This window comes from Brachybacterium sp. GPGPB12, from assembly GCF_038396325.1.
Taxonomy (GTDB): domain Bacteria; phylum Actinomycetota; class Actinomycetes; order Actinomycetales; family Dermabacteraceae; genus Brachybacterium; species Brachybacterium conglomeratum.
On sequence record NZ_CP149573.1, the window covers coordinates 2526509 to 2750885 of the forward strand.

The window sequence follows — 224377 nt, forward strand, 5'->3', positions numbered from 1 at the left end:
GCGCTGACCTTCCGCTTGTCGACGCCGTCGAGGACCTTGAGATCCTCTTCATCGAGCTCGCCGTTGTCGGCGAGGATCCGGAGGTCGAGCATGTAGTCGTCGCCGGCCATCAGCGCTCGGATGTTGACGATCTCGGCGTCATCCGGGAGGGCGACGCCGAGCGTGCTCGCCGACCAGTTCTTCGACTTGAGCGGGGCTCGGCGCGACGCCTGCACGGTCACGCCGGGTGCGTACTCATGGTCGCTCTTCGAGGAGCCGGAGACGAGCACGAGGTTCCACTCAGCGTCGCCGCCGTGGCGCCCGAGCCAGCTCGCCATGCCCTCGGGCCGCAGCCAGCGATCGGTCGGAGACACCCAGTACTGCTCGAGGAAGGCGAGCAGGTCGGCGTTCGTGAGGCCCTGGTACATGAGGGTGGAGGTGCGGCGGGAGGAGTGGGCGCCGCGTGCGAGGACGGGTCGACCGATCTCGATCGCGCGGCGGACGAGCCCCGACGAGGCCTCGAGCGCGCGCTCCCGTCCCGCGACGGACTTGTCGAGATAGATGGTCTGACGCCTCGTCCCTCCGAGCCCGGCGCGGGCGAGCCTCGCCGCCTCCATCTTCCCCTTGCTGGTGATCTCGAGGCGCCCGGGATGGCTCTTGACCTTGATCGCGAACTCCCGGGGGTGCGCCCCTCCTTCTCCATCTCGGCGACCTCGTCGCGGAGCCGCTTCTCGACCGTCGCGAGGTGCGCGTACTCGTCGAGCGACCCGGGCCCCATCCAGACCCGGACTAGGTCGGCATAGCCGGGGCGGAAGCCGAACCAGCGGCCCATCTGCAGCAGCGTGTCGTAGGTGTTGCTCGATCGCAGGAAGTACGAGACGACGAGCCCCTCGAGCGTCAGGCCGCGGGAGAGGGTGCCGCCGCCGACGGCGATCACCGTCTGCGTGGAGTCCGGGTCGTAGACGAGGCGATCGTCGGACGCCCCGTTGTCGATCTTGACGACGACACCTTCGAGGACCTTCTTCGCGGCGGGCCACAGAGCCGCCCACCCGGGCATCTCCTCGGAGCCGCGCAGCGACACCGCACGGTCCTTCTCCGCCTCGTAGACCGAGCGGAACTCCGCCTCCTGGTCGTCGATGTCCAGGGCGACGTCGGAGATGAATCCGGAGATGACCTCCTTGGTCTGCTGGTGGACTCGGACGAGCTGGGAGGTGTGGACCAGCATCGAGGAGTCCCGGGACTTCGAGGTGCGGAGCTCCCGGATCGCGGTGGCGAGGATGAACCAGCGGATCGCGGCGGCGAGCGTCGGCGTCATCTCGGGGGAGAACTCGTCGATCTTCTTCGGCCGTGGTGTGAAGATCTGGGCTTCGTGCTCCGGCACCTCGTGGGCGAGCTGATGGATCACCTCGTCCTCTCCGCTGTCGACGGTCTGATCGACGTCGAAGAAGAGCTCGGAGCCCATGTAGCTGTCGGGCTTCGGCAAAGACGGAGACGAAGTCCTCCGGATAGAGGTCGCCGGCATCAGAGGGGTCGATGAAGACGTTCGCGAAGGGGGTCGCCGTGTACGCGACATAGGTGCCGGTGGGGACTGCGGCCCAGAGCGCTCGGATCCGCTTGTTGATGGTGGAGACGAGATCTTTCGCGCCCAGCGTGTTCGGAGTCGCCTGGTCGGACTCGTCGTCGATGATCATGACGGGGCGGCGGTTCAGGGTCGCTTCCGGGATCGACTCGAGGAACTTGGTGACGTTCGCGAGCCTCATCTCGTGCTTCTTGACGACCATGAGGGCGACGTTGCTCGTCGAGGAGAGAACCCCGGGGCCGCTGTCCTTGCCCATGTCTGCGTTCCGGCTGGTGAAGCGCCGCCAGGCGAGCCCCGAGCGCTCCTCGACGATGTCGATCCCCAGGTCCTTCTGGAGCCGGAGCTGGGTCTGGACGCGGAGGTTCGTGTACATGCCGGCGAGGACGATGATGATCCGATAGCCCTCGTCCACAGCCTTGGCGATGAGACCGGTGAAGTTCGCGGTCTTGCCCGACTGGACGTAGCCGATGACAAGACCCTTGCGGCGGTCGCCGACTGCCCTGGGGTTGGCGCACTGGCGGAGGATGCGGTCGGTGGAGCGGTGGATCGACTCCACAGCGTCGGCGGGCAGACCGCCCTGTTCGAGGCGTCGACGGTATGCGGGCCATTCACCGATCCGCGTCTTCGCCCCGCTGTACCACTCCGGCCGGCCTCCGTCCTTCCGGATCATGTCACCGTCTTTGATGCGCTTGACGGTGTTCTCCTGCGCGTCGACGTATGCCTCAAGCGCCGCTCTGAAGCCGGGGAAGATGCCTTCGACGATCGCTACGACCTCGCGGTGAGCCGCGCCCTGATCCGTCTGTCCGTCGCGCCCTGCGAGGATACCCTCGTACGCGCCGAGCGCGTCCCGGAATCGGTCATCGTCCAGCAGGTTCTCCGCCATTCCGTTCTCCCCCTGATCTCGTCCGTGGTGTCGGGAACAGGCTATCTGCGGTGGCTGACATCCGGCGGAAGAATCCGATTCCGTGGACGCACTGCGTCGATGATCCGTGCCGCGACGTCGTCGGGATCTTCGTGCTCCCAGAAGCGGAGCACCCGCCATCCTGCATCGCTCAGCCGTGCGGTTGAGGTTCGATCGCGCTCCATGTTCCGCGCGATCTTCGGCCCCCAGTAGTCGGCATTGCTCTTCGGAGGGATGAAGTGCTCGGGACAACCGTGCCAGAAGCGACCGTCGATGAATACGGTCACCTTCACGCGCGTGAAGACGATGTCAGCCCGTCGCCGTCGATCCGTGGCGTCGGCGGGGAAGTCCACCCGGTAGCGCGGCCCCGCCGCATGGAGCCGACGGCGCACTGCGAGCTCCGGAGTCGTGTCCTTCCGCCGGTTCGCCTGCATCGTCAGACGAGCATTCTCGTTGCTCGGCTGAGGAGCAGGAACCTCCATCGTCCGCTCCTCCCTCAGCGATCGACCGGTGAGCGGTCAGCTGGAGGCTCGGCGTGCCTCCACGGCCTCGACGACGCCCAGCTCTGGATCTTCGGGCTCGCGACCGCCGGGCGCGACGGAGAGATGCGGATGGTTGAGGACGCGGAGTTCGTCATCCTGCTCCTGGTCCGAGAACGCGTTCTCGAGGTGCATCTGCGCCGCCTCCCCGTGCTCGGCGAGCTCGTAGGCGCGGATCAGTTCATCGGCGTCGATGCTGGGACGGCCGACGCTCGCGTAAGACGTCCCGTCCAAGGTCTTCAGCATCGCTTCGAGGACGACCTGCGCACCTTCCGGGGGCACGGCCATTCCGACCTGGCGACGGACGCTCGGAGTCCCCCCGAAGAACTGGAACCAGTCGGGGAACGTCTGCAGGCGTGCTCGCTCTCGATTGGTGAGAGCCCGCGGCTCTTCCCAGTGGTACATGTGCGTACCGCCGCCGCCGGAGCCGGTCACCGTGTAGGAGGGCTCGTCGCGAGCGAGCCGTCGATAGATGTTGCTCAGCGTGACGCCCTTGACGTTGAGGCGCAGTGACTCGTCCTTGAACTGCGTGTTGAAGGCGTTCTTGCCGGCAGGAATGGCCTCGAGGCGGTCCACCACCGACTGGCGGTGCTTGATCCGGGTGTTGTTGTAGGCCTCGGGATGGATCGGGTCCTTCTCGATGGCCTCCCACGCCGTCTTCTGCTGAGTCCTTTGAGGCGTCGTCGGCTTCGGGACCTGGAATCCGTGTCCCAGCTTCTCGTAGATGTCGCGTCGGATCCCGGTGATGATGAAGCGGTGCCGCGCCGCCGCGGGAGCCCGTACTCCTCGAACTTGTAGAGGTGGGCGACGAGCTCGTACTCGAGATCCTGGTTCACCGCTTCCGCCTCAGCGCCGTAGAACTCGGTGAAGTGCGAGTCCGTGAGGGCGGCCGCGCCGGGGCGCCGGAGCGCCGAGAGGATCTTCCCGAACGCCATGCCGCCGTTGGCCTTCGACAGCCCGGAGACGTTCTCCGCGATGAACCAGTCCGGCTCGTGGAGAGCCAGGGCGTGCACCCCGAACGTATAGAGGGCGCCGTAGTCGCCGTCCAGCCCCTTGTGCTCGCCGACGGTGCTGAAGTCGTTGCACGGGAAGCCGAACGCGAACGCGTTGAACTTCGGGACCTTTCTCAGGTCGAAGGCTCTGACGTCAGCGGTGAAGACGGTGTCCTCGCCGGCGCCCTCGATGTTCTCGCGATAGGTGCGGGCAGTGTCGGGGTGGTACTCCACGGCCCAGCCGTGGCGGATCGAAGAGCCTCCGTCGCCGGAGATCCTTCTACTCGCGTCCTCAGCGCCGAGTGCGATCCCGCCTGGGCCGCTGAACATCTCGCCCAGCACGTAGTCCGGCACGAAGCCACCTCCGAAGTTCTTCTCTCGTATTGAGCGCCTTATACCCGAATAAGCCCCTGGCCAGGGAGCTCGTCAGGCATGTGGGAAGCGGCTCGCCAGCAGGCTGATCCTCCACGAGGGCACCGACACTCCTGCGTAGTGCTCGCCTGGACGATGCTGTCGCCTACCCCCATGGTCTGCCACCGTAGCTGGCCGACCGGAACTGAGCCGTCGCGGCGCGGGCAGGCGGTGGCATCGGTTGGACGACTCCACTCGATGAGGGCAGTGCCCAGCAATTCCGTCCGCCCGCCCAACGGGCAGGAAAGAGCGGAGCCAAGGAATTTGCGTCATCAAGTAGGATTGCTCGAATGCGAGTTCGTGCGTCCGGGGTGCTCGCATCGTTATCGACCTAACCTCATTCGGGCCCCACGGCAGGTGTGCGCCAGTGAAGGAACTGGCGTTAGCTGTACTAAGCGTGTCAACACATTCGGTAGTCGCTAAAAATTCACCTGACCATCTGGCATGAAGTGCACGCACGCGTGCCTTTGCGCGAGCGGGTGCGAATAGTTCTAAAATGGCGGTAGCGCGCGAATTAGATCGGACGTCTCGTTCAGAATTTCCTTCCGTTGCGATTGCGTCAGCTTTGAATTGTCCTCAACCTCGGCCAGTAGTGAGTGGATTGAATCGATCTGCTCCACGTATGGCGAGCCGGCATTCGTGTGGTCGGCGAAATTGCGAGATAAGTCTGATCCGAGGTATTTGTCTATCATTTCTTGGATCTTTGTGTAGTATATCTCGGTGAGGTCGGCTGGCTTGGCACTCCCTGGATGCAAAGCCTCGCCGGCGTTCCGAGACTTAATGTAATTTGCTCGCACTGATGGCCTGATGGCGCCCGAGGGCGACGATTTCTGTTCAGGTCGGAGCGGGGGAGCCTCAGTGTCGGGGACGTACTTGAAGTCCTGAATGTCTTTGGCGATCAGTTCGATGCGATCCAGGATGGCTTGCTGCGGGTCGCTAGCGTTTTCGCGAGCCTGCGGCTGTCGGAATATGGTCCTGACCGGATGCATGGTTCGTTGCAGGTGCTCGTCGCCATCTTCGTGATGGGCGTTCCGAAGGTATTCTGCCAATTGTCGCTTAGCGCTATTAGCTCGATCTGCCCGAGTGGAGTACTGAATAACTCTCTCGTCGGTGAAGTCGAATGGCGGCCCGCCGCTCTCCTGTTGAAGGAGTATTACCGGCTTGTCGGCGCGTGAGCTATGGCGACTTCGTACATAACGTTCGGGTTCCGCCCCGTGAGGTCTGCAATGCAGACGTCGGCGGCGACTATATCGCTAACTACTTTCGAGGTGATGGAGCCGGGAGCTCGAACGTCGTCTGCGCGGACGGGCGTACCAAATCCGGGAACTTCTGCTACCGCAGGCTTTACGATCTCTTCGAGGAATAATTTTGTGAAATCGAATCCATCGTCGTCCACTTTTGCGATGGGGGAGATGACGAACACGCTTTTCAGTGACTTTTCGTCTGGGGCATCCTTGGCCATTTTCTACCTCATCTTGGGCAACGGGAAGCGTGGTTGTTGACGTGTCGACTAGGGTTGGGTTACAGGCGTGAAGCTCGGTGGTACATAGAAGTATAGGGTTGGCGTGTCGAAGGGTGGTCCAGAGTGGGTGGGTTGAGGTCGTCTCACCCGTCGGCTCCTTCTGCCGTGGTCACGGCATGAACCAGGCAGACTTGCTCGAGCTATCCGACCACAAGATCGAGTCACGGGCCACCATGGCCGTGATCGCCTTCAAATGCGTTGCCGGCCGCGAGGCCACAGACACGTGCGGCGCACGCGACGCCCTGGTTGACTTCGAGTCCGTCGACGACGCCACTGGCGAGAAGCGCCTGATCGGGATCATGGCCTTCGGCGGTGTCGGCCGCGGTAATTCCTAGTGGCTCGAGCCCGACCAGATCAAGGCCTTCGAGACGGGCCCCGTCGCGCACCTCAACCTCGTCACGAACGTGCGCTCGGCGGATCTGTCGCGGATCCTCGATCTCACGGGGAGCAGGTGCGTGAGAGGATCGAGAAGACGCGCGAGGAGCGCTACTTGGAGGTGCCGATGCCAGTTGTTTTTTGCGGCAACCTCGTCGCGAGCGTCTCAGCGTGGCCCGCGTTACCACCGATGGAGTCGGCCGGTGACGATCGAAGGCGCCGGGTTCACCAGCACGAGCTGTACGAGCGCCATCGCGCCGCGGGCACTCTCCCGCTCACCGATGACGAGGGCGGCGCCTGGGGCTGAGCCCGCAGACGCCGCCCGTCGGCCGGACGCGACGCCCTCACCGCCGCCCGGCCCGCACCCCCAGCACCCACGCCCCTACCAGCGCCACCACGATCCCGTTCAGTGGCGCGATCCCGATGGCGTACTCGTTCGACACCCACGCCACCACGCACCCGGCCACGTACGGCACGAGCGCCTGCCAGCGCACCTTCTCGGTGAGCGTGGACAGCGCCGGTCGCCCGCCGCGCCAGCGGGCGATCCAATCACCGATGAGCACCCCGCCGACCGGCGGGATGAGGATGCCGATGAGGCTGAGGTAACCCACGATGTGCCCCTCGACGCCGAGCGGCGCGAGCACGGTGCCGATGGCGACGCCACCGATGATGAAGGGCCCCTTGCGCCTCGCGTTCGCGAGCTCGGCCCCGGCGACGCCGAAGGCGTAGGCGGCGTCGGCGTTGGACTTCCACAGGTTCCCGAACAGGAAGAACAGTCCCCAGCCGATCATGCCCATGCTCAGCAGCAGCGTGGTGAAGTCGCCTTCCCCGAAGGCCAGTGCGGAGACGGCGCCGAAGAACACCATCAGCCCGTTGCCGATCACGAAGCCGAGCCCGCAGGCGATCACGGCGTCGCGGCCGCGCCTGGCGAACCGGGTCCAGTTCGCGGCCTGCGTGCCGGCGGAGGCGAAGGTGCCCACCACGGTCGTCACGGCCGCGGCCCAGGTCATGGAGGTGGTGGGGGCGATGTCGAACAGTCCCCGCCAGCCGCCCACCTCTCCGAGCGCGAGCGCGGTGATCCAGAAGGCGAGCACCAGGATCAGCGGCGTGGAGATCAGCGAGACCCAGTACATGCCCTCGTAGCCGTACAGCGCGGTCAGCATCATCAGGGCGGAGACGCCGATCATCACCAGCGCCGGAGCCCAGGCGCTCTCCCAGCCGAAGGCGAGCGCGGTCATCTGCCCGATCGAGCCGACCGCCACCCCGTACCAGCCGATCTGCGTGCCGCCCAGCGACGACGGAGACGAGCTTCGACCCGGCGGTGCCGAAGGTGTACCTCGACATCACCACAGTGGTCAGGCCGGTGCGGGCACCGAGGAAGCCGATCGCGGCGACGTACGCGCCGAGCACCACCGAGCCCACCAGCAAGACGACCAGGAACTCGCTGAAGCGGAAGGCCGCGCCGATCGAGGCGCCGGCCATGAGCGTCGGCGCGAAGACGGTGAAGCCGATCAGCACCACCGAGATCGAGACGACGCCGCGCCGCGCCGAGGCGGGGACGGGGGTGACCGGGTAGTCGGGGTCGACGGGCTCCGTGCCCGCCGCCTCCTCGCGCGCTCGGCCGCGGTCACCGGCCCGCGCCGTCGACGTCGGAGCCCTCGGCGCCCGCGCCCGAAGCGCCCGCGGCCTGCGCGCCCTCGCCGGCGGAGCCGGCCCCGTCGGTCGACGCGCCGAGCTCGCCCGTCTCCACGCCGATGTCCTCGCTCCAGATCTCGGGACGCTCGGCGATCATCCGCTCCATCAGCGCCACGCACTCGGGATCATCGAGCACGTCCACGGTGACGCCCCGCTCGCGCAGCAGCCGCCTCGGCCATCTCGAAGGTGCGGTTCTCGCCCACCACGATCCGCGGGATCTCGTACAGCGCGCGGTGCCGGAGCACATGATGCACGGCGACAGGGTCGTGTACAGCACCGACTCCCGGTACACGCTCGCGCGCAGACGCCCGGCCTTCTCGATCGTGTCGGTCTCGCCGTGCAGGATCGCGGAGTCCTTCTGCACGCGCTGGTTATGACCGGCGGCGAGCACCTGCCCGTCGTGGACCAGCACCGCGCCGATCGGCACCCCGCCCTCGTCCCAGCTCTTCTGCGCCTGCTCGATCGCGAGGGAGAGGAAGCGGCGGTCGTCCTCGGCGGTGGGGGTCCAGGTCATGGCGGAGTGCTCCTGCGGGGTGGGGGAGGGGTCGCAGGTGATCGTAGAGCCGATACGCCCGACGCCGCGTGCCCCGCGCCGGCGGCGAGACCCGGTGCGGTCCGCGTCACCGCGGCACGTCGGCCCGTTTCGGCCAGAACTCGTCCGAATCGTCCCTTGAAACCTGTGCGGCCGCTCTGCTTGGGTCAGAACATGACCCACCTCACACGACGACGTGTCATCGGTGCCATGACGGCGCTCCCCCTCCTCACCCTCCCCGCCGCGGCCCACGCCGTCGGCAAGGGCCCCGAATGGGGCGGCAACGGAAACATCACCACCGCCCACCTCTCCACCTACGACGATGTCGCGGCGTTCCTGCACAAGCAGGCCGACAAGCGACCGGCGATGCGGCTGGACGTCATCGGGCAGTCGGTAAGGGCCGCGACCTCTACCTCGCCTCGTGGATCGGCGACCCCGCGAACCCCACGATCCTCTTCCTCACCCAGCAAGCACGGCAACGAGCGGCTCACCACCGAGGGAGCGCTCGAGTTCATCAAGCACCTCGGCACCGGCCGCAACCGCGATGTGCTCGACGGCGTCAACGTGCTCGTCGTCCCGATGCTCAACCCCGACGGCGCGATGGGCGACGTCGACTTCTCCCTCGACGGCTACATCGCCCACGGCGACCGGCACCTCACCCGCTACAACGCCCGCGAAGTCGATCTCAACCGCGACCACGTCGACCGGCTCCAGCCCGAGACCCAGGCGCCGCACGAGAACGTGCTGGGCGCCTACGACATCGACTACATGATCGACCTCCACCACCAGGGCGCCTACAGCGCGATCGGCGAGGACTGGGTCTCCGGCTCGATCCTGTACCCCACCACCCCGAACGCCTCCGCCGAGCTCGTCGAGCGCTCGAAGCGACTCGGCGCCGTCGTGTACGACGCGGTCGACTCGACCGGCTGGGGGCTGATCGGCAAGTACAACGGCGGCTCCGCCGAGACCATCAGTCGCAACGGCCTCGCCGTCGAGTACGACATCGCCACGCTCCTGTTCGAGATGCGCGGCATGGCCGACCACTCCGGTGAGAGCTACGTGCTCGGTGCCCGCAGCGGCGGCTACCTCATCCGGCAGACGGTCATCACCCTCGAGGAGACGACCCGCGCGATCGCAGACGGCTCCATCCAGGCCGCCGACACCTCCTTCTGGGACACCCTCCCCACCCAGGGGCGGTACGACCCCGACGAGTGAGGGCGGCGGCGCGGGCCGCGGCCGAGGGGGACCCTCACCGCATGTACGCCTCCGCCAGCGGCTCCGCGGACCGCGGCCAGCTGCTCCACCCGCGGGCCCTGGTGGGCGATGATCAGCTCGTCGGCGCCGGTGGCATCGGCGAACTCGGCGACCTGGTCCCGGACCACGTCCGGCGTGCCGACGGCGCTGTAGGTCGCCATCTGGTGCAGGTGCTGGGCCTGGGGCGCGGCGAGCAACTCGTCGGCCTGCTCGTCGGTGTACTTGGTGCCCGGGCGCGAGCAGCAGCGCCACCCGGTCGCGCATCATCTCGTGCCGCTGGCGCTCGGCGTCGGCCCGATCGTCGGCGGCGATCACGTTGAAGCCTGCGATGACGTGGGGCTTCTCGAGCCGCTCGGAGGGCTGGAACTCGCGGCGATAGAGCGCGATCGCCTCGTGGAGAGCGCCGGGGGAGAAGTGCGAGGCGAAGGCATAGGGCGGCCCGAGCGCGGCGGCGAGGCCCGCGCCGAACAGCGAGGAGCCGAGGATGAACAGCGGGACGTCGGTGCCCTTGCCCGGGTAGGCGTCCACGCCCGGGATCCGGGACCGGCCCTGCAGGTAGCCCTGCGGCTCCATGACGTCTTCGGGGAAGGAGTCGGCGGAGGCGGCGGCGCGGCGCGCCGCGCGCATCGTGTTCTGGTCGGTGCCCGGCGCACGGCCGAGGCCCAGGTCGATCCGGCCCGGGTGGAGCGTCTCGAGGGTGCCGTACTGCTCGGCGATCACGAGCGGGGAGTGGTTGGGAAGCATGACGCCGCCCGCGCCGAGCCGGATCGTGCTGGTGTGCGCGGCGACGTGGGCGATCAGCACCGAGGTCGCGGAGGACGCGATCGACGCCATGTTGTGGTGCTCGGCGTACCAGACCCGCCTGTACCCGGCCTCCTCCGCCTTTCGGGCCAGGGCGACCGTGCCCTCGAGCGCGTCCGCCGGGGTCTGGTCGCGCGCGGCGGTCGCGAGGTCGAGGATCGAGAGCGGGACGGGCATGGGGGACCTTTCGTCGAGTGACGGTGCCGGCCGGCTCGCCCGGCACCCACGGGGTCAACGCCTCACGTGCCGTTCCTCTTCCCGGGCTCCCGGGAGCAGCGGGGGCTCCCGCCGCGGACCTCCCCTGAGACCCCATGTCACGAGAAGGTCACGGGCCCCTTCTGGTCTTCGCCCCCGGGCCCGGGAGCCACAGGATGGCCGCATCCCGCGCAGGCGCACGGGACATGACCACTCTCCCCGAGCCCCAGGAGCCGCCATGTCCTACGTCCAGCCCGCCGACCTGGTGGACCGGCTCACCGCCGCCGGCGCCGCGAAGACCTCCTACTCCACCGGCGCCACGATCCTCCGGGCGATCATGGGCGGCGCGATCCTGGCGCTGGCCGCCGCGTTCGCCGTCACCGTCTCCACTCAGACCGGCCAGCCGGCGCTCGGCGCGGCGCTCTTCCCCGTCGGCTTCATCCTGCTGTACCTGATGGGCTTCGACCTGCTCACCGGGGTGTTCACCCTGGTGCCCCTCGCTTGGCTCGCCCGCCGAGACGGCGTCACCCTCCCCGCGATCTTTGCGCAACTGGGGCCTGGTGTTCCTGGGCAACCTGATCGGCGCCGTCGCCGTCGCGGTGCTCATGGCCATCTACTTCACCTACGGCTTCGCCACCGAGCCCAGCGCCGTGGGCGAGGCGATCTCCGAGATCGGCCACGGCCGCACCGTCGGCTACGCCGAGTACGGCGCCGCCGGCATGCTCATCCTGTTCGTGCGCGGCGTGCTGTGCAACTGGATGGTCTCCACCGGCGTGGTCGGCGCGTTCATGTCCGACAGCATGCTCGGGAAGATCGCCTGCATGTGGATGCCCGTGATGCTCTTCTTCTACATGGGCTTCGAGCACTCCATCGTGAACATGTTCCTGTTCCCCTCCGGCCTCTTTGCTCGGCGCGGACTTCACCCTGTTGGACTACCTGATCTGGAACGAGATCCCCACCGTGATCGGCAACCTCGTGGGCGGGCTGGCCTTCGTCGCCCTTCCGCTCTTCCTCGCCCACCGCCGCCACGCCGCCGCTCCGGCCGACGTGCCTGCGGACACGGAGCCCGCCGCCACCTCCGCCGCGCCCGGCGCGACCGTGACCTCCGACGCGACCTCGGGTGCGTCCGCAGACCAGACCGAGCTCCGGGCGTCGTCGCCCGCCGCACCGGCCGCCGGCTCCACCGCCGACCCGTCGGCCGACGGACCCACCGAGACCGCCGACCTGGTGGGGGCGACCCGATGAGCGCCCGCATCGTCGTGATCGGCGCCGGCATGGCGGCGCACCGCCTGGTCGACTCCCTGGTGACCCGCGCGGAGGACCGTCTGGAGATCACCGTCCTCGGCGACGAGGCCCGCCGCCCCTACGACCGGGTGGGCCTGACCCGCTTCTTCGACGGCGAGACCGCCGAGGATCTCACCCTCCCCGCCACGATCTTCGCCGACCCCCGCGTCACCCTCCACGAGGACGACCCGGCCACCGCGATCGACACCGGCGCCCGCACCGTCACCACCGCCTCCGGCACCGTCCACGCCTACGACCACCTGGTCCTCGCGACCGGCTCGGTCGCCGCCCGGCCCCCCGTCGAGGGCGCGGAGGCGCCCGGCGGCTTCGTCTACCGCACCCTGGCGGACGTCGAGGACCTGCGCCGCCACGTCCAGGAGCGGGCCGCGGCCCTGGACCGCCCCGTGCGCGGAGTCGTCGTCGGCGGTGGACTGCTCGGCCTCGAGGCCGCCGGCGCCCTGCAGGGCATGGACGCCGAGGCGACCGTGCTCCAGTCCAGCGACCGGCTCATGTCCGCACAGCTGGACCTGCCCGCCGGGACCGTGCCGCGCCGCCTCATCGAGGCCCGCGGCATCGCCGTGCGCACCGACGCCCGCACCACCGCGCTTCGCCCCGGGCCCGACGGGGCCGTCGAGGCCGTCGCCCTCCGGGACGGCACCGAGTCGCCCGCCGACCTCGTCGTCCTCACCGTCGGCGTGCGCCCCCGCGACCAGCTCGCCCGCGCGGCAGGCCTGGACTGCGCCGAGCGCGGCGGCGTGCGGATCGACGCGGCCTGCACCACCTCCGACCCCCGCATCCACGCGATCGGCGAGGTCGCCGCCTTCGACGGGCAGTGCGTGGGCCTGGTCGCCCCCGGATACGCCATGGCCGAGGTGGTCTGCGACCGGATCCTCGGCGGCGACGCGACCTTCGACGGCTACGACCTCTCCACCAAGCTCAAGCTCTCCGGCGTCGACGTCGCCAGCTTCGGTGACGCCTTCGCCACCACCCCAGGTGCCCTCGACGTCGTCTACACCGACCCCGTCAGCGGCGTCCACAAGAAGCTCGTCCTCTCCGACGACGCGAAGACCCTGCTCGGCGGGATGCTGGTGGGCGACGCCTCCGCCTACGGCTCCCTGCGCCCCCTCGTGGGCGGAGCGCTCGGCGCCGACCCGGCCGTGCACCTCCTGCCCGCCGGCGCCGGCTCCGCCCCCACCCCCGAGTCGCCGGATGAGGCGATCGTCTGCTCCTGCTCCTCCGTGAGCGCCGGGACGATCCGCCACGCCGTGCGCGAGCAGGGCCGCACCGATGCCGCCGAGGTCACCGCCTGCACCAAGGCCGGCGCCACCTGCGGCTCCTGCACCGTCATGGTGAAATCCCTGGTCACAGGCGAGCTCGCGAAGCTCGGCAAGGCCGTCTCCACGGGACTGTGCGAGCACTTCGACCTCTCTCGACGCCAGCTCTTCGACGCCGTGCACGTCTCGGGCCTCGACACCTTCAGCGCCGTCATCGAGCGGTTCGGCCGCGGCCGCGGCCGCGACGTGTGCAAGCCCGTCCTCGCCAGCATCCTCGCCGTCCTCGTCCCCGAGGGCCACGTGCTCGAGGGCGAGAACGCGACGCCGCAGGACACCAACGACCACGTCATGGCGAACCTGCAGAAGGACGGCACCTACTCCGTCGTCCCCCGCATGCCCGGCGGGGAGGTCACCCCCGAGGGCCTGATCACGGTGGGGGAGGTGGCCCGCGACTTCGGGCTGTACACCAAGATCACCGGCGGGCGGCGCGTGGACATGTTCGGCGCCCGCCTCGAGCAGCTCGCCCCTGATCTGGCGGCGCCTGGTCGACGCAGGCTTCGAGTCCGGCCACGCCTACGGCAAGTCGTTGCGCACCGTGAAGTCCTGCGTCGGCTCCGCCTGGTGCCGCTACGGCGTGATGGACTCCACCGGCATGGCCGTCACCCTCGAGCGCGCTACCGCGGACTGCGTGCCCCGCACAAGTTCAAGCTCGGCGTCTCCGGGCGCGCCCGCGAGTGCGCCGAGGCGCGCGGGAAGGACGCGGGCATCATCGCCACCGCCCAGGGCTGGAACCTGTACGTCGGCGGGAACGGCGGTGCGACCCCGCGCCACGCCGAGCCGCTCGCCGAGGGCCTGGACGACGCCACCCTGATCCGCACGCTGGACCGGTACTTCATGTACTACCTCCGCACCGCGGACAAGCTCCAGCGCACCGCGCCCTGGGTCGAGTCCCTCGACGGCGGGATCGACTCCCTGCGCGCGGTGATCATGGAGGACTCCCTGGGGCTGGCCGCGGACCTCGACGCCGCCATGGCCCGCCACGTCTCGGCCTACCGCGACGAATGGGCCGAGACCCTCGCCGATCCCGCGAAGCTCGCCCGCTTCCGCTCCTTCGTCAACGCCCCCACCACCCCCGACCCTGGCCTCGCCCATGTCCCCGAGCGCGGCCAGCTCCGCCCCGCCCGGCCCGAGGAGCGCGGCGACGCCCGCGTCCTGATCGCCGGCACGACCCTGGAGGTACGACGATGAGCACCGCCCTCACCACCCCCGCCCTCGCCCCGCGGCTCGCCGCGAACTGGGAGCGGCTGTGCCCGCTGACCGACCTCGAGGTGGAGCGCGGCCGCGCCGCCCTCCTCGGCGAGGAGCAGGTCGCCCTGTTCCTGCCGCCCGGCGGGGACGTGCGCGCGGTCGACAACCACGACCCCTACTCGGGCGCGAACGTCATCTCCCGCGGCATCGTCGGCTCCCGCGCGGGACGGCCCACCGTCGCCTCCCCGATGTACAAGCAGGTCTTCGACCTGCGCTCCGGCACCTGCGTCGACACCCGCGGGAAGGCCGTGGAGCGGCCGCGCGTCTGGCCCGTGCGCACCCTCGACGGGGACCTGTACGTCGCGCGCGGGGGTGCGCGATGAGCGGCGCCGTCCCCGGCCGCGTCGCCCTCGTCGGCGGCGGGCCCGGTCCGCTGGATCTGCTCACCGTGCGCGCCCTGCGCCCGCGCGCGCGGCCGACGTGGTGATCGCCGACCGGCTGGGCCCCGCCGCCGAGATCCGAGCGGAGCCGCGTCCCGACGCGCCGCTGGTCGACGTGGGCAAGCGCCCCGGCCACCACCCCGTCCCGCAGGAGCGGATCAGCGTGCTCCTGGTCGAGCACGCCCTCGCCGGACGCACGGTCGTGCGGCTCAAGGGCGGCGACCCCTTCGTGCTCGGCCGCGGCGGGGAGGAGGTGCTCGCCTGCCGGGCGGCGGGGATCGAGGTCGAGGTGGTCCCCGGGATCTCCAGTTCCCTCGCCGTGCCCCAGGCCGCCGGGATCCCCGTCACCCACCGTGGCACCTCGGCAGGCGTGCACGTGGTCAGCGGTCACGACGCCGCCGGGCCGCACGGCCCGTCCCCGGCGACCCTCGCCGCGCTCGCCGACGACAGCATCACCACCGTGGTGCTGATGGGGGTGCGGACCCTGCCCGCCCTCGTCGCCGCCGCCCGCGCCCACGGCGTGCCGGGGGAGAGGCCCGTCGCGATCATCGAGAACGGGCACACCCCGCGCCAGCGCACCACCCGCACCACCCTCGAGCGCGCCGTGCGCGCGGCAGAGGAGGCGCAGGTGCGCGACCCGGCTGTGATCGTGATCGGCGAGGTCGCCCGGCCCGGGTCGCTCGGCGAGGAGCCGCCGGCGCTCGACGCGCGCGTCCTCACGGTCGCTCCGTCCGTCTCCTCTCCCGCGCCCCTCGCCGCGCCGATGGAGTCCGCCGGCTCCGCGGCACCGACCGCACGGTCGCCCGTCGCGGGACCCGGGGCGTGAGCGCCCCCGCGAGCCTCTCGTCCGCGCTCGAGGGGCGTCGCCTCGTCCTGGCCCTGGACCGACGGGCCGACGAGCTCGCCGCCGCGCTCCGGCGACACGGCGCCGCGATCCAGCACGCCCCCGCCATGAGCATGATCCCGCACGTGGACGACCCGCTGCTGCTGGAGCGCACCGCCGAGCTCGTCGCCCGGCCGCCGCGGCTCCTGATCGCGACCACCGGGGTGGGGATGCGCGGCTGGTTCGAGGCGGCCGAGGCCGCCGGCATCGCCCCCGCCCTGCGCGCCGCGCTCGCCGGCACCCGCGTCCTCGCCCGCGGTCCGAAGGCCCGCGGCGCCGCCCAGAAGGTCGGCCTCACCGTCGACTGGGTCGCGGCCGACGGCACCTCCGCCGAGATCATCGAGCACCTCGCGGGCCGTGACCTGCACGGGATCCGCGCCGCGGTCCAGCACCACGGCTCCGGCGCCGACGGCCTCGACGAGGCGCTCGAACAGGCCGGCGCCCAGGTCACGGCCCTGACCGTCTACCGCTGGGGACCGCCCCGAGACCCCGCGGCCGTGCACCGCTCCGCGCTCGCCGCCGCCGTCGGCGAGGTCGATGCGGTGCTGTTCACCGCCGCACCCGGCACCGAGAACTGGCTCGCCGCGGCCGAACGGGCCGGTGCCCTGCCCGGCATCGCCGCGCACGCCCGCGCCGGGCGCCTGCTGATGGCGGCCGTCGGCCCCCTCACCGCCGGGCCTCTCGAGGCGCGCGGCATCCCCGCGCCGCTGCCCGCCCGCGGCCGGATGGGCGCGCTCGTGCGCACCGTCGTCCAGCACTTCGATCCCGCCGACGCCGGCCGTCGCCTCCAGGAGGACGCCTCATGACCACCCTCGTCGCCTGCTCGCACGGAACCCGCTCCCCGGCCGGCCGCGCCGCCGTCGCCCGGATCCGTGCCGCCCTCGCCGACGCGATCCCCGGGACCGAGGTGCGGGAGGCCTACGTCGACGTCGAGTCGCCCGAGGTCGCCGGCGTCGTCGCGGAGGCCGCCGCGCACGGGCCCGTCGTGGTGCCGCCGCCGCTGCTCTCGACCGGATTCCACACCTCCGTGGACATTGCCGCCGCCGTCGCCCCGCACCCCGGCGCCGCGGCCGCCGAGCCGCTGGGCCCGCACGAGCCGCTGGTGCGGTCCCTGCGCGACCGTCTGGCCGCGGTCAGCGGGGGCGACGCCGGCCACCGCCCGGGCGATCACGTGGTGCTCGCCGCGGCCGGCTCCTCAGACTCCGCCGCCGCCTGTGCCGTGGAGCGGATGCGGGACCTCCTCGCCGCGCGCCTGCCCGCCCCGGTCACCGTCGGCTACGGGGCCGGTCGCGCCCCCACGATCCCGGAGGCGGTGGCCAGGGCCCGCGCCGCGGGGGCGCGCCGCGTCATCGCCGCGAGCTACGTGCTCGCCCCGGGGCACTTCGCGGACCTCGTGGAGCGGGCCGGGGCGGATCTCGTCTCCGCCCCTCTCGGCGACCACCCGGCGGTGATCGCCGTGGCCGCGGCTCGGTTCCGGCAGGCGCGTCCCGCGCTCGAGGCCGCCGCCGTCCGCTGACACCGACGCCCGGACGGCGTCGCCTGCGAGACTGCGCAGCGAGGGCATGGAGTCCCGGCGACCCGAGCCGGCCCGTCGCCGATCCGCCGGAGATGACCGACGCGGCAGGCGATCCCGCCTACGCGCAGGCGCTCGCCGAGATGCAGGAGCTGACCGCGCGGATGCAGGCCGAGGTCGGGGACGCGCCCTACGCGGGCCCGGACACCCCGCGCCTGGAGTGGCCGACGGCGCGGTGACCTGCGGCGGCCCTCAGGCCTTCGCGTCGGCCGTGTCGTCGGCGGTCACGTCGTGCTCGGCATCGCGAAGCAGGTGCTCGCCGCCGACGGGGCTGGAGATCCAGTCCTCCACGCGCCAGCCCGCGGCGGGATCGCCGACGAGGGTGACGAGCCCGGTGTTGTACAGCGGCCGCTCGGACAGCGAGGCGGCGCCGAGCCCGCCGGCGACCGAGGCGAAGACGCGGATCGCGGCGCCGTGGCTGACCACGACGACGGTCGCGTCCTCGGCGTGCTGATCCGCGATGTGCCGCGGCGCCCGGGTCCAGCGGTCCCAGAACTCCCTCCCGGTCTCGCCGCCGGGCGCCCCGCCCTCGAGCTCGCCCGCGCTCCAGCGCTGGTGGTTGTCCTGATAGGCGTCGACGGCCTCCGCGTCCTGCCGGCCCTGGTGGATCCCGGCGCGGATCTCCTCGATCCCCTCGGCCAGGCGCGGGCTGAGCCCGCGCGAGGCGGCGAGCGGGGCCGCGGTCTCGTGGGTGCGCAGCAGGCGGGAGACGTGGATGGCGGCGATGTCCTCGTGCGCGAGCGCGGCGGGGACCGCACGAGCCTGGGCGTGACCGAGCGTGGTCAGCCCCGGCCCGGGATAGGCGGCGTCGAGGATCCCCTCGACGTTGGAGGGCGTCTGGCCGTGGCGGAGAAGGAGGAGGCGCATGCTCAGCACCGTACGAGATCCGTCGTGAGCGTGCACGGGGGCGGTCTCGGCGGCGGTCTGCATCACAGCGCCCCCGGCCCCGGCGGCGGTCTGCATCACAGCGCCTTCGACCTCGGCCGCTTCCCGGGGCGGCGCCTCCAGCGTCTCGCCGCCGCGCTCGCCGGCCGCCGGGAACCGGGCCCCGGCGCTGGTCAGGACCGACGTGACCGACACTCCGCGGCCCTCTTCGGTCCGTTCCCTCGCCGACGCCCCCGGGGACCGCGTCGCCCACGACTCCCAGCGAGCTCCCGGGCACCCTCCCGGCAGATCACGGATAGCTGACAGCGGCTCTACAGCCTGCGCTTCTAGCTTTCCGGCTCCACCGCAGGAGACCGAGAGGACCCGTCATGGACACCACCGACCCCCGCCGCGTCGGCCGCCCCTATCCCGAGGCGCGCGAGCACACCGCCGCACAGAACTCCGCCGCAGCGGTCCCTGGCGACGCCGCACCGCGCAACAGCTTCGAGGGCCGGCCCCTCCACCACCCGGACGAGGATGTCGAGGACCAGGGCCTCGCCTTCGACGTCGGCACTCTGGTCTCCCGCCGCGGCGCGCTCGGCGTGCTCGGCGCGGGCGCGTCGCCGCCGTCCTCGCCGCCTGCTCGAGCGGCTCCGCGACCAGCACCGGCGCCGCGAGCGACGGGGGAGGGGCGAGCGACGCCGGCGGCTCCAGCGCCTCCAGCGAGCTCACCGAGATGCCGGGCGAGACCGCCGGCCCCTACCCGGGCGACGGCTCCAACGGTGCCGACGTGCTCGAGACCAGCGGTGTGGAGCGCTCCGACATCCGCTCCTCGATCGATTCGGACACCACGGCCGAGGGCGTCCCCCTCGACATCACCATGACCATCATCGACATGGCCGGCGGCGACGTGCCGATGGAGGGCGCGGCCGTGTACCTGTGGCAGTGCGACGCCGCCGGGCAGTACTCGATGTACTCCGAGGGCGTGGAGGAGGAGACCTACCTGCGCGGCGTGCAGATCGCCGACGCGCAGGGCAAGGTCACCTTCACCTCCATCTTCCCCGGTCGCTACACCGGCCGCTGGCCCCACCTCCACTTCGAGGTGTTCTCCGATGCGGAGTCGATCGTCGACGCGACCAATGCGATCCTCACCTCGCAGATCGCGCCGCCCCAGACGGAGGCGGACGGCGTCTACGAGCTCACCGAGTACGCGGGCAGCGCCGAGAACCTCTCCCAGCTCACCCTCGAGACCGACAACGTCTTCTCCGACGGCTACGAGCAGCAGCTCGCGACCCTCTCCGGCGACCTCGAGACCGGCTACTCCCTCGCCATCGACGTTCCGATCGACACCACCACGGAGCCCGAGGCCGGCGGGATGGGTGGCGGCGAGGGCGGTGCGGGCGGCCAGCCGCCGGCCGATGGAGAGGGCGGTCCCGGCGGTGAGGGCGGCACCCCGCCCGAGGGTGCGCCGGGCGAGGGCGGCGAACCCCCGGCGGATGCGCCGTCCGACGGCGGCGGAGACACGCAGAGCTGATCCGGCGACCTGCACGGCCCGGCGATCGCGCGGCCCGGCGCAGAGCTGACGCGGCATCGGCAGAGCTGATGCGTGCGGACGGATACGGCGCCGGGAGGGGGCTCAGCAGAAAAGGGACTCCTGCGGCACACGGCGGAGCTCAGCGCCGTGCCGTGCCGCGGGAGTCCCCTTTCTGCAGGTGCCGCACCAGCCGGCACCGCCTCAGAAGAAGGGGAGCTGGCCGAGGATCATCCAGCCGCCGTTCACGATGATCCCGATGACGGCCAGGAACACCAGGGCGAAGCCGATCCGCATCACCGGGCCCCTTGCGGAGATGCCGCGCCCGTTCTGCGGGGCGATGAAGCGCTCGGGCCGGTCGCGGTCGTGGAGCACGGTCACGCTCATCCCGCTGCGGTCCACGGTCCCGATGTCGCTGACCACCGGGTTCGCGCGGACCGTCTGCCCGCGGTCGGTCGTGAACTCGATCGTCTCGACGACGCGGCTGGAGCGGTCCTCCCGGGTGCCGCTGTAGTGCACGTGCGAGGAGATCACCCGCCCCTCGGCCCGCATCCCGCTCGAGGCCAGACGCCGCGCCCGCAGCGAGGTCCCGCACGGCTGAGATCACGATCCACAGCCCCGCCAGGACCAGCAGCAGTGCGACCAGTGCGAACATCGCGCCGAATGCGCCGAAGCCCATGCGCACCCCGTCCATGGTTCCCCCTTGCTCTCACCCGTCGGCCCCCGCCGACGTGTCACTCCGACCGAGCGTACCGGGCACGGTGCGGCGCGGGACGGCGAGGGCTAGAGTCGGGACGGAGCATCCGCCCGCGGGAAGGACCCTCATGCGACGCAAAGCATCGTCAACGACCCCGACCAGCTCGTCCCCGAGGCGCTGGAGGGCTTCGTCCTCAGCCATCCGGGACGCCTCGCCCTCGACGCCGAGCACCGCTTCGTCCGACGCGCCGAGCCCGCCACTGGCAAGGTCGGCCTCGTCTCCGGCGGCGGCTCCGGCCACGAACCGGCGCACGCCGGCTTCGTCGGGGAGGGCATGCTCGACGTGGCGGTCGCCGGCGCCGTCTTCGCGAGCCCGACCGCGCCGCAGGTCCTGGAGGCGACCAAGGCCGCGGACTCGGGCCGCGGCGTCGTCCAGATCGTCAAGAACTACACCGGCGACGTGCTGAACTTCCGCATCGCCGGGGAGATCAGCGGCGACGACCAGGTCGAGACCGAGATCGTGCTGGTGGACGACGACCTCGCCACCGACACGGCAGACGGGGAGGCCCGGGCCGCCGCGGCACCGCCGCCACCGTGATCGTCGAGAAGGTGTGCGGCGCCGCCGCCGAGGAGGGCCAGGACCTCGCCGCGGTCGCCGAGGTGGGCCGACGCGTCGCCGCCTCCGCCCGCACCATGAGCCTCGCGCTGACCGCCGGTACCCACCCCGGCGACGAGGAGCCCCAGTTCACGCTCGGCGACGACGAGGTCGAGCTCGGCGTCGGCATCCACGGCGAGCGCGCCGCCCAGCGCGTCCCCTTCACCAACGCCGACGGACTCACCGACCTGCTCCTGGACCCGCTGCTCGAGGAGCTCTCGCTCGAGCGGGGCACCGAGGTGATCGCGATCGTCAACGGCCTCGGCGGCACCTACCCGCTCGAGCTGAACCTCGTCGCCCGCCGCCTCCACCATCGGCTCGACGACGCGGGCATCGCCGTCGGCCGCGACCTCGTCGGCTCCTACGTGACCAGCCTCGACATGCACGGCGTCTCGCTGACGCTGATGCCGCTGGACGAGGAGTCGCGCCGTCTCTGGGACGCGCCCGTCCAGACCCCTGCCCTGACCTGGTAAGGAGCACCGCGATGACCGACCACGCCCTGCCCGACGACTTCGGCCGTCTCGTCGTCACGACCCTTCGCGAGACCCTCGAGGGCGCCGCGCCCGCGCTCGGCGACCTCGACCGCCGCGCCGGCGACGGCGACTTCGGCGACAACGTCCGCACCGCCATGAAGAACCTCGGCCGCGAGCTCGAGGGCGGCGAGCCCGCCGACTACCGCGGCTGGGTCACCGCCATGTCCCGTGCCTGGCTCGGCGTGGGCGGCACCTCCGGGCCCCTGTTCGGCATGTTCTACCGCGACCTCGCCAAGGCCGCCGGCGACGGCGAGGTCCCGGACCTCGCCGCGCTCGCCGAGGCGCTCGCCGCCGGCCAGGTCGTGATCCAGAAGTACGGCGAGGCCGAGGTGGGGGACCGCACCATGGTCGACGCCCTCGCCCCCGCCGTCGCCGCGGCGCGCGAGGCCGCCGGCTCCGGGGCCGACGCCGCGCACGCGCTCGGCGCCGCCGAGAAGGCCGCGATCGACGCCGCGAAGGGCACCGCCGAGCTCACCGCCCGCCGCGGCCGCGCCAGCTACGTCGGCGACAGCGCCAAGGGCGTCATGGACCCCGGCGCCTGCGCGATGGCGCTGGTCGTCGGCGCGCCGCGCGCCGCGGTCGGGGCCGACGGGGGAGAGGTCCGCGCCGACTGGATCGGGTGAGCCTTCGGAGTCTTCGTGGGCGTCCGAGCTCAGCGGTTCGACCGGGAGCGGGGCGTCGAGGGAACGCGGCCCACGGCAGATCGATTCAGCGTCGTGCTCGTCGCCGAGTCCCCCGGGGGTTCTCGGCGAGGATCCTGCGTGCCTTCATCGCGAACTCGTCGGCGAGCTCCAGGAACTCCGCGTCCAGACGGTCCTCGACGACGAAGCGCTCGTTGTCGCGGGACTTCATCTGCACCGTGTAGGGCCGGGCATCGTCCTCGGGCCGGGGGCGGAAGCTGAGCGTCATCGCGATCTCCTCACGCTGTTCCGGGGCACGAGTCTACCGAGGACGCCTGCGCGGCGGGAAGCGTGACTCCGCGGAGCCGTCGCGCGTCGTGACCGCTCGAGGATCTCCTGGACCAGGATCTCGTTCACCTCGTCCAGCATCGTCACGTCGGTGGGATCCCAGCGCCTGTCGTCGAGCAGATGGACCAGGAGCCGCATCCCGGTGTTCCGTCCGACCTTGTCATCCTCCCGAGTGAGGTCCAACGCGTACTCGACCCGCCGCCACCATTCCGCGCGGCTGTCTGCCCTGCGTCGGTGGCTCAGGGTGAACAGGGCGATGGCCGCCGCGATCGCGCCGACTGTCGCGGTTGAGAAGGGGGCCAGCGCGACGAGGACGTCCAGGAGAGCGGCTGTACCTCCGTGCTCGACCGGCATCAGTCCCTCGCCTCGTTCCATGTCGTGCGCCCACCGCAGTCTCAGCGCACCTGATGAGCCCTCGGCGCCGTGCTCCCTTCCAGTATGGAAAGGGGACCGTGTGCCCGCACCCCCTGCCGTGGGAATGTGGACGACGGGCCCCGGACACCCCGCGCACTGCGGACCTGCCCGCTGATAGGTTCGCTGATCGTGTCCGACCTCGCCGCCCTGCTCCCCGATCTGAGCACCAGCTCCTGGTCGCTGGTGGTGCTCGGCGCGCTCATCGTCGGCTTCTCCAAGACCGCGCCGCCCGGTGCAGGCACCCTCGCCGCGGGCGCGTTCGCGCTGGCCATGCCCGCGAAGGAGTCGACCGCCGCGCTCCTGCTGCTGCTGATCCTCGGCGACATGACGGCGCTGTGGGTGTACCGGCGGGAGCCGGACTGGCGCACCCTCGTGCGCCTCCTCCCCAGCGCCATGGTCGGCGTGATCATCGGGGTGTTCTTCTTCGCCGCGGTCGACGACACCGCTGTGCGCGTCACCATCGGCGTGATCCTGCTGGCGCTGGTCACCCTCACCCTCGTCCGCCGCGCCCAGGCCGCGCGCCGCCCCGCGGCGGAGTCGGAGGCGTCGGACCACTCTTCGGCCCCCGGGCCCGCGACCGGCGCCGAGTCCGAGGGCGGCGACCGCAAGGGTGCCGCCGCGACCGCGCAGGGCATCGGCTACGGCCTGCTCGGCGGCTTCACCACCATGGTCGCCAACGCCGCCGGGCCCGTCATGTCGCTGTACCTGCTGATGATGCGGATGCCGGTGCTGACCTTCCTGGGCACCTCGGCGTGGTTCTTCGCCGTGATCAACCTGTTCAAGCCGCCCTTCTCCGCGGGGCTGGGCCTGTTCACCGCCGAGACCCTCGCGATGGACGCGTCGCTCGTGCCGGTCGTCTCGCTGGCCGCCTTCGTGGGCGCGAAGGTCGCCCGCCGCATCTCCCAGTCGGTCTTCGACAAGCTCGTGCTGGGCCTGACGGTGCTCGCCGCGATCGGCCTGCTCATCCCCTGACCAGGGTCCGGTTGCTCGCGGAGGCCCCGGCCCTCACGGGATCTCGTCGGCCGTCAGGCCGGCGGTGAATCCCCAGTCCCGCAGGTCCTCGTCGCTCGCCGCGTAGAGCACCTCTCGCACCTCGACCCGCCGAGGCTCCCCGCCGTGCTCCTCGAGCTCCGCCGTCCACACCGGTTCTTCCCGGTTGAAGTAGAGCGTCGCGGTGGTCTGGTCCAGCAGCAGCGCCGAGTCCGCCCCGCAGTGGAGCCAGGACTGCCGGCCCGCGCGGTGCTCGAGGTCGTCGCGCGGCACGGCTCCGCACTGCGTCCCGTCGGCCAGCACCACGACCAGCGGGTTCGGCATCTCCGAGGCGTGGGAGGTGAAGCCGACGAGCATCGAGGAGCGGATCCGGGCCGCGGAGCGGGTGAGCGGATCGCGCACGCACAGCGCCTCCCCGGCCTGCCCTCCCTCGACGGAGCGGCAGACCAGCAGTCGCTTGTCCGCGCCGCCGCAGCGGAAGAAGTCCTCGCCGATGGCCCAGTCGGTCGCCTCCGGCAGGGTGCCCGCGCAGGCGTTCCCGGGCAAGTCGACGATCTCCCAGTCCTCGTCAGGCCAGATCCCGGCCACCCGAGTGCGGGTCAGCGGCGGGACCTCTGCAGTGGGCCTCAGGCTCGCAGCGGGCTCCTCATGTCGCCCGGCCGACGGGGTCGTCGGGGACGGGTCGGGCGCGAGCGGCACCGGCTGGGGCGCGTCCTGGCGGACGGCGATCGTCGCCGGGGCGGACGTGGACTCGGTCGCCTCCGGGGCCGCAGGCCCCGCGAGGCACCCTGCGAGCACGGCCCCCAGCAGCGGCGCACCGCTCAGCGCGAGGGCGCGCCGGGCGGCGGCAGGGTGCGTGGGGGTCTCGGGGCGCCGGGGCGCGGCCGGGCGTCGGGACGCGGCGGGGGACGGCGAGGAGCGGCGCGGGGTCATGGCGCATCGAGTCCGTTCGGAGGGTCCGCTCCCTCGGGGAGGGGCGATCCGCCGCCCGCCCCCGGGGATCACGGCCAGGATAGAGCGCGCACACCGCGGGACACAGGGGTCCTACCGTTCGGATCCCGGCCCGGTCGCCCCGGGCCCGGTCCCCGTCGGCCCGGACCCTGTCGGCCCGGTCGATCCGGGCCCGGCCGACGCCGCCCAGCGGCCGATCCGCCGGATCTCCTCCAGCGACTCGGGCGGGTCGATGACCTCGACCGGCGCGCCGATCCGGGCCAGGTGCAGTGCCACCCAGGTCAGGTCGTCGGCGCCGGCGCGGAGCACGCAGGATCCCTCCCCGTCGGCCTCGAGCGTGCCGGAGCGTGCCGGGATGTGGGGTGCGATCTCGTCGTACGGGGCCAGGATCCGCACGGTGCAGGCGGTGGGATAGGCGCTGAGGGTGATCGACTCCCGCACCGCGGCCTTGTGGCGCTCGCCGCGCTCGGTCGCGTGATCGTCGGCGCGGCTGCTGTGGGCCTGGCACCTGGCGGATCGCTCGCGGCGGCAGGGCCCCGCCGCATGAGCCGACAGGCCGACGGGCGTGCTCGTCGCCGCGCGGGGATCGACCCCGCTCCGTCCCCGGGCTACGGTGGTGCCGCCACCGCGCCGGCCCGGCCGCGACCGACCTCGGGAGAGCACATGAGCATCACCGGACGACTCGACGGCGGCGACCTCGTGCGCGCGCCGCACCGTCCCCGCCTCACGGACGCGGATCTGGCAAAGATCTCACCGACCCGGACCACCTCGCCACCTGGTACGGGACCTACTCCGGCGATCCCGCGAGCGGCGTCGTCGAGGTGACCATGACCGCTGAGCCCGGCGAGCCCTCCACCTCCCCGTGGAGCATCCACGCCTGCGAGCGCGAGCGCCTGCTCACCGTCAGCTCCGCACTCGGGGACCAGGTCTGGAAGCTCTCGCTCGAGCTCGAGGGCGGCTCCGACGGTGCCGGCGGCGCCGCGGGTGACCTCACCCATCTCGCGTCGCGCCACCACGACGTGCCCGCCGACATGGTCGAGCACATCGGGCCCGGCTGGGAGTGGTACCTCGACCGGCTCGTCGGCGCCGTCACCGGCTCCCGGATCCCAGGTATGGACGTGTGGGACGCGGAGTACATGAGCCGAGCGCCCGAGTACGCCGCGCTCGCCGGCTGAGGCGCGCCCCGCTCGCAGGAGCCGGAGGAGGCTCCGGTCGAGCGCGATCAGCGCCCCGGCCGCGAGCGCGGTCACCACGATCGCTGGGCGTCGGCGCCCGCGATCGTCGGTACGTCGATCAGAAGAAGCGCCCCAGGGCGTCACGGAGGTCCGCGGCGGTCTGCTGGAGGAATCTGGTCACGACCTCGCGCTCGTCGGCGGTCAGGCTCGCCGCCGCGTGGAATCTTTGCGCCTGAGCCCTGCCCATCGACGCCATGGCCGCGGCCTTCGTCTGCTCGGAGAGTCGAATGGTGCGAGACCTGCGGTCGGTCGGGTGCGCCAGACGTTCGATGTGGCCACCGCGCTCGAGACGGTCGAGCGCCTTCGTCACCGAGGCGTTCGATATCCCCAGGTGCGCGGAGAGGGTGCTCGCCGTGGGCGCCTCGCCCTTGTTCGCGGAGACGATCAGGAACTGGATCGCCTTCATGTCGGTCGTCCCGAGCCGCATGTACTCGCGGCCGGCGAGGGCCAGTGCCTCCTCGGCCCGTCGCAGATCCGCCATCGCGCTCATCAGGTGACCGATCTGGACGATCTCCTCACGACTCACGTGGTCGCGGGAGACGAGCTCGGACAGCGGATCGGTCGCGTCGACGTCGTACAGCCAGCGATGCGACCCGTCGTGCTCGGCGCCGCCGCTCGCCCCCTCGCCGTCCTCCCGATCGTCCATCCGTAAACCGTACACCAGGGACTATGTATGCTGAGCGTATTACTTCCTCGGCTAACTAGTTTCAGGAGACCCCTGTGCCACGCTCTCTCGCCCGCTGGTCGCGGGTTCTCGTACCGGCCGCGCTGATCGTCGCCTGGCTTGCCGCGGCCGCGGTGGGCGGGCCCTACTTCGGCCGGGTCGAGGAGGTCTCCTCGAACGATCAGACGACCTTCCTGCCGGAATCGGCCGATGCCACGGTCGTCCAGAGCCGGCTCGATGAGTTCCAGGACAGCGACTCCCTGCCCGCGATCCTCGTCTTCACCTCAGACGAGAAGCTGTCGAAGAGCGCGCTCGGCGAGCCGCAGGAGAGCCTCGACCGGGCCGCCGGCGTCGACGGGGTGCTGGAGGGCGGCTCACCGGCCATACCCTCCGAGGACGGGCTCGCCGTCCAGGCGATCCTGCCGCTGGACCCGGATGCCGAGACCGGCGAGGTGCTCGCGGAGGTCGAGGACGCGGCCACGGAGGGCATGCCGGAGAGGGGTTCGCCTCCACATCACCGGCCCTGCCGGATTCTCCGCCGAGCTGAGCGAGGCGTTCGCCGGGATCGACGGCGTCGCTGCTGGTCGCACTCGCGGCGGTGCTGGTCATCCTGGTGCTCGTCTACCGCTCGGTGATCCTCCCCATCGCGGTCCTGCTGACCAGCGTCCTCGCGCTCTCCGCCGCGCCGCTCGCCATCTGGTGGCTCGCCAAGGCCGGAGTCCTCCTCCTCAGCGGACAGACGCAGGGGATCCTGTTCATCCTCGTCATCGGCGCGGCGAACGACTACTCCCTTCTCTACGTCGCGCGATATCGCGAGGCTCTGCGGGAGAACCGGAGCAAGCGCATCGCCACCGGTGTCGCGCTCCGCGGCACCATCGAGCCGGTGCTGGCGTCCGGCGGCACCGTGATCGCCGGCCTGCTGTGCCCTGCTGCTGAGCGACCTGCGGTCGAACAGCACCCTCGGGCCGGTCGCGGCGATCGGCATCGCGTTCGCGATGCTGGTCGCTCTGACGTTCCTCCCGGCGGTCCTCTACGCGCTGGGGCGGGTCGCGTTCTGGCCGCGGCGTCCGCACTACGATCCCGAGCTGTCCGCCTCCGGCACCCAGGCCACCGCACGAGGGGTGTGGGCCGCCGTGGCACGCTTCGTGCGCCGCCACCCCCGACCGATCTGGATCATCACGACCCTGCTCGCTGGTCGTCGGTGCATCCGGTCTGACGCAGCCTGCGCGCCGACGGCGTCCCGCAGTCGGACCTGGTCCTCGGCGAGTCCCAGGCGCGAGAGGGTCAGGTCGCGCTCGGCGAGCACTTCCCCGGAGGATCCGGCTCGCCGGTGTACGTCCTCACGCCCGAAGAGGACATGGAGGAGGTGGCGGGGGTGCTCGCCGGGAGCGAGGCGATCGATGGAGTGTCGATCACGGTCGACGGCTCCTCGTCCACCACCGCGACCCTGAGCGCTGACGGCGGCATCGAGTCGCTCGTCCCCGGCGAATCCCCGGAGGCGAGGGTCTCCCAGGGTGACGTGCTGATCCAGGCCACCCTGGTGGAAGCGGCGGACTCCGAGCAGGCCGCGGAGGATGTGCGCGCGCTCCGCGGGCCGCCGCACGAGATCTCCGAGCAGGTGTACGTGGGAGGGGTCACGGCCACCGCGGTCGACACGAACGACGCGGCCGTCCACGACCGCGATCTCATCATCCCCCTGGTTCTCGGAGTGATCTTCGTGATCCTCGTGCTCCTGCTTGCGCTCCCTGCTCGCTCCGTTCCTCCTGATCCTCACGACCGTGCTCTCCTTCGGGACGGCGCTGGGCGTCTCGGCGATCGTCTTCAATCAGATCCTCGACTTCCCGGGCGCGGACGCGGCCGTGCCGCTGTACGGCTTCGTCTTCCTGGTGGCGCTGGGCATCGACTACAACATCTTCCTGATGACACGGGTCAGGGAGGAGGCCAAGGCGCACGGCACACGGGACGGGATCACGCGAGGTCTCGCCATCACGGGCGGCGTGATCACGTCGGCCGGGGTCGTGCTGGCCGCGACGTTCTCAGCGCTCGCCGTCATCCCGATCCTGTTCCTCGTGCGGCTCGCCTTCATCGTCGCGTTCGGAGGCCGCTCGACACCTTCGTCGTGCGCTCTCTCCTGGTCCCGGCGCTGGCCGACGACATCGGCAGGAGGATCTGGTGGCCGTCTCGCCTCGCGCGTGCGGACGCATAGGCGCATCGCACACCGCGCTCGAGGGGGAGCGGGGCCGGCCCTCGGCCACCTCGGACACAATGGCTCCGTGACCTCCACCGCCGCTCTCGACACCGTCCTCGACCTCCTGCGCACCGATCCGCAGAGCGAGGCCGAGCTCGAGCACCTCGCCCGCGAGGCGCGGCTCCTGCCCACCGGCGAGCTCGTCTACCTCGTCGGCGCCCGCCCCGCGACCGAGGCCGCCCTGCTCTTCCGCGTGCTGGACAAGGCGCGCGCTCTCGCCGTCTTCGAGGGCCTCAGCTCCGACCACCAGGCCGAGCTGATCTCCGCCCTGCGCACCCCGCAGGTCGCCGAGATCATCGGCGACCTCGACCCCGACGACCGCGCCTCGCTGTTCGACGAGTCGCCCGCCTCCGTCGCCGAGCGCCTCATGCACGGCCTGGACGCCGACGAGCGGGCGATGACCACCGCGGTGCTCGGCTACCCGCGCCACGCCATCGGGCGCTACATGTCCCCGGAGGTGCTCGCGCCGCGCCCCGACCAGACCGTCGCCGAGGCGCTCGCCGAGGTGCGCGAGCGTGGTGAGGACGCGGAGACCGTGTACCTCCTGCCCGTCGTGGACTCCTCCCGCGTCGTCGCTGGGGGTGGTGGGCCTGCGCCGTCTGTCGCTGACCGATCCGGAGGAGCGCGTGGGCGACCTCGCCCACGAAGCAGTGCGCGCCCGGGCGACCGACGACCGGGAGGAGGCCGCCCGGCGGTTCTTCGCCGCGAAGCCGCTGGCCATGCCGATCGTCGACGCGGAGGAGCGGCTCGTCGGCGTGCTCACCGTCGATGACGCGGTGGAGATCATCGAGCGGGAGAACGCCGAGGACTCCGCCCGCACCAGCGGCTCCGAGCCGCTGACCCGCTCCTATCTCGCCACCCCGATCCTGCGCGTGGTCCGCTCCCGCATCGTGTGGTCGCTGGTGCTGGCGATCTCGGCGATCCTCACCGTGCAGGTGCTGGAGATCTTCGAGGACCGGCTCGATCAGGTGGTCGTGCTCGCCCTGTTCATCCCGCTGCTGACGGGCACAGGAGGCAACACTGGCAACCAGGCCGCGACGACCGTCACGCGCGCGCTCGCCGTGGGGGAGGTGCGCGTGCGGGACCTGCCGCGGGTGGTGTGGAAGGAGCGCGCGTCGGTGCCGTGCTGGGCGCGGTGCTCGGATCCCTCGGCTTCGTGGTCTCCGGGCTCGTCTACGGCCTGTCGATCGGGATCGTGATGGGGCTGACGCCGCTGTCCATCTGCATCATGGCCGCGATCGTCGGCGGGCTGATGCCGCCGCTCGCCAAGCGGATCGGCGCGGACCCGGCCGTGTTCTCCAACCCGTTCATCTCGACCTTCTGCGACGCGACGGGGCTGATCATCTACTTCACGATCGCGACGGTGGTGCTGGGGCTGTGAGACGCGGGTTCAGCCGAGCGCCGCGACGCTGAACCCCGTCGGCGCGAGCGCCGCCAGCCGCTCCCGCAGCAGAGCTCCGACCTCCTCGCGCCGCGCCGCGTCCATCCGCTCGATCGGTCCGGTGACGCTCACCGCGAGCGAGCGCCCGCCGGGGCGCACAAGTGCCACGCCGACGCAGGCGATCCCCGCCTCGTTCTCCTCGATCTCGGAGGCCCAGCCGCGCCGCTGCGCCTCGGCGATGACCTCCGCGAGATGGGCCGAGGTCACCGCGCGGCCGTTGTCGTCCCGTTCGGTGGCTCGGGCGTAGGCCTCCAGGCCCGCGCCGCGGACGCCGTCGGCTGTGAGGATCGCCCGGCCCATCGCGGTGCGGGCCGCGGGGGCCCGGCCGCCCACCCGTGACCACACCCGCAGGGCTCGCTCGGGCTCGACCTTGTCGAGGTAGAGCACGTGCGGACCGTCCAGCCGGCCCAGGTGCACCAGCTCCTGGACCTCCTGCGAGATCGCGGCCAGAGCCGGCGCCATCAGGACGGGGAGGTTCTCCTCCCGCTCGAAGCCGCTCGCGAGCAGCCGGGAGCGCGGCACCCAGGCGGTAGGTCTGGCCCGTGACGGCCTGCTCGGCGAAGCCCCGATGCATCAGCGCGCGCAGCGACCGGTGCGCCGACGCCTTGTTCAGGCCGCTCTCGGCGGAGATGTCGCGCAGGGTCATCCCCTCCGGCCCCGCCTCGGCGAGGACCTCGAGCAGGGACAGCGCCTTGTCGACAGCCGCCGACGGGGGAGGGGCCGGGGGAGGGCGTCGTCGTCATGGGGTCCATTCTCTCCGGGGTCGCCCCCGGCGCCTCGACGTCGAGAGCTGGATCCTCGAGAGTCGTTGCCGACGGGGTCCCGCGCTGTCCATGCGTGTCACGCATGATGAAGCTAGCGTTTCGAAGAGTGGAACGCAAAGCAGTGGAGCCACGCTGACAACTGCGTCGGGCCGGTGCGAAGCCGTTGCATCCCCAATGACCGCATCAACTAGCTGTCGGTTCCGGACGTCGTCTACTGATCGAGGACGCATTTCCTCCACGGACACGAACATCGCGATGCTGCGACTCATGGGCGGTTCGGGCGCGCCGATGCGACAGGGCGAGGTCTGCACGGCGATCCAGTCCGGGATCCTCGAGGGCGGCGAGAACAACGAGTCCATCTACGCGAACCTCTCGCACGACGAGGTCGCGCCGTACTACTCGTGCACACCGCACCTGATGTTCCTTGACTACCTCATCTCCAGCCCGGGAACGCTCGACCGGAGGAGTCGCAGTGCCGCGACTTCCTCGAGCAGGATATCCTCCCCACCACCGAGGAGGAGGGCGAGCTCTGGCGGGGCGGCGGCCGAAGCGCGCTTCTCCGTCTTCTCCGCGCCCGCCCATGCCTCGTCGTACCGAGTGCTACTTCTACTCTGACCTCCCCCAGGAGCCGCCGCCGGCGACGCACCCCAACGCCGCGCTCGACAACGTCGTGCTCACGCCCCATGCCGCCTGGTACACGGAGCAGTCCTATGCCGAGCTCAAGCGACGCACCCTGGAGGGCGTCGCCGACGTGCTCGCCGGACGGAGGCCCAGGAACCTCGTGAACCCCAAGGTCCTCGAGCATCCGCGATTCGCGCGGGTCGACGCGCAGGGCTGATCTCGCCGTGTAGGCGACGGTGCAGAGAGAGGCGCCTCCGCAGATTCCGCGGCGGCGCCTCTTCCTGTGCGCAGCAGGTCAGACGAGGGAGACGATCCCGTAGATGACCAGGACCAGCACGAACCCGGTGAGGGACTCGATGGTCTGCTGCACGGTCCAGGTGCGGAGGGTCGTCTTCACGTCCATCCGAAGGAGCCTGGAGACCAGCCAGAACCCTGAATCGTTGACGTGTCCCGCCAGCACGGAGCCGGCGGCCAGGGCGAGCACGATGCACGCCACCTGCGGCTGACTCAGATCGCTCGCGAGCACTCCGGGCGCGACCAGCGCTGCAGCTGTGGTCAGGGCGACCGTGGCCGATCCCTGGGCGACGCGGATCGCCGCGGCGATGATGTAGGCCGCGAGGATCAGCGGAATGCCGAGCGCCGAGAGCGAGTCGGCGATCGCGTCACCGATCCCGGTGGCTCGCAGCACGCCGCCGAACATGCCTCCCGCGCCGGTGATGAGGATGACCGAGCAGACCGGGCCGAGCGCGTTGTCCAGCGTCCGCTCGATCGCCGTGCCGCTCTTTCCGCGGCGGAAGCCGAGCAGGGCCGTCGTGGCGATGACCGCGATCAGCAGGGCCACCGGGGTCTGGCCGAGCATGCGCAGAGCCTCGACCCAGCCGGCCTCGGCATCCACCACGCCGGCGGTGCCCAGGGCGTCCAGGCCGGTGTTGAGGAGGATCAGGAAGAGCGGGAGCAAAGCAGGAGGAACACCACGGTCCCCGGTCCCGGGGGATTCTCGATCTCCTCCTCCTCGCCGGTCAGCTCGCCGAACACTGCATCCGGGACGTCCACGAAGAAGCGCCTGGCGGCGACCTTGCCCCAGAGATGGCCGGAGACCCACCAGATCGGGAACACGACCAGGAGGCCGAGCAGCAAGCACGTACCCGAGGTTCGCCTCGACGAACTCCGTCGCGGCGACAGGGCCCGGGTGCGGCGGCAGGAACACGTGCATGGTGGACAGCGCGCGCCGCGACCGGAAGTCCGACGGCGATCAGGTTCATCCCGAGCCGCCGCGCGACGGCGTAGACGATCGGGATCATCAGCACGAAACCGGCATCCATGAAGATGGGGAAGCCGATGAACAGCGAGGCGACACCGAGGGCGAAGGGAGCGCGGTGCTCGCCGAAGACGTCGATCATCTTCTCGGCGAGGGCCCGTGCTCCCCCTGAGGTCTCCACGAGCGCACCGAGCATCGCTCCGATCGCCACGAGGAGCGCGACGTTCCCGAGTGTGCTCCCGAAGCCGGAGACGAGCGTGTCCACGACGTTGCCGACGGGTATGCCGGTCGCGAGCGCGGTCAGGAGGCTGACGATGATGAGCGCCAGGAAGGCATGCACCTTGAAGCGCATCACCATCAGCAGAAGCAGGAGGACGGCGACGACTGCGACGCCGATGAGGCCGCCGGTGCCGAGCCAGCTCTCCCAGCCGGTCTCTTCTATCCACTCCATCGTGGTTCCTTTCTGTCGGGCAGGACAGAAGCGCCTGCCCAGGTGGGATGGGGAGGTCGGTCAGGCGATGTGGGAGCCGCCGTTGACGTCGTAGGTCACGCCGGTGAGATAGCCGCCCTCGCGACCGAGGAGGAAGTTGATGACGCCGGCGACGTCGTCGACGGTGCCGACTCGTCCCACAGGGAGCTCCTTCAGGAGGAACTCCTTGCGCTCGTCGGTCAGTCGGCCGCCCATGATGTCGGTGTCGATCGAGCCGGGGGAGACGGTGTTGGCCGTGATCCCGTAGGGGCCGAGCTCCCGCGCGAGGGTCTTGGCGATCCCCATGAGTGCCGCCTTGGACCCGGAGTACGCCGCACGGCCGTACACCCCGCCGCCTCGCTGCGCAGAGGCGCTCGCGATGTTCACGATACGACCGAGGGAATGCTCCACCATGATCGGAGCGACGGCGCGGGTCACGTAGAAGGTGCCGTTGACGTTGATGTCGATGACCCGCTTCCACTCCTCCGAGGTGACCTCGAGGAACGGGACGGGCGAGGAGACTCCCGCGTTGTTCACGAGGCCGACGATCTGCGGGAGCTCGGCCTCGATGCGGGAGACGGCCTCGCCCACCGCCTTCTCGTCGCTGATGTCGACCCCGAGGCCGAGGGTGGGAACGCCGTCTTTGCTCGGCGACCTCCGCCGCGACGCCCTCGCTGGCCGCCTGGTCGAGATCGATCACCGCGACGGCCCAGCCGTCCTTTGCGAGTCGATGTGCGGTCGCGCGGCCGATGCCGCGCGGGGACGCGGCCCCGGTGACGATCGCCGTGGGGGTGGTGGGGAAATCAGATGCCGGGTAGGGCGTCAGCGCCATCGGGTCGCCTCCTTGCAGTGGGACGTCTAGCCGGTCCCGATAGTACACAATATATAATTGGTACGGGAGTGGCCCGCATCGATCGATGAAGAGGTGTGAATGTCATGGACGGCACGACAGCGGTCCTCGGGCTCGGTCCGATGGGCGCACCGATCGCTCGGAACCTGCTGCGCGCAGGGATCCCGCTCCAGGTGTGGAACAGGACTCGCGAGATCGCTCTGCCGTTCGCGGACGAGGGCGCCGAGGTCCGCGACCAACTGGCCGGGATCGACGCGGCCGTGATCCTGTCGGTCCTCCCCGATGTGCCCCATCTGCGCGGGAACCTCACCGAGGAGGTCCTGGAGGCATGGAGTCGAGTCCGCCCGCTCCTGGTGGTCATGTCGACGACGTCGCCTGCGCAGGTGGAGGAGCTCGCCTTCGACCTCGCGCCGTGGGGCATCCGCGTGGCCGACGCACCGATGTCCGGTGGGGATCGCGGGGCGCGGGAGGCGAACCTCAGCCTCATGGTCGGTGCCGAGGAGCGGGACTTCGTCGAGCTCGAACCCGTTCTGCGAGCGCTCGGCCGCACGGTCGTCCGCTTCGGGGGTCCGGGCACCGGGTCGCTGGTGAAGCTCGCGAACCAGGTCGTCGTGGCCGGAACGCTCAGCGCGATCGGCGAGGCCATCGCCCTGGCGGAGCGGGCAGAGGTGGACCCGAGGTCGCTCGTGGAGGTGTTCGAGGGAGGACTCGCCTCCAGCGCAGTGCTCTCCCTGAAGAAGGAGAAGGCGCTCAACGGCGACTACAGCCTGGGCGGGAGCGCCGCCAATCAGCTCAAGGATCTCGTCTACGCCTCCGATGCCGCTGAGCGGCTCGAGGCACACGCTCCGCTGACGCGCATGTCGCAGGGAGTCTTCGACGAGATCGTGCAGTCCGGAGAAGGGGAGCAGGACCACAGCGTCGTGCTCGAGCATTTTCGCCGAGGCGCAGGCCGGCGCAGCAGAGCATCAGCTGTCGCCGAAGACGAGGAGAATCATGGTGGATGAGACAGTCGCGCGAGTCCCGCTGACCGACGCCGTCCACGATCGACTCCTGGAGATGATCATGGACGGGTCCCTCGCCCCCGGGGCGCCGCTTCGCGTCCAGGCCCTGGCGGCACGCCTCGGCGTGAGCCAGACCCCGATCAGGGAATCCCTCGGTCGACTGGCCGGATCTCAGCTGGTGGTCCGGGCGCCGATGCGCGGCTACGCGGTCGCGCCCCTCCTCTCCGACAAGGAGGTCGTCGAGCTCATGCATGCGCGGTCGCTCCTCGAATCGGAGATCGCCGCCCAGGCCGCAGGCGCAGAGGGGCTCGACGACGCCCTTCGGGAGAACCTGGAGCGCTCGCGCCGAGTGGAGGTCGGGCCGGCCTACGAGCACTATCGCGAGTACCTGGAGCTGAGCGCCGAGTTCCACACCCTCATCGGGCAGGCGTGCGAGAACAGGTTCCTCCGCTCCGCGCTGGATTCGCTGCCCGTCCACGTGCGGCGCTTCCGTCTCTTCGGCCCCGAGGGTGTCGATGACGTCCAGGTGTCCCTCGCCGAACACGACGCGGTGCGGCGCGCGCTCGCCACCGGCGACCCGGAGAGCGCCCGGCGCGCTGTGGAGGAGCACATCCGAGGAGTCGAGGCGAGGTCGAGACACTCCCTCGAGCGCTGACCGGCGCACAGGATCCGGCGTGGAGTCCTCGCGCCGCCCCGCTCACCGCGAGACCGGATCCGCCTCCCCGCCGTGCAGGAACGCCTCCAGCGCCGCGCCGTCGGGCGCGCCTTCCCAGTCCCCGGGAGCGGTGCAGGCCAGCGCCCCGCAGGCGTTCGCGCGCTCGAGCCGGGCCGCCACGTCCCGCCCGTCCAGCCGCGCGCTGAGATAGCCGGCGACGAAGGCGTCCCCGGCCCCGACCGTGTCGACCACGTCCACGCGATGCCCGGCCGCCTCGTGCAGCTGAGCGTCCACGAGCGCGGCCGCGCCGTCGGGGCCGAGCTTCGCGACCACCTCGCGGCCGGGCCGGGCGAGCGCGGTCAGGAGCGCGCGGGCATCGTTGCCGTCGATCTGCGGGGCCAGCGGCGCGAGCTCCTCGGTGCCGCCGAAGAGGACGTCCACGTGCTCGAGCACGTCCTCGAGAAGCTCGGCGAGATGCTCGGCGGAGCCCAGGCGGGAGCGGTGGTTCACGTCGAGGCTCACCGTGGTGCCCGCCGCGACCGCGCGCTCCACGGCGACGCGCACGGCCTCCCGTGCGGAGGGGGACAGCAGCGGGGTGATGCCGCTGACGTGCAGGATCTCCGCCTCCTCGATCAGCCCGTCGGGAAGATCCGCGGGGGAGAGGGCGGAGGCCGCGGAGCCGGCGCGGTAGTAGTCCACGCGCGTGGTCGTGCCCGTCGGGCGGGACTTCAGCATCAGCCCCGTCGGCCGCTCGGGATCCACGGCGCGGCCGCACCTCGACGCCCTCGCCCCGGATCTCCCGCACCACCCGCGTGCCCAGCGGATCGGCGCCGACCCGGCTGATCCAGGCGGCCTGCACCCCCAGTCGCTGCAGTCCGATGGCGAGGTTCGACTCGGCGCCGCCCAGGGAGATGTCGACCGACGGGAGGTGCGCGAGCGAGCCGATCATGCCGCTGCGCAGCGGCGCCATGGTCTCGCCGACGGTCACCACACGGGCGCGTGCGCTCATGCCCCGGCCTCTCGCGTGGTCACGGCGACGAACTGCGCCGCCCGCTCCGCGAGCGCCTCGAGGCTCCCGCCGGAGAGCGCATCGCCCAGCAGCGGTCCGCCGACGGAGACCGCGTCGGCCCCGGCGCGCGACCAGGCCTGCGCGGCCTCGAGGTCCACGCCGCCCGAGGGCACCACGCGGATCCCCGGAAAGGGGCCGCGCAGGTCCTTCACGTAGCCGGGCCCCACGACCGAGGCGGGGAACACCTTCACCGCCGCCGCCCCCGCGGCCCAGCCCGCGTGCGGCTCGGACGGGGTCAGCCCGCCGGGCACGATCGCGATGCCGGCCTCGGCGGCCGCCTCGAGCAGGTCCGCACGGGTGATCGGGGTGACGATGTAGTGCGCGCCCTGCCGCACGGCCGTGGCCAGGTCCGACGGGTCCGTGACGGTGCCGATCCCGATGTCCATCCGGTCCCCGAAGCGCTCGAGCGGCTCCGGCGGCGCCTCGAGCGTGCCGGGCGTGGACAGCGTCAGCTCGACGGAGCGGATGCCGGCGCCTGCGAGGGTCTCGAGCACAGGGGCGTACTGGTCCGCCTCACGTCCCCGGATCACGACGATCAGACGGGCGGCGGCGGTGCGCTCGGGGAGCGGGGGACGGGCGGTGTCGGTCATGCGGGTCTCCTGGGAGGTCGGGCGGGCGGCGGACGGGCTCAAAGGGCCAGCAAGCACCTTGGCGGAGCGGGAGGCGTCCCGCGCGGTGGCGAACGCCTCCTCCGCCTTCTCGAGCGGGACCGTCTGGGAGACCACGGCGTCGAAGCGCGCATCGCCCGCGAGCGGCTCGATCGCCTCGTCGATCTCGACGTCGAAGCGCTGGGTGCCGCGCGGCTGGACCTCCTTGGACACGAGCGCGGCGAGGTTCACCGGGATGTCCTTGTCGGGAAGGATCGCGACCTGCACGATGATCCCCGCGGGCCGCACGGCCTGGACCGCGGAGGACAGCGAGACCGGCGCGGCCGAGCACTCGAGGACCACGTCGTAGGAGTTCGCCTCGGGCGTCTCCTCGGTGACCAGGATCGTGCGCTCCGCTCCGAGGGCGGCGGCGCGCTCGAGCGGCTCCGGGCGCACGTCGGTGACGTGCACAGAGGCGGCGCCGCGGTGCAGCAGCGAGGCGACGGCGAGAAGGCCGATCGGCCCCGCGCCCAGCACGAGGCAGTCCTTGCCCGCCACGTCGCCGGCGATCGTGACCGCGTGCAGGGAGACGGCCAGCGGCTCGGCCAGCGCACCCCGCTCCAGCGGCGCGACTCCGGCGAAGACGCGCAGGTTCGCGCGGTCGATCACGAGGTATTCGGCGGCGGCGCCCTGGCGGTGCGGGCTCACCGAGGCGCCGCCCAGGTAGTCGCCGCCCGGCCACAGGTGGGGGCGGTCCTCGATGCCGGGGGCGCTGGTGCCGTAGCGGGCGGGGTGCACGGTGACGGGGGTGCCCGGGGCGAGCTCGCCGCTGGGGTCCAGGTCCACCACGGCCGAGAGCTCGTGGCCCGGGATCAGCGGCTCCGTGATGACAAAGGCGCCGTTCGCGCCGTTGTAGTAGTAGTGCAGGTCGGAGCCGCAGATGCCGACGTAGGCGACCTTCAGCCGCACCTGCCCCTCCTCGGGCTCGACGGTCGGGACGTCCTCGAGGCGGGCGTCCTCGGCGGCATGGATGAACAGGGCCTTCATCAGCGGTTCTCCTTCAGGGATGCGTCCAGGGCCTCGGCGGCCGCGGCGCGCGGACCCGAGGTGACGAGGGTGGTCAGCGCGCACCGACCAGGTCGGCGAACTCCTCGCGGGCAGCGAGCTCCTCGGTGAGGCGACCGCTCTCGAGCAGGATCCTCGCATGCTCCGACGGGGAGGTCGCCCGGGCGGCGACCTCCTGCAGACGGGCCTGCGCGGGGTCGGTCATCGCGCGCGCCTGCTCGCCCGGGTCGAACCCGCGCGGCGGGACGACGCAGGCGAACCAGGCGGCGACAGTGAGGGCGAGCGGCGCGGGCGTGCGGCCGGCCTCGAGATGGTGCAGGGCCGGGACGGGGATCCGCCGCGGCGACCGCATCGACCCGTCGGAGCCGACCTGGCGGGTGCGGTGGCCGAGGTCGTGGTTGTGCCAGCGGTGCGCGAGGTCCTCGAGATAGGCGTCGGGGTCGAAGCCCGCGGGCAGGTCGATCGTGGGCGGCATCTCCTCGCGGATCAGGCGCATCGTCGCCTCCGCGATCCAGTCCTGGTCGAAGGCCTCGGGGATGATGACCCGGCCGTCGAGCGCCCCGAGATACGCGATCAGGGAGTGGGGGCCGTTGAGCAGGCGGAGCTTCACCTGCTCGTAGCGCTCGACCTCGGAGGCGTCGGGCGTGAGGATCGCGCCGCCGCGCTCCCAGGCGGGGCGTCCCGCGGCGAAGTCGTCCTCGACCACCCACATCGAGAACCGCTCGGCGCGCACCGGGGCCTCGTCCCGCACGCCCAGCGCGCGGTGACCTCGTCGCTCGTCGCCGCGGTGGTGGCCGGGACGATCCGGTCCACCATCGCGTCGGGGAAGGAGACCTGCTCCCGCACGAAGCGCAAGACGTCCTCGGGGGCGCTCGAGAGCTCGAGGAACTCCTCCACCATCCGCCGCGCGGTGCGACCGGCGGCGGAGACGTTGTCGCAGGGCGCACGGTGAACGGCTCCCCGCCCTCTGCGCGGGCGGCGAGGCCCCGGGCGAGCAGGCCGATCACGGTGCGCGGCGTGCCGGCGCCCTCGAGGTCGGCGCGCAGGGCAGGGTCGTCCGCGTCCAGCCGGCCGGTGCGCGGGGAGACGTAGTAGCCGCCCTCGGAGACGGTGAGGGTCAGCAGGCGGCGCCGCGGGTCCGCGATCTCGCGCACCACCCGGTCCGGCTCCTCGGTCATCACGCCGAACCCGCGGTGCACGTCCACCAGGTCCGCGCGGGTGCCCGCGTCGGACATCTCGAGGACGGAGTAGATCCCGTCCTGCCTGGCCATCGGCTCGATCACCGAGCGCGAGCGGTTCGCGAAGCCGATGATGCCCCAGTCGCCCTCCTCCGCGGCGAGGGCGCGGGCGGTGTGCACGGCGGCGTGCGCGCGATGGAAGGCGCCGAGGCCCAGATGGATGATGCCGGCACGCGCCGGGTCCAGCGGGGCGGAGGCCCCGAGTCGCGGCAGGCCGCCGAGGCGGGAGCGGTCGAGCCGGGGTGCGGGGGCGACGTCGGACACGGGACCTCCTGGTCGATGCGAGATCGCGGGGACGCCGCGATGCGATGTCCCGAGGGCGGCGCGGGTCGCTGCTCGAGCATCGCACCCCGTCGTGCGTTTTGCATAGCAGAACGCATGTTTCGGAACACGCAACAGCTTAGCAAGGCGGGCGTCCGACGGGAATCTCCGCGGCCGACGGCCCGACGAGCGGGCCCCGGGACGTCTCCTCGCATCCCGGGGCCCCGACCGTCGGCCGACCCGCTCGCCGGCCGGGCCGCCGGCTGTCAGACCTCGTCGCCGGCGGTGATCGCCTCGGCCTCCTCGGCGGCGCTCAGATGGTGCTCCTGGCCGACCGCGGCGAGGTGCCGTCGGCCGATCGTCAGCATGGCCATGCTGAGCGCGAGGGCGAGCGCCGCGAGCAGGTAGGGGGCGCCGGCGGTGGTCGCCGCCGCGAGAGGGGCCCGCCACGGCCGGCGCGATCGCGCCGCCCAGGAAGCGCACGCCCGAGTACGCCGAGCTCGCCACGCCGCGCGGCAGGTCGGTGGCCTCCATGACCGTCTCGGTCAGCGCCGTGTTCATGATGCCCAGCAGCGACCCGCCGATCACGATCAGCACGATCATCGCGGCCATCGAGGTGTGCACCAGGGCGAGCACCGCCATCAGCACGGTGAGCAGGCCGAGCGTGGTCAGCGGCGTCGGGATCAGGCCCAGGCGGCGCGTCAGCACGGGCGCGGCGAACACCGAGGTGATCGCGAGCGCGAGGCCCCAGCCGAAGAACACCCCGCCGATGCCCATCGCGCCGAACTCCATGCCGTGCGCGGCCGCGGCGGCCTCGAGCGGGAAGGGGGAGTAGGCCAGCAGTGTGAAGAAGCCGAAGTTGTAGAAGATCGCGGTCAGCGCCAGGGTGCGCGGCGCCGGGTTCCCCAGTGCCCGCAGGGCCGCGAGCGGCGAGACGTGCGCGGGCTTCGCCTCGCGCCGCAGCGCACCGCGATCGCAAGCGCGCCGATGCCCATCAGCACCGCGGTGCCGGCGAAGGGGGCGCGCCAGGAGACGGAGCCGAGCAGGCCGCCGAGGAGCGGCCCGAGCGCCATGCCGATCCCGAGCGCGGTCTCGTAGAGGATGATCGCGCCGCCGCTCGGGCCCGCGGTCGCGCCGACGATCGCGGCGAGCGCGGTCGAGATGAACAGGGCGTTGCCGAGGCCCCAGCCCGCCCGCAGGCCGATGATCTCGTTGACGGACCCGGCGCCGGAGGCGAGCGCAGCGAAGAGCACCACGAGCACGAGGCCGATCATCAGCGTGCGCTTCACACCGACGGCGGAAGCGAACCAGCTGGTGAAGAACATCGCGATCGCGGTGATGAAGAGATAGCTGGTGAACAGCAAGCATCGCCTGCGAGGGGGAGGCGTCCAGCCGCTCGCTGATCGCGGGGAGGATCGGGTCCACCAGGCCGATGCCCATGAAGGACACGGTCGCGGCGAAGGCGATCGCCCACACCGCGCGCGGCTGGTGGAAGGCGTCGCGCAGGGTGGGCGCGGAGGAGCTTGCGCCCGTGGAGGGGGATGTCGAGGGATCAGTGTCCGTCGAGGTCATGCGGTGCTTCTTCCGGGGGAGAGGAGGGATGGTCGGTGACGCGGCCGGTCCGCCCGAGGGGCGTCGCCGACGGGTCAGCGGTCGTGGGACTCGAGGAGGTCCGCGAGGATCTCGGAGGCGCGGGCGAGGGTCGCGAGATCCTCGGTCGCCAGGGGCTCGAGGAGGGAGCCGACGCCGGTGGCGAGTCGCCCGCGCCAGGCGGCCAGGCGCGCGGAGCCGGCCTCGGTGGTGCTGACCAGCGAGGAGCGGGAGTCGGTCGGGTCCGCCTCGCGGCGCACCAGCCCCTCCTCCTCGAGCCGCTTGATCACAGTGGTGGCCGTCGGGCGGGAGACCCGCTCGCGCTCGGCGATCTCGCTCAGGCGCGGCGGCCCGAGACGCTCGATCGTCGCCACCACCCGCCAGGACACCGTGCCGACGCCGACGTCCGAGCGCCGCGCGGCGAGCCGGGCGAACTGGGCGCACACGAGCGCGAGGTGCCGCGGGAGCTCCTCGAGCGCGGGGTCGGCGGCCGACGGGTCCTGGTGGGGCGGCGGTGTTCTGGTCACGGCGACCGATAGTAGTTCGCATTGCTAACTATTGCAAGGGGTGCGAGTGCGTCGCCCGCCGCCGCCTCGGGATCCCGCGTCGTCTCACCTGCCGGTGCGACCGTTCCTCCACAACGGTCATCGATCCACTTCTGCGCAGGTGACGGTGCAATCCGGGTCCGCGTCGACTGGACTGGGGAGCCGCACTCCTGTCACTCGGTCGGAGGACGTCATGACGCTCATCGCCCCACCACCCGCACCCGGCCCCGAGCCCGACCCGTCGGCGTCCGGCCCTGACGCCGACCTGCCCACACACGGGCTCGACGCCGCCCCGCCCGCACTCGGCTCTCGCCGCCCCGCCGGCGCGGCTCGACCGTGAGGACGCCGAGCGGCTCGGCCTGCGAATCCAGCACCAGGCCGCGGTGATCGCCCAGGCCACGTGTGAGTTCCTGTTGATGCTCGCGGAGTTCGACGCCCGCGAGGGGGTGCGGTTCTACGAGGGCCTGAAATCGACCGCGCACTGGCTCGGCTGGGCCTGCTCGATGGCCGCAGGCACTGCGAGGGAGCACCTCCGCGTCGCCCGCGCCCTGCCGGAGCCGCCGCTCACCGTCGCCGAGTTCGGTGCCGGCCGGCTCTCCTATTCCAAGGTCCGCGAGATCACCCGCGTCGTGGGCCGCGTCGAGGAGGAGGTCCTGGTCGAGATGGCCCGCGCGATGACCGCCGCCCAGCTCTCCCGCACCATCTCCTCCTTCCGGGCGGTCGACGGTTCCCGGCTCGACCAGGAGTCGCGTCGTGAGGCGCGCTGGCACGTGCGGGAGGACGGCATGGTCGAGATCCGCGCAGTGTCGCCCGCGGAGACCGGTGCCGAGCCGCTCACTGCCCTGGATCTCGCGCTGGGCCGCGACGGCACGAGTCCGCCCACGAGCACGGCTCTGCCCTCGAGCACAGAACCGGTCGCGATTACCGAGCGCTGCGCCGAGATCACCGCCGAGGCGACTCTCGAACAGCGTCGGGCCGACGCCCTCCACGACATCGCCCGCACCTACCTCGCCGCCGAGCCCGACGACCGCTCCGGCGAGGACCGCCACCTCGTGGTCGTGCAGGTCAGCGCCGAGTCGCTCGTCGAGGACGTTCCCGCGGGAACGCTTCCGCGTCGCGGCGTCGTCGGCGGCGGGCCCCTCGAGCACCGCACCGCCGAGCGACTCGCCTGCACCGGGAAGGTCTCGCTCGCCATCTCCGACGTCCACGGGGAGATCCTCCACCTCGGACGCGCCCGGCGCCTCGCCTCCCGGGCCCAGCGTCGCGCCCTGCGGCTCCGCGACGGGACCTGCGTGTTCCCCGGAGCGCCACCAGAGCAAGCACCTGGACGCCCACCACCTCACGCCCTGGTCAGAAGGGGGACCGACGGATCTTGACGAGCTCGCGCTGCTGTGTCGGCGCCACCACGTGATGGTCCACGAGGGCGGGTCGCGGCTGGTCCATAGCCGGTCCGCGTCCTCGGGCAGCAGGGCTCAGCCGGCGGCGTCCCGGGAGCTCGCTCCGTCAGCAGTCTCATCGGCGGCCGCGTCGACGGGCGCAACGGCGGCCCCGTCGGCCTGGACGCCGCGCTTCCAGGTGCTCGACGAGGCCGGCCGCCCGGTCCAGGCACGATGGCCCGCGATGCTCGAGCGGCTGATCCTCCGCCCGGATGTGCCGACGGACGACACGGCACCCTGCACCGAGGGAGGAGCCGGAGCGGCGGCGGCTGACGAGGCCGAGGGTGACGGTCCGGTCGGCGAGGATCACTCCACGACGGCTGGCAGAGCTCCCGGCACGCCAGACGGCCAAGACCCCGAACGGATCGCCGCCACCACGGGCGGGGAGGGCTTCCGCCTCGCCGACTGCGTGCAGGCGCTGTGCGAGAGCGTGCTGGTCAGGGCGGCGTGAGCACCCCGAGCATGACGGAGGGGCCTGACGCGCGTGTGCGCATCAGGCCCCTCGTGTCGGACTCGACGAGACGTCGGGCTCAACGGCCCGTGAGCTCCTTCGCCGCCTCCTGGGCCTTGAGCGCCAGCTCGACGGCCTTGAAGGCGTGCTCCTGGGTCATCGCGTTCTCGGTGCGGTGACGACGTCGAGCACCAGCTCGCCGAAGAAGGGGTAGCCGACGTTCCCGTCGGCCTCGAGGCGGTGCTCGCCCTCGGAGTCCACCAGGATGACCTGGTTGGGGCCGTTGTCGGTGGTGACGTCGACGTACTTGCGCGACTCGAGGTAGCCCTCGGTGCCGACCACGAAGGTGCGCCCGTCGCCCCAGGTGCGCAGGCCCGACGGGGTGAACCAGTCCACGCGGACGAAGCCCGTCGCCCCGGAGGAGAGCGCGACGTGCGCGTCGCCGAAGTCGTCGAGCTCGGGATGCTCGGGGTGGCCGAAGTTGCCGATCGAGGAGGAGAGGATCTCCGCGTCCTCGGAGCCGGTGAAGGTGAGCATCTGCTCGAAGTTGTGCGAGCCGATGTCGGTGAGGATGCCGCCGTAGCGGGCCCGCTCGAAGAACCAGTCGGGACGGGTCGAGGGATCGCCCAAGCGGTGCGGGCCCATGCCGGTGACCTGCAGGACCTTGCCGATCGCACCCTTCTGGATGAGCTGGGTGGCGAGCACCGCGGCCTCCACGTGGATGCGCTCGGAGTAGTAGACCATGTACTTCTTCCCGGTCCGCGCGACGGCCGCCTTCGCCTCGGCGAGTCGCTCGAGGGAGATCAGCGGGGTCTTGTCCGTGAAGTAGTCCTTGCCGGCCTCCATCACGCGGATGCCGAGCGGGGCCCGGTCCACGGGGACGGCCGCCGCGGCGACCAGATGCACCTCCGGATCGGCGAGCACCTCCTCCTCGCTCGAGGCGATGGTGACCTCGGGGAACTGCTCCTTGAACGCGGCGGCACGCTCGGGCCGCGGATCGAACACCCACTTCAGCGTGCCGCCCGCGCCGAGCAGGCCCTGGGTCATGCCGCCGATGTGGCCGTGGTCGAGATGCATCGCGGCGAACACGAACTCGCCGGGCTCGACCACCGGCTTCGGCATCGCGGCGGGGGCGTAGTTCGCGCCTTCGGAGACGGCCATCGACAGTCCTTTCGGTCGAGAGTGCGGGCTGGGCCCCGGTCGTGGTCGCCATCAGTGTCGTGCATCACGAGGTGCGATGGCGCGGAGTGCCGGGGGTTGCCAGGCGCGCGAGGCGACGCCGCCCCGCGGGCCGCGACCTCCGTCGGCCCTCCTTCCGGCGTGACCTCGGACAACCCCGGCTCGTCCGTCACGGCCGACGGGCCTATCGTGGACCTGAACCCACACTGCGGTGCCCGTGCACGAGCGCGCCCGTCCCGCTCGAGGGCGGGCCCGGGAAGGACCCCCGTGATCGACGCCCTCGCGAACAGCCCCCTGCTCACGCTGTTCCTGGTCGTCGCGACCGGTGCCGTGCTCGGCGCGATCCCGTTCGGCCGGATGCGCTTCGGCGCCGCGGGCGCCCTGTTCACGGGCCTGGCACTGTCCGCGCTCGCCCCGCGGCTCGGCGACGGCATGCAGATCGTGCAGACCCTCGGGCTCGCGCTGTTCGTCTACACCGTCGGCATCTCCGCCGGCGCCACCTTCTTCGCCACCCTGAACAAGCAGCCGCCGGCTGCTCGGGGCCGCGACCGTCGCCACCGTCGTCGCCGCGATCGCGACGATCCTGCTCGGCGGCGTGCTCGGGATCGAGAAGGACCTGGGGCTGGGCCTGTTCACCGGCGCGCTCACCGCCGCGCCCGCGCTCGACGCCGCCTCGCGCCTGACCGGCACGACGGGCCCGTCCGTCGGCTACTCCTTCGGCTACCCGATCGGCGTGATCGTCGGGATCGCGATGGTCTCCGTGGTCGTGGGCCGCGCCTGGCCGGGTAGGCGCGACACCCCCGCGCTCGCCGGGACCAGCCTCACCTCCACCACCGTGCGCGTCCACCGCGACGTGAACCTGCGCGACGTGCCGCAGTGGTACGAGCAGCGGGTCCGCTTCTCCTACCTGCGCCGCGACGGGAAGGTGCGCGTGATCGTGCCCGGCGAGGACCTGCTGGCCGGGGACGAGGTGGTCGCCGTCGGGATGCCCGAGGTGGTCGAGGAGGTCGTCGCCGAGCTCGGCGAGCGCTCGGACCGGCACATCGCCCACGACCGCTCCCTGGTCGAGTTCACGCGCATGACCGTCTCGAACCCGGACCTCGCCTCCCGCTCCATCGCCGAGCTGAACCTGCCCGTCCGCTTCGGCGCCGTGGTCACCCGGGTGCGGCGCGGCGACCTCGAGCCGCTCGCTCGCGACGACCTGATCCTCGAGCCGGGGGACCGCATCGCCGTGGTCGTGGACCGCGGCGAGCTCGACGCCGTGCACCGCTTCCTCGGCGACTCGGACCGCAAGGCCAGCGAGCTCGACGTGCTCTCCCTCGGCCTCGGGCTCATGCTCGGCGTCGCGCTCGGCATGATCACCGTGCCGCTCCCCGGCGGGGGCGCCTTCGCCCTCGGCCCGGCGGCCGGCCCGCTGATCGTCGGCATGGCGCTCGGCGCGGCGCGCCGCACCGGCCCGATCGTCTGGTCCCTGCCCGCCGGCGCGAACACGACCGTGCGCCAGCTCGGGTCGCTGCTGTTCCTCGCCGCGCTCGGCCTCACCGCCGGGCCCGAGGTCGCCTCCGTCCTCGCCTCCCCGACGGCCTGGCGCGCCGCGGCGCTCTCCGTGGTCGTCGCGGGCGTCAGCGCGTGGTGCCGCTGCTGGCCGCCCGCTGGGTGCTGGACCTCTCCGCCGCCCGCGCCGCCGGCGCGGTGGCCGGCTTCCTCGGACAGCCCGCGGTGCTGGACGCCGCGAACTCCCGGAAGGCCGACGAACGGATCGAGACCGCCTACGCCACCCTCTTCGCCTTCTCGATGGTGGTGAAGATCCTGCTGGTCCCGGTGATCTGGAACGTGTGACATAGCGTTCGCCCATGGAGCTGTTCACCACGACCTGGTCCGCGCGCGCGTCGCGCGGTCGGCGACCTGCCGGCGGGCGCCTTCGATCTTCCCTCGGGATGCCGTGGCTGGCTGGTGCGCGACCTCGCCTCTCATCTCGTGATCGACGCGCAGGACGTGCTGATCACGCTGGCGACCCCCGCCGAGGACGCCCCGACGGCGGACGCGCTGAGCTACTGGACCCCGACTCCCACCCCGCCCGACCGCACCGACCCGCACGACGCCCTCACCGTGCGCCTCGCCGCCGCGTACGAGGACCCGGACCTGCTGAAGGGCCACCTCGAGGACCTCGGCGGCGCCGCCGAGCGCGCCGCGCCGCTCGCCGAGCCGGACCTGCCCGTCGCCATCCAGGGCATGAGCCTGACCGTGCGGGACTTTCTGCACGCCTACGTGCTCGAGTGGACGTCGCATCATCTCGACCTCGTCGCCCACCTCGACCCCGAGGACGCCCCCGCCCCTCCGCCCGTCGAGGGCCTAGCTGAGGCCCGCGACATGGTCGAGCGCCGACTGCGGGCGCGCCTGCCTGCGGGATGGGCCGACGCCGACGCGCGCGCCTGGCGACTGGGCGCGAGACGCTCACCGATGCGCGGCGGGCCGAGCTCTGCGAGCTCGGCCCGCGCGGGGAGATCGCCGCTGTCCTTCGGGTGAGCGGCCCCGTCGTCAGCCGGCGACCACCGCGCCGTCGGCCGCGGTCAGCGGCACCGCCGCCGGACGCTCGACGGTGCTCGCGATCTCTACGCGCGCCCCGCCGTGAGCGGCCTCGAGCACCCCGTTCATCACCTCGAGCACGTGCTGGCCGAGCTCGCCGGAGGCCCGCAGGTCCGCGCCGCGCACGGCCATGTCCTGCGACCCGATCCCGCGACCGGCCTGCTCGAACCCGCCGGTCACGGGCAGGGTCTCCCAGCCCTCGCCGCCGAGCGGGTGCAGGCGCACGTCCCCGTCGAAGCGGTTCGGATCCGGGACGGCGAGGGACCCGGCCGTGCCGTGGATCTCGATCGGGTGGGCGGCGGTCGCCACCGCGTCGAAACTCATCACGAGCGTGGACAGCACCCCCGACTCGTGCACCAGCACCCCGGTGACATGCGTGTCCGTGGTGACGGGGATGGTCTCGCCCTCGCGGGGCCCGGAGCCGATCGTGCGCTCGGTGCGCGACCGGCTCGCCGCACCGATCACGGCCTCGACCGGGCCCAGCAGCGTGACCAGGGCGTGGATGTAGTACGGGCCCATGTCCAGCGGCGGGCCGCCGCCGGGGACGTAGTAGAAGTCCGGTCGCGGATGCCAGCGCTCATGGCCCGGCGTGACCATCGTGGCGGTCGCCGCGATCGGCGTGCCGATCACGCCGTCGTCGATCACCGCGCGGGCGGTCTGCGTGCCGGTGCCGAGCACGGTGTCCGGGGCGGAGCCGGTGAGCACACCCGCCGCAGCGGCCGCGGCGAGCACGCGGGCGCCCTCCTCGGTGGTGACCGCGAAGGGCTTCTCCGAGTAGACGTTCTTGCCCGCGGCGATCGCGCGCAGGTCCACCTCGGCGTGCGCGGCGGGGATGGTGAGGTTCAGGACGGTGTCCACCTCGGCGTCGGCGATCAGCTCGTCGACGGTGAGCACCCGCACCCCCTCGCGCCCCTCGGCCGCGGCCTCCGCGCGGGAGCGGTCGAGGTCCGCGACGGCGACGAGCCGCACGTCGGGCAGGCGGTCGAAGCTCTCCAGGTACTGGCGCGAGATGACCCCGCGACCGATCATGCCGACCTTCATCGGGTCGCCTCCTTCGCTCGGGTCCTGCCGTGGTCGCCGTAGGGCATGTCGCGCCGCGCGCGGCCCAGAGCAGGCCCCGCTCGACGAGCGTGCGGACGTTCGGGTCCTCGAGCACTTCGACGCGGTGCCCGGGCGTGGTCACGAAGATCCGCCCCTTGCCCCACAGTCGCGTCCACAGCGCCGGGGAGGTGATCTCCCGGTGCCACGGGTCCCAGTCGCGCACCTTCTGGGTGGTGGTGGCGAGGACGTCGCAGTAGTCGTCGGCCAGCACCCAGTACTGCTCGGTGACCAGGTCGAAGTCGCTGATCCCGGCGGTGATCGGGTGGTCCGCCGCCTCCGGGAGCAGGTTCACGGTGTAGGGGACGTAGTTGTCGGCCTGCTCGCCTGTGCGCTCGTCGGGGTGCTTGCCGGGATGGCGACCGAACTGGCCGCCGATGAGGGTGAGGTAGTCGGACTCGCTGCGGTAGCTGTCGGCGATCCCGCCGTGCCAGCCGGCCATGCCGGTGCCGGCCTCGATCGCCGCGCGCGGCCCTCGAACTGGGGCCGCTCGATGGTGCTCATGGTGTTGCACTGGACGATCAGGTCGACCGTGGCCATGTACTCGGCATCGGCGTAGATCGCCGGCGACTCCTCGATGCGGACGCTGAACCCGTTCTCCTCGAGGAAGGGGATGAACAGGTCGGTGGCCTCGACGGGCTGGTGGCCGTCCCAGCCGCCGCGGACGACGAGGGCGACTCGGGTGGGGGCGGTGCTCATGCGGTGGTCTCCTCGGTGGTGGGGTGCTGGGGGCCGACGGCGGTCCAGCGCGAGCCGTCGGCGTCGCTCGCCTCGACGGCGGCGAGGACGCGCTGGACGTGCGCGCCTCGGCGAAGGAGGGCGAGGGGTCGGTGCCCTCGCCGATCGCGCGGACCAGGTCGGCGATCTCGTGGGTGAAGGTGTGCTCGTAGCCGAGGCCGTGGCCGGTGGGCCACCAGGCCGCGGCGTAGGGGTGCTCCGGCTCGGTGGTGAGCACGCGGGTGAAGCCCTGGCGGCCCGCCGGGGCGGTGGCGTCGTAGATCTCCAGCTCGTTCATCCGCTCGAAGTCGAAGGCGACCGAGCCGTTCGCGCCGTTGATCTCCACGCGCATCGCGTTCTTGCGGCCCTGCGCCATGCGGGTCGCCTCGAAGGTGCCGAGCACGCCGCCGGCGAAGCGGGCGGAGAACAGGGCGACGTCGTCGACCGTGACCTGGCCGCGCTCGCCGGAGGCATCGCCCTTCCCGCCGAGGCCCTGCGCGGTTCCGGCCGCGGGACGGGTGGGGACGACGGTGGCGAGGGTGCCGGAGACCTGCTCGATCTGGGTGCCGGTGATCCACTGGGTCAGGTCGATGACGTGCGCGCCGATGTCCCCGAGCGCCCCGGAGCCGGCCTTGTCCTTGTCGAGCCGCCAGGTCATCGGGGCGTCGGCGTCCGAGAGCCAGTCCTGCAGATACTGGGCGCGCACCTGCCGGATCTCGCCGACGAACCCATCGGCCACCAGCTGGCGCGCGTAGGCGAGCGCCGGGGTGCGGCGGTAGGAGAAGCCGCAGATCGAGCGGATCCCTCGGGCCGCGGCGTCGGCCGCCGCGACCGCCATCTCCTCGGACTCCGCGACCGAGTTCGCCAGCGGCTTCTCGCACAGCACGTGCTTGCCCGCCGCGAGCGCCGCGAGCGCGATCTCGTGGTGCGTGTCGCCCGGGGTGCAGATGTCGATGACATGGATCTCGGGGTCCTCGATCAGGTCCTGCCAGCGCGTGGTGTGCCGGGCGAAGCCGTACTGCTCGGCGGCATCGGCGACCGCGGAGGCGGTGCGGCCCGCGATGGTGTGCGCGACCGGGGTGGCCGGCAGGTCGAAGAAGCGGTGCGCGGTGCGCCAGGCGTGGGAGTGGGCGGCGCCCATGAAGCCGTAGCCGATCAGGCCGACGTTCAGGGGGGTCGAGCGGGCAGGCGTCGAGGTCACGAGGGGACGTCTCCTTGCAGTTCGCGAGCGGGGTCGGGGGTCACTTCCCGGAGCCGGCGGTCATGCCGCTGACCAGGTAGCGGCGGCCGAAGGCGTACAGGATCACGATCGGGATCGAGGACAGCACCACGGCGGCCATCACGACCGGGACGTTGGTGGCGTACTCGCCCTGGAAGCTCCACAGTGCCAGCGGCAGGGTGCGCTTGTCCGGGCTCTGAGTGAGGATCAGCGGGAACAGGAAGCCGTTCCAGGACATCAGCGCCTGGTACACCGCGACCGTCACGAGCGCCGGGCGCACGATCGGGAAGGCGAGGCGCCACATCTTCTGCCACTCGGTGGAGCCGTCGACGTCCATCGCCTCGAAGAGCTCCTTGGGCACATCCCGCAGGGAGTTCGAGATGATCAGGATGCTCAGCGGCAGGCCGAAGGCGATCGCCGGGATCATCAGCGCGGCCAGGGAGTCGTACATCCGCATCGAGATGATCATCAGGTAGATCGGCACGATGGTGGCCTGCACGGGGATCGCCAGTCCCAGCAGGAACAGACTCCGCATCGGGCTGAACACCCGGCGGGTCCCGCGCACGAGGGAGTAGCTGGCCATGAAGGCCATCAGGACCAGGGGGATCACGGTGCCCACGGCGACCAGCACGCTGTTGAGCAGGTACTGGGTGAAGTCTGCCTCGAGGACCGCGGTGACGTTCTCGAACGCCAGCGGCAGCGAGGGCGAGCACCGGGTTGGAGCCGAAGTAGGTCGAGATCGACTTGAGGCTGGTGATCAGCACGAAGTAGATCGGGAGCAAGACGAAGGCGAGCCACAGCCAGCCGAAGGCCCCACCTATCCAGTTGCGCTTCATGTCAGGCTCCTTCCATCTGGCTGGCGGCGGAGTCCTTGCCGCCGAGACGCCGCACGCCGAGGGCGAGACCCAGCCCGAGCACCACGAGCATCACGGCGAGAGCGCTCGCGACGCCCATCTCGTTGCCGCGGAAGCCGGTGAGGTACATGTCCAGCGGGAGGATCCGGGTGGCGGCGCCCGGGCCGCCCTGGGTGAGCACGAAGATGATGTCGAAGTAGGTCAGGGCACCCACCACCATCAGGGTCGAGGAGGTGATGAGGGTGTACTTCAGCTGGGGCAGGGTGATCGAGAAGAACTGTCGCACGCGGCCCGCCCCGTCGATCTCCGCCGCCTCGTACATCGAGCGGGGGATCTGCCGCACCGCGCCCTGGTAGATGAGGGTGTGGAAGGGGATGAACTGCCACGCGATGATGAACAGCGGCACCACCCAGACCAGCACGGAGTCGCCCAGCCAGTTCTGCTTGAGCAGCGGCATGTCCAGGCCGTTGGCGAGGCCGAAGTTGGGGTCCAGCAGCGACTTGAAGGTGATCGCGATCGCCGCGGAGGAGAGCAGCAGCGGCAGGAAGTACAGGATCGCGAGCACGTTGCGGTACCGCTGCGGGCCCGCCAGGAAGGCTCCGAGCAGGATGCTCATCGGGGTCTGCAGCGACCAGGTCGCGACGATCATGAGCAGGACCAGCCCGAGGCCGTTCCAGGTGCTGGACCTCCCGAGCGCTTCGATCCAGCTGGTCAGTCCGGTGAACTCGATGGCGCCGATCCCGTTCCAGGTGGTGAAGGAGAGCGCCACGACCCCCACCAGCGGGCGCAGCGCGAACACCGCGAAGAACAGCAGTGCCGGCAGGACGAAGAGGAGGTGGGAGATCTTCACCCGGTCCTCGCGAGGACGACGGACCGACGGGGTCGAGCGCGCCGACTCCGCGCGCTGGACCCCCGCCCCGGTGGCGGGGAGGGCGGACTCCCTGGACAGGGCCGTCATGCTCAGGCCCCCTTGCCGGTGCTCATGTTCTCGGCGAACTGCTCGGCGGTGATCGCGCCGAGGAAGAGCCGCTCGGTGTTCACCAGCAGAGTCTCGGCGTCAGTGGGCTGAAGGGCCTGGTCCCAGGACTGCGTGAAGGCGGGGGCCTCCTGGATCGAGGAGTAGACCCACTGGAGGTACTCGGCGTCCTCGCTCGCGGCGAGGGCCTCGTCCTGGCCGACGATCACGGGGACCGAGCCGGAGGCGATGAGGTCGGTGGCGACCTGGTCGGACATCGCCCCGTCCTTGAGGAACGCCTTGGCCACCTCGACGGACGTGTCGTCCGCCGCCGAGGAGAGCGAGAGGTAGTTGCAGGGGTTGCCGACCAGGTTCTTCAGCTCGCCGGCACCGCCCTCGATCGTGGGGAACGGGCCGAAGCCCAGATTGCCGCTCGGTACGAACTCCCCGCCGCTGGCCTTCATGTCGCCGAAGGTCCAGCCGCCGTGGAGCATGAGGGCGGCCTGGTCGGTCCAGAGCAGGGCCTGGTCCGTGTTGGAGTCGGCGGCCATGGACTCGAAGCCGTCGGCGAAGGCCTTGATCTCGAGCGACTCGTGGACCTTCTCGCCCATCGCGAGGACGGCGTCGTCGAGCCACGCCTCCTTGTCGCCGGCGGCGATCTTCGCGAAGACCTCGGGGCCGCCGACGCGGTCCAGGAGGTACTCGAGCCACATCATCGAGGTCCACCTCGACTGCCCGGCGAGCGAGATCGGCGCGATGCCGGCGGACTTCGCCTTCTCGACCACGCCCAGGAGGTCCTCCCAGGTCTCCGGCGCCTCGGCGCCGATGTCGCCGAGCACCTTCTTGTTGTGGAACAGGATGATGGGCTGAGTGGCGCCCTGGGGGAGGGCGTAGATCTTGTCGTCCACCGTCGCGGCGTCCCAGACGGACTCGACGAATCGGTTCTTGTAGTCCGCCTCCTCGTCCAGCCAGGCGGTGACGTCCAGGACCTGCGACTCCTCGGCGTACGTGCGCAGACCGCCGCCGCCCCAGCCGTAGATGATCGTCGGCGCCTCACCCGCGCCGATCGCGGTGCGGATCTTCTGCTTGTAGGCATCGTTCTGGAAGAACGTGACCTCGACCTGACCTGCATCACTCTCGTTGAAGGCGTCCACGGCGTCGCCGTAGATCGTCTCGTTGGGCTCGCCGGACAGGGCCCAGTAGGAGGCGCTGTCGCCGCCTCCGCCTCCGCCGGTGCCGCCGGGTCCGGAGGTGCCGCAGGCGCCGAGGGTGAGGACGGAGAGCCCGGCGGTGGCGCCGAGCATGCCCCGACGGGTGAGTGAAATGTTTCGCATGACCTGCTCCTGGTGTCGACGTTGACGGGGTCGTGCTCGGCGGGGGCCATGGGGGCGCCGCCGGTAAGTAAGCGCAATTTACCAATCGGGATGGTGTGGGTCAACAGGGTGGCCGGATCGAGACCTGGGTCGGCAGAGATGCTTTGCGACCTGGTGGTATACGGATGTCCGCGGAGATCTGCGGGCGACGGGGTGTGCCATGGCGCGTCGCCCTGACCGCTTGGGGCGGTGATGGTCGTCGGCCGCCGGGGTCGACGGGCGGGCGTGGCGTCGGCGGCAGAAAGTTTCGTTCGCGGGGGGTAGCATGCGCGCCATGGAGAGCACACGGAGGTCGCGCGGGCAGGTCACGCTCGCGCAGGTTGCAGAGGCGGCCGGGGTGTCCCTCGCGACGGCGTCCAAGGCGATGAACGGCCGCGGCACGGTCAGCGCCTCCACCGCCGAACGGGTGGCCGAGGCCGCGCAATCCCTCGGCTATGCGGCCGCGCCTGCGCCGTGCGCGGGGCCGACGTCGGATCGCCCTCCATCTCGAGGTCGCCGACAGTCCCTACGTGATGGGGATTCTGGCCGGGGCGGAGTCCGCGGCGCGAGGTGCCGGCGCGGACCTGCTCGTGATCAGCTCCGAGAAGCAGGGGATCTCCCGGGCCTGGATGGCGCAGGTCGCCGGCGACGGGGTCGAGGGCGTCGTCGCCCTCACCGCCCCGATCGACTCCCGCCACGTGCGCTGGAGCCGGAGCCTGAATCTGCCGCTGATCGTGATCGACCCGATCCTGCGCGAGGCCGAGGTCGACGGGCTTCTCGCCGTCTCCGCCACGAACTGGGAGGGCGGCCGCGGCGCCGTCCAGCACCTGCTCGACCTCGGGCATCGACGGATCGGACTGCTCAACGGCCCCGCCGGCTCCGTCCCGGGGCGCCAGCGCGCCGAGGGCTACCGCAGCGCGATCGCCGCGGCGGGCATCGAGGTCGACGTGCGGCTGATCCACGGCGGCGATTTCAGCGCGGAGCTCGGCGAGGAGGGCGCGGCGCGGATGCTCGCCCTGCCCGACCCGCCGACGGCGCTCTTCGCGGCCTCCGACAACCTCGCCCACGGCGCGATGCGCGCCGCCCGCGCCCGCGGCCTCCAGATCCCCGCGCGGCTCAGCGTCATCGGCTTCGACGACACGATGATCACGCGCTGGACCCAGCCTCAGCTCACCGCCGTCAGCCAGCCGCTGTTCGAGATGGGGCAGGTCGCGGTCGAACGGTCGCTCGCGCCGCTGGACGACCCGCGGCGCTTCGCCCACCCCTTCGAGCCGCGGACGCGTCTGGTGGTGCGGGGGACGACGGCGGGGCCGCCGGATCCCGGCCGGGCCGAGCAGGGCTGAGGCGCGGGCTCAGCGCTCCTTCTCGATCCAGCTCCCCGGCGCATCGAACACCGGCGCGCAGCGCCGCGCGCGCCGCACCGTGCGGCGCGGGGTCGGCGAGGGCGTCGGCCCGCTCGATCGCGACCGGCCCGGCCTCGGCGGCCAGGGCGTGACGGTCCACGGTCTCCTGCACCACCGGGGTGATCTCCTCCGCGATCGGTGCGAGATAGCCGGAGAGCACCACGGTCGACAGGTCCAGCACGTTCAGGGCGTTGGCGATCGCGAGGCCGAGCGAGCGGCCGATCACCCCGATCACCTCGGCGCGGCTCGAGCCGCGGGCGAGCCGCTCGACGAGGTCCTCGATCCGCACCTCGTCGGAGAGGCCGGCCTGGCGCACCAGCGAGAGGTAGGAGATGTAGGCCTCGAGGCGCCCGCGCCGCCCGCGCGGCACTGCCGCCCGTCGGGCGCGACGACCGTATGCCCGAACTCGCCGGCCCAGCCGTGCGCGCCCTCGAGGATCGCGCCGTCCAGCACCACCGCGCCGCCGACGCCGGTCGAGCCGCGCAGGTAGAGGAACGACTCGCCGGGGCGGCGGTCGATCTCGGTGAGCACCGAGAGGCGGTTGTCGTTCTGGGCGCCGACGGGCCAGGTCGCAGGCGCCAGCGGCTCCTGCAGTCGGGAGATCACGGGGACGTCCGCCCAGTCCAGGCCCGGGGCGGAGAGGATCCGGCCGTCCTCGGGGAGAGGCGTCCCGGGATCGCGGCGGTCACGCCGACCACCGGCGACCCCGGCGCCTCCTCCCGCACCTCGTGGACGAGCGCGCCGCGAGCGCGAGGGCGTCCTCGGCCGTGCCCTCGGCGACCCGGTGGTAGGTGGTGCGGCGCGCGAGCTCGGCGCCGGTGAGGTCGATGCCGAGGCAGGAGATGTGGTCCGCGGCGATCTCGAGCCCGATCGCGAGCAGGGTGCCGGAGGCGGTGCGCGGCGGCACCATCGGCCGTCCGGCGCCCGCGGCGATCGGCTCGCCCTCGGTCACGAGGCCCGCGCCGATCAGCTCTTCGACGAGCTTGGAGACGGTGGGCTTGGTGAGCCGCGTGAGCGTCGCGAGGCCCGCGCGGGAGGTGGGGGAGGGGGCGGTCTGCAGGGGCGCGCAAGCACGGCGGAGAGGTTGTGCTCGCGCAGGTGGGTGGACTGCATCGGGTCCGTCCTCTCGTGCTCGTCCGTGCTCGTCGCCGTCGTCGGCGTTCGGGGTTCGTCGGATCCCCGGGTTGTGCGGGACAGCCTCCCATGCGTAGATTAGTAACGGAAAATTACTAAGGGAAGGGGTGCGCCCCCGCCATGGCGGACCGCCGCCGTGCGCGCAAGCACCCCGACGACGCCGTCGACCACCACCGAGGAGCACCCCATGACCGCACCCACCCCCACCCGTGACGACAAGTTCTCCTTCGGCCTGTGGACCACGGGCTGGCAGGCGCAGGACCAGTTCGGCTCCGCCACCCGTCCGCCGCTCGAGCTGACCGCCCACGTGCGCCGCCTCGCCGAGCTCGGCGCCTGGGGCTTCACCTTCCACGACAACGACGTGATCCCCTTCGACGCCACCACCGGGGAGCGCTCGCGGATCATCGACCAGCTGAAGCAGGTCACCGAGGAGACCGGCCTGGTGATCGAGATGGTCACCACCGACACCTTCGCCCACCCCGTCTTCAAGGACGGCGCCTTCACCTCCAACGACCGCTCCGTGCGCCGCTTCGGCCTGCGCAAGGTGCTCGCCAACGTGGACCTCGCCGCCGAGCTCGGCGCGAGCACCTTCGTGATGTGGGGCGGGCGCGAGGGCTCCGAGTACGACGGCTCCAAGGACCTCCACGCCGCCCTCGAGCGCTACCGCGAGGGCCTCGACACCGTGGCCGGCTACATCAAGGACAAGGGCTACGAACTGCGCATCGGCCTCGAGCCCAAGCCCAACGAGCCCCGCGGCAACATCTTCCTGCCCACCGTCGGCCACGCGCTCGCCTTCATCGAGCGGCTCGAGCACGGCGACATCGTGGGCATCAACCCTGAGACCGGCCACGAGCAGATGGCGACCCTGAACTACACCCACGGCCTCGCCCAGGCGCTGTGGAGCGACAAGCTCTTCCACATCGACCTCAACGGCCAGCACGGGCCGATGTACGACCAGGACCTCGTGTTCGGCCACGGGGACCTGATCAGCGCCTTCTTCACCGTGGACCTGCTCGAGAACGGCTTCCCCTCGAAGCCCGGCGCTTACGAGGGTGCCCGCCACTTCGACTTCAAGCCCTCCCGCACCGAGCACGAGCAGGGTCAGTACGACTCCGCGGCCGCGAACATGGAGATGTACCTGATGCTCAAGGAGCGCGCGATCGCGTTCCGCCAGGACTCCGAGGTGCAGGAAGCCATGGCCTACTCCGGCATCGAGGAGCTCTCCCAGCCCACCCTCGGCGAGGGCGAGACCCTCAAGGACCTGCTCGCGGACCGCTCCACCTTCGAGGACTTCGACGCCGATGCGGCAGGGGAGCGGAACTACGGCTTCGTGCGCCTGCAGCAGCTGGCCATGCGGCACCTCCTCGGCTTCCGCGCCTGAGGATCCCGGCCCGGGTCCCGGGGCTGGACGGCGGAGGCCTTGCGGCGGGTCCGTGTCTTCCACTGGCGCTCAGCCTGCGGCCATCGGCCAATGGCCGGGTAGTTGCGGGCTGAGCGCCACCGGATGCAAGTGCCGGGCCCGCGCACTCGCCGGCACCGCCCCGGCCCGAGGCCGACTTCCGGGGGCGGCCGGTCGCTCCTCGCCCGTACCCTGGCCTCGTGCGCGGTGCGCGTCCGAGCCCGCAGGCCGCCCGACAGACCGCGCCCCACCTGCCCTTCCGTCCCGATCCGCTCGCAAAGGACCCCTCATGGCCCCGCTCGTCCTCGGCATCGACTCCTCCACCCAGTCCACGAAGGCGCCGCTCGTCGACGCCGAGACCGGGCAGGTGCTCGAGGAGCGCCGCGCCTCCCATCCCGACGGCACGGAGGTCGACCCCCGCGCTTGGCTCGACGCCGTCGACGAGGCCGCCGGCCCCCTGCTCGAGCGGGCCGACGCCCTCGCCGTCGGCGGCCAGCGGACGGCATGGTGTCGCTCGACGAGAAGGGCGAGGTGGTGCGTGATGCGCCGCTGTGGAACGACACCCGCTCCGCCGACGCCGCGACCACGCTGATCGAGGAGATGGGCGGGGCGCAGGCGAGCGTCGAGGAGATCGGCGACCTCATGGTCGCCTCCTTCACCGCGTCCAAGCCGCGCTGGGTGCGCGACGAGGAGCCCGAGAACGCGCAGCGTCTTTGCGCAGGTCTTCGCTCCCGCACGACTTTGTCTCCCTCCACCTCGCCGCGTCCGGCACCGCGCCGTTCACCGATCGCGGCGACGCCTCCGGCACCGGCTACTACTCCACCCGCGAGGAGGCGTGGAAGCCCGAGCTCGTCGAGGCCGCGCTCGGGAAGGGCCTCGAGCTCCCGCGCCTGCCCGAGGCCCCGAACGAGGTGATGGCCCGCACCGCCTCTGGGGTCGCTATCGCGGCCGGCACCGGCGACAACATGGGCGCCGCGCTCGGCCTGTCGCTGGGCCCCGGCGACGTCTCCGTCTCGATCGGCACCTCCGGCGTGTGCGCGATGGTCAGCGATACCAGGCCCGGCGACGCCTCCGGGACCGTCACGGGCTTCGCCGACGCGACCGGCCGGTTCCTGCCCATGACCACCACCATCAACGGCTCCCGCATCCTCGAGGCCGGCCGCGCCCTGCTCGGCGTCAGCCACGAGGAGATGGCCGAGCTGGCGCTCGCCTCCGAACCCGGCGCGCACGGCGCGACGCGCTGCCCTACTTCGACGGGGAGCGCACCCCGAACCGTCCCCACGCCCGTGCGACTCTGACCGGCATGAGCGGCTCCACCACCCGCGAGGACGTGGCCCGCGCCTACGTCGAAGGGTCGCTGTGCTCGCTGGCCGATGGCATCACCTCCCTCGAGGAGCGCACCGGCACGGCCGCCCGCCGCATCACGCTGATCGGCGGCGGCGCCCGCTCCCGCGCCGTCCAGCGGCTCGCTCCCGCGATCTTCGGCCGCGAGGTCACGATCGCGCCCGACGGGGAGTACGTCGCACTCGGCGCCGCCCGTCAGGCCGCCTGGGCGCTCGCCGGCACCGAGGAGCCGCCCGCCTGGGAGATCAGCGGCTCGCGGATCGTCACGGCCGACGCGACGCCGCAGGTGCTCGAGGCATACCGGGAGCTGAAGGAGCGCACCGCAGACTGGAGCTGAGGGCGCGGAGGCGTTCCCGCGGGAACGTCCCCGAGGCGACGTGGCAGGGTGTCAGGCGGCCTCGACGGTGACGAGCCCCTGCACCTGGAAGCTACGTCCGGACGGTCGCGGACGGAAGAGAGCTGGGCCCCCGATCGGGCGGGGGAGTCCGAGTGCCGCGTCTGGACCGTCACCCGTCTGCCGAGGCGGTCCAGATGCAGACTCGGTGCGCAGGAGCGGACGAGGGGCGGCCGCGGGGCGGAGGAGGGCGGCCGCGGCGGGCCCGGCGCTCCGCGGCGCGGCGAGACCGGACCGCGCGGCGGCACGGCCATGGCTACACTCGGTGCTCGACACGGGGTGCCCCATCAGGGGCTGAGAGCACACCCGGAGAACCTGATCGAGTTCATGCTCGCGGAGGGATGTCGTCGATGAGCTGTGCGCTGTCGCGCGCCGGGCCGCCTGCCACCAGGCCGCAGTCCGCCACGCTGTCGTCCCCACCAGGGCCCCCGTGTCGCCTCCCGCGCGCCGCCGCGCCCCGATGCGGCCCTGCTCCGACCGCGACGCGCCCCCACCCACTGTGCGGCGGGCGTGCTCGCATGCCCTGAAAGGACCGCACGACCATGACACCTTCCACCCCCATCACCCCCGCCTCCCGGCCCGCTCCCGCGCTCTCCGAGCAGGTCGTCCTCGTCACCGGGGGCGCCCGAGGTCTCGGCCGGGCCCTCACCGAGGCGTTCCTCCGCGAGGGAGCCAGGGTCGTCATCGACCACCTCACCAGCGAGGCCGCCGCCCGGGAGATCGCCGACGCACACCCCGGCCGGGCGATCGCCGTGCGCGCCGACGTGCGCGAGCGCGACCAGGTCGAGGAGCTGTTCGCGCACGCCGAGGCCGAGTTCGGCGACCCCGTCGACACCGTCGTGAACAACGCCTTGGCCGGCTTCTCCTTCGACGGGGACGCCCGCGCTAAGGCGCACGAGATCGGCTACGAGGCCTTCGCGGGACAGTTCTCCGGCGCTGTGCAGGGCGCGCCGCACACGATCCAGTCCGCCCTGCCCGGCTTCGACCGCGCCGGCTCGGGACGCGTCGTCAACATCGGCACCAACCTCCTCCAGCACCCCGTCGTGCCCTACCACGACTACACCGCGGCGAAGGCGGCGCGGCGCTGGCCCTGACCCGCACCTTCGCCGCCGACCTCGGCCCCCGCGGCATCACCGTGAACATGGTCAGCGGCGGCCTGCTGCGCACCACCGACGCGAGCTCCGCGACCCCGGAGGCGGTGTTCGACGCGATCGCCGCGAGCACCCCGCGCGCTCTGTGACCACGCCCGCCGAGCTCGCCGACGCCGTGCTCCTCCTCGCCTCGCCCTGGGCACGGGCGATCACCGGGCAGAACCTCGTCGTCGACGGCGGGCTGGTGATGGACTGATGGCCGCCCACGCCCATGCCTCCGTGACCGGCGCTGTCCGCCGCCCGGTGCGGCTGAACCTCTTCGCCCACGCCTGCGGCCACCACTCCGCGGCCTGGCGCGCGCCCGGCTCCTCGGTGGCGCGCCTCGCGGACATCACGTACTGGGAGGAGCTCGCCCTGATCGCGGAGCGGGGCCGGCTGGATGCGGTCTTCCTCGCCGACGGCCAGTCGATCGGCACGGCCGGCGTCGAGCGCGGCCCCGCCTGGATGCTCGAGCCGCTCACCGTGCTCACCGCGATGGCCCGTGCCACGGAGCGGATCGGGCTGGTCACGACGGTCTCCAGCACCTTCTGGGATCCGTTCCACGCCGCCCGGTCGCTGGCGAGCCTCGACCACATCTCCCGCGGCCGGGCCGGGGTCAACGTCGTCACCTCGATGACCGACGAGGAGGCCCGCAACCACTCCATGACCGCCCTGCCGGACCACACCCACCGCTACGCCACCGCCGCGGAGTTCATCGAGGTGCTCCAGGGGCTGTGGGCGTCCTGGCCGACGGGCGAGATCCTCGCCGAACCGGACGGCGCCTACGTCGACCCCGCTCTCCTGCGTCCCCCGCACCATCGCGGTGAGAAGTTCGCGGTCGACGGCCCCCTCAACGTGCCGACCCCGCCGCAGGGCCGACCGGTCCTCTTCCAGGCCGGTGCCTCGGAGGCCGGGCGCGCGCTCGCCGCCCGACACGCCGAGGGGATCTACGCCGTGGCCTGGGACCTCGCCTCCGCCCGCACCTATCGCAGCGACATCCGCTCCCGCGCCGCGGCGCTCGGACGCGACCCCGACGCCCTCGCCGTCATGCCGGGGCTGGTCCCCTACGTCGCCTCGACCGAGCAGGAGGCACGACGCCGCAAGGCCGAGCTCGACGCCCTGCTGCCCGTGCAGGACTCGCTGCGCCAGCTCTCCTTCTTCGTCGGCCAGGACACGTCGGACTGGGAGCTCGACGCCCCGGTCCCGCCGCCGCCGCCACTGGAGGAGTTCACCGGGCCGAAGGGCCGCTACGCCACCGTGCTTCGCATCGTCGAGACCGCCCGCCCGACCGTCCGCGAGCTGCTGGGGCTCCTCGCCGCAGGTGGCGGCCACGCGACCGTGATCGGCACTCCGGAGCAGGTGGCCGACGAGATCGAGCGCTGGGTCGATGGGGGAGCGGCCGACGGCTTCAACCTCATGCCTCCCACCCTGCCGGGCGGCATCGAGGAGTTCGTGGGCCAGGTGGTGCCGGTGCTCCAGCGGCGTGGGCGGTTCCGCCGCGAGTACGAGGGGACGACTCTGCGCGACCATCTCGGCCTGCCGCGGCCGCGGCAGGGGATGCCGGCGCCGGCGGGGAGCTGACCGATCCGGGCGGGCGTCCGGCGGAACGGGACCGCTGAGGGAGGGGGTCTGTTCGCGGCGCCTGCCCCTCGCGCGGGAGGGGCGTCCCTGTGAGCGCTCAGAGGGAGCGCTCGGGCTCCCTGGCTCGGACCCGCCCCAGGATCGCGTCGACGAAGAGCTCCGTCACCTCGGGAGCGAGGTGCAGGTTGTAGGTCGGCTCGAACAGCTCCGCCTCGATCAGCACCCGCCCGTGCTCGGCGGAGTCGACCAGGTCGATCCGTCCGTACAGCGGCGTGCCGAGCCCGGTCACGTCGGCGACCGCCGCGAGCACCCGCTCGGCGAAGGCCTGCTCGTCGGCCGAGGCGTCGACGAGCTGGGGGTTCTCCTGGTACTGGCCGCCGCGCAGGCCGCCGCCGCGGGCGAGCGGCGCACCCTTCGCGACCGCATGGGTGAAGCGGCCGTCAAGGGTGTAGACCGCCTTCTCCAGCCCGTCGGAGAGCTCGGGCACCTCGGGCTGGACCATCGCGGTCCCGCCCGCGTCGAGGATCTGCCGAGCGAGGGCGAGCGCGGCGGGATCCTCGCGCGCGAACAGGCCCGTGCGCTGCGATCCCGCGCCGACGGCGGGCTTCACGACCACGTGAGCGGGGCGCGTCGGCGACGCGAGCGCGTCGCGGACCGAGTCGAGCGTGCGGTGGTAGCTCGTCGGGATCACGGGGATCCCCACGGCCTCGAGCTCGAGGAGGTAGTGCTTGTCCATGTTCCAGCGGACCAGCTCCGGCTCGTTGAGCACGTGGGTCTGCGTCCCCGCATGCGCGAGCCACGCCGCGAACTCGGCGGGGTGCTGGGCGTAATCCCAGGGGCCGCGGAGCACGGCGAGGTCCCAGGAGGCCCAGTCGACCGACGCGTCATGCCAGTCCAGCGAGGCCGCCTCGACGCCGCGGTCGCGGAGTGCGGCGACCAGCGGGGCGCAGTCGCGGTCGGGATCGGCGGAGGTGAAAGCGCCGGGGGAGGTGGTCACGATGCCGATGCGCGTCATGGTATCGAGGGTAGGGCGCACGGTCGGCGGCCCGACGCCGCGTCCGCCGGCGGGGACGACTCATCTGCATCTGTATGCGACGCATGTAGCCCTGGTGTCCCGATCGCTCCGCTTTGAATGTCCGACAATCGGCAATCGCGCGTGACCTGCAAAAGTTACTCGTCCGTTATCGACTGCCTGGCAATCCCCTGAGGGTTGTGCGAGTATCTATGCGACTCCACGCGTGATCGAGGGCGGGGAGCGGCCCGGGAGGGCCCACCCGTCCCCGCCGTCAGGGCGCGCCCCATGCGGCGCTGAGGCGAGGCCTCGCCCGGGCGAGATTCGACGCGATCCGCGACGGGGTCGATCGCCGGTCGGCCCCGCGAGGGGCCCCGTCTGGCCCGACGCGCCCTGCGGCGCGGGGGACCGGCCGCACGTGACCGGTCCACCGCGACGAGAGGAAGTCCATGCCGCCCGCTCCCTCAGGCGAGATCATCCAGCTCGGGATCATCGGGATCGCCCTGCTCCTGCTCCTGTTCTACGGGGGCACGATGTGGATGTCCGTGGCGATCTCCCGCAAGCAGGAGAACGCCGACGACTACATGACCGCCGGCAACCGCATCGGCTTCGGCGTCTCCGCCGCCTCCATGACGGCCACCTGGATCTGGGCGTCCTCGATGTACGCCTCGGTGACCGCCGGGTACACCTACGGCGTCTCCGGCCCCATCCACTACGGGCTCTGGGGCGCGCTGATGATCCTGTTCATCTACCCCTTCGGCAAGCGGATCCGGAAGGTCGCCCCGCGAGCCCACACCCTCGCCGAGGTGATGTACGCCCGCCACGGCCGCTCCTCGCAGCTGATGCTCGCCGGCTCCAACGTGCTCGGCTCCGTCATCTCGCTGACCTCGAACTTCATCGCCGGCGGCGCGATCATCTCGATGCTCTCCCCGCTCAGCTTCGGCGCGGGCATCCTGATCATCGCCGGCGGCGTGTCGCTGTACACGCTGTGGTCCGGCTTCCGCGCCTCCGTCCTGACCGACTTCACGCAGGTCATGGCGATGCTCGGCGCGGCCGTCGTGATCATCCCGGCGGTGTTCTTCCTCGCCGGCGGGCCCTCGATGTTCGCCGAGGGGGTCGCGGCCGGGAACGTCACCCCGCAAAGCAGGAGAGCTTCTTCTCCTCCGACGCCTTCATGAACCAGGGCGCCCCCTACATCGCCGCGGTGCTCGCCTACGCGATCGGCAACCAGACCATCGCCCAGCGCCTCTTCGCCGTGCGCGAGGACCTGATCAAGCCCACCTTCGTCACCGCGACCATCGGCTACGGCGCGACCGTGATCGGCGTGGGCATGCTCGGCGTGATGGCGCTGTACCTGGGCGTGGAGCCCATGGGCGGCGACGTGAACAACCTGATGCCGCAGATGGTGGGCACCTACCTGCCCGTCGCCCTGGTCGCACTGGCCTTCGTGATGATCATCGGCTCGCTGTCCTCCACCGCAGACTCCGACCTCGCCGCGCTCAGCTCGATCGTGATGACCGACGTCTACGGCCAGTCCGTCGGCCGGAAGAACGTCGACCCGAAGCTCATCTTCGCTCATCGGTCGGATCACGATGATCGTCGCGACGGGCCTCGCGCTCTACTTCGCCACCGCTCGCTTCAACATCCTGGACCTGCTGGTGTTCGTCGGCGCCCTGTGGGGTCGCCTCGTGTTCCCGGTGATCGCCTCCTTCTACTGGAAGAAGGTCACCAACAAGGCCTTCACCCTCTCCGTGATCGCCGCGCTCGTGGTGTTCCTGCCGGTGCGCTTCGAGCTCCTCCCGCTCGAGGGCGCCTGGGCGCTGGTGGTCGAGCCGCTGGCGATCGTCGGCGTGGGCGTGGTGCTGGGGATCATGGCGTTCGGCTTCTTCGGCGCGCGCCGCGATCGTGATCGGCGCGACGGCGACCATCGCGATCTTCGCCCTTCGGGTTCGGATACCTGCGTGACTACGAGACCCTCTCGGGATCGCTCGTCGCCTACGCCGTCTCGTTCCTGGTGTGCTGGGCGCTCAGCGTCCGCTCCTCGCAGGACTTCGACTTCGCGGTGATCCGCAGGGTCACCGGCGACTTCGACGAGGAGACGCCCGCCTCCGACCTCGAGGACCTCGCCGACGACGATCGCGTCGCGGGCCGCGGCCCCGCCCGCTGACCCGTCGGCCGCTCTGACCCGTTTGCTGCACTGCCCGCCGGACGTGTCGGTCCTGCCGGCCCCGGTGCCGCGGGCGGCCCCGCCTCGACGGGGCCGCCCCGCCCCTCGTCCCTGCCGGCCGTGCGCCGGCCCCGCTCCCCGAAGGAGAGAACCATGACCGCTCTGCTGACCGCCTACGTGCTCATGTGGCCCGTGCTCGTGCTCGGGATCCTCGTCACGATCACCCGCGGCTTCGCCAAGGACATGCGCGAGGCCCGCAAGGAGGGCCGCCCGATCATCTGAGGCCCGACGGCCGATCGACGGGCACCTGCAGAAGGGGGCGTCCAGCGGCACGGCGCGGCGACCAGCGCCGCGGCGTGCCGCTGGACGCCCCTTCGTGCGGACGGGTCAGCGGCTGACGGCTCAGTTTCCGACGCCGGAGTTGCGGTAGGCGGCCTTGAGGATCCGCAGTGAGTCCATCGCCTCGGCGGGTCCGATCCAGAACGGCCCCTCGGAGTCCAGTCCCGCGTAGAAGTCGCGGATCAGCTCCTCGTGGGAGACGCCCCAGTAGGAGCGGCCTCCCGCGGTCGCGACCCGGTCGGAGAAGCTGTCCACCCGGCCGTCCTTCCAGCGCACGGTGAGCCCGCCGACGGCGCCGGAGCGAACCTCGAGGTAGGCGTTGTCGGTCTCGACCTCGATCTCGACCGGCCGCGCGACCGGCGCGGTGAGCGTCGCGTAGAAGGTGGTGGTGATGCCGGAGGCGTGATGGAGCACGAGGTCGGCGGTGTCCTCGGTCTCGACGACGCCCGAGAACTTCTTCTGCGAGACCAGGCCCTCGCTCCGCTCGACCGGGCCCAGCGACCACTGCACGAGGTCGAGGGTGTGGATCGCCTGGTTGATCAGCGACCCGCCGCCCGCGGTCTCCCAGCGGCCGCGCCACGGCTTGGCCGCGTAGTACTCCGCCGTGCGCGACCAGACCACCGACGCATAGGCGCCGCGGACCGCGCCGAGGTCCCCGCTCGCCAGCGGCCGGTGCGGCTCCTGGTCGCCGCGGTTGTAGCGGTTCTGGAAGCAGATCGCGACCTTCGGCGCGCCCGCGCCGCCGTCGGCCCGCGGGGCGGAGACTGCGGCCAGCGCCTCGACCAGTCGCTCGCCCTCGGCGAGCGTGTGCGCGAGCGGCTTCTCCTGGAGCACGTGCACCCCTCGCTCGAGCGCGGCGAGGGAGGGGCCGACGTGCTGGTCGTGCGGCGTGGTGACGTGCACGGCGTCGGGGCCGAGGGCGTCGATCAGCTCCTCGGCGCTCGCGAAGGTCGGCAGTCCGGTGTCCGCGGCGGCGCGCTCCCGCGCGGCGGGGTCGACGTCCGCGATGCCGACGAGCTCGAGCCCTTCGATCGCCTCGATCGCCCCGATGTGGACGACGGAGACGTCCCCGTAGCCGATCAGACCGATGCGACGGCGCGCCATGAGCGGTGCCTCCTCGCCGCTCCGCTGCGGCACCTGGGTGGATAGAGAGAATCCCGGCCATTCTCCCCGGTGGGGTGACGGAGCGGTATCCGTTGCCATGCGATGCCCGTCCTCGCCTGCCCGTGCCCGGGGACTTCTCCCCCTCGACGGCGGCGCGGGGAGCCGCCGCGGGCTCGGCTCAGGGCACGATCCACCCGGCCGCGCGGAACAGCTCGTACCACTCGGCGCGGGTCAGCGGCACCTCGGAGCCGGCGGCGGAGTCCGCGACGCGCCGCGGGGTGGTGGTGCCGAGCACGACCTGCATCTGCGCGGGGTGGCGGGTGATCCATGCGGTGGCGATGCCCTCGGGGGCCACGTCGTACTTCGCGGCCAGGCGGTCGATGACGGCATTGAGCTCGGCATGCTCCGGATGGCCGAGGAAGACCCCGTCGAAGAAGCCCGCCTGGAACGGGGACCAGGCCTGGATCGTGATGTCGTGCAGGCGGCAGAAGTCGAGGATCCCGCCGCCGTCGCGCACCAGCGCCTGGTCGGTGCCCTGCATGTTCGAGGCCACCCCCTGCGCGACGATCGTCGAGTGCGTGATCGACAGCTGCAGCTGGTTCGCGACGATCGGCTGGTCCAGGTGCTTCTGCAGCGGCTCGATCTGGCGCGGGGTGTGGTTGGAGACGCCGAAGTGGCGGACCTTGCCGCTCGCGTGCGGCTCGTCGAAGGCCCGCGCCACCTCCTCCGGCTCGACCAGGGCGTCGGGGCGGTGCGAAGAGCAGGATGTCGATGCGGTCCGTGCGCGGCGCCTTCAGCGACCCCTCGACCGACTCGACCAGGTGCTCGTAGCTGTAGTCGAAGTACGGGCCGTCGGTGACGATCCCGGCCTTGGTCTGGATGGTGACCTGGTCGCGTTCCGACGGGGTCAGCGCGAGAGCCTCTGCGAAGCGCTCCTCGCAGCGGTGCTTCTGCCCGCCGTAGATGTCGGCGTGGTCGAGGAAGTCGATGCCGGCGTCGCGTGCGGTGCGGACCAGGGTGCGGATCTCCTCGTCGGACTTCTCGGCGATCCGCATCAGGCCGAGCACGACGTTCGGGGCGGTGATGTCGGTGTGGGGGAGGGTGAACTGCTTCATGGCATGACCTCGTCGGCATTCTGGGCGGGGCGCCGGCTCCCGGCGCAGGACGCCCGTGCGGCGCCGCCGCACCGAAGCCTAGTCCTCGAGGAGCGTCACGCGGCCGTGGGGACGGGTCCGGGAGCCCGCGGGGCCGAGGCGAGGATCGATCTTTCGGTGGATACGCCGGGCCCGGCCCTTTCCTAGGCTCGAGAGCATGAACCGCCTGATGAACACCGCTTTCGCCTACATGATCCTCGGCCTCGTCTCGGGGCTGTTCTACCGCGATTACACCAAGGCAACCGACACCCTCGGCATGGACACCCAGCTCGCCACCCTCCACACGCACTTCCTCGCGCTGGGGATGATCGTCTTCCTCGCGGTCCTCGCCCTCGACGCGCTCTTCGGTCTCAGCGGCCGACGCTCCTTCTCCGTCTTCTACTGGACCTACAACATCGGCCTGGTGATGACGGTGGTGATGCAGGCCGTGCGCGGCATCCTGACCCTCGACGGGCAGGACCCCGCGACCACCACGGCCGCGATCCCGGGCATCGCCGGGCTCGGCCACATCGTCCTGACCGTCGGCCTGGTCGCACTCTTCGTCGCCCTGCGCGCCGGGATCAAGGACCGGACCGCCCGCGAGGACCGCACTCGCGTCGCGGCCTGACCCGGCCCGGCCCCAGTCGGACACCAGCCACCCAGGCCTTCCCCGTCGGCCGCCAGCAGGCCCGCCCCGTCGGCCGCCCCCGCATAATTCTGCGCTCTCTGCGTGACCTCAGCTGTTCTAGGGACTTGAGGTCGCGAAGAGAGCGCATTTGTGTGCGGCTGGATCCGCACACGGGCCGGGGCCGAGCCGGTGCTGACGGAGCCGCGCGGCAGAGTCGCGGCAGGGCGATGGGGCCGAAGGGTCTGCGGCAGGCCCGGTGCGGCCGCGGGGAGGCGACGGGTCAGTGCGCGGCGGGTGGAGAGATCCCGACACAGGAACAGCACCGCCGCGCCGAGCGCGCCGACGCCGATGCTCACCGCCGAGCCACCCCGCCGTGGAGGCAGGCCGCCGCGGGCGCGGGAGGGTTTCCCGGGCGAAGCGACCCGCCCGGCGGCGCCGGTCGGCTACAGTCGGAGACGCACGTCAGGCACCGATCGGCCTGTCGCTCCGGCAGGTCAGGACGCCCGGCGCACGACTGCGACGACCCGCACTCGACGACGAGGGAGACCCCCATGACCCCGCCCGCCGCCACGCCACCCTCCGCGACCTCCACCGCCCCCGACCGCAACCTCGCCCTCGAGCTCGTGCGCGTCACCGAGGCCGCCGCCATCGCCGGCGGCCGCTGGGTGGGCGCGGGCGACAAGAACCGGGCCGACGGCGCCGCGGTCGACGCCATGCGCTCCTTCATGGACACCGTCCGGATGAACGGCACGGTCGTGATCGGCGAGGGCGAGAAGGACGAGGCCCCGATGCTGTTCAACGGGGAGCAGGTCGGCGACGGCACCGGCCCGGACGTCGACGTCGCGGTCGACCCGATCGACGGCACCCGCCTCACCGCGCTCGGCTACGACAACGCCCTCGCCGTCTTCGCGGTCGCCGAGAAGGGCGCATGTACGACCCCTCGGCCGTGTTCTACATGGAGAAGATGGTGGTGGGGCCCGAGGCGGCGGAGTACGTGGACCTCCGCCTGCCGATCGAGCAGAACATCAAGCTCGTCGCCAAGGCGCTGGACAAGCCCGTCAACCAGGTCACCGTGTGCGTGCTCGAGCGGCCGCGCCACGAGGCGCTGGTCAGCGAGATCCGCGCCGCCGGGGCGCGCGTCAAGTTCATCATGGACGGCGACGTGGCCGGCGCGATCGCCGCCGCCCGCGGTGCCGGGGTGGACATCTCGCTGGGCACCGGCGGCACCCCCGAGGGCATCATCGCCGCCTGCGCGGTGAAGGCCACCGGCGGCATGATCCAGGGCCGCCTCGCCCCGACCGACGACGCGGAGCGGCAGAGGGCGATCGACGCCGGCCACGACCTGGACCGCGTGCTGACCACGGACGACCTGGTCACCTCCGACAACTGCTACTTCGCGGCGACCGGCATCACCGACGGCGACCTGCTGCGCGGCGTGCGCTACCGCCACGACCGGATCGTCACCGAGTCGATCGTCATGCGCTCCACCTCCGGGACGGTCCGCCTGGTCGAGGCCGAGCACCGCGCCCACAAGTGGGACCGCTGGCTTTCCGAGTGAGCCGGCCGGGCCGACGGGCGACGCGCCGGGGCGCGCTTCCCGTCGGCCACTGTTCGTGCAGTTCATGCGCCTGCGCGGAGTACACCTGCAAGTCGCTCGGCCAACTGGTGTCACTGTGACCAGAACCCCGCCTATCGTGGACGCATGTCCTCCTCGCCCCAGAGCAAGCGCCCCCGCGATCCACGTCGCGGTCGATCTGATCGTCCTGACGCTCCGTGACGGCGCGCTGAGCGTCTCGCTGATCCAGCGCCACGACGAGCCGCACAAGGGGGCGTGGGCGCTCCCGGGCGGCTTCATCGAGTACGGCGAGGACCTGGACGGCGCCGCCTACCGGGTGCTCTCCGACGAGGCGTCGCTGGGCGAGCGGCGCCGTGCACCTCGAGCAGGTGCGCACGTTCGGCACCCCGGGCCGTGATCCGCGCGGGCACGTCGTCTCCGTCGCGTTCATGGCCCTCGGCGCGGACCTGCCCGACCCCCGCCGCGGCGAGGACGTGGCCGACGCGCGCTGGTGGTCGATCGCCGACCTCGACGGCATCTCCCTCGCCTTCGACCACGCCACCGTGCTCGAGGCCTCGATCGAGCGGGCGCGCAGCAAGCTCGAGTACACGACCCTGGCGGTGACCTTCCTGCCCGAGGAGTTCACGATCTCGCAGCTGCGCGGGGTGTACGAGAGCGTCTGGGGCCGTTCGCTGGACGCCGGGAACTTCCACCGCAAGGCCACCCGCTCCGAAGGCTTCCTGATGGAGCTGGACCGCCACGCGGCGCCGACGGGCGGACGCCCGGCCCGGCTGTACCGGGCGGGCTCCGGCACCTCGCTCGTCCCGCCGCTGCTGCGCGCCGGGGACTGACCCGGACCGGCGCGGCGACCGGCGACCTCCCGTGGCCTCGACGGGCCGAAGGTGGTGCGAGCAGGCCATGTATGCACCTCGCCCCATCATCGGCCCGTGGGCGACACCGACGGCAGGGCGGCGTCCGGCCGACGGGACCTGAGTCCCCCGGGAGGGGACCTCGAGGAGCCTACTGTCTATTCATCGCCTCCCCTCGGCAACGGGGGTCGAGGCGGAAGGACCCCGGGTCGGCAGGGGAGAGCGGACTCGGCACGAGGGCGGTGGGCAGTGCTCACCGCCCTCGGTCCTGCCCGGGGACACCCAGCACCTGCCCGTCGGCCCGCCGCCTCATGGGCCCGCGCGCTCCGTGGGCCCGCAGCTATGGTGTGGAGCACGCACAAACAGTTAAGGCTTGAAGTTTATATCGAGCCGGCGCATGCTGGTACCAACGCCCGCCGCACGAAAGGCGACATCTTGACCGCCTCATCCCTGACCTCCACCTCCGCCTCCGCCCGGACCGTCGGCGAGCAAGCACCTCTCCGCCGACCTCGCCATGGACGCCGTCACCCTGCGCGTCGGCGACCTCGAGCTGATGAGCTCCTACTACGAGAACGCCCTCGCGCTGCGCCGATCGAGGAGCGCACCCGCGTGGGCGGCGAGGTCCACCGCGTGCTCGGCCGCGGTGACGTCCCCTTCTTCCGCCTCGTCGCGACCCCGGGGTCGCCCGGCGTGGACCCGAGCCAGGCCGGCCTGTTCCACACCGCGATCCTGTTCGAGGACCAGGCGTCCCTCGCCGGAACCGTGCTCCGCGCCGCGCAGGACCCCCGCTCCCGCTTCGCCGGCACGGGCGACCACCTCGTCTCCGAGGCCTTCTACTTCACCGACCCCGAGGGCAACGGCATCGAGCTGTACTGGGATCGCCCCCGCGACCAGTGGCAGTGGACGAACGGCCAGGTCGCGATGGACACCCTGTTCATCGACCCGAACAAGTACCTCGCCGAGCACCTGACCGACGAGGCCAGCGCCACCCCGGGCATGCGCCCCGGCATCGTCGGCCACGTCCACCTGCAGGTCGGCGACGTGGACACCGCCCGCCGCTTCTACGTCGACACCCTCGGCTTCGAGACCACCGTCGGCTCCCACCCGGGCGCGCTGTTCGCTGCGGCCAGCGGCTACCACCACCACGTCGCGATGAACAGCTGGAACAGCCGCGGCGCCGGCCCCCGCGCGACCTCCCTGGGCCTCGCCGACGTGGCGATCACCCTCCCCGGCCGCGAGGACCTCGACGCGCTGACCGCCCGCCTCAGCCGCGCAGGCCTCTCCTTCGCCGACACCGGCCGCTCCGTCCGGGTCGAGGACCCGTGGGGCACCCCCGTCACCCTGAGCCTGCCTGGCACCGGCACCGAGGAGCTGCTCGCCCGCTGACCACCCGCGGGCGCGGAGCCGCCGCACACAGAACGGGACCGACCTCTCCGGAGGTCGGTCCCGTTCTGTCTGGAGGTTGTTCGGGGCGCGTCAGTCGCAGTCGCCGTCGGCGTCGCAGGCCTGTCCGCCCGCGAAGGATCCGCCCAGCAGCGAGGAGAGGGAGGTCAGCGGGCGCGGCGCGGCCTCGACCGGCTCGGTCCCCTCGGATCGGACGGTGCCGGCCTGTGCGGCGTCGGGCTGTGCGGGGTGGGCGCGCTCGCGGGGCGGCGGGTCGCCTCGGCGGCGTCGTCGTCGTGCGTGCGGTCGGTGGCGCTCATGCCTGCTCCGCCTCGCCGCGCTCGACCCGCGCTTCCTCGGCGATCTGCCGCGCGCCTGGCGGAAGGCGTCCGTCGGCGCGCTCCGGGCGCCGTGTACTTGTCGTTGAACAGGAAGAACGGCACGCCGCGCGCGCCCATCGAGGCCGCCTCGCGCACCTCCGCCTCGACCGCCTCGTCGTGCGCACCGCCCTCGAGCGCCTCGCGCGCGACCTGCTCCTCGAGCCCGGCGGAGACGGCGTGGGCGATGACCACGTCGGCTTCGAAGGGGTTCAGCGCGCCGGTGAAGTAGCCGCGCCGCAGGTCGAGGAAGAACGCGGTCGCGGCGTCGGTCCCGTGCTCCGCGCCGACGGCCTGCATCACGCGGTGCACGCCGCGGGTGTTCGCCATCGGCCGCTCGGTGGTGTACTCGCGGCCGATCTCCTCGGCCATCGCCTTGATCTGCGCCTCCATCTCGCGCACCTGCCCGGCGGGCATGCCCTTGGCGCGCGCCAGGTGCTCGATGTTGTCCTGCGAGCCGCCGACGGGAGAGGTGGGGTCGAGCTCGAAGGAGTGGGCGCGCACGTGCACCTGCCCGGTCAGGCCCTCGGCCTCGATCGCGTCCTGGAGGCGGGACTCGCCGATGTAGCACCACGGGCAGACCACGTCGGTCCACACGTCGACCGTGATCAGCGGGGCGGCGTCGGTCGGGGCGTCCTGGGACGTGGTCATCGGATCCTCCGGGCGGGGCGGGTGCGGCCGGGGCGCGAGGGGCGCCGGCCGACGGGGTGGTGAAGATGGTTCCTTGAAAACTGTACTGGCGGGCCGCGGGGGCGGCCAGGGGAGCGCGACGATTTTCGCTCGCGGCACAGGCGCAGGCGCAGGCGCAGGTGTGGGAGCACGGGGAGGTGCGTGCGCGGAGCAGAGGCGGGCGGAGGCGCCTGCGCGGGAGCGAGCCAGGGGCCGGCCGTCGGCGTCGCGATGCCGTGATGCCACACTGGAGGACGCTCCGCCGCCGCGCGGAGCGACGGAGACGAGCAGGAGACGAGCCGATGACCGCGCACGCCACCCCCGAGCGGCCAGGCCCCGAGCCGGCCGACGCGTCGGATCCGCACGACCCCGCGGCCGGGACGGTCTCGGAGAGGCCCTCGCCGCCCGTATGGTCCGCGTCCGAGGCGCGCGACGTCTGGTCCGAGCAGGGAGCCGACGGCACCGCGGGCGCGCAGGGCTGGGCGCAGGGTCCCGTGGAGCCGCGCCCGGAACCGCCCACCGACGAGTCGCCCGTCGCCGAGCCCTCGCCGGACGAGCCCTCGTCGGCCGAGCCTTCCACGGCGGAGCCTTCCGCGGCCGAGCCCTCCGCGGCGGAGCCCGCGCCGCCGATCCCTCCGTCGCCGAGCCCGCCCCTGAGAGCTCCGCCCCGGACACACCCCTCGCTGCGGCGCCCGACGCGGCGACGGACCAGATCGACACCCCGACCGCCTCCGACGTCGAACCCGACCGCGACCCCGAGTCCGGCGAGCACTGGCACGTGGTCGACCAGCCGCTCGGCGCCGACACGCAGAACGCAGACCCGCAGCTCGCAGCACCGCGGTCCGGCGCCGCGCAGGCCGGCACCGTCCCGTACGGCATGCCGCCCGTCGCCGGTGCCCCGTCGACACGGCCCGCCGAGGACCACGCGCCGCCCGCCGACGCCCGCCGCGACACCGCAGGAGCGGACCCGCGGGACGCCAGGACCTCGGAGAACGGCGGCGCCCCCGAGCCGCCCGCCCGCCCCGGCGGCACCCTCTCCGCCACCCTCGAGCCGCTCGCCCCGCACCTGCGCCCCCAGCGACCCGCGCTGGCCACGGGCGGGACCACCCTGGTCCTCGGCACGATCGCGCTGGCCCTGGCACCCCTCGCCCTGCGCGGCGGCCTCGATGCGGCCGGCGGCGCCGGCGCCGGCCCGTCGGCCGCCCTCCCCGCCGCGATCGGCCTCGCCGTGGCCGCACTGATCGGGGTGGGGCGCGCGCGCTCGCGTCCACATCCCTGGACGGCGCCGGCTCCCGCGCCGCGACCGGGCCGCGCGCCCGCCTGCTGCACCACCTCCATCGCCTCAGCCCCGGCCGGGACATCGAGGACCTCGAGGGCGCCGCGACCCCGCTGCTCGAGGACGTGGCGAGCCTGCGCGACCTCGTCGGCCGTGCCGGACCGCGCCTCCTCGGCGCCGTGATCGCACTGGTCACGCTGCTGATCACAGTGCTCGTGATCGCCCCGTCCCTGGCTCCCGTGCCGATCCTGGCCGCGGTCCTCGCCGCCGTGGTCAGCATCCTGACCGGACGCGGCGGGGAACGCCGCGAGACTGCCGCCAGGACGGACGCCGCCGCCCTCGCGGACACCGCCCAGGAGCTCCTCGCCGCGACCCGCACCGTGCAGTCCTACGGCCTCGAGGACCGCGCCGCCAGCACCCTCGCCGAGGTCGGGGCCCGTGCCGCCCGCTCCCGCTCCGCCGCCCGCCGCGGCCGGGTGCTGGGCCTGGCCGCGCACTCCCTCGTCGGCGCGGCCGGTGCGGTCGCCGTGCTCCTGCTCGCCGGGGCGCAGTCCGGGGGACCGAGCGCCGGCGACCTCGTCGTCGTGCTCGCCGCAACCCTCGCCGCGGTCCCCCTGGCCGGCGCGATCGTCCGCTTCCGCGTCGAGATCGCCTCCGCCGTCGCCGCCGCGTCCGGGCTCTCCGACCTCCTCTCCCGCAACGCTGCGATCGGCGAGCCGCCCCGCACCCTCGGCGTCGGCCGCCTGCGCGGCGAGGTCGTGTTCTCCGCGATCACCGCGCACTCGGAGCGCGGCCCCCGCTTCGACGGCATGTCCGTCGTCATTCCCGCAGGTCAGCACGTCGCACTCATGGACCGCAGCGGCGCCGAGGCCTCCGCCCTGCTGTCCTACCTGCTTTCGCGCTTCGACCAGCCCGAGACCGGGCGGGTGCTGATGGACCGCTACGACACCCGCTCCCTGTCGCTGGCGGACCTGCGCGGCGCCCTCGCCGTCGTCCAGCGCGAGCCGGCGCTGTTCTCCGAGACCGTGCGCGAGAACATCCGCGCCGGCCGGCCCGAGGCGGACGACCTGGAGGTCGCCGAGGCCGCACGCCGCGCGGCGCCGACGCCCTCCACTCCGAGTCGCCGAACGGGTACGAGACCCTGCTGGTGCGCCGCGGCGCCGCACTCACCGACGGACGCCGTCGCCGCATCGCGATCGCCCGCGCCCTGCTGCGCGATGCGCCGGTGGTGCCGCTGGACCGCGCCGACGCCGAGCTCGCCCCGCGCGAGCGCGCCGAGGTGCTCGCCGCGCTCGATGCGCTGGTGGAGGGCCGCACCGCGCTGATCCACAGCCGCGACCCCGAGACCGTGCTCGGCGCCGACCGGGTGCTGTGGTTCGAGGACGGGCGCCTCGTCGAGGACGGCCACCCCGATCGTCTCGCCGACGACCCCGACAGCCGCCTGGCGGCCTGGGCGCTGGAGGCCGACGACCCCGAGGCCTGACCCGCGCCCCGCCGGGCACCTGTTCCTCTCGTGCCCTCCATGCCCGCGACACCTCGATGGCACCTGCGGCTGTCACGGTGACAGGGACCCGTCCGGGACCGGCCGCGGCCGCCAGTGGGAGGGAAGCGCAATGATCGTCTCCGTCATCGGTGTGGGATATCTGGGAGCGGTGCACGCCGCCGCGATGGCCGAGCTCGGCCACGACGTGATCGGCCTGGACGTGGACTCAGGCCGCGTCGCGGCCATGCAGGCGGGCCGCGCCCCTTCGACGAGCCCGGCTACGGGGAGATCCTCCGCCGCGGCCTGGCCGCCGGACGCCTCCGCTTCACCACCGACGACGCCGAGATCGCCCACGCCGACGTGCACTTCCTGGGGCTCGGCGACCGCGCAGCGGGCCGACGGATTCGGCGCCGACCTGCGCTCTCTCGAGGCCGTCGTCGCCTCGCTCGCCGCGGTGTCGCCCGCCCGCGGCGGCGCGCCGACCCTGGTCGTCGGCAAGTCCACCGTCCCTGTCGTCGGAGCCGAGGGGAATGGACGGGTGCTGGCGCAGGGCGTACCACTATGCCCATATAGGCATAGAGGTACGCCCTGCGCCATGACCTGACCACGCCCACCGCCACACCCCGTGAGGCGTCACGTTCAGGAGGCGAGAGGGCGGCGGTGCTCCCGTCGGCGGAGGATCGTGAGCAGCAGCTCGGAGGTCCGCTCCCAGTCGAGGAAGACCTGTTCCCAGGTCAGCCTGGTCACGGTGTAGCGGCGGGCCTGCAGCAAGCAGATCCCGTGCCCGGTCCAGGTGGTACTGCCGGGGGTTGTCGTGGAACTGGACGCTGTCGCACTCGATGATCCAGTTCTGGCCGAGCTTCAGATCCACTCGTCCCACGCCCGGAACGACGACCTGAGGCGTGACCGGTACGTGCAGCGACTCGAGCCACCAGCGCACGGCCGTCTCGGTCCCGGACTCGGCGAGCGCGGAGATACGGGCCAGTCGCCTCCGTCGGGAGGAGGCGAGACCGGAGACGATCCGCGCGCCACATCCCAGGTCAGCGGCTCCTTGTTCAGCGCCGATTCGAAAAGGATCGCCGCGTCTCGAACGGGGAGGCACCGGCCGGCATGCTCGAGGGCCAGCTCGAGGTCGGCGACCGGATCGCGATCGGGCCAGCTCCTCATCTCACTGCCGTGCAGGACGAGTGACGTCGACCGGCCGAACTCCGGAAGGGCGCGAGGACGGTAGACGTGCTCGCCGGCGTGGAGAGGGATCCACAGGCCGTGGTGCCGGGCAGCGCTGACGCAGGTCGGCCGCACTCCCTGCCCCAGAAGTGCGACGAGGTCGGCCGCGCCGAGTTAAGTCCCCGATAGTGGTGTAGCGCGGTGGCCCTGTGATCGTCCCGGACAAGGACGCGGCCACCGTGTGATCCTTCGAGTGAACCTCTCACAGCACTCTCGAACGGAGTCATCACGATGACCGCTCCTCACATTGTCGACCCTTCCGGCCTGCTCGGTGAAGCCCTGGCCGAAGCGTCCCCGGATCTGATGCGCGGCTTGCTTCAGGACGTGATCAACACCCTGCTCTCCGCGGACGCGGACGCTGTTGCCGGCGCGGAGTACGGCCGGCCCAGCGCTGGTCGTTCTGCGCGCCGCAACGGCTACCGCCATCGCGACCTCGACACCCGCGTCGGCACGATCGACGTCGCGGTTCCCAAGCTCCGCACTGGCACCTACTTCCCCGAGTGGTCGCTCGAGCGGCGCAAGCGCGCCGAGTCAGCTCTGATCACGGTCGTCGCGGACTGCTATCTCGCCGGTGTCTCCACGCGTCGCATGGACAAGCTCGTGAAGACCCTGGGCATCAACAGCCTTTCGAAGTCGCAGGTCAGCAGGATGGCGGAGTCGTTGGACGAGCACGTCGAGCAGTTCCGCCACCGTCCCCTGGACGAGGCCGGGCCGTTCACGTTCGTCTCCGCCGATGCGCTGACGATGAAGGTCCGTGAGGGTGGGCGCGTGATCAACGCCGTCGTCCTGCTCGCGACCGGCGTCAACGGCGACGGGCACCGCGAAGTGCTCGGCATGCGGGTCGCGACCAGCGAGACCGGAGCCGCGTGGAACGGCTTCTTCGCGGACCTCGTCGCCCGCGGCCTCGCCGGGGTGCGCCTGGTGACCTCCGATGCGCATGCGGGACTGGTGGAGGCGATCGCCGCGCATCTTCCCGGGGCGGCCTGGCAGCGGTGCCGCACCCACTACGCGGCGAACCTCATGGCCGTGACGCCGAAGAGCATGTGGCCGGCGGTGAAGGCGATCTTCGCACAGCGTCTATGACCAGCCCGACGCAGCAGCGGTCAACGCCCAGTTCGACCGGCTCCTGGACTACGTGAGCGAGAAGCTCCCGGCCGTGGCCGAGCACCTCGATGCCGCCCGCGCAGACCTTCTCGCGTTCACGGCGTTCCCGAAGGATGTGTGGGTGCAGATCTGGTCGAACAATCCCACCGAACGGCTGAACAAGGAGATCCGTCGCCGCACCGATTCCGTCGGCATCTTCCCCACCCGCGAGGCGATCGTCCGCCTCGTCGGCGCGGTCCTGGCCGAGCAGACCGACGAGTGGGCCGAAGGACGCCGCTACCTCGGACTGGACGTCCTGGCCCGGCGCCGCCTCAGCCTCGTCCCCGACACCAGCACCGAGGAGGTCACCACAAGCTCCCTGCCCACCCTGACCGCCTGACCCCTTAGCGAAGGATCGCTACACCACTTCCAGGGACTTGACCCGGCGCCGTGCTCCGGACGTACCAGGAGTCCACCCTCTGCATGAGACCGTGTCGAAGGAATCGTCGGCGCGCCGCCTCGTCGATGCCGACAGTGCGCAGGTCTGAGCGATGGATGATCCCGGGTATCTGCATCGCCTCATTACAGCCATGACATGACCGCTGTTGCGGAGCGGGGGCGGCGGTGTGGACGAGGGAGGGCTGTGGAGGGGAGGTGCGGGGAGCCGGACAGGCCGAGGAGCAGGGAACCGGCAGGGGCGGAGCCGGACAGGCCGAGCAAAGAGGGAGCGGGCAGGGACGGCCGGGCCGATGGGGCCTCAGGGCTCGGACCGACGTCGCCGAGGCTCGACGGAGGCCGTCGACCGATAATGCGGCGCCGTGGGTGACCGGGCGGATCGGGGGCGACCGGGCAGGCGAGAGGACCAGTGAGGGCAGGTGCTGGGGTGCCGGGTATTGGCGCAGGGCGTACCACTATGCCTATATAGGCATAGTGGTACGCCCTGCGCCATGACCTGACCACGCTCCCGCCGGGGAACGGGGAACGGGGAACGGGGAACGGGGAACGGGGAACGGGGAACGGGGAACGGGGAACGGGGAACGGGGCACGGGGCACGGGGCACGGGGCACGGGGCACGGGGGAACCGCGCGCCTAGGTGCGGGGCCTGGCCTGTCGGGGCCGACCCGGCGCGGCTGACAGGGCGAAGCGCCGGCGCCTCAGGCGCGGGCGGCGGAGCCCGTGGCGGGCTCCGGCTCCTCCTCGTCCGCGCCGTCCGGCCCGCCCTCGTCCGCGCCGAGCGTGCGGCGTGCGGCGCCGCTGGACGACCGCGCCGAGCGGCCCCAGCACGACGCCGACCACCAGCCAGCCCGACAGCCAGGCGAGGTCCCCGGCCGGGTCGATCCAGCCCCCGCCGATCGCTCCGCGGAAGGCGTCGACCGCATGAGTCATCGGCAGGTACGGGTGGAGCATCTGGAAGAAGCCCGGCAGGGTCGGGACCGGGTAGGTGCCGCCCGCCCCGGAGATCTGCGGCGCGATCAGCACCAGGGCGACGAACTTCCCGACCGGCCCGAACAGGGCGCCGAAGCCGTGGTTCAGGGCGACGAACACCAGCGAGGTCAGCCCCGCGAGCCCGAACATCAGCGGCAGGTCGTCGATGGTGAGGCCGATCAGCCAGTGCAGAGCCCCGACGGCGATCAGCGTCTGGACGAGACCCAGCAGGAAGGCGGGGACGAGCCCGCCTGCCAGCAGTCGCACCGGCCCCGTCCCGCGCGCCATCGCGTCGGAGGAGAACGGCGGCATCATCAGGAAGATCGCCATGCCGCCGACCCACAGGCTGATCGCGAGGAACAGCGGAGCGAGGCCCTCGCCGAAGCGGCCCAGATCGTGCTGGCGCTCGAAGTCCATCTGCACCGCGTCCGAGGCGGTGCCGGCGAGCGCGCGCGCTGCTCTCCTCGTCGGAGTAGGAGGGGACGTCGTCCTTCGCATCGGAGAGGCTGTCGGCGAGCTCGGTCGAGCCGTCGTCGAGCTTCTCGGCGCCGTCGTCGAGGTCGGTCGCGCCGTCGGCGAGCGCGTCGCGCCGTCGTCCACCTGGCGGGCGCCGTCGGCGAGCTCGGCCGAGCCGTCCGCGAGGGTGCCGGCGCCGTCGGCGAGTCGCTGCGCCCCGTCGCGCGCCTCGCCCGTCTTGTCGGCGAGAGTGCCGGCGCCGTCCCTGAGGGTGCCGGTGCCGTCGGCGAGCTGATCAGCGCCGTCGCGGGCCGAGCCGACGCCGTCGGTGTACTGGGTGACGCCGGAGGCGAGGTCCTGGGCGCCGTCGCGGGCGGTGCCCGTCGCGGCGGCGAGCTGGTCCGCGCCGGAGGCGACCTCGCGGGCGCCGGAGTTCAGACGGTGGATGTCCTGCACGCCCTGGTCCAGGGTGCGGTACGCCTCGGGCGGCGCGAGGGCGGCGGTGCGGGCCTGGTCGGCGAGCTCCGCGGCGAGGTCGGAGGCGCTCTGGCCGGGCTCGGCCGACGGGACGGCGGAGGCGAGGTCGTCCCGCGCCTTGCCGAGGTCGCTGCTGAGGGTCGAGGTGTCCTCGGCGATGGTCGAGGTGGTGCCCTCGAGAGCAGCGGCGCCCTCGGCGAGTGCCGAGGTGGTGGTGGAGAGGGTCTCGATGTACTCCTCGATATCGGAGGCGGCGTCGCTCATGCCCTCGGCGGTGTCGGCGACGTCGGTGGAGGTCTCCGCGGCGGTCCGGGTGAGGCGGTCGGCCTCGGCCGCGTCGGCGGTGGCGGTCTTGGCGTCGTCGCGGACCTTCTGCGTGGTGCCGGCGAGCTCCTCCGCCTTCTGGCAGACGGCTGACTCGGCCGCGGAAGGTCGCTCGGCCCCCTCGCCGCCCCCGTCGGACGCCTCGCCGGGGCCTGCGTCGGCCTCGGCGCAGAGTCCTGCGAGCTCGTCGACGCCGTCGGCGAGCTCCCCGGCGGAGCCCTCGGAGGTCTCGGCGGACTGCGCCGAGGTGGAGGTGGCCTCGGCCGCGTCCTGCACGGCCTGGTCGAGCGACTCGATGTCACCGGCGATCGACTCGGCGCCCTCGCGCAGAGTGCGGGCGTCCTGGGCGCGATCGCCCGTGGACTCGTCGAGGTTCCGGGCGGTCTCGGCGAGCTCGCCGGCCTTCTCGTCGAGGCTCTCGGTGGTGGCTGCGATGGTGGCGGCGGCCTCGCCCGGGGCGTCCAGCGGCTCCGGCATCCCGTCGATCGCGCGCTCGAGGTCGTCGATCGCGGTGACCAGGTCCTCGCTCGTGGCCTGGACGCTCTCTTCGGTCACGCCCAGCTCGCGGGCGCGCTCGGCGGCGTCGGTGACGGTCTCGTCCAGTCGCTGGGTGCCGTCGGCGACCTGTCCCGCCCCGCCGGCGAGATCGCTCGCCCCGGTCGCGAGCCGCTCGGCGCCGCCGGCGAGCTCGTCCGCGCCGCCGCGCGGCGGCCGCCCCTTCTCGTCGAGGGTCGCCAGCCCGCCGGAGAGCCGCTGCGCACCGGCGTCGAGGGTCGCGACTCCGTTGCGCGCCGTGACCGCGCCGGAGGTGAGCTGGTCCAGCCCGACCACGAGGTCGAGGTCGCCGGAGTGCAGGTCGACCGCGCCCGCGGCGAGCTCGGCGGACCCGTCCGCGAGCTGGCCGGTGCCGTCGGTGAGCTCAGCCGTGCCGTCGACCAGGTCGCCGGTGCCGTCGTGGAGATCGCTCGCTCCGTCCGAGAGCTCGGCGGCGCCGTCGGCCGCGTCGACGATCCCGTCATGGATCGTCGTGAAGCCGACGTAGATCTTGTAGAGGTACTCCTCGAGCACCGAGGCGCGCGGCGCGTCGGTCAGCGCGGTGCCGACGGACTTGGAGAAGTTGCCGCCGACGTAGTTCACCGAGTCGTTCGTGCTCACGGTGATCATCGCGGGGGCCGCTTCCATCGCGTCGCCGCCGAGGGAGGCGATGTTCTCGGAGAAGTCGGAGGGGATCGTGATGGTGGCGCCGAAGGTGCCGTCGGCCAGGCCGCGCCGCGCCTCGGCGGGGGAGGCCTCCACGAAGTGGTAGAGGTTCTCCTGGTCCTTCTCCAGCAGGGTCTCCGTGAACTCCTTGCCCACGTCGATGTGGGAGACCTCCCCGTCCGGACTCTCCGCGTCCGCGCCGGTGTCCTCGTTCACCACGGCAGCGGTGATGTGGTTCAGGTTGTTGCTCGGGTCGATGAACGACCAGGTCATGTTGCCGGAGTAGACCAGCGGCACGAGGGCCAGTCCGGTCACGAACAGCGCCGCGATCGGCTTCTTCCACTCCCGGGGCAAGCAGGGCGACCGCGCCCCGTCCCGCGGCGGACGCGCCCCGCCCGAGGGCGGCACCGGCGGTGCCGATAGCGGACAGGACGGCGTGCGGCGCGGAGGAGAGCGCGGTGAGGAGAGCACGGAGGTATCGCATCACAGGGCGACGATACATCTGTGTATCGAGTTTTGTTACCCCCTCTGTGATGAAGTGTGGTGGGAGGAACCCGGCCGCTCTCCCCAGCTCCGGTCGGCCGACGGGGGCAGACCCGGCCCGGGCGGCTCAGGCCGGCAGATCCACCAACCACGGCCGACGGGACATCCCTGCCGGGTCCCATGACTCCAGCAGATCGGCCGCGGAGCGGCGACCCGGCGCTCCCAGCGAGTCCCCGATCCGCTCGACGACGTCGGCCGCGCTCTCCCCGGCGGCGAGACGGTCCCGCGGCGTCACCGCGCCGTCGCGCTTGGCCAGTCGCGCGCCCGCGGTGTTCAGCGCGAGCGGGACGTGAGCGTAGGTCGGCTCGGGAAGGCCCAGCAGGTGCGCGAGATGGGCCTGGCGCGGGGCGGAGCTGAGCAGGTCGTCGCCGCGAACCACCTGGTCGACCCCGGCCGCGGCGTCGTCGACCACGACGGCGAGGTTGTAGGCGACCACGCCGTCGCCGCGGCGCGCGACGAGGTCGTCGACCGTGCCGCGGACCTTGCCCTCCCAGAGGTCCTGCACGCTCCACTCCGTCACCTCGGCGCGCGACCGCAGAGCGGGCTCCCGTCGCAGCTCCCGCATCCGCGCGCGGCCGGCCTCGCGCTCGGCGGGGGCGAGGTCACGGCAGGTGCCGGGATAGGCGCCGGGCGGGGCGTGCGGTGCGCTCGGCGCCTCGAGGATCTCCCGCCGGGTGCAGTAGCACTCGTAGACGAGGCCCTGCGCCGTCAGGGAGTCGATCGCGGCCTCGTGGTCCGCGCCGCGCTCCGACTGGCGGACGACCTCGCCGTCCCAGTCGAGGCCCAGCGCTGCGAGGTCCTCCAGCTGGCGGCGCGCGGCGCCCTGTCGCACCCGGTCGAGGTCCTCGACCCGCAGGTGGAAGGCGCGGTCGGTGCGCCGCGCCAGCGCCCAGGCCAACAGGGCGGTGCGGAGGTTGCCCAGATGCAGGTCGCCGCTGGGGGAGGGGGCGTAGCGGCCCGCGCCGGGGCCGGGCGTGGCAGCGAGGCATGAGCCCCAGTCTAGGGAGGAGGGCCGGCGGGGGCGGGTGCCGGCGTGATCAGGTGGTCGCCGACGGGTCCAGCAAGCAGGAGCACGTCGTCGGCGCGTCCTCCGGGCACGGGGCGGCCCGGCGGGGCCGGGCGGAAACCGAGGCGCGCGGCGAGGGCGAGCGAGGCCGTGTTCCCGCGGTCCGTGATCGCGACGATCTCGAACGGGACCGTGCGGTCATCCTGGACTGTGCCGTTGTCCAGGTCTCTGCCGTCGTGCGTGCCCGTGTCGCTGCCCGTCGCGCGGGGGCCGCGCCGTGCTCCCGCAGGCGGCGCTTCGAGCACCGCGCGCATCGCCTCGGTCGCGACGCCGCGACCGGTCACCTCGGGCGAGAGCCGCCAGTACGCGCTCAGCATGGTCCTGGCAGGGGCGGTGGTCGTGGCGCTGGAGCCTTCGTCGACGCCAGGAGCGGGGCCGTGGGTCCGGCGTGCGTCCGTCGCCCGGTCCACGTCGCGCGCGAGCGGGATGAGACCCACCACGCCCAGCAGGCCGACCGGAAGGTCGGCCCCCTCCCGTGCCCGTACGGTCAGGTGGCCCGCCCCGTGGCGCTCCCAGCTCTCGCGCCACTGCGCGAGCACCCAGCGCATCTGGGCCGGGTCGGTCAGCGGCTCCGTCGAGTCCTCGACGAAGGCGCGCGGATCCGCATGGAGAGTGAACAGCTCCGCTTCGTCGGCCTCCGTGACCGGCGCGAGCCGCAGACGCTCCGTCCGGATCCTCCCGACCTCGCGACTGCTCGGTCCGCCGACGCCGCACGCACCACTGTGCTCGCCGGCGTCCCCGGACGCGCCGACGGCGCGGCGCTCCTCGTCCGGGGACGGGATCGCCGCGCCGTCGGGCACGTGCGTCACGCGAGTGGTTCGCGCCGCGGAGGGCCTGGGATCAGGCGTCGCCGCGGTGGTTGCCGCGCTTGTCCTCGTCGGCCGAGCCGGCCTCGGGATCCGAGTCCACCTTGACCTCCTTGGGGGTGGTGTCCCCGCCGTGGGAGTCGCCCTTCAGGGCGGAGGCCACGTCGCCGGCGTCGGCCGAGCCGACGGTGTCGGAGACGGTCGAGGAGTCGGACTCGGTGCCCGCCGAGGCGGGGTAGTGCGCACGGGCGAAGTCCGCGGGCGGCGCCCACGGGTCCTCGACCGGGCGGGTCTTCTGCCAGGCGATGTAGCCCGCGGCGGCACCGGCGGCGGCCAGGCCGAGGATGAGCGAGCACCTTGCCGGCGCGGCCCTTCTTCTTCTGCGGGGTGGGCTCCACGATCGCGGAGCGGATGTCGCCCTGGCCCTTGTCGAGCTCCTTGCGCGCCGCGTCGACGGCGGCCTTGAGCACCGTGCCGGTGGTCTCGGCGGTCTTGCGGGCGCGGGGGAGGTAGTCGTCCTCGAGGTCGTGGCGGAGCTTGTCCGCACGCGGGCCGAGGTTCTGCGAGAGCCTGTCGCCCTGCTCGCGCGGCCTCTGCCGCGCCTCGGGGACGTACTGGCCGTACAGGTCGGTCGCCTTCGAGCGGGCCTCGCGGGCGCCCTCCGACACCACCGGGCCCACCTGGGCCGCGAGCTTCTGCGACTCCTCGACGGCCTTCTGGGCGTTCTGGCTGGACGCGCCAGCCGCCTCGACGGCCTTCGAGGCCTTCTTCTTGGCCTTCTTCGCCTCGGCCTTGGTTCCAAGCGCCATGGGGTTCCCCTTTCGGTCGAATCCGTCGGGTCGGGCCGACGGTGGTCCCTGGGCCGGGACAGCCGACGACTGCCACGACCCGTGTGGCACAACCTTAACGCGACCACCCGGCGGCGTTCACAGCGGATGCGGAGTCGCGGAGGATGTGGCAGGCCGCAGCGATGTGGAGGAGAGGCCCGGTCCGCGCAGCGGCCGTGCGCACGGTCTGCGCACCGGGTCTGTGGGAAGATTGCGCCATGTTCGCAACTCTGCACACCAACCACGGGGACATCCGCATCGAGCTGTTCCCGCACCACGCCCCCAAGACGGTCGAGAACTTCGTGGGCCTCGCCGAGGGCTCCAAGGAGTTCTCCGATCCGGAGACCGGCGAGAAGGTCACCCGTCCGTTCTACGACGGCGTCGTCTTCCACCGCATCATCTCCGGCTTCATGATCCAGGGCGGTGACCCGCTGGGCACCGGCACCGGCGGCCCCGGCTACACCTTCGACGACGAGATCTCCGAGAAGAACTTCAACGAGCCCTACGTCCTCGCCATGGCCAACGCCGGCACTCGCCGCAACGCGCTGACCGGTCGCCCCTCCGGCACCAACGGCTCGCAGTTCTTCATCACCGTCGGCCCCACGCCGCACCTGCAGGGCAAGCACACCGTGTTCGGCGAGGTCGCCGACGAGGACTCCAAGAAGGTCGTCGACGAGATCGCCGCGGTCAAGACCGACATGCGCGACCGTCCCCTCGAGGACGTCGTCATCGAGAAGGTCTCGATCGAGAAGTGATCCGGCGGGCGCCCCGCGCCCCCGGATTCCAACGCCGCCGGCGTCGCCGCACGTGCGGCGACGCCGGCGGCGTCGTGCGTCTCAGGAGAAGGTGAGCGTCGCGGTGATCGGGTCCTCGACCTGCTCGAAGTCCGTATCCAGCACTTGTGTGAAGCGCGGGGAGAGGTGAGCGTCGCGGAGCGCACCGCGCGGTCAGCCGATCGCGACCCCGAGCGCCGCGCCGATCCCGTAGGTGACCAGGAGCGCGAGCACCCCGCCGATGATCGTGCGCACGGTGGCGGTGCGGGCGTCGGCCTGGCCGAGTCGGGCGCTGACCACGCCCAGCAGTGCGAGCGCGACCACGACGGCGACGAGCGTCGCGGGCAGGCGCGAGCACGGGCGGGCTGGCGAGGATCGCGAGCAGCGGGATGATCCCGCCGAGGGTGAAGGAGAGCAGCGAGGCCAGCGCCGCCGACAGCGGTGAGACGACGGTGCCCTGCTCCACGCCGTGGCGGAAGCGGGTGTGGGCGGTGAGCGAGTCGTGGCGCTCCATCGAGTCGGCGACCTCGCCCACCACGTCGTCCGGGATTCCCGACTCGGTGAGCGCCGCGAGCAGGTGCCGGTGCTCCCCGGCGGGGTCGGCGGCGAGGTCGGCGCGGGTGCGCGCGATGAGGGCGCGGTCGGTGTCGCGCTGGGTGGAGACGGAGACGTACTCGCCCATCGCCATGGACAGCGCGCCTGCGACCAGCGAGGCGAGTCCCGCGATCAGCGACCAGCGGATGTCGGTGGTGGCGCCGGCGACGCCGACGGCGAGGCCCGCGACCGAGACGATGCCGTCGTTCGCGCCGAGAACCCCGGCGCGCGCCTGGTTGATGCGGTCCGAGCGCGCGGTGCGGTCCTCGGCGTGATCGCGCGAGACTGCGGTGTGCGTATCCCGGTCGGCCGACGGGGCATGCGCATCGGCGGGGCCGGAGGGCCGCCCGACGGATGGCGCAGGGCGCTCGGCGGACGGCGCACCGCCGTGCGACGCGGTGGGAGTGTCGGTGGAATCGGCGACGGGCGGGCGGCGAGGGGGCATGTCGAGGAGGCTCACGCCCCAACACTAGTCTCTGGACTAAGTCCAATCAAGCAAGGTGAGCCTCGCCTGACCTGCAAGAACGAAGTAAGCGGAGCCTCTCCCGATCGGCGGTCGACAGCGCCTCCGACCCGGTCACCCGCTCCCCGCTCCTTCGCGGAGAGCCGCCGCCCTGTCCTCTGGTCGGGACCCCGCGCCAACGCGCCGGCCAACGCCTCGTCGCCCAGGGCCTCGTCGGTCCGTGCCGCGGCGAGGGCCCCGCCTCGGTCGGGCACGCCGCCGTCGCGAGCCAGGGGCACGACCTGCGCGACGTCCTCTGCTCCCTCGCCCCTCGAGCGCGTCGCGGCCCCCGCGCTGGTGTCCCGGTGCCCGGGGGAGCCTGCGCGCCGAGCGTGCAAGGAGGCGGGCCCCACCTCGGGACGAGCGGCCACCACCTGCTGGCGGAGCCGATCTCGGCGGGCGACGGCGCGCAAGCGCCCCGGCTCCCTCCAGCCGCCCGTGGTGGAATGAGACCCATGGACAGACCCAGCTACGGCTACAGCGCCGCCGACGCCCCACCGCCCCAGGGCCCCGTGGGCAACGGGCCGCAGGAGCGACCGGTGTGCCCGCGCCACCCGGATCGCGTCAGCTACGTGCGCTGCAAGCGCTGCGACCGTCCGGCCTGCCCCGACTGCCAGCGCCCCACCGATGTGGGCGTGCTGTGCGTGGACTGCGAGCGGGAGCTGGCCCGGGCGCAGGCCTCGACCCGGCCCCGCACAGCGATGGGCGGGCGCATGCGCACCGGCGCCCCGGTCGTCACCTACACGCTGATCGCGCTGTGCGTGCTCGCGTATCTCGGGCAGATCCTCGCTCCGCAGATCGTCGAGCGGCTGGGCATCTTCGCCCCCTTCCGGGCGCTCGCGATGCCGTGGACCTTCCTCACCGCGGGCTTCCTCCACGGCGGGATCATGCACCTGGCGCTGAACATGTACGCGCTGTGGGCGATGGGTCAGTTCCTCGAGCGGTCCCTCGGCCCCGCGCGCTTCGCCGCCGTCTACTTCGTCTCGATGCTCGGTGGGCACACGGCGGTGTACGTCCTGGCCGACCCGATGGGGTACTCCTGGCTGACCGGCACCGTCGGCGCGAGCGGCGGCGTGTTCGGCCTGTTCGCCGCGGCGTTCATCGTCAACCGGCGCATGGGTGGGCAGGTCGCGCAGATCGGGGTGCTGATCGCGCTGAACCTGGTGATCACCTTCACCGTCCCCAACATCTCCTGGCAGGGCCACCTCGGCGGACTCCTGCTCGGCGCGGCACTCACCGCGGGGATGTACGCGTCGCGCCCCAAGGCGGTGGCCGGGCAGGACCGGCAGGCGCTCGCCCGCCGCTCCGCGATCACGCACGGCGCGCTGGTGGTCGCCGCCGTGGTGCTGTGCGCGGTGCTCGTGGCGGTCAAGACGGTGCTCCTGCCCGGCCTCTGACCGAGGGCGCGCGCGGCCCGTTCGAGGGCCGACGGCGCACTCCTCCCGCACGGCGGGGCGGTCCCTCGGGGCCGCCCCGTTCTGCGTCCCCGGGCCGTGCGCGAGAGCCCTGTCACGACACGGACGGAACTACACCGGTGTGGTTTTCCCCAGCTGTGGATCGCGGTGTGGATAACCCGCTGCTGCATTGGGGATGACGCGTTCTGGCTGTGGACAACTTCCGATGTGCTGTGGACGGACAGTGGGGACAGCGCAGCTCCATACACCGTGGATGCGGAGCACGCAGACGTTCCCGACCACTGCACGGAGCCGGTCCAGCGCCGAGGTATGCACGTGATGTCCGATTCGAAGGCCTCTCGGAAGTTCTGTGACCTGCAGTGATGCAAGGGCGGCGGGGGTCGGCGGCGAGTCGCGGCGGGGGAGCCGCACAGATCGGTCATCGCGCCGGCGCGATGCCGCGACACGCCCGGGACAACGCTCGTACGTGCGGAACTACAAGGATGTCATTCCTCCAGCGCTGTGGAGAACGTTGTGGATAACTGCCTGTGGAGGGTGGACAGCGAAGATGTGCACACCCGTGAGGACCCTCGTTTCCACCGAGTCACCGCCCTCGTCGGTGGACCGCCGCGGCGCTGTGCTCCTCGGCTGTGGCCTCGGGGTGCGGCGGTGCCCTGAGGGCAGGGACCGTGGCGGACGGCAGGAGCCTCCCGCCCACCGCCCGCCGCTCAGTGCTCGGCGCCGCCGGCGAGGCGCACGTCGGCCTCCGTGGAGAGCGCCACCTCGACCATCCGCACCAGCGCCCGCGCGGCGGCGGGGGAGTCGACGACGTCGGCCGAGGGGACGTGGACGAACCCGCCCCGGATCCCCTCGAGCGCCGGGTCGGTCGCCAGCAGGTGCTGCGCAGCGCGTAGAACACGTCATTGCACACATAGGTCCCGGCGGTCTGCGACACCGCCGCAGGCACTCCGTCGGCCGCGAGCGAGGCGACCATCGCCTTGACCGGCAGGGTCGAGAAGCGGCCGACGGGCGCGCCCGGCACCACCGGCTCGTCCACCGGGCTCGCGCCCGCGTTGTCGGGGATCCGGGCGTCGCGGATGTTGATCGCGACCCGCTCCGGGGTGATCGCGGTGCGTCCGGCGGCGAGGCCGACGGCGACCACGAGCCGCGGACGCAGTCCCCGCACCGCCTCCTCCAGACGCTCCGAGGCGGTGCCGAACTCGACCGGCGGCTCGACCGCCTCCGCGTCCACGCCGCGCGCGACGAGAGCCGGGACCGCCTCCCGGACGGCCTCCCAGGACTCGTTCGTCGCCGCCCCGTCGAAGGGCGCGAAACCGGAGAGCAGAACGTCGATGGTCATCGGGACAGGGTACGGCCGACCGCCCGCCGATGGCCGCGCGCCACGACGGTGCTCTCGCCGGCGTCGACCAGCGCTGCGTCCGTCGCGACATCGCCCCCGTCGCCCGCGACTACTCTGGGGCGATGTCCGAGCAGACCCGTGCTGAGCCGTTCCCCGCGCTGTCCGCGCTCTACCCCTCCCTCGGGCTCGTCGTCCGCGCCGGGGATCTGACCCTGCGGCCGCTGGCCGATGAGGACCTGCCCGAGTATGCCGCGCTGATCCGTCGGCCGATCTTCGAGGACCCGGCCTCCCCGCAGGTGTTCCCCTGGTACCGCGCCGCGCCGGAGACGCGCGTGCGCGAGGCGCCGCTGCGCTTCCAGTGGACGCCGCGCGGCGGGATCTCACCCGAGCGCTGGACCCTCGCCTTCGGCGTGTGGGCGGGAGGCCGGCTGATCGGCGCGCAGGACGTCTCCGCCGAGCGCTTCGGCGAGCGGCGCACCGTCACCTCCGGCTCCTGGCTGACCCTCGACGCCCACGGGAACGGGTACGGCAGGCTCATGCGCCAGGCGATGCTCGTGCTCGCCTTCGACCACCTCGGTGCGCGCGGGCCGAGTCCGCCGCCGTGGTCGGCAACGCCCCTCCTACGGCGTCTCCCGCGCCTGCGGCTACATCGACAACGGCACCGAGATCTCCACGATCCCTGGCTCGCACGCGGAGCAGCAGCGCTTCCTCGTCACGCCCGAGAGCGCTGCGTCGGCCCGACGTGCCGGTGGAGGTCGAAGGGCTCACGCCCGCGCCGCGGGAGATGCTCGGCGCCTGATCAGGCGGCGGGATCTGCCAGATCGGGTGCGGGTGACGTTCCCGCGGGAACGGCGCGGGGCCGACGGGAAGCCGTCGGCCCCGCGCCGGCTCAGCAGTAGGCGGTCGTCTTGTCGCTGCGGACGTACGTCGACGAGCCCTTGTACGCGCCGCCCTTGTACCGGCAGGACTCGAGCAGGGTGCCCTTGGAGCTGTACAGGCGCGCGGTGTCGCCGGTGTTGTTCCAGATGTAGCTCGCCTTGCCCCAGTACAGGGTGGTGGAGGTGTTCTTCCCGGTGCCCGAGCGGATCGTGACGGTCTTGCCGGGGGCGATCTTGAAGCCCTTGGGGAAGGTGTACTTCTGGGGGCCGTTGTCGCGGATCACGAAGCCGGTGAGGGTCAGCGTGGTCTTCCCGGTGTTCTTGACCTGGATGTACTCCTTCACGTACTCGGAGTTCCTCGAGTAGTCCCGGCCGGGCGGGTCGTAGTACACCTTCACGATGTCCAGCGGCTTCTTCACCGCGGCATCGGCGGGCGGGGCGGCCGCGAGCGGCACCGCGACCACGAGCGCGGCGAGCAGCAGCGCCAGGAATCGGGCGCGCGAGAGCAGGGGCAGGTGCATGGGATGACCTCTGAGGAGCAGGGGATCCGCGGGTGACGGCCGACTCTCGTCGGCTCTCCTCAGGATCGGAACCGGTGTGACAGCAGGAAGATAACCGGCGCCGACCTCCTGCGCCAGCGCTTCCGCACACCTGTCGTGGGAACTGGGCCACATCAGGTGCCGGGCGCGGGGCCCGTGCCGCGCTCTCCCGGTGCCAGGGGACGACCCCGGCGCGCTACATCGACTCCTGCCACGCCTGGTACAGCGCCGCGAAGCGGCCGCCGGCGGCGACGAGCTCGGCGGGAGAGCCGTCCTCGACGACCTGCCCGTCGTGCACCACCAGCACCCGGTCCGCGATCATCACGGTGGTCAGGCGGTGGGCGATGATCAGCGAGGTGCGCCTGCCGAGCGGCTTCGTCAGCCCCTCCTGCACCATCCGCTCCGAGGGGATGTCCAGCGAGCTGGTCGCCTCGTCGAGGATCAGCACCCGCGGGTCGGCGAGGAAGGCGCGGGCGAAGGAGATCAGCTGTCGCTGACCGGCCGAGACGCGGCCGCCGCGCTTGTTCACGTCGGTGTCGTAGCCGTAGGGGAGCTTCTCGATGAACTCGTCGGCCCCGATCGCGCGGGCCGCCGCCTCGATCTCCTCGCGGGGCGCGCCGGGCCGGCCCAGCGCGATGTTGTCCGCGACGGTGCCGGAGAACAGGTACGCCTCCTGCGTGACCATCACGATGTTGCGGGTGAGGTCCTCCATGGACACCTCCCGCAGGTCCACGCCGTCCAGCCTCACGGCGCCCTCGGTCGCGTCGTAGAAGCGGGCGATGAGCTTCGCGACCGTGGACTTCCCGGCGCCGGTCTGGCCCACCAGCGCCACCGTCTGCCCGGCGGGGATGTGCAGGTCCATCGGCTTCAGCACGAGCGGCCCGTCGTCCGAGTAGCGGAAGGAGACGCCCTCGAAGTCGATCTGCCCGTCCGAGCTGGGCAGCGGCGTAGGCGATTGCGGCTCCTTCACGTGGGGCCGCACGGCCAGCAGGTTCGCGATCTTCTCGAGCGCTGCGACGGCGGACTGGAAGGCGTTGTAGAAGTTCGCGATCTCGTCGATCGGCTGGAAGAAGCGGCGCGAGTAGAGCACGAGCGCGACCAGCACACCGACCTGCAGGTCGCCGCTGAGCACCCGGAACCCGCCGACGACCAGCACCGCGGCGATGGTGACGTTCGCGAGCACGCGGCGCCGGCTGGTAGATGCCGAACACGTTGATCGAGCGCAGCGACGCATCGCGGTAGTCCTGGGCGAGGCGGTCGAACTCGGCCTGGTTGCGGTCCTCCTTGCGGAACGCCTTCACGGCGCGGATCCCGGCCATCGCCTCGACGAAGTGGACGATCAGCCGTGCCGAGTGGGTGCGGATCGCGCGGTACTCGACGCTCGAGCGCTTCTGGAACCACACCGTCAGCGCCACGCAGGGGATCAGCATCAGCAAGCATGACCAGGCCCGTGACTGGATCCATGGTCACGATCAGCACGATCGTGAACACCATCGACAGCGACGCGCCGACCATGACGTTCACGCCCGAGTCCAGCGGCTCCCGCGGCGCCTCCATGTCGGAGGTCTGCCGCGAGACGATCCGGCCGGAGGTGTAGGACTCGTGGAACTCGAGGTCCTGCTTCTGGGTGAAGCGGAAGACCTTCCGCCGCAGGGAGAGCAACATCCGCTGGCCGACGACCACGGACTGGCGCACGTACCCGAAGGTCAGCACGCCCCCGACGATCGCCGCGGCGACGGCGAGGGCCGCCGCCTGGGTCGCGGGCCACGGATCGCCGTCCAGCAGCGGCGCGGGCAGGCCGTGGTCGATGCCCCGGGCGATGATCGCGGGGCCTGCGACGACGGCGAGAGCGCGCGACGACGACCATCACGCCCATCACCACGAACTGGCCCTTGACCGGGGAGATCAGCTCGCCGAGCAGGGAGAGGGAGCGCTTGCGGGAGGCCTTGGCCTCCTCGGGGGTGAGGGCGCCGCCGTCGGCGCCGTCCTGGTCGAGCGGTGCGGTGGTGGTCATCGTCCTTCCTCCTGGATGGCGCGGAGCTCGAGCTCGCCGGTGAGGGTCTCGATGTCCTGGTCGCGGCGTCGCTCCTCCTCCTGGTTCGCGATCACCCAGCGGTAGCGGGCCGAGCTCGCCATCAGCTCGGTGTGGGTGCCGACGGCGACCACTCGCCCGTCGTCCAGCGGCGCGACACGGTCGGCGAGCGCCACGGTCGAGGTGCGGTGGGCGACGATCAGGGTGGTGGTCCCGGCGAGCACCTCCCGCAGGCGCGCGGTGACGGTCTCCTCGGTCTTGGTGTCCAGCGCCGAGAGCGGGTCGTCGAGCAGCACAGCACGGCGGGCTTCGCCGCGATCGCGCGGGCCAGGGCCAGGCGCTGGCGCTGGCCGCCCGACAGGCTCATGCCCTCCTCGCCGATGCGGGTGTCGACCCCGTCGGGCGGCTCGTAGGCATAGGTCGCATCCGCCGTGCGCGGCGCGAGGTGCGACAGATCCTCCGCGTCCCGCTCGGACAGGGCCGGGTCCGCGCCGAGCAGCGACGTTGTCCCGCACCGAGTCGGAGAACAGGGTCGCGTCCTCGAAGGCGACGGCGGTGAGGGTGCGCGCGTGGTGAGGTCCATGTCGCGGATGTCGACGTCGTCGATCGTGATCGCGCCGGCGGTCGTGTCGTACAGCCGCGGCACCAGCCGCAGCGGCGTCGACTTGCCGCCGCCGGTGACGCCGACCAGCGCCATCGTCTCGCCGGGGCGGATGTCGAGGTCCACCCCGTCCAGCACGTCGCCGACGTGCTCGGGCGCGTCGGCGTAGCGGAAGTGCACGCCGTCCAGGCGCACCGCCCCGATCGCCGCGGCCGGGTTCACCGGTGCCGGGCGCTCGGGCGAGACGATCGTGTTCTCGGTGTCCATCACCTCGTAGTGGCGGTCCAGCGCAGTGCTCGCGTTGACGGCCTGGCCCAGCAAAGCATGCCGAGCATCCGCACCGGGCCGACCACCAGCGTGGCGGTCGCGAAGTAGGAGGCGAGCTGGCCGGTGGTGATGGACCCGTCGGCGGTCAGGTGCAGTCCCACCAGCAGTGCGACGCCGAGCGCGAGCTCGGGGAGCATGAACATGAACATGTCGAAGCGGGCGATGGCGGTCGCCTTCTTCACCTCGGTGCGGCGCGGCTCCTCGGCCTGCTCGGTGAAGCCCGCGAGCGCCGTCGGCCCCCGACCGAAGGCCTTCAGCACGCGGATGCCCTGCACCGACTGCTCGATGGTGGTGGCGAGGTCGCCGTTCTGGTCCTGCGAGCGGCGGGAGAGGACCGAGAAGGTGCGGTTGAAGCGGTAGGCGATGATCGATACGGGCACCGCGGCGATGAAGAAGATCAGCGCCAGCGCCGCGCTGGAGCGGATCAGCGGCACCATGCCCACCGCGATCGTCACCGCGTTGGTGACGGCCATGATCATGCCGAACGCGATCCAGCGGCGGATCTGGTTGATGTCGCTCATCATGCGCGAGAGCAGCGCCCCGAGCCCCAGCCGTCGTGGAAGGTGACGGGCAGGTGCTGGACCTTCTGGTAGAAGCCCACGCGGATCTGCTTCTCGACGGTGGTCGAGGGGGCGACGGCGAAGGTGCGGCGCGACCAGATCAGTGTGGCCTCGACGATGCCGAGGCCCAGCACGATCGCGCCGCCGGTCCAGATGGTGATGGCGGTGGCGTCGCTGCCGAGCCGGTTGACGATGACCTCGAGGACCTGCGGGATCATCAGCGCCACGAGCGAGGCCGTCATGGCGCTGAGCAGGCCGAGGAAGAGGCGGATTCTGATGGGACGGACCGTCTGCCAGAGGCGGCGCATGGTGCCGAGCATGGGGGAGAGATTTCCTCAGAGGGGAGTGCGCCCCGGCGGTCGGGGACGAGGACTTAGCCTAGTCAACTATCCCGACAGGTGGCGGCGCATTCCGGGACCGTCCGCTCCGGCGCGTCGCTCGTCTCGCCTCCTCTGCACGGGTCCATCCCCTCTGAGGTGTCGTGATGGGGCCGGATGCCGACAGCTCGGACGGGATGGGCTCAGGGTGCGCGGGTGGCGGCGCGGGGTGGCGGACTGCTCCCTGCGGTGTCGCCGATGGGCGCGTGGTGACGCGATGTGGCGATATCGCCACGACGTGCCGTGGAGCGCCCGCCCGGGTCAGGCGTCGGCGTCGGCGGGCGACCACTCGCCGTAGGCGGCGTCGGACAGCATCGCCGAGGCGGTCGCGGAGGCGGCGGTGACCGTGAGGACCGCGGGCCAGGCGCCGATCCTCTTCGCCAGCGGGTGGGAGAGGCCGAAGCCGAGCACGTAGGTCGCGCCGAGCACGGCGGTGGTCGCGGGGCCGCGGCGCGCCAGCCAGGTGCGGCCCGCGTAGAGCCCGGCCGCGGCGAGGACCACGCCGCCGAGGGGGCGGATCCCCGTCTCCCGCGCGGTGAGCCAGCCGCCGATCAGCCCGGCGGCGACGACGGGGGCGGTCTTCACGGACTCGGCGGGCTTGATCGCGGTGCTCATGGGGGCGAGCCTACGACGTGCGGCTCGGCGGCGGCTGGGACGATCTCGCCGACCCTCAGCGCACCACCGCGAGGCCGTGCGCGGGCACCGTCCCCTCGGCGGCAGGGCCGACGGCGTCGAGCATGTCCGCGCCGCTGACCGCCTCGAGGACCTCGCCCGGGGCCGGGGCGTCCTCGTCGCCGAGGTTCAGGACGAGGGTGAGCGGGGCGGGGCGCTCGCCGGCGGCGCCGTCGGCCGCTGGATCGGTCCCGCCGTCGGCCCCGTCCTCGAGCCCGTCGGCCGACGGGGTCAGCACGATCTGCGCCCAGGTGTTCGACAGCGTCGCCTCGTCCACGGCGACCGACGCGGTCGCCAGCCACCGTTCGCGCCGCCGCAGCGAGAGCGACCGGCGGTGCACCTCGAGGATCCGCCCGGCCGCCTCGGGGGCGAGCGGCTGCAGGGAGCGGGGTGCCTCGCCGCCCGCGTCGGCGGCCTCGTGCGCGGCGAGGATCTCCTCGGGCGAGGACGGGAACCAGGGGCGGATCGCGTCGTCCCCGCCCGCACGCTCCTCCTTCACGCCCGCCGCCCCGAACTCGTCCCCGGCGTAGATCGCGGGGATGCCGGGCAGCGAGCGCGAGCGGCGCGGTCGCGACGGCGAGGTCCCGCCCGTCCTCCAGCTGGGAGGCGATGCGGGTGGTGTCGTGGTTGCCCACGAAGGTCAGCGGCAGGCCGCCGGACCCCGCCGCCCGGAACCGCGCGAGGAAGTCCTCGTGACGGCCCAGCGCATGCGCGAGCTCGAAGAGGTTCCGCTCGCGCAGCGAGGACCAGATCGCCTTCCACAGCTCGTACTGGGTGATCGAGTCCGCGCCGGAGGCGGCGGCGACGGCCGGGTAGTCGCCGTGGATCACCTCGCCGAGGATCCACGCCTCGGGATGCGCGGCCCGGACCCGCTCCAGGATCGGCGCCCACGCCTCGGCGCCCGCGGCGTACATCGCGTCCAGCCGCCACCCGTCGGCCCCGCGCTCGAGCCAGCGCCCCATGATCTCCACGACCCGGTCCTGGATGACGGGATCGGAGAGGTCCACCTCGATCAGGTCGTCATTGCCCTCGAAGCCGTAGGGGCTCGTGCCCGACCAGCGGATCCGGCCGCCCTCCTCGGTGCCGGGCCCGGCGGCGATCGCGCGACGCGCGGTGGGGTGGAGATGGGAGACGTGGTTGAAGACCCCGTCGAGGACCACCCGGAGCCCGCGCTCGCGGCACGCGGCGACGAGCGCGTCGAAGTCCTCGTCGTCGCCGAGCCGCGGGTCGAGCCGGCGGTGATCGAGGGTGTCGTAGCCGTGGGAGACCGAGTCGAAGATCGGGTTCAGCAGCGGCACGTTCGCGCCGAGGGAGACGAGGTGGTCGAGCCACCCGGTCAGCCGGCGCAGGCGGTGGACGACGTTCTCCCCGTCGGCCCCGCCGTAGCCCTCGCCGGTGAGGTCCTCGCGGTGGCGCGGCGCGCCGCAGAAGCCCAGCGGGTACACCTGCCAGCAGATCGCGTCGCGGACCCAGGCAGGGGCATGGTGAGCGGGTGCGGACGGCTCGGTATGGGTCATGGCGCCATCGTAGGCGGGAGGTCGCGCGCCATCGCGCCGCGGCGAGGGCCGCGCCGTGCTCCGACCGCGGCACCTGCCGAGGTCGCCGCTCCCGCCGCCGACCGGCCGCCGCGCCGTCCGCGCGGTCAGCGAGCCTCGCCACTCCCGCGCTCGGCGGCCTCGGCGATCGAGCGCCCGTAGAGCTCGCCCCCGGTGCGATCGGGGTGGATCCGATCGGGGCCGAGCCCCTCGCGGGCGTCGCCGATCGCTCGGTGCCAGTCGGCGACCACGGTGCGGGGGTCCTGCCGCGCGAAGTCGGCGATCTCGGCGTTGACCGCGGGCTCCCACGACCTGTCGGCGTAGGCGTTGACCAGGATCAGCGTCCGGTCGGGCCCGATCGCGTCGCGGATCTCCCGGAGCGTGCCGGGGCCGTACTCGCCGTTGGTGCCCATCCCCACCACCACGACGGGGCGCGACCGGCCCTGCTCGGCGAGCCGCCGCAGGATGACCGGGCCCTGCTGGGGCATCCGCGAGACCTCGGCGTCGATGGTGATGCCGGGGAACTCGTCCATCAGTGCGGGCGCCGAGGCCAGCATGACCGAGTCGCCGACGGCGAGCATGTCCTCCCCGTGCGGCGTCCGGCCGTCCGCGGCGGCGGCCGGGGCGTCGGTCGCGGCGTCGCTCGAGCCCTCGGTCGACCCGGCGGCCGATCCGTCGGCCGCGGGGTCGTCGGGGGCATCGCCCTCGGAGGTCGACGGCTCGCCCTGCGCGTCGGCCCGGTCCGCGGGCGCGTCGGCCTGCGGATCCGCGGGAGCCGCCTCCGCACCGGCCTGTCCCGCCGACCCGTCCCGCAGGGCGGCGGAACCGGCCGCGATCTCTTGCTGGGCAGCTGTCTCCTGCGGGGAGACGATCGCCGCGCCGACGGTCGCCAGCACCAGGGGCGGCCGCGACGACCACGACCCCCAGCCGGCGAGGACGGGGACCGAGGGACTGCGCCTCCGCCCACCATCCGCGGAACCCGAGGCGCAGGATCGGCGCCTCCACGTGCGTCCACGAGAAGCATGCGGCGAGCAGGGACAGGCAGATCGCGAGCACCGGCGCGCACCAGGCGGGCCAGCTCCCGGGCGCGGACTCGCGCAGGATCACCAGCGGCGGCCAGTGCCACAGGTACAGGGCGTAGGAGCGTGCGCCGACGGCGACCATCGGCCGCGTCGAGAGCAGCGAGGCGACGGGGCTCCGCCCGCGGGCGAGGAGGATGGCGAGCATCGACAGCGCGACCGCGAGCGGGGAGGCCACCGTGAACGCGGAGACCTCCGGCACCTGCAGGGCGATCACCAGGATGCCCGTGATCCCCACGGCCGACGCGGCGGTGACGAGGACGGCCCGCGGCGGCGCCGGCGCCGCCCCGAGGGCCCCGGGCACGCCGTGATGGTGCCCTGCCCGCAAGTGTCTCGCCGTCGCTGCCCGGCCTCGCCCGGTCCGGTCGCGGCCCGCTGCGTCGTCGGAACGCGCGAACAGCCACAGGGCGAGCGCGGCGCCCGCGAGCAGGCCGAATCCGTGGGTGTCGGTGCCCATGTAGGCGCGGGAGTTGCCCTGGGTGATCGCGGCGATCTCGCCCCACAGCAGCGAGACGAACGCGAGCACCGCCGTCACGGTGCCCGCGCGCCGGGCGGCACGGACCTGCAGGGACCCGGCGTGCGGCGCGACCGCCCACAGGATCACCAGAACCGCCACAGGCCATACGAGATAGAACTGCTCCTCGACGGCCAGCGACCAGAGGTTCTGCAGGACCGGCGGCGAGGACCCCAGGAAGTAGTCCTCGCCACCGGAGATCTGGGACCAGTTGCTCACGAAGAGCAGACCGGCGAGGAGTCGCTGAGAGAAGCGCACGGCGGCATCGCCCCCGACGACCAGCGACGTCGTGCCCACCACGAGAAGCATCGTCACGAGCGCCGGCAGGATCCGCCGTGCCCTCCGCCTCCAGAAGGCGCCCAGGTGCACGCGGCCGCGTTCGCGCTCGCGCAGCGTCCCGCGGGTGATCAGATAGCCGCTGAGCACGAAGAACACGTCCACGCCGATGAGCCCCGAAGGCACGGCACCGGGGGCCGCGTGATAGGCGACCACGAGACCGACGGCGATCGCGCGCAGACCGTCCAGGGCTGGCATGCGGGCGCCCGGACGCCGCTCTGCGGGCGTGGGACGCCGCACCGTCGACGGAGGCGCGGAGCGGGTGGCGTCGGGCGCGTGGGCGGAGATCACGCCCTGGACGCTAGGATCCACGGGTCACGGTTCCCTCACAGCACGGGCGGCTCACGAGCGGGTCCGGCCCTCAGACGGCGGAGGCGCACGGGATCCGTTGAGAGAAATTTGTGAGGGCGCTCGGGAAGGCTCCTGGACATGGATTCCACGCGCCGCGCCGCCCCGTCGGCCCCGACCCGGCCGCGTCCTGGCCCTCGTCGGCGCCCCGGCCCTCATCCTCCTGGTCTCGCTGAGCCTCCTGGTCCCGTGGCCGATGCTGGGCTCGGGCTTCGCGCTCGCCGAGACGACCGACAGCGAGGGGACGTTCCTGCTGGACTGCGACGCCACGGCATCCCGTGAGCCCGTGAGCGTCGTGCTCACCTGCGCCGACGCGGGTGCGGGACTGGACGCGCTGCGCTGGACCTCCTGGGGCGAGGCGGAGGCCGAGGCGCAGGGCATCCTGCGCACGACGGTCTGCGAGCCCTCGTGCGCGGAGGGGTCCGTGGAGGAGCACCGGGTGCGCGTGGTCGCCTCGGACCGCCGGGCCTCGGGCACCGTCAGCACGTACCGATCGCTCACGGTGACCTATCTCGATGAGGCACCGCCCTGGGCGCCCTCCGGCACCGAGCACTACGACGTCACGCGCACCGGAGGTCCCATATGAGCATCACCGTTCTCGTGGTCGAGGATGACGAGGACGTCCGCGAGACCACGAGGCTCGTCCTCGAGCGCCAGGGATTCACCGTCCGCACCGCGGCCGACGGCGCCGAGGGCTACGAGCTCGCCCTCGAGCTGCAGCCGGACGTGGCCGTGGTCGACATCGGCATGCCGCGCGTGGACGGTCTCACCCTTACCCGCATGCTGGCCGGGTCGGGCACCTGCCCGGTGCCGCTGCTGACCGCGCGCGACCTGCCGGAGGACCAGGTGATCGGATTCGAGGCCGGGGCGTTCGACTTCGTGACCAAGCCCTTCGACTCGCGGGTGCTCGCCGCCCGACTGCGCTCCCTGGTCAGGCGCACCGCCCCGCCCGCCGGCCCGGAGAGCCTCGGGCCGCTGGAGATCGATCGCGCGGCCCGTCGGGTGACGCGGCAGGGGGAGGCCCTGACCCTGTCCCCGACGGAATACGACCTGCTGATGCTGTTCCTGGAGAACCGGGGGATCGTGCTCAGCCGGGCGACGATCCTGCGCGAGGTGTGGGGCGACTCGTCCTGGTCCGACGAGCACATCGTGGACGTGAACATCCAGCGCCTGCGCCGCCGGGTGGGGCCGGGCGTGATCACGACGGTGCGCGGCGCCGGCTACCGGGCGGACGCCGCATGAAGGGAATCCCCTGGTACGCGTCGCTGAGGTTCCGCTTCGCGGCGGTGCTGGCGGTCACCTCGTTCTCGATCGCGGCGCCGCTGGGGGCCTGGATCGCCCATGTCGCGCTCGGCGACGCTCGCGAGCAGATGCGGGAGCAGGCGGCGGCGACGCTCCGCGCGGGCACCGCCACCTACGAGACCACCCGGACCGTTGCCCCGACGGTGCAGTTCGGCGACGAGGGCCTGCCCGCCGGCCTCGCGCGCCGCGCCCACGAGCACGACGACGTCGTCACCTTCGCCGATGACAGTGCGACCTGGGCGGCCGTGGAGGCGCAGGACGGTTTCACCCTCTCGGTGCGCCTGCCGAACGCGCCCGTGGTGGACCGGTGGGAGGAGCTCGCGCGGACCATCCTGCTGCTCTCCCTCGCGGTGGCCGCCGCGGCGAGCGCCATCGGCTGGTTCGTCTCCGGCGGCCTGACCCGCAGGCGCGTCGCGCCGCGGAGATCACCCTCGAACGCGGCGACGTGCAGGGCCGCGACGCCGCGCTCGCCCGGCTCCGCGCCGAGACCGGTGGCGGACCGCCGCAAGTCGATCCCGGCCCCGCGCCGTCGGGCGAGCGGGACGAGGTCGCCGTGCTCACCGGGGTCATCGAGGAGACTACGCACCAGCTACTGCTGAAGATCCAGCAGGAGCGCGCCCTGACGGCGGACGCCGCCCACGAGCGCGCACCCCGCTGACCGCGCTGACCAGCGCCGCGGAGCTCCTCGACCACGGGGCCGAGGCCGAGCGGGTGCGGACCTTGTTGGTTCGCATGCGCCGCCTCGTCGACGACATGCTGTCCCTGGCCCGGGAGGACTCGGCCGCACAGGCCGAGCGCGCCGAGGTAAGCACCGAGGACCTCGCCCGGGAGGCCTCGGGCTCCGGACCCTGGGAGGTCGAGGTGCAGGTGGATAACCCGGGGCGCGTGCGCTGCGACGAGCGGCTGGTCGTCTCGGTGCTCGAGTCGCTGGTGCTGAACGCGGTCCGGCACGGCGCCGAGCCCGTCACGATCGAGGTCGACGGGTCCGAAATCCGGGTGTGCGATCGCGGTCCCGGGTCGCCGGAGGAGATCCTCGCCGACGGTCCCCGACGGTTCCGCTCCATCGGGCCGACCGGCGGCTCCGGCCTGGGCCTGGTGATCGCCCAGCGCCGCCTCGAGAGGACGGGCGGGACGCTCGGTTTCGGCGACAGGGGCGAGGGCCGAGGAGGCGAGGGCGAGCCGCAGGGGGCCGTGGTCTCGGTGCGTCTCGACCCCGCGGGCTGAGGTCCACGGCGCGCGAGCAAGGCGCCTACGCCCTCCTGGGCTCCTGGGCAACTGGGCTCCGGTCCCCTGCGCCCCTCCGCCGCTGCGCCGCTGGAGGACCGGGGAAGTGCGGCGCCACGACTCATGGATGAGCCGGGATGAGTCGTGACGTCGCAGAAGTCGGACCGGCGGTTCCCGGCGCGGCCCGGCGAGGTGCGATGCTGGGGCAGATGCCCGCCCGCTCATCGAGGAGAGACATGATCCGCCTGCGCACCGACTTCTTCGCCGAGTCCCTCGGCATGGGCACCTCGATGGTGGTGCTGATGCCGCAGGCCGCCTCCGGGATCGGGATGGAAGAGGCCGACGCGACCCGCGGGTCCGCGGCCGACGAGTCCGGCGTGCCGGTGCTCTACCTCCTGCACGGGCTCAGCGACGACTGCACCATCTGGGAGCGCCGCACCTCGATCGAGCGCTACGCGACGGAGAAGGGGATCGCCGTGGTGATGCCCGAGGTGCGCCGCTCCTTCTACACCGACGAGGCGGTGGGAGAGGCGTACTGGACCTTCGTGGCCGAGGAGCCGCCGCGGATCGTCGCGCGCACCTTCCGCGTCTCGACCGCGCGGGAGGACACCTTCGTCGCGGGCCTGTCGATGGGTGGCTTCGGCGCGTTCAAGCTGGCGCTGAACCATCCGGAGCGCTTCGCGGCCGCGGCGAGCCTGTCCGGGGCGCTGGACCCTGCGAGCCTGTCGCTCGGGCTGAACACCGGGCATCTCGCCGAGCGGGTCTGGAGCGGGCGCGGGATCGCCGGCACTGCCGATGACCTGCTCGGGCTGGTCGGCCGACGCGACCCCGCCGAGCGCGCCCGCCCTGTTCCTCGACTGCGGCACCGAGGACCAGCTTATCGACCAGAACCGGCGCTTCCTCGCCGCGGCGGAGGGCGCCGGGGTCGAGGTCGCCTCGCGCCTGCGTCCCGGCGCCCACACCTGGGAGTTCTGGGACGAGGGCATCCAGGACGTGCTGGACTGGTCGCCGATCCGGGGCTGAGGCGGGGTGCCGGCCGGTCCGGAGATCGGTGCCTGGCGCGCCCAGGATCCCGCTCGGGCCGGGAGGTGGTCAGCCGGCGATCAGTGCCACGATCACCAGCGCCAGCCAGAACAGCACCTCGATGAGTGCGGAGTCGCGCGGCGGCGGGTCCAGCGACTCGGCCTTACGGGGGCTCGGATCCGACGGCGGGGTGCCGACGAGCAGGCGCCTGGCGGAGAAGGCGATGCCGAGCAGGATCGCGAGCGTGAACGCCCAGCTCACCCACCACAGCGCGTCCGGGAGGAGCCCCGCGAGGCCGATCACGCCCATCAGCGCGGCGGCGCCGACGGCTTGCAGCGCGAGGCGGACCGGATGCTGGTAACGGGTCCAGATCTGCACGATCGTCACCACCAGCGCGACGGCGAGTACCGCCGCCACCAGCGGCGGCAGCAACGACAGCAGTGCGTTCACAGCGCCACCTCCCCGGTGAGCACGCCCACCGCGAGCTCGTCGAGAGAGCGGGCGGTGTCCGTCAGCGAGCGCGAGCCCCCGGCCGCTCGAGGGGTCCCAGCCGACGAACGAGGCGTAGCCGCCGGTCATGCCGTTGTGCCAGGTGATCGGCTGACCGCCGCCGAAGTCCTCGAGGAACCAGTTCATCGCCGTGGAGCTCGCCCCGTCCTCCTCGAACAGCACCTCCGTCGCGGCCTCTGCGCCCGGGGCGGAGCCGTCGATCATGGCGGTGAGATAGCGGGCCATGTCGGCAGGGGTGGAGCGGATACCGCCGGCCGGGGCGGAGCCCTCCATGGTCCACATGCCCTGCCGCAGGCCGCTCGTGCCGTGCCCGCGTCGAGCCGTCTGCCGCAGGTTCTCGGCGGTGATGGGTGCGTACGTGCTGGTCATGCCGAGCGGCTCGAGGATCCTCTCGGTGAGCGGCGTGGCGTAGTCGGTGCTCGCGGCGGTCGCGAGCAGCTGTCCCTCAAGCGCGACGGCGAGGTTCGAGTAGGCGTGCTGGCCGCGGCCCGACGGCGTCTCGTCGAGGGCGTCGGCGATGACCTGCCGCCCGTCCCGGCCTCGGTAGGGGTCCTTCCGCAGCAGTCCTGCGAGGATGCTCCCGCCGCCGGCGGCGGCCGAGGCGAGGCGCGGCAGGCCCGAGCTGTGGGTGGCGAGCTCGGCGAGGGTGACGTCCGCGATGGCGGCGCCCTTCGCGTCCGTGCCGAGCACCTCCGCGACGGTGGTGTCCGTGGTGAGCTCCCCGCGCTCGACAGCGACGGCCAGCAGTGCTCCGGTGAAGGTCTTGGAGACCGAGCCGATCTCGAACTCGGAGCCTTCCAGTTCGGCGTCGTCGCCGGTGCCGAAGCCGGCCACTCGCGCCTGTCCGTCCTCGACTAGGATCGCGGCGACCCGTCGGTGTCCGCGCAGGTGAGGGGCGAGAGCGCTGGCGAGTCGCTCGTCGCCGGCCGGCTCGCCGAGGGAGGCGGGACGCGGCGCGGTCAGCGCCGTCAGGCCGACGACGGTCGCCGCCGCGGGCACGGCCGCGGTGAGGACGGTGCGCCGCGCCGGGCGGGCCGGTCGGGCTGAGCGGGCGTGGTGAGAAGCTTGCGCGGCGTGGGCGGACTGCTCGGGACCGTCGGCCGACGGGGCGTCGCTCGAAGGATCGGGGGCGTCGTGGGGTGGGGTCTCGGGCAGGTCCGGCATGGTCAGCCTTTCTCGAGGGCGGTGATGATGGCGAGGAGCGGGATGATGCGGCTCGGCGGGATCGCCCAGCTTCCCCTGCGCGGGGACGTGGCCCAGCCGCCGGCCTGGAGAGCGGCGAGGTGGTGGTAGGCGACGCCGGTCGAGGCGAGCTCCAGCTCGTCCACGAGCGCGCGACGGTGTGCTCACCGTCGACCAGGCGGCGCAGGATCGCGAGCCGCAGAGGATGACCGAGCGCGGCGACGGTCTCCGCGCGCTCGGCCCAGTCCACGGCCAGGAGGTGCTCGGTGGGGCGGGCCCACTGGTACTCCACGTGCCCCGCCCCGACCTCGACACTGCCCGCGTAGACGACGGCACCCGGGGCAGGGACCTGCGCCTTCATCGCGGTGAGGGCCCAGAATGGGTCCTCGTCGGCGGCCGAACGGGATCGGGCGCCCGCGGCAGGAGCGTCGGCAGGAGACGCGGCGCCGGCGGGATCGGTCGATGATGTCGCGCCGGAGGGGCCGCAGTGCGGCGGGGAGCCGGCGGCATCGCATGGCGGTGCGGCACCGGACTCGTCGCGCTCCTCGAGCCGCGCGATCCGGCGTTCGAGCGCTTCGAGCCGCCGCCCAAGCTCCGGGTCCTCGGCCATCTCCCACCTCCTGAGGGGACGGATCGGCGGCGGTGGCCGGCGACCGCTGTCAGACTATATGGAATTACGGAGAAGCGTAACGGTGGGGGAGGGTGCGGCGGATCCGCACGGCGGAGGTCCGGGTCGGGATGTCCCCGGCGGGCGCCGCACCCCGGGCCCCGGACGTCCCGTCGGCCGCGGCGCGCGGTGCGGCAGGATGGCGGAGATCATCGGCCGGCATCGCCGTCGGCCGCCGCGCACCGAGGAGAATCCATGGCCGTCTTCGCCGTCCAGTACACCTACATCGACGACGCCCAGCGCCTGGCGACGTTCCGGCCCGAGCACCGCGAGCACCTTGCCGAGCCGCTCCGCGAGGGCACGCCGCTGCTGTCGGGCCCGCTGGACGACGGCTCGGAGGCGCCGCTGATCGTGGTCGCGGACTCCGCCGAGGACGCCCTCGCCAAGCTCGACGGCGACCCCTTCAAGCGCGAGCGCGTGATCGTGGACCGCGTCGCGCGCGAGTGGAAGGTCGTGACCGGGGAGTCGCCCGGCGCCTGAGCCGGGAACGGCCGCGCGTCCTCAGGCGCGGGGCGAGCCGGGCTCGTCCCCGCCCGGCGCCTCGGAGCGTCCCGACGGATCGGCGCCGAGGTCAGGCGTCGTCGACCCTGCCCCCGTGGCGCCGCCGGGCGCACCCTTTGCCTGGTCCGGTCCTGGAAGGCGAAGAGCTCGGAGGCACTGTCGATGCGCCCGGCGTCCTCGCCCTGCGGCGCGAGCGGCGGCATCTGCTCCCCGCCGTATCGGCCCAGCGCTCGCTGCGCCGCCGGGTCCTTGAACACGTTCACCCAGATCAGGTCCTCGCGCGGGGCACGGATCGCGGCCTGCAGACGCGCCGAGGTCGCATCCCCGGGCGCCCAGAGCACGATCGTCGGCGCCGTCCCATCGGCCTCCCGCGCCCGCTCCTGCGCCTCGGCGAGCGGGGTGTGCGGGCCGGAGCGCAGAGGACTCGTCCAGTACGCCATGAACAGGGAGAACGCGCCGATCGCGATAGCGGCGATGAGCTGATCGGCCAGCACCCACAGCGGCGTGAGCAGAGCGCCGCTGACAAGCAGCAGCACGGGCCGCGGCCACGCTCGAGCAGGGGCGCGTGGCGTGGACGGGGCAGGATCGGTGCCGGACATCTGCCCAGGGTACGGCCGTCGCCTGGACCCGCGGCGAGAGCGATCTGCAGGAAGGGGACTCTAGCGGCACGCGCTGGAGCTCAGCTCCGCGACGTCGCCGCTGGAGTCCCCTTTGTGTAGGCGGGGCTGAGCCGTGGCGTCAGATCATGGCGGCGGTGGCGAGGCGCCCGGTGGTCTCGGCGACCAGGGCGTCCTTCAGCGCGGCGACGGCCGGGATGGCCAGCGCGCCGCGACGGTTGATCAGGCCGATCATGCGGTCGTCGAGATCGGGCAGGTGGCGCACCACGAGATCGTCGGTGGGCGGGGCGGCCTCGAGGGTGGTCTCGGGCATCAGCGCGACGCCGCCGCCGTGCGTGATCAGGCGGCGCACCACGATCGAGTCGTCGGTCGAGTGGCGCACCTGCGGCGAGAAGCCCGCGCGGCGTGCGCTCGAGAGCAGGTTCGCGCGGCGCGCGCTCGCAGCCCGCGATCCACGGCTCCTCGGCGAGGTCGGCGAGGGTGAGGTCGGGGTCCTGGGCGCGCGGATGGGCCGCCGGCGGCACCGCCATCACGCGGTCCTCCATCAGCGGGGTCCACTCCAGCGCGCCTTCGTCGCCGATGTCGCTGCAGGGATAGCGGAACACGAGCGCGAGGTCGAGGTCGCCCTCGCGCACGGCCGGGACTGCGTCCGGCGGCTCGAGCTCGTCGAAGGTGACGTCGAGGTCCGGGGCGCTCTCGCTCAGGCGAGCGAGCACCGGCGGGAGCGAGCACCGCCGCGGCCGACGGGAAGGTGCCGAACTTGACCGTCCCGCGGCGCAGGGCGGTGATGTCGGCGAGCTCCTCCTCCGCGGCGTGCAGGCTGCGCGGCGATCGCCTCGGCGTGCAGGGCCAGGCGCGAGCCCGCCTCCGTGGGGGTGACGCCGGAGGAGGAGCGCAGCAGCAGCTGCGTGCCCACCTCCTTCTCGAGCGCGGCGAGGTGCTGGGAGACGGCCGGCTGGGTCCAGCCCAGCTCGCGCGCGCCCGCGCCGATCGAGCCGTTGCGCACGACGGTCCGGAAGATGAGAAGCCTGCGGGGGTCCATGGCAGTCATGGTATCCGCCAGTGGCAAGCCTGGCTTATGACTTCGCCGACGGCGTTCTGGGTGGTTCGGTGCGAGAGGGCACCGGGCCCGATCGATGCCGTCGGACCTCTCTGGCGCGCGGCGAGACGATGAACCCAGCGCCGTGCTTGGGCCTGGATCGGCCGACGCGCGGCAGGTTTGCGCCGCCAGGACTCATGCGGTCGGGCTGATGAGTCGTGGCGCCAGCAAAAGGTGAGTGGCGGCGGCGACGGGGCGGGGGAGGGGCCGTGATCGGTCGCCCCGCCCCAGCCCCGCCCCGCTCATCGGGTCACAGCGGCGGGAGGCCCAGGTTCTCGCGCGCGTGGTGCCGGCGTATTCGGTCGGGTACACGCCCCGCTCCTGCAGGCGCGGGATGAGGTGGTCGACGATGTCGTCGAGCCCCGAGGGGATCAGCCACGGCGTGATGTTCAGGCCGTCGATCGCGCCGAGCCGCGCGAACTCCACCAGCCGGTCCGCGACGGCGTCGTAGTCGCCGGTGAACTCGCCGCGGCGCGCCCCGGACTTCACGCGGGCGAACTCGAGGATGTTCTGGCCCTTCTCGGCCGCCTCCTCCCGCCACTGGCGGGTGAGCCGCTCGGCCTTCTCGAACTGGAAGCCGGCACCGCGGGTCACGCCGGACTCGACGACCTCCGGCGGCACGTCCGGCGGCGGCCCCTCGGGATCGAACTCGGAGAGGTCGCGGCCCCAGTACTGCTCGAGCAGGGCGATGGCCTGCTCGGGGCCGATCTGGTGGTCGCGCACCCAGCGCACCTTCTCGTCAGCCTCTGACTCGGTGGGGGCGAGGATGATCTCGGCGCCCGGCAGGATCTTCACGGCGCCCGCGTCGCGGCCCGCGGCGACGGTGCGCTCGACGATGCTGCGACGGAACTCGACAGCCGCGGCGAGGGAGCCGTGCGGGGAGAAGATGACGTCGGCGGTGCGGGCGGCGAAGTCCTGACCGGCGGGGGAGGCGCCGGCCTGGAAGAGGACGGGCCGGCCCTGCGCGGAGCGGGGCAGGTCGCCCTGGGCGCGCACCGTGTAGTGGGCGCCGTCGTGCGAGATCTTCTGGCCGGCCCAGTACTGCTCGGCGACCTGCAGGAACGCCTCGGCGTGGGTGTAGCGGTCGGCGTGGTCGAGGTAGCCGCCGCGGCGGAAGTTCTCGCCGGTCCAGGCGTTGTCGGTGGTGACGATGTTCCAGCCGGCGCGGCCGCCGGAGAGCAGGTCGAGGGTCTGCAGGCGTCGGGCGAGGTCGACCGGGTCGTTGAAGGTGGTGTTCTGCGTGGCGACCAGGCCGATCTTCTCGGTCGCGCCGGCCAGTGCCGCGAGCGGCGTCTGGGCGTCGGGGCGGCCGGCGACGTCGAGCTCGAAGGGCACGCCGCGGTGCTCGCGCGACCGCAGGCCCTCGCCGAGGAAGAACGCCGCGAACTTCCCGCGCTCGGCGGTGCGGACCAGCGACTCGAAGGACTCCCACGCGACCTGGTCGCCGCTCTCGGGCAGGCGCCAGATGGTGGAGGAGTTCACGCCCTGGAAGAAGGCGCCGAAGGAGAGCTGTCCGGTGGGGGTGTGCGCGGGGTGGAGCGGGTGCTCGGCGGGGCCGGTCGCGAGCGCGGCGGCCTCCTCGGACAGCGGGGCGGTGGCGGTGCTCATGCGTTCTCCTCGGAGGTGAGGCGGGCGCGGTCGGCGCGCCGGGCGGGATCGAGGTGGAAGGGGGTCTCGGGCAGGCCGAGCAGATCGCGGAGGGTGCGGCCCGACGCCGACGCCGAGGCCGACGCCGCGCCCGATCCGTCCGACGCCGCGGCCGGGGCGGGGGCGATCAGGCCGCGGGAGCGGAGCTCGTCCGCCAGTCGCCGGACGGTGCCCAGCGGGTCGGCCTCGAGGTCCAGACCCACCAGGCGCACGAGCCGCACCTGCTGCGAGGCGGCCGACGGATCGGCCTGCTCACCCGCGCCCGACGCCGCCTCCGTGCCGGTCTCCGCGAGGGCCGAGCCGATCTGCGCGGCGAGCTCCTCGACGCGGGCCCCGCCGGAGACGTCGAGGTCCAGCACCCGCCCATCGGCCAGCTCGTCGCTCACGCGCTCGCCGGCGGCCGCGCGGTCGGTGTCGGCGACGAGGACGGGCGCAGGCCCTGCGGGGAGCGGGGCGTGATCGCCGGACCGCGCACGGAGAAGGTCTCCGCCTCGACATCGGCGTACTGCAGGCGCGAGGCGTCGACGTACTCGCCGCGCTCGGTGTCGCGCACGACGGCGTCCGGCGCCCAGGTGCCCCAGATCGTGCGGGCGGCCTCGAGCACGTCGGCGGCCTCGCGGGCGGTCGCCTCCAGGCCCAGCACCTCGCGGCCCACGGCCTCGGCGGCCGACGGGTCGGTCTCGGCCTGCAGCAGCCAGCCGGCCCGGCCGTGGCTGATGTGGTCCAGGCTCATCAGCTGCGTGGCCAGGTGGAACGGCTCGACGTAGATCGCGTCGGTGCGGGGCAGACAGGCCGATCACGCGGGTCAGCGGCGCGAGGTGCGCGGCGACGTGGATCGGGTGCAGGCCGCCGTCGCTGAGGGTCAGCGCACCGATCCCGGCGTCCTCGAGACCGCGGGCGAGCGGGGCGAGGCCCTCCAGCAGGGACGGGGCGGTGACGAGGTCGACGGCGAGCACGGGCGGCGCGCCCGCGCCTCCCTCGGCGGCGGGGCCGGCCGACGGATCGGTGCCGGGCGCGGCGCCCGGGCGGGTGGTCTCGTCGGGCGTGACGGTGGTGCTCACGGGTTCTCCTTGGTGTGGACGCGGGATTCGGGGAGGGCCTCGTCGCTCAGCCGCCAGCGCTCGAGGACCTGGGCGTAGGTGCCGTCGGCCATCACGGCGTTCAGCGCGGCGGCGTAGGGCTCGGCGAGGCCGGTGCCGGCGGGGAGGGTGGCGGCGACCAGGGTCTGGTCGGGCCAGCCGGCGTCGATCCGGCCCTGCACCTCCATGTCATCGCGGCGGGAGGCGGTGAAGCTCTGCGTGGGGAAGGGAGCCAGGTAGCCGTCGACGCGGCCGGAGCCGAGGGCGAGGAGGGTGTCGGCCTCGGTGGAGTAGTTCTTCAGCTCCGCCGGCGCCCTCCCCGCTTCCTCGAGCTCCGCGTTCCAGTCGACGAGGATCTTCTCCTGGTTGGTCGCGGCGCCGACGGCGATGATCTTCCCGGACAGCGTGTTCGCGTTCTCGAGCCAGCCCTCGGCGCCCTTCTGCACGAGGAAGGCCATGTAGGCGGCGCGATAGGAGGCGAAGTCGAACTTCTCCAGGCGCTCGGCGTTGATGCCGACGTTCGCGTGGACCACGTCGAACTCGCCGCCCTCGAGCTTCAGCGGCCAGTTCTCCCAGGTGGTCAGCCTCAGCTCGAACTCCAGGCCCAGCTTGTCGGCGACGAGCCGCGCGATGTCGATCTCGGAGCCGATGTAGGTCTGGTTGTCGTCGGCCAGGAACGACAGCGGCGGCGGGGAGGCGCCGTTGATGCCCACGCGCGCGACGCCGGACTCGGCGATCTCCGCAGGCACCAGCGCAGCGATCTCCTCGTCGACCTCCCCGCGGATCAGCTCCTGGGTGCCCGAGGTGTCGATGGCGGGGGCACTGCCGCCGTCGCCCTCGGAGGCCGCGGCCCCGGCGGCGTCGCCTGCGGCGGTTCCCGGGACGGCCACCGGATCGGCACAGGCGGCGAGCAGGCCCAGCGGGAGCGACAGGCCGCCGGCGGCGACCGTGCGACGGGTGGGGCGCAGGCGTGCGCGAGCAGGGCGGGTCATGAGAGGTCCTTCGAGAGGGTGCTGGAGGCGGCGCGGGCGGAGTCGAGCGCGTCGGCGTCGGTCGCCTCGGCGCCCGCGGCCGACGGGCCGGCGGACTCCGCGCTGACCCGCTGCAGGAAGGCGCGGGTGCGCCCATGGGTGGGGGAGTCGATGACCTGCGTGGGAGGGCCCTGCTCGACGATCCGGCCCTGGTCCATGAACACCACGGTGTCGGCGACGTCGCGGGCGAAGGAGATCTCGTGCGTGACGATCACGAGCGTGGTCCCGGCGCTGGCGAGGGAGCGGATCACCGCGAGCACCTCGTCGACCAGCTCGGGATCCAGGGCGCTGGTCGGCTCGTCGAACAGCGAGCACCTTCGGGCGCAGGGCGAGGGCGCGGGCGATCGCGACGCGCCGCTGCTGGCCGCCGGAGAGCTGGCGCGGATAGGCGCCCGCCTTCTCGGACAGGCCCACCAGCGCGAGCGGCTCCCGGGCATGCGCCTCCGCCTCGGTGCGCTTCACGCCGAGCGCCCGACGGGGCGCCTCCGTGATGTTCTCCAGCGCCGTCATGTGGGCGAAGAGGTTGAAGGACTGGAACACCATCCCGATCGCGGTGCGCTGGCGCGGCACCTCGGGCTCGCGCGGCTCGTGCGAGCAGGTCGCCGTCGCGGCGGTAGCCGATCACCTCGCCGTCCACGCTGATCAGGCCGCTGGTGACGGGCTCGAGATGGTTGATCGAGCGCAGCAGGGTGGACTTGCCGGAGCCCGAGGGGCCCAGGATCGCGGTCACCTCGCCGGGCGCGATCGTGAGGTCGATGCCGCGCGAGCACCTCGAGGTCGCCGAAGGACTTGTGCACCCCGCGGATCTCGACGAGACCGCCGCGCGGGCCGTCGGCCGACGGGGAGGGAGGGCGGCCGACGGGCTGGTCGCGCCTGCCGGACCGGCGTCGGTGGTCGTCTGCGTCCCGTCGGCCGCACGGCGGCGGAGCAGGGAGGTCAGCGGGCTCATGCGGCGGCTCCTGCGGTGACGGGGCGGCGGCCGAGGCGGGCGCGGAGCCGCTGCAGCGGGGTGGGCGGCAGGGTGCGCACCGCGCCCTTGGAGTAGTGGCGCTCGATGTAGTACTGCCCGACCGAGAGCAGCGAGGTGATCACGACGTACCAGACCGTCGCGACCAGCAAGCATCGGCGCACCTGCTGGGTGCGGCCGTAGATCAGCCGCACGGTGAAGAACAGCTCGGCGTGCGCGAGGACGTACACGATCGAGGTGCCCTTCACCAGGCCGATGATCTCGTTGAACGCGGTGGGGAGGATCGCGCGCATCGCCTGGGGCGGCACGATCCGCAGGGAACGGTCGCGGGCGGGGATGCCCAGGGCGCTGGCGGCCTCGATCTGGCCCTGGTCCACCGACAGGATCCCGCCGCGGATGAGCTCGGCGGCGTAGGCGGCCTGGTGCAGGCCGAGCCCCAGGATCGCAGCGAGCATCGGGGTCATCAGGTCGCTGGTACGGGTGTCGACGAAGGTCACGTCGGTCAGCGGGATGCCGAGCGTGATGCGCTCGTAGAGGTAGCCGAGGTTGTACCAGAGCAGCGGCTGCACCAGCGGCGGCGTGGAGCGGAAGATCCAGGAGAACGTCCAGCTCACGCTCGAGATCAGGGACGACTTCGACAGGCGCATCAGGGCGAGGACGAGCCCCAGCCCGAAGCCGACGGCGCCGGCGAGCACGGTGAGCTTCAGCGTCTCCAGCGACCCGCGGATGATCGACTCGGCGAAGAACCACTGCGCGACCACGCCCCACTCCCAGCGCGGATTGGTCACGAAGGACCACAGCACTGCGGCCGCGAGCAGGCCCACCAGCACCGCGAGCACGATCCGGCCCGGGTGTCGGGCGGGGACGACGCGCAGGCGGGAGAGCTCCTCATCGCTGATCGGGCCGAGCGACGCACGATCCTCGGTGCCTGTCCCGGGCGGGCACGACATGATGTCGGCCCCCGAGGCGGCGCCGGGCGCGTCGGCGCGGCGGGCTGTGTCGTGGGTGACGACGGAGGAGGTCATGGTGTGCCTTCCGTGACGGAACGTGAACCGCAGGCCGGTCGAGGCTTGCGAGGCTCGACGTTATAAGCGAATCTAATGCGGATGCAAGGTGGCGACTATGACACGTCACGTTGTGACACAGAGGAACCTCGGAAGGGACCCGCACGCATGAACTCTCGGCACAGCGCACCGACCCCCACCAGCGCGGACGACACCCGCCGCGGCGCCCCGTCGCGCCTGGTGATGGTCGGCGGCGGGCCGCGCGCGATCGGCGTGCTCGAGCGGCTCGGCGCGAACGCCGGCGTGCCCGGAACGGCCGAGCGCCTCGCCCAGGCGCCGCCGCACGTGGACATCGTCGACCCGCACATGCCCGGCGCCGGCCGGATCTGGCGGGCCGAGGAGAGCCCCCGTCGCTGATGAACTCCCGCGCCGCGGACGTCTCGATCTTCACCGACGAGACCGTCGAGGCCGAGGGGCCCGTGGTCGCCGGTCCGTCGCTGGCCGAATGGGCCGACGGGATCCGCCGCGGCACCATCGCCGCGCCGACGGCCGGCACCGACCGACTCGCCGAGATCCACGCGCTGCGACCGACGGACTTCGCCTCCCGGCGCGTCCAGGCGCTCTACCTCGAGTGGTTCTTCGGGCAGGTGCTCGCGGCGCGCCCTCGACCGTGTCCGTGACCGTGCACCGCACCACCGCGACGGCAGTGCGCGCGGGCGACGGTCCCGCGACCTGGAACGTCGAGCTCGAGGACCGCGCCCCTCTGCGCGCCGACCTGCTGCTGCTGGCCGCCGGCCACACCGACTCCCGCCCGAACGCCGCCCGCCACGAGCTCGCCGCCTTCGCCCGCCGTCACGGCGGCACCTATCTCGGCCCCTCCCAGGCCTCCGACGCGCAGGTCGAGCCGCTCGGCGCCGGGCAGGACGTGATCGTGCGCGGCATGGGACTCGCGTTCATCGACCTCATGGCGCCGCTGACCGAGGGGCGCGGCGGCCGCTTCGTCCCCGCCGCCGAGGCGGAGAGCGCAGGCGAGGACGCGGCCGCCGGTCTGCGAGGCCGCCTGGACTACCTCCCCTCCGGCGAGGAGCCCCGGCTCTGGGTCGGCTCCCGCCGCGGCGTCCCGTACCACTCGAAGGTGCGCGACGAGGGCGCCCCGACCGGGCTCGGCGAGCTCGTGCACGTCACCCCTGCGAACCTCCGCGCCCTCGAGGACGAGCACGGCCTGCTCGACTTCCGCGCCGACGTCTCGCCGCTGATCGCCGCCGAGATCGCCCACCAGGTCCCCGGAGCGCCTCTCGCGCAGGAGGGGGAGGAGCCGCTGGCCTGGCTCGACGAGCCGCTCTCCGATCTCGGCGCGACCACGGCGCCCGAGGCCGCGCAGCAGGCCACGCGCGATGCCGTCGTCGGCCACATCGAGGCGGACCTGCGCGACCGCATCGGCGGCGAGGTCACCGCCGCCCGCACCCTCTTCCAGCTGTTGCTGCGCCTGCACGGCGTGCTGGTGGACCAGCTTCCCGCGACCCGCCTGCGCGGCGGCGCCCGCGGCGACTACCCCCGCTGGTGGCACTCGCTGTTCAGCTTCGTCGACTCCGGCCCGCCCCCGCACCGCCTCCAGCAGGCTGCTCGCCCTCGAGCGCGCGGGCATCATCCGCTTCCTCGGACCGGGCCTGCGGGTCACGGCCGACGAGACCAGCGGCCGGTTCCGCGCCCGCGGCGCCACCGGCGTCGGTGTCGAGGCCGGCGCGCTCGTGGACGCCTTCCTGCCCGAGCCCTCGCTGCAGGAGTCGACCAACCCGCTCGCTGCGCGACCTGGTCACGGGCGGCGACGCCGCCCTCGGGCGGGAGTCCGCCGCCTCGCCCGGCGCCCTCGACACCGACGCCCGCCACCGCGTGATCGGCCCCGACGGGACGGCGCGCGAGCGGCTGTGGGCCGTCGGCCCCTGGACCTCCGAGTCGCCCATCGCCGCCTTCGCCCGCCCGCACACCAACGCCCCCTGCCACCGCCGCAACGACGCCCTCGCCCGCGAGTCGCTCGAGACCGCGCTGAGCGGAAACGCTCCCCGGCCGGAGGCCGAGGAGCCCGAGGGAGGGAGGCCGACCGCGGCATCCCGGTGCTCGCCCCTGTCGCCGTCCGCGCCCCGCACACCCCGCGGCTCGGCGTGCTCGGCCCGGGCAAGATCGGCTCGGCCCTGACCCGCACGGCGCGCGCCGCGGGCTCGAGGTCGCCGTCACCGGCCGCTCCGCCCCGCCCGCGCTCGCCGCGAAGCTCCCCGGCGCCTGCCGCGTCGGCCTCCAGGATCTCGCCGCGACCAGCGACGTCATCGCCCTGACCCTGCCGCTGCACGTCGCGCTGACCCTCGAGGCGGGCGCCCTGCAGGGCGCGGTCGTGGTCGATGCGACCAACCCCTGGGGCGAGGCCGACGCGGCCGCCGTCGAGGCCGCGCGCGCCGAGCTCGGCGACCACGCCGGCGAGCTCTCCACGAGCGAGTCGCTCGCCGCGCGCCTGCCCGGCGTGCACGTGGTCAAGACGCTGAACCACATCGGCTACCACGACGTCGAGGAGCACGGCCGCGACCACGGCGACCCGTCCCGTCGGGCGATCGCGCTCGCCGCCGACGACGACCGGGCCGCGGAGCTCGTCACCGCGCTGCTGCACCGCCTCGGCTACGAGCCCGTGCACCTCGGCGCCCTCGCCGCCGGCCGCGACCTCGAACCGGGCGAGGCCCTGTTCAGCGGCTGGTTCACCTCCGCCGAGCTCGACCTCCGCCGCGCCGAGCAGGTCCGCGCCGCCTGAACGGTCGTCGGCCGGCGGCGTCGCGGCATGATCACGTGCCACGTCCGTTATGAGATCGACCCCGCGCAGATCGAGGCCTTCGAGCGGTTCGCCATGCGATGGATGGAGCCTGTCGACCGACACGGCGCCACCCACCACGGCTACTTCCTGCCCGCGGAGGGTGCCCTCCTGCCCTCGACCGAGTCGGAGGTCAGCCGCTCCTGAGCTCCTTATCCAGCCAGCCGTGCGTCTCGATGGCGGGGCGGGTGGTCCTGGTGGCCGGGGGCGGCCATCGAGACGTGGTTCTGTGTCGTTATCGAGGGCTATAGCGACACAGGATCAGGTCTCGGTGGGTGGGGTGCTCGAGTCCGGGCCGACGGGCCGGGCCGCACAGGGTAGGCGGGCGGGCCGACCGGAGGTGCGGAGGTCAGGCCCCGGCGGCGCGGGCGACGGCGTCGGCGAGCACCACGTCGCCGAGCCCGGAGCCGAGGTTCTGTGCGACGACCAGGCCGCACGGTCGGTCCTCCCGCAGCAGGTCGCCGGTCGACCCGGTCGCCCGGGGGTAGTCCTTGCCGTGCTTCAGCGGCCTCAGCGACTCGAACTGCTCGACGTCGTCGGCGACGACCGTGCCGGTGCGGGAGATCTCGGCGCCGGCGACCGAGGCGTAGTCGATCGGCGGCAGCGTCGCGTCGGCGGCGACGTCACCCGGGTGCGGCGCCGCGTCGCTCAGCCCGATCGGCAGGGCGCTGATCACGACCCCCGCGCCTGCGAGCGCCTCGGCCCGGTCGGTCGCGGTGCGGCTCGAGGCCGGGCGTGTGCTCGGCGCACCAGGCGGCGAGCTCCCGGAGGGCCTCGGGGCGGCGGCCCCACACGGCCAGAGGGCCCCGACCCAGCGCCTCGATCACCCGGGCGTGGGAGCGGGCCTGCACACCGGTGCCGACGAAGGTGATCGGCCGGTCGTCCAGCGCAAGGCTCGCGCCGGTCACGGCCGCGGTGCGCTGGGCGGTGAGCTCGGCGGCGTCCATCGTGGCGCGGGTCGAGCCGTCGGCCGCGGAGAGCACCATCAGCCCGCCGATCATCTCCCGGCCCCGCGCACGGTTCGACGGGGTGACCGTCACCCACTTGATGCCCAGCAGTCCGCGCTCCGTCCAGGCGGCCGGCATCGCGTTCGCGAAGCCGCCCTCCTCGTGGACGACCTGGGTCTTCGGCGTCACCGAGGCGGAGCCGTCGGCGAGGGCGAGCGGCGTCTCGCGCATGAGTGCGACCTGATCGGCCGGGGTGGGGAGGAGCGTGCTGACCTGGGCGTCGTCGAGGTGGATCACGCCTCGACGGTATCGCGGGGCGTGAGGCCGCCCCTGCGCCGAGTTCGGGGTCCGGGACCGGGGGGGCGACCGTCGTGCGAAGAATGTCTACCCTGTGAACATGATGAATCAGTGGGGGAACGACGCGCACGGGCCGGGCGGGGACCCGTCCTGGCTCGGGGGCAAGGACCGCGGGGGACCTGGCACGGGGGCGGATGGTGCCGGGACGGCGGAGAGCAGGCCCGGGCCGGCGCCGAGCGGGGACAGCTCCTGGTCCTCGGACTTCGACTCGCGCGCTCGTCCCGTCGCGCTGACCAGGACTTCGGTCCGGGTTCTGCGGATTCGGTCCCGCAAAGACTCCGGGCCGCGCTTCGGCGAGTTCGGGGACGACGCTCGCGAGAGGGCCGAGCGCCGGTACGAGGAGTGGGAGTCCGGCGGCAGTCCCGATCCCGAGGTCCGCAACCGGGCGGCCGAGGTGGGCAAGGCCCTGGTCAAGGCGATCCCGATCGTCGTGTTCCTCGTCATCTTCTTCGGGTTCTTCGCCAGGAACGAGTTCTTCCGTGACAGCTTCAGCTTCGGGTGGATCGCCCTCGTGGTGCTGGTTCCGATGCTGGCCAACGTGATCAAGTCCTTCCGGAAGTAGCCGCGGCCGGCCGGGCGTCGAGCCGGCCGGGCGTCGAGTCGGCCGGTCGACGGGCCGGGGCGGCGCTGAGCAGGTCGGTCGCGTGGCCGACCGAGCGACCGGCTGAGAGGTCAGCCGGCCAGGCGGTACCAGGCGCCGTCGGCCGAACGCTCCAGCACGCCCGAGTCCACGGCGTCGCGCCGCACGAGCGCCACGTCGGCCGCGAACATCGCGATCGCGGCGTTCAGCTCCGCCTCGCCGAGGCCGCGCTCCGGCCCGACCCGCTCGAACACGATCCGCGCGATCCTGCCGCTGACCTCGCGGGACTCCTCGGTCTTCACCGGGATGCCGTCCAGCCGCGGCACCTCGAGAATCGCCCGGTCCGAGCGCATCAGCGCGAGCGAGTCCGCGATCCGACGCGCGCCGGGACGTCCGTCGTGGCGTCCTCGCCGAGCCAGTCCAGGCGCGAGAGCGGCCCGCGCACCGAGGGGTCCTCGACCGGTCCGTCCCCGGCGAGCAGGTGCCCGAGGCCGCGGCGCCTTCTCGGCGGAGAGCAGGGCGACGAGTCGCCGGGCGCCGCCCAGCTCGGCGGGGTGATCGGGGGCGGTGGTCATGGGTCCTCCTTCGGCCAGTTCAGGATGACGCTACCCCGTGAGATCTCGGCGACTGGATCGGCCGCTGGCCTCGCGGCGAAGTTGTTCGACGTCCCGTACCACTTTCCTGGTATGTGACGTCGAACAACTGCCCCGGTCGTGGCACGTTTCGTCGATCAACTGGGTCGGCGTGGCAGGTTTCGTCGATGGGGCAGGGCCAGCGCGGCGCTGTTCGTCGGCCGTGCGAGGGGTGTTCTGACAGGTCCTCCCACCGCGAGGCGGGCGGCGCGAGGATGGGGACATCGGGCGAGCGACGCCCGGACCATCGCAGGAGGAGCACCGCATGGAGTACGTGAAGCTGGGCCGCACCGGACTGGACGTGTCGCGGCTGTGCCTGGGCACGATGGGCTTCGGCAATGCCGAGCGCTGGATCCACCAGTGGGTCCTGGAGGAGGGCGAGTCCCGTCCCGTCATCAAGCACGCCCTGGACGCGGGCATCAACTTCTTCGACACCGCGAACGTGTACTCGATCGGCCGCAGCGAGGAGATCGTGGGCAAGGCCCTGGTGGACTACGCGAACCGAGACGAGATCGTGCTGGCCACGAAGGTGCACGGCAGGATGCACGAGGGCCCTAACGGCGGCGGGCTCTCCCGCAAGGCGATCCTCGCCGAGGCGGAGGCGAGCCTGCGCCGGCTGGGCACCGACTACATCGACCTGTACATCATCCACCGCTGGGACCATATGGTCCCGATCGAGGAGACGATGCAGGCGCTGGACGACCTGGTCCGCTCGGGGAAGGTCCGCTACCTCGGGGCGTCGGCGATGTTCGCCTGGCAGTTCCTGCAGGCGCGCGACGTCGCCGAGGTGAACGGCTGGACGAAGTTCGTCTCGATGCAGAACCACTACAACCTCCTCTACCGCGAGGAGGAGCGGGAGATGATGCCGATGTCGCGCGAGCTCGGCGTCGCCTCCACGCCGTACAGCCCGCTCGCCGCCGGCCGCCTCACCCGTGACTGGGACGCGGACACCGAGCGGGCTCGCACCGATCAGACGGCGAAGTCGAAGTACGACTCCACCGAGGACACCGACCGCGCCATCGTCGAGCAGGTCGCGAGGATCGCCGCAGACCGCGGCGTGGAGCGGGTGCACGTGGCGCTGGCCTGGTCGCTCGCGAAGAAGCCGGTGATCTCCCCGATCATCGGCGCGACCAAGACCTCCCACGTCGATGGGGCGCTCGGCGCGCTCGACCTCGAGCTCACGGCCGACGAGATCGCCGCGCTCGAGGCGCCCTACGTCCCGCACAGGGTCGTCGGCGCGCTCGCCCCGGGCGAGTCCACCCTTGGCGCGGGAGCCGGGAACCGCTGAGGCCGACGGTCCGGCCCGCCGCGTGCCTGCCCCGCCACCTCGTCGACATCTCGCGCGCCGCTGTGTTCGTCATGGAACGCAGTGGCGCACGAGGTGGGGGCGTGGCCGTGGAGCGACGGCGATGTGACAAGGCGGATCAGGGCATGACCGCCGCGCCTCTGGTGAAAGAGGTGCCGCGACCGCGTCGCGATCGGCGGATCATCGTCGGACGGAGGGCTTCTTCCGCTGGCGCAATGCGGCGGCGGCGGAAACCGCATACAACGCCCCGGCGATGGCTATTGCGATGCCGAGAATCTGATTGCCTGGCACCGAGACTTCGCCGAAACGGATCTCGATGAACACTAGGACGAGTCCCGCAAGTGCGATTGCTCCCCCTGAGATCATCTTTTGAATACAACGCCAGCGAAACTTCTCATATGCGCTGTGCATACAAGCCCCCTTTCGGCGGGCGGCACTACCTGGGTGGCATCCGGCAATGCTATCCGCGGGTGTCACTGGTGGTGTGCGCGGGGAGTCAGATGCCGCAGGCCATCAGTCCGCCGATCCCGCTCGCGGCGAGGGCGAACCCCTTGATCTCAAGGCGGCCTTCGGCATGGGGTTCTCCCAGTCGATATGCACTTCTCGTGTGATGCAGTTCATCAGCAATGCGGTGCCGACCGTAGGCAACCTCCCTGCGTCGCGTCAACCCCCGTTTCTCGCCGCGGGGCCCGTAGCAGGTGCCTAGTCGAATGGGCGACGAAGGCGCCGTAGCGGCGGATGATCCGGTCCACCTCGAGCAGGTGTTCCCGATGGGTCTCCACCGAGCCCCCGGCACCCATCGCAGGCACTTGCGCAGGATCCAGGCGACCGCGCCGATGTCGAAGAACTCCATCCGCGGCCGCGCCTCGCGCCGCTCGAGGATCTGCGACCCCGCCGCCGCCACCTTCGACATGCCCACCTGCACCTGGTCCTCCCGCTTCTGCCGCTTGGCCGCTCTCTCGTGGGAGATCCCGGCGCGCTCGGCGGCGCGGACGATGCGGGTCTTTGAATCGACGGTGAGCAAGACGTGGAGGTCGCGGGGTCGGACCGCGAGCAAGACGGTGGCGCTCCGGCCGACGATCTCCCCGCGCTCCTCGGTGTATCGGTGCACGGTCGCGTCGTTCTCGGCGATCAGGGTGCGCTCCTGCTCCTGGGTGTCGATGATGCCGCGACCTTCGAACCCGCCGTACATCCCGCCCCGAAGTGCTCCCAGAGGGTCACCACGGGGGCGGGCCCTCGACCCAGGGCGATGCCGCGCGACGCGTCCCGCCCGCGGCGGGCGTCGCGGCGCCGGTGCTCCCGCCCGGACTGCCCTCGTGCTGGTGCATGACGACCTCACCATCGAGGTCAGGCCTCCAGGCCACAAGGATTCTGTCACATCGGAGGATCGTGTCAGCTCGGAACTTCCGAGCAGGTGGTCCGCACCATCTCCCAGACCGGCGTCGTCCCCGGTCGGCGCGGCCTGTACTACCATTCGGCGGGTCGGGGCAGAGCGAGGGAAGGACCATCGATGGCGACGTCGAGGCAGAGCACGGAGGTGGCGGCATGAGCACCGCCGTCGTGCCGCTGTTCCTGCTCTCCGGCATGCTTATGTTCGCGACGATCATCTCGCTCTACGCCACCGTCGTGACCTCGAAGAGCAAGAACGTGCCCGCGTGGGTGTGGGGCCTCGGCACCGCGTGCCTGGTCGTCGCCTTCGCCGCCGTCGTCCTGATGAACTGAGACGCGCTCAGCCCCCAGCTCGAGCACCGCGATCGCGAGCCGCACGCGGTTGGTGACCTGCGGCTTCTGGTAGAGCCGGCCCAGGTGGGTCTTCACCGTCGCGACGGACATGAACAGGGTCGCGCCGATCTCCGGGTTCGCGAGCCCCTGCGCGACCAGCCGCGCCACGTCCCACTCCCGCTCGGTGATCCCCGCGGGCGCGGGGAGGGGGAGGGCTCGGCCGACGGGGATCCCGCCGACGAGGCGCCCGCCCCTGCGGTCGACCCGGTCCCCACCCCGGTGCCGGAGGTGCTGGTCGCGGCGCCGCCGGCCGAGGAGCCGGGTGCAGGCCCGTCGACGGGAGTGCCGATCGCGCCCCCGTCGGCCGCCAGACGCGCCAGGCGGCGCGAAGACCTCGGGGAGAAGCGGGGCCGCGCGCGGCGGCGGCGAGCACCGCCTCGACCACCTCGTCGGGCGGGGAGTCCTTGAGCAGGAAGCCCTCCGCCCCGGACCGCGGCGCCTCGAGCAGGAACTCGTCGGTGTCGAAGGCGGTCAGCATCACCACCCGCGCCTGATCGCCGCGCTCGCGCGGCCGCGGCGAGGGCCTCGAGCCCCGTCATGCGCGGCATGCGGATGTCCATCAGCACCACGTCCGGGCCGAGCGCGGCGACCTGCTCGAGGGCGCGTGCCCGTCGGCCGCCTCGCCGACCACGTCGATGCCGCGTGCCCCGTCGATCATCAGGCGCAGGCCGGAGCGCATCAGTGCCTCGTCGTCCACCAGCGGCACCCGCACCGGGGCCGCGCCGCTCCGCGCGTCCGTGCCGTCCGTGCCGCTGTCGTCGCGGGCGGCTCCGTGCGCGCCCGATCCGTCCTTCACCATGGCGGCCATGCTTCCATCTCGAAGGTGCCGTGCTCGGTGCGCGTCCAGCGGGCCCCGCCGCCGAGCAGGCGCGCTCGCTCCTCGACGCCGATGAGCCCGTGACCGGTCGAGAGGGGCTGTGCCTCACCGGTCAGCGGGTTCTCGACGGTCAGCGTCACCTGCTCGCCCCGTCGGGCGAGGAGCACGGTGACGGCACTGCCGGGCGCGTGCTTGGCCGCATTGGTCAGTGCCTCGCCGAGGATGCGCGCGAGCGCGACGACAGTGCCGCGTCCGAGTCGCTCGAGCTCGACCACGTCCAGCCCGTCGAGCTCGAGGGAGACCTCCTGACCGCCGGCCCGCGCCCGGTCCACCGCCTCCCGGAGGGTGGGGACGGTGGCGAGCGGCGCGGCGTCGTCGGCGACGTGATCGTCGGCGGTGCGCAGTGCGACGAGCACCTCGCGCGGCTCCCGGTTCGCGTGCTGGGCGGCGTCGCGCACTGTCCGCGCGGTCTCGCGCGACGTCGCGGGGTCGAGATCCTCGCGATAGGCCATCGCGCCGGCATGCATCGCGATCGAGGCGAGGTGGTGGGAGACGCTGTCGTGCATGTCGCGGGCCAGCGCCGCCCGCTCCTCCGCCCGGACCCGGGCGCTCTCCGCATCGCGGCCGCGCCGCAGGGCGTCGGCCTCCCCGCGCGCCGACAGCCCGGCCTGCTCGGCCGAGCGCCGGGCCTGGTCCGCCGAGGACCGGGCCTGCTCGGCGGCGACCCGCTCCCGCTCCGCCGCGACCCGCTCCCCCTCCGCGGAGGCGCGCTCGCGCTCGGCCGCGTCCGCCCGCTCGCGCGCGTGCGGATCAGCTCGTGACGGGTGCCGACCACACGGCCGATCAGCGGCGGCACGAGGGCGCCGATGATCATCACCCCGAGCGCCGTGGCGACGTAGCGCGGATCGTCGTCGCCCCGGAGTCGCATGTCGAGCGTCAGCCAGGCCATGGCGGCCACGCCGAGCGGCGCCACCGCGGTGACGTCCAGCCCCAGTCGGCGTCGCAGCCCGAGCCGGTACAGGGCGATCGCCGCCGCAGGCACGCTCCACACGCTCACCCCGGCCACGGTCGCGATCAGCAGGTGGACCGTCGCATGGAGCCGGCTCGGGCGCAGGAGGCGCAGCGGGCCGATCGCGGTCGTCACCACGATCCCGACCAGCGCATCGACGGCCGACATCGCCAGCAGTCCCTGCGGCGGGGCGTCGTCGAACTCGAACAGCGACTCGCCGAGCGCCACCAGGAACATCAGGCGGCCGAGCCCGATGCAGAGCAGGGTCTGCGCCGCGGCGATAGCCCAGCCGCGCAGGCTCCGCCACGACGGCGTCTCGGGCCCGGGCGGCGTGCTCGGCCCCGGACGCTCGGCGGGGGCGGGAGGTCCGACGGATGCAGGTGGTGCGTCATGCTCCGGATTGCCGACGGTGGCCGTGGCGGCAGGAGCCGGGGCGGAGACGGCCTCCTGCGGCGAGGCGGGGCCGACGGGCCGGGACGCGGTCATACGACCAGCGTAGAGATGCGGCCCGGCCGACGGATCGTCCGCGCGGCCGACTCCCTGCGGCGGACCCTCTCCTCGCGGCAGTGCCGAGCGCGGCTCAGGCCCGGGTGCCGAGCGCGGCCATGACCTCCCGGCCGCGATCCGTCTCGGGGAACCGCTCCACGATCTCTCGCAGGGCGTCTGCATCGGTGCTCGTCCCGAACGCCTCGGTGAAGGGTCGCAGGCGCACCCCGTCGCCGAGTTCCCCGATCAGCACCGGGTCGAAGCCGAGGCCGTCCACGAGACGGGCGACCATGTCGGTCGCGGGGGAGGGGCCGGCGATCCCGATCGCGGCACGCGGCGCGGGCCGATGGGCGAGGTCCTCGAGGTCGTGGTAGCCCATGTGGTTGAACGCCTTGACCACGGTTGCGTCCGGCGGCTGCTCCTGGATGAAGACGCTGGTGGAGGCGCTGGGGGAGGAGAACTCCTCGATCTGGCCGTCGGTCTCCCACCAGTAGTTCATCGCATCGATCACGACCTTCCCCTCCAGGGCGTCGGCGGGGATCGTGGCGTGCTTGCCCAGCGGCGGCGCGAGGATCACGAGGTCCGCGCGCTCGGCCGCCTCACGGGCGGTGACCGGCTGAGCGCCCGGGGCCAGGAACTGGGTGATCAGCGTGATCTTCGCGGGGTCGCCGGAGCCGGCGATCAGCACCTCATGACCGGCGGCGACCGCGAGGCGGGCCAGCACCGTGCCGACCTTCCCGGCGCCGAGGATCCCGAGAGTGGGACGAGAGGGGTGGTTCATGTCCGGCCGAACGCGTCGGCCCCGGCGCGGCTTCCCGATGGTGACCGGCCACGCGCCGGGCGTGCGGGGGTGATGGGGAGCGCGGGCGCGGGGCGGGGCAGCGACGTGGCGGGAGATCCGGGGCTCATGGGAGGTGAGGGAGGCCGGGCGTACATGACGGGTGATGGCGCTGGGCGTACCTCTACGCCTATATAGGCATAGAGGTACGCCCAGCGCCATCACCTGACCATGCCCCCGCCGGCCCCCGGTCGTCGGGCCCCCAGGAGCCCGATCGGGCCGCCCCCGCGCCCCGGCGGCGGCGGCCCCTCACCCCCGGTGCCGGCTCGCCCCCGACGCTGGCATCAGGCGATCCCCGGCCTCCGGTGGCGGCCCTCACGGCGCCCACAGTCCTCCCGCTCTACAGTGGAGGCGTCATGTGCCGACTCTTCGCCCTCCATTCCGACCAGCCCATCACCGCCGACTTCTGGTCGCTGGACGCCCCCTACTCCCTGCTCAGCCAGTCCCGCTTCAACGCCGACGGGACGGGGCTGGGCTGGATCGACGAGCACGGTGCCCCGCAGGTCGCGAAGAAGCCCGTGGCCGCCTACGCCTCCGAGCGCTTCGGGCAGATCGCCACCGCGGTGCGGTCCCGCGCGATGATCGCGCACGTGCGGCTCTCCTCCGGCACCGGGCACAGCGACGAGAACACCCACCCCTTCCTGCAGGACGGGATCCTCTCCGCCCACAACGGCGTGCTCGAGGTGACCGAGCAGATGAAGGAGCGGGTCCGCGAGCTCGGCGCCGCCCATCACGTCCGCGGCACGACCGACAGCGAGTGGATGGCCGCGCTGATCACCGGTGAGGTCGCCGCGCACGGCGGCGACCTGCGCGGCGGCGTCGTCGCTGCGCTGGACTGGATCGCGCGGAACGTGCCCGTCTACTCGGTGAACGTGCTGGTGCTGAAGGACGAGGAGCTGATCGCGGTGCGCCTGCCCGCCACCAACGAGCTGTGGGTGCTGGAGCGCGAGGCGACCACGTCCGCGCCCCGCGAGGCGCTGGACCAGTCCTCCGCCACGCGCGCACCCGCAGCGAGGACCTCGCCGGCATCGACTCGGTGGTGATCGCCTCCGAGCCGATGGATGATGACCCGGCCTGGCGCCTCATGGACTCCGGCGAGCCGCTGCACCTCGCGGCCGACGGCACCATGCATCGCGAGCGCCCCTTCGGCCCGCTCGCCCAGCCGCTGGCGCTGGAGGACCTCGGCCTCTCCGCCGCCGCGTCCCAGGCGCACGCCGCCCAGGACCAGGCGCAGCAGGAGCGTCGCCGCCGCCTCGCCGAGCGCGCCGCATGAGCGGGGCGACCTCCGGGCGAGCCGACGGTGTGACCTCCGGCCCGGCCGACGGCATCGCCTCTGGCACCGGAGCCGGCGCCGTTCCGGCCGGCGCCGCGCGCCCGACAGCACCCCCGACGCCGCACCGTCGGCCAACGTCGCGACGGCGTACCACCGCCTCGCGACCCTCCGCCCGGCCTGGTCCCGGCCCGCGAAGCCGCTGCTCAGCCTCGGCGCGGCCCTCCTCGCCTATGTGGTGCTCAGCTCCGTCGTGCTGGTCACCGCGGTGCTCGCTGCTCGCGGTGGTGCCCGGCGTGAACATCGCCCGCGGCGTCACCAGCGGCGACCCGACCAGCCCCCTGGACGTCGGCCTGGCCCTGGCGATGGGCGCGATGTGGGCGCCGGCGGGGATCGTCGGCGTGCGCGTGGGCGGCTGGCGACCGCTCGGCACCGCCTGGTCGGTCGCGGCCCGTCTGCGCCCGGACCGTCCCCTGCTGATCGCCGGAGCCGGGGGAGGGCTCGCGGTGGTCGTGCTCGCCGCGCTCGCCGGCATGCTCGCCGGAGCCCCCGACGCCGCCGGGTCCGGCGCCTCGATCCCGCGCCTGCTGCTGGTCGTGCCGCTGGTGCTGGTCCTCGCCCCGCGCAGGCGATCGGACTCGAGCTGAGCCTGCGCGGCACCGTGATGCAGGCGCTCGGCACCTGGCGCGCGCGCCCCGCCCTGCCCGTCCTCGCCGGCACCGCCGTGATGCTGATCGGCCGGGATCTCACCCCGGCTGTCTTCGCTTCCCGCGCTCGCCCTCGGCCTCAGCGCCGGAGCGCTCGCCTGGAAGACGGGCGGGCTCGAGCCGCCGATCGCGCTGACCACCACGCTCACCGTCCTCGCGCACCTGGTCGGGGCCGTTGGCGCGGGCGGCGGCGCGGGCGCCGGCGTCGGCGCCGTCGGGGCGGCCGCCGCGGCACCGGGCACCTCCGCCGCTGCGCTCGCCGTTCCTGCCGCGGCCGCGCCCGAGGCCGCGCTCGCCGGCGGGATCACCGGCGCGATCGCGCTGCGCTGCTGATCACCGCGCCGCTCGTGGTGTGGATCGGTCGACGTGAGGGCGTGGCCCTGCTCGAGCCCGTCACCCGGCCTGCAGGCCAGGAGGCCCCCGACCCGGTGCACATCTGAGGCATCGGCCTCACACGCTACGGTCGAGCCATGAGCACCGCGGCCGTCACCCCCGCCGACCACCTCCTCCTGCGCGCCGCGCGCCAGCGGATCCTGGAGCAGCGCCTGGGCGTGCGCGCCCTGCACCTGCACCGCACGGGCCATCCGGAGCTCACCCACCGATTCGTCGAGGACACCGCCGAGAACGTCTACTCGGTCTCGAAGACCGTCACCGCCCTCGCCGTCGGGATCGCGCAGGCCGAGGGGTCGCTGCAGGTCGAGGACCTGCTCACAGACCACCTGCCCGCCCCGACCGGCGGGTACGGGCAGGGCGTGGACGAGGTGCGGCCGCGGCACCTGCTGACCATGACCTCCGGCTCCCCGGTGCTCGGCTTCCTCGACGCCGAGCGCGAGCACGAGGACCTCACCGCCCACCTGCTCGCCACCGACCTCACCGCCGCGCCGGGCGAGCGGTTCGAGTACTCCAACGGCTCGATCTTCCTGCTCGCCCGCGTGATCGAGGAGCGCACCGGGCAGACCTTGCGCGACTGGCTGATACCGCGCCTGTTCGCACCGCTCGGGATCCTGAACCCGCAGTGGTTCACCACCCGTGACGGCCACACCTGGGGCGCGACCGGCCTGCACCTGAAGAGCGGTCGCCTCGCGCGCCTCGGCCGCCTCCTCCTGGACCGCGGCGCCCACGAGGGCGCCAAGCTCGTCCCGGCCGACTGGATCGACGCCCTCCACGCCGAGGGCACCTGGGTCACGACCGGCGACCCCGAGCCTGAGGCCGCCCGTTACGGCTTCGGGGTCTGGGACTGCACGGCCGACGGGGCCTGGCGGGCCGACGGTGCCTACGGCCAGTTCCTGCTGGTCCTGCCCGCGCAGCAGGCCGTGCTCACCGTGACCTCTCACCTCGAGGGCCGCGCCGGCGCCGAGATCCTCCGCGCCGTGTGGGAGGAGCTGCTGCGCCGCTGCTGTGAACAGTCCGGCGCCGCCCTCCGGTGCGTACCGCGAGGGACGACCCTGCCCCGACCGGCGCGGCCCGTTGCCTGAGCCGCGCCCCAGGCGCGCACCGGTAGGTTTGTCCCCATGGATCCTTCCGTCCTCCTGAACATCGCCCTCGTCTTGCTCTTCGTGCTGATCGGCGGCGTGTTCGCGGGCACCGAGATGGCGATCGTGAACCTCCGCGAATCGCAGATCGACCAGCTCGAGGAGTCCGGGCCCCGCGGCGCGAAGACCGCCAAGATGGTCCGCGACCCCAACCAGTTCCTCTCCGCCGTGCAGATCGGCGTGACCGTCGCCGGGTTCTTCTCCTCCGCCTACGGCGCCGCCACGATCGCGCCCTCGCTCGTGCCGGTGCTGACCGGGCTGGGCCTGCCGGAGGCCACCGCCGGGACCGCCGCGCTGATCGGGATGACGCTGATCATCGCCTACCTCTCCCTCGTGCTCGGCGAGCTCGTCCCCAAGCGCCTGGCCATGCAGAACGCGCTGGCCATGACCAAGGTGGTCGGCCCGCCGCGCACCTGTTCGGGCGACTGATGCGCCCGGTGATCTGGGCGCTGTCGGCCTCCACCAACCTCGTCGTGCGCCTGCTGGGCGGCGACCCGGACGCGAACCGCGAAGCGGTCTCCGCCGAGGAGATCAAGGCGATGGTCCGCGACTCCGACGCCCTGGACCAGGCGGAGTCGCGGGTGCTGGCCGACGTGTTCGACGCCTCCGAGCGCACCGTCGTCGAGGTCATGCGGCCCCGTCACCAGGTCCACTTCCTCGACGGCCGCCAGAGCGTCGAGGAGAGCCGACAGGAGATCCGCGACACCGGCTTCTCCCGCTACCCCGTCACCGGCGACGACGTCGACGACGTGCTCGGCTTCGTGCACGTGCGCGACATGCTCCTGGTCGAGGACCCGGACCGCACCCGCATGTCGGAGCTGGTGCGCCCCATCGAGCACATCCCGGGCACCGTGCAGGTGCTCTCAGCGCTGAACCGGATGCGCGCCCACGCCGACCAGATCGCCGTGGTCGTGGACGAGTACGGCGGCACCGACGGCATCGTCACCCTCGAGGACCTGCTCGAGGAGCTCGTCGGCGAGATCTACGACGAGTTCGATGCGGCGACCTGGCCCGCCCCCGGCGGCCTGGACAGCATCCTGGCGGCCGACGGCACCTTCGAGGGCGGCCTGATCCTGCAGGAGTTCGAGGCCGCCACCGACATCTCCCTGCCGGACACCGGCGGCTACGAGACCGTCGGCGGCTTCCTCATGGCGCGGCTGGGACGCATCCCCGAGGCCGGGGACACGGTCGCGATCGACGGCGGCACCCTCGAGGTCGCCGAGGTCGACGAGCGCCGGGTGAAGACGGTGCGCTTCATCCCGGGGACGCCCGCCGAGGGCGAGAAGCGGGCCGACGAGGAGACTCCCTCCGCCTGAGCCGGCGGGCCCCGCCCCCGCCGCGCCTCGCCTCCGCCGCCGCCCGCGCCGTTCCCGAGCCGATCGGTCGGGGCTCAGCCCTGCCCTCGGGGCATCTCGCGAGTAGGGTCGAGGACATGCACTCCGTCCCGGGACCGTGCTCCCGGGTACCCACACCTCGGGAGGACCTCTCATGGCTCGCAGCACCTTCGCCCAGCTTCTCGTCGCCCAGCTCCGCGACCTCGGCGTGGAGCGCATCTACGGGGTGGTCGGCGACTCGCTGAACCCTGTGGTCGACGCCGTCCGCACCACCGAGGGCATCGAGTGGGTGCACGTGCGCAACGAGGAGGCCGGCGCCTTCGCCGCGGGAGCCGAGGCCCGACTGACCGGGAAGCTCGCCGTGTGCGCCGGCTCCTGCGGTCCCGGCAACACCCACATGATCCAGGGCCTGTACGACGCGCACCGCGACAACGCGCCGGTCCTCGCGATCGCCTCCCACATCCCGTCGGAGAAGATCGGCACCGGCTTCTTCCAGGAGACCCATCCCGAGCGGCTGTTCCAGGAGTGCTCCCACTTCTGCGAGATGGTCAACTCCGGTCCTCACGGCGCGACGATCGCACATCGCGATCCAGACCGCGATCGCAAAGAGCGGCGTCTCCGTGCTGGTGTCGCCCGGCGACGTCGCCGACCAGGGGGTCGACGCCCCGCTCACCCGGGATCTCGCCACCGAGCTCGGCGCGGTCCAGCCCGCCGCAGGCCCCGTCGGCCGCCTCGCCGAGCTGATCGACGAGGCCGATACCGTGATGCTGTTCGCCGGCGCCGGGGTGCGCGGCGCCCGCGAGGAGGTTCTCGCGCTCGCCGAACGGGTCAAGGCGCCGATCGGCCACGCCTTCGGCGGCAAGGAGTGGATGCAGTACGACAACCCCTACGACGTGGGGATGAGCGGTCTGCTCGGCTACGGCGCCTGCTACGAGGCGATGCACGAGGCGGATCTCGTGATCCTGCTGGGCACCGACTTCCCCTACAGCGAGTTCCTGCCGCGCGAGAACGGCAAGGGGGCGCCGCGGATCGTGCAGATCGACGCCGACGCGTCCCGGCTGGGCCGCCGCGTGGGCCTCGACCTCGCCGTGCACGGCGACGTCGCGCTCACCCTCCAGGCGGTGCCGCCGCCGCTGACGTCCGCCAAGGGGCACCGCTACCTGCATCGCCAGCTGAAGGCGCACCACAAGGCGCTCTCCGGTGTGGTCGCCGCGTACACGAAGAACGTCGAGCGGATGACGCCCATCCACCCCGAGTTCGTCGCCGCGACTCTCGACGAGCTCGCCGACGACGACGCGGTGTTCACCGTGGACACCGGCATGTGCAACGTCTGGGGCGCCCGCTACATCACCCCGAACGGGAAGCGACGCGTGTTCGGCTCCTGGCACCACGGCACCATGGCCAACGCCCTCCCCCAGGCCATCGGCGCCTCGAAGGCGTTCCCCGGCCGGCAGGTGATCTCGATGAGCGGCGACGGCGGGCTCGGCATGCTGATGGGCGAGTCGCTGACCGTGAAGTCGCATGAGCTGGACACGAAGATCCTCGTGTTCAACAACTCCAGTCTCGGCATGGTCAAGCTCGAGATGCTCGTGGAGGGCCTGCCCGACCACGGCACCGACCACGAGGCCGTGGACTACGCCGCCATCGCCGAGGGCGTGGGCATCGGCGCAGTGCGCATCACCGAGCCGAAGAAGCTGAAGAAGCGGCTCGCCGCCGCGCTCGCGACACCCGGCCCGATGCTCATCGACGTGGTCACCGATCCCGACGCCCTCTCCATGCCCCCGAAGATCACCGCCCAGCAGATCCGCGGCTTCGCCACCGCCTCGACGAAGGTCGTGCTCGGCGGCGGGGTGGGGAGGATGGTCGACATGGCCGCGAGCAACCTGCGGAACATGCCGCGGTGACAGCGGCTCTCCCGCCGCGCTCGGCGACTCGGCCGATGCTGGTTCGGCGACCGGCAGGTGGACACCGGCACAGGGTCGGGCGAAGCGCCTGTTCGTGACGTGGTCGTGATGACATTCCGGTCGGTTGTGCACCGGTTTCACCTAATATGACCAGGCCCCCTCGAATGACCTCAGAAGAAGAGTTCCGGTGACGATCGAAGACTTCCTCAGGGCCGCTCTTTGCGCAACCTCCTGCTCCTCGTCGCCGGCCTCGTGCTCGGTGCCGCCGCCGGCTACGGCCTCTCCTTCACGCAGAGCACCACCTACTCCGCGAGCGCGCTCGGCTACGTCTCCGCCAGCGCGCAGTCCGACGAGAACGGCGACCCGATCCAGCAGGCCAGCGGGAACATGCAGTTCCAGTACTCGAAGGCGCAGTCCTACCTGCCGCTGTTCAACACCCGCGCGGTGGGCCAGCGGATCGTGGACGAGCTGGGCCTCGAGGCGAGCCCCGACGAGGTCGCCGGTTCCCTGCAGACCACCCTGGACCCCAACGCCCCGATCATCACCGTCGAGGCCGTCGCGCCCACCGCGGAGGAGGCCTCCGCGATCGCGAACGCCGCCGTCGAGGCGACCGCCGCCGAGGCCCGCTCCCTCGAGACCGGCGGGAACGAGAACGCCGCCGTCGGCGTGCGGCTGACCAACTACCAGAACGCCGTCGTGCCCGGCGCCCCCGTCTCCCCGGACCGCGAGAAGTTCCTGCTCGCCGGCGCCGCCTTCGGGCCGCTGGTCGCGCTGGGCCTCGCCTGGTCGCGGGACCGCAACGACAGCCGCCTGCGCACCGCCGACGACGTCACCGACGTGGTGGGCCTGCCCACCCTCGGCGCGCTCCCGGACGCGAAGGAGCTCGCCCGCGGCAAGGACGGCGTCTTCGCCCGAGCCCACGTCCTTCCCGAGCCGGGAGGCGCGCGCAAGCCGCGCACGAATCTGCGCTACATCGACGTGGACAACCCGCCCCGCTCGATCGTGGTCACCTCCTCCGCCCCCGGCGAGGGAAAGTCCACCGTCGCCGCGAACCTCGCCCGCGTCATGGCCCGCGCCGGCCAGCCCACGCCGCTGGTCGATGCGGACCTGCGCCGCCCGATGATCGCCCAGCAGTTCTCCGTGGACGGAGAGGTGGGCCTGTCCCAGCCGCTCGCCGCCTCGGTGAGCCTCGAGGACGTCGCCGAGCCGACGACCGTCCCGCCGCTGACCCTGCTCCCGGCCGGGCAGATCCCGCCGAACCCCTCCGAGCCGCTCGGCTCGCGCCGCATGCAGGAGCTGATCGAGGAGCTCTCGCGGCAGTACTTCGTGATCATCGATGCGCCGCCGGTGCTCGCGGTCACCGATGCGCAGCTGCTCACCCGCCACTCCGACGGCGCGATCCTCGTGGCCGTCCCCGGCCAGACCCGCACCGCCGCGATGCAGAAGGCGGTCGAGGCGATCCGCGCAGTGAACGGCACCGTCTACGGCGCGGTGCTCAACCGCGCTTCGACCGGCCGACTGAACCGCCTCGCCTACGGCGACGCCGTCTACGGCTACAGCGCCTACGGCAAGTACGGCTACGGCGCGCTCGGCGGCTACGGCGAGTCCGCCGTGGTGCCGGACTCCGAAGAGGCCGACGTCGAGCTGGCCGGTGGTCCCGCCGAGCCCGGCCCGGCCTCCGCGCCCGCCGCGGCCGTCGCCGTCCCGGACGCCCCGCGACCTGCGGACACGGAGGCTCCGCGACGTGCCGCGCAGGCTTCGCCGCGCCCCGAGGCGCGACCCGTCGCTCACCCCGCCCGTGCGGCCGACGAGTCGGCGCCGGTCGAGCACGACGAGAACGAGCCCGAGGGGGACTCCGCGCCCGCTGCGCGCACCTCGCCGCGCGGTCGCCGCGCCGCCTCCACCTGGGGCCGGTGATGAGCCTCCGCGGGCTCGGGGCGATCGTTCCCGTCCACGGAGCGCTCGCTCCCGTGTCGCCAGCTGCTCGAGTCGCTGTGCGGCGAGGCCGTGCCCGCCGCGCGCCGCCCCGCCCGTGTGGTCCTGGTCGACGACGCGAGCCCCGTCCCCGTCGCCGCCGACGAGCCGCCGGCCGGGGTCGAGCTGGTGCGCCGGCCCGCCAACGGCGGCTTCGGCGCCGCCGTGAACACCGGACTGGACGCGCTCGCCGCGCCGGTCGGTGCGGCCGACGCCGCGGGCGGGCCCGCGATCGAGCACGCCCTCGTGCTGAACTCCGACCTGCAGATCCGGCCCGGCTTCTGCGCCGCGCCGCTCGCGCACGCCCTGCCCTGGATGCCCGCCGTGGTGGGATGCCGGAACGTCGGCGAGGACGGCGGCTCCGGCTACGCCGCGAGGTACTTCCCCACGATCTCCCACCAGGTGGTGGAGTGGCTGGTGCCGCTCGCCTCCCAGCGCCACCGCGACGTCGTCGCACCGCGCCGTCGGCCACGACGTCGATGCCGAGCGCGGCGGCGGGATGGTGCCGGTGGACTGGGTCTCCGGGGCGGTGCTTGCTGTCGCCGCTCGCGGAGGTGCGGAAGGCCGGCGGCTTCGACGAGGGGTACTTCATGTACACCGAGGAGGTGGACCTCCAGTCGCGGGCGCGCCGCGCGGGGATCCCCGCCCTGCTCGATGCGGACCTCGAGGTGCGCCACGTGGGCGGCGGCTCCTCCGGCGGGGAGGCCCGCCGGCGTCGCTGGCTCGTCGGCGCCCGCATGCGCTTTGCCCGCAAGCACGGCAACGTGCACCTGCTTCGCGGCGCGATGACGCTGGCGACCGGCGCGAACCTGCTGTGGAACAGCGCTCGCCGCGCCGCCGGACGGGACGTGGCCCCGCTGGCCGTGGCCCGCGAGGAACTCGACCTGATCCACCGCGCCGGAAGGACCCTCCCGCGATGAGCCCCGCCCCCTCCGCCCCGGAGCGGCTCCTGCTGATCTCCCCGGCCTTCCACGGCTACTGGCGCGAGCATCGGCGACGCCCTCGCCCGCCGCGGCTACGAGGTCCACACCGCCCGCTACGACGCCTACGACACCGTCGGCGACAAGTCGCGGCTCAAGGCGACCGTCGAGTCGCCCGACCGCCTCCACCTGCCCGGCGACCGCCGCACCGCCGAGCGCGCCCGCCTCACCGACCGCGTGATCGCGCGGATGCGGGAGGTGCGCCCGCACCGCGTCGTCGTCATCAAGGGCGACGGCCTGGACGAGCGGTTCTGGGATGCGCTCGGGGACACCCCGCGGATCCTGTGGCTCTACGACGACCTCCACCGCCACGACTACACCGACGAGTTCCTGCGCCAGGTCGGGCCCGTGGTGGACTACGCCCGCTCCGAGACGGACATGCTCCGCGCCCGCGGCGTCGATGCGCACTTCGTGCCCAACGCCTTCGACCCGCACCGCAGCGAGCCCACCAGCCGACGCACCGACGAGATCGTGTTCATCGGGTCCGGCTACGCCAACCGCAAGGAGCCGCTCACACACCTCGCCGAGCACGACCTGCCCGTGCACGCCTGGGGCCGGGACTTCTCCCGCCACCCGTTCGACCGCGCCCGCACCTTCTCCTGGTCACGGCCCCCGATCGCCGCCTCCCGCGAGGTGCCGCTCGAGCGCGCGTACCAGATCCACGCCGAGGGCGCGGCGGCCGTCGCGATCCACGGCCTGCAGAACGGGCACGCGATGCGCACCTTCGAGATCCCCGGCATGGGCGGGGTGCGGCTCGTGGACCGCGACGACGTGGACCAGTTCTATGAGGTCGGCACCGAGGTCGCCGTGTGGCACGATCGCGAGGAGCTCCTCGATCTCGCGCGGCGCGCCCTGCAGGACCGGGCCTGGGGGAGAGGATGCGAGAAGCCGGCAGGCGCCGCACCCTCGCCGAGCACACCTTCGATCATCGCCTCGAGGAGGTCGATTCGCTGTGGCAGGACTGATCCACCCCAGCTCCCTGGAGCGCTGGCAGGAATGGCAGAGCACACGGAACCGCGCCCGCCAGGTGAAGCACGCCGTCACCAGTGCGGTGCGCTCGCGTCGCGGCACGCAAGCAGATGCCCGGCCTGATGCTCCACTCCCGCGAGGGAGAGGGGGGCACCCGCCTGCTGATCGGGCTGGACTCCGCCTCCCCGACCTCCCGCGCGAGCCTGCTGACCTCCCTGCCCTACCTGCGCATCGGCGTGGACGTGCTCAGCCCCGCCGGCCTCGACCTGCCCGAGCTCGCCGGCGACGAGTGGACCCATCAGCGGATCGAGCCCGCCACCACCGAGGACGAGCGCCGCCGCCGCCTCGCCGTCGTGCTGGACAGGCGCGGGATCGGCGCAGTGCTCACCCTCGGCCAGCACCTCGCCGCGGGCCGCGCCGCGCACGAATGGGCGCTCGCCACCGACACCGCCTCCGCCGTGGTCCAGCACGGTGCCCTGACTCCCTACGCCCCGCCGTCGCCGCCCCGCACCACGCCGCTGGCCTGGAGCGACGCCGACGCGGAGTTCTACCGCTCCGGCCGCGACGACGTGGAGGTGCGCACCGTCGGCTCCCAGCCGCTGTGGCAGGCCGGCAAGGAGAGCGAGGGCGAGGTCGACGTGAGCGGGCAGAAGCCCGTGTTCCTCGGCCAGATGCACGGCGCCGAGCCGCCACGCCGCCTCACCGCGGGGATCGCGATGTCCTTCTGCCGCGCCGAGGGCGCGCTGTACCGCCCGCATCCCTCCGAGGTGGACGTCGTCTCCCGCGCCGCGCACAGGCTGATGGCGCGCCGCGGCGTCGAGTTCCAGGACACCTCGATCCCGCGCACGAGGTGGGCGCCCCGGTGGTCGGGATCTTCTCCACCGGCGTGCTCGAGGCCGCCGCCCGCGGCATCCCCTCCTGGGTCGCCGGCGAGAAGGTGCCCGCCTGGGTGCGCGAGTTCTGGGACCGCTACGACATGCGCCGCTGGGGCGCGGGAGCCCACCCCCGCGCTGGCCACCGGGGCCGACGAGCCCTCCCGCCTCATCGCCCAGATCCTCGAGGGCGCCGGATGACGGCACTGGTCGTGATCCCCGCGCGGGGCGGATCCAAGGGCATCCCGCGCAAGAACCTGCTGCCCGTGGGCGGGCGGCCGCTGATCGCCTGGACGATCGCGCAGGCGCTCGAGGCGCGCAGGACGATGACGTGATCGTCGCCGTCTCCACGGAGGACGCCGAGATCGCGCAGGTCGCCGCCGCGCACGGCGCGCGTGTGATCCAGCGCCCCGCCGAGCTCGCGACCGACGACGCCCCTACCGAGCCGACGGTCCTGCACGCCATGGACGTGGTCGAGGCCGAGGGCACGGCCCTGGACGCCGTGGTCTGCCGCTGCAGGCCACCTCGCCCGTGCGCCGCCCGGACACGATCCGTCGCGCGCTCGCCATGTTCCGCGGGAAGGGCGTCGATGCGCTGGTGGGCGTGGTGCCGGAGTCGCCGTTCTTCTGGCGCCTGCCGGAGGCGCCCGGGCAGAGCGCGCGCGCCGCCTACGACGTGGACGCCCGGCCCCGACGCCAGGAGCTGACCGCTCAGCAGATGCACTACTTCGAGAACGGCGACCTCTACGTCACGGCGCCGCACATCTACCGCACCAAGAACAACCGCATCGGCGGGCGCACGGACCTGTTCGTGCTGGACGAGGTGGAGGGTGTGGACATCGACACCCTCACCGACGTCGCCGCCGCCGAGAGCATGCTCGCCCGACTCGGATGGAGGACCTCGTGATCCTGGACCGCACCACCGCCCCCTACACGGTCGATGTCACGTCGACCGTGCTCGAGGCGCGCGCGGCGCATCAGCGCGAACAAGGCCCGGGTCGCGTTCGTCCTGGACGAGCACGGCACCGTGCGCGGCACCCTGAGCGACGGCGACATCCGCCGCTGGCTGGTGGAGCACACCGCCCCCGACCTCGACGCCCCCGCGGTCGACGCCGCGAACTCGCGCTTCGTCGCGGTCCTCGAGGGCACCCCGGTCGCCGACATCGTCCCGCTGTTCCGCGACGGCGTGGATCGCATCCCCGTGCTCGACGAGCGCGGCCGGCTCGTCGCCGTCGCCACCCCCGGCGCGCGCACGCTCACCATCGGCCGCCGCACCGTGGGCGAGGACCATCCCGCGCTGATCATCGGCGAGATCGGCAACAACCACCAGGGCGACGTCGAGCTCGCCAAGACCCTCGTGGATCACTGCGTGGCGGCCGGTGTGGACGTGGTGAAGTTCCAGCCGCGCGACATGGCGGCGCTGTACCGCTCCGGCGGCGCCGCGAGCGCCGGCGAGGACCTAGGCCCGCAGTACACGATGAACCTGCTGGCCAAGTACTCCCTGTCCGTCGAGGACATGTACCGGGTGTTCGACCACTGCGCCGCGCGCGAGGTCGACGTGATCTGCACGCCCTGGGACCTTCCCTCGGCCGATGCCCTGCGGCGCTACGGCGTGCCCGGATTTAAGATCGCCTCCGCGGATCTCACCAACCACGACCTGCTCGCGCATGTCGCCGGCTTCGGCGCCCCGATGATCGTCTCGACCGGGATGAGCACCGAGCAGGAGATCACTGGCGCGGTCGAGGTCTTTGCGCGGCCAGGGCGCGCCGTTCGCGCTGTTGCAGACCCAGTCGACCTATCCCGCGCCCTACAAGGACGCGAACCTGCGGTACATGGACCGCCTCGCCGAGCTGGGCGACGGCCTGGTGGGCTATTCCGGGCACGAGCGGGGCTGGCACGTCCCGGTCGCGGCCGTGGCCCGCGGCGCGCACATCATCGAGAAGCACGTGACCGTGGACAAGACCCTCGAGGGAAATGACCACAAGGTCTCCCTCGCGCCCGACGAGCTGGGGCAGATGGTCCGCCAGATCCGCGACGTCGAGGAGGCGCTGGGCACCGATGGCCCGCGCGAGCTCTCCACCGGCGAGCTGATGAACCGCGTGAACCTCGCCAAGTCGCTGGTGGCCGCCCGCGACCTGCGCTCCGGTGACGTGGTCACCGCCGCGGACGTGGACGTCAAGAGCCCCGGCCGCGGCCTGCGGCCCAATCAGCGCGAGGCGCTTCTGGGCACCACCCTGCACCGCGACGTGCCTGCGGGGGACTTCTTCTACCCCGGCGACCTCGCCGGCCGGCCCCAGCGGCCGCGGCGGCTACAGCTTCCGCCGCCCCTGGGGGCCGCCGGTGCGCTTCCACGACTTCCGCGCCCTGCTGGAGGTCTCCGAGCCGGACTTCCTCGAGTTCCACCAGAGCGCGAAGGACATGGACCTCGACCTCTCCGAGTTCTTCGCCCCGGGGGAGAAGCTCGAGCAGTTCTTCACCGTGCACGCCCCGGACCTGTACCCGGGCGACTTCCTGATCGACCTGGCCTCCCCGGACGAGGCGATCTGGGAGCGGTCGATCCACGAGGTGCGGCGCGTGGTGGACCTGACCCGCGACCTGCGCGAGCACTTCACCTGCGAGCAGGACCCGATCGTGGTGGTGACCATGGGCGGCTTCCTCCCGGACCGTCACCTGCGCCCCGAGGAGCGCTACCCGCTGTACGAGCGGGTGCGAAGAGGGCCTGGAGCGGGTGGACGAGACCGGAGTGCGCCTGACCGCGCAGACCCTCCCGCCGTTCCCGTGGCTGATGGGCGGCCAGCGGCACCACAACCTGTTCATGGAGCCCGAGGACACGGTGTGGTTCTGCGAGACCTACGGTCGCCGCCTCACCTTCGACGTGTCCCACTCGAAGCTCGCCGCGAACTTCTACCAGCGCCCCTTCAGCGAGTACATCGACCTGATGGGCCCGCACACCGAGCACCTGCACATCGTGGACTCGGTGGGCGTGGACGGCGAAGGCGTGCAGGTGGGCGAGGGCGAGGTCGACTTCAAGGACCTCGCCGAGCGCATGGACCGTCTCGCCCCCGACGCGCCGTTCATACCGGAGATCTGGATGGGGCACGTCAACACCGGAGAGGGCTTCTTCGTGGCTCTGGATCGGTCGCAGGAATGGTTCTGAGCGAAGGGCTCCTCGAGGAGGCGCTCGCGCTGTGGTGCGTGCCCGTCGCCGACCTCGGCGGCGTGGCCCGCCATGTGCTCGACGCGACCCGCGCCGGGATCCCTGGCTGGCGCCTCGTGGTGCTGTGCCCCGAGGGGCCGCTCGCCGCGGCGGTTGCGCGCTCAAGGAACGCCCGTGGTGACCGGGCCGGTCTCCCCGGCCGACGGCACCGCCGCCGCGGTGCGCACGATCCGCCGCACCCTGCGCGCCTGCGCCCCGACCTGCTGCACACCCACCTCGCCTTCGCGGACCTCGCCGGGATCGCGGCCGTGACCGGGCCGCGCTCCGGCCGCGGTGAACGGATCCGCCTGGTCTCCACCGAGCACGGGATCTCCGGCGTGCGGGGCTACTACCAGTCCGGCGACCTGCAGGCCCGGGTGAAGGCCGGTGCGCATCGCGCCCGCCTGCTGCGCACCGACCGGGTGACCGCCGTCAGCGACTCCACCGCCGCGCAGGTCGCCGAGCAGTGGGGGAGCGGGCAGAAGCTCACCGTGATCCGCAACGGCGTCGACGCCCCGCGACCCCCACCCCGCGGCCCCGCGCGGGCCTGCGCGTGCTGTCTCTTGCGCGCCTCGCGCCGGAGAAGAACATCGACCAGCTGATGCAGGCCTTCGACCTTGTCGCCCGCGAGCACCCCGAGGCCCGACTCACGATCGCCGGCCGCGGACCGGAGGAGGGCGCCCTGCGCACCCTCGCCTACTCCCTCCACCTCGAGGACCGGATCGACTTCCCCGGCCACGTGGACGCGCGCGAGGCACTTCGCGCCCACGACGAGGTCGTCCAGCTCTCCGCCTGGGAGAACCTCTCCTACACGCTCCTGGATGCCGTCGCCCACGGCCTCGGCGTGGTCGCCACCGACGTGGGCGGCAACGGCGAGATCGTGCCCGAGCGGTGCCTGGTCACGGCCGAGGAGGCGCGCTCGCCGGAGGCCGTGGCGAGCCGGATCCTCGCGCAGGGGACCGACCTCTCGGCGCGGCCAGACCCCGCGGAGCACGGGCTCACCGTCGCGGAGATGACTGCGGCGATCGCGGACGCGTACCGGGAGGTGGCCGCATGAGCCACCGCACCGCCGCGCAGGACGCGCGGATCGACCGCACCGCGACCGCGGTCGGCTCCCGGCGCGCAGCGAGACCGCGGGGGTCCTGTCCTCTGTCGGGAAGTCGCGCATCCCCGAGCTGGTGCTGTTCTTCGGCCTGATCTTCGAAGGATCGATGTTCGGCCTGCCGATCCCGCTCAACCAGGTGGTGATCGTCGGGATCGTCCTGCTCGCCATCACCCGTCGGCCGCAGGTGGAGCTCGGCCGTCTGCAGCCGCTGGTACCGCTGCTGGTGATCGGTCTGTTATATGTCGGGATGATCTCGATGTTCGCGGACCCCTCCGAGTTCGCCTTCGACTGGAAGCGACGGCTCATCAGGCTTGGTCTGACAGCAGTCCTGCTCATGGTCCTCGCCACCGGGCGTATAGATTTCCGCTCTGGTCTGGCAGGTCTCGGCGTAGGGATGCTGTTCAACGCCTTCGCGTTCTACAGCGGGTTCGCGCCGGACTATTACGGGGGATACCTCTCGGGCTTCTTCGAGGACAAGAACGTGGCGGGCATGGCCTATGCCGTCTTCGGAGTGCTGATGCTCGCTGTGGTGGAGCGCCGCTGGGCGAGGGTCCTGCTTGTCCTCGTGATCGGAGTCCTCGTCTGGGAGACGGGATCGCGCACATCGATCGCCGCGCTCGCGGCGGGGGTGGGATGGATCGTCTTGGCGCCGAAGCTGTCGGTCCTCGGACGATGGCTGTTGGGTATCGCGATCGTGATCGGCGTGGCCCAGGTCGCCGAGGACTATTCCCAGATCGGCGTCTTCTCGGATCGGGAGGGCTCGGACCTTCTGCGCTGACCGAATCGACGCCGCCTCCGAGGTCAAGGTCCACGACGCCGGCTTCTTCGGCTCGGGACTCGGCGAGGCCTACGTGGTGTTCGACGACGATCCGGGCAAGGCATGGCTGTTCCACAACTCGTACTGGACGGCACTGGTCGAGGGCGGGTGGCCGTGGTCGCTCATCGTTCTCGGAGTGACCGTGGTGTTCGCCCTGCGCCCGTTCACTCGCGAGCTGAGCCGTCAGGAGATCGTCGCCCAGGCAGCGACCGTGACCACGCTGATCTGCGCCTGGCGTCTCGGCGAGGTGCTGTTCACCCTCCAGTGGGCCCTCGTCATCGCCGTCGCGCTCTATGCGCATGCGCGGGCACGGCAAACGGCGACGCCAGGCGGACCCTCCTCTGCCGAGGTGGGAGCTCGGTGAGCACTCCGACGATCGCGATCGCCACGAACAACGGCGACATGGGCGGCGGCGAGGTCATGTTGCTCAACATCGCGACAGCCCTGCGGTCGATGGACATCGACGTGACCGTGCTGGCGCCGACCACGCCGGGCGAGTCGCTCGAAGAGGCCCGTGCACGCGGCTTCGACGTGGTGCCGTTGAAGGCATCGACCCGCCTCGGGTACATGCGTGCGCTCGCCGCCTGGCGCCTGCGGAACCGCGCGGTCCCGCTGTGGTGCAATGGGCTGGTGCCGACTGCCGCGACCACCGGGATGGGGCCGCGGATCGCGCACCTCCACATCCTCCCCACCGGGGTCAATGCGCTGGCGACGCGGATCGGTCGTCTCGGCGCCGCACGGGTCCTGGTCCCCTCGCACTTCATGGCCTCTCGGATCCGCGGTACTCACGTGCTGGAGAACTGGACCGAGGACATCGCCTTCCGGGACATGGCGTCCCCGCCGGAGGGGCCGTTGCGCGTGGGGTTCCTCGGGCGCCTCACGAAGGACAAGGGCGTGCACGTGCTCGCACGCGCGATGATCGAGGTGATCGCACGGTCGGAGCGCGAGGTGCGCCTGGTCCTCGCCGGGGAGAACAGGTTCGGGGACTCGGCAGATGATCGGGAGATCCAGGACGCTCTCGAGCCCCTTGCGGGGAGCGTGGATCATCTGGGCTGGGTGCGCCGGGAGGAGTTCTTCGACCAGGTGGATCTGGCGGTGTTCCCCTCCGTCTGGGAGGAGCCGTTCGGGCTCGTCGCTGCCGAGTCGATGGCGCGAGGAGTGCCGTTCGTGATCTCGGATGCCGGGGCGGCGCCCGAGGTGGCAGGTCCGGACCATCCCTGGGTCGCGGGTCGCGGCGACGACACGGATCTCGCGGAGACGATCTTGTCGCTGATCAGAGAGCTCGACGAGGACGAGGTCCGGCGTGGCGCCCGTCGACGGTGGGCGGAGCACTTCTCGCCGGAGGCCGGCGCCGGGCGCGTCGCGGAGTTGCTCATCGCTCTTGGACCGAATGCAGGCCCCAGAAGTTCAGGAGGCGGAAGTGGCTTCTGACCCCGTGGCATCGATCATCGTGCCGTCGTACCGCGGAGCGGATCGACTCCCTCAGCTCCTCGACAGCCTGGCGGCGCAGAAGGACAGCACGCCGTCCTTCGAGGTCGTCGTCGTGGTGGATGGTGTCGACGACGGCTCGGTGGCGGCGCTCGAGAACGAGTCCCGGCTCGACCTGCGCAAGCATCGTCTTCCCGGAGAACCGCGGGCGCGTCGCTGCGCTGAACGCGGGATTCGAGGTCGCCCGCGGCGACGTGCTGATCCGCTGCGACGACGATCTTCTGCCGGCCGTCGACTACGTCGCGGCACACGTGTCCGCGCACCAGGACGGTCCGGGCGGCGTGATCGGTCTGTATCTCAACGAGTACTCGACCACCCCTTACGCCGAGGTATACGGCAAGGATGCTGACCAGAGGTTTCGACGCGACGCCTACAACTCTGCATCCGCGGTTACCTGGCGCTACTGGGCAGGGAACTGCTCGATCACCCGTGAGATCTGGGAAGCCGTCGGACCGTACGACTCCGAGTACCGCCTGTACGGGTGGGAGGACGTGGACTACGGGTACCGCATTCACGCGGCTGGCTTCGAGGTCCACCTCGCTCCTGAGCTCGAGACCCCGCATCGAGTCGCAGCCGTCACCACCGCTGTTCGGTCCCGGCGCGCGTCGCACTCTGGCGCGCGCGCCGGCTGTTCGAACGGAAGCACCCGCAGTCAGGCCTACCGCACGCGATTCCCGAGTGGAGCTTGTGGAACGCGCTGGTCCGTGGACTGTCCAGAGTCCCGTTGAACCCTGCGCGTCTGGGAGGTGCCGTGGACTCCCTGCTGCGGTTCCTCCCGCACGGCGTGGGGCGAAAGCTCGTGGCACTCAGCGTGGAATCTGCTGCGCTCGGTGGCTACCGGAGCCCGCACACGGCGAAGGAGACGTTCTGATGACTCCGAGGATCGCGATCGCCCACGACTACCTCACGCGGCGCGGAGGCGCCGAGCGGGTGGTGCTCTCCCTCGCCAAGGCGTTCCCCGAGGCGGAGATCCACACGCTGTTCTACGAACCGGAGCAGACCTACCCGGAGTTCCAGCAGATGCGGATCCGTACCAGCGGACTGAACCGCTTCGGTGCGTTCCGACGGGACCCCCGCATCGCCCTGCCGCTCCTCGCCTCGGCCTCGTCGAGGATGAGGATCGATGCGGACGTCGTGATCGCGTCCTCTTCCGGCTGGGCGCACGCCTTCCCGACCACGGGGCGGAAGATCGTGTACTGCCATTCACCCGCCCGGTGGCTCTACCTGCCCGAGGACTATCTCGGCGAGGCCGGTCCGCTCGACCCGAAGCGGATCGCTCTCAAGGCGCTGACCCCGTTCCTCACCCGATGGGACCAGCGCGCCGCGCGGACGGCCGATAAGTACCTCGCGAACTCGTCCGTCGTGCGTGAGCGGATCCAGCGCGTCTACGGGATTGACGCTCCCATGCTGTTCCCTCCGTTCAGCCCGGCCGTCGCTGAAGGGGAGCAGGAGCCGATCAGCCAGCTCACGGGCTGGGCCGGGGAGGACGGGTCCGACGACGGCCACTACCTCGTGGTCTCGAGGCTCCAGCCTTACAAGCATGTCGATGCCGTGATCGAGGCGTTCGCCGGTATGCCGGAGCGGCGCCTGCTCGTGATCGGTCGAGGTCCCGAGAAGCGCGGCGCCTCCTCGACATGGCGCCCGAGAACGTGCGCCTGGTGGAAGGGCTCTCCGACGCGCAGATGCGGTGGGCGTACGGCCACGCTACGGCGCTGATCGCCGCGAGCCACGAGGACTTCGGGCTGACCCCGCTCGAGGCGGGGGCGCACGGAGTCCCGACGATCGCGCGCGCGCGGGCGGGTACCTCGATACGGTGCAGGACAGCGTGAACGGCAGGTTCTTTGACGCACCGGTTGGTGAGGAGATCCGTGCGGCCGTGAAAGATTCCGACTGGATCGGCTGGGAGTCGACGCTGATCCAAGAACGCGCCGGGGTTTTCTCGGAGGAGCAGTTCGCCCAGGAGCTGAGGCGTCGGGTACGAGACGCCGTGGACAGAGGCGAATGTTCGGCTCAGCGATAGTTCGTGATGTCCGGTAGAAGATCCTCCCTCACAGCGATCCGTCCATGGTGCTTCAGTGCGAGCGGATGGATGATCTTGGCGAGGAGATCGTTCCAGCTCACGGGATACTCGAGCACCTCGTTGCGTACACCGCCTGGATGTTGCTCAAGAAGGGGTCCGAGGTAGTCGAGTCGACGCTCCAGTTCTGCCATCCACTCTCGTGTGAAGGTCGAATCGGCTCGTGCCACGAAAGAACTCCCACCGGGGACGATCCGGTAATTGCGCTTCAGGTCCCGACCCAGTCGCCGGGGCGCCTGCGCAACCCATTGCGTAGAGCGCTCGGGATAGCCGACGAGCCATAGACCGTCCTGTGCGAGCTGGTCGAACGCAGGTCCCCAATGGTGGTTCGGGGCTTTGACGTCGCTGTATCCACCGCCGTGATGGTGAAGGAGATAAGCGCGGAGGTAGTCGGATCGGTGCACCAGCGAGAGGTTCTCGTAGGCAGGGTGCAGGTCGTGTCCCGGCACGATCCACTCGTGCACGTTCTTCGGGGTGACGAGGATAATCTCGATGCCGTCCTGAACGTCCCGGAGCGCGTCGAGGCCATGCCGACGTACCTCGGGCAACGGGCCGTCTCCTGTCCACAGGGTGAAGATGCGTCGAGGTACCTCGCCTTGCCCGTCCGAATGGGCCGCATCCCAGTTGAGGAAAGACCGCCGATACATCCCTGCGGTGTACAGGTAAGGACGTCGCGTCTCCTGGCTGTGCCATAAGGCGGAGGTCAGTTGCGTCGAGGCCGCCTTCATCGTCGCCCGACTGCCCTTGGAGGCGACGAAGCCCGCGTGCTTCACCTGCCGCATCGCGTCCAGAACAGCGGACTGCGCGTTCCGCCTGCTCATCGGGGCCCCAGCGTTCGATAGTGGAGATCGCCCTGCCAGCGACCGACGTTCCATCCGATCGCCTGCGCGGCGTCAAGACGGCGTGGCAGGTCACGGCTCCGGAGGTCGGGGACACGGCGGAGCGTCTTGCGGAGCATCTGCAACTCACCGCGCACGGTGCTCCCCGGGATTCCGCGATCGCGGTGCTTCACCCACAGCTGGATATAGGTCGCGCCGTAGCGGCGGAACTGCCGGAAGGCGGCGCGCGGAGTCGGGCGATCCGTGCGGTCCAGGAGCGCGCCCCGTGCGAGCCCGATCGGGAAACCTGCATGCTGAGCTCTCCAGCAGAAATCCACTTCATCGTGGCCGCCCACGAAGGACTCGTCGAACCCGCCGATCGCGTCGATCACCTCGCGGCGGATCGCCATGATGCGACCGGGGAGATACGGGAGATACCACTGAGGATGCTCCATCTCGTAGGTCGCCGGATCGCGGGTGCTGAGGATGCCGCCCGCGATGCCGAGTGCCGGCTCCTTCGCGAAGGCATCGGCGAATGCTGCGAGCACTCCGGGCCGGGCGCGGTCGTCCGCATCGAGCAGAACCACGATCTCTCCGCGCGGCGCCTGGATCCCGGCGTTGCGTGCGCAGTTCACGCCCTGCCGTTCGAACGCCGGGACCACGCGGATGTCCAGCCGGTTCGAGAAGTGCCGCGCAACCTCGGCCGTGCCATCCGTGGATCGATTGTCCGCGACGACCACCTCGAACGGAGGGGCACTCTCCTGGCAGATCAGGGCCTCGAGTCGCTGCCCGATCGTGTCCGCGGCGTTGTAGGCGGGGATCACGACGCTGAAGGGGACCGTTGTCATCGATAGTCCTCGAGCTGGGAGCGGAGCCGGTCGGTGAACCGGAAGTGGGACTGGTGCCTGAGGGTGAGGGGCTGGGGAAACTTGTTCTCGGTGTAGGTGAACGGCCGCTTCTCCTCGTGCCGAGCACCGCGGTGGTCGGCATCGTGAAGCGCGGCGGCCGCTACCGCGCGGCGCACCTTCTTCGAGACCAGGAATGTCTGATGTTTGGCCTGCCGGAGACCCTCAATCATTCTCACCGAGTCATCTCCCCTTCGTCGCGAGTGTCGTTGAATCCCTCGATCGCCGCACGGACGGATCGAGCCCAGCCCCTCCAGTCCGCGTTGTCCATGACCCACCGAGCGGCGTTGTCGGAGTACGACGCGAGATCACTTGTGAGGACCCGTTCCTCGACAGCCTTGATGAATGGACCTGGCGCCCCGTCGTCGGCGATGAGCCAGCCCGAACTGCTGTCGATGACGAGGTCGGTCAGCCCACCAGTCGCGGCGGCGAGGACGGGGAGCCCGTGGTGGAGCGCATCGGTCACGACGACTCCTCCTGCGCTGGCTCTCGACGGCTCGAGGAGGACGTCGTGTGTCAGGTACGCGTCGCTCATCTGCTCGCGGCGGAGCCGGCCGGCCCGCGCGACGTGCTCCGGAAGGGGCGGGACCGCGTCTCCGACCACGGTGAGCCGCACGTCGTGACCGCGCCGACGCGGCTCGTCCACCGCGGAGACGGCAATATCTCCTCCCTTTCGCCTCCAATCGCTGGCGACGAAGAGCGACCGCAGAGGGGCATCCTGCGGCCTCGGGGGGCGGACGACCCCGGGCAGCGACCGCACCCCAGGGCCTAGACGGGCGACCCGCACTCGCGAGGGGCGGATCTCGAGATCGTCGAGCGGCCGCTCGCGGCTCCAGGCGGAGGCGACCACGAAAGACTCGGTGCGCCCGGCGACCTCCCGCTCGATGCGCAGGGCGCCTCTCCGCACGTGGGCCGGGACGCGGGCGAGGTCCGGATAGGTGTCTGCCAGCGCTGCGAAGGAGGAGTCCGTGACCTGCACGATCCGGCGCGAGCTCGGCACGTCGAGGAGCTCGGGTGTCGCCGCGATCCCGATGATCGGCGCATCTCTCGGGAGGGTCCGAAGCGCGTCTGCTACTCGTCGGCTCCGGCGTCGTGCAGTCGGCGCCGACCACGCGGGCAGATGCGTTCGATCGCGGAGGCCGTGCAGGCGCGCAAGGGCCCGGTCGATTAGAGCGGTCTCCGTCCCGGCCGGCACGAAGTCCACTCGTTCGAACTCGTCGCGCAGCGACTCCATCATGGGCGACACCACGCCGGACCAGGAACGAGGAGATGCGGGGTCCCAGGGGCTCGTGACGATGACGTGATCGACTCGGACGCTCATCATGGTGCTCCGGCCAAGTGCGCCGGGTGGATGAAATGACGCCGCACGTCAGGCCGCTCCATGTTCTCAAGGTCCTGGGCTGGGACAAGTCCGTTCTGTTCGTAGGATATGGCACGTGGAACCCACGGCCCCACGAGCCGGCGAGGGGTTCCTGACGTACAGGAGAAGGTGGATATGCCGACCACGGAACGAGGGGGCATCCGTGCTGTGGTTGCTCGGTCGCGCACTGTCATCGCGATCGTGCCGTGGCGCATGCGGGGAAGCCTGATCGGCCTGCTGTTCACCTCTGTGATCTCGGCACTGCTCGACCTCGTCGCGGTGGCGCTCATGCCGCCGCTCACCCAGATGCTCATGTCGCCGGAGTCCATTCCAGGCGTGGTGGAGCGCTTCGTCGTGCCGCTCGTGGGCACGCACGACCGCCAGACACTCCTCCTCGCCGTGACGCTCGTCGTCGGCCTCGCCTTCGTCACGAAGAATCTCGGCGTGATCGGGATCCGATGGTGGAGCCTGGGCGTCGTCAACCGGGCGCAGGCCGCGCCGCAGGCAACCATGCTGGAGCGATACCTTCGCTCCGATTACCAGGAGTTCCGTCGCCGCTCTCGGTCCAGGATTCTGCAGGCCATCACGGGAGCCATTCCGCAGGCGTTCCGCGGGGTCCTCCTGGGCGCGATCTTGGTCCTCACGGATGCACTCGCGATCATCGCGATCTTCCTCGCTCTCGTGCTCATGGCACCGCTCGCCTCGGTGCTGGCGATCCTCGTCTTCGGCGGGACGGCACTGCTGGTGGCTCGGGTGTTCAAGCCCTTCGCCTACAAGTTCGGGCTCCGGGGCCTGATGCTCGAGCAGGACGCGTGGTCCCATCTCAACCCGGCGATCGAGGGCTTCCGGGAGACGAGGCTCTTCCGCAGGGAGTCGCTCTTCGTCGAGCGTTATCGCGCCAATCGCGCCGGTATGCGAGGACAGCGCGCCGCCAGGGCATCCTGGGAGAAGCTCCGAAGTACCTCCTCGAGATCGCGATGATCGTCGGGATCCTCCTGATCGCGCCGCTTCTCTTCTGGCTCTACGACGAGGCGACCGCCTTCGGCCTGCTCGCCGTGTTCGCGGCCGGTGCGGTGCGCATCGTCCCAGCGCTCAACCGCGTCGTCGCGACCGTCAACAACCTCCGCGCGGCAATGCCGAACCTGACGTTCGCGGCGGACGAGATCGGGAGCCTGGAGAACGAGGTCGGTCGGGTGGAGATCGTCCCGACCGGTGAGCAGGACGCTCCGGTGCCGGAAGAGCCCGTCGAGGTCCGGGATCTGGGGTTCCGCTACGCCACGGGCAACCGTGATGTCCTCTCCCAGGTGGAGGTCCGGATCGATCGGGGTACGACCGTCGCCCTCGTGGGGCCCTCCGGTGCAGGGAAGACGACCTTCGCCGACCTCGTCGCCGGTCTGCTCCGGCCGACCGAAGGCACCATCACGGTCGGCGACATGGATGTCTCCCAGGAGCCGCGACGCTGGATGTCCGAGGTGGCCGTCGTCTCCCAGCAGGTGTATCTCTGGGATGCCCCGCTCCGAGACCTCATCACCTTCGGTGCCCTGCGCGATGAGGTGGACGAGGAGCATCTCGCCGACGTCGTGCGCCGAGCTCGGCTCGAGGATTTCGTCGCGGACCTGCCCGAGGGGCTCGGCCAGTGGGTCGGTGACGGCGGGGTCCGCGTCTCCGGGGGCCAGGCACAGCGAATCGGCATCGCGCGCGCCCTGTACGCCCGCCCACGAGTGCTGATCCTCGACGAAGCGACCAGCGCATTGGACAACGAGACGGAGCACCAGATCACCGAGACCATCGCCGCTTTGCACGGCGAGCTCACAGTGATCGTGATCGCGCACCGCCTCTCGACCGTCAAGAACGCGGACGACATACTGTTCTTCTCGGAGGGCCGACTGGCCGGACGGGGCACGATGACAGAACTTCACCGGCAGAACTCGGAGTTCGCACGGCTCGTGGAGCTGGGGCGACTCGAGCTCGACGTCTGACGCTGGTCAGCCCCTCGCCTGGCGGCTCATCAACGCGTCCTCAACGCCCGAGAGGTATTCCTTAGCGAACTCGCGTGCTCCGTATGTCGTGCGAGCGCGCATAGCCGCCTTACGCGCCCGAACTGCCGCACCGTCGTTCGACAGTGCGTCGAGGACTCCCTGGGCCAGCTCGTGATCATCATCGGAGACTAGGTCGAAAAGGTCAGTGTCGATGCCCTCAGCTCCCACGGTGGTGGTGAGGGTCGGTATGCCGCGAACGATGGACTCGATCACCTTGAACTTGACCCCGGCACCGCGGTCGATCGGTGAGACGGTAGCGCGGAGCCCGGAGTACGCCTCGTCGAGATCATCGACGAATCCGGTGAGCTCGACTCCTGGAAGGCCACTGAGCGCGCGCGGGGCGCATCCTCGAGACCACCCCCGATGATGCGGAGGCGTGCGTCGGGCCGTGCAGAACGGACGAGCGGCCAGATGCGAGTGGCGAGCCGCGCCGCGGCGTCACGGTTCTCGTGGCGTCGCAGTGCGGCGACGAAGCCGATGATCGGCGGGCGGGAGTCGACGTCGAAGAGCGGCGTGGAGTCGTCGACGAGCGGCGGTCGGACGATGGCGGATGGCGACCCGGAGGTGCGACCTTCGAGCGAAGACCCGGTCCTTCTCGGAGAGGACGAAGGCGCGGTCGAGCGCAGGTGCGGCGCGTCGGAGGAGCCGGCGATTGCGGGCACGGTTGGCGAGAGGCGCCCGCGTGCCAACTCTGTCTCCCGCTGTGTCGATGCTGCGGGTGAGCTTCTGCTCGTTCACGTCGTGGAACATGCAGGTCGTCGCGACGTTCGGGGCGACCTTCCGGATCAGCGGCGTAAGGCGCCCGTACTCCTCCCACTGGAGGTCCACGAGATCGGCCGCGCGGAGCGACCGACGGACTGAGCGGTCGATGAGCAGATCGGCGAGGAAGTGCCAGGGAGCCTCGGCGAGACCCCGCGAGGGCAGGACGGGGAGGGCACGATGGACGACGGTCAGTGCCAATCGATGCAGGCCGCGATGGTCGCGCGGCCTGCCGAGCAGATGGGTGGGAGCGGCAGGCGCGGTCCCGTGGAGGGCCTCGATCGTGGCGTTCGTGGACGGGACGAGCACTGTGACGTGCGCACCGGACGAAAGGTGGGCCCGGACGATCCTTGTGAGCAGGAGACCTCCCGCATGCGTCGGCGACTCGAGGGCGGGGACGGGCGAGAGAACGACGACGCGGCGGGCAGTTTCGTGGGTGGTCATCGGAGTTCAGCGCCTTCGTCTGGGCCATGTGCCAGTCGGTTCCGGAGTGTGGCGGATCGTCTCCTCGGTCGCGGGTGACAGGACCCGGGATCGGTCGCGGTCAATCGTTGACCCACCCTCGGTCTCGGAACAGGCCGTCAATGCGCTTCCACATCTGCGAGTACGTGAAACGCGACCGGATGTCATGGGCGACGGACGCTCCGAGACCTTCCCGGAGCTCGGAGTCCTCCCGCGCGCGCAAGAGGGCCAATCGCCAGGCTTCTACGTCCCCTGGAGGGCAGAGCAAGGCGGTGTCGTCAGAGAAGTACTCGCTCTGAGCGGGCGTTCTCGTGAGGACAAGGCAGGCTCCAGTTGCGCCGGCCTCGAGCGCGACGGTCTGCCCTGATGGATATGCCATCTCGCGAGTCGGAACGGCGACGATCTGCGAGGACGAGATCGCTTGCTTGTATCTGTCGAACGGAACGACGCCATGGAAATGGACGTTGTCCGGCAGGCTGAGACCTGTGATGTTCTCTGGCTTGCAGTAGAGATGTACTCGGAGGTCCGTTCCTCGGACGGCCTGGATGAGGGTTGCGTAGTCTCGCCCACGGTCGAATCCCACGGCTGTGATCGAAGGGGAGCGAGCGTGGAAGGGTCGCGGGGTGAATATCCTCTCGGCAAACCCGAAGGGAACAGCCTCGACGGAACCTTCCGAGAACCCCGCGTCGACAAGGATGTCGATCTGGTTCTCGCTGAAGACGATCGTGAGGTCGACGCCCTGGTATCGCGCCGCAACCCGTCGTCTGCTCTCAGCGGGCATCTCTCTGAGCTCGTCGGCGAGCCAGCGAGCAGATCATGGCGAGTGGACGATTGGCGTATGGCGGGACTCCGCGGCGTGCCAGTGCCGCGGCTGTCAGTGCCTCTCGCTCCAGGAACGCGAGAACCAGGTCGCTGTTCCGAGCTCGCGGGACCGATCGGAGCGTCTTGTCGAGCGGTAATCCCGTGCGGTGCTCGATGACGTCCCGCATCTTGCGGTGGAGGCGATGGCTGGCGGGCTTCACTTCCACGAGCTCGTACCCCAGGGTGCCCAGCTTGTCGATGCCGTAGGGGCCGTCGGCGGCGGAACCGCCGGTGAGGACAAGGCACCGAGTGTGATGCGGCATCTGACCTCCTGGTGGGCGCCCCGGTGTCGAGACGCCGATGTTAGCAGTGGTGGCAGATGCCAGTTCCCGCTGGAAACTGCATGGAAATCGAGCATCGGCTGGGGTGCCGTGTGCAGGGTCGGTCACAGTTTCTGCACAACTGTGTCGCCTGTCGGACCTCACCCTTAAAGTTGCAACTAAGCGTCGCTTCGCCCGATATCTCCTACGGGCGCTCGAGGCAGTTGGGCGCAGGGCCGGCCGGTCCAGCGCAGGGGTATGAGACAGTGGCTGTGGTCGCCGATGAACCGTGGAGGGGCCGTTGAACGCTGTTCCCGGGGAACCTGGGGTTGGGGACCTTGACTGATCTGGATGTCGAGCGTGCCGCGCCGGCGCGCCATCGACCCTCGACGCGGACCCGGCGCTCGTCGGAGGCACGGTCGCGCCTGCTGGCGCCGCCGGCCATGATCGTCGGGGACGTGCTTGTGCTCGCCCTCGCGGTGGGCATCGCGTTCGCCGTGCGCCAGCTCGTCCTGCCGCCGGCCGGTGATCTTCGCGAGAACGTCGCCAGCGCCTCTGTCGTAATGGCGCTGGGCTGGTTGGCCGCGATCGTGATGTTCGGCGGGTACGACCGCCGACAGCTAACCGCCGGCCCGCGGCTCTACCGCAACGTCCTCCACGCATCCGGCGCCGCCTTCGGGGCCATCGGAGCGTTCGTCTACCTGCTGGATCTCGAGCTCTCCCGCGCCTTCTTCCTCGCGTTCTTCGTGACCGGCCCGCCGTTGCTCCTGCTGAACCGGTCGCTCTTCGCGGCGCGGCCTCGCCAATGCCCGCGTACGCGGCCTCTTCCGGCAATCGGTGATCGCCGTGGGTGCCCTTGGCCACGTCGACGGGATCGCCGCGACCCTGCACCGCGAGCGGTGGCTCGGCTACGACATTGTGGGTGCGGTGACCCCGAGGGGCATCGTCGAATCCTCGCGGCTCGGGATCCCCGTGCTCGGCGCGGAGCGTGACCTGCTGGCCATCGCGGAGTCCGTCGCGCCGGACATGTCGCTGTTCACCGCCGGCTCCACCGCGAGCGCCGAGGAGTTCCGCCGCACCGCCTGGAAGCTCGAGCACGAGAAGATCGGCGTGATCGTGGTCCCCGCCCTCACCGAGATCTCCGCGGACCGCGTCACGATGCGCCCCGTCGCGGGCCTGCCGTTGGTGCACATGGACCTGCCCCGCGCCCGCCAGGCCCTGCGCTGGACCAAGCGCCTGTTCGACGTGGTCGTTGCCGCGGCCCTGCTGGCGCTGATCTCCCCGCCGCTGGCCCTGATCGCGCGCGCATCCGCACCCACGACGGAGGCCCGGTGATCTTCCGTCAGCGGCGCGTGGGCCGCGACGGCAAGCAGTTCGAGTTCCTGAAGTTCCGCACGATGGTCACCGACGCCGAGGCCGTGAAGGTCGAGATGGTCGAGCGCGCCGTCCAGGACCGCGGCAACACGGTCATGTTCAAGATGCAGGACGACCCACGCATCACCGCCCCCGGACGCTTCCTGCGCCGCTTCTCCCTCGACGAGTCGCCGCGGCTGTGGAACGTCGCCGCGCGGCGACATGAGCCTCGTCGGCCCCCGCCCCGCCCTGCCCGGCGAGGTGGAGCGCTACGACGACGACGCGAAGCGCCGCCTCCACGTGCGCCCCGGAATCACCGGGCTGTGGCAGGTCTCGGGCCGCAGCGACCTCTCCTGGGAGGACACGGTGCGGCTGGACACCTACTACGTCGACAACTGGTCCTTCACCCAGGACCTCCAGATCCTCATCCGCACGGTCAAGGCCGTGCTCGCCTCCTCGGGCGCCTACTGACGATGGCCCGGCCCGCCCCGGGCGGAGCGCCCGCGCGCGCGCCCCCACAGCGCACTGCCCCGCACCCTCCGCCTCCTCGCCGCGCTCGTGCCGCTGCTCTACCCGCTCGCGGCCGGTGCCCTGCTCGCTGACGTCGGACGGCTGGGCCGTGAACCGGCTGAACGTGCGGGTCTGGTACGCCGTCACCGGTGCCGTCGGCCTGCGCGAGCAGATCACGCCGGAGATGTTCGCGGCGCTCGCGAACGTGGCGCTGTTCGTGCCGTTCTTCGCGGCGCTCGCCGTGCTGGTGCCCACCTGGTGGTGGGTGGCGGCCGGCGCGGGGCTCTCGATCGCGGTCGAGCTCTACCAGGGCGAGATCGGCACGCGGGAGCAGGACCTGGTCGACATCCTCGCCAACACCGCCGGGGCCGCGCTCGGCGTCGGCCTGGGGCTCCTCGTGTGCAGGGTCGCCGTGCGCAGGTCGGCCCGTCGGCCGGGACTCAGCGACGCAGGAAGCGCCCCCAGCGCACCCACCACTCCCGGCGCACCTCGCGCCGAGACGGGGCATGGCCCAGGCGGAGGCCCAGATGATCGCGATTGACCTGCGGCGCCTCGACCAGCGCCCGCGCCTTCACGAGCGGTCCCTCGGCGTCCCGCGCCCGCGCCCACCATACCTCGGAGGGGGCGGCGCCGTCGTGCACCGCCTGCCACACCCGCGCACCGGGCAGGCCCTCGACCGCCTCCGGGCGGCCGGTCGCGAGCGCGAGCGGCACCTGGGCGCCGAGCTCGGCGGCGAGGTCCTCGATCCGCGCCCGCTCCGCCTTGTCCACCTCGGTCCAGGCCACGCGCACGTCGTGACGGGAGCGGCCGCTCGCATCGCGGGCGGCGTGCACCAGCGACACCAGACGGCGCGCGGTGAGATCCGGGACCGAGCACGGGGCGCCGCCCAGGTCCACGGTCTCGCGGCGCGCCCACAGGCGCTCGAAGGTCGCCGCCGCATCCCGGTCCAGGCCCGGGAAGGCGCGGTGCAGATCGGCCGTGCCCCACACGCGGTGGTGGAACGTCGCGGCATGCGCGAAGACGCTCCCGTGCTCGAAGGTGGTCACCTGCTCCCAGCCGTCGGCCTCGAGCGCGGCCACCAGCGGCGCGACCTGCGCCGGGTCCACCAGCACGTCGCAGTCCGAGGAGCCGGCGCGGCCCTCGGCCAGCGCGGATGCGCGCCTCGCCCTTGAGATGCAGGATTCTCACACCCGCGCCTCGGGCAATATGGTCGAGGCGACCATGGGCCATGCGCAGACGCACGGGCACCGGCACCTGCACGGGGGATGTCATGGGGGGAAGTGTAGGAGTCGCAGGCCCCGGCCGCAGGATCGACAGCGGCGCCGACGGGCGGAAGGACGCTCGTCATGAGCGCAGCAGGACGCAGGGACGATAAGGGAAGGGGGCGCGGACGTGTGGGAGCTCGATAGCCGCATCCAGCACTACGACTGGGGATCGACCACCGCGATTCCCGAGTTCCTGGGCCGTCCCGCCGACGGCGCCCCCTGGGCCGAGGCCTGGTACGGCGCGCACCCGCTGGCGCCCTCCACCCTCGCCACCGGACCGGACGCCGGCGCCGGGCTCGACGCCGCGATCGCCGCGGACCCGCGCCGCATGCTCGGCGACGGCGTGGAGCGCGCCTTCGGCGCCCGCCTGCCCTACCTGCTGAAGGTCATCGCGCCGGACAAGCCGCTGTCCCTGCAGGTCCACCCCGATCGCGAGCACGCCCAGGAATCCTTCGCCGCGGAGACCGCCGCGGGGCTCCCGCTCGAGTCGCCGCGCGCAACTACCGCGACGACAACCACAAGCCCGAGATGCTCATCGCGCTGACCCGGTTCACCGCGCTGTGCGGGTTCCGCACCCCGCGCCGCGCCGCCGCGCTTCTGGAGGGGCTCGGCACCGACCTCACCGACCGCCTCCACACCCTCCTCACCCGCGACCCCACCGCCCACGGCATGCGCGCCGCGTTCCGCACCCTGGTCTCGTCCGCCATGCGCCCGAGCCCCGAGGCGGTCCAGCAGGTGGTCGAGGCCTGCCGGGCCCGTGCCGACTCCGGCCGCTCGCCCTCCCCGCGCATCGACCAGACCGTCGCGCCGCTGGCCGAGCACCACCCGGGCGACCCCGGCGTGGTCGCCGCGCCGCTGCTGAACCCCGTCACCCTCCGCCCGGGCGAGGCGATGTTCGTGCCCGCCGGGACCCTGCACGCCTACCTGCACGGCGTGGGTCTGGAGATCATGGCCGCCAGCGACAACGTGCGCGCGCGGGACTGACCCCCAAGAAGGTCGACGCCGACGAGATGCTCGCAGTGCGTGAGCGTGCAGGCCGCACCGCCCCTGCGCGTCGCCCCCGAGCGGCAGAACGCGACGTCGGTCGCCTACTACGCCCCCGTCGACGACTTCGAGCTGTCGCTGACCACGCTCACCGACCCGCCCGGCACCTTCCGCACCCGTCACCGCGTCCCCGGCGGCGGGCCCCGCACCCTCCTCGGCCTCGAGGGGGAGGTCTTGCTCCAGAGCGACCTGGGCCGCCACGTGCTCACCGCCGGCAAGGCCCTGTTCGTGCCCGCCGCCGCCGGGCGGCTCCACGCCGGCGGCTCCGGCCGCTTCGCCCAGGCGAGCGTCCCGTGACCCGCTACCGGTCGCGCCCCTGGTCAGCGACTGGGACGGGGAGGACCTGTGGGTGGGGGCGGCGCCCCACGGCCCCATCACCCGCATCCAGGGCGTGGGCGCCCTCGTGCTCGAGCTTCTCGCCGAGACGCCGGACCGCGCGGCGAGTCCCGCCGAGCTCGCCGACCGGGCGCGGCAGGAGGTCGAGGACGTGCCCGAGGACGCCGAGCAGATCATCACCGGCTTCCTCGCCGAGCTCGATACGGGCGGGATCCTCGAGACGATCGAGGAGGACGCCGCATGACCGCCGCACCCACCACCGTCGCCGCGACCCGGCTCGAGGTCGCCGGCCACAGCGTGCGGCTCACCTTCGGGCCCGGCCTCGAGACCGTGGCCGAGGAGATCGACGCCCTGTGGTCCCACCTGCTTTCCGCCGACGACGACGGTGCGACGCCGCAGATCCGCCTCGACTACGCGCTCGCCGGCGGCGACCTCCCCGCCGGGACCGTCCCGCGCAGGCGCGGCCCGAGGCGAGCTACACCATCTCCGGCCACCTCACCCGCGAGGTGATCCGCCGGCTGATCGGCACCCGCCTCTTGCTCCACGCCGGCGCCGTCGTTCACCCCGAGCTCGGCACCCTCGTGCTCGTCGGCGCGTCCGGGGCGGGGAAGTCCACCGCCTCCTCCCTGCTCGGACGGGACGGCGCCTATCTCACCGACGAGCTGACGATCATCACCCCCGGCACCTTCGCGCTCACCCCGTATCCCAAGCCCGTCTCCAAGCACGACCCGGAGCTCGGCGCGAAGCGGGATCTCGCCTTGCCGGGCCTGGGCCTGCGCGCCGCCGATGAGGCGGCCGCCCCGGCACCTGCGATGGTGCTGCTGCTCGAGCGGATCCAGGACGAGGGCGAGCCGGGGGAGGGGTCCTCGGTGACGCGGGTGCCGCTGTCCGAGGCGCTGACCCGGATCGTGCCGCAGACCTCCTCCCTGTGGGAGGTGCCCGACGGCCTCGCCGCGCTCGCCGCCCTGCTGGACTCCGTGGGCGGGGCGCTCGAGGTGCGCTATCGGGAGGCCGCGGAGCTAGAGGAGCTGCTGCGCCACCTGCCGCCGCCCGAGCACGTCGAGACGGTCGAGATCGCGCCGCGGCCCACCGATGCCGCCGGCGGCGAGGACGCGGTGCCAGCACCCGGCACGATCGCCGCCGCACCGTTCCGCCAGGCGCTCGCCGTCGAGTCCGGGCTGTTCGTGCTCGGCGAGCACGGGGCGATCCACCTGCCGGGCCTCGCGGGACTGGTCTGGGACCTGCTCGCCGACGCGGGCCCTCTCGCCTTCGACCAGCTCGAGCAACTGGTGATCGAGGAGATCGGGGAGCACCCCGAGAGCGCGGCCCTCGTCCGTGGCGCGGTCGCGGAGCTCGTGGGCCACGGCTGGGCCCGCCAGGGCTGATCAGGGGGCGAGGATGCCCCGGCGCAAGACCGGCAACAGCCGCTCCACCCGTTCGGTCAGCGGCGCGGCCGTCCGTGCCGCCTGCGCCGCATCCTTGCCGTAGGGATCGGGGACGTCGAGGCCCGCGGGAATCGCGCGGCGCGTCCACGCGGAGATGATTTCCTTCAGCGGAGCGGCCGAATTCTCCGACGCCATCCGAGCGAGTTCTGGAACATGTCCCATATGTCCGATGCGCCGAGTCGCGGCAGGGAATTCTTCCAGGAGGTAGGCGCGCTGTCGGCGCGACATCGTCAGGATGAGATCCGCCCCGAGGTCCGTGGCGGATACCTGGCGGGCGCGAAAGCCCTGCGGGTCGACCCCGCGCGCGGAGAGCTCACCCGCCATCTGTGACTCCATCGCACTGCCCTCCAGGGCGAAGATGCCCCTGCTCGCGGCGCGATTGCCAGGCAGTCGATCACGCAGCAGATGCTCGGCGAAAGGGGAGCGGCAGACGTTGCCGGTGCACACGAACAGGACCGAGGGCGGCCGCGGCTCAGGGCGGTGCACGGGGACGGGAGAGCTCATGCGCACAGACTAGACGCCACAGGAGACTTGTCCGAAATGTCCAGATAAGAGTGGCAACGCGGAAAACTTACTGGGCGGTAAGGTCACGGAAAGGTGTCGGAGGTGAAGAATCGTGACCGCCCTCCTTTCTATTCGCCGAGGGCATGTCAATATCGGGGGCGTGACGGTCCGCGGTCGCACCTGTCCGCCTGAGTGCGCCTCCCTCGGAAGGTGCCAGCTGGTGCGCCCGGAGCGAAGCGTCCCCCGTCGTCCACTCGACGCGACCCGGCCACTCGTGAGGTGAGGCGCCGGGACGCCTGTGCCCGAAAGAGGTTCCCGTGACCGCACCCTCCCGTGTCCGCCCCGCCGAGGCCGGACACTCCGCCTTCACCCGCCGCACCCTCGTCAAGGGCGCGGCATGGGCGACGCCCGTCGCCGCGTTCTCGCTCAGCGCGCCGGCGATGGCGGCCAGCCCCGGCGAGTGCGACCCTGCTGGGACTCTCTACGACTCCACCGGCATCGGCAGGCTTCTGAGCGGCTCGATCCTGTCCGCGGATCTGGATGCCGTCGCCTCGGTCAACGGTGCCACGGCCGAGGTCGACGCCACGACGCCGCCTTCTGACGAGGAGACCAATCCGCTTTCCGCGGGCGTCCTCAACGCGGTGCAGTTGAACCTCACCGGCCTGGCCGACACGCTGTCGGATCTGCTCAACTTCAACACTGACACGGGTGTTCTCAACCAGTACGGCTACGCGAACGAGGATGGCACTGTGCGCGGAGCCAGCGGTGCCGTCGCGGACGACGGGTCCATCCGTCTCGAGCCCTCCGAGGGCTGGCCCGAGCTCGCCTCCCTCGACCTCCATAGGGTGGTGAGCGAGATCGGCGGCGACGGGACCGCTGACTTCCTCTCCACCGTAGCGAACGCTGAGCTCTCGGTCGGTGCGGTCGCCGGACGCACCCAGTTCAATTCGCTCTGCAACCCGCCGGCTGACCTGTAGCGCGACTACCTCGTCTCCTATCTGAAGGCGGAACTCACATCGCCTACGGTGGGTGCAACGGTCGAGACCATCAACGGCACCCTCAGTGGACTCACCTCGGGTCTGGTGAGCACGCTCAACAGCCTTCCTCTCGTGAATGACCTGCTCCGAGTGGATTCGCTCAGCCTGTCGCTCGACACCGCCGAACTCCCCGCTGGCACTGGACGGCCGGTGAAGCTGGCGCTGTCCAACCCTGCAGTGGTCACCGTCGATCTCGGCGCACTCCTGGGCGGTGCCTACGAGGGCACCACTGCGTCCCCTTGGCTCAACAGCCTCGCGCCGAACACTCGACTCTTCACCGACGCTCCTCTGCCCACCGATGCGCTTGCGCGAGAGGTCGGAACCCTTGTCGACGCCGTCCTCGGTGCGATCCGAGTCGATATCCGGGTTCGGGGGCTCCTGGGCCTCATTCCTGTCACGATCACCGGGAGTCTCGCCGACCTGGTCAGCGGCAATGCGACCGTCCAGCCGTCGCTACTGGGGCTCACCTCTGCGATCCTGTCGGTCATCGGAACGACCATCCGCGACGCGATCCTTGCGGCCGGAGCGCTCACGCCCCTCACGGGGGCGCTCAACCTCCTTCTGCAGGGGCTCTTCACCGTTCTGACCGAAGTCGTGGTGCTGACCATCAATGCGCAGAACGGCGAGCCCGGCGCCGTGCCGGATGATCTTGCGGCCCTGCCGGATGGGCGGTACGACGTCGCTGCCTTGCACATCGGCGCGGTCGACGCAGGCGGGATCGATCTGCTCGATGTCTACCTCGGACGGGGAAGCGGCGGAGAGAACCTCGTGCGCGCGCGTGAGAAGGACTGGCCCGTTCACGGAGCGGGCCAGTCCATCTCCTGCTCGCCGTCGACGGGGCTCTCGCGCGCCTCTGCCAGTTGCTCTCGGATCTCCTGCACGAACTCGATCACCGCGCCGCGCCGCCGTTGACGGGGCCGCCGGCGAGCTGACCGTCGGCCCCCAACAGCACTGCGCTCGGCGCGCTCGCGCCGCCGAGCGCGGTGCGGGCGGTGAACTGCAGGTCGTGCAGGGCGTGGTCGGTGACGCGGTCCGTCGTCCGCTCGCGCGGCTGGTCCAGCGGGCGGGAGAACACGAACCGCACCTGCGGCGTCTGCTCCAGCTCGCCGATCCACTCCTCGGCGTGGTCCAGCACCCGCTCGCACGGACCGCATCCCTCGGTGACGAACACCAGCGGCGCCGCACGCCGCGCGGTGAGCTGGGTGAGGGTGATCAGGCGGCCGTCGGGTCGCTGCGGACACCGCCGCCGGGATCGGGGAGCGCTCGTAGTCCAGCGGCTCGTCCTCGTCCGGATCCGCCGCCGCGGGGGCAGGAGCGGTCGGGGCGTCGGCATCGGTCTCGGCGACGCCGCCGCCGATCGTGGCGGCCGTCAGCGCAATCGCGATCAGCGGCGCGATCCCGAGACCGATCAGCCCCATCGGCGCCTGCACCAGGAGAGTGGTCATCGCGCCGCTCGCCGCCGCGACCACGGCCAACAGGCCCAGCACGCTCAGGAGCACGTTCCGCACCAGCGTGGTGCGGGAGACGGTGGGGGAGGCGAGGGTGCCGAAGCAGGAGCAGTGCACCTGCTCCTCGAAGGTCAGCGCCCGCGCGATGATCACCAGATAGGCGAGCATCAGAGCCGCCACGAGCCCCGTCAGCAAGCACCTGCAGCGGCGGAGCCGGGATCCAGATCGCGAGCGCGAGCACGATCTCCGTCACCGGCGGCACCGAGGCGATCGAGGCGTGCATCGTCGGCGCGCGGAAGGCGCAGCGAGCGCATCGCATCCTGCGTCCCCTCGCGCGCACCGAGCTTCGCGAGCCCGGAGATCAGCAGGGTGATCGACAGCAGGATCGGTGCCGACAGCAAGACAGCCATTCGGGGAGCCTCCTCGCGTCGGCCCGGCCTTCGGGACGGCGTCAGCCTCCATTGTCGGGCATCGATGCCCGTCGGAACGGGGACGGGCCAGCCGTTCGCCCACGGCGCACCGCGACCCGTCGGCCCTACCCTGGAGCCATGTCGACTGACGCGCACCAGGCCGCTCCCACCGCCCTCGACGCCGTCCGACGAGGCGAGATCCTCGCCGACGTCGCCGCGCCGCGGGACTCCTTCAACGCCGGCACCACCCGGCCGCTCGAAGCGCGGATCGCGCAGCTCGACGCCCTCGCCCGCGGTCTCCGTGCCGAACGCCCCCGGTCGCTGAAGGCCCTCGAGCTGGACCTCGGCAAGTCCCGCACCGAATCGCTGATCACCGAGGTCGGCGTCGTCACCCAGGAGATCGCGCACCTGCGGAAGAACCTCCGCGCCTGGCTGCGACCGGAGCGCTTCGGCCCAGGGCTGCTGCTCGCGCCCTCCAGCGGGCAGATCCGTCGCGAGCCGCTCGGGACCACGCTGATCATCTCCCCGTGGAACTACCCCGTGAACCTTGCGCTCGCACCGCTGATCGGCGCGATCGCCGGCGGCAACACCGCGCCGCTCAAGCCCAGCGAGGTCGCCCCCGCCACCTCCGCCGCGCTCGCGCACCTCGTGCGCGCCCACCTCGACCCGGCCTGGGTGCGAGTCGTCGAAGGCGCGGTCGAGGAGACGACGCTCCTGCTCGAACAGCGCTTCGACCTGATCTTCTACACAGGCAACGGTGCCGTCGGCCGGATCGTCGCCCGCGCCGCCGCCGAGCACCTCACCCCCACCGTGCTCGAGCTCGGCGGGAAGTCGCCGGTGTTCGTCGATGCGGGCACCGACCTCGCCACCACCGCCCGCCGCATCGTGTGGGGGAAGTTCACCAACGCCGGGCAGACCTGCGTCGCCCCCGACTACCTCATGGCCGAGCGCTCCACCCTCGACGCCCTCGTGCCCCATCTGAAGGACGCCGTCGCCGCGATGTACGGGCGCATTCCCCAGCGCGCCCGCGACTACGGCCGCATGGTGAACCAGAGGCACTTCGACCGCGTGCTCGCCCTGATCGACGACGACAAGGCCGTGCTCGGCGGCACCTCCGCGACCGATCGGGCCAATCGCTACCTCCCGCCGACGATCCTCGACGGCGTGGACTGGGAGGACCCGGTGATGGGGGAGGAGATCTTCGGCCCCGTCCTCCCGTTGCTCGAGGTCTCCGGGCCCGACGAGGCGATCGCCCGCATCAATGGGGGCGAGAAGCCTCTGACCGCCTACGTGTTCAGTCCCCGCCCCGAGATCGAGGAGCGATTCATCGCCGAGACCTCCTCGGGATCCCTCGCCCTCGGCCATACCCTCGCCCACCTCGGCTCCCAGACCATGCCCTTCGGCGGTGTGGGGGAGTCCGGCATGGGGAAGTACCACGGCCGCGCGAGTTTCGAGGTGTTCACGCATGCGAAGCCCGTGGTGAAGAAGCCGCGCGCCCCGACACGCGCGCCTCGTCACCCCGCCGTATCGCGGGGCGAAGCGGGCGCCGCTGGGTCGGCTGTTCCGTTGACTGCCTGGGAAAACGCCCAAAACGACTGAACCCGGGCGTAGTGCGTCGTGCGGCGTGACACATCGGTCGAACATAGCCGCGAGACCGTTGCGCCGGCGCGAGGTTTAGCCGTAGCTTGGCTACCGTTCAGAGCGTCCTAGGCTCCGACCGGGCATGGGACGTGTCCGCACGCCGTGCCCTCGAGGGTGCCGCCACCATCAGGAAGGTGCCAATGACCGGCTCCGATCCCATCCCCACCCGTCGGCACCTCCTGCGGGGTGCGGCCTGGGTTGCCCCTGTGGCCGCTGTGGCTGTTGCAGCGCCCGCAGTCGCTGCCTCGTCAGCGCCTCTCTTGGGAGGCATCCTCACAGTGTCGTCGAGCACGGGCCCGGCTGGCACGACGAATCGTAGGCAGACCATCACCATCAACGGCAGTGCCGAATACCCGACGGCGGGCATTTGGATGGAGAACGTCCCAGCCTCGCCGAACCCCACGGCGGCGAGATACACGCTCTATCTCCCCTCTCCGACGCATGCCGCCCTCACGTGGACTCGGGTCGGCACTGACTCGACCTGGACGATTCCCACGGTGGACAGCGGCGCGCCCGCCATCAGCGGCTACACCGCATATACCACCACCTACTCGAACCCGGCCATCGTGACTAGTTGGGCTCGTGACAACAACCTGCGTCGCATCTACGCCACGGGTCGACCCCACTTCCAGGCCGTTCGATCGGTCGGGTCCAACGCCACGGTGCCCGCCCTGACGGTTTACAGTCTCCGCCGCGTCACATACAACGGGCGGGACTACACCCTGCGGCGTGGCCCTTCCACGCTGGCGCCGACGCCCTGACGCGTCCGAACATGGGCCCCCTGCGGCATTCGTCGTCGCAGCGCGCCGGGGCTAATGTGCAGCGACTGCGTGGCTACCGCCACTCGTTGGTCCGCACGGCCCTGTAGTTTCAACCCCATTGAGCCGAATCTGCGAGTGTGAGAATCCGCTGGCCACCTGCGTGTTCAGCCCTCGCCCCGAGATTGAGGAGCGGTTCGTCATCGAGACCGCCTCGGGCCTCCTCGCCTTCGGCCGCGCCCTCGCCCACCTCGACTCCCAGGCCATGCGCTTTGGCGGTATGGGGAAGTATCACGGCCGCGCAAGCCTTGAGGTTTTCGCGCACGCTAAGCCTGTCGTGAAGAAGCCCGCCGCGCCCCGACACGCTGAGGCTCGTCACCCCGCCGTACCGCGGGGCGGAGCGGGCGCTACTCGGGCGGCTGTTCCGCTGAGCCGCCGCGCGGCGGACGCCGGCGCCTCGGCTCGTTCGACCGCCGTCGGCCTTGCGGATGGCCTCACCGCGACGAATGTTTATGGTGACCCCTCCTCGCGGCCATGATCGGGCCTGACCAGGGCGATCGGTGCTGCGCAGCAGCGCTAGCGGGTCTAACGTCGTTCCATGGCCCGCACGGGCCCGCCGTTCCGACCCCTATGAGCCGATGCGCTCGAGGAGCTCCTCATGACCTTCCCGCCAACCGCGTCGCCGGCGGCCCCTGCGCCGCCGAAGAAGCCCTCCCTGTTCAACGGCGCCACCACCCACGGCGTCCGCGGCCAGCGCCGGATCCGCCACCCCTGGGAACTGCCGCTGCTGTGGGTGGGCGTGGCCGCGACGGTGCTCGGCTACCTCTCCTGGGGCGGCGCGATCGGCGGCACGATCTGGCTGTACTCCGAGCAGGGCGAGGACGCGGTCTCCACGGCGTGGGAGTACGCCTCGATGCTCCCGCTGGTGATCCAGCTGGTGTTCCTCTCGCCGCTGCTGCCCCTGATCATCTGGTGGGTGCGCGCGATCATGTACGCCCAGATGCGGGCGACCTCCGTGCGGATGAGTCCCACCCAGTTCCCCGAGGGCTACCGGATGGTGGCCGAGGCCGCCGCCCAGTTCGGGATGCGCAACGTCCCGGACGCCTACGTGACCATGGGCAACGGCGTGATCAACGCCTTCGCCTCCGGCCACGGGTTCCGCCGCTTCGTGGTGGTGCACTCGGACCTGTTCGAGGTCGGCGGTCAGGGCCGTGACCGCGACGCGCTGAAGTTCGTGATCGGCCACGAGGTGGGCCACCTCGCCGCCGGCCACGTCTCCTACTTCCGTCTGCTGTTCACCAACCTGCTCTCCCTGGTCCCGCTCCTGGGCCCGGCCCTGTCCCGCTCCCAGGAGTACACCGCCGACAACTTCGGCTACAGCTTCGCCCCCGAGGGCTCCGCCGGCGTGATGGGCCTGCTCTCCGGCGGGAAGTACCTGGGCACCGAGGTCAACGTCCACGAGCTCGCCGACCGCGCCGCGACCGACCCGAGCTTCTTCGTGCACTGGGTCAACTGGGGCTCCTCCCACCCGATCACCACCTGGCGCGCCCACGCCCTGCGCGACCGCTCCAAGCCCGGCGCGCTGTGGATCCGACCCAAGGGCCATCTCTTCGACTCGCCGTCGCCGGCCGGGCACCGCTGGTCCTCCCAGTACCCGAGCCCCGGCGAGGCGATCACGCCGCTCGACGCCGCCGACGGTGTCCGTCCCGCGGGATACGACGACCAGTTCGGCCGCTTCACCCGCGTGCCCACCCCGGACCGTCCCGGGGTGCGCACCCTGCAGACCTCCGCGCCGCTGCTCAGCGACCGCACGGCCTACGTCATCCCGTCCGGCCCGTACAACGACGACGCCCGGCGCATCGCGGCCGACGACGTCGCCGCGAGCCCGTTCGCCGCGCCCGAGCAGCAGTCCGCGACGGGCACCGGCTTCGGGACGGCAGGCACCGACAAGACCTCGGGGCCCCGCACGGACGAGTCCGCCTCCGGGCCGGGCGACGAGGATCCCTCCCAGTCCTGACCCGCACCTCCCGCCGCGGCCGGCCCCTCCTCGGGGCCGGCCGCTGCGGTGTCCCTCCGGTCACCACACCCTCCACAAAAATGCACTCACTGCATAAGGTGTCCGGGTGATCCCCCACTACAGCGCGCCGACCCCCGCGGTGCGCCGCAAGCCCCTGCTCGCCGTCCTCCTCGCGCCCCTGTTCATGGCCCTGATCGCCGTGAGCGTCATCAACGTCGCCCTCACCGCGATCGGCGAGGGCCTCGAGGCGGACACCGGCTCGCTGCAGTGGGTGATCTCCGGCTACGCCCTCTCCTTCGCGATCCTGCTGGTCCCCGCCGGGCGCGCGGGGGACGCGACCGGGCGTCGGCGCATGTTCGTGATCGGCGTCGGGATCTTCACGCTCGGCTCGCTGATGTCGGGCCTGGCCCCGAACGTCGAGATGCTGAACCTCGCCCGCATCCTGCAGGGCATCGGCTCGGGCCTGCTGAACCCACAGACCGTCGCCCTGATCCAGCAAAGCACTTCCGCGGCCAGGACCGCGCCCGGGCCTTCGCGCCGCTGGCCACCACCGTCGCCGTCGCGACCGCCATCGGCCCCGTGATCGGCGGTCTGCTGATCCAGGTGCTCGGCCCGAACTGGGGCTGGCGCTGGATGTTCCTGATGAACGTCCCCATCGGCATCGGCGCGATCATCGGCACCTTCCGCTACATCCCCGACGACCGCGCACGCGGGAAGGCACGCCCCGACCTCGACCCCGTCGGCACGATCCTGCTGTGCCTGGCGATCCTCGGGATCATGCGCGCCCTTCCTCGAGCGCGGCGTGAACGCGCTGGTGTGGCTGTCCTTCCCCGCGGGGGGCCGCTGGTGCTGGGGCTGTGGTGGACCTGGGAGCGGCGCTACAAGAGCCGCGGCGGCTCGCCCATGGTCGACACCGCGATCTTCGCCAACAAGGCATTCCGCAACGGCATCCTCATCGTCTCGGTGTACTTCCTCGGCGCAACCAGCGTATGGATCATCGTGCCGCTGTTCCTGCAGATGCACCTCCACCACACCGCCTTCGAGGCGTCCCTGCTGGGGTCGCCCTCCTCGATCGCCGCCGCGATCAGCTCCCAGATCGCCGGCCGCTACGTGCTCACCTTGGGCCGGCGCATGGTGATCGCCGGATTCGGCGTGGCCTTCCTGGGCCTGCTGAGCACCACGCCGCTGGCCGGCTTCGTGGAATCCGGCGCGGTCGCGTTCTGGTGGCTGGCCGCACCGCTGATGCTGATGGGCCTGAGCCAGGGCATGACCATCTCCCCGAACCAGACCCTCACCCTGAACTCCGTCGACCCCCGCTTTGGCGGCGTCGCCGGCGGCATCCTCCAGCTCGGCCAGCGCCTCGGCGCCGCGATCGGCACCGCGATGATCCCCGGCATCATCTTCTCCCTCACCGACGGCGGCACCGAATGGCTCGAAGCGTTCACGATCGCGCTGGTGATCATCATGGCGCTCACCCTCGCCGCGATGGGCGTCAGCTTCGCCGACCGCGCCCGCGAGAAGGAGGCGCCCGGGGCGCTGTGAGCCCCGGGCGTGCATCGCACCTCGAGCCGACCAGCCGCGCCCGCGGCCCCGGTCGTCGCCGCCGAGAACGCGGCGGCGCCGAAGGGCTCGGCATCATCACCCGCGCGCGCGCCGCCCGGGCCCTACGAGATCGAGACCCCGCGCCGCGATGGGCGTCTGGACCCGGTGCCCGCCCGGATCAACGTGCCGCCGCTGCTGAGCCACTGGACCCCAGCGCCACTCCTGGCCGGCTACACCACGGGCGCCCAGGATCGCGTGGGCGAGTTCGTGACCGCGCCGAACGCGTGAAACGGCAGGGCCGCGCCTCCCGATGGACGGCACCGGGATACCCTCTCCCGAGGCATCGACGCGAACAGGGGGCGCAGTGGGGCGCAGCGACCGGCGGGGGAGCGGACGGGATCAGCGCGCGACAGGCCGCGTCATCGCCCGGGGATGGGGCGGGGCCGAGGACGAGGAGGCGCCGCACGGCACCTTCCATGGTTCGACGGCAGGCACGCCCTCGCCAGGAGAAGACCTGACCGCCGGAGCCCGGTCAGCCCGTGGCCGGACGACGGGCGGCCGCTCGGCCGGGGCCGCACTGAGCGGGGGATCGACTGCCAGGGGCTCGTCGGCCGGAATCCCGTCGGCCGGAATCCCGTCGGCCGAAACCCCGTCGGCCCCTGCGGCAGTCGATGACCGCGTCTCCGCCACCGCGCCGCTCCGCCGCCGGCGCTGGTGGTCGCTCGGCGGGATCGCCGCGCCGCTCGTCCTCGTGCTGGTCGCGCCGCAGGTGCTGGTGGGGGAGCGCTCGCCGGAGACCGAGGCGCGCGGCTTCCTCCAGGCGATCCTCGACGCCGACACCGACGCCGTGCGCGAGCACGTGGTCGAGCCCGAGGACGGGGTGCTCGACGTCGCTCTCACCGACCAGGTGACGCTGGCCGCCGAGGAGCGCGTGGACCGCTTCACGATCGAGGAGACGAGCGTCGACGGCGACAGCGCCCAGGTCACGGCCACGCTCAGCCTCGGCCGACGCACCCAGGAGACCACCCTCCACCTCACCCGACACCGCGAGGGGTGCCGCGCCGCCCCGTATGGGAGCTGGAGCCCGTGGAGCCGCCGGTGATGCGGGTCGCCGTGCCCGTCAGCGCCCCCGCGGTGATGATCAACGGGGTCGAGGTCCCGCCGCCGGACGAGGCCAAGGCAGACCAGGCATTTGGGCTCGTCGAGGTGCACCTGGTGGTGCCGCCCGGCGTGTACCAGCTCAGCGCCCCCGAGGGCGGAGAGGCGGTCACCCCGACCACGGTCCGCTCGACCATCCCACCCGTGCTCGGGCCCTGGCTGAACTCGCTCATCGAGATCGGCTACGAGCTCACCGAGACCGGCGAGGAGCAGTTCAGCACCTACCTGATCGACACGGCGCTCGCCGAGTGCGCGCGCGAAGACCCAGCCACGGCCCGAGAACTGCCCCCTCAGCGCCCCGGAGGAGGTCACCGGCGAGGGCACCTGGCAGATCATCACCCCGCCGCAGCTCCACGTCGTCGGCGGGGCGGCGGGCTACTACGACGCCTACGGCTACGGCGGCCTGGCCGAGTTCACCGTCACCGCCGAGGACGGGACCACCACCGTGCACCGTGTGCCGATCGAGGAGACTGCGATCGGGATGATGAGCAGGGACGGAGATTTCTCCGGCACCTGGTTCGGGAACCAGGAGACCGTGTACTACTGACGTGCCCTGAGGCGCGGCGGACGACCGGTCGGGGGTCTCCCGAGCGGTCGTCCGCCGCGCGGCGGGACGGTCAGCAGACGGTCGGCTCCAGGGAGATCTCGTCCTCCGCTGTCGGCTCGCCGGCTGGTGCCGTGCTCCTGCTCTCGACGGGGCTCGAGGCGAGCCGTCGCGTCGAGGTGTTGTAGGCGCCCTCGGTGCCGGCGCGTCGCTGGAAGGTGTGGACCTCTCCGTCCAGGGTGATCGACCGCTCCGCCCAGTAGTTCAGGACGCCGCAGGTGTCACCCGACTGCTGGAACGTGTCCGTCCCCACGTGGAAGTCCCCGAGGAAGACTCGTTCCATCCCATCGCGCCCGTCAGTCTTCTTCGTCAGATCTATCGCGCCGGTGTAGGTCCACCGGTACCCGGTGTAGAGCTTCCCGTCGGGCTTTCTCGCGGTGCCGACCGTCGTCGGTCCGGACCAGCGGGAGGAATGCCCCTGGAGAGCGCGCCACGTGATGGAGGTGTCCCGGCGGGTGTGATCCCCGAGGATCCAGGAGGTGAGCGTCGCATCGCCGGCCTGAGTGACGTCCTCGGTGTCGTAGAGGTACAGGCCGAAAGGGGCACCGTCGGGTGTCGTGACCCCGGACACGAGCGAGGTGATCTCAAGGCGGAAGTAGCACGGGAACAACCGGTAGCTCGAGGGGATGTTCTGCACCCACCCGTTGATGCCGGGATCCTTTCGGATGGAGGCGGCGATGGCCGGGGCGGCGGCCGCGACCATGGCGGTGGGGAGTGCCCAGGCGGCACCACGGACGAGCGAGCGGCGAGAGATTTGATTGAAACTCGAACTAGTCATGCGTCGTAAGTTACTGACGAGTCACCTTTTATGTCCGGTTCCGTACGTATTCGTGGTCTATGTCATGAACTGCGTGTTTCGTCCGTCACGATCCGGAGCTGTGCAGTCGGTCGGGGCGCGCTCGGCGCGAGAGCGCGCAACGAGAAGCGACCGCACCCGGAGGGGTGCGGTCGCTTCTGAGCGGGGCGGGGCGGTCGGGCTCTCAGGCCGGGGCGACCGTCTCCTCGGGCTCCGTCGGCCCGGCGTCGACGGGGCGGTCCCCGGCGTCGGCCGGATTGCGGCGGATGAACAGCGCGATCGCCACGGTGACCAGCCCCAGCACCGCCGAGATCGTGAACGCCGCCGAGGTGCCCGCGGAGATCCCCTCGAGCTCCGAGGCGCCGCCCGCGGTGGTGTCCGCCGCGACCCGCGCCATCACCGAGACCATCAGCGCGGCGCCGGCCGCGCCCGCGACCTGCTGCACCGTGCCCACGATCGCCGAGCCGTGCGGGTACAGGCGTCGCGGCAGCGAGCCCATCGCCGTGGTCATCAGCGGCGTGAACACGAAGGCGAGCCCCAGCGACATCACCACGTGGCCCACCACGATCAGCCACGCCTGCTCCGGCACGCGGGACATGATCCCGATGCCCACCACCACCGCGGCGAGGCCCGGCACCAGCAGCGGCCGCGGTGCGACGCGGTCGAACAGCCGCCCGACGAACGGGGCCAGCAGACCCATCGCCAGACCGCCCGGCAAAGCATCATCAGCCCCACCGACAGCGTGGACAGCTCCAGCACCCGCTGCAGGAAGATCGGCGGCAGCACCACCACCCCGAACATCGAGCCCATCATCACCACCATCAGCCCGACCGCGACGGCGAAGTTGCGGCTGGCGAAGGTGCGCAGGTCCAGCGAGCGCCCGCTCGCGGCGCTGCGCGCCGCGGCTGGCGCAAAGACGAACAGCGCCAGCGCCACCACGCCCACCGCGAGCGCCACCAGCGCCGTCGTCGGCGGACCGGACGGAGCCTCGCCCCCGCCGTGCCCGCCGCCGGAGATTCCGGTGAGCCCGTAGACCAGCGGCCCGAAGCCCACCGCGGACAGCGGCACCGAGAGCGCATCGGCCGGCTTCGGATCCGACTCCGAGACGTTCTCGATGCGGCGCGCCCCGATCGCCAGCGCCGCCACCGCGATCGGCGGCACCAGCACGAACAGGAACCGCCACGGCGCGAAGGAGAGGATCAGTCCCGACAGCGTGGGGCCGAGCGCCGGCGCGACCGAGATGACGATCGAGATGTTGCCCATCACCTGGCCGTGCCGCGAGGGCGGGACCAGGTTCATCACCGTGGTCATCAGCGGCGGCATCATGATCGCCGTGCCCGAGGCCTGCACGATCCGACCCAGCAGCGGCGGCAGGAACGCGGGGGAGACCGCGCAGATCAGGGTGCCGGCCGTGAAGGTCGACATCGCGATCGCGAACACCTGCCGGGTGGAGAAGCGCCCCATGAGGAAGCCGGTGATCGGGATGACCACGGCCATGGTGAGCATGAACCCCGTCGTCAGCCACTGCGCGGTGGTCTCGAGCAGGTCCAGGTCGTCCATGATCGGCGGCAGTGCGACCGACAGGATCGTCTCGTTCAGGATCACCACGAAAGCACTGATCAGGAGCAGGACGATGACGCTGCGATCGCGCGGGGAGAGCGCGGCGGAAGGAGGCGCGGCAGGGGCGGGGGAGCGGGTCACCGAGGGAGTGTAGGCCTCGTGCGGGCGGGCGCGACAGGGAATTCCGGGCGCATCACAGCGGCGCCCGACGCGTCGCACGCGACGGGTGCCGGCGCGTGAACGACACGACTGTATTTCCTCGATAGATACAACGGCGTCATTCGCGTTTGTCCCCTGAAATCCCAGAATTGGGTAAAGGAATCCCCTTCGCCGGGGAATCTTCTGGGTGCGCGCACTGTCGCGAGCCCGGGCAGGGCGTCACCGTGGAGGGGTGCCCGGAGCGGGCGTGCAGGTCAGCGGGCTTCCCGTCGGCCGCACCCTCCGCCGTGCGGCCATCCCGCCTCTTTGCCCCACCCGGGCCGCGCCTTCCCCCAGCGAGGAGTCCCCGATGACCGCGACCCGCACCAACACCCACCGCGCCCCCGGCCGCGCCGTCGCCTTCCGCGGCGTGAACGTGGCCCCGAAGCTCGCCGCCGCCACCGGCGGCGCCGTGGTAGTCGCAGGTCTCGGGCTCGCCGGCGCAGAGAGCGCCACCGCCCAGGGGACCGTCTGGGACGAGGTCGCCCAGTGCGAGTCCGGCGGCAACTGGTCCATCAACACCGGCAACGGCTACTACGGCGGCCTGCAGTTCTCCGGCTCCACCTGGCGGGCCTTCGGCGGCGGCGAGTACGCCTCCACGGCGAACCAGGCGAGCAAGGCCGAGCAGATCGCCGTCGCCCAGCGCACCCTCCAGGCCCAGGGGCCCGGCGCCTGGCCCACCTGCGGCAAGAAGGCCGGTCTCACCCGCTCGAACGGCGGCGCCGATGCGAACGCGCGGACCCGGCCGCAGTTCGGGCGGCGACTCCCGCGACGCGGACCGCACCAGCCCCTCCTCCGGCGCGCTCGTGGTCGACGGCAAGTTCGGGCCCGCCACCACCCGCGCCCTCCAGGGCTGGGTGGGCGTGAGCAAGGACGGCTCCCTCTCCACCTCCGACATCAAGGCCCTGCAGTCGAAGGTCGGCGCCGCGGCCGACGGGAAGATCGGGCCGGAGACCACCCGCAAGCGCGCGCCGCGATCGGGCTCGGCAGCAACGGCGCACGGGACTTCCGCTCCGACTCCTCGACCGTGAAGTCACTGCAGAACTTCCTGAACAGCGGCCGGACCGGCAGTGCCCCCGCCGTCTCGGCGCCGAAGGCCTCGGCTCCGTCCTCGAGCGCGTCCCTCGTGGTCGACGGAAAGTTCGGGCCGGCCACGACCCGTGCCCTCGAGGGCTGGGTGGGCGTGAGCCAGGACGGCTCGCTGTCCACCTCCGACATCAAGGCGCGCAGAAGAAGGTCGGCGGCGCGCAGGACGGCAAGATCGGCGCCGAGACCACCGGCAAGCTCCGCGCCGCGATGGGCCTGAAGGGCAACGGCGTGTGGGACTTTCGCACCAGCTACGGCACCGTCAAGGCGCTCCAGCAAAGCACCTCAACGGCTGAGGCGCACCCTGCGCTGAGCGCCGCGCAGCGCTCGTGCTTCTGCTTCGCGGAACGCCGCCCCTTCGATCTCGAGGGGCGGCGTTCCGGATCGTGCGGTTCCTGTGCAATCCCGGGGGCTTCGCTTCGGGCTGGGCCAGGTGTAGAGTCACACCTCGTAACGATACGGACAAAGCGGACATGCAGGACTCTCTGCGCGACTTCGTGACCTGGTGGGGGAACAGTGGTGCCTCCGTGGCCGCCGCCCTGCGCCCCTCCAGCGCCGCTCGTCGGCCCCCGGACGCCCGTCGCGTCCCCCGGGTGCGGTCAGCAGGGGTGGTGCAGTACGTCCCGGCCCTGCCGCGCGGCGTCCCGCAGGAGCGGTCTCCCCCAATCCCGGCCAGGCCGGTGCGACCGAAGGATCCTTGCTGATCATCATGGATGTGCGCACGATCGACGCCGCCGATCCGAGCTGGGGCTCCCTGCTCGAGAAGGTTCGTCACGACATCTTCCACCTGCCGGAGTATCTCGCCGTCGAGGATCGCTTCCGGGAGACCGTCACCAAACTCCTGGTCGTCGAGGAGGCAGGGGTCGTCATGCTCATGCCGCTCGTGTTCACCGCGCCGCTCAGCGGGGTCTGGGACGCCTCCTCGCCGTACCGTCATGCGGGCCCGATCTTCTCTGCTGCTGCTGACGCGGCCTGGCGCCGCCGAGCCGTGATCGCCGCCCTTGCTCACCTGCGAGAGAGCGGGGTCGTCTCGCTGTTCCTCCGCTCTCACCCGCAGGCCGGACTCGAAGAGTTCGCCGAGGTGGGATCCGTGGTCGATCACAGCCCGCACTACCTCATCCCGCTGGACCTCCCGCTCGAGGAGATCATGGCGGGGATGCGCAAGGGGCACCGGCGCAACATGCGGCGCGCTGCGAAGGAGGGGCAGGTGGCTGTCCATGATCCCGGCTGGGAGCATCTCGAGGAGTTCCACGGCATCTACTCGGCGACCATGGACCGCCTCGATGCGCGCCCCGAATACCGCTTCGATCGTCGCTACTTCGAAGGGTCGCGCGACGAGGTCGGCGAGCACGCCTCGCTGTGGGTGCTCGAGATGGACGGAATCGTCGCCGGCGCCCATGTGGTCACCGAGGTCGACGGCACTGTGCAGTACCTGCTCGGCGCCACCCACCCCGACTGCCGCGGGAAGCTCTCCCAGGTCGCGATCTTCGATGCCGTGCTGCGCTGGGCCCATGCGCGAGGTGACCGCCAGTACGTGCTGGGCGGCGGCGCGCAGGAGCCCCTGCTCCACTTCAAGGCCGGCTTCACCAAGGAGGCCGTCAGGGAGACCACCGCACGCATCGTCGTCGATCCTGTGGAGTACGCCGCGCAGAGCGCTCGATGGAGCGTGCTCAGCGGCACTGTCGCCGACGGGGTGGAGGGCTTCTTCCCCGCGTACCGCGCACCGATCGCCGAGAGGGTCTGACGCGCCGGTGCGGACCGTGCGCCGCCCGTGTAGGGTCACCCTGAGTAAAGCGGAATAAACGGACATTCGGTGCGACGCCCGGCTATCCTCTCCCGCCCGTGATCATCGTGCCGGGGCTGTCGCACCGTGGCCACGACTCCAGGAGGAGCGGACAGTGAGCGCAGTGGCAAGGATCCTTGACCCCGAACGAGCTGACGACCACGCGGAATGGATGCGGCTGTGGGAGGCGAGCGCCGCCCAGCTCCCCTTCGCGCACCCCGACGTCGCCAGACTCCTGGCGGACCCGGACGGCCGGTCGCTGGCTCTGACCGCCACCTCCGGCACCGCCGCTGCGCTCTACCCTTTCGTTCTGCGAGAAGCGGGAGAGGGTCTGCGCGACGTGACCTCCCCGTACGGCTACGGCGGGCCGCTGGTCCACGGCGAGGGCCCGAACGGCCTCCTCGGCCGCGAGTTCTGGGCGTTCTTCGAGGACTGGGCCCGCTCTGAGCGCGTGGTCTCCGAATTCGTGCGCCTGTCCCTGTTCCCGGACACCCTTGCTCATCCGGGACGGCTCCGCCCGCGCGCGCGTGAACTACGTGCGCGAGCTCCCGTCCGACGAGGTCGACGTCGCCCCGGGGTGCGAGCCCAAGGTGCGCCAGAATGCCCGACGTGCCCTCCGCGCCGGCGTGACAGCACGCATCGTCGAGGACGATTCCCTGCTCGTCGATTTCGAGCGCATCTACATCGGCACGATGGTCCGCCGGGGCGCCGCCGCCTGGTACCGCTTCGATCATGAGTTCTTCGCCGCGCTCCATGCGGGCTTCGGCGACCGGATCGCCTACGCCGTCGGCGAGCTGGACGGGACGCCCGTCTCCATGGACCTCCTGCTGCTCGGTCGCGACACCGCCTACTACTTCCTGGGTGGCACCGACTTTGATGCGGCCGGGTCCCGTCCCAACGATCTCGTGAAGCTCGCCGCGATGGAGTGGCTCGCTGCGAAGGGGTACAAGAAGTACGTGCTCGGAGGAGGGGTGCAGGCCGGGGACGGCCTCGAGCGTTACAAGCGCGGCTTCGCGCCGCAGGGCGCCGTCCAGTTCAGCACCGCCGAGCGGGTGTTGGACCCTGTCGGCTTCGATGCTCTGCTCGAGGCGCGCGGCGCCCGGGCCGGCGGCGTCGCGGAGGTCGGGGAGTTCTTCCCTGCCTATCGGGCACCTCTGCCCGACTCGGGGGACGACGAGTCGGAGCCCGCCGAGGTGAAGCCCGCCCGGTAGGAGGCGGCCGCCCGGTCCTGACCGGCGCGCCGGCGTCGGCGCCCGACACCGCGGCTGTCGTCCCCTGCCTGCTCCGAGCTCCGGCCCGACCTGTTCGGGGCTGTCCAAGCTCCTGAGGCGACTTCCCAATCGGGCAAAGTTCACGTACCGTACAGACATGTACGAAGCGGGCAAAACGGACATTCGCGCGACAGCGCAGGTCACACCTCCCGCACAACCTCTCGAGGGGGCACTGTGTCCAGCAACTCTCTGCGCTCATCCCAGCGCCCGGCCGGCCTCCCGTCCGTGACGCGCGCGCTCGGGGAGAGCGCGACGAAAGGCCTGGATCGAGCGGCGGCCGCTCGTCCGGGACCTGCATCCTTCCACGGCCGCGCTCATCCTCACCGACGCCATGCTCTGGCTCGTTGGGCTCTGGATCGCCAGCGGTCTCCGTCTCGAGTCCGCGGCGCTGAGCCGCGGCATGACGCTGGGCGAGGGGGCCACCCCCGTGGGCGGACTGCTCGTATGCGCCGCGATCGCTGCGCTCGCCTACACCCTGCTCGCACGGCTACTGCACCTGCACCAGGGACGCCACCTGGTGGGCGGCTTCGACGAGATCCGTCCCCTGGCGGCCGTGGTCGTGGCGGTCTCCGTCCTGGTCGCTCTCGTCAACGTCCTCACCCCGGAGCGAATGCTTCCGGCGACGACGCCGATCATCGCCGCGCCGCTGATCCTGGTCATGGCACTCGCCGTGCGCTACGGGCTCCGCGCCCTCTCGCTGCGTGACGTCCGCTCTGCCGGCACCGGCGGGATCGTCCCCGAGGAGACCCAGCGGGTGCTGATCGTCGGTGCTGGCGAGGTGGGACGCGATCTCGCGGACTCGATGCGCCGGGACCCCTCCTCCACCTGGGAGCCGGTCGCCTTCCTGGACGACGATTCCCGCAAGCGCTTCCTGCGCCACTCCGGTCTGTCGGTGGTCGGCACGACCTCCCAGCTCGCCCATGTCACCGAGCAGGCTGCGGGTGGATGTGCTGGTCATCGCGACCACCGTGATCGGCGCCGAGACCATGACCAGCCTGACCGCCGAGGCGAAGCGACTGGGCATCTCCGTGAAGATCGTCCCCCCTCTGCGGGAGATGATCGACGGGGTGCGCCACACGGATCTGCGGGACGTGCAGACGGAGGACCTTCTGGGCCGCAATCCCGTGGCCACCGACCTCGGCACGATCGCGACCTTGATCGAGGGCAGGACCGTGCTGGTCACCGGCGCGGGAGGATCGATCGGCTCCGAGCTGTGCCGGCAGATCGCCAAGCTCGCCCCCGCCGAGCTGGTCATGCTCGACCGCGACGAGTCCGCGCCGCATGCCCTGATGCTCACCATGGGCGGCACCGCCGACCTCGGCGACGAGAACATGGAGCTCGCCGACATCCGCGACGCGGAACGGCTGGACGCGGTCTTCGCCCGCCATCAGCCGGACGTGGTCTTCCATGCCGCCGCGCTCAAGCACGTGAACATGCTCGAGAAGTCTCCCGACGAGGCTTTCAAGACCAACGTGCTCGGCACCCACAACGTGCTCGAGGCCGCGGACCGTCACGGTGCGAAGCACTTCGTGAACGTCTCCACCGACAAGGCCGCCGATCCCCACAACATCCTCGGCTACAGCAAGCGCATCGCCGAGGGTCTCACCGCGAACAAGGGCCTCACCGCCGGTCACGGCACCTGGCTCAGCGTCCGCTTCGGCAACGTGCTGGCTACCCGCGGCTCCGTGATCCACACCTTCATCGCGCAGATCGAGAAAGGCGGGCCGGTCACCGTCACCGACCCCGAGGTCACTCGCTACTTCATGACCGTCTCCGAAGCGGTCCAACTGGTCCTGCAGGCCGCGGTCCTCGGCGAGAGCGGCCGAGCCCTGGTGCTGGACATGGGCGAACCGGTCCCGATCGTGAAGCTCGCGCACCAGCTCATCGAAGCATCCGGCAAGGACATCGCGATCGAATACTCGGGCCTGCGCCCCGGTGAGAAGCTCCACGAGGACCTGTTCGCCCCCGGCGAGGACTCCACGGTCACCTCCCACCCGCTCATCCGCGGTGTGCCCGTCGTGCCGGTCTCCCGTCTGGAGTCGCCGACCCTCGCCGATCTTCGCAGCGGCCCGGAGTACCGCGGCGTCATGGCGGCGATCTGCGGAGCCATGTCCCTTCCTGTTGAGTCCGTTCCCACTGCATCGGGGTTCTGAATCATGTCACGCATCCTCCTCTCCGGTCCGGACGTCACCATCGCCGAGCGCGCGCCGTCGCCGACGCCTTCGACTCCGGGTGGATCGCCCCACTCGGCCCGGCGGTGGACGCGTTCGAGGCCGCCATGGCCGAGCGCGTGGGGCGGCGCGCGCCGTCGCCCTCGCCTCCGGCACCTCTGCACTCCACCTCGGGCCGCTCGCCTGGGGCGTGGGTCCCGGTGACGTGGTCCCCACCTCCACGATGACCTTCGCCGCCACGGCCAACGCGATCGTGTACACCGGGGCGACCCCGTACTTCATCGACTCCGATCCCGAGACCGGACAGATGGACCCCGACCTGCTCGAGCGCGCCCTGTGCGAGCTGAAGGCCGAGGGCCGATCGGTGCCGGCGGTCGTGCCTGTGGACCTCCTCGGCCGCTGCGTGGACTACACCCGCATCGTCGAGATCGCCCACGCCCACGGCGCCAGGGTCCTCGCCGATGCGGCCGAGTCGCTCGGAGCCTGGCATGCGGGCGTCCCCGCGGGTAAGCACGGCGACGCTGCGATCTTCTCCTTCAACGGCAACAAGGTCATGACCACCTCCGGCGGCGGCATGTACCTCACCGACGACGAGGTCGCCGCCGCCCGGGTGCGTCACCTCGCCACCCAGGCCCGTGAACCCGTCGCCCACTACGAGCACCGCGACATCGGTTTCAACTACCGCCTCTCAAACCTCCTGGCCGCCATGGGGCTCGCCCAGCTCGCCCGGCTCGACGAGATGCTCGAGCGGCGTCGCGCCCGCCGCGAGGCCTATGCGGAGCTCGTCGCGGACGTGCCGGGCGTCGAGGTGTTCCAGCGCCGAGGGGACGAGGACGACAACTGCTGGCTGACGGCATTGATCGTCGATCCGAAGGTGGCGGGGTTCGACGCGGCGAGCCTCGGCGCCGTCCTCGCCGCCGCGGGTGCCGAGAGTCGGCCGCTGTGGAAGCCGATGCACCTCCAGCCCGTGTTCGCCGCCATGCCCCACCTCACCAACGGCAGTGCCGAGCGCATGTTCCGCACCGGTCTGACCGTGCCGAGCGGCTCCGCGCTCACGGCCGAGGAGGGCGAGCGGGTCGCGATCGTCGCGCGCAGGGCCCTCGCCGTCCGCCACGCTCCGGTGCCCGTGGCCGGAGCCGTGTGATGGTCCAGCCGACGACCGGGGCGGCGGACGGGTCGCTGCGCGGCCGTCGACGACGTCCGTCGGGTGTGGCCGCCGCGTTCCAGCAGCGGTACCCGGTACGTCTGACACCGGAGCAGCAGAGGTACCTCGCTGCTCGGCGCCGCGCCGAAACGGTCCTGGCCGGTCTGGGACTCGCCGTCGCCGCCCTGCCGATGCTCGCGATCTCCGTGGGCGTCGCCGCGACCATGGGTCGGCCGGTCCTGTTCACCCAGGACCGCATCACCCAGGACGGGCGCATCTTCCGGGCGCGCAAGTTCCGCTCGATGCGCCCGCCCGCCCCCGGTGCCGAGGACGACAGAGATCGCCTGGTCCCCTTCGGGCGGTCGCTGCGGGAGACCAGCCTGGACGAGTCGCCGAGCCTGTGGAACATCCTCGTCGGCGACATGAGCATCGTCGGCCCGCGCCCCCTGACCACCGACTACCTGGGCCGGTTCAGCGCCGACCAGTTCACCCGGCACGCCGTCCCCGCCGGGCTCACCGGCTACGCGCAGGTCAACGGTCGCAACGGTCTGGACTGGGACGAGCGCTTCATCATGGACCAGGAGTACGTGCGTCGGCTCGGCCTCGACCTGGACCTGTGGATCCTCCGCGACACCGTGATGACGGTGCGCGCGCCGCGCGGCGTGACGGATGCCGGGGGAGTCAGCATGGCTGACTTCCCCGGTCCGCAGTCCACCGTCGACCTGGTCATGGAGGGCCCCGACGAGAACGGCGCCTGGCGGCGCGTGGACCGCGACGGAAGGACCGTCCTGCAGGGCGAGGCCGAGGTGCACCGAGACCTCGCCCGAGTGCGCCTGGGGCCGGAGGACCCCACCGCCTCCTCCCTTCTCGACGAGGCTCTGCTCCTGGTCGCCAGCCGCCTGCGACGCACCGACGAGGTCGAGTGGGCGTACCTCGAACCGGCCGACGACCCTTCCGAGGCTCTCGTCGCCGCGCTCGAGCGCGCGGGCTACACCGCGCCCGACTCCGGGGTGCGCTTCCCGACCGGCGAGCGGCCGCCCCTGGAGGCGGGGCGGCCGGCGCCTCGATTCCTCGCCTTCCTCGGCCTGCCCGAGGAAGCGAATGCCATTGCCCCTCCGACCTGCGAGAGCCGAGGAAGGCCAGGATGACCACCATGTTCACCGCAGACACGACGTTCGAGAGCGCGTGGGGGGCTGACAGTGCGGGCCGCGCCACCGGGGGCGCTCTGCGCCTCCTCGACCACGGCACTGTGGAGGGACGGGCGGCCTGGGAGGCCGTCTGGCGTCGCGCCGGCCAGGGCGAGGTGTTCGCCCACCCCGACTACTGCGCGGACAGGGCCCTTCCCGGAGAGCGAGCGCTCTGCGCCGCGATGGAGTTCCCCGACGGGGCGCTGATCATCTACCCGTTCCTCGTGCGCGCCATCACGCACGATGCCGCGGGCGCGCCGGTCGCCGAGGGGCTGTGGGACATCTACACGCCACTGGTCTACGGAGGTCCCCTCGGCCATGACGCCTCGGGGGCGCAGGTCGAGGAGTTCTGGTGCGCAATGCGCGCCTGGGCGCGCCACCACAGCGTGGTCAGCGAGATCATCCGCTTCACGCCGATCGCCCGACACCGTCTCCCCTACCCGGGAACAGCGCGCCGACAGGCCCCGCACGTGGTCATCGATCTCGAGGGCGGCGAAGAGGGCATTCTCGCCCGCATGCGCAAGAGTGCACGGCGTCTGTATCGCAGGGCCCTCGACGCCGGAGTCACCGTGCGGATCGAGAACAGCGAGGCCGGGATCGAAGACTTCCTGGCGATCCACGACGAGACCATGACACGGGCCGGGGCGTACGAGCGGTTCCGCCTCCGCCCCGAGGACCTCCGTGCCCTGCACCGCGCGGTGCCGGAGCACCTGTTCTACGTCTTCGCCTGCCAGGACGGGCGCCCGGTCGCGGTCGAGGTCGTGCCGCGGCGCGGGGACTCCAGCCACGCCTATCTGGGCGGCACCCTCACAGCAGCGCTCCGGACCGGTGCCACCACCGTTGTCTCCATCGCCGCCGCCGTGGAGGCTCAGCGCCGGGGAAGCCGCGAGCACGTGCTCGGCGGCGGGGTCACGAACACGATCGACGATTCCCTGCTCGAGTTCAAACGAAGTCTCGCCCGGGAGGGGGACCGGGACTACTTCACCGGGGAGCAGGTGTTCCTCGAGGACGAGTACGAGCGGCTCTGCGCGCCCGTGCCATCGCAGGGGAGCGGCTTCTTCCCCCTCTATCGAGCGCGCGCGCCGTGACGCGCCACCTGCCCGGGCAGGAGCCCGGCCGCCCGGATGCGCCGGCCCGAGGGACGGACCAGCGATGACGGGCCCGATCACAGCCCGCAGTGCAGCAAGGACGCGACGGCCTGTCGCGCTGGTCCGCAGGATCGAGGCTGTCGACTTCTGCGCCTTCCTCCGCACCTCACCGTTCGCGGGATACCAGCAGACGCCCGCGTGGGCGTGGGTGCGGCGCGACGAATGGAGCTTCGAGCTCCTCGGGCTCTTCGACACCGAGGACGATCTCGTCGGCATCGCCCTCGTCCGACATCGCGACCTCCCCCTTCTGCCGTGGAGGCTCAGCTACATCCCCGAGGGTCCGCTGCTGGACTGGGCGGGCGAGGACGTCGCGGAGCATCTGCGCGCGCTCAGCGAGTACCTGCGTTCACGCGGGACCTTCACCCTGATCATCAGCCCCCCGCTCTCCGTCCGGCGATGGGACGCGAGCACGGTCAAGCAGGCACTGGCCGCGCAGCGACCGACGGAGTGGGCGGACCTCGCCCCCGACGACACCGATGCAACGGGGGGCGCGAGCGACCTTCCTGCTCGAGCGCGCGGGATGGTCCAGGGTGAGCGAGGGAGGCCGCTTCGGGGACAGCCAGCCGCTCTACAACTGCTGGCTCAGTCTGTCCGGTCGCACGGAGGACGAGGTCCTCGCACGGATGTCCCGCGCATGGCGCAAGAACCTCCGCCGGGCCGAGAGGGACGGCGTGGAAGTCCTGGACGGGACACGCGCGGATCTGCCCGAAGTGCACCGGCCGCATCTGGAGACGGTCGAGCGCTTGGGTCTCCAGGCTCAGTCGCTCAGCTACTTCGAGAACCTGTGGGATGCCATGGCCTCCGGCGGTCCCGGTCGGTTCCACATGGTCATCGCCCGTCATGAGGGGGAGCTGATCTCCGCCTACGCCACCTCGACGGTGGGCAGGCGGGCTCAGGGAATCTTCTCCGTGAGCGGCTCGCACAAGCGCGACCTGAAGGGATCCAACGCGGTGTATCGCGGGATCATCGCTCATGCGCTGGCGGACGGCGCAGAGTACTTCGACATCGGTGGCGTCGCCGACTCCCTGGCGGAGTCCGCCGCGGAATCGGGGGTGCTCCGGTACAAGATCGAGCTCGGCTGTGAGGCCCGCGAGTACGTCGGCGGATGGGAGCTTCCGCTGATCGCGCCGATGCACAGGGCCTTCGGTGCACTGCCGCCGCTGTATGCGCGTCTCTCCCAGCTCAGAGCGGATCTCGGGCGTCGACGGGCAACGGCCCGCCAGGCCCGGGTGTGAGGGGAATGCGCTGAGCCGCCCTCGGACGGGGCGGCTCAGCCGCCCTGCCGTCGAACGTTGCGCGGCGTGCGGAGCGCGAGCCTCCGCGCGATCCGCCCCAGCATGATCGACTCCGCAAGGAAGAACTGCGGACCTGAGATCACGCCGTCGTGGCGGAGCAGGACGAAGGTCTCGTGCTCACCGGCGACCATCTTCCAGATCCTGCTCGAGAGGCCGCTCGTGCCGAACTGCGCCTTGTGGAAGTACGCGAGCGGGGTCGGGAGCGTGAGCACCTCGCCGAGCGCGGCGATACGGATCCACAGCTCGTAGTCCTCCGCGAAGGAGCGCCCCGTGGTGAAGCGCGGCGGCAGATCGCGTCGAAGGAGCACGGAGGAGGTCGTGTGGGGATTCCGCACCAGGTGATGCCGCATCCGGAGACGCTCCGGTCCGACGCTGTCCAGAGGGCGCGGTGCCTTCGCGCCGCCCGAGAGCTCGAAGGAGTCCGCACTGATCATCAGGGTGGCCGGCGTGAGAGCCCCCATCTGCGACCCGAGCCGACGGGGATGCCACGAGTCGTCGCTGTCCAGGAAGGCGATCCAGTCCCCGCGGGCGACATCCCAGCCACGGTTCCTCGCTGTGGCCGGCCCGTGGTTCCGCTCCTGCTCCAGTACGCGCACCGGGAACGGGAGACCCGTGAAGTCCAGGGCGCGCGCGGCCCAGCTCCTCAGGAGCCGAGCAGTCGTCGACGATGATGACCTCGAGAGGCAGGAGCGTCTGCGCGGCGGCCCCGGCCAGTGCCCGGCCGAGCGAGGCGGTGCTGTTGTAGTGCGGGATCACCACACTCACCGAGGGCGAGTCCGGAGCGGGTACGGCGTTGCGCCTCGAGGGTGCGGACGCGGGATCAGTGAGGGACATGGAGAGCCACCCGTCGTCGAGTCAGAAGGAGTCGAGCGGTGAAGAACCGGGCGAGATAGGCACAGGTCATCGAAAGGATCCCGGCCAGCACCCACTCGGTGGTGCCGATCAGTGCTGCGAGCAGCAGGGGGATCACGGCACCGACCAGGGTCGCGACGGTGGCGACGAGCTGGCTTCGGTACCAGTTCAGCACCAGCATGACGGTGGAGTTCAGATAGCCGAGGTCGCACGCGGTCGCCGTCACGCCGAATGCGAGGAGCTCGAGCGGCCCGGCGCCGAAGGCATCGCCGTAGACCAGCCTCAGGAATGAGTCGCCCAGGAGGACGACCACGATGACGAGCGGAAGGCTGAATCCCGAGAGCAAGCACGGTGTGGCGAGTCATCCGGTGCAAAGCACTGATGCGGCGCCCTCGTCCGCGAGCAGGCGACGGTAGGTGGTGATGAGGATCGTCTGCGCGCTCGCCCCGAGGAGATTCGCGGCCACGATCAGATACGCCGCCGCGGTGAAGCGCCCGACCTCCTGCAGAACGGTGTGCGCCTGGAGGAACCACACCGGGATCGATGCGACGAGGCTCATCAGACCGGTGGATGCCGTGATGGGGCGCGCCGCGGAGGCCAGCCGGCGCCAATCGACCGCCTCCCCCTCTCGGCCGCGAAGCGCGAGGAGCGACCGAGCACGGTCGCGCATACGCCGAGGACGAACGACACCGCGCCGAAGCACGCGAGCGGCACCCCGATGGGTGCTGAGATCCATGCGGCGAACGAGATCACCGCGATACTCGCAAGGGCGTTCGCGCAGGTGAGGCCGCCGAGCAGGGTGAAGCGCCCCTGACGCTGGATCCTGGCGCAAGCGATGTCCGAGAAGCCGTCGGCGACCTTCATGACCGCCAGGCCGAGGAAGATCCCCCAGTAGGGCGCCGCGATGAGGCAGTAGACCGCCAGGAGCACGAACGCGATGGCGAGTCCAGCGATCCGCCAGCGGAGGAAGTAGTGCCATCGCGGTGCTCCTGACACCGAGACGTACACATTGCGCAGTCCGAGCCCGAGGAAGATGAAGAGCGGTGTCGCCCCTGCGAGCACCACGGAGTAGTTCCCGAGGCCCGCCGCGCCGTACGTGGCAGCGATCAGCCAGACGACGAACCAGTGCGAGATCCCGCCGCCGACCATCCCGCCGAGGATCAGCAGGAAGCCGGTGGCGCGGGCGAGGCCCCCGGGGGTCGGATCTCGGGCTCCGCCTCCGGAGCTGTTCGCGTCTCAGACATGCGTGAGATCCTTGAAATAGGTACGACGGGCGCGCCCGATGTAGTCCTGGGGCTCCCGGTCGAGGCTCTGGCCCGGATCGAGAGCTGCGCTGAGTGCGGTGGAGATGTCCTCCGCGCCGACCGGAGCGCACAGGGCCGTCGATCCGGACACGTGCTGGACGAACGCCCGACACTTCGGGTGGTGATCGAGCATCAGGAACCGCCCTCCGGAGAGGTAGGCGACGATCGCTCCGTGGAGCCGCTGGCTCATGACGAGAGAGGCGGAGGTCAGCGGCTCCACAGTGCGCTCGAGGCCCAGGTCGAGGAAGTCGCTCGTCCCGCACTCGACGTGCTGGTCGCGAAGCGCCCCGGCGAGCTCGCGCAACAGCTTCTCGTCGCCCGATCGGGGGTGGCCGTTCAGTGCCAGCAGATGCACCGAGGAGGGGGCGCCCCTCTGCTGCGCGCGCGCGGCGCGCCTGGAGCACCTGATGGGCGAGGCGTCCGACGTCGGCTCCGGGCCGCGGACGAGGGGCACACGACGAGCCCGGCCCGTCGGTCCGAGGGGACCGGAGCGATCAGTGGGCTGAGCGCTGCAAGGTCCCCGCCCTGCTCGGCACCTCCCGACGGGGAGCTCGTCGCTGCCTCCGTGCCGCTGCGCTCACCCTCCAGGAACGACCAGGAGTCGTCGCGCACCACGACCCTCTCGAAGGTTCTGAGGTGCTCCACGACATTCCGCTGCGCTGTCGCATCGGGAAAGGGCCCGATCGACACCCCGAGCGCCTGCACGCGGGACGGCGGAAGCCGGCGCCGCAAGACGCCGACTCCGGACAGGTCGCCGAACACCGAACCGCCGCAGTGCACCAGCAGGTCTGCGCGGCGTGCGATGCGCGGCGTGTGGAGGACGCGCTCGACCGCGCCGAGAGGGCCGGACACCGCGTGTCGCCCCAGGTTCTTCGTGGTCAGGCACATCACCTCCGTCACATCCGGCCACAGCTCTGCCCGGCACCGCAGGACGGTGTCCAGGAACAGCTGGTCGCCGAAGTTCCCCCAGCCGAAGTAGCCGACGACGGCGATCCGCGTCACCGTGCACCCGCCCCGGGACGGACAGCGGCGGCGGAGTGCGCGGGGGACGACGCACCGGCCTCGCCCCGAGGCGAGGAGCGGACGGACGGGAGCCCGCGTTCCGTGCCGGCCGTGCGATAGAAGTCCAGGAAGCGATCGCGCACCGCTTCCCGGTCGAATCCCGAGCGGGCCCATCGCCTGCCGGCTCCACCCAGGGACGTGCATCGCGTCGGATCCTCCAGCGGCGTGATCAGGGCGTCGGCAAGGGCCCGAGGGGCGTGGAAGGGCACCAGCGGCCCCGTCGTCCCGTCCTGCACCGCGTCTCGAACTCCGGCGACGTCGCTCCCCACGGTGGGCAGTCCCATCGCGGACCCCTCCAGGAGAGTCTGGGGGAAGCCCTCTCGGGCCGACGGCAGGGTCAGCACGGACATCGCGGCGTAGTACGGCCTGACGTCGGCGCGTTCGCCCACGAGATGTACCCGTGGGTCCTGCTCCAGGAGCTTCATCGCCTCGGGATCCACCGGGTCGGTGCCGTCGGTGCCGCCCACCATGAGCAGATGCGCTCCGGGCACCCGCTCCCGGACCAGCGCCCAGGCGTCGGCGAGGGCGGCGACTCCCTTGTCCGCCACGAGGCGGCCGACGAATCCGACCACCGGCGCACCGTGAGGGATCTCCAGCTCTGCGCGCAGTGCGGCTCCCGCGTCTCGATGGGTCGCCGGGTCGAAGGCGTGCAGATCGACCCCGTTGATCGTGCCGTGGCCCAGCACGTGCCCCTTGCCGCGACGGATCACACGCTCGTCCTCGGCGAGGGCCAGCACGGACGGGCTCACGCACAGCACCTCGTGGGCGGCCGAGGTCGAGATGCGTTCGGTGGCCTTCAGGATCCTCCGCTGAATGCCCGAGGTGGTCAGGAACCGAAGGCCGTGGATCTGGTAGATGCACAGAGGCACTCCGGCCAGGCGCCCGGCGAGCGTCACGAGCAGGCCTGCCTTCGGAGTGTGGGCGTGGACGATGTCCGGCTTCTCCTCGCGCAGGATCCGGATCAGGCGGCCCAGGGTGCGCAGGTCCGTGCCGACGGAGATCCCTCGGTGCATCGGCACTGCGATCGCGCGGACCCCCTCCGTCTCCGCGATCCGGTGGAGGGACTCGTCGGGTGAGGACAGGAGGACCACGTCGATGCCGTGTGCGGCGAGATGCGCGGGCTGGGTCCGAAGGAACTGCAGCGTTGCAGGGACGGTGGTGGCATGGAGGAGCTTCATCGTCGGTCTCCGGCGGTCGGGAAGGGCTGGAAGCGGTGCTGAGGGGGAGCGGCAGGGGTTGGGTCGACGTGCTGTCGCGTCGCGGAGACCATGTGGGTGGCCACGGTGATGCCGAGAAGGAACCAGAACAGGCGCGAGTTGTTCAGCGAGAGGCCGACCGAGCTGACCAGCGGCACGATGGACGCGGTCGAGCTCGTGGCCCACAGAGCCCTGAGGGGAGGGTGCGACGGACGCATGAGCGTTGCCCGGATCGCCCAGGTCAGGAAGATCAGTGCCATCGGCGGCCCCACTCGGCCATGATCTGCAGGAAGGTGTTGTGGGCGAGCACCGGGTTGCCCGTGAGCTCTTGGGCGACGGGCAGGTATGTGCCCACCCCCACCCCGAGCAGCGGGGAGAACAGGATCAGCGCCACGGCGATCGCCCAGGCGGCGGAGCGTCCGGAGCCGTCACCGGCGATGGCGGTGTCGAAGCTGACCAGGAGAGTCGAGAGACGCTCGAGCGCCGGAACGCCGCTCACGAGCTCCGCCAGGGTCCCGCCGAGGCCTGTGCTCGGTGCGACCAGCACCACCATCGCGCCGATCCCGAGCATGGAGACGGCGGCGAGGATGCGTCGGGTGCGGGACTCCGTATCGTCCCCGAGAGACGTGCGCAGGCCCAGTGCGCGCCACACCACCAGAAGCGCGAGGGCTATCGCCCCGGTCTTCGATGCCGAGAGGAGGACGCCGCTGATGAGGATCGTGGAGGCGATGACGTTCATCCAGATCCGGATGCCGCGGTCGTACCACAGCAGAGCGATGGCGGCGCAGGTCATCACCGCATAGTTGTTGGGGTCGTTGGTCAGGCCCCGCAGGCGGAACCCGCCGTAGTAGAGCGTTCCGGTGCCGGGCAGCGGGATGACCTGGGCGATCACCGCGATGCCAGCCACCACGGTCGCGCCGGCGACGAAGGCGCGCGCCGCGAGACGGGCATGGCCCATGCGCACCACCTGCACCCCGAGCACGAGGCAGAGGAACGAGACGGCGAGCTTGGTGACGTCCTGGACGGTGTCCGAGGTGGTGATCGGTATCGAGGTCCACCGCGGGACCAGGAGCACGGTCACGCACAGCATCTGGATCGACAGGACCAGGAAGAACGCCAGAGGAGCGACCGGAACCCACAGCTTCCTCCCGAGAGCCAGAATCGCGATGAGCGCGGCCACCACCGGATCGGCGAGGGAGAGGTTCAGGCCGAAGAGCACACTGGAGTGGTTCAGCGCCAGCCCCAGGGCCACGACGCATGCGGTCACGAGCACGTCGAAGGGCTCGCGATGCAGAAGGGGGATCCGCTGTCCGTGCACCGGCTCCGAAGGAGCGGCGGGCGCCTGCGCCCGCAGGTACTGCATTGGATCGGCTGTACTCATCCTTGCCTCCGGGTCATGCCCTGCGGGGGAGATGGGAGCCGGCCGTCGGCGCGGAGGGATCCCAGGGTCGGAAATGAACAAGTCGGGCGAAACGGACTGGTCGGGCGAAGTCTAGTCCCGCCGGGAAGGTGCACAGGAAGGCCCGGTTCGGTCAATAAGTCCGTTTTGGGTGGTTTCAGGGTACACTGTCGCTGTGCATCCAGGACCGCACCTCCGAGGTGCGGCCCTGTCCCTAGGAACTGGAGCGAGGCTTCTGTGGAACTCCACCTCTACCTGCGGCACCTCCGCGAGCACTGGCGTTCCGGACTCGTCGTGGCTCTGATCGTGATCCTGGCCGTCGCCGGTCTGACCGCGATGCAGACCCCGATCTACCGTGCGTCGACGCAGGTGTTCGTCCAGGTGCGCCCAGGCGCGGGGGTCGGCGACCTCAACAGCGGCGCCAGCTATGCGAGCCAGCAGATCGCGAGCTATGCCGAGCTCGCGACCACCCCGTACGTGCTGGACCAGGTGATCGAAGAGGAAGGGCTCGATACGACTGCCCAGGACCTCGCGAGCTCCATCGAGGTCAACGTCTCTGACGGCTCCTTCCTCATCGGCATCGTGGTCTCCGCCGCCGATCCGCGGGTGGCGTCCCGGGTCGCCAACTCCGCCGCGGCGAACTTGCAGGAGGCAGTGGCCTCGCTCAGTCCGGAGGGGGCCACCAGCTCCGTGGAGCGCGCGTGGTCGCCGAGGCTCCCGTACCGACCGTGCCCAGCTCGCCGGACACCATGCGCAATGCGATGCTGGGGGCGGTTCTCGCGTCGCTCGCCGGCATCGCGACCGCTCTTGTGCGGTCGTTGCTGAACACCCGCATCCGCTCCGTCGAGGATCTTCAGGGCGCGACGGATCGGACCGTGCTGGGAGCGATCCCTTCCAGTCGCGGCTCTGAGCAGGCCTCCCGCGTCCTCATCGAGAACCCCTACTCCGTGGCCGCCGAGGCGTATCGAGAACTGCGTACCAACCTGCAGTTCATCAAGCTGGTGGAGAACCGCCGCAGTGTCCTGGTCACGTCCTCCCTCCCCGGCGAGGGCAAGTCCACCGCGACCATCAACCTCGCCCACGTCCTGGCCATGTCGGGAGAACGGGTCCTCTTGATCGATGGGGACCTCCGCTCTCCTTCCGTGCACAAGATTCTCGGGCTCGAGGGCGATGCCGGTCTGACGACCCTGCTGATCGGGCACGCGGAGATGGACGAGATCGTGCAGTCCGCCGGGGTCGACGGGCTCGATGTCATCGCTGCCGGAGCAATCCCGCCGAACCCCTCCGAGTCGCTGGGCAGTCCGGCGATGGCCGAGATCCTCGCGAAGGCATCTCAGCGTTACGACGTCGTCCTGATCGATGCGCCGCCGTTGCTCCCCGTCACCGATGCCGCGGTGCTCTCGCAGACCGTGGGCGGCGTGCTCGTGGTCGCACAGAGCGAGGCCGTGCGCCGTGCCGAGTTCGAGCGAGCGTTGGCCAAGCTCGAGAACGTCGACGCGAATGTGGTGGGTCTGGTGCTGAATCGAGTGCGCGGCCTCTCGAGCTCCCAGTACGCCTATGCGTCGCCCGAGGCGCGAGCGCTCGTCGGACCGGTCGGCCAGTCGGCCGACACCTCCGGGAACGGCGAGCGGGCGAGCTTCTCGCAGGTCCTGACGGACTCCGAGGTGCAGGAGAAGCGCTTCTACGCCCACTCGGACGGTGGTGGTGAATACCAGGGGGTCCTCCGTGCTTCCCCGCCGAGCAGGCCGGCGCGCCGTGCGGCCGTGCGCCGGCCGAGCTCCAGCGGCGACCCTGACGCCGATGCAGAGAACGAGTTCGAGCGTCTCGGCGGCCGGCGCAGTGAGCGGTGAGCCGCCGTGTCCGCCGCGGAGGGCGACCGTGCGCGGTCCGTTCTCGTCGTCTGCACCGCGAACATCTGTCGCTCGCCCCTAGCGGAGGGTCTGCTCCGGGCGAGCCTGGAAGGCACCGGACTCACGGTCCGGAGCGCCGGGATCCAGCCCTTGGTCGGGCACCCGGCGGTTCCGGAATCAGTGGACTATCTGCGTCGGCGCACAGGGGTCACCCTCCGGCACCACGGCAAAGCACTGACCTCTCAGCTGGTCAGCGGGTCCGGGGCCATCCTCACGATGACCGAGCGGCAGAGAGCCGAGGTGGTGCGCTTCTCCCCGGAGCGCTGCGTCGAGTCTTCACCCTGCGGCAGTTCGTGCGGCTCGAGCCCTACCTGCCCGGAGGATCCGTGTTCGGTGGTGTGGACCAGCTCGCCGAGGCGCTGGCCCGTCGCCGTGCCGTCGCCGGCCCCGCCGCGGAAGGTGAGGACGATGTCGTCGACCCCTACGGCGGAACCCCCGAGATGTACGAGTACAGCTTCGCTCTGATCGCACGGTCGACCTCTCGCACGGCCGACGTCTTGCGCGCGCGGATCACGTGCCGTGACTCCGAGTCGATTCCGCCCCCGCGATGATTCCGGGGGCGGGCGGACGCAGAGGGACGGCCCGCGGACCTGCCCGGTCGCTGGGATGGGTGCTTGCCGTCTGGATGCTCTGGATCGTCGTCGTCACCGCGCTGTCCGGGCGTGCTCTCGCGTACGCGGCGCCGTACCTCGCATTTCCGGTTCTGCTCTTCGGGGGTTTCCTGCTCGGCGGATTCGCCGGGCGATGGGCGGACGGATCGGTGCTGTGGGTGCCCGGGAGTCTGCGCGGCGGAGGAGGCGTCGGCCGGGGCGTCGGACCGGCCGGGATGTCCGAGGGCGGTGACCGTCCCCGGCGCGCGCGAGCCCGGAGGGCCGCCGCGGCCTGGGGCGTGCGCCTGTCGCCGCTCGCCGCGCTCGCGGTCCTCCTGGCGCGCCGCGACGTCTATGCGAACGCGCAGGCCGCCTCCGGCGTCCAGATCATGGCCGCCGCGGGTCTGCTTCGCTCACGTCGGTGCTGCGAATCGGCGCGGGGACGTGGGGACGGCCGATCCGTGCCCTGCTGCTCGCGGTCTCGGTGCCCCTCGCGGGACTGGCCGGGGCGCTCGGTGCGGTGCTTGCACTCCGCGCCCAGGCAGGTCTCGTCCTCGCGGAGCCGCTCTTCGCGGTGATCGTGCTCGCTCTGGTCCTGCCGTCGGCTGTGCCGCGCCTGCTCAGCTTCGGCACCGGGGTCGGCGTCATCGGCGGGGCACTGGTCGTCATGGTCTGGCTGACGCTCCTGCCCGTGTGGCCGCGCTGGCTCGACGATGAGCAGAGCCTGAGCTCCGCACGCCACCAGCTCTGGCGCGACGCGCTCTCCCTGTGGAGCGAGCATCCTCTCCTCGGCGGCGGACCCGGCTCCTTCTACGACAGCTCCGCGATCGCCCGGTCAGCGGCGCATCTGTACGCGCGCACTCCTCGGTCCTGCAGGTCGGTGCGGAGCTGGGGACTCCTGGAGTCCTGCTGTTCCTGGCTGTGGTGTTGCTTTCCGCGCTGATCGCCGCGCGGGCGAGCCGACCCCGCGCCCTGATCGGCGTCGCCGCCTGGAGCGCGCTGGCCGTCCACTCGATGATCGACCACCTCTACGAGTTCCCGATCGTGGTGGTGCTCGCCGGGGCCGTGATCGGCTGGGCGGGTGCACGCACGCACCCGCCGCCGACCTCTGGCACCCTGGCCCCATGACCTCCCTCCCCGCCGTCCTCCCTGCCGACAGCCACGTCCACAGCGAGTTCTCCTGGGATACCGGAGGCCCGGGCTCCGCCGCGCGCGGCACCATGCGCGCGACCTGCGAGCGGGCCGTCCGGATCGGCCTGCCCGGCCTGTTCTTCACCGAGCACCTCGATCTCGAGGACTCCTGGTTCACCGATCCCGAGGACTTCGCCGACCACGAGCGGCACCTGGTGGGGGAGGACGGCGTGGTCGCGGTGCCGCGCTTCGACGTCGAGGGCTATCTCGAGGAGATCGACCGCGCCGCCGCGCCGCCTTCCCGCAGTTGCTGATCGGCACCGGCCTCGAGTTCGGCCAGCCCGGCCTGCGCACCGACGCCGCTCGTGCCCAGCTCGACCTCAGCGCCTTCGACCGCATCATCGGCTCGCTCCACACGGTGCCGATCGAGCTCCCGTCGGCCGATCGGGAGAGCGGCGGCCCGGAGCGGCCGGCCGACGGGGCGCGGCCTCCGCGCCCGGAGCACCGCGCCGAGCCGAACACGCTGTTCCGTCGGCGCCCCGCGCTCGAGGTGGTCCGTGACTACCTCGCCGAGGTGCCCGCGCAGGTCGCCGGCGAGGGGCCGCACGAGGTCGTCACCCACCTCGACTACGCGGTGCGTCGCTGGCCAGAGGAGACCGAGGGTCCCTTCGACCCCCGACCCCTCGAGGAGGAGCTCCGCGGCGCGATGCGCGCGATCGCCGGCGCCGGGCGCGCGCTCGAGATCAACACCCGCCGCCTGCGCCCCTGGATCCCGCAGTGGTGGGCCGAGGAGGGCGGGGAGGCCGTCAGCTTCGGCAGCGACTCCCACACCCCGCTCGCCCTGGCCGCGAACTTCCCCGAGGCCATGGCGCTGGCGGACTGGGCCGGCTTCCGACCCGGCCGCGACCCGCGCGAGCTCTGGCGGCGCTGAGGCGAGCGCAGGGGACGACATGGGGGAGAGGGTGCAGTGAGAGAACCCGGGACCGTTCGGGACCCGTCGGCGGATCGCGATGTGGGCCCTGGCCGTGGCGTTGATCATCGCGCTGGCCTCGGCGGTGGCGCGCGCCGTCACGCCGAGGCGCCGCGCGCGTGCGGGGAGGAGTACCTCGCCGCGCTCGCCGCCGGGGACCGCGAGACGCCGCGGGCGCTCGGCGCCTGGTCGCCGGGGGACTCCTCGACCCTGCCGCTGGACCGCGAGGGGACCGTGCCGACCACGGGGCCGCTCGAGGAGCCGCGGGTCGAGGGCGGCGAACGGCACGCCCAGGACCGTGACCTGGAGGTCACGGCCACCCAGGACGGGCGGCGGCTCTCGGGTCGGGTGCGGGCGACGGCGGTCACGGACCCGGAGCCGGGTGCGCCGCGCTGGCAGCTGCCCTCCTCGCCCCCGGCGCTCTGCTGATCGACCTGCCGGAGGAGGTGTCGGCCGCGCGGGTCAACGGCGTCGAGATCTCCGCGGAGGATCTCCGCGGCGCGGACCGGCCTCTCGAGTCGCTCGCCATCCCCGGCGATTACACCGTCGAGGCGGTGCCCGCGAGCGAGCACCTCGTCGCCGCGCCGCAGGAGGTGCAGGTCCTCGCGGCGGTCGCCGACCACGACCACCCCGTCGCCCGGGTCGATCCCCGGCTCTTGTTCACGCCGGAGGTGGTGGCCGGCGTGCGGGCCGACGCGCTCGCGGAGCGGGACCTCTGCGCCGAGGAGCGGGAGCGCTTCACCGGGTGCGGCGCCGCGCTGGGACTCCTCGCAGAGGGCGAGCGGGGCGGGACCGTGCACTGGGAGTTCGACGACGAGCCCGAGCTCGAGGTCGATTACCGCGGCGACGGCGTCGGCTTCGTGGACACCGCCAGCTACGCGGACGGCGGCGGCCCGACCGCCACGGTCACGCTCACTCCGGCAGGCGGCGGACAGCCCCGCGCCCTCGAGGTCCGCTACCGGATCGCGGGGAACGTGACCCTCGAGGACGACGGCTCGCTGAGCACCGAGATCGCCCTCGAGGCGGATGCCGTCGCGCCGTGAGCCCCCACGGGCTCCCGCCCCTCGGACGGCTCTGGCTGAGAGGTCCCGCCCGGTCTCCACGCCCTCGAGGTCGCGGCCGCAGGTCGCGGCGACCTCGGCACGCGCGGGCTGGCGCGGTCCCCGTCACGGCGGGCCGTCGCCGGCTTCGCCCTCTACCGGCTCGCCCCGTATCCTCGTCGCGTCGGTCCACATCCCGGACCGGCGGTCCGTCCCGGCGCGGGGCCCATCCCGTCCCGCCCGTCCGACGCGACCGAGCACGCTCCCGCGCGGAGCAGGACGAGGAGGTCTGATGCGCGCACTGCGCAAGGTCATGCCCGGCGCGGGCCTGGAATGGATGACGGTCGACGAGCCCGGCCGCGGGCCCTGGGATGTGAAGGTGCGCGTGCGCGCACCGGGATCTGCGGCACGGACCTGCACCTCCTCACCTGGGACTCCTCCGCGGAGGCGATGTGCGACTCGGTCCCCTTCACTCCCGGCCACGAGTTCTACGGCGAGATCGTCGAGGTCGGCTCCGAGGTCGACGACGTGCGCGTCGGCGACCGCGTTTCCGGCGAGGGGCACGTGGTGTGCGGGACCTGCCGCAACTGCCGTGCCGGACGCCGCCAGATGTGCAACCGCGTGCGCTCCGTGGGCGTGCGGCCGCGAGGGCGCCTTCGCCGAGTACGTGTCCGTCCCGCACGAGAACGTGTGGGTGCACGAGCACGACGGCGGTCAGGAGCTGATCAGCCCCGAGCTCGGCGCGGCCTTCGACCCGCTGGGCAACGCCGTCCACACCGCACTGAAGTTCCCCCTGGTGGGCGAGGACGTGCTGATCACCGGCGCCGGCCCGATCGGGCAGATGGCCGCGGCCGTCGCCCGCCACGCCGGCGCCCGCTACATTACGATCACCGACATCTCCCCGGAGCGGCTCGCGATGGCGGAGGACTGCGGCGCCGACGTGGTCCTGGACGTCTCCACCACCCGCGTGCTCGACGCCCAGCGCCGGCTCGGCATGCGCGAGGGCTTCGACGTGGGCCTGGAGATCACCGGCCAGGCCCGCGCCCTGCAGGAGATGATCGAGAACATGAACCACGGCGGGAAGATCGCGCCGCTGGGTCTGCCCTCGCGGCAGTTCGAGATCGACTGGACCGCGGTCGTCACCCGCATGCTCACCCTCCAGGGCATCTACGGCCGCGAGATGTACGAGACCTGGAACGCGATGTCCGCGATGCTCTCCACCTCCCGCACCCTGCGCACCGCGATCGAGCGCACCATCACCCACGTGCCGCCCGCCGCCGACTGGGAGGACGGCTTCGCCCTCGCCCGCGAGGGGAAGGCCGGCAAGGTGCTCCTGGACTGGAGCGACGTCGGCGACTGACCTCGGCCGGTCGTCGGCCCCGCGCCCCCGCGCCGGCCCATGCCTCCGTCGCCCCCACCCCGTCGCACTATTCGGCGCTCCCTGCGTGACCTCAACTCCCATACGCCGCTGAGGTCACGCACAGGACGCAGAATTGTGCACCCCACCCCCACCCCGCGACCTCACCCCAGCCCCGCTCCCGACCCCAAGGACCCACACCCATGTACACCGACCTCAAGGACCAGCTGACCGCCGAGCTCGACGAGATCGAGCAGGCCGGCACCTTCAAGCACGAGCGCGTCATCTCCACCGCGCAGTCCGGCCGCATCACCGCCGGCCCCGTCGGACGCGACGGCGCCGAGGTGCTGAATTTCTGCGCGAACAACTACCTGGGCCTGGCCGACGACGAGCGGCTCGTCGCCTCCGCCAAGCGCGCCCTGGACGAGCGCGGCTTCGGCATGGCCTCGGTGCGCTTCATCTGCGGCACTCAGGACCTCCACCTCGAGCTCGAGCAGGCGCTGTCCGCCTTCCTCGGCACCGAGGACACGATCCTGTTCTCCTCCTGCTTCGACGCGAACGGCGCCGTCTTCGAGCCGCTGTTCGGCACGGAGGACGCGATCATCTCCGACGCCCTGAACCACGCCTCCCTCATCGACGGGATCCGCCTGTCCAAGGCCGCCCGCTTCCGCTACGCCAACGCCGACCTCGACGACCTGCGCACCCAGCTCGAGGCCGCCGCCGCGCCGCACGACGGCAGGGGCGCGAGGCGCACCGTCATCGTCACCGACGGCGTGTTCTCGATGGACGGCTACCTCGCCCCGCTGCCCGGCATCTGCGACCTCGCCGACGAGTTCGGCGCGCTGGTCATGGTCGACGACTCCCACGCCGTCGGCTTCATGGGCGCCACCGGCGCCGGCACCCCCGAGCACTTCGGCGTCTCCGACCGGGTGGACATCTTTACGGGCACCTTCGGCAAGGCGCTCGGCGGCGCGAGCGGCGGCTACGTCTCCGGCAGGCGCGAGATCGTCGCGATCTCGCGCCAGAAGGGCCGCCCGTACCTGTTCTCCAACTCGCTGGCCCCCTCGATCACCGCCGCGACGCTCACCGCGCTCGAGCTCGTCGAGGGCGCGCCGAGCGCGCGCGACCCTGTTCCGCAACGCCGGGCTGTTCCGCGCCCGGATGGGCGAGGAGGGCTTCGAACTGTCGCCCGGCGAGCACGCGATCGTGCCGGTCATGTTCGGCGACGCGGCGCTCGCCGCCCGGATCGCCGACGCCATGCTCGACCAGGGCGTGTACGTCACCGCGTTCTCCTACCCGGTGGTGCCGAAGGGGCAGGCGCGCATCCGCGTGCGGCTCTCCGCCGCGCACACCGAGGAGGACATCGAGGCGGCCGTGCGCGCCTTCATCGCAGCCCGCGAGGCCGTGCAGGCCGGCTGACGACGACAGGACGGCGGCCCCGAGCCGACGGTTCGCGCTCGGCCGCGGACGTCCGGCCGGGTGGGCCGAATGAAACTGCGCTCCCTTCGTGACCTCAGCCCTTATATGGCGTTGAGGTCACGCAGGGAGCGCAGAATTATGCGCGGCCCGGATGGTGTGGCGTCTCGTCATCCCAGCCGCATCCAGTCGTCGGTGCGCACGCGCAGGCCGAGGCTGACCGCACGCGAAGACCATGAAGAAGAAGTTGCAGGCCAGCCACAGCAGCGCGAGCCCCAGCGGGCCGCCCGGTGCCCACAGCGCCACCGCGATCGCGCCGGGCAGGATCAGCACCGCGATGAGCGAGCCGACCTTCGCCAGGTAGGGCGCGTCCCCGGCGCCCATCAGCACCCCGTCGAGCACGAACACGTACCCGGCGATCGGCTGGGTGATCACCAGCACCCACAGCGCCGCGCGCAGGCTCTCCTGCACAGCGACATCGGGGGTGAACAGCGAGGGCACCACGTAGCTGGCCGCCAGCAAGCATTACCGCGACGACCGCGCCGCCGCCCACGCCCCACACCATGAGTCGCCGTGTCACGGCGTGGACGGTGCGCGGGTCGGAGGCGCCGAGATACCGGCCGGTCAGCGCCTGCCCCGCGATAGCGAGGGAGTCCAGCGCGAGGGACAGCACCGTGAACACCGTGGTGGTGAGCTGGTGCGCGGCCAGTCGCACGTCGCCGAGCCCGGTGGCGACCACGGTCGAGGCGATCACCACCACCCGCAGGGACAGGGTGCGCACGAACATCGGCACGGCGTCCCGGCCCACGGCGACGAGGTTCGCCGGTCGCAGCCCCAGCCTGATCCCCTCGCGACGGGCGCGACGGACGATCGCCGCCAGCGAGACCAGCGCCATCCCCCACTGGGCGATCACCGTGCCGATCGCGGAGCCGGCGATCCCGAGGCCGGCGCCGAAGATGAGCAGTGCGTTCAGCGGGATGTTCACGATCGCGCCGCCGACGGCGACCGCCAGCGGCGGCGTCGCATCCTGCAGTCCGCGCACCAGACCCGTCGCGGCCTGCACAGCGAGCATGGCGGGCAGGCCGAGGGCGCTGATGCGCAGGTAGATCGTCGCCTCGACGAGCACCTCGGGGAGGGGCCGAACAGGGCCAGCAGCGGCTCCCCGGCCACCACCAGCACGAGCGCCGCGGCGGCGCCGACGAGCGCCGCGAGCCAGCAGGCGTCGATCCCGCGCGAGATCGCCTCGCGGCGGCGGCCGGCGCCGAAGGAACGGGCGACCGCGGCGGTGGTGGAGTAGGCGAGGAACACGGCCAGCCCCACGACGGTGGTGAGCACCGTCGAGGCGAGGCCCAGGCCCGCGAGCGAGGTCGTCGAGACGCGGGCGATGAACGCGGAGTCGGCGACGACGAACAGCGGCTCGGCCACGAGCGCGCCGAGGCTCGGGATCGCCAGGCGCAGGATGTCGCGGTCGACGGTGCGCCGCGCCCTCTCCTCGCGCGGCTCGGCGATCGGCGCTTCCCGCGGCTCGGCCGTCGGCGCGCTCGCGGTCGCCGCCCGTCCGCTCCTCGCGGTCTCCGGCGGTCGGCCCCGAGGGTCCGTCGTCCCTCAGCTCGTCGGGCTCGTCGGGAGAAGGAGCAGGGGTGGGCACCCCACCATTGTGCGACGAGCACCCGACCATCGTCGGTGCCGGGGTCACAGGTGCGCATGAGACAGTTCCTGCGGAGCACTCCGCCCTGCGCCCCCGGCGCGGCGACGGGGCCCACGCCCCGCCGGACGGCGGGGCCCCACCCCGTCGGACCGCCTTCCCGAGGAGCAGGATGAATCGCCTTGCCCGCCTGAGCCTGAACAACAGGTCCTTCATCGCCCTGGTGTGCATCGCCGTGTCGATCATCGGCGCGTTCATCATGACCACGATGCGCCAGGAGCTGATCCCCTCGGTCTCCCTGCCGCAGATCCAGGTGATGACCACCGCCCCCGGTTCCTCGTCCGAGCAGGTCAGGGACCGGATCACGAGCCCCGTCGAGCAGTCGCTGCAGGGGCTGGAGAACGTCGAGGCCACCTCCTCGACTTCCCAGGCGGGGCTGTCGATGGTCACCGTCGAGCTCACCTACGGCACCGACGTGGCCCGCTCCTCGAACCAGGTCGACGCGGCGCTGAGCCGCATCGAGGAGCGACTCCCCTCGGACGCGGACCCGCAGGTCATCTCCGGCGGCACCAGCGACCTGCCCGCCGTGGTGCTGTCGGTCTCCTCGGACCTCGACCCCTCCGACCTCGCCTCCCGCCTCGACGCCTCGGTGACCCCCGAGCTCGAGCGCATCGGCGGGGTCTCCTCCGTCGCGGTGATCGGCGCGCCCGAGCAGATCGTGCGCATCACCCCGGACGAGGCCGCGCTCGCCGAGAACGGCCTGACCGAGGACGACATCTCCACCGCCCTGGACGCGAGCGGCCTGTCCCTGCCCGGTGGCTCCGTCACCGACGGGGACCGCACGCTGGACGTCGTGCTCGGGCAGAGCATCGACAGCCTCGAGAGCCTCGAGGGGATCGTGCTGATGCCGTCCGACGACACCTCGGGCTCCGGCGGCGACGACGCGCAGGGCGCCGGCCAGCAGGGCGCCGACGGACAGGCCGCGGGCGGCCAGCAGGGCGCCAACCAGCAGGGCGCGCAGGGCGCCGACGGGCAGCAGACCCAGCCCGGCACCGCCCCGGGCGAGCCCGCCGAGCCGGTCACCCTCGGCGAGGTCGCCACCGTTGAGCAGACCACCGAGGACCCCACCTCCGTCTCGCGCACCAACGGCCGCGAGTCGCTCGTGGTGATGGTGACCGCGACCGTCGACGGCAACGTCGTGGACATCTCCGGGGACGTCGAGAGCGTCCTGGACGACACCCTCGCGGGTGTCGGCGGCGACGCCCAGGCGGACGTCGTCTTCGACCAGGCCCCCTTCATCCAGGAGTCGATCCTGGCGCTGGCCGAGGAGGGCCTGCTGGGCCTGCTCTTCGCCGTCGGCGTGATCCTGCTGTTCCTGCGCCGGGTGCGGCCCACCGTGGTCACCGCGATCTCGATCCCGACCTCGCTGCTGATCGCGTTCATCGGCATGTACGTCACCGGGTACACGCTGAACATGCTGACCCTCGCGGCGCTGACGATCTCCATCGGCCGCGTGGTGGACGACTCGATCGTGGTGATCGAGAACATCATGCGCCACCTCGCCTACGGCAAGACCAAGCGCCGCGCGATCCTCGATGCGGTCGGCGAGGTCGCCGGCGCGATCACCGCCTCCACCCTCGCCACCGTCGTGGTGTTCCTGCCGATCGCCGTGGTCGCGGGCATGGCCGGGGAGCTGTTCCGGCCCTTCGCCCTCACCGTCGGCATCGCGATGCTGTCCTCGCTGCTGGTGGCGCTGACGATCGTGCCGGTGCTCGCGTACTGGTTCCTGAAGCCCCCGAAGGGCCACGAGGACATCGACCCTGACGACGCGGCGCAGGTCGCCGCGATCCGCGAGGACGCCGAGGCGAAGGAGGAGCGCACCTGGTCGCACCGCCTCTACGCCCCCGTGCCGCGGGCGACGCTGGACACGCCGCCCCGCCGCCTGCTCACCCTCGGCGGCGCGGTGATCGTGCTGATCGGCGCGTCGCTGCTGATCCCGCTGGTCAACGTCAGCTTCCTGGGCGACACGGGGCAGAACATCGCCTCGATCACCCAGACCTTCCCGGCCGGCACCAACCTCCAGCAGGCCTCCGACAAGGCGGCCGAGTCGGAGGACGCGGCGCTGGAGATCGACGGGGTCGAGACCGTGCAGACCACCATCGGCGGCGGCCAATTCGGCATGGGCGGCGGCGGCGAGAACGAAGTCAGCTTCTCCATCACCACCGACGCCGACGCGGACCAGGAGGCGCTGACCGAGGAGATGGTCTCCGCCCTCGAGGCTCTGCCCGAGCCCGGCGAGGTCGAGGCGGCCGACGTGGCCTCGCCCACCGGCTCGAACTCGGTGGACATCATGATCACCGGCCCCACCGCGGAGGACCGTCAGGCCGCGAACGACGCGATCCTGGCCGAGCTCGACCCGTTGCCGGACGGCGTCTCCGAGGTCACCAGCGACCTCGAGGGCGACCAGCCGACGGCCGTGGTGACCGTGGACCGTGAGGCCGCGGCGCGGATGGGGCTGACCGAGGAGGCCGTGGTCGGCCTGGTCGCCCAGCAGATGTTCCCCGGGGCGATCGGCACGATCACCCTCGAGGACGACGAGCTGGACATCTACGTCGAGGGCGGCGAGAGCGTGGACACCTTCGCGCGCCTGCAGGACCTCGAGCTGATGGGCTCGATCCCGCTGACCGACGTCGCCTCGGTCGACGAGGAGCTCTCCCGCCCCTCCATCTCGACCCAGGACGGGCTCGAGACGGTCACCGTCTCGGTGACGCCGGCCGGTGAGGACGTGGGCATCGCGACCCGCGCCGCGAACGACGCGATCGCCGCGGCGGACCTGCCCGAGGGCGTTGAGGCGACCGTGGGCGGCACCGCCGCGGACATCGACGAGACCTTCGGACAGCTCGGCATCGCCATGGTCGCCGCGATCCTGCTGGTGTACGTCTTTGCTGGTGTGGATCTTCAAGTCCCTGATCCAGCCGCTGATCCTGCTGGTCTCGATCCCCTTCGCGGCGATCGGCTCGCTGGGCCTGCTGGTCATCACCGGGGTGCCGCTGGGGTCGCCGTCGATGATCGGCCTGCTGATGCTGGTGGGCATCGTGGTCACCAACGCGATCGTGCTGATCGACCTGGTCAACCAGTACCGACGCCACGGGATGGCTCTGGACGAGGCGGCGCACCTCGGCGCCTCCAAGCGTCTGCGCCCGATCCTGATGACCGCGGCGGCGACGATCTTCGCGCTCGTCCCGATGGCGCTGGGGATCACCGGCAACGGCGGGTTCATCGCCCAGCCGCTGGCCGTGGTGGTCATCGGCGGTCTGATCTCCTCCACCCTGCTCACCCTCGTGATCGTGCCGGTGCTGTACCGGATGGCGGAGGGCCCGGGGGAGCGGCGCCGGCTGAAGGAGGAGGCCCGCACCGCGGAGCGTCGCAACGGCCGCTCGCGCCGTGCGGAGGCCGGGCGGCGCGAGGCCGAGGGCGATGCCCCGGTCGACCACCTCGCCGCGAGCGAGGCCGGCGGCACCGTCGGCACCGTCGGCACGGCCGGAACCGGCGGCACGACGGCCGGCGGGGCGACGCCCGCCGGGGCCGCCGGGAACGGTGGCGTGACGGGCGCCGGCATCGACCCGGGCTCGACGGGCGCTGGCATCCGATCCGGGCGCGGCGCATCCTCGGCACCCGGCCGTCGTGCGACGCTCACCGACCAGCGGCGGGACCTCGCCCAGCGGCGTCCTGACCTGCGCGGCGCCTCCGGCTCCGGGGCCGACGGTCAGGGCCGGAAGGGCCGGTCGATGAAGGAGCGCGGCGGGATCGTGGGGATCGTGAAGCGGCGCCTCGGCCGCGACTGATCCACGGGGCGGACCCGGGAGGGGCCGGGCGACCACGCGTCGCCCGGCCCCTCCCGGGTCCCGGCGTCTCACGGCCTGCCCGCCCCGCCCCGTCCCGCCCCGTTCCGGCCTGCCCGTCCCGCCCCGTCCCGGCCGGCCCGCCCCAGCCTGCTCCGTGCCTGTCCCTCCCCGCCCTCCCCGCCGTCCCCGTCGGACGGGGGATGGTCAGGTGATGGCGCATGGCGTACCTCTATGCCGTTATTGGCATAGTGGTGCCGTATACGCCATCAGCCGACCATGGCCCCCGCACCGTCCCGCTCCGGGACCAGGTGGGATCCGGAGCACGAGCGGGAGGAGCACGTGGTGGCCGACGAGACCCGCCCGATCGGCACCTGCACCTCGCGCCGCCCGTCCCGCACCCGCACCCCGCGCGGGCCGAGCCGCTGGACGGTCCGCACCCGCGTGCTCTCGACCCTGCTCGTCTTCATCGCCGGCGGCCTCGCCGTCACGGGCGTGCTCACCTTCGCCGCGCAGTTCCGGGCCCTGGACCAGCGGGTCGAGGCCGAGCTGTGGCAGGAGCACAGCGAGCTCTCGCTGATCGCCAACTCCACCGACGCGGACGGCGAGACGATCCACACCACGGTCGACAGCGTGCTGGTCAACGCCACCGACTCCGCCGCCCCCTCCGACCACGAGTCGGTGATCGCCCTGATCGACGGGGAGAAGCGCTACCAGCCCCGCCAGCAGGACTTCGCGCGCTGCCCGAGCCGCCCGAGGACGCCTCGCACGCCGAGGCCGCGGCGATCACGGCCGAGTCCGAGATGGTTCTGGCCGAGATCCTCGACGCGCAGGTGCCGGACAGGACCGTGATCGTGTCGATGGAGGCCCACGGCCGGGACCTGCGCGTGCTGATCGCGTCGGTCTCGGTGGCCGGCGACGAGCGAGCAGGGCGTGTTCGTGGTCGCCAACGACATCGGCGCGCAGCGACGCGAGCTGTGGCAGAGCGTGGCGCTGTTCTCGGGGATGTCCGTGCTGGCGCCGCTGCTGGCCGGCTGGGTGGGCTATGTCGTCACCGGGCGTCTGCTGCGGCCGCTGGTGGACCTGCGCGGCGCGACCGAGCAGGTCACGGTCACGGATCTCGAGCACCGGGTGCAGGTCCCGGACGGCGGGGACGACATCTCCGCGCTCGCCCAGAACTTCAACCGCATGCTCGAGCGGATCCAGGAGGGCTTCGCCGAGCGGCGCCGCTTCATGAGCGACGTCGGCCACGAGTCGCGCACCCCGCTCACCATCGTGCGCGGCACGCTGGAGACCACCGACGTGCAGGACCCCGACGACGTCGCCGAGTCGCACCGGATCGCGATGGAGGAGCTGGACCGGATGGGCCGCGTGGTCGGGGACCTCTCCGAGCTCGCCGCCTCCTCCCGCCCCGACTACGTGAAGCTCCGCCCGGTGGACCTCGCCTCCTTCACCCGCTCCGCCTTCGCCCGCATCGAGCACATCGGGGAGCGGGAGTGGATCCTCGAGCGCACGGCCGACGTGGTCGCCGAGGCCGACGAGCGGCGTCTCACGCAGGCGGTCGTGCGGCTCGCCGCCAACGCGGTGCGCTACAGCGACGAGGGGAGCCGGATCTGGCTCGGCGTGGACCAGGTGCTCGGGCCCGAGGGGCCGGAGATCCACGTCAGCGTGCGCGACGAGGGCGTGGGCATCGCCGAGGAGGACCAGCGGCGCGTCTTCGAGCGCTTCACCCGGGCCGAGGGCGCGCGTGGCGCCGGCTCCGGGCTGGGCCTGCCGATCGTGCAGGCGATCGCGGAGGGCCACGCCGGGGCGGTGCGGTCGCTCTCCCGGCTCGGCAGGGGATCGACCTTCACGATCGTGTTCCCGCAGTTCAGCGCCGAGGCCCCCAGTGCTGTCGGCGAGGGTGCGGAGCCCGGGAGCGGTCATACTGGGACGCGGGCGACGCACCGCTCCGACGACGAGACCGACGAGCCACCCCGGAGGGAGCAGGGATGAGGATCCTCATCGCCGAGGACGAGGCGCGGATCGCGCGCTTCATGGAGCGGGGCCTGAAGGCCAACGGCTACGCGACCACCGTGGTGGAGGACGGCATCGCCGCGCTCGACCTCGCCTCCGGCGGGGAGTTCGACCTGCTGATCCTCGACGTGGGCCTGCCGCGCATGGACGGCTTCCAGGTGCTGAAGGCGGCGCGCGGCATGGACGTGCAGATCCCGATCCTGATGGTCACCGCCCGCACCGGCGTGGAGGACACGGTGCAGGGGCTCGAGAGCGGCGCGAACGACTACATCGCCAAGCCCTTCCGCTTCGAGGAGCCGCTGGCGCGGGTGAAGCCGCGGGCCCGGGAGGCGACCGCCGGCGCCGGCGCCGTCAGCGCCGATGTGCTCACCCTCGGGGACCTGTCCCTGGACCTGCGCGACCGTATCGCCGAGTGCACCGTCGACGGCGCCCCGCGCGAGGTGGAGCTGTCCTCGCGCGAGTTCACCATGGCGCGCGTGTTCCTGGAGAATCCGGGCCAGGTCCTCACCCGCGACCTGCTGCTGTCGAAGGTGTGGGGCTACGACTATGACGGCGCCTCGAACGTGGTGGACGTGTACGTCGGCTACCTGCGCGGCAAGCTCGGCGCGCCCCGCCTGGTGACCGTGCGCGGGGCGGGCTACAAGATGGTCGACCCCACCGCCTGAGCGCCCCCGCCGGTCGCGCCTTCGCGGGTCGAGGCTTCGTCGGCCGCACCCGCTCTCCGGCCGGGTCCGCGGTCCGGCCGCGCGTCTCACCGGCCGCCCCTCTCGAGGCCGCGTCGCCGCAGGCCACGGCCCGCGACGCCGGTTCATGAGAGTCCTCTCATCGATCCTTCACAGGCGTCTCATCGCGCGCTGGGAGCCTCGCCGACATGAAGGCTCTTCGCACCACCGGGATCATCGTGTCCGTCGCACTCGCCGCGGCCGCGCTCGCCGTGCGCCCTCGGTCGAGGAGGAGGCCCCGCAGGAGCGGGCCGGGATCACGATCGGCGACGCCTCCGATGCCGGCGGCGACGCCCGCGCCGGTGGGGTCGCCGGCGGGGAGGACCCCGGCTCCGCCGACGGGACCGACCCGGCGGCCGCGGGCGCGGATCCGTCGGCCGACGGCTCCGCCGTGGCGGCCGCCCCGCCCGGCCGCGACCGAGCGACCGGTGCGCGGGATCCACTCCGACACCGGCGTCGGTGCGATCGAGGCCGAGCCCTCGCCCGAACCCGAGCCCGAGCCGGCCCCTGCCCCTGCGCCCGCCGCCCCGGCCGAGCAGCAGCCCTCGACCGGCGGCTCCTCCTCCGAGGGCTCCTCCTCCGGTGGATCCTCTGGCGGGTCCTCCTCCGGAGGCTCTTCGTCCGGCGGCTCTTCCTCGGAGGGCTCGAGGCCCGCGCCCGCGAAGCCCGCACCGGCGCCTCCGCGGCGTCCCTCCGGCGTCTGCGAATGGGACGACGGCGAGCTCGAGTGCGACGACGACGATGATGACGATGACGACGATGATGACGATGACGACTGAGCCGGCACGACGCCGCCCTTCGGCCGACAACTGAGCCGGCCCCGCAGGCATCGTTTCCGCACAGACAGAGCCCGGAGCACAGACAGAGCCCGGACGGCAATGGCTCCGTCCGGGCTCATTCTCTCCGACTCCCCGGCACCCCGCCTGTGCGGGATGCCGGGGAGGCCTCAGTCCTCGTCCTCGCCGTCGGCGTGGCCGCCCACTGGCTCCCGCCGCGGCATCGTCCCGGCCTGCAGGGCGTGCGGCCGGTGCTCGCGCGCGCCCAGCCAGCGCGCGAGCCTCCCGGAGCCGGCCATCACCACCACGCCCGGATAGGAGCTCAGCACCCGGTCCAGCATGCGCCGGCCGTCGTCGTCGAGGTCGCCCTCGAGGCCGTCGATCAGCAGCAGCGGCGGGGTGCCGTACATCGCGCGGGCGAGTGCGAGTCGGGCCCGGTCCGAGCGGTCCAGCGGCTCCCCGCCGCGGCGCGCGGGGTGCGACCCCCGCGGGGGAGGGAGTCGACGTCAAGCCCCACCAGGTCGAGGATCTCCTGGTCGTGGGCGGCGTCGAGGTCGGGGCGGCGGTAGCGCGGCGCCCGCCCCACGGTCCCGCGCTCGAACACGGTGCCGGCGGCGGCATGGCCCACCAGGCGCCGCACCCGCTTCGGGCCGAGCGTGCGCAGGTTCTGCCCGTCGACCCACACCGAGTCCGGTGCGGCGAGCTCGGGGCCGGGGGAGAGCTCCAGCACCCGGCGCAGCGGCTCCTGCGGGGCGCGCGGATCCTCGGAGACCAGGCGCACCCGGTCCCGGAGCCCGGCCACCAGCGGTGCATCGCCCGCAGTGAGACCGGGCGGCTGCAGGTGCACCGATGCGGACCCGTCGGCCACCGCGTTCGGGGCCTCGACCTGGGCGGAGAGCCGGCGGCGCTCCTCGGCGCGCGGCGGCGGCCGCTCGGCCCCGGCCAGTGCCGGGCCCAGCACCATCCGGGCCGCGAGGAGGGTCTGTCGGTACTCGACGATCCGCCCGATCTCCAGCACCGGCGAGGAGGCGATCCCGGCCACGGCCATCGCCGCCATGGTCACGCCCGGGGACTGGCCCAGGTAGATCCCGGTCGCAGCCACCAGCAGTGTGGTCAGGGTCGAGGCGACCACGCCGCCGGCGCGGAGGGTGCCGACGGTCTCGGCCCGGTCCACCGCGATCTCCACCAGGTTCCCCGAGGCCTCGCGCAGGTTGCGCGGCTCCCGCTTCGACCCGCCCGCGGCGAGGATCCCCTCGGAGGCGGTGACGGTGTCGGCGATGCGGGAGGCGAGACGGCCGCGGGTGCGGCGCATGCGCCGGGTCTTGATCAGCGCGGTCCGCGCCCACACCAGCAGGCACAGCCCCAGCACGACCAGCGGCACCGCCATCGCGAGGGCGAGCGGCGGATGCAAGACGACGAGGGTTCCCAGACTGCCCAGGATCAGCGGCACCCCGACGGTCAGCGGGGCGATGCCCTGGGAGACCCAGTTGCGCACCCCGGAGAGGTCGTTGGTGGTGCGGGCGACGGTCACGCCGAGCGAGGCCGAGTGCCCGGGGGTGAGCGCATCGCCCAGCAGGGTCAGGCGCGGCTGGTGGACGTAGTCCTGGCCGAGCTTCTCGGCGAGCACGCGCTGGTGCACGGTCAGCGCCCCGATCGCCAGCGCGGTCAGCACCAGCAGCAGCAGGGCCCGCAGCAGGATCGGGGACATGCCCGCGGGGGCGCTCTGCAGGGTCACCAGCGCCCAGGCGGACAGCGCGCCGAGCGCCGCCTGCCCGAGGCCCAGAGCCACCAGCCCGGTCAGCCACAGCCGACGCCGTCCCCTCATCAGCGGGGGCAGCGGTGGAGGGTTCTTCAGCGACCCGTTCGCCTGCGGCTCCGGCTCGCGCTGACGACGCATCGCCCCGCCTTCCGGTCGGCTCGCCGCACGGTCACGACGCATCGGCGATGCGCTCCTCCAGCAGGTCCTCGACCAGCCCGTGGGCCACCTCCGCCTCGGTGAGGTCGAAGGTGGAGACCACGGGCACATCCAGGGCGCGGCGCGCCTCCGCGGTCGCCAGCGGCGAGCTGGTCACCACGCCGGAGACGACCGACGGCGCCCGACCGAGGTCTGCGAGCGCGGTGACGCCGCCGACGGCGCCCAGGGCGTCGCCGGCCGCGAACACGACCCGGTCCACGACCCCTCCGACCTCGGCATCGGCGAGCAGGCGCGCGGTCTCGCCCTGGTACACGCCGTCGGCGATCTCCAGCGACACCACGTCGGGACGGGCGGCGCCGCCGGCGAGCTCGTCGGCCATCGACAGGAACAGGTCCCGCACCTCCTCGACGTCGACCTGGAAGGTGGAGGAGTAGCCGAAGTCGGTGAAGTCCAGGACGCGGTGCGCGCCCGCGTCGAGGAAGAGGCCCACGTCGTTGCCCGCGCCGGTGCCGGTCACCTTCCCTGCGGCGACGCGCAGACCTGCCGCGGCGAGGCCGTGCGCGAGATGGGCCAGCACCGTCGACTTCCCGGAGTTCATCGAGGTGCCGAGCACGGCGATGACGGGGGCGTGATGGGCGGGGCGGTCGGTGCGTGCGGTGATCGAGCGCAGCACCTGGTGGGCGGCGGTGCGGGCGAGGGTGAGCGGGCCGTGCTCGTCGCGGATCACACCGATCGGCTCGATCTCGGTGGGGGAGCCGACGCCGGAGGCCGCTCGAGCACGCGGGAGGCGAGACCGCCGGCGGCCGCGAGATGGGCGGGACCGAGGTCGCCGGGGATCATCGCGAGGAACTGGTCGGCGGCGTAGCGGTCGCCGTAGGCGACGACGATCTCGTCGCCGGGAAAGAGGATCTGGCGGCGGGAGACGGGGCTCTCCAGGCGCTTGTGATGGCCGACCTTCGTCACCTCGGCGAGGAGCACCTCGCCGGGCCGCGGGACGTGCTCGCCGGTGATCAGCTCGACCTCGCGGGCGCGGCGCAGGTGCGCGCCGACGGTGCGGGTGGAGAAGGAGTGCTTGGCGCGCTCGACGCGGGAGCGCACGTCCTGCGGCGCCCTCGCGGAGCTCGTGGCGGTGAGCGGCGCGGCGGTGGTCTCGGGGTGCAGGATCGTCATCTCGGGGCTCCTCGGTGGGTGGGTCCGTGGCGGACCCTGGGGCGGGTCTGCCGTACGAGGAGCAGTGAACCGACGTCGGATGAAGCGCCGATGAAGCGATGATGAGACGGATCTCAGGAAAGAATCTGCAGGTCAGGCAGGTACACCGAGGCGCGCGAAGGCGTTGCGGAAGATCGTCAGCCCGTCCAGGCCGTGCATCTTCTGGACCCGCTTGTCGAGCTTGTCCAGCTCGTCGCCCTGATGGGCGAAGAGGTGGTTCATGACGTGGCGCACCTCGGACTCGTCCATCATCCCGCGCCCACCGGCTTCCACACCTTCGACATCACCAGGCGCACCAGCTTCGGCGCGCGCTCGGAGGCCTCGAGGTACCTCCGCGCCGAGGTCGTGTAGTAGGCGACGTGCCGCGTCTCCCTGCTGCGCGATCCGCTTGAGCAGCGGAGTCATCACCGGGTGGTCGACCATGGCGGAGAGCCGACGGTAGGCGGCCACGGCGGAGAGCTCGTTGGCCGCGCCCCAGGTCATGTGCACCGCGAGGAAGTCCTTGCCCACCAGGTTCGACAGCGAGGACTGCTTCATCGGACCGAGCGCGGCACGCCAGCCGAGCTTGACGCGCTTGGCCTTGACCTCGTCGTAGTCCACGACGATCCCGTGCCGGCCGAGCACCCGGGCGAGGGCCTCGCCGTGCCAGTACTCCTCGCGGTTCCACACGGTCATGAAGCCGCCGGCCTCCTCCTCGCGGTGCGAGGGGGTCACCAGCAGATCGCGCAGGAAGCAGGAGGTGTGGTACTCGACGTCGCACATGTAGCGCAGGGAGCGCAGGGTCTGCGCGTCCAGCGGTCGCTCGTCGAAGAGGTCGAAGTCGAGATCCGCGTACTTGACGGGCAGCGAGGTCTCGGCGAAATGATCGATGTCGAAGGCCATGTCACGCTCCGGAACGGGGCAGGGAGAGCAGGTGGGCGTCGGGGAGGTCCGGGCCGGGCAGCGACCGGGTGATCTCCCGTCGGGCGCGGTGGAGGCCGGCGCGGTCGCGGGGATCCGCGCCCAGCACCTGCAGCGCTGCGTCGAGGTCGGGGTCGGGGACGCCGCCGCCGTGCGCGGGGAGCCCAGGCTCAGCACGAGCCGTGCGACGACGGCCTCCTTGCGCGAGCGGGTGATGCGGCCGATGGCCTCCTGGGTGAAGAAGTCGACCGCCGCCTCCTGGCGGGCGCGCACGGTGCGGACCACGCGCTCGGCCTCGCCGCCCAGGCGCCGTGCGATCGCGTCGAGGCCCGCCACGAGCGAGGCCTCCTGGATCGCCATGCGGGCCATGTGGCCGGCGGCGACGGGCTCCCCGGCCGCGGCGTTCCACAGCGGGGTCAGCAGCGGCTGGACGCGGTCCACGTGGAGGCGGTGCGAAGACGGCAAGGCGGCTCGGCCGACGGGACGGGGCGGGGCGCTCGACGGGATGGTCGCCGGTGAGCAGATCGCGCGCCGCACGGGCCTGCCAGTGGCGGTCCACCAGCCAGGTCGCGAGGAAGGCGGTGATCCGGGCCTCGTTCGCGGTCACGGTCGAGAGCATCGTCCGCGCCTCGGCGAGCCCGGAGGACTCCATGCGCTGCAGCACGCCGAGGGCGAGGCGCTCCTGGTCGCGCAGCGGCTCCTGGGAGGCGAGGAGCTCGGTGTCGACGGCGATCCGGCGGGTGCCGCGCCTGGTGTACGCCTCGACGTCGAAGTCGGTGCGCGCAGACGGGGGTGATCGTCTTGTCGAAGTGGAGATGGCCGGCGTAGCGGCCGGTGGTCGGCATCGACGCGTGCGGATCCGGGGTTCCGACGGGGCCCGGGGATGCGGCGGACTCGGGGAGGGAGCCCCTGCGCTCCGTGCCCTCGTGGTCCGGTCCCTGTCGTCGTCGGCATGAGCCGACGGGTCCGCGGTGAGGTCGACGGTCACCTTCCACCTCTCTCTCAGGATCGGGTCGGCGGGCGGCGCGGGACGTCGCACCGCGGCGGCGCGACCGGGAACAGTGTACGGAGAAGCCCTGGAGGATGCCCGAGCGCGAGGGCAGGCCGGGCGATGCCCGGCTTGGTAGGTTTCGTCGTGTGATGACCTCAGGTGCCGCCTCGCCGCCGGTGCCGGGCGACGACCGCGCCGGGCGGGACCTGCCCGGACCCGAGGCGCGCGCATCGCGCCGCACCCCGCCGAGCTCCCGCTCGCCCGCCCCCGGGACGTGGCGCAGGCGGCCGCCCGGGTGAGCGATCTCATCTCGGCCGGACGCCTCCAGGAGGCGCGCCGCCTCGCCGCGGAGTTCCGACGCCGCACCGCCCTCCCCGCGGACCGCGCCGCGCCGCTGCGGGCGGCGGCGCGCGGCGCGCCGCGGAGCGGGGACGCCGCGCAGGCCGAGAGCGACTCCGCGGACCTCGTCTCCCCTGTCGCACCGCAGCGGACGCACCGAGCAGGCCGCGGCCGTGGTGCAGGTCCTGCTCGAGCGCGGCCCGCTCGCCGAGGCGCCCGACCGGACGGGCACCGGGGGCCGGGGTCGACGCCGCGGCGAGGCCCTCCGCGCCTCCGCACCGATGCTCGCCGTCGTGCGCGCCCTCGAGGCCAGCTCCCTGCCCGGTCCGGACGGGGGGCGGGGCGGCACCGTCGACCCGCGCCGCGCCGTGGCCCGGTTCCGTGCCGCGCTCGCCGCCCTTCCCGAGGTGCGCGAGGCGCCGCTCGAGGACCCCGAGCGCGAGCCGCGGCTCCGGCTCGCGCAGGCCCTCGAGGCCGTCGGGGACGTCGACGGGGCCGTGAGCCTCGCCCTCGACGTGCTCGAGCTGACCGCGCAGCAGGCGACGGAGCGCGGCGAGGCCCCCGCGGACCCCTGGCGCCTGGAGACCGGGGCCCACGCCCTCCTCGCCCGCTTGCTCCGGCAGGAGCGGCCCGTCGTCGCCGCGCACCACGCCCTCGAGGCGCTCGGCGGGCTCGCCGACGTGGACGACCCCCGCTGCGGATCGGGCTGATCACCTCCCTGCCGCAGGCGCTGATGGCGGCCGGCGCGACGGATCTCGCGGGCTTCACCGCAGGGCGCCTGCTGTCCCTCCAGCGCACCCTCGAGCAGGACCGGTCGCGGATCGCCCCGCTCCTGGCCGTCACCGCCCAGCGCCTCCAGGCCGAGCGGCTGGACGCGCTGTGGGTGCCGCTCGAACAGGCCCGCGCCCTCGCTCGCGAGCACCGTGACCACCGCTCCCTGCTCGAGGCGGCACGGCTGGCCGCGAGCCTCCACGAGCGCGCCGGCGACCACGCGGCCTCCCTCGGGGAGGCGCAGCGCCTGGCCGCGGCGGCGCGCTGGCTCGTCGACGACCTCGACACCCCGCGCGAGGAGCGCTCCGAGAGGCGCGCACCGAGCTCAGCGCGAACGCCCTGGCGATGCGGCGGGCGCTGGACCTGGGGCGCTCCGGGGCGGTGCACGTCGCCGCCCGCGAGATCGAGCGCCGCACCCGCCCCGACTCCGGCTGGGACCTGCCGCCCGAGCCGCTGTGGGACCACCTGGTCGATGCCCGGATGGGGGTGCTGATCGTCGCCGGCGATGCGCTCGCCCGCGGGGAGCAGGGGACCGACCAGGCCGGCTACGAGGCCCGCCGCCGCGAGGTGCTCGAGGCGATCGGACAGATGCCCGAGGGGCACGACGCGCGCGCCCGCTACTGGGCGGCCTATCTCGACGACCGCCACGCCGACCTGCTCGCCCGGCGCGGCGAGACCGCGGCCGCGCGCCGCGCCGCCCGCCGGGCCCGCTCCGCCTACGAGGCGCTGGGCCGCGACGAGGACGCCGCCCGGGTCGCGAGGCTCGTGACGGAGCTGGAGGCGGCGCGCGAGGCCGAGGGCGGAGCCGAGCGGACCGGGCACGGGGCAGGGCACGGAGCCGGGCGCGCCGCCGACGTGCGATCCGGGCGCGACTTCGAGGACGACGGCGACGAGCGGGCGGAGAGCGCCTGAGCGCTCAGCTCCCGTCGGCCTCCCGCATCGTCTCCTCGAGCACTGCGATCACGGCCCGCGGATCCGTCGCCGGATTCACGAAGGCGAGGCGCGGCGCGATCTCGCCCCGGAACGCGGTGGGCACGCACAGCATCGTCCCGTCCTTCGCCAGGCGCTGCGACCAGAGGCGATAGGCGGCAGGCGTCCAGCCCGGCCGACGGAACACCACCACCGACAGCTCCGGCTCCATGAGCGGCTCGAGGTGCTCGCTCGCACGGATCGCGTCGGCGACGGTGCGGGCGGAGTCCAGGCAGCGGTCCACCGCCGCGGCATAGGCGGCGGTGCCGTGGGTGGCCAGCGAGTACCACAGCGGCAGGCCGCGGGTGCGGCGGGAGAGGTGGGCGGCGAGGTCAGAGGGGTTGGACTCACCGCGGTCGATCGAATCGAGATAGGCGGCGTGCTGGGAGTGCGCGGCCGCCGCCGGGCGCGCATCCCGGTACAGCAGCGCGCAGCAGTCGTAGGGGGCGAACAGCCACTTGTGCGGGTCGACGATGAAGGAGTCGGCCTGCTCGATGCCCGCGAAGCGCGCCCGGGCGCTCGGCGAGGCCAGCGCCGCGCCGCCGTAGGCGCCGTCCACGTGCACCCAGGCGCCGTGGCGGTGCGCGGTCTCGACCACGGAGGCGAGGTCGTCGACGATCCCGGCGTTCGTGGTGCCGCCCGAGGCGACCACCGCGCAGATCCGCGGATCCTCCGCCAGCGACGGCTCGAGCGCGGCGCCGGTGAGATGGCCGCGGTCGTCCACCGGTACGCTCACCACGTCCATGTCCAGCAGGCGCGCGGCCGAGGCGACCGAGGAGTGGGCGGTCGAGGCGCAGGCCAGCGCCCAGCCGCCGTCTGGGCGTCGGCCCCGCTCGCGCGGCCGCGTGGTCGCGCGCGGTGGCGAGCGCCGAGAGGTTCCCCTGGGTGCCGCCGGAGACGAACACCCCGGCGGCGTCCGCCGGCCAGCCCAGCAGGTCCGCGAGCCAGCGCAAGACCTGGTTCTCGGCGAAGATCGCGCCGGCGCCGTTCTCCCAGATCCCGCCGAACACGTTCGCGGCGGAGACGACGGTGTCGAAGGCGACCGCGGCCCGCGTCGGCGCGGCGGGGATGTAAGCGAGGTTCATCGGGTCCTCGCTCGAGCGGGTCGCCGGCGGCGAGCACCTGGTCGAACAGCTCCATCGCGCGGGCGGCGCCGATGCCGTCCTCGGTGATGGTCGCGCCCACCTCGGCCTGCGGCTCCTCGGCGGCGCGGGCGGTGGTCTTGGGGTCGGTGGCGACGGTGGTGTGCGCGGCCGCCCAGCGCAGAGCGAGGCTCACGGCCTCCCGTTCGTCGCCCCAGACCTCCGAAGGCTCGCGGTGGGCGCGCAGCGCGTCCGCGGCGCGGGAGAAGGCGGAGTCCTCCGCGGTCGGGGCCGTGCTCTGCGGTGCCGGTGCGTCGGGAGCGGGGAGGGGGTGAGGGGTCGCGCGGGGTCCGGGATCACGTCCAGCATCGTCGCACGCGCGCGGCCGACGGGTGGCCCGGGCGGGGCGACCCGCCTGCGCGGTCCTGACAGGGACGTCCGCCTGGCGTAGCGTGGAGGCACCGGCCGAAAGGGGGCCCTGCCATGACGATCGGAGCCGACGGCCTCCCCGAGGAGCACGCGCATGGGCCCGGGGAGACGATCGCCGTGAGGGACAACGCCCGGGCCGGACGCTATGAGGCGGTGCGCGGCGGCGAGGTGGTCGGGATCATGATCTACGAGCGCACAAGGCGCCGGATCGAGCTGATCCACACCGTCACCGACCCCGAGCACCGCGGCGAGGGCGTCACCTCCGTGCTCGTGCGCACCGTGCTCGCCGAGGCGCGGGCCGCCGCCCTTCCCGTGCTGGTGATCTGCCCCTTCCTCGAGAGCTGGCTGCAGCGCCATCCCGATCAGGCCGTCGGCGTCATCGCCGAGGACTGAACACCGCACGGCCGCGCCCCACCTGTGCCGCGTCTCCCCGGGCCGGCTCCTGCGCCCGCTCGGATCCCGCTCGGACCTGCCCCGTTCGCCTTCGCACGGACCTGTTCCGCCGGCTCTCGCCTGGCCCCGCTCCTGCTCGCCCGGCCCAGCGCGGCTCTCGTCTGGCCCTGCTCTCGCCCGGCCCTGCTCTCGCCTGGCCCAACCCCTTCCGGCCCTGCTCTCGCCCCGCCGCGGGGGCCCTGGTCGAGTAGTGGCGTATGGCGTACCTGTATGCCTATATAGCCGTAGTGGCACGCCATGCGCCGTGACCTGACCACGCCGCAGGCCCTCCGGCCCTCAGGCCCGCAGGCATCCTGATGTGCCGGACCCGGGTCCTGGTCCTGGAGCGGAGCCCGCCCCTCGCTGCGGCCATCCTCGGCGATCGGCGGACCGAGGGGCGCGCCGACGGGTACCGTCGGACCATGGACGCCATCGACCTGCTCCGCGACCTCGCCTCCCGCCCCCGTCACGTGGCCGACTCGCTGCGCGGCCGACTGGGGCCCCTGGAGCTCGCCGCCCACCCCGGCGGGCACCCCAACTCGATCGCCTGGGTCGCTGTGGCACACCGGGCGCGAGATCGATGTCCAGCTCGCCGCGCTCACTGGCCAGGAGGAGGTGTGGGCCAGGGGCGACTTCGGCGAGCGCCTCGGGCTCGGCGCGGAGGGGGACGCCGTCGGCTACGGCCACAGCCCCGAGCAGGCCCGCGCGATCGAGGTCCAGGACGGCGAAGGGTCGCTGGACTACGTCCTCGCCTGCTTCGATGCGCTGGAGTACTACCTCGACGAGCTCGCCGCCTTCGACCTCGGCGACATCGTCGACGAGGCCTGGGACCCGCCCGTCTCCCGCGGCGCCCGCCTGGTGAGCATCGTCGACGACGCGATCCAGCACCTCGCCCAGGCCTCCTACGTGCTCGGGATGCCCCAGCGCGGCTGAGCCCGAGCCGAATGCACCGTGCCCGGCACCGCCCCCATCGGGGGCCGGTGCCGGGCACAGGTGATGGCGGCCGGAGACGCCGGAGCGGGACCCTCCCGGGTCAGGCCGCGGCGGCGGCGGCAGAGGAGGCGCGGTCGCGGGAGCCGCGTCGGCCGCGCAGCAGGGCGTCGAGCGAGAAGCGCCCCGCCCCGACCGCGGCGATCGCGAGCGCACCGGCGCCGAGCGCGCCGACCAGCTCCCAGCCGCCGGCGTCGATGAAGACGCCCTGGGGAAGGTGCACGAGGAGCGCGGCGACGAGCATGTCGATCGCGAGGAGCAGGCCGACGATGCCGGTGAAGGCGCCGGCGATCAGCGCGATGCCGCCGACGAGCTCGACGATCGCGACGACGGGAGCGGCGATCTCGGGGGCTGGCACCCCCATGCCGCGGAAGCTCTCGGTCGCTCCGGCGAGGCCGAAGGTGACGAGCTTCTGGTAGCCGTGCGCGGCGAAGATCGCGCCGAGCAGGATGCGGGCCACGAGCAGGCCGAGGTCAGAGGCCATTCCGGTGCGGGACGAGGCGGCCATGGGGGTCCTTCCGTCGGGGGAGAGTGCCCGGCGAACGTAGAGGAGGAGAAACATTGACTTCAAGGTTTGAGTGAATAGGTGAGGGATGCGCCTCATCCGGCCCGCCGACGGCTCGGGTCGCGCTGTGCCGTGGGTCGCTCTGTGCCGTAGGTCGCTCGGCGCTGTCGACCGCTCGGCGCCGTCGGCCGCGACGGCTCGTCGGCCGGGCCGGAGGCGTCGGCCCGTGCGACCTCTCCTCCCCAGCACCGACCTCTCCACCGACGGAAGGATCACGTCCCGTCCGTCCGTCGGACTTCCTAGACTGGCTCGGTGACATCCACCGAAGCCTTCGAAGCCGGATCCGACCGCGCGCTGGAGCGCACCCCGCCCCAGGACCTCGCCGCCGAGCGTGGCGTGCTGGGCGGCATGATGCTGTCCAAGGACGCGATCGCCGACGTCGTCGAGACCGTGCGCGGCAACGACTTCTACCGCCCCGCGCACGAGATGATCTACGAGGCGATCATCGACCTGTACGGCCGCGGCGAGCCCGCCGACCTGGTCACCGTCTCCGACGAGCTCTCCAAGCGCGGCGAGTCGCAGCGCGTGGGCGGTGGCGCCTATCTCGCGGACCTCATCGACATGGTCCCCACCGCCGCGAACGCCGGCTACTACGCCGAGATCGTGGTCGAGCGCGCCCAGCTGCGACGCCTCGTCGAGGCCGGCACCCGCATCGTCCAGCTCGGCTACGCGGCCGACGGCGGCGAGGTCGACGAGGTCATCAACGAGGCGCAGGCCCAGATCTACGCGGTCACCGAGCGCGGCCAGAGCGACGACTTCCTGCCGCTGGGCGAAGTGATCGACGAGACCCTCAACGCGATCGAGGCGACCCAGAACCGCGGCGGCCAGGTCACCGGCGTGCCCACCGGCTTCGCCGAGCTCGACGAGCTCACCCAGGGCCTCCACGGCGGACAGATGATCATCTTCGCGGGCCGCCCCGCCATGGGCAAGACGACCCTCGGCATGGACGTCTTGCGCTCCGCCTCGATCCACAACGGCCAGACGTCGGTCATCTTCTCCCTGGAGATGGACAAGACCGAGATCACGATGCGTCTGCTCTCGGCCGAGTCGCAGGTGCCGATGAACCGCATGCGCGACGGCTCGATGGACGACCGGGACTGGCAGTCCATGGCCCGCGCCATGAGCCGGATCGCCGATGCGCCGCTGTTCATGGACGACTCCGCGAACATGTCGCTGATGGAGATCCGCGCCAAGTGCCGGCGCCTGAAGCAGAAGCACGACCTCCGTCTCGTGGTCATCGACTACCTGCAGCTGATGAGCTCGGGCAAGAAGGTCGAGTCCCGTCAGCAGGAGGTCTCGGAGTTCTCCCGAGCACTGAAGCCGCTGGCCAAGGAGATCGACTGCCCCGTCATCGCGATCTCGCAGCTGAACCGAGGCAGCGAGCAGCCGCACCGACAAGACCCCGATGATGTCGGACCTGCGAGAGTCCGGGTCGATCGAGCAGGACGCCGACGTCATCCTCCTGATCCACCGCGAGGACTACTACGAGAAGGAGTCCGCCCGCGCCGGCGAGGCGGACCTGATCGTGGCCAAGCACCGTAACGGCGCGACCAAGACGATCCCCGTCGCCTTCGAGGGCCACTACTCGCGGTTCAAGGACATGGCGCACTCCGGCGGCTTCAGCGGCTGACCCGCGGCGCCGACGGTGTCGCAGCGACGACGGGACCGCGGCGCTGCGAACGCGGCCGCGCCGGTCCTGCCACTGCGGAGATTGTGCCCCTCGGCTCAGGCGAACGATCGGTCGGTGTCCAGCGGAACCGGTGGCCGAGCCCCGGTCGGCCGGTACGGTGGAACCCCGACCTGATCCGGAGGCGCCCGATGGGCCATCCAGTGCACCTCGTCATCGATGGTCAGCCGCATGACCTGACCGTCGACCCGCGCACCACCCTGCTCGACGCGCCGCGGGACCACCTGGGGAACATGTCCCCGAAGAAGGGCTGCGACCACGGCCAGTGCGGTGCCTGCACCGTGCTGGTCGACGGGCGGCGGCTGAACTCCTGCCTGCTGCTGGCCGTGTCCCTCGACGGAGCGGAGGTGCTCACCTCGAACGGCCTCGCCCCCGACGGCGAGCTCTCCGCCCTGCACACCGCCTTCCTCGAGCAGGACGCCTTCCAGTGCGGCTACTGCACCCCCGGGCAGATCTGCTCCGCGACCGGCGTGCTCCGCGAGGCGGCCGACGGTCACCCCAGCGTGGTCACCGACGACCACGGCCACGACCACCCGATCGAGCTCACCGAGGACGAGATCCGCGAGCGGATGAGCGGGAACCTGTGCCGCTGCGGCGCCTACGTCAACATCGTCGCTGCCGTCCAGCAGGCGGCCGGGGCGAGCACCGCGAGCGAGGGGACGGACTGATGAGACCCTTCGACTATGTACGCGCGGACGACCCCGCCGGCGCCGTCGCCGCGGTCGCCGAACGGCCCGGCGCGACCTACCTCGCCGGCGGCACCAACCTCGTCGACCACCTCAAGCTCGGCATCACCGCCCCCGATCTGCTGGTCGACCTCGGCCGTCTCGACCTCGCGGACATCGAGGAGTCGCCGGACGGCGGCCTGCGCGTCGGCGCCATGGTCCGCAACAGCGATCTCGCCGCCGATCCGCGCGTGCGCCGCGACCACCCGTTGCTCTCCCGCGCCCTCCTCTCCGGCGCCTCGGGCCAGCGCGCAACGCCGCCACCACCGGCGGGAACCTGCTGCGCGCACCCGCTGCGTCTACTTCCAGGACCCCACCACCCCCTGCAACAAGCGCGCCCCGGGCGCTGGCCGCTCGGCGCTCGGGGGCTACACCCGCTACCACGCGATCCTCGGCGCCTCCGATGCGTGCATCGCCACCCACCCCTCCGACATGGCCGTGGCGCTGGCCGCCCTGGACGCCATCGTGGTGGTGCTCGGCGCCGCGGGCGAGAAGCGGATACCGGTCGCGCAGCTGCACCGCCTGCCAGGGGACGAGCCCGAGCGCGACACGGTCCTCGAGCACGGCGACCTGATCACCGCCGTCGAGTCGCCCCCGCCCGGCCGCGCGACCCGCACCCGTTCCACGTATCGCAAGATCCGCGACCGCGCCTCCTTCGCCTTCGCCCTGGTCTCGGTCGCCGCAGTGCTCGAGCTCGACGTCGAGGCGACGCGACCCACGATCCTCTCCGCGAGGATCGCCCTCGGAGGCGTCGCCCACGCCCCTTGGCGCGCCCGCCGCGCCGAGCGACTCCTCGCCGGCGCCCTCGCCACCCGCGAGAGCTTCCGCCGGGCCGCGGCGGCCGAGCTCGAGCAGGCCCGGCCCGTCGCGGGCAACGAGTTCAAGGTGACGATGGCCCAGGGCGTGATGGTGAGCGTGCTCGCCGAGCTCGCCGGCCTGGGCGAGGAGAATGAGGAGCCCCATGATGAGTGACCTCCTGCGCGCCTCCTCGATCGGCACCCCGCGGGTGCGTCTGGACGGGCCCGACAAGGTGCGCGGCCTCGCCCCCTACGCCTACGAGCACCCGGTCGAGGATCCGCTCCATCTCTTCCCTCTGTGCTCGACGATCGCGCTAGGCCGCGTCACCGCCATCGACGCCACGGCCGCGCTCGCGCTCGACGGGGTGGTGCGCGTGATCACCCACGAGAACGCCCTCCGGCTCGCCGACACCGAGGACGGCGAGCTGGCGATCCTCCAGGACGACCGGATCGGCTTCCGCGGCCAGTACCTCGGCGCCGTCCTGGCCGAGACCCCGGAGACGGCCCGCCAGGCCGCCGACCTCGTCGTGGTCACCACCGAGGCCGCACCGCACGATGCCGTCTTCCTCCCGGACCACCCCGCTGTGCGCGAACCCGAGGGCGGCGGTGACGACATCGACGCCGGTGACCTCGAGGCCGCGCTCGCCGCCGCGGAGATCGTGGTGGACCAGCGGTACTCCACCCCTCTCGAGCACAACAACCCGATGGAGCCGCACACCACCATCGCCCGCTGGGACGGCGAGCGGCTCACGCTGTGGACCTCGACCCAGGGCGTGCACCCCGCGAGGCAGACCCTCGCCCCGATGCTGGGCATCGACTCCGAGCAGTTGCGGATCATCAGCCCGCACGTCGGCGGCGGCTTCGGCTCCAAGGGCCTGCCCCATGCGGACATGATGCTCACGGCGCTGGCCGCGCACGCCGTGCCCGGCCGCGCCGTGAAGCACGCCGTCACCCGCCAGCAGATGTTCGCGCTGACCGGGTACCGGCCCGCCACCTCCCAGCACCTCCGGATCGGGGCCCGGGCCGACGGCACGATCACTGCCTTCGGGCTCGAGGCGGTCTCCAGCTCCTCGCACACCAAGGAGTTCCCCGAGATGGCGATCAAGCCCTCCCGGCAGATGTACGTCGGCGAGCACCGTCGCATCACCCAGCGCGTGCTCCCGCTGGACATCGCCGTCCCCTCCTGGATGCGCGCCCCCGGCGAGGCACCGGGGATGGTGGGCCCGGAGATCATGATGGACGAGCTCGCCGAGGCCTGCGGGCTGGACCCGATCGAGCCGCGGGTGCGCAACGAGCCGGAGCGTGACCCCGACACCGGGATGCCCTTCAACCGACGCCGGCTGATCGACTGCCTACGCGAGGGCGCCGCCCGCTTCGGCTGGGCCGACCGCGACCCGCGGCCCCGCGCACGCCGGGAGGGCGGGTGGCTGATCGGCACCGGTGTCGCCTCGGCGACCTACCCCGCAGCCCCGGCGACCCGGCTCGAAGGCCCGGATCCGTCACGAGGCGGGGGTCTACGAGGTGGGCATCGGCGCCGCCGACCTCGGCACCGGCACCTGGACCGCTCTCACCCAGGTCGCCGCCGACGCTCTCGAGGTCGACCCGGACCGCATCGCGCTGAGGATCGGCGACACGGCGCCGCCGAACGCGACCGTCGCCGGTGGCTCCACCGGGCTCGCCAGCTGGAGCGCGGCCGTGCTGGCCGCCGCGGACGCCTTCCGGCGCGAGCACGGCACCGCCCCGGCCGACGGCGTCGAGGCGATCGGGGAGGCGGCAGAGAACCCGGCCGAGAAGCAGTTCGCCATGCACTCCTACGGCGCCCAGTTCGCCCAGGTCCGCGTCCAGGAGGAGACCGGCGAGATCCGTCTGGACCGCATGCTCGGGGTGTTCTCCGTCGGGCGGATCATCAACCCCCGCACCGCCCGCTCCCAGCTCCTCGGCGGGATGACCATGGGGGTGGGGATGGCGCCGCACGAGAAGGGCGAGCTCGACCCCCGCTTCGGACACGTCGTCAACCACGACCTCGCCGACTACCACGTGCCCGTCAACGCGGACATCCGCTCCCTCGAGGCGTACTGGCTGGACGAGGAGGACCCCCAGGCCGGGCCGCTCGGCGCGCGCGGCATCGGCGAGATCGGCATCGTCGGCGCCGCCGCGGCGATCGCCAACGCCGTCCACCACGCCACCGGGGTGAGGGTGCGGGACCTGCCCGTGTTCGGCAGCGACCTCCTGGCACGGTGAGCGCCGCGTCATGCGACGGCGCTCGGCAGGCGGCCGCGCCTCCCGTCGGCCTGATCCTCGCCGCGGGCGCCGGAAGGCGCCTGGGCCGCGGCCCCAAAGCGCTGTTGCTCCTGCGCGGCGCCCCCTGGTCGAGCACGTCGCCCGCGCCCTTCGCGGGGGCGGCGCGCCGAGGTCGTGGTCGTCACCGGCGCGGGCGCCGAGCGGGTGGGCTCCGTCGTGGACGGGTTGCCGTGGGCGCGCACGGAGCAGAACCCGCGCTGGCGCGAGGGGATGGGGACCTCCCTGCGCACCGGCCTGGCCGCGATCGGACCGGGCCGCGACGTGCTGGTCACGCCGGTGGACCGCCCCGGGACGTGCGCGGCGGAGGTGGCCCGGGTACTTGCCGCCCACCGCCCCGGAGGGATCACCGCCGCCGCCCACCGCGAGGCCTCCGGCGGGCTCCGACGAGGCCATCCGGTGCCGCTCGACGCCGCCTGGACCACCGCCGCCGCGGAGGCCGCCCACGCGGACATGGGCGCCCGCGACCTG

At 72.2% G+C, this 224377-nt stretch carries 223 protein-coding genes, 46 pseudogenes and 1 riboswitch (2 of these 270 cut by a window edge); of the genes and pseudogenes, 149 read left to right on the forward strand and 120 right to left on the reverse strand.

All coding sequences use genetic code 11. From position 1 onward, the window contains the following. From WKH84_RS14665 to WKH84_RS14695, 7 genes and pseudogenes are all read right to left on the reverse strand, one after another. Window positions 1-2441 carry the 5' portion of a hypothetical protein gene (locus WKH84_RS14665; protein WP_341854180.1) on the reverse strand. Its footprint begins 274 nt before the window's first position, so only the first 2441 of its 2715 coding nucleotides appear in the window; the start codon lies at window positions 2439-2441; its stop codon lies beyond the left edge, outside the window. Between the two features lie 41 nt (window positions 2442-2482). Beyond that, window positions 2483-2941 (reverse strand): very short patch repair endonuclease, encoded by a 459-nt coding sequence (locus WKH84_RS14670; protein WP_341854181.1) that lies wholly within the window; start codon window positions 2939-2941, stop codon window positions 2483-2485. Between the two features lie 36 nt (window positions 2942-2977). Further along, window positions 2978-3748, reverse strand: a complete 771-nt coding sequence (locus tag WKH84_RS14675) for a DNA cytosine methyltransferase (protein WP_341856911.1) — start codon at window positions 3746-3748, stop codon at window positions 2978-2980. A 209-nt stretch (window positions 3749-3957) separates the two neighbouring features. Further along, window positions 3958-4320, reverse strand: a pseudogene (locus WKH84_RS14680) (DNA cytosine methyltransferase); the annotation flags it as partial. A gap of 572 nt (window positions 4321-4892) precedes the next feature. After that, window positions 4893-5390 carry a hypothetical protein gene (locus WKH84_RS14685; protein ID WP_341854182.1) on the reverse strand — a complete coding sequence of 166 codons (498 nt, stop codon included), beginning with the start codon at window positions 5388-5390 and terminating at the stop codon, window positions 4893-4895. A 164-nt stretch (window positions 5391-5554) separates the two neighbouring features. After that, window positions 5555-5863, reverse strand: a complete 309-nt coding sequence (locus tag WKH84_RS14690) for a hypothetical protein (protein ID WP_341854183.1) — start codon at window positions 5861-5863, stop codon at window positions 5555-5557. A 221-nt stretch (window positions 5864-6084) separates the two neighbouring features. Beyond that, window positions 6085-6309 carry a hypothetical protein gene (locus WKH84_RS14695; RefSeq protein ID WP_341854184.1) on the reverse strand — a complete coding sequence of 75 codons (225 nt, stop codon included), beginning with the start codon at window positions 6307-6309 and terminating at the stop codon, window positions 6085-6087. 104 nt (window positions 6310-6413) lie between these two features. Between WKH84_RS14695 and WKH84_RS14700 the strand changes: the two genes are divergently transcribed. After that, window positions 6414-6605, forward strand: coding sequence for a hypothetical protein (locus WKH84_RS14700; protein WP_341854185.1), 192 nt, complete (start codon window positions 6414-6416; stop codon window positions 6603-6605). A gap of 37 nt (window positions 6606-6642) precedes the next feature. Here WKH84_RS14700 and WKH84_RS14705 read toward each other — a convergent pair whose 3' ends face one another. From WKH84_RS14705 to WKH84_RS14715, 3 genes and pseudogenes are all read right to left on the reverse strand, one after another. Further along, complete coding sequence (locus WKH84_RS14705; RefSeq protein ID WP_341854186.1) at window positions 6643-7560, reverse strand: cytosine permease; 918 nt, start codon at window positions 7558-7560, stop codon at window positions 6643-6645. A 91-nt stretch (window positions 7561-7651) separates the two neighbouring features. Continuing rightward, window positions 7652-7819: pseudogene (locus tag WKH84_RS14710) on the reverse strand (cytosine permease); the annotation flags it as partial. A 106-nt stretch (window positions 7820-7925) separates the two neighbouring features. Next, complete coding sequence (locus WKH84_RS14715; protein ID WP_341854187.1) at window positions 7926-8507, reverse strand: nucleoside deaminase; 582 nt, start codon at window positions 8505-8507, stop codon at window positions 7926-7928. 228 nt (window positions 8508-8735) lie between these two features. Between WKH84_RS14715 and WKH84_RS14720 the strand changes: the two genes are divergently transcribed. After that, complete coding sequence (locus WKH84_RS14720; RefSeq protein ID WP_341854188.1) at window positions 8736-9740, forward strand: M14 family zinc carboxypeptidase; 1005 nt, start codon at window positions 8736-8738, stop codon at window positions 9738-9740. A 98-nt stretch (window positions 9741-9838) separates the two neighbouring features. Here the strand turns inward: WKH84_RS14720 and WKH84_RS14725 are convergent. After that, window positions 9839-10757 (reverse strand): annotated as a pseudogene (locus tag WKH84_RS14725) (LLM class flavin-dependent oxidoreductase); the annotation flags it as partial. 256 nt (window positions 10758-11013) lie between these two features. On the opposite strand from WKH84_RS14725, the pseudogene WKH84_RS14730 reads away from it, so the two are divergent. The 7 genes and pseudogenes from WKH84_RS14730 to WKH84_RS14760 all read left to right on the forward strand — a co-directional run. Then, window positions 11014-11786: pseudogene (locus tag WKH84_RS14730) on the forward strand (formate/nitrite transporter family protein); the annotation flags it as partial. Window positions 11787-12016: 230 nt separating this feature from the next. Next, window positions 12017-14581, forward strand: coding sequence for a nitrite reductase large subunit NirB (gene nirB / locus WKH84_RS14735; protein ID WP_341854189.1), 2565 nt, complete (start codon window positions 12017-12019; stop codon window positions 14579-14581). Next, window positions 14578-14964, forward strand: a complete 387-nt coding sequence (nirD, locus tag WKH84_RS14740; RefSeq protein ID WP_341854190.1) for a nitrite reductase small subunit NirD — start codon at window positions 14578-14580, stop codon at window positions 14962-14964. The genes nirB and nirD overlap by 4 nt, the downstream gene beginning before the upstream one ends. A 97-nt stretch (window positions 14965-15061) precedes the next feature. After that, window positions 15062-15847 (forward strand): uroporphyrinogen-III C-methyltransferase, encoded by a 786-nt coding sequence (gene cobA / locus WKH84_RS14745; RefSeq protein ID WP_341854191.1) that lies wholly within the window; start codon window positions 15062-15064, stop codon window positions 15845-15847. Continuing rightward, window positions 15844-16710 (forward strand): uroporphyrinogen-III synthase, encoded by an 867-nt coding sequence (locus WKH84_RS14750; protein ID WP_341854192.1) that lies wholly within the window; start codon window positions 15844-15846, stop codon window positions 16708-16710. The genes cobA and WKH84_RS14750 overlap by 4 nt, the downstream gene beginning before the upstream one ends. Beyond that, window positions 16707-17420, forward strand: coding sequence for a CbiX/SirB N-terminal domain-containing protein (locus tag WKH84_RS14755; RefSeq protein WP_341854193.1), 714 nt, complete (start codon window positions 16707-16709; stop codon window positions 17418-17420). Before WKH84_RS14750 ends, WKH84_RS14755 begins: the two co-directional genes overlap by 4 nt. 92 nt (window positions 17421-17512) lie before the next feature. Continuing rightward, window positions 17513-17656: a hypothetical protein gene (locus WKH84_RS14760; protein ID WP_341854194.1), complete on the forward strand. Its 144-nt coding sequence runs from the start codon at window positions 17513-17515 to the stop codon at window positions 17654-17656. A gap of 13 nt (window positions 17657-17669) precedes the next feature. Here the strand turns inward: WKH84_RS14760 and WKH84_RS14765 are convergent, their stop codons facing one another. Further along, complete coding sequence (locus WKH84_RS14765) at window positions 17670-18557, reverse strand: histidine phosphatase family protein (protein ID WP_341854195.1); 888 nt, start codon at window positions 18555-18557, stop codon at window positions 17670-17672. Window positions 18558-19077: 520 nt separating this feature from the next. Here WKH84_RS14765 and WKH84_RS14770 point away from each other — a divergent pair. Then, on the forward strand, window positions 19078-19875 hold the full coding sequence (locus WKH84_RS14770; protein ID WP_341854196.1) for a 3,4-dioxygenase subunit beta: 798 nt from the start codon (window positions 19078-19080) through the stop codon (window positions 19873-19875). A 201-nt stretch (window positions 19876-20076) separates the two neighbouring features. Here the strand turns inward: WKH84_RS14770 and WKH84_RS14775 are convergent, their stop codons facing one another. Next, window positions 20077-20406 (reverse strand): DUF3592 domain-containing protein, encoded by a 330-nt coding sequence (locus WKH84_RS14775; protein ID WP_341854197.1) that lies wholly within the window; start codon window positions 20404-20406, stop codon window positions 20077-20079. Between the two features lie 304 nt (window positions 20407-20710). Here WKH84_RS14775 and WKH84_RS14780 point away from each other — a divergent pair. Together WKH84_RS14780 and WKH84_RS14785 are read left to right on the forward strand one after the other, a co-directional pair. Next, a pseudogene (locus WKH84_RS14780) lies at window positions 20711-21696 on the forward strand (dihydroxyacetone kinase subunit DhaK). An 11-nt stretch (window positions 21697-21707) separates the two neighbouring features. Beyond that, the gene (locus WKH84_RS14785) at window positions 21708-22379 is read left to right on the forward strand and encodes a DAK2 domain-containing protein (protein ID WP_341854198.1); all 672 of its coding nucleotides are present in this window, start codon (window positions 21708-21710) and stop codon (window positions 22377-22379) included. Window positions 22380-22464: 85 nt separating this feature from the next. On the opposite strand, the gene WKH84_RS14790 is transcribed toward WKH84_RS14785, so the two are convergent. Beyond that, window positions 22465-22665 (reverse strand): hypothetical protein, encoded by a 201-nt coding sequence (locus tag WKH84_RS14790; protein ID WP_341854199.1) that lies wholly within the window; start codon window positions 22663-22665, stop codon window positions 22465-22467. Continuing rightward, a complete protein-coding gene (locus tag WKH84_RS14795) occupies window positions 22662-23078 on the reverse strand; it encodes a hypothetical protein (RefSeq protein ID WP_341854200.1) in 417 nt (138 codons plus the stop codon). The genes WKH84_RS14790 and WKH84_RS14795 overlap by 4 nt, the downstream gene beginning before the upstream one ends. Before the next feature lie 189 nt (window positions 23079-23267). On the opposite strand from WKH84_RS14795, the gene WKH84_RS14800 reads away from it, so the two are divergent. Next, window positions 23268-24110, forward strand: a complete 843-nt coding sequence (locus WKH84_RS14800) for a sulfite exporter TauE/SafE family protein (RefSeq protein WP_341854201.1) — start codon at window positions 23268-23270, stop codon at window positions 24108-24110. A gap of 33 nt (window positions 24111-24143) precedes the next feature. Here WKH84_RS14800 and WKH84_RS14805 read toward each other — a convergent pair whose 3' ends face one another. Further along, window positions 24144-25061, reverse strand: coding sequence for a hypothetical protein (locus WKH84_RS14805; protein ID WP_341854202.1), 918 nt, complete (start codon window positions 25059-25061; stop codon window positions 24144-24146). A 111-nt stretch (window positions 25062-25172) separates the two neighbouring features. Then, window positions 25173-25520, reverse strand: coding sequence for a WYL domain-containing protein (locus WKH84_RS14810; protein WP_341854203.1), 348 nt, complete (start codon window positions 25518-25520; stop codon window positions 25173-25175). 102 nt (window positions 25521-25622) lie between these two features. Between WKH84_RS14810 and WKH84_RS14815 the strand changes: the two genes are divergently transcribed. Then, window positions 25623-25904, forward strand: coding sequence for a hypothetical protein (locus WKH84_RS14815; RefSeq protein ID WP_341854204.1), 282 nt, complete (start codon window positions 25623-25625; stop codon window positions 25902-25904). Window positions 25905-25906: 2 nt separating this feature from the next. Continuing rightward, on the forward strand, window positions 25907-26254 hold the full coding sequence (locus WKH84_RS14820; RefSeq protein ID WP_341854205.1) for a hypothetical protein: 348 nt from the start codon (window positions 25907-25909) through the stop codon (window positions 26252-26254). 118 nt (window positions 26255-26372) lie between these two features. Here WKH84_RS14820 and WKH84_RS14825 read toward each other — a convergent pair whose 3' ends face one another. Next, window positions 26373-26960 (reverse strand): MarR family transcriptional regulator, encoded by a 588-nt coding sequence (locus WKH84_RS14825; protein ID WP_341854206.1) that lies wholly within the window; start codon window positions 26958-26960, stop codon window positions 26373-26375. A 74-nt stretch (window positions 26961-27034) separates the two neighbouring features. On the opposite strand from WKH84_RS14825, the gene WKH84_RS14830 reads away from it, so the two are divergent. The 6 genes and pseudogenes from WKH84_RS14830 to WKH84_RS14855 all read left to right on the forward strand — a co-directional run. Beyond that, window positions 27035-27613 (forward strand): hypothetical protein, encoded by a 579-nt coding sequence (locus WKH84_RS14830; protein ID WP_341854207.1) that lies wholly within the window; start codon window positions 27035-27037, stop codon window positions 27611-27613. Next, window positions 27610-27834, forward strand: a pseudogene (locus tag WKH84_RS14835) (MMPL family transporter); the annotation flags it as partial. The gene WKH84_RS14830 and the pseudogene WKH84_RS14835, both read left to right, overlap by 4 nt. A gap of 121 nt (window positions 27835-27955) precedes the next feature. Beyond that, window positions 27956-28429, forward strand: coding sequence for an MMPL family transporter (locus WKH84_RS14840; protein WP_341856912.1), 474 nt, complete (start codon window positions 27956-27958; stop codon window positions 28427-28429). Further along, window positions 28336-28653, forward strand: a pseudogene (locus tag WKH84_RS14845) (MMPL family transporter); the annotation flags it as partial. The gene WKH84_RS14840 and the pseudogene WKH84_RS14845, both read left to right, overlap by 94 nt. 103 nt (window positions 28654-28756) lie before the next feature. Beyond that, the gene (locus WKH84_RS14850; RefSeq protein WP_341854208.1) at window positions 28757-29998 is read left to right on the forward strand and encodes an MMPL family transporter; all 1242 of its coding nucleotides are present in this window, start codon (window positions 28757-28759) and stop codon (window positions 29996-29998) included. Continuing rightward, window positions 29916-30607: pseudogene (locus tag WKH84_RS14855) on the forward strand (magnesium transporter); the annotation flags it as partial. The gene WKH84_RS14850 and the pseudogene WKH84_RS14855, both read left to right, overlap by 83 nt. 9 nt (window positions 30608-30616) lie before the next feature. On the opposite strand, the gene WKH84_RS14860 reads toward WKH84_RS14855, so the two are convergent. After that, on the reverse strand, window positions 30617-31189 hold the full coding sequence (locus WKH84_RS14860) for an IclR family transcriptional regulator C-terminal domain-containing protein (protein WP_341854209.1): 573 nt from the start codon (window positions 31187-31189) through the stop codon (window positions 30617-30619). 416 nt (window positions 31190-31605) lie between these two features. Here WKH84_RS14860 and WKH84_RS14865 point away from each other — a divergent pair, with 416 nt between their 5' ends. Both WKH84_RS14865 and WKH84_RS14870 read left to right on the forward strand, forming a co-directional pair. Continuing rightward, entirely contained in the window at window positions 31606-32046 is a 441-nt protein-coding gene (locus WKH84_RS14865) for a hypothetical protein (protein WP_341854210.1), read from the forward strand. 55 nt (window positions 32047-32101) lie between these two features. After that, complete coding sequence (locus tag WKH84_RS14870; protein ID WP_341854211.1) at window positions 32102-32269, forward strand: hypothetical protein; 168 nt, start codon at window positions 32102-32104, stop codon at window positions 32267-32269. Between the two features lie 78 nt (window positions 32270-32347). On the opposite strand, the gene WKH84_RS14875 is transcribed toward WKH84_RS14870, so the two are convergent. From WKH84_RS14875 to WKH84_RS14890, 4 genes and pseudogenes are all read right to left on the reverse strand, one after another. Further along, window positions 32348-33265, reverse strand: coding sequence for a GntP family permease (locus WKH84_RS14875; RefSeq protein WP_341854212.1), 918 nt, complete (start codon window positions 33263-33265; stop codon window positions 32348-32350). Window positions 33266-33293: 28 nt separating this feature from the next. Beyond that, window positions 33294-33761, reverse strand: a pseudogene (locus tag WKH84_RS14880) (SLC13 family permease); the annotation flags it as partial. 60 nt (window positions 33762-33821) lie between these two features. Further along, window positions 33822-34370 (reverse strand): SDR family NAD(P)-dependent oxidoreductase, encoded by a 549-nt coding sequence (locus WKH84_RS14885; RefSeq protein ID WP_341854213.1) that lies wholly within the window; start codon window positions 34368-34370, stop codon window positions 33822-33824. 103 nt (window positions 34371-34473) lie between these two features. Continuing rightward, window positions 34474-34611: pseudogene (locus WKH84_RS14890) on the reverse strand (hypothetical protein); the annotation flags it as partial. Between the two features lie 104 nt (window positions 34612-34715). On the opposite strand from WKH84_RS14890, the gene WKH84_RS14895 reads away from it, so the two are divergent. Then, a complete protein-coding gene (locus WKH84_RS14895; RefSeq protein WP_341854214.1) occupies window positions 34716-35633 on the forward strand; it encodes an NAD(P)-dependent oxidoreductase in 918 nt (305 codons plus the stop codon). Next, window positions 35623-36285, forward strand: a complete 663-nt coding sequence (locus WKH84_RS14900; protein ID WP_341854215.1) for a GntR family transcriptional regulator — start codon at window positions 35623-35625, stop codon at window positions 36283-36285. The genes WKH84_RS14895 and WKH84_RS14900 overlap by 11 nt, the downstream gene beginning before the upstream one ends. Before the next feature lie 42 nt (window positions 36286-36327). On the opposite strand, the gene WKH84_RS14905 is transcribed toward WKH84_RS14900, so the two are convergent. From WKH84_RS14905 to WKH84_RS14920, 4 genes and pseudogenes are all read right to left on the reverse strand, one after another. Beyond that, window positions 36328-37020, reverse strand: a complete 693-nt coding sequence (locus WKH84_RS14905; RefSeq protein WP_341854216.1) for a sugar kinase — start codon at window positions 37018-37020, stop codon at window positions 36328-36330. 94 nt (window positions 37021-37114) lie between these two features. Beyond that, window positions 37115-37294: pseudogene (locus WKH84_RS14910) on the reverse strand (PfkB family carbohydrate kinase); the annotation flags it as partial. Further along, complete coding sequence (locus tag WKH84_RS14915) at window positions 37291-38988, reverse strand: zinc-binding dehydrogenase (RefSeq protein ID WP_341854217.1); 1698 nt, start codon at window positions 38986-38988, stop codon at window positions 37291-37293. The pseudogene WKH84_RS14910 and the gene WKH84_RS14915, both read right to left, overlap by 4 nt. 73 nt (window positions 38989-39061) lie before the next feature. Further along, window positions 39062-39739 (reverse strand): hypothetical protein, encoded by a 678-nt coding sequence (locus WKH84_RS14920; RefSeq protein ID WP_341854218.1) that lies wholly within the window; start codon window positions 39737-39739, stop codon window positions 39062-39064. A 30-nt stretch (window positions 39740-39769) separates the two neighbouring features. On the opposite strand from WKH84_RS14920, the gene WKH84_RS14925 reads away from it, so the two are divergent. Further along, the gene (locus WKH84_RS14925) at window positions 39770-39958 is read left to right on the forward strand and encodes a hypothetical protein (RefSeq protein WP_341854219.1); all 189 of its coding nucleotides are present in this window, start codon (window positions 39770-39772) and stop codon (window positions 39956-39958) included. Between the two features lie 1060 nt (window positions 39959-41018). Here WKH84_RS14925 and WKH84_RS14930 read toward each other — a convergent pair. The 3 genes and pseudogenes from WKH84_RS14930 to WKH84_RS14940 all read right to left on the reverse strand — a co-directional run. Beyond that, window positions 41019-41468 (reverse strand): annotated as a pseudogene (locus WKH84_RS14930) (MFS transporter); the annotation flags it as partial. Beyond that, window positions 41381-41869 (reverse strand): MFS transporter, encoded by a 489-nt coding sequence (locus WKH84_RS14935; RefSeq protein WP_341854220.1) that lies wholly within the window; start codon window positions 41867-41869, stop codon window positions 41381-41383. The gene WKH84_RS14935 and the pseudogene WKH84_RS14930, both read right to left, overlap by 88 nt. Window positions 41870-42151: 282 nt before the next feature. Next, entirely contained in the window at window positions 42152-42622 is a 471-nt protein-coding gene (locus WKH84_RS14940) for a MarR family transcriptional regulator (RefSeq protein WP_341854221.1), read from the reverse strand. Window positions 42623-42833: 211 nt separating this feature from the next. On the opposite strand from WKH84_RS14940, the gene WKH84_RS14945 reads away from it, so the two are divergent. From WKH84_RS14945 to WKH84_RS14955, 3 genes are all read left to right on the forward strand, one after another. Beyond that, window positions 42834-42980 carry a hypothetical protein gene (locus tag WKH84_RS14945; RefSeq protein ID WP_341854222.1) on the forward strand — a complete coding sequence of 49 codons (147 nt, stop codon included), beginning with the start codon at window positions 42834-42836 and terminating at the stop codon, window positions 42978-42980. A gap of 43 nt (window positions 42981-43023) precedes the next feature. Beyond that, window positions 43024-44016 carry a DUF222 domain-containing protein gene (locus WKH84_RS14950; RefSeq protein ID WP_341854223.1) on the forward strand — a complete coding sequence of 331 codons (993 nt, stop codon included), beginning with the start codon at window positions 43024-43026 and terminating at the stop codon, window positions 44014-44016. A 199-nt stretch (window positions 44017-44215) separates the two neighbouring features. Continuing rightward, on the forward strand, window positions 44216-44527 hold the full coding sequence (locus WKH84_RS14955) for a hypothetical protein (RefSeq protein ID WP_341854224.1): 312 nt from the start codon (window positions 44216-44218) through the stop codon (window positions 44525-44527). Between the two features lie 156 nt (window positions 44528-44683). Here the strand turns inward: WKH84_RS14955 and WKH84_RS14960 are convergent, their stop codons facing one another. Beyond that, entirely contained in the window at window positions 44684-45688 is a 1005-nt protein-coding gene (locus tag WKH84_RS14960) for a Gfo/Idh/MocA family oxidoreductase (RefSeq protein WP_341854225.1), read from the reverse strand. Between WKH84_RS14960 and WKH84_RS14965 the strand changes: the two are divergent. The 3 genes and pseudogenes from WKH84_RS14965 to WKH84_RS14975 all read left to right on the forward strand — a co-directional run. Beyond that, window positions 45599-46219: pseudogene (locus WKH84_RS14965) on the forward strand (hypothetical protein); the annotation flags it as partial. The gene WKH84_RS14960 and the pseudogene WKH84_RS14965 overlap by 90 nt on opposite strands. Before the next feature lie 70 nt (window positions 46220-46289). Then, complete coding sequence (locus WKH84_RS14970; protein WP_341856913.1) at window positions 46290-47510, forward strand: TrkA C-terminal domain-containing protein; 1221 nt, start codon at window positions 46290-46292, stop codon at window positions 47508-47510. Window positions 47511-47611: 101 nt separating this feature from the next. After that, window positions 47612-48232, forward strand: a complete 621-nt coding sequence (locus WKH84_RS14975; protein WP_341856914.1) for a maleylpyruvate isomerase N-terminal domain-containing protein — start codon at window positions 47612-47614, stop codon at window positions 48230-48232. 12 nt (window positions 48233-48244) lie between these two features. On the opposite strand, the gene WKH84_RS14980 is transcribed toward WKH84_RS14975, so the two are convergent. The 6 genes and pseudogenes from WKH84_RS14980 to WKH84_RS15005 form a co-directional block, all read right to left on the reverse strand. Continuing rightward, entirely contained in the window at window positions 48245-49333 is a 1089-nt protein-coding gene (locus WKH84_RS14980; RefSeq protein ID WP_341854226.1) for a Gfo/Idh/MocA family oxidoreductase, read from the reverse strand. A gap of 55 nt (window positions 49334-49388) precedes the next feature. Then, window positions 49389-50089, reverse strand: a pseudogene (locus WKH84_RS14985) (ThuA domain-containing protein); the annotation flags it as partial. Next, window positions 50086-51248: pseudogene (locus tag WKH84_RS14990) on the reverse strand (Gfo/Idh/MocA family oxidoreductase). The pseudogenes WKH84_RS14985 and WKH84_RS14990, both read right to left, overlap by 4 nt. A gap of 100 nt (window positions 51249-51348) precedes the next feature. Beyond that, entirely contained in the window at window positions 51349-51957 is a 609-nt protein-coding gene (locus WKH84_RS14995; protein WP_341854227.1) for a carbohydrate ABC transporter permease, read from the reverse strand. Window positions 51958-52163: 206 nt separating this feature from the next. Next, window positions 52164-53138 carry a sugar ABC transporter permease gene (locus WKH84_RS15000; RefSeq protein WP_341854228.1) on the reverse strand — a complete coding sequence of 325 codons (975 nt, stop codon included), beginning with the start codon at window positions 53136-53138 and terminating at the stop codon, window positions 52164-52166. 2 nt (window positions 53139-53140) lie between these two features. Further along, on the reverse strand, window positions 53141-54469 hold the full coding sequence (locus WKH84_RS15005; protein WP_341854229.1) for an extracellular solute-binding protein: 1329 nt from the start codon (window positions 54467-54469) through the stop codon (window positions 53141-53143). 551 nt (window positions 54470-55020) lie between these two features. Here WKH84_RS15005 and WKH84_RS15010 point away from each other — a divergent pair. Beyond that, window positions 55021-55830, forward strand: a complete 810-nt coding sequence (locus tag WKH84_RS15010) for a substrate-binding domain-containing protein (RefSeq protein WP_341856915.1) — start codon at window positions 55021-55023, stop codon at window positions 55828-55830. A 127-nt stretch (window positions 55831-55957) separates the two neighbouring features. Here the strand turns inward: WKH84_RS15010 and WKH84_RS15015 are convergent. The 3 genes and pseudogenes from WKH84_RS15015 to WKH84_RS15025 form a co-directional block, all read right to left on the reverse strand. Then, window positions 55958-56206 (reverse strand): annotated as a pseudogene (locus WKH84_RS15015) (ROK family transcriptional regulator); the annotation flags it as partial. After that, window positions 56122-56538: pseudogene (locus WKH84_RS15020) on the reverse strand (ROK family protein); the annotation flags it as partial. The pseudogenes WKH84_RS15020 and WKH84_RS15015, both read right to left, overlap by 85 nt. 37 nt (window positions 56539-56575) lie before the next feature. Then, window positions 56576-57208, reverse strand: a complete 633-nt coding sequence (locus WKH84_RS15025) for a hypothetical protein (protein WP_341854230.1) — start codon at window positions 57206-57208, stop codon at window positions 56576-56578. A 3-nt stretch (window positions 57209-57211) separates the two neighbouring features. Here WKH84_RS15025 and xylA point away from each other — a divergent pair, with 3 nt between their 5' ends. From xylA to WKH84_RS15050, 5 genes and pseudogenes are all read left to right on the forward strand, one after another. Continuing rightward, window positions 57212-58405, forward strand: a complete 1194-nt coding sequence (gene xylA, locus WKH84_RS15030; protein ID WP_341854231.1) for a xylose isomerase — start codon at window positions 57212-57214, stop codon at window positions 58403-58405. Between the two features lie 307 nt (window positions 58406-58712). Then, window positions 58713-60104 (forward strand): annotated as a pseudogene (gene xylB / locus WKH84_RS15035) (xylulokinase). Between the two features lie 322 nt (window positions 60105-60426). Further along, window positions 60427-60520, forward strand: a riboswitch (TPP riboswitch). A gap of 183 nt (window positions 60521-60703) precedes the next feature. Beyond that, on the forward strand, window positions 60704-61255 hold the full coding sequence (locus tag WKH84_RS15040) for an SDR family NAD(P)-dependent oxidoreductase (protein WP_341854232.1): 552 nt from the start codon (window positions 60704-60706) through the stop codon (window positions 61253-61255). Window positions 61256-61296: 41 nt separating this feature from the next. Then, window positions 61297-61508, forward strand: a pseudogene (locus WKH84_RS15045) (SDR family oxidoreductase). Then, window positions 61508-62872 (forward strand): LLM class flavin-dependent oxidoreductase, encoded by a 1365-nt coding sequence (locus WKH84_RS15050; RefSeq protein WP_341854233.1) that lies wholly within the window; start codon window positions 61508-61510, stop codon window positions 62870-62872. The pseudogene WKH84_RS15045 and the gene WKH84_RS15050 overlap by 1 nt, the downstream one beginning before the upstream one ends. 97 nt (window positions 62873-62969) lie before the next feature. On the opposite strand, the gene WKH84_RS15055 is transcribed toward WKH84_RS15050, so the two are convergent. Beyond that, entirely contained in the window at window positions 62970-63887 is a 918-nt protein-coding gene (locus WKH84_RS15055; protein WP_341854234.1) for a hypothetical protein, read from the reverse strand. 446 nt (window positions 63888-64333) lie between these two features. On the opposite strand from WKH84_RS15055, the pseudogene WKH84_RS15060 reads away from it, so the two are divergent. Together WKH84_RS15060 and WKH84_RS15065 are read left to right on the forward strand one after the other, a co-directional pair. Then, window positions 64334-66051: pseudogene (locus WKH84_RS15060) on the forward strand (sodium:solute symporter family protein). A gap of 153 nt (window positions 66052-66204) precedes the next feature. Next, a complete protein-coding gene (locus WKH84_RS15065; protein ID WP_341854235.1) occupies window positions 66205-66333 on the forward strand; it encodes a putative transporter small subunit in 129 nt (42 codons plus the stop codon). A 120-nt stretch (window positions 66334-66453) separates the two neighbouring features. Here WKH84_RS15065 and WKH84_RS15070 read toward each other — a convergent pair whose 3' ends face one another. Both WKH84_RS15070 and WKH84_RS15075 read right to left on the reverse strand, forming a co-directional pair. Continuing rightward, window positions 66454-67494, reverse strand: a complete 1041-nt coding sequence (locus WKH84_RS15070; protein ID WP_341854236.1) for a Gfo/Idh/MocA family oxidoreductase — start codon at window positions 67492-67494, stop codon at window positions 66454-66456. A gap of 178 nt (window positions 67495-67672) precedes the next feature. Continuing rightward, window positions 67673-68549: pseudogene (locus tag WKH84_RS15075) on the reverse strand (aldo/keto reductase). Here WKH84_RS15075 and WKH84_RS15080 point away from each other — a divergent pair. The 6 genes and pseudogenes from WKH84_RS15080 to WKH84_RS15105 all read left to right on the forward strand — a co-directional run bounded on the left by WKH84_RS15080 (window position 68439) and on the right by WKH84_RS15105 (window position 73065). Continuing rightward, window positions 68439-68795 carry a hypothetical protein gene (locus tag WKH84_RS15080; protein ID WP_341857030.1) on the forward strand — a complete coding sequence of 119 codons (357 nt, stop codon included), beginning with the start codon at window positions 68439-68441 and terminating at the stop codon, window positions 68793-68795. The pseudogene WKH84_RS15075 and the gene WKH84_RS15080 sit on opposite strands and share 111 nt — an antisense overlap. A gap of 22 nt (window positions 68796-68817) precedes the next feature. Next, complete coding sequence (locus WKH84_RS15085; RefSeq protein WP_341854237.1) at window positions 68818-69255, forward strand: DUF2871 domain-containing protein; 438 nt, start codon at window positions 68818-68820, stop codon at window positions 69253-69255. A 551-nt stretch (window positions 69256-69806) separates the two neighbouring features. Then, window positions 69807-70813 (forward strand): annotated as a pseudogene (glpX, locus tag WKH84_RS15090) (class II fructose-bisphosphatase). A 115-nt stretch (window positions 70814-70928) separates the two neighbouring features. Next, window positions 70929-71228, forward strand: coding sequence for an NUDIX domain-containing protein (locus WKH84_RS15095; protein WP_341854238.1), 300 nt, complete (start codon window positions 70929-70931; stop codon window positions 71226-71228). Then, on the forward strand, window positions 71200-71661 hold the full coding sequence (locus WKH84_RS15100; RefSeq protein WP_341854239.1) for a hypothetical protein: 462 nt from the start codon (window positions 71200-71202) through the stop codon (window positions 71659-71661). Before WKH84_RS15095 ends, WKH84_RS15100 begins: the two co-directional genes overlap by 29 nt. A 532-nt stretch (window positions 71662-72193) precedes the next feature. Then, window positions 72194-73065: pseudogene (locus WKH84_RS15105) on the forward strand (VOC family protein). Window positions 73066-73229: 164 nt separating this feature from the next. Here WKH84_RS15105 and WKH84_RS15110 read toward each other — a convergent pair. Then, window positions 73230-74090 carry a DsbA family oxidoreductase gene (locus WKH84_RS15110; RefSeq protein ID WP_341854240.1) on the reverse strand — a complete coding sequence of 287 codons (861 nt, stop codon included), beginning with the start codon at window positions 74088-74090 and terminating at the stop codon, window positions 73230-73232. Window positions 74091-75431: 1341 nt separating this feature from the next. On the opposite strand from WKH84_RS15110, the gene WKH84_RS15115 reads away from it, so the two are divergent. The 3 genes from WKH84_RS15115 to WKH84_RS15125 all read left to right on the forward strand — a co-directional run bounded on the left by WKH84_RS15115 (window position 75432) and on the right by WKH84_RS15125 (window position 77471). Beyond that, the gene (locus tag WKH84_RS15115; RefSeq protein WP_341856916.1) at window positions 75432-76709 is read left to right on the forward strand and encodes an ABC transporter ATP-binding protein; all 1278 of its coding nucleotides are present in this window, start codon (window positions 75432-75434) and stop codon (window positions 76707-76709) included. After that, entirely contained in the window at window positions 76664-76867 is a 204-nt protein-coding gene (locus WKH84_RS15120; protein ID WP_341854241.1) for a hypothetical protein, read from the forward strand. Before WKH84_RS15115 ends, WKH84_RS15120 begins: the two co-directional genes overlap by 46 nt. 130 nt (window positions 76868-76997) lie before the next feature. Next, window positions 76998-77471, forward strand: a complete 474-nt coding sequence (locus WKH84_RS15125; RefSeq protein WP_341854242.1) for a hypothetical protein — start codon at window positions 76998-77000, stop codon at window positions 77469-77471. Between the two features lie 35 nt (window positions 77472-77506). Here the strand turns inward: WKH84_RS15125 and WKH84_RS15130 are convergent, their stop codons facing one another. Then, window positions 77507-77638: a hypothetical protein gene (locus WKH84_RS15130; protein WP_341854243.1), complete on the reverse strand. Its 132-nt coding sequence runs from the start codon at window positions 77636-77638 to the stop codon at window positions 77507-77509. A gap of 687 nt (window positions 77639-78325) precedes the next feature. Between WKH84_RS15130 and WKH84_RS15135 the strand changes: the two are divergent. Further along, window positions 78326-79577: pseudogene (locus WKH84_RS15135) on the forward strand (IS256 family transposase). A 689-nt stretch (window positions 79578-80266) separates the two neighbouring features. Here the strand turns inward: WKH84_RS15135 and WKH84_RS15140 are convergent. The 5 genes and pseudogenes from WKH84_RS15140 to WKH84_RS15160 form a co-directional block, all read right to left on the reverse strand. Further along, window positions 80267-81100 carry a YhgE/Pip family protein gene (locus WKH84_RS15140; protein ID WP_341856917.1) on the reverse strand — a complete coding sequence of 278 codons (834 nt, stop codon included), beginning with the start codon at window positions 81098-81100 and terminating at the stop codon, window positions 80267-80269. A 129-nt stretch (window positions 81101-81229) separates the two neighbouring features. Continuing rightward, window positions 81230-83530, reverse strand: a pseudogene (locus WKH84_RS15145) (YhgE/Pip family protein); the annotation flags it as partial. A gap of 139 nt (window positions 83531-83669) precedes the next feature. Next, window positions 83670-84572, reverse strand: a pseudogene (gluQRS, locus tag WKH84_RS15150) (tRNA glutamyl-Q(34) synthetase GluQRS); the annotation flags it as partial. A gap of 29 nt (window positions 84573-84601) precedes the next feature. Continuing rightward, complete coding sequence (locus WKH84_RS15155) at window positions 84602-85477, reverse strand: GNAT family protein (protein ID WP_341854244.1); 876 nt, start codon at window positions 85475-85477, stop codon at window positions 84602-84604. Then, complete coding sequence (locus WKH84_RS15160; protein ID WP_341854245.1) at window positions 85474-86283, reverse strand: hypothetical protein; 810 nt, start codon at window positions 86281-86283, stop codon at window positions 85474-85476. The genes WKH84_RS15155 and WKH84_RS15160 overlap by 4 nt, the downstream gene beginning before the upstream one ends. 236 nt (window positions 86284-86519) lie before the next feature. On the opposite strand from WKH84_RS15160, the gene WKH84_RS15165 reads away from it, so the two are divergent. Next, complete coding sequence (locus WKH84_RS15165) at window positions 86520-87056, forward strand: peptidylprolyl isomerase (protein WP_070499118.1); 537 nt, start codon at window positions 86520-86522, stop codon at window positions 87054-87056. 192 nt (window positions 87057-87248) lie between these two features. Here the strand turns inward: WKH84_RS15165 and WKH84_RS15170 are convergent, their stop codons facing one another. Together WKH84_RS15170 and WKH84_RS15175 are read right to left on the reverse strand one after the other, a co-directional pair. Then, window positions 87249-87398, reverse strand: a complete 150-nt coding sequence (locus tag WKH84_RS15170) for a hypothetical protein (protein ID WP_341856918.1) — start codon at window positions 87396-87398, stop codon at window positions 87249-87251. A gap of 97 nt (window positions 87399-87495) precedes the next feature. Beyond that, window positions 87496-88113, reverse strand: a pseudogene (locus WKH84_RS15175) (VIT1/CCC1 transporter family protein); the annotation flags it as partial. A gap of 512 nt (window positions 88114-88625) precedes the next feature. Here WKH84_RS15175 and WKH84_RS15180 point away from each other — a divergent pair. After that, complete coding sequence (locus WKH84_RS15180) at window positions 88626-89567, forward strand: rhomboid family intramembrane serine protease (RefSeq protein WP_341854246.1); 942 nt, start codon at window positions 88626-88628, stop codon at window positions 89565-89567. Window positions 89568-90168: 601 nt separating this feature from the next. Here WKH84_RS15180 and WKH84_RS15185 read toward each other — a convergent pair. Beyond that, window positions 90169-90924, reverse strand: a complete 756-nt coding sequence (locus tag WKH84_RS15185) for a pyroglutamyl-peptidase I (RefSeq protein ID WP_341854247.1) — start codon at window positions 90922-90924, stop codon at window positions 90169-90171. Window positions 90925-90953: 29 nt separating this feature from the next. Here WKH84_RS15185 and WKH84_RS15190 point away from each other — a divergent pair, with 29 nt between their 5' ends. Then, entirely contained in the window at window positions 90954-91823 is an 870-nt protein-coding gene (locus WKH84_RS15190; RefSeq protein ID WP_341854248.1) for a GNAT family protein, read from the forward strand. Here WKH84_RS15190 and WKH84_RS15195 read toward each other — a convergent pair. From WKH84_RS15195 to WKH84_RS15230, 8 genes and pseudogenes are all read right to left on the reverse strand, one after another. Then, window positions 91814-92323, reverse strand: coding sequence for a lamin tail domain-containing protein (locus tag WKH84_RS15195; RefSeq protein ID WP_341854249.1), 510 nt, complete (start codon window positions 92321-92323; stop codon window positions 91814-91816). The genes WKH84_RS15190 and WKH84_RS15195 overlap by 10 nt on opposite strands. A 214-nt stretch (window positions 92324-92537) precedes the next feature. After that, a pseudogene (locus WKH84_RS15200) lies at window positions 92538-94355 on the reverse strand (ABC transporter ATP-binding protein). After that, window positions 94352-94597 (reverse strand): hypothetical protein, encoded by a 246-nt coding sequence (locus WKH84_RS15205; protein ID WP_341854250.1) that lies wholly within the window; start codon window positions 94595-94597, stop codon window positions 94352-94354. The pseudogene WKH84_RS15200 and the gene WKH84_RS15205 overlap by 4 nt, the downstream one beginning before the upstream one ends. Then, complete coding sequence (locus WKH84_RS15210) at window positions 94573-95295, reverse strand: ABC transporter ATP-binding protein (protein WP_341854251.1); 723 nt, start codon at window positions 95293-95295, stop codon at window positions 94573-94575. The genes WKH84_RS15205 and WKH84_RS15210 overlap by 25 nt, the downstream gene beginning before the upstream one ends. Beyond that, entirely contained in the window at window positions 95241-95825 is a 585-nt protein-coding gene (locus tag WKH84_RS15215) for an ABC transporter transmembrane domain-containing protein (protein ID WP_341854252.1), read from the reverse strand. The genes WKH84_RS15210 and WKH84_RS15215 overlap by 55 nt, the downstream gene beginning before the upstream one ends. Beyond that, window positions 95822-96181, reverse strand: a complete 360-nt coding sequence (locus WKH84_RS15220) for an ABC transporter transmembrane domain-containing protein (RefSeq protein WP_341854253.1) — start codon at window positions 96179-96181, stop codon at window positions 95822-95824. The genes WKH84_RS15215 and WKH84_RS15220 overlap by 4 nt, the downstream gene beginning before the upstream one ends. A gap of 318 nt (window positions 96182-96499) precedes the next feature. Next, window positions 96500-96853: a hypothetical protein gene (locus WKH84_RS15225; RefSeq protein WP_341854254.1), complete on the reverse strand. Its 354-nt coding sequence runs from the start codon at window positions 96851-96853 to the stop codon at window positions 96500-96502. After that, the gene (locus WKH84_RS15230) at window positions 96850-100665 is read right to left on the reverse strand and encodes an alpha-amylase family glycosyl hydrolase (protein ID WP_341854255.1); all 3816 of its coding nucleotides are present in this window, start codon (window positions 100663-100665) and stop codon (window positions 96850-96852) included. Before WKH84_RS15230 ends, WKH84_RS15225 begins: the two co-directional genes overlap by 4 nt. Window positions 100666-100918: 253 nt before the next feature. Between WKH84_RS15230 and WKH84_RS15235 the strand changes: the two genes are divergently transcribed. The 5 genes from WKH84_RS15235 to WKH84_RS15255 all read left to right on the forward strand — a co-directional run bounded on the left by WKH84_RS15235 (window position 100919) and on the right by WKH84_RS15255 (window position 104396). Further along, window positions 100919-101308 (forward strand): hypothetical protein, encoded by a 390-nt coding sequence (locus WKH84_RS15235; protein WP_341854256.1) that lies wholly within the window; start codon window positions 100919-100921, stop codon window positions 101306-101308. Next, entirely contained in the window at window positions 101305-101964 is a 660-nt protein-coding gene (locus WKH84_RS15240) for a response regulator transcription factor (protein WP_341854257.1), read from the forward strand. Before WKH84_RS15235 ends, WKH84_RS15240 begins: the two co-directional genes overlap by 4 nt. Then, window positions 101961-102623 (forward strand): hypothetical protein, encoded by a 663-nt coding sequence (locus tag WKH84_RS15245; RefSeq protein ID WP_341854258.1) that lies wholly within the window; start codon window positions 101961-101963, stop codon window positions 102621-102623. The genes WKH84_RS15240 and WKH84_RS15245 overlap by 4 nt, the downstream gene beginning before the upstream one ends. Before the next feature lie 133 nt (window positions 102624-102756). Then, window positions 102757-103248 (forward strand): HAMP domain-containing sensor histidine kinase, encoded by a 492-nt coding sequence (locus WKH84_RS15250; protein ID WP_341854259.1) that lies wholly within the window; start codon window positions 102757-102759, stop codon window positions 103246-103248. Window positions 103249-103484: 236 nt separating this feature from the next. Further along, entirely contained in the window at window positions 103485-104396 is a 912-nt protein-coding gene (locus tag WKH84_RS15255; protein ID WP_341854260.1) for an alpha/beta hydrolase-fold protein, read from the forward strand. Here WKH84_RS15255 and WKH84_RS15260 read toward each other — a convergent pair. Both WKH84_RS15260 and WKH84_RS15265 read right to left on the reverse strand, forming a co-directional pair. Further along, entirely contained in the window at window positions 104341-105945 is a 1605-nt protein-coding gene (locus WKH84_RS15260; protein WP_341854261.1) for a serine hydrolase domain-containing protein, read from the reverse strand. The genes WKH84_RS15255 and WKH84_RS15260 overlap by 56 nt on opposite strands. A gap of 2 nt (window positions 105946-105947) precedes the next feature. Continuing rightward, entirely contained in the window at window positions 105948-106109 is a 162-nt protein-coding gene (locus WKH84_RS15265; protein ID WP_341854262.1) for a hypothetical protein, read from the reverse strand. A gap of 14 nt (window positions 106110-106123) precedes the next feature. On the opposite strand from WKH84_RS15265, the gene WKH84_RS15270 reads away from it, so the two are divergent. The 3 genes from WKH84_RS15270 to WKH84_RS15280 all read left to right on the forward strand — a co-directional run bounded on the left by WKH84_RS15270 (window position 106124) and on the right by WKH84_RS15280 (window position 107614). Beyond that, window positions 106124-106429, forward strand: a complete 306-nt coding sequence (locus WKH84_RS15270) for a hypothetical protein (RefSeq protein WP_341854263.1) — start codon at window positions 106124-106126, stop codon at window positions 106427-106429. Window positions 106430-106825: 396 nt separating this feature from the next. Then, the gene (locus WKH84_RS15275; RefSeq protein WP_341854264.1) at window positions 106826-107110 is read left to right on the forward strand and encodes a hypothetical protein; all 285 of its coding nucleotides are present in this window, start codon (window positions 106826-106828) and stop codon (window positions 107108-107110) included. Between the two features lie 270 nt (window positions 107111-107380). Continuing rightward, complete coding sequence (locus tag WKH84_RS15280) at window positions 107381-107614, forward strand: hypothetical protein (RefSeq protein ID WP_341854265.1); 234 nt, start codon at window positions 107381-107383, stop codon at window positions 107612-107614. 255 nt (window positions 107615-107869) lie between these two features. On the opposite strand, the gene WKH84_RS15285 is transcribed toward WKH84_RS15280, so the two are convergent. The 9 genes and pseudogenes from WKH84_RS15285 to WKH84_RS15325 all read right to left on the reverse strand — a co-directional run bounded on the left by WKH84_RS15285 (window position 107870) and on the right by WKH84_RS15325 (window position 114596). Continuing rightward, on the reverse strand, window positions 107870-108256 hold the full coding sequence (locus WKH84_RS15285) for a LysR substrate-binding domain-containing protein (protein ID WP_341856919.1): 387 nt from the start codon (window positions 108254-108256) through the stop codon (window positions 107870-107872). Beyond that, a pseudogene (locus WKH84_RS15290) lies at window positions 108252-108464 on the reverse strand (LysR substrate-binding domain-containing protein); the annotation flags it as partial. The pseudogene WKH84_RS15290 and the gene WKH84_RS15285, both read right to left, overlap by 5 nt. Further along, a complete protein-coding gene (locus tag WKH84_RS15295) occupies window positions 108449-108799 on the reverse strand; it encodes a LysR family transcriptional regulator (protein WP_341854266.1) in 351 nt (116 codons plus the stop codon). The pseudogene WKH84_RS15290 and the gene WKH84_RS15295, both read right to left, overlap by 16 nt. Window positions 108800-109097: 298 nt before the next feature. After that, a pseudogene (locus tag WKH84_RS15300) lies at window positions 109098-110455 on the reverse strand (LLM class flavin-dependent oxidoreductase). Beyond that, window positions 110452-110880 carry a hypothetical protein gene (locus WKH84_RS15305; RefSeq protein ID WP_341854267.1) on the reverse strand — a complete coding sequence of 143 codons (429 nt, stop codon included), beginning with the start codon at window positions 110878-110880 and terminating at the stop codon, window positions 110452-110454. Before WKH84_RS15305 ends, WKH84_RS15300 begins: the two are co-directional and overlap by 4 nt. Further along, complete coding sequence (locus tag WKH84_RS15310) at window positions 110877-111227, reverse strand: hypothetical protein (RefSeq protein ID WP_341854268.1); 351 nt, start codon at window positions 111225-111227, stop codon at window positions 110877-110879. Before WKH84_RS15310 ends, WKH84_RS15305 begins: the two co-directional genes overlap by 4 nt. A gap of 324 nt (window positions 111228-111551) precedes the next feature. Next, complete coding sequence (locus tag WKH84_RS15315) at window positions 111552-112565, reverse strand: transporter substrate-binding domain-containing protein (RefSeq protein ID WP_341854269.1); 1014 nt, start codon at window positions 112563-112565, stop codon at window positions 111552-111554. Next, window positions 112562-113410, reverse strand: a pseudogene (locus WKH84_RS15320) (amino acid ABC transporter ATP-binding protein). The gene WKH84_RS15315 and the pseudogene WKH84_RS15320 overlap by 4 nt, the downstream one beginning before the upstream one ends. Window positions 113411-113549: 139 nt before the next feature. Further along, the gene (locus tag WKH84_RS15325) at window positions 113550-114596 is read right to left on the reverse strand and encodes an amino acid ABC transporter permease (protein ID WP_341854270.1); all 1047 of its coding nucleotides are present in this window, start codon (window positions 114594-114596) and stop codon (window positions 113550-113552) included. Window positions 114597-114818: 222 nt separating this feature from the next. On the opposite strand from WKH84_RS15325, the pseudogene WKH84_RS15330 reads away from it, so the two are divergent. From WKH84_RS15330 to WKH84_RS15350, 5 genes and pseudogenes are all read left to right on the forward strand, one after another. After that, window positions 114819-115255 (forward strand): annotated as a pseudogene (locus tag WKH84_RS15330) (FAD/NAD(P)-binding protein). Next, the gene (locus tag WKH84_RS15335) at window positions 115246-116469 is read left to right on the forward strand and encodes a hypothetical protein (RefSeq protein ID WP_341854271.1); all 1224 of its coding nucleotides are present in this window, start codon (window positions 115246-115248) and stop codon (window positions 116467-116469) included. Before WKH84_RS15330 ends, WKH84_RS15335 begins: the two are co-directional and overlap by 10 nt. After that, complete coding sequence (locus WKH84_RS15340; protein ID WP_341854272.1) at window positions 116466-116768, forward strand: hypothetical protein; 303 nt, start codon at window positions 116466-116468, stop codon at window positions 116766-116768. The genes WKH84_RS15335 and WKH84_RS15340 overlap by 4 nt, the downstream gene beginning before the upstream one ends. A gap of 193 nt (window positions 116769-116961) precedes the next feature. Next, window positions 116962-117369, forward strand: coding sequence for a hypothetical protein (locus tag WKH84_RS15345; RefSeq protein ID WP_341854273.1), 408 nt, complete (start codon window positions 116962-116964; stop codon window positions 117367-117369). A gap of 27 nt (window positions 117370-117396) precedes the next feature. Continuing rightward, window positions 117397-117573 carry an NIPSNAP family protein gene (locus WKH84_RS15350; protein WP_083305963.1) on the forward strand — a complete coding sequence of 59 codons (177 nt, stop codon included), beginning with the start codon at window positions 117397-117399 and terminating at the stop codon, window positions 117571-117573. A 202-nt stretch (window positions 117574-117775) separates the two neighbouring features. On the opposite strand, the gene WKH84_RS15355 is transcribed toward WKH84_RS15350, so the two are convergent. Both WKH84_RS15355 and WKH84_RS15360 read right to left on the reverse strand, forming a co-directional pair. After that, entirely contained in the window at window positions 117776-118102 is a 327-nt protein-coding gene (locus tag WKH84_RS15355; RefSeq protein ID WP_341854274.1) for a hypothetical protein, read from the reverse strand. Then, window positions 118050-118670, reverse strand: coding sequence for a hypothetical protein (locus WKH84_RS15360; RefSeq protein WP_341854275.1), 621 nt, complete (start codon window positions 118668-118670; stop codon window positions 118050-118052). Before WKH84_RS15360 ends, WKH84_RS15355 begins: the two co-directional genes overlap by 53 nt. Window positions 118671-118764: 94 nt before the next feature. Here WKH84_RS15360 and WKH84_RS15365 point away from each other — a divergent pair, with 94 nt between their 5' ends. After that, window positions 118765-119292: a hypothetical protein gene (locus tag WKH84_RS15365; protein ID WP_341854276.1), complete on the forward strand. Its 528-nt coding sequence runs from the start codon at window positions 118765-118767 to the stop codon at window positions 119290-119292. A 110-nt stretch (window positions 119293-119402) separates the two neighbouring features. Here the strand turns inward: WKH84_RS15365 and WKH84_RS15370 are convergent, their stop codons facing one another. Next, window positions 119403-119885, reverse strand: coding sequence for a DUF2087 domain-containing protein (locus tag WKH84_RS15370; RefSeq protein WP_341854277.1), 483 nt, complete (start codon window positions 119883-119885; stop codon window positions 119403-119405). 322 nt (window positions 119886-120207) lie between these two features. On the opposite strand from WKH84_RS15370, the gene WKH84_RS15375 reads away from it, so the two are divergent. Beyond that, window positions 120208-121230, forward strand: coding sequence for an aldo/keto reductase (locus tag WKH84_RS15375; protein WP_341854278.1), 1023 nt, complete (start codon window positions 120208-120210; stop codon window positions 121228-121230). A gap of 198 nt (window positions 121231-121428) precedes the next feature. Here the strand turns inward: WKH84_RS15375 and WKH84_RS15380 are convergent, their stop codons facing one another. The 7 genes from WKH84_RS15380 to WKH84_RS15410 all read right to left on the reverse strand — a co-directional run bounded on the left by WKH84_RS15380 (window position 121429) and on the right by WKH84_RS15410 (window position 126123). Beyond that, window positions 121429-121572 (reverse strand): hypothetical protein, encoded by a 144-nt coding sequence (locus WKH84_RS15380; protein WP_341854279.1) that lies wholly within the window; start codon window positions 121570-121572, stop codon window positions 121429-121431. Window positions 121573-121744: 172 nt separating this feature from the next. Next, entirely contained in the window at window positions 121745-122440 is a 696-nt protein-coding gene (locus WKH84_RS15385; RefSeq protein WP_341854280.1) for a cytidylate kinase family protein, read from the reverse strand. 275 nt (window positions 122441-122715) lie between these two features. After that, entirely contained in the window at window positions 122716-123138 is a 423-nt protein-coding gene (locus tag WKH84_RS15390; protein WP_341854281.1) for a LuxR C-terminal-related transcriptional regulator, read from the reverse strand. Next, on the reverse strand, window positions 123063-123590 hold the full coding sequence (locus tag WKH84_RS15395) for a hypothetical protein (RefSeq protein ID WP_341854282.1): 528 nt from the start codon (window positions 123588-123590) through the stop codon (window positions 123063-123065). Before WKH84_RS15395 ends, WKH84_RS15390 begins: the two co-directional genes overlap by 76 nt. Then, window positions 123590-123829, reverse strand: a complete 240-nt coding sequence (locus tag WKH84_RS15400; RefSeq protein ID WP_341854283.1) for a hypothetical protein — start codon at window positions 123827-123829, stop codon at window positions 123590-123592. The genes WKH84_RS15395 and WKH84_RS15400 overlap by 1 nt, the downstream gene beginning before the upstream one ends. Further along, on the reverse strand, window positions 123823-124896 hold the full coding sequence (locus WKH84_RS15405; RefSeq protein ID WP_341854284.1) for a histidine kinase: 1074 nt from the start codon (window positions 124894-124896) through the stop codon (window positions 123823-123825). The genes WKH84_RS15400 and WKH84_RS15405 overlap by 7 nt, the downstream gene beginning before the upstream one ends. 540 nt (window positions 124897-125436) lie before the next feature. Then, complete coding sequence (locus tag WKH84_RS15410; RefSeq protein ID WP_341854285.1) at window positions 125437-126123, reverse strand: NAD(P)-binding domain-containing protein; 687 nt, start codon at window positions 126121-126123, stop codon at window positions 125437-125439. A gap of 413 nt (window positions 126124-126536) precedes the next feature. Here WKH84_RS15410 and WKH84_RS15415 point away from each other — a divergent pair, with 413 nt between their 5' ends. From WKH84_RS15415 to WKH84_RS15525, 23 genes and pseudogenes are all read left to right on the forward strand, one after another. Further along, entirely contained in the window at window positions 126537-127223 is a 687-nt protein-coding gene (locus WKH84_RS15415; RefSeq protein ID WP_341854286.1) for a class II glutamine amidotransferase, read from the forward strand. Continuing rightward, complete coding sequence (locus tag WKH84_RS15420; RefSeq protein WP_341854287.1) at window positions 127220-127453, forward strand: hypothetical protein; 234 nt, start codon at window positions 127220-127222, stop codon at window positions 127451-127453. Before WKH84_RS15415 ends, WKH84_RS15420 begins: the two co-directional genes overlap by 4 nt. Continuing rightward, entirely contained in the window at window positions 127450-128097 is a 648-nt protein-coding gene (locus WKH84_RS15425; protein WP_341854288.1) for a hypothetical protein, read from the forward strand. Before WKH84_RS15420 ends, WKH84_RS15425 begins: the two co-directional genes overlap by 4 nt. Window positions 128098-128111: 14 nt before the next feature. Continuing rightward, on the forward strand, window positions 128112-128597 hold the full coding sequence (locus WKH84_RS15430) for a hypothetical protein (protein ID WP_341854289.1): 486 nt from the start codon (window positions 128112-128114) through the stop codon (window positions 128595-128597). A gap of 30 nt (window positions 128598-128627) precedes the next feature. Continuing rightward, on the forward strand, window positions 128628-129632 hold the full coding sequence (locus WKH84_RS15435; protein ID WP_341854290.1) for a serine hydrolase domain-containing protein: 1005 nt from the start codon (window positions 128628-128630) through the stop codon (window positions 129630-129632). Window positions 129633-129668: 36 nt separating this feature from the next. After that, window positions 129669-131005 (forward strand): annotated as a pseudogene (locus WKH84_RS15440) (hemolysin family protein). Between the two features lie 172 nt (window positions 131006-131177). Continuing rightward, window positions 131178-132927 (forward strand): annotated as a pseudogene (locus WKH84_RS15445) (pyruvate dehydrogenase). 219 nt (window positions 132928-133146) lie between these two features. After that, the gene (locus tag WKH84_RS15450) at window positions 133147-134844 is read left to right on the forward strand and encodes a polysaccharide biosynthesis tyrosine autokinase (RefSeq protein WP_341854291.1); all 1698 of its coding nucleotides are present in this window, start codon (window positions 133147-133149) and stop codon (window positions 134842-134844) included. A gap of 90 nt (window positions 134845-134934) precedes the next feature. Continuing rightward, window positions 134935-135690 carry a hypothetical protein gene (locus WKH84_RS15455; protein WP_341854292.1) on the forward strand — a complete coding sequence of 252 codons (756 nt, stop codon included), beginning with the start codon at window positions 134935-134937 and terminating at the stop codon, window positions 135688-135690. Next, on the forward strand, window positions 135687-135821 hold the full coding sequence (locus tag WKH84_RS15460; RefSeq protein WP_341854293.1) for a hypothetical protein: 135 nt from the start codon (window positions 135687-135689) through the stop codon (window positions 135819-135821). The genes WKH84_RS15455 and WKH84_RS15460 overlap by 4 nt, the downstream gene beginning before the upstream one ends. 237 nt (window positions 135822-136058) lie before the next feature. Beyond that, window positions 136059-136973 (forward strand): glycosyltransferase, encoded by a 915-nt coding sequence (locus WKH84_RS15465; RefSeq protein ID WP_341854294.1) that lies wholly within the window; start codon window positions 136059-136061, stop codon window positions 136971-136973. After that, window positions 136961-137923 carry a hypothetical protein gene (locus WKH84_RS15470; protein WP_341854295.1) on the forward strand — a complete coding sequence of 321 codons (963 nt, stop codon included), beginning with the start codon at window positions 136961-136963 and terminating at the stop codon, window positions 137921-137923. The genes WKH84_RS15465 and WKH84_RS15470 overlap by 13 nt, the downstream gene beginning before the upstream one ends. Beyond that, complete coding sequence (locus tag WKH84_RS15475) at window positions 137920-138057, forward strand: hypothetical protein (protein WP_341854296.1); 138 nt, start codon at window positions 137920-137922, stop codon at window positions 138055-138057. Before WKH84_RS15470 ends, WKH84_RS15475 begins: the two co-directional genes overlap by 4 nt. A 196-nt stretch (window positions 138058-138253) precedes the next feature. After that, window positions 138254-138628 (forward strand): hypothetical protein, encoded by a 375-nt coding sequence (locus WKH84_RS15480; RefSeq protein ID WP_341854297.1) that lies wholly within the window; start codon window positions 138254-138256, stop codon window positions 138626-138628. A gap of 264 nt (window positions 138629-138892) precedes the next feature. Beyond that, a pseudogene (locus WKH84_RS15485) lies at window positions 138893-140474 on the forward strand (N-acetylneuraminate synthase family protein); the annotation flags it as partial. Beyond that, entirely contained in the window at window positions 140450-140878 is a 429-nt protein-coding gene (locus WKH84_RS15490; RefSeq protein ID WP_341854298.1) for a TIM barrel protein, read from the forward strand. The pseudogene WKH84_RS15485 and the gene WKH84_RS15490, both read left to right, overlap by 25 nt. After that, a complete protein-coding gene (locus tag WKH84_RS15495; RefSeq protein ID WP_341854299.1) occupies window positions 140869-141519 on the forward strand; it encodes a glycosyltransferase family 4 protein in 651 nt (216 codons plus the stop codon). Before WKH84_RS15490 ends, WKH84_RS15495 begins: the two co-directional genes overlap by 10 nt. Then, entirely contained in the window at window positions 141519-141974 is a 456-nt protein-coding gene (locus tag WKH84_RS15500; protein ID WP_341854300.1) for a glycosyltransferase, read from the forward strand. Before WKH84_RS15495 ends, WKH84_RS15500 begins: the two co-directional genes overlap by 1 nt. A gap of 121 nt (window positions 141975-142095) precedes the next feature. Next, entirely contained in the window at window positions 142096-142800 is a 705-nt protein-coding gene (locus WKH84_RS15505; RefSeq protein WP_341854301.1) for a hypothetical protein, read from the forward strand. A gap of 73 nt (window positions 142801-142873) precedes the next feature. Beyond that, on the forward strand, window positions 142874-143203 hold the full coding sequence (locus WKH84_RS15510) for a hypothetical protein (protein ID WP_341854302.1): 330 nt from the start codon (window positions 142874-142876) through the stop codon (window positions 143201-143203). Beyond that, entirely contained in the window at window positions 143200-144270 is a 1071-nt protein-coding gene (locus tag WKH84_RS15515; RefSeq protein ID WP_341854303.1) for a glycosyltransferase family 4 protein, read from the forward strand. Before WKH84_RS15510 ends, WKH84_RS15515 begins: the two co-directional genes overlap by 4 nt. Before the next feature lie 119 nt (window positions 144271-144389). After that, a complete protein-coding gene (locus tag WKH84_RS15520) occupies window positions 144390-145055 on the forward strand; it encodes a glycosyltransferase (RefSeq protein WP_341854304.1) in 666 nt (221 codons plus the stop codon). A 142-nt stretch (window positions 145056-145197) separates the two neighbouring features. After that, window positions 145198-146043, forward strand: a complete 846-nt coding sequence (locus WKH84_RS15525) for a glycosyltransferase (protein WP_341854305.1) — start codon at window positions 145198-145200, stop codon at window positions 146041-146043. A gap of 294 nt (window positions 146044-146337) precedes the next feature. Here WKH84_RS15525 and WKH84_RS15530 read toward each other — a convergent pair whose 3' ends face one another. Genes WKH84_RS15530 through WKH84_RS15545 form a run of 4 tightly spaced genes read right to left on the reverse strand, consistent with a single transcriptional unit; the run spans window position 146338 to window position 149364 of the window. Further along, window positions 146338-147225, reverse strand: a complete 888-nt coding sequence (locus WKH84_RS15530) for a capsular polysaccharide synthesis protein (RefSeq protein ID WP_341854306.1) — start codon at window positions 147223-147225, stop codon at window positions 146338-146340. Then, the gene (locus WKH84_RS15535; protein WP_341854307.1) at window positions 147222-148070 is read right to left on the reverse strand and encodes a glycosyltransferase family A protein; all 849 of its coding nucleotides are present in this window, start codon (window positions 148068-148070) and stop codon (window positions 147222-147224) included. Before WKH84_RS15535 ends, WKH84_RS15530 begins: the two co-directional genes overlap by 4 nt. After that, the gene (locus WKH84_RS15540) at window positions 148067-148306 is read right to left on the reverse strand and encodes a hypothetical protein (RefSeq protein WP_341854308.1); all 240 of its coding nucleotides are present in this window, start codon (window positions 148304-148306) and stop codon (window positions 148067-148069) included. The genes WKH84_RS15535 and WKH84_RS15540 overlap by 4 nt, the downstream gene beginning before the upstream one ends. Beyond that, window positions 148303-149364: a glycosyltransferase family 4 protein gene (locus tag WKH84_RS15545; protein WP_341854309.1), complete on the reverse strand. Its 1062-nt coding sequence runs from the start codon at window positions 149362-149364 to the stop codon at window positions 148303-148305. Before WKH84_RS15545 ends, WKH84_RS15540 begins: the two co-directional genes overlap by 4 nt. 258 nt (window positions 149365-149622) lie before the next feature. On the opposite strand from WKH84_RS15545, the gene WKH84_RS15550 reads away from it, so the two are divergent. Further along, on the forward strand, window positions 149623-150468 hold the full coding sequence (locus WKH84_RS15550; protein ID WP_341854310.1) for an ABC transporter transmembrane domain-containing protein: 846 nt from the start codon (window positions 149623-149625) through the stop codon (window positions 150466-150468). Beyond that, complete coding sequence (locus WKH84_RS15555) at window positions 150465-151466, forward strand: ABC transporter ATP-binding protein (protein WP_341854311.1); 1002 nt, start codon at window positions 150465-150467, stop codon at window positions 151464-151466. The genes WKH84_RS15550 and WKH84_RS15555 overlap by 4 nt, the downstream gene beginning before the upstream one ends. A gap of 6 nt (window positions 151467-151472) precedes the next feature. On the opposite strand, the gene WKH84_RS15560 is transcribed toward WKH84_RS15555, so the two are convergent. The 4 genes from WKH84_RS15560 to WKH84_RS15575 form a co-directional block, all read right to left on the reverse strand. Beyond that, the gene (locus WKH84_RS15560) at window positions 151473-151937 is read right to left on the reverse strand and encodes a glycosyltransferase family 4 protein (RefSeq protein ID WP_341856920.1); all 465 of its coding nucleotides are present in this window, start codon (window positions 151935-151937) and stop codon (window positions 151473-151475) included. Window positions 151938-151964: 27 nt separating this feature from the next. Beyond that, window positions 151965-152729, reverse strand: coding sequence for a hypothetical protein (locus WKH84_RS15565; RefSeq protein ID WP_341854312.1), 765 nt, complete (start codon window positions 152727-152729; stop codon window positions 151965-151967). Window positions 152730-152829: 100 nt separating this feature from the next. Continuing rightward, window positions 152830-153528, reverse strand: a complete 699-nt coding sequence (locus tag WKH84_RS15570) for a glycosyltransferase family 4 protein (RefSeq protein ID WP_341854313.1) — start codon at window positions 153526-153528, stop codon at window positions 152830-152832. Further along, window positions 153518-153871, reverse strand: a complete 354-nt coding sequence (locus WKH84_RS15575; RefSeq protein ID WP_341854314.1) for a hypothetical protein — start codon at window positions 153869-153871, stop codon at window positions 153518-153520. The genes WKH84_RS15570 and WKH84_RS15575 overlap by 11 nt, the downstream gene beginning before the upstream one ends. A gap of 335 nt (window positions 153872-154206) precedes the next feature. Between WKH84_RS15575 and WKH84_RS15580 the strand changes: the two genes are divergently transcribed. The 5 genes and pseudogenes from WKH84_RS15580 to WKH84_RS15600 all read left to right on the forward strand — a co-directional run bounded on the left by WKH84_RS15580 (window position 154207) and on the right by WKH84_RS15600 (window position 156272). Next, window positions 154207-154860 (forward strand): hypothetical protein, encoded by a 654-nt coding sequence (locus WKH84_RS15580; RefSeq protein ID WP_341854315.1) that lies wholly within the window; start codon window positions 154207-154209, stop codon window positions 154858-154860. Then, window positions 154841-155203 (forward strand): hypothetical protein, encoded by a 363-nt coding sequence (locus tag WKH84_RS15585; RefSeq protein WP_341854316.1) that lies wholly within the window; start codon window positions 154841-154843, stop codon window positions 155201-155203. The genes WKH84_RS15580 and WKH84_RS15585 overlap by 20 nt, the downstream gene beginning before the upstream one ends. A 17-nt stretch (window positions 155204-155220) precedes the next feature. Continuing rightward, a pseudogene (locus tag WKH84_RS15590) lies at window positions 155221-155370 on the forward strand (sugar transferase); the annotation flags it as partial. A 73-nt stretch (window positions 155371-155443) separates the two neighbouring features. Then, window positions 155444-155692, forward strand: coding sequence for a sugar transferase (locus tag WKH84_RS15595; protein WP_341854317.1), 249 nt, complete (start codon window positions 155444-155446; stop codon window positions 155690-155692). A gap of 115 nt (window positions 155693-155807) precedes the next feature. Beyond that, complete coding sequence (locus WKH84_RS15600) at window positions 155808-156272, forward strand: VanZ family protein (RefSeq protein WP_341854318.1); 465 nt, start codon at window positions 155808-155810, stop codon at window positions 156270-156272. Here WKH84_RS15600 and WKH84_RS15605 read toward each other — a convergent pair. After that, on the reverse strand, window positions 156172-156843 hold the full coding sequence (locus tag WKH84_RS15605; protein WP_341854319.1) for a 2-nitropropane dioxygenase: 672 nt from the start codon (window positions 156841-156843) through the stop codon (window positions 156172-156174). The genes WKH84_RS15600 and WKH84_RS15605 overlap by 101 nt on opposite strands. 280 nt (window positions 156844-157123) lie before the next feature. Here WKH84_RS15605 and manA point away from each other — a divergent pair. The 4 genes and pseudogenes from manA to WKH84_RS15625 all read left to right on the forward strand — a co-directional run bounded on the left by manA (window position 157124) and on the right by WKH84_RS15625 (window position 159761). Further along, window positions 157124-158337, forward strand: a pseudogene (gene manA / locus WKH84_RS15610) (mannose-6-phosphate isomerase, class I). Window positions 158338-158389: 52 nt separating this feature from the next. Further along, on the forward strand, window positions 158390-158620 hold the full coding sequence (locus WKH84_RS15615) for a PqqD family peptide modification chaperone (RefSeq protein ID WP_341854320.1): 231 nt from the start codon (window positions 158390-158392) through the stop codon (window positions 158618-158620). Continuing rightward, window positions 158617-158886 (forward strand): hypothetical protein, encoded by a 270-nt coding sequence (locus tag WKH84_RS15620; RefSeq protein ID WP_341854321.1) that lies wholly within the window; start codon window positions 158617-158619, stop codon window positions 158884-158886. The genes WKH84_RS15615 and WKH84_RS15620 overlap by 4 nt, the downstream gene beginning before the upstream one ends. Then, window positions 158883-159761, forward strand: a complete 879-nt coding sequence (locus WKH84_RS15625) for a hypothetical protein (RefSeq protein ID WP_341854322.1) — start codon at window positions 158883-158885, stop codon at window positions 159759-159761. Before WKH84_RS15620 ends, WKH84_RS15625 begins: the two co-directional genes overlap by 4 nt. Here WKH84_RS15625 and WKH84_RS15630 read toward each other — a convergent pair whose 3' ends face one another. Continuing rightward, a complete protein-coding gene (locus WKH84_RS15630; protein WP_341854323.1) occupies window positions 159762-160325 on the reverse strand; it encodes a hypothetical protein in 564 nt (187 codons plus the stop codon). A gap of 317 nt (window positions 160326-160642) precedes the next feature. On the opposite strand from WKH84_RS15630, the gene WKH84_RS15635 reads away from it, so the two are divergent. Both WKH84_RS15635 and WKH84_RS15640 read left to right on the forward strand, forming a co-directional pair. Then, complete coding sequence (locus tag WKH84_RS15635; protein ID WP_341854324.1) at window positions 160643-161302, forward strand: choice-of-anchor G family protein; 660 nt, start codon at window positions 160643-160645, stop codon at window positions 161300-161302. A 105-nt stretch (window positions 161303-161407) separates the two neighbouring features. Then, complete coding sequence (locus WKH84_RS15640; RefSeq protein ID WP_341854325.1) at window positions 161408-162274, forward strand: hypothetical protein; 867 nt, start codon at window positions 161408-161410, stop codon at window positions 162272-162274. On the opposite strand, the gene WKH84_RS15645 is transcribed toward WKH84_RS15640, so the two are convergent. The 3 genes and pseudogenes from WKH84_RS15645 to WKH84_RS15655 form a co-directional block, all read right to left on the reverse strand. Further along, window positions 162252-162695: a hypothetical protein gene (locus tag WKH84_RS15645; protein WP_341857031.1), complete on the reverse strand. Its 444-nt coding sequence runs from the start codon at window positions 162693-162695 to the stop codon at window positions 162252-162254. The genes WKH84_RS15640 and WKH84_RS15645 overlap by 23 nt on opposite strands. A 190-nt stretch (window positions 162696-162885) precedes the next feature. Then, window positions 162886-162978 (reverse strand): annotated as a pseudogene (locus WKH84_RS15650) (hypothetical protein); the annotation flags it as partial. Between the two features lie 20 nt (window positions 162979-162998). Further along, window positions 162999-163220 (reverse strand): hypothetical protein, encoded by a 222-nt coding sequence (locus WKH84_RS15655; RefSeq protein ID WP_341854326.1) that lies wholly within the window; start codon window positions 163218-163220, stop codon window positions 162999-163001. Between the two features lie 138 nt (window positions 163221-163358). Here WKH84_RS15655 and WKH84_RS15660 point away from each other — a divergent pair, with 138 nt between their 5' ends. The 8 genes from WKH84_RS15660 to WKH84_RS15695 all read left to right on the forward strand — a co-directional run bounded on the left by WKH84_RS15660 (window position 163359) and on the right by WKH84_RS15695 (window position 171068). Continuing rightward, a complete protein-coding gene (locus WKH84_RS15660; protein WP_341854327.1) occupies window positions 163359-164819 on the forward strand; it encodes an aldehyde dehydrogenase family protein in 1461 nt (486 codons plus the stop codon). Between the two features lie 539 nt (window positions 164820-165358). Continuing rightward, on the forward strand, window positions 165359-165622 hold the full coding sequence (locus tag WKH84_RS15665) for a hypothetical protein (protein ID WP_341854328.1): 264 nt from the start codon (window positions 165359-165361) through the stop codon (window positions 165620-165622). A 655-nt stretch (window positions 165623-166277) separates the two neighbouring features. Then, entirely contained in the window at window positions 166278-167636 is a 1359-nt protein-coding gene (locus WKH84_RS15670) for a M48 family metallopeptidase (RefSeq protein ID WP_341854329.1), read from the forward strand. 106 nt (window positions 167637-167742) lie between these two features. Beyond that, on the forward strand, window positions 167743-168219 hold the full coding sequence (locus WKH84_RS15675; RefSeq protein ID WP_341854330.1) for an MFS transporter: 477 nt from the start codon (window positions 167743-167745) through the stop codon (window positions 168217-168219). Next, entirely contained in the window at window positions 168177-169178 is a 1002-nt protein-coding gene (locus WKH84_RS15680) for an MFS transporter (RefSeq protein ID WP_341856921.1), read from the forward strand. The genes WKH84_RS15675 and WKH84_RS15680 overlap by 43 nt, the downstream gene beginning before the upstream one ends. A 9-nt stretch (window positions 169179-169187) precedes the next feature. Then, window positions 169188-169466, forward strand: a complete 279-nt coding sequence (locus WKH84_RS15685; RefSeq protein WP_341854331.1) for a hypothetical protein — start codon at window positions 169188-169190, stop codon at window positions 169464-169466. Window positions 169467-169542: 76 nt separating this feature from the next. Then, on the forward strand, window positions 169543-170280 hold the full coding sequence (locus WKH84_RS15690; RefSeq protein WP_341854332.1) for a hypothetical protein: 738 nt from the start codon (window positions 169543-169545) through the stop codon (window positions 170278-170280). Then, window positions 170265-171068, forward strand: coding sequence for a hypothetical protein (locus WKH84_RS15695; RefSeq protein ID WP_341854333.1), 804 nt, complete (start codon window positions 170265-170267; stop codon window positions 171066-171068). Before WKH84_RS15690 ends, WKH84_RS15695 begins: the two co-directional genes overlap by 16 nt. On the opposite strand, the gene WKH84_RS15700 is transcribed toward WKH84_RS15695, so the two are convergent. The 3 genes from WKH84_RS15700 to WKH84_RS15710 form a co-directional block, all read right to left on the reverse strand. After that, window positions 170954-171718: a hypothetical protein gene (locus WKH84_RS15700; protein WP_341854334.1), complete on the reverse strand. Its 765-nt coding sequence runs from the start codon at window positions 171716-171718 to the stop codon at window positions 170954-170956. The two genes, WKH84_RS15695 and WKH84_RS15700, sit on opposite strands and share 115 nt — an antisense overlap. 202 nt (window positions 171719-171920) lie before the next feature. Next, the gene (locus WKH84_RS15705; RefSeq protein ID WP_341856922.1) at window positions 171921-172406 is read right to left on the reverse strand and encodes a hypothetical protein; all 486 of its coding nucleotides are present in this window, start codon (window positions 172404-172406) and stop codon (window positions 171921-171923) included. Then, the gene (locus WKH84_RS15710) at window positions 172304-173437 is read right to left on the reverse strand and encodes an MFS transporter (protein ID WP_341854335.1); all 1134 of its coding nucleotides are present in this window, start codon (window positions 173435-173437) and stop codon (window positions 172304-172306) included. Before WKH84_RS15710 ends, WKH84_RS15705 begins: the two co-directional genes overlap by 103 nt. A gap of 205 nt (window positions 173438-173642) precedes the next feature. Between WKH84_RS15710 and WKH84_RS15715 the strand changes: the two genes are divergently transcribed. The 4 genes from WKH84_RS15715 (at window position 173643) to WKH84_RS15730 (ending at window position 177574) form a co-directional block, all read left to right on the forward strand. Further along, complete coding sequence (locus WKH84_RS15715) at window positions 173643-174800, forward strand: transglycosylase family protein (protein WP_341854336.1); 1158 nt, start codon at window positions 173643-173645, stop codon at window positions 174798-174800. Between the two features lie 253 nt (window positions 174801-175053). Next, window positions 175054-175284, forward strand: a complete 231-nt coding sequence (locus tag WKH84_RS15720) for a hypothetical protein (RefSeq protein ID WP_341854337.1) — start codon at window positions 175054-175056, stop codon at window positions 175282-175284. After that, on the forward strand, window positions 175278-176324 hold the full coding sequence (locus WKH84_RS15725) for a GNAT family N-acetyltransferase (RefSeq protein ID WP_341854338.1): 1047 nt from the start codon (window positions 175278-175280) through the stop codon (window positions 176322-176324). The genes WKH84_RS15720 and WKH84_RS15725 overlap by 7 nt, the downstream gene beginning before the upstream one ends. A gap of 533 nt (window positions 176325-176857) precedes the next feature. Further along, a complete protein-coding gene (locus WKH84_RS15730) occupies window positions 176858-177574 on the forward strand; it encodes a GNAT family N-acetyltransferase (RefSeq protein WP_341854339.1) in 717 nt (238 codons plus the stop codon). Window positions 177575-178121: 547 nt separating this feature from the next. Here WKH84_RS15730 and WKH84_RS15735 read toward each other — a convergent pair. Next, window positions 178122-178592, reverse strand: a complete 471-nt coding sequence (locus tag WKH84_RS15735; RefSeq protein ID WP_341854340.1) for a hypothetical protein — start codon at window positions 178590-178592, stop codon at window positions 178122-178124. Between WKH84_RS15735 and WKH84_RS15740 the strand changes: the two genes are divergently transcribed. The 4 genes from WKH84_RS15740 (at window position 178576) to WKH84_RS15755 (ending at window position 183224) form a co-directional block, all read left to right on the forward strand. Further along, window positions 178576-179787: a polysaccharide biosynthesis protein gene (locus WKH84_RS15740; protein WP_341854341.1), complete on the forward strand. Its 1212-nt coding sequence runs from the start codon at window positions 178576-178578 to the stop codon at window positions 179785-179787. The genes WKH84_RS15735 and WKH84_RS15740 overlap by 17 nt on opposite strands. Window positions 179788-179866: 79 nt before the next feature. Beyond that, complete coding sequence (locus WKH84_RS15745) at window positions 179867-180949, forward strand: DegT/DnrJ/EryC1/StrS family aminotransferase (protein ID WP_341854342.1); 1083 nt, start codon at window positions 179867-179869, stop codon at window positions 180947-180949. After that, on the forward strand, window positions 180949-182097 hold the full coding sequence (locus tag WKH84_RS15750; RefSeq protein WP_341854343.1) for a sugar transferase: 1149 nt from the start codon (window positions 180949-180951) through the stop codon (window positions 182095-182097). Before WKH84_RS15745 ends, WKH84_RS15750 begins: the two co-directional genes overlap by 1 nt. Window positions 182098-182102: 5 nt before the next feature. Continuing rightward, on the forward strand, window positions 182103-183224 hold the full coding sequence (locus WKH84_RS15755) for a GNAT family N-acetyltransferase (protein ID WP_341854344.1): 1122 nt from the start codon (window positions 182103-182105) through the stop codon (window positions 183222-183224). 166 nt (window positions 183225-183390) lie between these two features. On the opposite strand, the gene WKH84_RS15760 is transcribed toward WKH84_RS15755, so the two are convergent. Further along, the gene (locus WKH84_RS15760) at window positions 183391-183603 is read right to left on the reverse strand and encodes a hypothetical protein (RefSeq protein WP_341854345.1); all 213 of its coding nucleotides are present in this window, start codon (window positions 183601-183603) and stop codon (window positions 183391-183393) included. A 157-nt stretch (window positions 183604-183760) separates the two neighbouring features. Here WKH84_RS15760 and WKH84_RS15765 point away from each other — a divergent pair, with 157 nt between their 5' ends. Continuing rightward, a complete protein-coding gene (locus WKH84_RS15765) occupies window positions 183761-184519 on the forward strand; it encodes a peptidoglycan bridge formation glycyltransferase FemA/FemB family protein (protein ID WP_341854346.1) in 759 nt (252 codons plus the stop codon). A 35-nt stretch (window positions 184520-184554) separates the two neighbouring features. On the opposite strand, the pseudogene WKH84_RS15770 reads toward WKH84_RS15765, so the two are convergent. From WKH84_RS15770 to WKH84_RS15810, 9 genes and pseudogenes are all read right to left on the reverse strand, one after another. Continuing rightward, a pseudogene (locus tag WKH84_RS15770) lies at window positions 184555-185413 on the reverse strand (glycosyltransferase family 2 protein). Beyond that, on the reverse strand, window positions 185400-185744 hold the full coding sequence (locus WKH84_RS15775; RefSeq protein WP_341854347.1) for a hypothetical protein: 345 nt from the start codon (window positions 185742-185744) through the stop codon (window positions 185400-185402). Before WKH84_RS15775 ends, WKH84_RS15770 begins: the two are co-directional and overlap by 14 nt. A 48-nt stretch (window positions 185745-185792) precedes the next feature. After that, the gene (locus tag WKH84_RS15780) at window positions 185793-185990 is read right to left on the reverse strand and encodes a hypothetical protein (RefSeq protein WP_341854348.1); all 198 of its coding nucleotides are present in this window, start codon (window positions 185988-185990) and stop codon (window positions 185793-185795) included. Next, on the reverse strand, window positions 185990-186580 hold the full coding sequence (locus WKH84_RS15785; RefSeq protein ID WP_341854349.1) for a hypothetical protein: 591 nt from the start codon (window positions 186578-186580) through the stop codon (window positions 185990-185992). The genes WKH84_RS15780 and WKH84_RS15785 overlap by 1 nt, the downstream gene beginning before the upstream one ends. Window positions 186581-186667: 87 nt before the next feature. Further along, complete coding sequence (locus WKH84_RS15790) at window positions 186668-187090, reverse strand: hypothetical protein (protein WP_341854350.1); 423 nt, start codon at window positions 187088-187090, stop codon at window positions 186668-186670. Next, entirely contained in the window at window positions 187072-187737 is a 666-nt protein-coding gene (locus tag WKH84_RS15795; RefSeq protein WP_341854351.1) for a hypothetical protein, read from the reverse strand. The genes WKH84_RS15790 and WKH84_RS15795 overlap by 19 nt, the downstream gene beginning before the upstream one ends. After that, window positions 187734-188975, reverse strand: a complete 1242-nt coding sequence (locus WKH84_RS15800; protein WP_341854352.1) for a glycosyltransferase family 4 protein — start codon at window positions 188973-188975, stop codon at window positions 187734-187736. The genes WKH84_RS15795 and WKH84_RS15800 overlap by 4 nt, the downstream gene beginning before the upstream one ends. Further along, window positions 188972-189253, reverse strand: a complete 282-nt coding sequence (locus tag WKH84_RS15805; RefSeq protein ID WP_341854353.1) for a hypothetical protein — start codon at window positions 189251-189253, stop codon at window positions 188972-188974. Before WKH84_RS15805 ends, WKH84_RS15800 begins: the two co-directional genes overlap by 4 nt. Beyond that, on the reverse strand, window positions 189244-190455 hold the full coding sequence (locus WKH84_RS15810; protein ID WP_341854354.1) for an O-antigen ligase family protein: 1212 nt from the start codon (window positions 190453-190455) through the stop codon (window positions 189244-189246). The genes WKH84_RS15805 and WKH84_RS15810 overlap by 10 nt, the downstream gene beginning before the upstream one ends. Before the next feature lie 174 nt (window positions 190456-190629). On the opposite strand from WKH84_RS15810, the gene WKH84_RS15815 reads away from it, so the two are divergent. The 11 genes and pseudogenes from WKH84_RS15815 (at window position 190630) to WKH84_RS15865 (ending at window position 198809) form a co-directional block, all read left to right on the forward strand. After that, window positions 190630-191217, forward strand: a complete 588-nt coding sequence (locus WKH84_RS15815; RefSeq protein WP_341854355.1) for a Wzz/FepE/Etk N-terminal domain-containing protein — start codon at window positions 190630-190632, stop codon at window positions 191215-191217. Beyond that, window positions 191154-192242, forward strand: a complete 1089-nt coding sequence (locus WKH84_RS15820) for a polysaccharide biosynthesis tyrosine autokinase (RefSeq protein WP_341854356.1) — start codon at window positions 191154-191156, stop codon at window positions 192240-192242. The genes WKH84_RS15815 and WKH84_RS15820 overlap by 64 nt, the downstream gene beginning before the upstream one ends. 353 nt (window positions 192243-192595) lie before the next feature. Further along, window positions 192596-192853, forward strand: a complete 258-nt coding sequence (locus tag WKH84_RS15825) for a hypothetical protein (RefSeq protein WP_341854357.1) — start codon at window positions 192596-192598, stop codon at window positions 192851-192853. 460 nt (window positions 192854-193313) lie between these two features. Continuing rightward, entirely contained in the window at window positions 193314-193835 is a 522-nt protein-coding gene (locus WKH84_RS15830; protein ID WP_341854359.1) for an O-antigen ligase family protein, read from the forward strand. Beyond that, window positions 193814-194020 carry a hypothetical protein gene (locus WKH84_RS15835; RefSeq protein WP_341854360.1) on the forward strand — a complete coding sequence of 69 codons (207 nt, stop codon included), beginning with the start codon at window positions 193814-193816 and terminating at the stop codon, window positions 194018-194020. Before WKH84_RS15830 ends, WKH84_RS15835 begins: the two co-directional genes overlap by 22 nt. Further along, a complete protein-coding gene (locus WKH84_RS15840; RefSeq protein WP_341854361.1) occupies window positions 194017-194337 on the forward strand; it encodes a hypothetical protein in 321 nt (106 codons plus the stop codon). The genes WKH84_RS15835 and WKH84_RS15840 overlap by 4 nt, the downstream gene beginning before the upstream one ends. Further along, on the forward strand, window positions 194331-194954 hold the full coding sequence (locus tag WKH84_RS15845; RefSeq protein WP_341854362.1) for a hypothetical protein: 624 nt from the start codon (window positions 194331-194333) through the stop codon (window positions 194952-194954). The genes WKH84_RS15840 and WKH84_RS15845 overlap by 7 nt, the downstream gene beginning before the upstream one ends. Before the next feature lie 81 nt (window positions 194955-195035). Further along, on the forward strand, window positions 195036-195422 hold the full coding sequence (locus tag WKH84_RS15850) for a hypothetical protein (protein WP_341854363.1): 387 nt from the start codon (window positions 195036-195038) through the stop codon (window positions 195420-195422). A 17-nt stretch (window positions 195423-195439) separates the two neighbouring features. Then, window positions 195440-196036 (forward strand): hypothetical protein, encoded by a 597-nt coding sequence (locus tag WKH84_RS15855; protein ID WP_341854364.1) that lies wholly within the window; start codon window positions 195440-195442, stop codon window positions 196034-196036. A gap of 289 nt (window positions 196037-196325) precedes the next feature. Beyond that, window positions 196326-197393 (forward strand): annotated as a pseudogene (gene tdh, locus WKH84_RS15860) (L-threonine 3-dehydrogenase). Between the two features lie 200 nt (window positions 197394-197593). After that, window positions 197594-198809 (forward strand): annotated as a pseudogene (locus WKH84_RS15865) (glycine C-acetyltransferase). Window positions 198810-198945: 136 nt separating this feature from the next. Here WKH84_RS15865 and WKH84_RS15870 read toward each other — a convergent pair. Further along, window positions 198946-199878 carry an MATE family efflux transporter gene (locus tag WKH84_RS15870; protein ID WP_341854365.1) on the reverse strand — a complete coding sequence of 311 codons (933 nt, stop codon included), beginning with the start codon at window positions 199876-199878 and terminating at the stop codon, window positions 198946-198948. After that, the gene (locus tag WKH84_RS15875) at window positions 199788-200231 is read right to left on the reverse strand and encodes an MATE family efflux transporter (RefSeq protein ID WP_341854366.1); all 444 of its coding nucleotides are present in this window, start codon (window positions 200229-200231) and stop codon (window positions 199788-199790) included. The genes WKH84_RS15870 and WKH84_RS15875 overlap by 91 nt, the downstream gene beginning before the upstream one ends. Window positions 200232-200623: 392 nt before the next feature. Between WKH84_RS15875 and WKH84_RS15880 the strand changes: the two are divergent. From WKH84_RS15880 to WKH84_RS15905, 6 genes and pseudogenes are all read left to right on the forward strand, one after another. Beyond that, window positions 200624-203332 (forward strand): annotated as a pseudogene (locus tag WKH84_RS15880) (efflux RND transporter permease subunit); the annotation flags it as partial. A 67-nt stretch (window positions 203333-203399) separates the two neighbouring features. Then, window positions 203400-204296: an efflux RND transporter permease subunit gene (locus tag WKH84_RS15885; protein ID WP_341856923.1), complete on the forward strand. Its 897-nt coding sequence runs from the start codon at window positions 203400-203402 to the stop codon at window positions 204294-204296. Window positions 204297-204638: 342 nt separating this feature from the next. Further along, window positions 204639-205145 (forward strand): hypothetical protein, encoded by a 507-nt coding sequence (locus tag WKH84_RS15890; RefSeq protein WP_341854367.1) that lies wholly within the window; start codon window positions 204639-204641, stop codon window positions 205143-205145. Window positions 205146-205226: 81 nt separating this feature from the next. Further along, window positions 205227-206288 (forward strand): HAMP domain-containing sensor histidine kinase, encoded by a 1062-nt coding sequence (locus WKH84_RS15895; protein ID WP_341854368.1) that lies wholly within the window; start codon window positions 205227-205229, stop codon window positions 206286-206288. Then, on the forward strand, window positions 206285-206974 hold the full coding sequence (locus tag WKH84_RS15900; RefSeq protein WP_341854369.1) for a response regulator transcription factor: 690 nt from the start codon (window positions 206285-206287) through the stop codon (window positions 206972-206974). Before WKH84_RS15895 ends, WKH84_RS15900 begins: the two co-directional genes overlap by 4 nt. Before the next feature lie 206 nt (window positions 206975-207180). Beyond that, window positions 207181-207810, forward strand: coding sequence for a hypothetical protein (locus WKH84_RS15905; RefSeq protein ID WP_341854370.1), 630 nt, complete (start codon window positions 207181-207183; stop codon window positions 207808-207810). A 167-nt stretch (window positions 207811-207977) separates the two neighbouring features. Here WKH84_RS15905 and WKH84_RS15910 read toward each other — a convergent pair whose 3' ends face one another. The 6 genes and pseudogenes from WKH84_RS15910 to WKH84_RS15935 form a co-directional block, all read right to left on the reverse strand. Next, entirely contained in the window at window positions 207978-208217 is a 240-nt protein-coding gene (locus tag WKH84_RS15910) for a hypothetical protein (RefSeq protein ID WP_341854371.1), read from the reverse strand. Next, entirely contained in the window at window positions 208190-209704 is a 1515-nt protein-coding gene (locus tag WKH84_RS15915) for an ABC transporter transmembrane domain-containing protein (protein ID WP_341854372.1), read from the reverse strand. Before WKH84_RS15915 ends, WKH84_RS15910 begins: the two co-directional genes overlap by 28 nt. Before the next feature lie 31 nt (window positions 209705-209735). Further along, window positions 209736-210449 carry a hypothetical protein gene (locus WKH84_RS15920; RefSeq protein ID WP_341854373.1) on the reverse strand — a complete coding sequence of 238 codons (714 nt, stop codon included), beginning with the start codon at window positions 210447-210449 and terminating at the stop codon, window positions 209736-209738. Next, on the reverse strand, window positions 210446-210892 hold the full coding sequence (locus WKH84_RS15925; protein WP_341854374.1) for a hypothetical protein: 447 nt from the start codon (window positions 210890-210892) through the stop codon (window positions 210446-210448). Before WKH84_RS15925 ends, WKH84_RS15920 begins: the two co-directional genes overlap by 4 nt. A 132-nt stretch (window positions 210893-211024) precedes the next feature. Next, window positions 211025-211813: pseudogene (locus tag WKH84_RS15930) on the reverse strand (ferritin-like domain-containing protein). Between the two features lies 1 nt (window position 211814). Then, window positions 211815-212819 carry a hypothetical protein gene (locus WKH84_RS15935; RefSeq protein WP_341854375.1) on the reverse strand — a complete coding sequence of 335 codons (1005 nt, stop codon included), beginning with the start codon at window positions 212817-212819 and terminating at the stop codon, window positions 211815-211817. 518 nt (window positions 212820-213337) lie between these two features. Between WKH84_RS15935 and WKH84_RS15940 the strand changes: the two genes are divergently transcribed. Together WKH84_RS15940 and WKH84_RS15945 are read left to right on the forward strand one after the other, a co-directional pair. Continuing rightward, window positions 213338-213871: a hypothetical protein gene (locus WKH84_RS15940; RefSeq protein ID WP_341854376.1), complete on the forward strand. Its 534-nt coding sequence runs from the start codon at window positions 213338-213340 to the stop codon at window positions 213869-213871. 406 nt (window positions 213872-214277) lie between these two features. Next, window positions 214278-214844 (forward strand): hypothetical protein, encoded by a 567-nt coding sequence (locus WKH84_RS15945; protein ID WP_341854377.1) that lies wholly within the window; start codon window positions 214278-214280, stop codon window positions 214842-214844. A 4-nt stretch (window positions 214845-214848) separates the two neighbouring features. On the opposite strand, the gene WKH84_RS15950 is transcribed toward WKH84_RS15945, so the two are convergent. Both WKH84_RS15950 and WKH84_RS15955 read right to left on the reverse strand, forming a co-directional pair. Then, entirely contained in the window at window positions 214849-215646 is a 798-nt protein-coding gene (locus WKH84_RS15950) for an aminotransferase class V-fold PLP-dependent enzyme (RefSeq protein ID WP_341854378.1), read from the reverse strand. Further along, the gene (locus WKH84_RS15955) at window positions 215634-216179 is read right to left on the reverse strand and encodes a hypothetical protein (protein WP_341854379.1); all 546 of its coding nucleotides are present in this window, start codon (window positions 216177-216179) and stop codon (window positions 215634-215636) included. The genes WKH84_RS15950 and WKH84_RS15955 overlap by 13 nt, the downstream gene beginning before the upstream one ends. A 287-nt stretch (window positions 216180-216466) precedes the next feature. Between WKH84_RS15955 and WKH84_RS15960 the strand changes: the two genes are divergently transcribed. Together WKH84_RS15960 and WKH84_RS15965 are read left to right on the forward strand one after the other, a co-directional pair. Next, a complete protein-coding gene (locus WKH84_RS15960) occupies window positions 216467-216805 on the forward strand; it encodes a GNAT family N-acetyltransferase (RefSeq protein WP_341854380.1) in 339 nt (112 codons plus the stop codon). A 654-nt stretch (window positions 216806-217459) separates the two neighbouring features. Then, window positions 217460-217777 carry a hypothetical protein gene (locus WKH84_RS15965; RefSeq protein ID WP_341854381.1) on the forward strand — a complete coding sequence of 106 codons (318 nt, stop codon included), beginning with the start codon at window positions 217460-217462 and terminating at the stop codon, window positions 217775-217777. A gap of 100 nt (window positions 217778-217877) precedes the next feature. On the opposite strand, the gene WKH84_RS15970 is transcribed toward WKH84_RS15965, so the two are convergent. Then, window positions 217878-218342, reverse strand: coding sequence for a DoxX family protein (locus WKH84_RS15970; protein WP_341854382.1), 465 nt, complete (start codon window positions 218340-218342; stop codon window positions 217878-217880). Between the two features lie 309 nt (window positions 218343-218651). Between WKH84_RS15970 and dnaB the strand changes: the two are divergent. The 7 genes and pseudogenes from dnaB to WKH84_RS16005 all read left to right on the forward strand — a co-directional run. After that, window positions 218652-220029, forward strand: a pseudogene (gene dnaB, locus WKH84_RS15975) (replicative DNA helicase). Window positions 220030-220217: 188 nt separating this feature from the next. Beyond that, complete coding sequence (locus WKH84_RS15980; RefSeq protein ID WP_341854383.1) at window positions 220218-220754, forward strand: 2Fe-2S iron-sulfur cluster-binding protein; 537 nt, start codon at window positions 220218-220220, stop codon at window positions 220752-220754. Then, window positions 220754-220999, forward strand: a pseudogene (locus tag WKH84_RS15985) (FAD binding domain-containing protein); the annotation flags it as partial. The gene WKH84_RS15980 and the pseudogene WKH84_RS15985, both read left to right, overlap by 1 nt. 244 nt (window positions 221000-221243) lie before the next feature. Continuing rightward, window positions 221244-221783 carry a hypothetical protein gene (locus tag WKH84_RS15990; RefSeq protein WP_341856924.1) on the forward strand — a complete coding sequence of 180 codons (540 nt, stop codon included), beginning with the start codon at window positions 221244-221246 and terminating at the stop codon, window positions 221781-221783. Next, a pseudogene (locus WKH84_RS15995) lies at window positions 221776-222840 on the forward strand (molybdopterin cofactor-binding domain-containing protein); the annotation flags it as partial. The gene WKH84_RS15990 and the pseudogene WKH84_RS15995, both read left to right, overlap by 8 nt. A 289-nt stretch (window positions 222841-223129) precedes the next feature. Continuing rightward, a complete protein-coding gene (locus WKH84_RS16000) occupies window positions 223130-223849 on the forward strand; it encodes a molybdopterin cofactor-binding domain-containing protein (RefSeq protein WP_341854384.1) in 720 nt (239 codons plus the stop codon). A gap of 174 nt (window positions 223850-224023) precedes the next feature. Next, window positions 224024-224377, forward strand: partial view of an NTP transferase domain-containing protein gene (locus tag WKH84_RS16005; protein ID WP_341854385.1) — the 5' portion only. The gene runs 108 nt beyond the window's last position; 354 of the gene's 462 nt are visible here — the first part of the coding sequence; it begins with the start codon at window positions 224024-224026; its stop codon lies beyond the right edge, outside the window.

Coding starts and splice junctions, on each gene's coding strand:
- WKH84_RS14720 (WP_341854188.1), top strand. CDS start 8,736: ATGACGGCGCTCCCCCTCCTCACCCTCCCCGCCGCGGCCCACGCCGTC.
- WKH84_RS15960 (WP_341854380.1), top strand. CDS start 216,467: ATGACGATCGGAGCCGACGGCCTCCCCGAGGAGCACGCGCATGGGCCC.
- WKH84_RS14865 (WP_341854210.1), top strand. CDS start 31,606: ATGACCGCATCAACTAGCTGTCGGTTCCGGACGTCGTCTACTGATCGA.
- WKH84_RS15520 (WP_341854304.1), top strand. CDS start 144,390: ATGGTGTCGACGACGGCTCGGTGGCGGCGCTCGAGAACGAGTCCCGGC.
- WKH84_RS15735 (WP_341854340.1), bottom strand. CDS start 178,592: ATGACCAGCACATCCACCCGCAGCCTGCTCGGTGACATGGGCGAGCTG.
- WKH84_RS15415 (WP_341854286.1), top strand. CDS start 126,537: ATGTGCCGACTCTTCGCCCTCCATTCCGACCAGCCCATCACCGCCGAC.
- WKH84_RS15315 (WP_341854269.1), bottom strand. CDS start 112,565: ATGACCCGCCCTGCTCGCGCACGCCTGCGCCCCACCCGTCGCACGGTC.
- WKH84_RS15780 (WP_341854348.1), bottom strand. CDS start 185,990: ATGAGCCTCGTCGCATCGATCCCGGTGTGGTTCCTCCAGGCGCACACC.
- WKH84_RS15350 (WP_083305963.1), top strand. CDS start 117,397: ATGATCACGTGCCACGTCCGTTATGAGATCGACCCCGCGCAGATCGAG.
- WKH84_RS14815 (WP_341854204.1), top strand. CDS start 25,623: ATGAGCCGACAGGCCGACGGGCGTGCTCGTCGCCGCGCGGGGATCGAC.
- WKH84_RS15225 (WP_341854254.1), bottom strand. CDS start 96,853: ATGAGCACCGCGATCAAGCCCGCCGAGTCCGTGAAGACCGCCCCCGTC.
- WKH84_RS15800 (WP_341854352.1), bottom strand. CDS start 188,975: ATGAAGCTCCTCCATGCCACCACCGTCCCTGCAACGCTGCAGTTCCTT.
- WKH84_RS15970 (WP_341854382.1), bottom strand. CDS start 218,342: ATGGCCGCCTCGTCCCGCACCGGAATGGCCTCTGACCTCGGCCTGCTC.
- WKH84_RS15185 (WP_341854247.1), bottom strand. CDS start 90,924: ATGACCATCGACGTTCTGCTCTCCGGTTTCGCGCCCTTCGACGGGGCG.
- WKH84_RS15525 (WP_341854305.1), top strand. CDS start 145,198: ATGACTCCGAGGATCGCGATCGCCCACGACTACCTCACGCGGCGCGGA.
- WKH84_RS15945 (WP_341854377.1), top strand. CDS start 214,278: ATGCGGCGGGCGCTGGACCTGGGGCGCTCCGGGGCGGTGCACGTCGCC.
- WKH84_RS14895 (WP_341854214.1), top strand. CDS start 34,716: ATGGACGGCACGACAGCGGTCCTCGGGCTCGGTCCGATGGGCGCACCG.
- WKH84_RS15240 (WP_341854257.1), top strand. CDS start 101,305: ATGAGCATCACCGTTCTCGTGGTCGAGGATGACGAGGACGTCCGCGAG.
- WKH84_RS15900 (WP_341854369.1), top strand. CDS start 206,285: ATGAGGATCCTCATCGCCGAGGACGAGGCGCGGATCGCGCGCTTCATG.
- WKH84_RS14805 (WP_341854202.1), bottom strand. CDS start 25,061: ATGACCCCGCGCCGCTCCTCGCCGTCCCCCGCCGCGTCCCGACGCCCG.
- WKH84_RS15065 (WP_341854235.1), top strand. CDS start 66,205: ATGACCGCTCTGCTGACCGCCTACGTGCTCATGTGGCCCGTGCTCGTG.
- WKH84_RS15400 (WP_341854283.1), bottom strand. CDS start 123,829: ATGGTGAAGGACGGATCGGGCGCGCACGGAGCCGCCCGCGACGACAGC.
- nirD (WP_341854190.1), top strand. CDS start 14,578: ATGAGCACCGCCCTCACCACCCCCGCCCTCGCCCCGCGGCTCGCCGCG.
- WKH84_RS15385 (WP_341854280.1), bottom strand. CDS start 122,440: ATGTACGGCGGGTTCGAAGGTCGCGGCATCATCGACACCCAGGAGCAG.
- WKH84_RS15435 (WP_341854290.1), top strand. CDS start 128,628: ATGAGCACCGCGGCCGTCACCCCCGCCGACCACCTCCTCCTGCGCGCC.
- WKH84_RS15310 (WP_341854268.1), bottom strand. CDS start 111,227: ATGAGCCTGGACCACATCAGCCACGGCCGGGCCGGCTGGCTGCTGCAG.
- WKH84_RS14715 (WP_341854187.1), bottom strand. CDS start 8,507: ATGACCTGGACCCCCACCGCCGAGGACGACCGCCGCTTCCTCTCCCTC.
- WKH84_RS15655 (WP_341854326.1), bottom strand. CDS start 163,220: ATGGCTGTCTTGCTGTCGGCACCGATCCTGCTGTCGATCACCCTGCTG.
- WKH84_RS14875 (WP_341854212.1), bottom strand. CDS start 33,265: ATGCACGTGTTCCTGCCGCCGCACCCGGGCCCTGTCGCCGCGACGGAG.
- WKH84_RS15295 (WP_341854266.1), bottom strand. CDS start 108,799: ATGACTGCCATGGACCCCCGCAGGCTTCTCATCTTCCGGACCGTCGTG.
- xylA (WP_341854231.1), top strand. CDS start 57,212: ATGACCGCACCCACCCCCACCCGTGACGACAAGTTCTCCTTCGGCCTG.
- WKH84_RS14790 (WP_341854199.1), bottom strand. CDS start 22,665: ATGACGCTCAGCTTCCGCCCCCGGCCCGAGGACGATGCCCGGCCCTAC.
- WKH84_RS14795 (WP_341854200.1), bottom strand. CDS start 23,078: ATGCCGGTCGAGCACGGAGGTACAGCCGCTCTCCTGGACGTCCTCGTC.
- WKH84_RS15630 (WP_341854323.1), bottom strand. CDS start 160,325: ATGAGCTCTCCCGTCCCCGTGCACCGCCCTGAGCCGCGGCCGCCCTCG.
- WKH84_RS15050 (WP_341854233.1), top strand. CDS start 61,508: ATGGCCGCCCACGCCCATGCCTCCGTGACCGGCGCTGTCCGCCGCCCG.
- WKH84_RS15755 (WP_341854344.1), top strand. CDS start 182,103: ATGTTCACCGCAGACACGACGTTCGAGAGCGCGTGGGGGGCTGACAGT.
- WKH84_RS14820 (WP_341854205.1), top strand. CDS start 25,907: ATGACCGCTGAGCCCGGCGAGCCCTCCACCTCCCCGTGGAGCATCCAC.
- WKH84_RS15910 (WP_341854371.1), bottom strand. CDS start 208,217: ATGTACGGCACCCCGCCGCTGCTGCTGATCGACGGCCTCGAGGGCGAC.
- WKH84_RS15215 (WP_341854252.1), bottom strand. CDS start 95,825: ATGATGAGCGACATCAACCAGATCCGCCGCTGGATCGCGTTCGGCATG.
- WKH84_RS15565 (WP_341854312.1), bottom strand. CDS start 152,729: ATGACCACCCACGAAACTGCCCGCCGCGTCGTCGTTCTCTCGCCCGTC.
- WKH84_RS15260 (WP_341854261.1), bottom strand. CDS start 105,945: ATGCCGGACCTGCCCGAGACCCCACCCCACGACGCCCCCGATCCTTCG.
- WKH84_RS15660 (WP_341854327.1), top strand. CDS start 163,359: ATGTCGACTGACGCGCACCAGGCCGCTCCCACCGCCCTCGACGCCGTC.
- WKH84_RS15160 (WP_341854245.1), bottom strand. CDS start 86,283: ATGGCGCTTGGAACCAAGGCCGAGGCGAAGAAGGCCAAGAAGAAGGCC.
- WKH84_RS14825 (WP_341854206.1), bottom strand. CDS start 26,960: ATGGACGATCGGGAGGACGGCGAGGGGGCGAGCGGCGGCGCCGAGCAC.
- WKH84_RS15905 (WP_341854370.1), top strand. CDS start 207,181: ATGAAGGCTCTTCGCACCACCGGGATCATCGTGTCCGTCGCACTCGCC.
- WKH84_RS15550 (WP_341854310.1), top strand. CDS start 149,623: ATGCCGACCACGGAACGAGGGGGCATCCGTGCTGTGGTTGCTCGGTCG.
- WKH84_RS15925 (WP_341854374.1), bottom strand. CDS start 210,892: ATGACGATCCTGCACCCCGAGACCACCGCCGCGCCGCTCACCGCCACG.
- WKH84_RS15250 (WP_341854259.1), top strand. CDS start 102,757: ATGCGCCGCCTCGTCGACGACATGCTGTCCCTGGCCCGGGAGGACTCG.
- WKH84_RS14945 (WP_341854222.1), top strand. CDS start 42,834: ATGACGCTCATCGCCCCACCACCCGCACCCGGCCCCGAGCCCGACCCG.
- WKH84_RS15645 (WP_341857031.1), bottom strand. CDS start 162,695: ATGCCGACGCCCCGACCGCTCCTGCCCCCGCGGCGGCGGATCCGGACG.
- WKH84_RS14785 (WP_341854198.1), top strand. CDS start 21,708: ATGACCGACCACGCCCTGCCCGACGACTTCGGCCGTCTCGTCGTCACG.
- WKH84_RS15180 (WP_341854246.1), top strand. CDS start 88,626: ATGGACAGACCCAGCTACGGCTACAGCGCCGCCGACGCCCCACCGCCC.
- WKH84_RS15110 (WP_341854240.1), bottom strand. CDS start 74,090: ATGACCACGTCCCAGGACGCCCCGACCGACGCCGCCCCGCTGATCACG.
- WKH84_RS14690 (WP_341854183.1), bottom strand. CDS start 5,863: ATGGCCAAGGATGCCCCAGACGAAAAGTCACTGAAAAGCGTGTTCGTC.
- WKH84_RS15125 (WP_341854242.1), top strand. CDS start 76,998: ATGATCGTCTCCGTCATCGGTGTGGGATATCTGGGAGCGGTGCACGCC.
- WKH84_RS14905 (WP_341854216.1), bottom strand. CDS start 37,020: ATGCTGAAGTCCCGCCCGACGGGCACGACCACGCGCGTGGACTACTAC.
- WKH84_RS15765 (WP_341854346.1), top strand. CDS start 183,761: ATGCAACGGGGGGCGCGAGCGACCTTCCTGCTCGAGCGCGCGGGATGG.
- WKH84_RS14770 (WP_341854196.1), top strand. CDS start 19,078: ATGCCGGGCGAGACCGCCGGCCCCTACCCGGGCGACGGCTCCAACGGT.
- WKH84_RS15595 (WP_341854317.1), top strand. CDS start 155,444: ATGAGCCTCGTCGGCCCCCGCCCCGCCCTGCCCGGCGAGGTGGAGCGC.
- WKH84_RS15980 (WP_341854383.1), top strand. CDS start 220,218: ATGGGCCATCCAGTGCACCTCGTCATCGATGGTCAGCCGCATGACCTG.
- WKH84_RS15990 (WP_341856924.1), top strand. CDS start 221,244: ATGGCCGTGGCGCTGGCCGCCCTGGACGCCATCGTGGTGGTGCTCGGC.
- WKH84_RS15255 (WP_341854260.1), top strand. CDS start 103,485: ATGATCCGCCTGCGCACCGACTTCTTCGCCGAGTCCCTCGGCATGGGC.
- WKH84_RS15235 (WP_341854256.1), top strand. CDS start 100,919: ATGCTGGGCTCGGGCTTCGCGCTCGCCGAGACGACCGACAGCGAGGGG.
- WKH84_RS15325 (WP_341854270.1), bottom strand. CDS start 114,596: ATGACCTCCTCCGTCGTCACCCACGACACAGCCCGCCGCGCCGACGCG.
- WKH84_RS14755 (WP_341854193.1), top strand. CDS start 16,707: ATGACCACCCTCGTCGCCTGCTCGCACGGAACCCGCTCCCCGGCCGGC.
- WKH84_RS15055 (WP_341854234.1), bottom strand. CDS start 63,887: ATGACGCGCATCGGCATCGTGACCACCTCCCCCGGCGCTTTCACCTCC.
- WKH84_RS14760 (WP_341854194.1), top strand. CDS start 17,513: ATGACCGACGCGGCAGGCGATCCCGCCTACGCGCAGGCGCTCGCCGAG.
- WKH84_RS15750 (WP_341854343.1), top strand. CDS start 180,949: ATGGTCCAGCCGACGACCGGGGCGGCGGACGGGTCGCTGCGCGGCCGT.
- WKH84_RS15195 (WP_341854249.1), bottom strand. CDS start 92,323: ATGCACCTGCCCCTGCTCTCGCGCGCCCGATTCCTGGCGCTGCTGCTC.
- WKH84_RS15720 (WP_341854337.1), top strand. CDS start 175,054: ATGCAGGACTCTCTGCGCGACTTCGTGACCTGGTGGGGGAACAGTGGT.
- WKH84_RS15085 (WP_341854237.1), top strand. CDS start 68,818: ATGAACACCGCTTTCGCCTACATGATCCTCGGCCTCGTCTCGGGGCTG.
- WKH84_RS15425 (WP_341854288.1), top strand. CDS start 127,450: ATGAGCGGGGCGACCTCCGGGCGAGCCGACGGTGTGACCTCCGGCCCG.
- WKH84_RS15395 (WP_341854282.1), bottom strand. CDS start 123,590: ATGGACATCCGCATGCCGCGCATGACGGGGCTCGAGGCCCTCGCCGCG.
- WKH84_RS14960 (WP_341854225.1), bottom strand. CDS start 45,688: ATGGCCGTCTCCGAAGGCGCGAACTACGCCCCCGCCGCGATGCCGAAG.
- WKH84_RS15840 (WP_341854361.1), top strand. CDS start 194,017: ATGACCTCCCTCCCCGCCGTCCTCCCTGCCGACAGCCACGTCCACAGC.
- WKH84_RS15570 (WP_341854313.1), bottom strand. CDS start 153,528: ATGCCCGCTGAGAGCAGACGACGGGTTGCGGCGCGATACCAGGGCGTC.
- WKH84_RS15460 (WP_341854293.1), top strand. CDS start 135,687: ATGACGCTGGCGACCGGCGCGAACCTGCTGTGGAACAGCGCTCGCCGC.
- WKH84_RS15220 (WP_341854253.1), bottom strand. CDS start 96,181: ATGCTCGGCACCATGCGCCGCCTCTGGCAGACGGTCCGTCCCATCAGA.
- WKH84_RS15040 (WP_341854232.1), top strand. CDS start 60,704: ATGACACCTTCCACCCCCATCACCCCCGCCTCCCGGCCCGCTCCCGCG.
- WKH84_RS15535 (WP_341854307.1), bottom strand. CDS start 148,070: ATGACAACGGTCCCCTTCAGCGTCGTGATCCCCGCCTACAACGCCGCG.
- WKH84_RS15500 (WP_341854300.1), top strand. CDS start 141,519: ATGCAGGCCTTCGACCTTGTCGCCCGCGAGCACCCCGAGGCCCGACTC.
- WKH84_RS15010 (WP_341856915.1), top strand. CDS start 55,021: ATGGGGATTCTGGCCGGGGCGGAGTCCGCGGCGCGAGGTGCCGGCGCG.
- WKH84_RS15190 (WP_341854248.1), top strand. CDS start 90,954: ATGGCCGCGCGCCACGACGGTGCTCTCGCCGGCGTCGACCAGCGCTGC.
- WKH84_RS15495 (WP_341854299.1), top strand. CDS start 140,869: ATGGTTCTGAGCGAAGGGCTCCTCGAGGAGGCGCTCGCGCTGTGGTGC.
- WKH84_RS15575 (WP_341854314.1), bottom strand. CDS start 153,871: ATGCCGCATCACACTCGGTGCCTTGTCCTCACCGGCGGTTCCGCCGCC.
- WKH84_RS15165 (WP_070499118.1), top strand. CDS start 86,520: ATGTTCGCAACTCTGCACACCAACCACGGGGACATCCGCATCGAGCTG.
- WKH84_RS15000 (WP_341854228.1), bottom strand. CDS start 53,138: ATGACGGCCCTGTCCAGGGAGTCCGCCCTCCCCGCCACCGGGGCGGGG.
- WKH84_RS15070 (WP_341854236.1), bottom strand. CDS start 67,494: ATGGCGCGCCGTCGCATCGGTCTGATCGGCTACGGGGACGTCTCCGTC.
- WKH84_RS15620 (WP_341854321.1), top strand. CDS start 158,617: ATGACCGCCGCACCCACCACCGTCGCCGCGACCCGGCTCGAGGTCGCC.
- WKH84_RS15760 (WP_341854345.1), bottom strand. CDS start 183,603: ATGCTCCGCGACGTCCTCGCCCGCCCAGTCCAGCAGCGGACCCTCGGG.
- WKH84_RS15670 (WP_341854329.1), top strand. CDS start 166,278: ATGACCTTCCCGCCAACCGCGTCGCCGGCGGCCCCTGCGCCGCCGAAG.
- WKH84_RS15805 (WP_341854353.1), bottom strand. CDS start 189,253: ATGGCACTGATCTTCCTGACCTGGGCGATCCGGGCAACGCTCATGCGT.
- WKH84_RS14670 (WP_341854181.1), bottom strand. CDS start 2,941: ATGGAGGTTCCTGCTCCTCAGCCGAGCAACGAGAATGCTCGTCTGACG.
- WKH84_RS15785 (WP_341854349.1), bottom strand. CDS start 186,580: ATGGTCGGCGGCGGGATCTCGCACTGGTTCGTCGTCTGGCTGATCGCT.
- WKH84_RS15140 (WP_341856917.1), bottom strand. CDS start 81,100: ATGCGAAGGACGACGTCCCCTCCTACTCCGACGAGGAGAGCAGCGCGC.
- WKH84_RS15700 (WP_341854334.1), bottom strand. CDS start 171,718: ATGACTAGTTCGAGTTTCAATCAAATCTCTCGCCGCTCGCTCGTCCGT.
- WKH84_RS14685 (WP_341854182.1), bottom strand. CDS start 5,390: ATGCATCCGGTCAGGACCATATTCCGACAGCCGCAGGCTCGCGAAAAC.
- WKH84_RS15915 (WP_341854372.1), bottom strand. CDS start 209,704: ATGCGTCGTCAGCGCGAGCCGGAGCCGCAGGCGAACGGGTCGCTGAAG.
- WKH84_RS15375 (WP_341854278.1), top strand. CDS start 120,208: ATGGAGTACGTGAAGCTGGGCCGCACCGGACTGGACGTGTCGCGGCTG.
- WKH84_RS15005 (WP_341854229.1), bottom strand. CDS start 54,469: ATGCGAAACATTTCACTCACCCGTCGGGGCATGCTCGGCGCCACCGCC.
- WKH84_RS15545 (WP_341854309.1), bottom strand. CDS start 149,364: ATGATGGAGTCGCTGCGCGACGAGTTCGAACGAGTGGACTTCGTGCCG.
- WKH84_RS15275 (WP_341854264.1), top strand. CDS start 106,826: ATGGCCGTCTTCGCCGTCCAGTACACCTACATCGACGACGCCCAGCGC.
- WKH84_RS15555 (WP_341854311.1), top strand. CDS start 150,465: ATGATCGTCGGGATCCTCCTGATCGCGCCGCTTCTCTTCTGGCTCTAC.
- WKH84_RS15475 (WP_341854296.1), top strand. CDS start 137,920: ATGACGGCACTGGTCGTGATCCCCGCGCGGGGCGGATCCAAGGGCATC.
- WKH84_RS15470 (WP_341854295.1), top strand. CDS start 136,961: ATGCCCGGCCTGATGCTCCACTCCCGCGAGGGAGAGGGGGGCACCCGC.
- WKH84_RS15410 (WP_341854285.1), bottom strand. CDS start 126,123: ATGAACCACCCCTCTCGTCCCACTCTCGGGATCCTCGGCGCCGGGAAG.
- WKH84_RS14980 (WP_341854226.1), bottom strand. CDS start 49,333: ATGAAGGTCGGCATGATCGGTCGCGGGGTCATCTCGCGCCAGTACCTG.
- WKH84_RS15530 (WP_341854306.1), bottom strand. CDS start 147,225: ATGAGCAGGCGGAACGCGCAGTCCGCTGTTCTGGACGCGATGCGGCAG.
- WKH84_RS15950 (WP_341854378.1), bottom strand. CDS start 215,646: ATGGACGTGGTGAGCGTACCGGTGGACGACCGCGGCCATCTCACCGGC.
- WKH84_RS14900 (WP_341854215.1), top strand. CDS start 35,623: ATGGTGGATGAGACAGTCGCGCGAGTCCCGCTGACCGACGCCGTCCAC.
- WKH84_RS15870 (WP_341854365.1), bottom strand. CDS start 199,878: ATGCTCGCTGTGCAGGCCGCGACGGGTCTGGTGCGCGGACTGCAGGAT.
- WKH84_RS14915 (WP_341854217.1), bottom strand. CDS start 38,988: ATGAAGGCCCTGTTCATCCATGCCGCCGAGGACGCCCGCCTCGAGGAC.
- WKH84_RS15820 (WP_341854356.1), top strand. CDS start 191,154: ATGCTGGGGGCGGTTCTCGCGTCGCTCGCCGGCATCGCGACCGCTCTT.
- WKH84_RS15245 (WP_341854258.1), top strand. CDS start 101,961: ATGAAGGGAATCCCCTGGTACGCGTCGCTGAGGTTCCGCTTCGCGGCG.
- WKH84_RS15370 (WP_341854277.1), bottom strand. CDS start 119,885: ATGACCACCGCCCCCGATCACCCCGCCGAGCTGGGCGGCGCCCGGCGA.
- nirB (WP_341854189.1), top strand. CDS start 12,017: ATGAGCGCCCGCATCGTCGTGATCGGCGCCGGCATGGCGGCGCACCGC.